This is a genomic window from Prochlorococcus sp. MIT 1303, from assembly GCF_001631965.1.
Lineage (GTDB): Bacteria > Cyanobacteriota > Cyanobacteriia > PCC-6307 > Cyanobiaceae > Prochlorococcus > Prochlorococcus marinus_D.
This window is the reverse complement of the sequence record NZ_LVHK01000042.1, coordinates 1-230,686: the sequence shown is the minus strand read 5'-3', so window position 1 is coordinate 230,686 and position 230,686 is coordinate 1. Positions and strand designations below refer to the sequence as shown.

General features: G+C 46.8%; 222 protein-coding genes, 4 tRNA genes and 4 pseudogenes (1 of these 230 cut by a window edge). 107 read left to right on the top strand and 123 right to left on the bottom strand.

Annotated features, from left to right (window positions below):
- Positions 1-31, bottom strand: the beginning of a protein-coding gene (locus PMIT1303_RS07545; protein ID WP_063398182.1) for a TIGR02450 family Trp-rich protein. Its footprint begins 302 nt before the window's first position; 31 of the gene's 333 nt are visible here — the first part of the coding sequence; the start codon lies at positions 29-31; its stop codon lies off the left edge, out of view.
- Positions 32-249: 218 nt separating this feature from the next.
- Here PMIT1303_RS07545 and PMIT1303_RS07540 point away from each other — a divergent pair, with 218 nt between their 5' ends.
- Positions 250-633 (top strand): hypothetical protein, encoded by a 384-nt coding sequence (locus PMIT1303_RS07540; RefSeq protein ID WP_231901396.1) that lies wholly within the window; start codon positions 250-252, stop codon positions 631-633.
- A gap of 184 nt (positions 634-817) precedes the next feature.
- On the opposite strand, the gene PMIT1303_RS07535 is transcribed toward PMIT1303_RS07540, so the two are convergent.
- From PMIT1303_RS07535 to PMIT1303_RS07520, 4 genes are all read right to left on the bottom strand, one after another.
- On the bottom strand, positions 818-1,471 hold the full coding sequence (locus PMIT1303_RS07535) for an OmpA family protein (protein WP_082824466.1): 654 nt from the start codon (positions 1,469-1,471) through the stop codon (positions 818-820).
- Between the two features lie 4 nt (positions 1,472-1,475).
- Complete coding sequence (locus tag PMIT1303_RS07530; RefSeq protein WP_063398180.1) at positions 1,476-2,072, bottom strand: hypothetical protein; 597 nt, start codon at positions 2,070-2,072, stop codon at positions 1,476-1,478.
- 665 nt (positions 2,073-2,737) lie between these two features.
- A complete protein-coding gene (locus tag PMIT1303_RS07525; RefSeq protein WP_063398179.1) occupies positions 2,738-3,034 on the bottom strand; it encodes a SemiSWEET family sugar transporter in 297 nt (98 codons plus the stop codon).
- Positions 3,035-3,244: 210 nt separating this feature from the next.
- Positions 3,245-3,523: a hypothetical protein gene (locus PMIT1303_RS07520; RefSeq protein ID WP_156486957.1), complete on the bottom strand. Its 279-nt coding sequence runs from the start codon at positions 3,521-3,523 to the stop codon at positions 3,245-3,247.
- A gap of 319 nt (positions 3,524-3,842) precedes the next feature.
- Here PMIT1303_RS07520 and PMIT1303_RS07515 point away from each other — a divergent pair, with 319 nt between their 5' ends.
- Positions 3,843-4,022, top strand: coding sequence for a hypothetical protein (locus PMIT1303_RS07515; protein WP_036912139.1), 180 nt, complete (start codon positions 3,843-3,845; stop codon positions 4,020-4,022).
- Positions 4,023-4,574: 552 nt separating this feature from the next.
- Here the strand turns inward: PMIT1303_RS07515 and PMIT1303_RS07510 are convergent.
- Positions 4,575-5,456, bottom strand: coding sequence for a DMT family transporter (locus tag PMIT1303_RS07510; RefSeq protein WP_063398177.1), 882 nt, complete (start codon positions 5,454-5,456; stop codon positions 4,575-4,577).
- A gap of 49 nt (positions 5,457-5,505) precedes the next feature.
- Positions 5,506-5,673, bottom strand: a complete 168-nt coding sequence (locus PMIT1303_RS14030; RefSeq protein WP_156486956.1) for a hypothetical protein — start codon at positions 5,671-5,673, stop codon at positions 5,506-5,508.
- Between the two features lie 393 nt (positions 5,674-6,066).
- Here PMIT1303_RS14030 and PMIT1303_RS07505 point away from each other — a divergent pair.
- The 8 genes from PMIT1303_RS07505 to PMIT1303_RS14025 all read left to right on the top strand — a co-directional run bounded on the left by PMIT1303_RS07505 (position 6,067) and on the right by PMIT1303_RS14025 (position 10,955).
- Positions 6,067-6,140: transfer RNA gene (locus tag PMIT1303_RS07505), tRNA-Pro, on the top strand.
- 124 nt (positions 6,141-6,264) lie between these two features.
- Positions 6,265-6,822, top strand: coding sequence for a hypothetical protein (locus PMIT1303_RS07500; RefSeq protein ID WP_063398176.1), 558 nt, complete (start codon positions 6,265-6,267; stop codon positions 6,820-6,822).
- Between the two features lie 49 nt (positions 6,823-6,871).
- On the top strand, positions 6,872-7,162 hold the full coding sequence (locus PMIT1303_RS07495; RefSeq protein WP_063398175.1) for a hypothetical protein: 291 nt from the start codon (positions 6,872-6,874) through the stop codon (positions 7,160-7,162).
- Positions 7,159-9,378, top strand: coding sequence for an AAA family ATPase (locus PMIT1303_RS07490; protein WP_063398174.1), 2,220 nt, complete (start codon positions 7,159-7,161; stop codon positions 9,376-9,378). Before PMIT1303_RS07495 ends, PMIT1303_RS07490 begins: the two co-directional genes overlap by 4 nt.
- 20 nt (positions 9,379-9,398) lie before the next feature.
- On the top strand, positions 9,399-9,713 hold the full coding sequence (locus PMIT1303_RS07485) for a hypothetical protein (RefSeq protein ID WP_063398173.1): 315 nt from the start codon (positions 9,399-9,401) through the stop codon (positions 9,711-9,713).
- Between the two features lie 163 nt (positions 9,714-9,876).
- Positions 9,877-10,098 (top strand): hypothetical protein, encoded by a 222-nt coding sequence (locus PMIT1303_RS07480; RefSeq protein WP_063398172.1) that lies wholly within the window; start codon positions 9,877-9,879, stop codon positions 10,096-10,098.
- Positions 10,099-10,235: 137 nt separating this feature from the next.
- On the top strand, positions 10,236-10,334 hold the full coding sequence (locus PMIT1303_RS14355) for an excalibur calcium-binding domain-containing protein (protein WP_074159217.1): 99 nt from the start codon (positions 10,236-10,238) through the stop codon (positions 10,332-10,334).
- A 294-nt stretch (positions 10,335-10,628) separates the two neighbouring features.
- On the top strand, positions 10,629-10,955 hold the full coding sequence (locus PMIT1303_RS14025) for a hypothetical protein (protein ID WP_063398171.1): 327 nt from the start codon (positions 10,629-10,631) through the stop codon (positions 10,953-10,955).
- A gap of 897 nt (positions 10,956-11,852) precedes the next feature.
- On the opposite strand, the gene PMIT1303_RS07470 is transcribed toward PMIT1303_RS14025, so the two are convergent.
- Positions 11,853-12,863 carry an inverse autotransporter beta domain-containing protein gene (locus PMIT1303_RS07470; protein WP_231901395.1) on the bottom strand — a complete coding sequence of 337 codons (1,011 nt, stop codon included), beginning with the start codon at positions 12,861-12,863 and terminating at the stop codon, positions 11,853-11,855.
- Between the two features lie 857 nt (positions 12,864-13,720).
- Here PMIT1303_RS07470 and PMIT1303_RS07460 point away from each other — a divergent pair.
- The 5 genes and pseudogenes from PMIT1303_RS07460 (at position 13,721) to PMIT1303_RS07430 (ending at position 18,031) form a co-directional block, all read left to right on the top strand.
- A complete protein-coding gene (locus PMIT1303_RS07460; RefSeq protein WP_063398170.1) occupies positions 13,721-13,993 on the top strand; it encodes a DUF1651 domain-containing protein in 273 nt (90 codons plus the stop codon).
- A 94-nt stretch (positions 13,994-14,087) separates the two neighbouring features.
- Positions 14,088-14,621 (top strand): annotated as a pseudogene (locus PMIT1303_RS07455) (transposase); the annotation flags it as partial.
- A 49-nt stretch (positions 14,622-14,670) separates the two neighbouring features.
- Positions 14,671-14,964, top strand: coding sequence for a hypothetical protein (locus PMIT1303_RS07450; RefSeq protein WP_063398169.1), 294 nt, complete (start codon positions 14,671-14,673; stop codon positions 14,962-14,964).
- A 24-nt stretch (positions 14,965-14,988) separates the two neighbouring features.
- A complete protein-coding gene (locus PMIT1303_RS13415; RefSeq protein WP_156486955.1) occupies positions 14,989-16,908 on the top strand; it encodes a hypothetical protein in 1,920 nt (639 codons plus the stop codon).
- Positions 16,909-17,695: 787 nt separating this feature from the next.
- Positions 17,696-18,031 carry a DUF3303 domain-containing protein gene (locus PMIT1303_RS07430; RefSeq protein ID WP_197459790.1) on the top strand — a complete coding sequence of 112 codons (336 nt, stop codon included), beginning with the start codon at positions 17,696-17,698 and terminating at the stop codon, positions 18,029-18,031.
- A gap of 339 nt (positions 18,032-18,370) precedes the next feature.
- Here PMIT1303_RS07430 and PMIT1303_RS07425 read toward each other — a convergent pair whose 3' ends face one another.
- Positions 18,371-19,531, bottom strand: a complete 1,161-nt coding sequence (locus PMIT1303_RS07425) for a hypothetical protein (RefSeq protein ID WP_063398165.1) — start codon at positions 19,529-19,531, stop codon at positions 18,371-18,373.
- Positions 19,532-19,932: 401 nt separating this feature from the next.
- Here PMIT1303_RS07425 and PMIT1303_RS07420 point away from each other — a divergent pair, with 401 nt between their 5' ends.
- The 4 genes from PMIT1303_RS07420 (at position 19,933) to PMIT1303_RS13410 (ending at position 21,791) form a co-directional block, all read left to right on the top strand.
- The gene (locus PMIT1303_RS07420; protein ID WP_063398164.1) at positions 19,933-20,193 is read left to right on the top strand and encodes a hypothetical protein; all 261 of its coding nucleotides are present in this window, start codon (positions 19,933-19,935) and stop codon (positions 20,191-20,193) included.
- Between the two features lie 38 nt (positions 20,194-20,231).
- The gene (locus PMIT1303_RS07415; RefSeq protein ID WP_063398163.1) at positions 20,232-20,687 is read left to right on the top strand and encodes a hypothetical protein; all 456 of its coding nucleotides are present in this window, start codon (positions 20,232-20,234) and stop codon (positions 20,685-20,687) included.
- A gap of 48 nt (positions 20,688-20,735) precedes the next feature.
- Positions 20,736-21,572 carry a hypothetical protein gene (locus tag PMIT1303_RS07410; protein WP_063398162.1) on the top strand — a complete coding sequence of 279 codons (837 nt, stop codon included), beginning with the start codon at positions 20,736-20,738 and terminating at the stop codon, positions 21,570-21,572.
- Positions 21,573-21,635: 63 nt separating this feature from the next.
- A complete protein-coding gene (locus tag PMIT1303_RS13410; protein WP_156486954.1) occupies positions 21,636-21,791 on the top strand; it encodes a hypothetical protein in 156 nt (51 codons plus the stop codon).
- Positions 21,792-21,816: 25 nt separating this feature from the next.
- On the opposite strand, the gene PMIT1303_RS07405 is transcribed toward PMIT1303_RS13410, so the two are convergent.
- The 3 genes from PMIT1303_RS07405 to PMIT1303_RS14350 all read right to left on the bottom strand — a co-directional run bounded on the left by PMIT1303_RS07405 (position 21,817) and on the right by PMIT1303_RS14350 (position 23,959).
- Positions 21,817-22,935, bottom strand: coding sequence for a DUF1254 domain-containing protein (locus tag PMIT1303_RS07405; RefSeq protein WP_063398161.1), 1,119 nt, complete (start codon positions 22,933-22,935; stop codon positions 21,817-21,819).
- 262 nt (positions 22,936-23,197) lie between these two features.
- Positions 23,198-23,527 carry a hypothetical protein gene (locus PMIT1303_RS07400; protein WP_156486953.1) on the bottom strand — a complete coding sequence of 110 codons (330 nt, stop codon included), beginning with the start codon at positions 23,525-23,527 and terminating at the stop codon, positions 23,198-23,200.
- 81 nt (positions 23,528-23,608) lie between these two features.
- A complete protein-coding gene (locus PMIT1303_RS14350; RefSeq protein ID WP_063398159.1) occupies positions 23,609-23,959 on the bottom strand; it encodes a hypothetical protein in 351 nt (116 codons plus the stop codon).
- A 228-nt stretch (positions 23,960-24,187) separates the two neighbouring features.
- Here PMIT1303_RS14350 and PMIT1303_RS07390 point away from each other — a divergent pair.
- Positions 24,188-24,643, top strand: a pseudogene (locus tag PMIT1303_RS07390) (carbamoyl-phosphate synthase); the annotation flags it as partial.
- 1,098 nt (positions 24,644-25,741) lie between these two features.
- Here PMIT1303_RS07390 and PMIT1303_RS07385 read toward each other — a convergent pair.
- Together PMIT1303_RS07385 and PMIT1303_RS13400 are read right to left on the bottom strand one after the other, a co-directional pair.
- On the bottom strand, positions 25,742-26,239 hold the full coding sequence (locus PMIT1303_RS07385; RefSeq protein WP_156486951.1) for a hypothetical protein: 498 nt from the start codon (positions 26,237-26,239) through the stop codon (positions 25,742-25,744).
- A gap of 144 nt (positions 26,240-26,383) precedes the next feature.
- Complete coding sequence (locus PMIT1303_RS13400; protein ID WP_156486950.1) at positions 26,384-26,545, bottom strand: CCRG-2 family RiPP; 162 nt, start codon at positions 26,543-26,545, stop codon at positions 26,384-26,386.
- Between the two features lie 1,054 nt (positions 26,546-27,599).
- Between PMIT1303_RS13400 and PMIT1303_RS07375 the strand changes: the two genes are divergently transcribed.
- Positions 27,600-27,875 (top strand): hypothetical protein, encoded by a 276-nt coding sequence (locus tag PMIT1303_RS07375; protein ID WP_063398156.1) that lies wholly within the window; start codon positions 27,600-27,602, stop codon positions 27,873-27,875.
- Between the two features lie 65 nt (positions 27,876-27,940).
- Here the strand turns inward: PMIT1303_RS07375 and PMIT1303_RS07370 are convergent, their stop codons facing one another.
- Positions 27,941-28,237, bottom strand: a complete 297-nt coding sequence (locus PMIT1303_RS07370; RefSeq protein ID WP_063398155.1) for a hypothetical protein — start codon at positions 28,235-28,237, stop codon at positions 27,941-27,943.
- Between the two features lie 84 nt (positions 28,238-28,321).
- Positions 28,322-28,921: a hypothetical protein gene (locus tag PMIT1303_RS07365; RefSeq protein ID WP_063398154.1), complete on the bottom strand. Its 600-nt coding sequence runs from the start codon at positions 28,919-28,921 to the stop codon at positions 28,322-28,324.
- Between the two features lie 176 nt (positions 28,922-29,097).
- Between PMIT1303_RS07365 and PMIT1303_RS13395 the strand changes: the two genes are divergently transcribed.
- A complete protein-coding gene (locus PMIT1303_RS13395; RefSeq protein ID WP_156486949.1) occupies positions 29,098-29,250 on the top strand; it encodes a hypothetical protein in 153 nt (50 codons plus the stop codon).
- A gap of 36 nt (positions 29,251-29,286) precedes the next feature.
- On the opposite strand, the gene PMIT1303_RS07360 is transcribed toward PMIT1303_RS13395, so the two are convergent.
- Positions 29,287-29,988 carry a response regulator transcription factor gene (locus PMIT1303_RS07360; RefSeq protein WP_063398153.1) on the bottom strand — a complete coding sequence of 234 codons (702 nt, stop codon included), beginning with the start codon at positions 29,986-29,988 and terminating at the stop codon, positions 29,287-29,289.
- Between the two features lie 132 nt (positions 29,989-30,120).
- On the opposite strand from PMIT1303_RS07360, the gene PMIT1303_RS07355 reads away from it, so the two are divergent.
- The 6 genes from PMIT1303_RS07355 to PMIT1303_RS13385 all read left to right on the top strand — a co-directional run bounded on the left by PMIT1303_RS07355 (position 30,121) and on the right by PMIT1303_RS13385 (position 35,540).
- The gene (locus PMIT1303_RS07355; protein WP_063398152.1) at positions 30,121-30,651 is read left to right on the top strand and encodes a zinc-dependent metalloprotease family protein; all 531 of its coding nucleotides are present in this window, start codon (positions 30,121-30,123) and stop codon (positions 30,649-30,651) included.
- A gap of 456 nt (positions 30,652-31,107) precedes the next feature.
- The gene (locus tag PMIT1303_RS07350; protein WP_063398151.1) at positions 31,108-31,776 is read left to right on the top strand and encodes a calcium-binding protein; all 669 of its coding nucleotides are present in this window, start codon (positions 31,108-31,110) and stop codon (positions 31,774-31,776) included.
- Between the two features lie 400 nt (positions 31,777-32,176).
- On the top strand, positions 32,177-33,670 hold the full coding sequence (locus PMIT1303_RS13390; RefSeq protein WP_156486948.1) for a calcium-binding protein: 1,494 nt from the start codon (positions 32,177-32,179) through the stop codon (positions 33,668-33,670).
- 202 nt (positions 33,671-33,872) lie between these two features.
- Positions 33,873-34,649 (top strand): hypothetical protein, encoded by a 777-nt coding sequence (locus tag PMIT1303_RS07340; RefSeq protein ID WP_063398149.1) that lies wholly within the window; start codon positions 33,873-33,875, stop codon positions 34,647-34,649.
- Between the two features lie 80 nt (positions 34,650-34,729).
- Positions 34,730-35,296: a hypothetical protein gene (locus PMIT1303_RS07335; RefSeq protein WP_063398148.1), complete on the top strand. Its 567-nt coding sequence runs from the start codon at positions 34,730-34,732 to the stop codon at positions 35,294-35,296.
- A 106-nt stretch (positions 35,297-35,402) separates the two neighbouring features.
- Positions 35,403-35,540 (top strand): hypothetical protein, encoded by a 138-nt coding sequence (locus PMIT1303_RS13385; RefSeq protein WP_156486946.1) that lies wholly within the window; start codon positions 35,403-35,405, stop codon positions 35,538-35,540.
- 604 nt (positions 35,541-36,144) lie between these two features.
- Here PMIT1303_RS13385 and PMIT1303_RS07330 read toward each other — a convergent pair.
- On the bottom strand, positions 36,145-36,450 hold the full coding sequence (locus PMIT1303_RS07330; protein WP_063398248.1) for a hypothetical protein: 306 nt from the start codon (positions 36,448-36,450) through the stop codon (positions 36,145-36,147).
- Between the two features lie 470 nt (positions 36,451-36,920).
- Between PMIT1303_RS07330 and PMIT1303_RS07325 the strand changes: the two genes are divergently transcribed.
- Positions 36,921-37,061: a hypothetical protein gene (locus PMIT1303_RS07325; RefSeq protein WP_156486945.1), complete on the top strand. Its 141-nt coding sequence runs from the start codon at positions 36,921-36,923 to the stop codon at positions 37,059-37,061.
- Between the two features lie 3 nt (positions 37,062-37,064).
- Here PMIT1303_RS07325 and PMIT1303_RS07320 read toward each other — a convergent pair whose 3' ends face one another.
- From PMIT1303_RS07320 to PMIT1303_RS07310, 3 genes are all read right to left on the bottom strand, one after another.
- Positions 37,065-37,493 (bottom strand): cupin domain-containing protein, encoded by a 429-nt coding sequence (locus PMIT1303_RS07320; RefSeq protein WP_063398146.1) that lies wholly within the window; start codon positions 37,491-37,493, stop codon positions 37,065-37,067.
- A gap of 149 nt (positions 37,494-37,642) precedes the next feature.
- On the bottom strand, positions 37,643-39,568 hold the full coding sequence (locus PMIT1303_RS07315) for a DUF4114 domain-containing protein (RefSeq protein WP_063398145.1): 1,926 nt from the start codon (positions 39,566-39,568) through the stop codon (positions 37,643-37,645).
- Positions 39,569-39,817: 249 nt separating this feature from the next.
- Entirely contained in the window at positions 39,818-40,144 is a 327-nt protein-coding gene (locus tag PMIT1303_RS07310) for a GRAM domain-containing protein (RefSeq protein ID WP_063398144.1), read from the bottom strand.
- An 85-nt stretch (positions 40,145-40,229) separates the two neighbouring features.
- On the opposite strand from PMIT1303_RS07310, the pseudogene PMIT1303_RS12875 reads away from it, so the two are divergent.
- A pseudogene (locus PMIT1303_RS12875) lies at positions 40,230-40,427 on the top strand (hypothetical protein); the annotation flags it as partial.
- 374 nt (positions 40,428-40,801) lie between these two features.
- Here PMIT1303_RS12875 and PMIT1303_RS07305 read toward each other — a convergent pair.
- Positions 40,802-41,134 (bottom strand): DUF3303 domain-containing protein, encoded by a 333-nt coding sequence (locus PMIT1303_RS07305; protein WP_011130337.1) that lies wholly within the window; start codon positions 41,132-41,134, stop codon positions 40,802-40,804.
- 432 nt (positions 41,135-41,566) lie between these two features.
- Here PMIT1303_RS07305 and PMIT1303_RS07300 point away from each other — a divergent pair, with 432 nt between their 5' ends.
- The 3 genes from PMIT1303_RS07300 to PMIT1303_RS07290 all read left to right on the top strand — a co-directional run bounded on the left by PMIT1303_RS07300 (position 41,567) and on the right by PMIT1303_RS07290 (position 43,405).
- Positions 41,567-42,559, top strand: coding sequence for a hypothetical protein (locus tag PMIT1303_RS07300; RefSeq protein WP_063398143.1), 993 nt, complete (start codon positions 41,567-41,569; stop codon positions 42,557-42,559).
- Positions 42,560-42,945: 386 nt separating this feature from the next.
- On the top strand, positions 42,946-43,116 hold the full coding sequence (locus PMIT1303_RS13380) for a hypothetical protein (RefSeq protein ID WP_156486944.1): 171 nt from the start codon (positions 42,946-42,948) through the stop codon (positions 43,114-43,116).
- Between the two features lie 40 nt (positions 43,117-43,156).
- On the top strand, positions 43,157-43,405 hold the full coding sequence (locus PMIT1303_RS07290) for a hypothetical protein (protein ID WP_063398141.1): 249 nt from the start codon (positions 43,157-43,159) through the stop codon (positions 43,403-43,405).
- A gap of 334 nt (positions 43,406-43,739) precedes the next feature.
- Here the strand turns inward: PMIT1303_RS07290 and PMIT1303_RS07285 are convergent, their stop codons facing one another.
- Complete coding sequence (locus PMIT1303_RS07285) at positions 43,740-44,030, bottom strand: hypothetical protein (protein WP_231901393.1); 291 nt, start codon at positions 44,028-44,030, stop codon at positions 43,740-43,742.
- Positions 44,031-44,458: 428 nt separating this feature from the next.
- Here PMIT1303_RS07285 and PMIT1303_RS14015 point away from each other — a divergent pair, with 428 nt between their 5' ends.
- The 4 genes and pseudogenes from PMIT1303_RS14015 to PMIT1303_RS14240 form a co-directional block, all read left to right on the top strand.
- Positions 44,459-44,605 carry a hypothetical protein gene (locus PMIT1303_RS14015; RefSeq protein ID WP_231901391.1) on the top strand — a complete coding sequence of 49 codons (147 nt, stop codon included), beginning with the start codon at positions 44,459-44,461 and terminating at the stop codon, positions 44,603-44,605.
- A gap of 48 nt (positions 44,606-44,653) precedes the next feature.
- The gene (locus tag PMIT1303_RS14345) at positions 44,654-44,755 is read left to right on the top strand and encodes a helix-turn-helix domain-containing protein (RefSeq protein WP_156486943.1); all 102 of its coding nucleotides are present in this window, start codon (positions 44,654-44,656) and stop codon (positions 44,753-44,755) included.
- A gap of 23 nt (positions 44,756-44,778) precedes the next feature.
- Positions 44,779-45,063 carry a DUF3764 family protein gene (locus tag PMIT1303_RS07280; RefSeq protein WP_063398140.1) on the top strand — a complete coding sequence of 95 codons (285 nt, stop codon included), beginning with the start codon at positions 44,779-44,781 and terminating at the stop codon, positions 45,061-45,063.
- Between the two features lie 342 nt (positions 45,064-45,405).
- A pseudogene (locus PMIT1303_RS14240) lies at positions 45,406-45,522 on the top strand (carbamoyl-phosphate synthase); the annotation flags it as partial.
- 257 nt (positions 45,523-45,779) lie between these two features.
- Here PMIT1303_RS14240 and PMIT1303_RS07275 read toward each other — a convergent pair.
- Positions 45,780-46,136 (bottom strand): hypothetical protein, encoded by a 357-nt coding sequence (locus PMIT1303_RS07275; RefSeq protein WP_063398139.1) that lies wholly within the window; start codon positions 46,134-46,136, stop codon positions 45,780-45,782.
- Between the two features lie 884 nt (positions 46,137-47,020).
- Complete coding sequence (locus PMIT1303_RS07270; RefSeq protein WP_156486942.1) at positions 47,021-47,404, bottom strand: hypothetical protein; 384 nt, start codon at positions 47,402-47,404, stop codon at positions 47,021-47,023.
- A 344-nt stretch (positions 47,405-47,748) separates the two neighbouring features.
- Here PMIT1303_RS07270 and PMIT1303_RS07265 point away from each other — a divergent pair, with 344 nt between their 5' ends.
- Positions 47,749-47,952 carry a hypothetical protein gene (locus PMIT1303_RS07265; protein ID WP_063398137.1) on the top strand — a complete coding sequence of 68 codons (204 nt, stop codon included), beginning with the start codon at positions 47,749-47,751 and terminating at the stop codon, positions 47,950-47,952.
- Between the two features lie 92 nt (positions 47,953-48,044).
- On the opposite strand, the gene PMIT1303_RS14235 is transcribed toward PMIT1303_RS07265, so the two are convergent.
- A complete protein-coding gene (locus PMIT1303_RS14235; RefSeq protein ID WP_255359765.1) occupies positions 48,045-48,167 on the bottom strand; it encodes a hypothetical protein in 123 nt (40 codons plus the stop codon).
- Positions 48,168-48,416: 249 nt separating this feature from the next.
- Positions 48,417-48,572: a hypothetical protein gene (locus PMIT1303_RS13375; RefSeq protein WP_156486941.1), complete on the bottom strand. Its 156-nt coding sequence runs from the start codon at positions 48,570-48,572 to the stop codon at positions 48,417-48,419.
- A 147-nt stretch (positions 48,573-48,719) separates the two neighbouring features.
- On the opposite strand from PMIT1303_RS13375, the gene PMIT1303_RS07260 reads away from it, so the two are divergent.
- The 3 genes from PMIT1303_RS07260 to PMIT1303_RS13370 all read left to right on the top strand — a co-directional run bounded on the left by PMIT1303_RS07260 (position 48,720) and on the right by PMIT1303_RS13370 (position 50,356).
- Positions 48,720-48,965: a hypothetical protein gene (locus PMIT1303_RS07260; protein WP_231901389.1), complete on the top strand. Its 246-nt coding sequence runs from the start codon at positions 48,720-48,722 to the stop codon at positions 48,963-48,965.
- Between the two features lie 392 nt (positions 48,966-49,357).
- Positions 49,358-49,600 carry a hypothetical protein gene (locus PMIT1303_RS12850; protein ID WP_011825930.1) on the top strand — a complete coding sequence of 81 codons (243 nt, stop codon included), beginning with the start codon at positions 49,358-49,360 and terminating at the stop codon, positions 49,598-49,600.
- A 588-nt stretch (positions 49,601-50,188) separates the two neighbouring features.
- A complete protein-coding gene (locus PMIT1303_RS13370; RefSeq protein ID WP_156486940.1) occupies positions 50,189-50,356 on the top strand; it encodes a hypothetical protein in 168 nt (55 codons plus the stop codon).
- A 60-nt stretch (positions 50,357-50,416) separates the two neighbouring features.
- On the opposite strand, the gene PMIT1303_RS07250 is transcribed toward PMIT1303_RS13370, so the two are convergent.
- Both PMIT1303_RS07250 and PMIT1303_RS14230 read right to left on the bottom strand, forming a co-directional pair.
- Complete coding sequence (locus PMIT1303_RS07250; RefSeq protein WP_197459789.1) at positions 50,417-50,626, bottom strand: hypothetical protein; 210 nt, start codon at positions 50,624-50,626, stop codon at positions 50,417-50,419.
- A 68-nt stretch (positions 50,627-50,694) separates the two neighbouring features.
- Positions 50,695-50,823: a hypothetical protein gene (locus tag PMIT1303_RS14230; RefSeq protein ID WP_255359764.1), complete on the bottom strand. Its 129-nt coding sequence runs from the start codon at positions 50,821-50,823 to the stop codon at positions 50,695-50,697.
- A gap of 107 nt (positions 50,824-50,930) precedes the next feature.
- On the opposite strand from PMIT1303_RS14230, the gene PMIT1303_RS14010 reads away from it, so the two are divergent.
- The gene (locus PMIT1303_RS14010; RefSeq protein ID WP_231901388.1) at positions 50,931-51,068 is read left to right on the top strand and encodes a hypothetical protein; all 138 of its coding nucleotides are present in this window, start codon (positions 50,931-50,933) and stop codon (positions 51,066-51,068) included.
- Here the strand turns inward: PMIT1303_RS14010 and PMIT1303_RS07245 are convergent.
- On the bottom strand, positions 51,054-51,371 hold the full coding sequence (locus PMIT1303_RS07245) for a hypothetical protein (RefSeq protein ID WP_156486938.1): 318 nt from the start codon (positions 51,369-51,371) through the stop codon (positions 51,054-51,056). The genes PMIT1303_RS14010 and PMIT1303_RS07245 overlap by 15 nt on opposite strands.
- A 232-nt stretch (positions 51,372-51,603) precedes the next feature.
- Positions 51,604-51,804, bottom strand: coding sequence for a hypothetical protein (locus tag PMIT1303_RS07240; RefSeq protein ID WP_063395349.1), 201 nt, complete (start codon positions 51,802-51,804; stop codon positions 51,604-51,606).
- Positions 51,805-52,039: 235 nt separating this feature from the next.
- On the opposite strand from PMIT1303_RS07240, the gene PMIT1303_RS07235 reads away from it, so the two are divergent.
- On the top strand, positions 52,040-53,671 hold the full coding sequence (locus PMIT1303_RS07235; RefSeq protein WP_063398134.1) for an FAD-dependent oxidoreductase: 1,632 nt from the start codon (positions 52,040-52,042) through the stop codon (positions 53,669-53,671).
- A 65-nt stretch (positions 53,672-53,736) separates the two neighbouring features.
- On the opposite strand, the gene PMIT1303_RS07230 is transcribed toward PMIT1303_RS07235, so the two are convergent.
- Positions 53,737-54,549 (bottom strand): VanW family protein, encoded by an 813-nt coding sequence (locus tag PMIT1303_RS07230; protein WP_063398133.1) that lies wholly within the window; start codon positions 54,547-54,549, stop codon positions 53,737-53,739.
- Between the two features lie 166 nt (positions 54,550-54,715).
- Between PMIT1303_RS07230 and PMIT1303_RS07225 the strand changes: the two genes are divergently transcribed.
- From PMIT1303_RS07225 to PMIT1303_RS13790, 4 genes are all read left to right on the top strand, one after another.
- Entirely contained in the window at positions 54,716-55,912 is a 1,197-nt protein-coding gene (locus PMIT1303_RS07225) for a ParB/Srx family N-terminal domain-containing protein (RefSeq protein WP_063398132.1), read from the top strand.
- Positions 55,909-56,115 (top strand): hypothetical protein, encoded by a 207-nt coding sequence (locus tag PMIT1303_RS07220; RefSeq protein WP_063398131.1) that lies wholly within the window; start codon positions 55,909-55,911, stop codon positions 56,113-56,115. Before PMIT1303_RS07225 ends, PMIT1303_RS07220 begins: the two co-directional genes overlap by 4 nt.
- Before the next feature lie 119 nt (positions 56,116-56,234).
- On the top strand, positions 56,235-56,348 hold the full coding sequence (locus PMIT1303_RS13795; protein WP_231901387.1) for a hypothetical protein: 114 nt from the start codon (positions 56,235-56,237) through the stop codon (positions 56,346-56,348).
- Complete coding sequence (locus tag PMIT1303_RS13790; RefSeq protein WP_197459788.1) at positions 56,348-56,485, top strand: hypothetical protein; 138 nt, start codon at positions 56,348-56,350, stop codon at positions 56,483-56,485. The genes PMIT1303_RS13795 and PMIT1303_RS13790 overlap by 1 nt, the downstream gene beginning before the upstream one ends.
- Before the next feature lie 218 nt (positions 56,486-56,703).
- Here the strand turns inward: PMIT1303_RS13790 and PMIT1303_RS07215 are convergent, their stop codons facing one another.
- From PMIT1303_RS07215 to PMIT1303_RS07190, 6 genes are all read right to left on the bottom strand, one after another.
- Entirely contained in the window at positions 56,704-56,976 is a 273-nt protein-coding gene (locus tag PMIT1303_RS07215) for a DUF3303 domain-containing protein (RefSeq protein WP_041385049.1), read from the bottom strand.
- 79 nt (positions 56,977-57,055) lie between these two features.
- A complete protein-coding gene (locus PMIT1303_RS07210; protein WP_063395345.1) occupies positions 57,056-57,397 on the bottom strand; it encodes a DUF1330 domain-containing protein in 342 nt (113 codons plus the stop codon).
- Between the two features lie 214 nt (positions 57,398-57,611).
- Positions 57,612-57,878, bottom strand: a complete 267-nt coding sequence (locus tag PMIT1303_RS07205) for a hypothetical protein (RefSeq protein ID WP_063398130.1) — start codon at positions 57,876-57,878, stop codon at positions 57,612-57,614.
- On the bottom strand, positions 57,871-58,143 hold the full coding sequence (locus PMIT1303_RS07200) for a hypothetical protein (protein ID WP_063398129.1): 273 nt from the start codon (positions 58,141-58,143) through the stop codon (positions 57,871-57,873). The genes PMIT1303_RS07205 and PMIT1303_RS07200 overlap by 8 nt, the downstream gene beginning before the upstream one ends.
- Before the next feature lie 987 nt (positions 58,144-59,130).
- Complete coding sequence (locus PMIT1303_RS07195; RefSeq protein WP_063398128.1) at positions 59,131-59,571, bottom strand: hypothetical protein; 441 nt, start codon at positions 59,569-59,571, stop codon at positions 59,131-59,133.
- 830 nt (positions 59,572-60,401) lie between these two features.
- Positions 60,402-60,992, bottom strand: a complete 591-nt coding sequence (locus PMIT1303_RS07190; RefSeq protein WP_063398127.1) for an alpha-ketoglutarate-dependent dioxygenase AlkB — start codon at positions 60,990-60,992, stop codon at positions 60,402-60,404.
- Positions 60,993-61,095: 103 nt separating this feature from the next.
- Here PMIT1303_RS07190 and PMIT1303_RS07185 point away from each other — a divergent pair, with 103 nt between their 5' ends.
- Together PMIT1303_RS07185 and PMIT1303_RS07180 are read left to right on the top strand one after the other, a co-directional pair.
- The gene (locus tag PMIT1303_RS07185) at positions 61,096-62,766 is read left to right on the top strand and encodes a bifunctional aminoglycoside phosphotransferase/ATP-binding protein (protein ID WP_231901386.1); all 1,671 of its coding nucleotides are present in this window, start codon (positions 61,096-61,098) and stop codon (positions 62,764-62,766) included.
- A gap of 496 nt (positions 62,767-63,262) precedes the next feature.
- Positions 63,263-66,457 (top strand): glycosyl hydrolase family 18 protein, encoded by a 3,195-nt coding sequence (locus PMIT1303_RS07180; protein WP_063398126.1) that lies wholly within the window; start codon positions 63,263-63,265, stop codon positions 66,455-66,457.
- Positions 66,458-66,888: 431 nt separating this feature from the next.
- Here PMIT1303_RS07180 and PMIT1303_RS07175 read toward each other — a convergent pair whose 3' ends face one another.
- The 4 genes from PMIT1303_RS07175 to PMIT1303_RS07160 all read right to left on the bottom strand — a co-directional run bounded on the left by PMIT1303_RS07175 (position 66,889) and on the right by PMIT1303_RS07160 (position 70,840).
- Entirely contained in the window at positions 66,889-67,389 is a 501-nt protein-coding gene (locus tag PMIT1303_RS07175; RefSeq protein WP_063398125.1) for an outer membrane protein, read from the bottom strand.
- Positions 67,390-67,864: 475 nt separating this feature from the next.
- Positions 67,865-68,758, bottom strand: coding sequence for a homoserine O-succinyltransferase (locus PMIT1303_RS07170; protein ID WP_011825963.1), 894 nt, complete (start codon positions 68,756-68,758; stop codon positions 67,865-67,867).
- A 14-nt stretch (positions 68,759-68,772) separates the two neighbouring features.
- A complete protein-coding gene (locus PMIT1303_RS07165) occupies positions 68,773-70,101 on the bottom strand; it encodes an O-acetylhomoserine aminocarboxypropyltransferase/cysteine synthase family protein (protein WP_063398124.1) in 1,329 nt (442 codons plus the stop codon).
- Positions 70,102-70,144: 43 nt separating this feature from the next.
- A complete protein-coding gene (locus PMIT1303_RS07160; RefSeq protein ID WP_063398123.1) occupies positions 70,145-70,840 on the bottom strand; it encodes a hypothetical protein in 696 nt (231 codons plus the stop codon).
- Between the two features lie 16 nt (positions 70,841-70,856).
- On the opposite strand from PMIT1303_RS07160, the gene PMIT1303_RS07155 reads away from it, so the two are divergent.
- Positions 70,857-71,924: a transglycosylase SLT domain-containing protein gene (locus PMIT1303_RS07155; RefSeq protein ID WP_063398122.1), complete on the top strand. Its 1,068-nt coding sequence runs from the start codon at positions 70,857-70,859 to the stop codon at positions 71,922-71,924.
- Positions 71,925-72,229: 305 nt separating this feature from the next.
- Here PMIT1303_RS07155 and PMIT1303_RS07150 read toward each other — a convergent pair whose 3' ends face one another.
- From PMIT1303_RS07150 to PMIT1303_RS07125, 6 genes are all read right to left on the bottom strand, one after another.
- Entirely contained in the window at positions 72,230-73,045 is an 816-nt protein-coding gene (locus PMIT1303_RS07150) for a CDP-alcohol phosphatidyltransferase family protein (protein ID WP_063398121.1), read from the bottom strand.
- A 164-nt stretch (positions 73,046-73,209) separates the two neighbouring features.
- Positions 73,210-74,256, bottom strand: a complete 1,047-nt coding sequence (locus tag PMIT1303_RS07145; RefSeq protein WP_063398120.1) for an SDR family NAD(P)-dependent oxidoreductase — start codon at positions 74,254-74,256, stop codon at positions 73,210-73,212.
- A 391-nt stretch (positions 74,257-74,647) separates the two neighbouring features.
- Positions 74,648-74,896 (bottom strand): hypothetical protein, encoded by a 249-nt coding sequence (locus PMIT1303_RS07140; RefSeq protein WP_063398119.1) that lies wholly within the window; start codon positions 74,894-74,896, stop codon positions 74,648-74,650.
- 111 nt (positions 74,897-75,007) lie between these two features.
- Complete coding sequence (locus PMIT1303_RS07135; protein ID WP_231901385.1) at positions 75,008-75,556, bottom strand: DOMON-like domain-containing protein; 549 nt, start codon at positions 75,554-75,556, stop codon at positions 75,008-75,010.
- A 20-nt stretch (positions 75,557-75,576) separates the two neighbouring features.
- Positions 75,577-76,692 carry a phosphotransferase enzyme family protein gene (locus tag PMIT1303_RS07130; protein ID WP_063398117.1) on the bottom strand — a complete coding sequence of 372 codons (1,116 nt, stop codon included), beginning with the start codon at positions 76,690-76,692 and terminating at the stop codon, positions 75,577-75,579.
- A gap of 916 nt (positions 76,693-77,608) precedes the next feature.
- The gene (locus tag PMIT1303_RS07125) at positions 77,609-77,833 is read right to left on the bottom strand and encodes a LuxR C-terminal-related transcriptional regulator (RefSeq protein ID WP_063395174.1); all 225 of its coding nucleotides are present in this window, start codon (positions 77,831-77,833) and stop codon (positions 77,609-77,611) included.
- Positions 77,834-78,031: 198 nt separating this feature from the next.
- Here PMIT1303_RS07125 and PMIT1303_RS07120 point away from each other — a divergent pair, with 198 nt between their 5' ends.
- Together PMIT1303_RS07120 and PMIT1303_RS07115 are read left to right on the top strand one after the other, a co-directional pair.
- The gene (locus PMIT1303_RS07120; protein ID WP_063398245.1) at positions 78,032-79,246 is read left to right on the top strand and encodes a DNA repair exonuclease; all 1,215 of its coding nucleotides are present in this window, start codon (positions 78,032-78,034) and stop codon (positions 79,244-79,246) included.
- 7 nt (positions 79,247-79,253) lie between these two features.
- Positions 79,254-82,010: an AAA family ATPase gene (locus tag PMIT1303_RS07115; RefSeq protein WP_063398116.1), complete on the top strand. Its 2,757-nt coding sequence runs from the start codon at positions 79,254-79,256 to the stop codon at positions 82,008-82,010.
- Between the two features lie 123 nt (positions 82,011-82,133).
- Here the strand turns inward: PMIT1303_RS07115 and PMIT1303_RS07110 are convergent, their stop codons facing one another.
- Positions 82,134-83,645 carry a hypothetical protein gene (locus PMIT1303_RS07110; protein WP_063398115.1) on the bottom strand — a complete coding sequence of 504 codons (1,512 nt, stop codon included), beginning with the start codon at positions 83,643-83,645 and terminating at the stop codon, positions 82,134-82,136.
- A 323-nt stretch (positions 83,646-83,968) separates the two neighbouring features.
- Here PMIT1303_RS07110 and stpA point away from each other — a divergent pair, with 323 nt between their 5' ends.
- Complete coding sequence (gene stpA, locus PMIT1303_RS07105) at positions 83,969-85,174, top strand: glucosylglycerol 3-phosphatase (protein WP_063398114.1); 1,206 nt, start codon at positions 83,969-83,971, stop codon at positions 85,172-85,174.
- A 691-nt stretch (positions 85,175-85,865) separates the two neighbouring features.
- Positions 85,866-86,864, top strand: a complete 999-nt coding sequence (arsS, locus tag PMIT1303_RS07100; protein WP_063398113.1) for an arsenosugar biosynthesis radical SAM (seleno)protein ArsS — start codon at positions 85,866-85,868, stop codon at positions 86,862-86,864.
- Between the two features lie 31 nt (positions 86,865-86,895).
- Here arsS and PMIT1303_RS07095 read toward each other — a convergent pair whose 3' ends face one another.
- Positions 86,896-87,291 carry a cell division protein SepF gene (locus PMIT1303_RS07095; RefSeq protein WP_082824462.1) on the bottom strand — a complete coding sequence of 132 codons (396 nt, stop codon included), beginning with the start codon at positions 87,289-87,291 and terminating at the stop codon, positions 86,896-86,898.
- 44 nt (positions 87,292-87,335) lie between these two features.
- On the opposite strand from PMIT1303_RS07095, the gene PMIT1303_RS07090 reads away from it, so the two are divergent.
- Complete coding sequence (locus tag PMIT1303_RS07090; protein WP_369818713.1) at positions 87,336-87,599, top strand: hypothetical protein; 264 nt, start codon at positions 87,336-87,338, stop codon at positions 87,597-87,599.
- The gene (locus PMIT1303_RS07085; RefSeq protein ID WP_063398111.1) at positions 87,596-88,075 is read left to right on the top strand and encodes a hypothetical protein; all 480 of its coding nucleotides are present in this window, start codon (positions 87,596-87,598) and stop codon (positions 88,073-88,075) included. Before PMIT1303_RS07090 ends, PMIT1303_RS07085 begins: the two co-directional genes overlap by 4 nt.
- 16 nt (positions 88,076-88,091) lie before the next feature.
- On the opposite strand, the gene PMIT1303_RS07080 is transcribed toward PMIT1303_RS07085, so the two are convergent.
- Positions 88,092-88,568, bottom strand: coding sequence for a Fur family transcriptional regulator (locus PMIT1303_RS07080; RefSeq protein WP_063395013.1), 477 nt, complete (start codon positions 88,566-88,568; stop codon positions 88,092-88,094).
- A 38-nt stretch (positions 88,569-88,606) separates the two neighbouring features.
- Between PMIT1303_RS07080 and PMIT1303_RS13365 the strand changes: the two genes are divergently transcribed.
- The gene (locus PMIT1303_RS13365; protein WP_063398110.1) at positions 88,607-88,822 is read left to right on the top strand and encodes a hypothetical protein; all 216 of its coding nucleotides are present in this window, start codon (positions 88,607-88,609) and stop codon (positions 88,820-88,822) included.
- Here the strand turns inward: PMIT1303_RS13365 and PMIT1303_RS14340 are convergent.
- Both PMIT1303_RS14340 and PMIT1303_RS07065 read right to left on the bottom strand, forming a co-directional pair.
- Positions 88,751-89,065 carry a di-heme oxidoredictase family protein gene (locus PMIT1303_RS14340; protein ID WP_369818715.1) on the bottom strand — a complete coding sequence of 105 codons (315 nt, stop codon included), beginning with the start codon at positions 89,063-89,065 and terminating at the stop codon, positions 88,751-88,753. The two genes, PMIT1303_RS13365 and PMIT1303_RS14340, sit on opposite strands and share 72 nt — an antisense overlap.
- A gap of 564 nt (positions 89,066-89,629) precedes the next feature.
- Positions 89,630-90,013, bottom strand: coding sequence for a hypothetical protein (locus tag PMIT1303_RS07065; RefSeq protein WP_231901380.1), 384 nt, complete (start codon positions 90,011-90,013; stop codon positions 89,630-89,632).
- Between the two features lie 837 nt (positions 90,014-90,850).
- Here PMIT1303_RS07065 and mscL point away from each other — a divergent pair.
- The 3 genes from mscL (at position 90,851) to PMIT1303_RS07040 (ending at position 95,335) form a co-directional block, all read left to right on the top strand.
- Positions 90,851-91,243 carry a large conductance mechanosensitive channel protein MscL gene (gene mscL / locus PMIT1303_RS07060; RefSeq protein ID WP_063398107.1) on the top strand — a complete coding sequence of 131 codons (393 nt, stop codon included), beginning with the start codon at positions 90,851-90,853 and terminating at the stop codon, positions 91,241-91,243.
- Positions 91,244-91,342: 99 nt separating this feature from the next.
- The gene (locus PMIT1303_RS07055) at positions 91,343-91,972 is read left to right on the top strand and encodes an isochorismatase family protein (RefSeq protein WP_082824460.1); all 630 of its coding nucleotides are present in this window, start codon (positions 91,343-91,345) and stop codon (positions 91,970-91,972) included.
- Between the two features lie 1,389 nt (positions 91,973-93,361).
- Positions 93,362-95,335 carry a mechanosensitive ion channel family protein gene (locus tag PMIT1303_RS07040; protein WP_063398103.1) on the top strand — a complete coding sequence of 658 codons (1,974 nt, stop codon included), beginning with the start codon at positions 93,362-93,364 and terminating at the stop codon, positions 95,333-95,335.
- A 129-nt stretch (positions 95,336-95,464) separates the two neighbouring features.
- Here PMIT1303_RS07040 and PMIT1303_RS07035 read toward each other — a convergent pair whose 3' ends face one another.
- Together PMIT1303_RS07035 and PMIT1303_RS07030 are read right to left on the bottom strand one after the other, a co-directional pair.
- A complete protein-coding gene (locus PMIT1303_RS07035) occupies positions 95,465-96,571 on the bottom strand; it encodes a DUF389 domain-containing protein (protein ID WP_063398102.1) in 1,107 nt (368 codons plus the stop codon).
- 336 nt (positions 96,572-96,907) lie between these two features.
- On the bottom strand, positions 96,908-97,111 hold the full coding sequence (locus tag PMIT1303_RS07030) for a hypothetical protein (RefSeq protein ID WP_063398101.1): 204 nt from the start codon (positions 97,109-97,111) through the stop codon (positions 96,908-96,910).
- A gap of 79 nt (positions 97,112-97,190) precedes the next feature.
- Here PMIT1303_RS07030 and PMIT1303_RS07025 point away from each other — a divergent pair, with 79 nt between their 5' ends.
- Positions 97,191-97,589 (top strand): DUF2721 domain-containing protein, encoded by a 399-nt coding sequence (locus tag PMIT1303_RS07025; protein ID WP_036912524.1) that lies wholly within the window; start codon positions 97,191-97,193, stop codon positions 97,587-97,589.
- 12 nt (positions 97,590-97,601) lie between these two features.
- Here the strand turns inward: PMIT1303_RS07025 and PMIT1303_RS07020 are convergent, their stop codons facing one another.
- The 3 genes from PMIT1303_RS07020 to PMIT1303_RS07015 all read right to left on the bottom strand — a co-directional run bounded on the left by PMIT1303_RS07020 (position 97,602) and on the right by PMIT1303_RS07015 (position 100,291).
- Positions 97,602-98,699: a metallophosphoesterase gene (locus PMIT1303_RS07020; RefSeq protein WP_063398100.1), complete on the bottom strand. Its 1,098-nt coding sequence runs from the start codon at positions 98,697-98,699 to the stop codon at positions 97,602-97,604.
- 535 nt (positions 98,700-99,234) lie between these two features.
- Entirely contained in the window at positions 99,235-99,390 is a 156-nt protein-coding gene (locus tag PMIT1303_RS13360) for a hypothetical protein (RefSeq protein WP_155724952.1), read from the bottom strand.
- A 652-nt stretch (positions 99,391-100,042) separates the two neighbouring features.
- Positions 100,043-100,291, bottom strand: coding sequence for a hypothetical protein (locus PMIT1303_RS07015; RefSeq protein ID WP_231901378.1), 249 nt, complete (start codon positions 100,289-100,291; stop codon positions 100,043-100,045).
- A gap of 244 nt (positions 100,292-100,535) precedes the next feature.
- Here PMIT1303_RS07015 and PMIT1303_RS07010 point away from each other — a divergent pair, with 244 nt between their 5' ends.
- Together PMIT1303_RS07010 and PMIT1303_RS07005 are read left to right on the top strand one after the other, a co-directional pair.
- Positions 100,536-100,730 (top strand): hypothetical protein, encoded by a 195-nt coding sequence (locus tag PMIT1303_RS07010; RefSeq protein ID WP_156486934.1) that lies wholly within the window; start codon positions 100,536-100,538, stop codon positions 100,728-100,730.
- A 277-nt stretch (positions 100,731-101,007) separates the two neighbouring features.
- A complete protein-coding gene (locus tag PMIT1303_RS07005) occupies positions 101,008-101,913 on the top strand; it encodes a proton-conducting transporter membrane subunit (RefSeq protein WP_063398098.1) in 906 nt (301 codons plus the stop codon).
- Positions 101,914-102,397: 484 nt separating this feature from the next.
- Here PMIT1303_RS07005 and PMIT1303_RS07000 read toward each other — a convergent pair whose 3' ends face one another.
- Complete coding sequence (locus tag PMIT1303_RS07000) at positions 102,398-102,778, bottom strand: hypothetical protein (protein ID WP_063398097.1); 381 nt, start codon at positions 102,776-102,778, stop codon at positions 102,398-102,400.
- A gap of 577 nt (positions 102,779-103,355) precedes the next feature.
- Here PMIT1303_RS07000 and PMIT1303_RS13355 point away from each other — a divergent pair.
- Positions 103,356-103,547 (top strand): hypothetical protein, encoded by a 192-nt coding sequence (locus PMIT1303_RS13355; protein WP_156486933.1) that lies wholly within the window; start codon positions 103,356-103,358, stop codon positions 103,545-103,547.
- Between the two features lie 296 nt (positions 103,548-103,843).
- Here the strand turns inward: PMIT1303_RS13355 and PMIT1303_RS06995 are convergent, their stop codons facing one another.
- Positions 103,844-104,287 carry a CopD family protein gene (locus PMIT1303_RS06995; RefSeq protein ID WP_011825999.1) on the bottom strand — a complete coding sequence of 148 codons (444 nt, stop codon included), beginning with the start codon at positions 104,285-104,287 and terminating at the stop codon, positions 103,844-103,846.
- Positions 104,288-108,106: 3,819 nt separating this feature from the next.
- Between PMIT1303_RS06995 and PMIT1303_RS06980 the strand changes: the two genes are divergently transcribed.
- The 5 genes from PMIT1303_RS06980 to PMIT1303_RS06960 all read left to right on the top strand — a co-directional run bounded on the left by PMIT1303_RS06980 (position 108,107) and on the right by PMIT1303_RS06960 (position 111,995).
- Positions 108,107-108,415 carry a hypothetical protein gene (locus PMIT1303_RS06980; protein WP_063398094.1) on the top strand — a complete coding sequence of 103 codons (309 nt, stop codon included), beginning with the start codon at positions 108,107-108,109 and terminating at the stop codon, positions 108,413-108,415.
- Between the two features lie 623 nt (positions 108,416-109,038).
- Positions 109,039-109,494, top strand: coding sequence for an HIT family protein (locus PMIT1303_RS06970; protein WP_063398092.1), 456 nt, complete (start codon positions 109,039-109,041; stop codon positions 109,492-109,494).
- 363 nt (positions 109,495-109,857) lie between these two features.
- Complete coding sequence (locus tag PMIT1303_RS06965) at positions 109,858-110,508, top strand: ParB-like protein (RefSeq protein WP_063398091.1); 651 nt, start codon at positions 109,858-109,860, stop codon at positions 110,506-110,508.
- A gap of 825 nt (positions 110,509-111,333) precedes the next feature.
- Positions 111,334-111,528 (top strand): hypothetical protein, encoded by a 195-nt coding sequence (locus PMIT1303_RS13350; RefSeq protein ID WP_156486932.1) that lies wholly within the window; start codon positions 111,334-111,336, stop codon positions 111,526-111,528.
- 26 nt (positions 111,529-111,554) lie between these two features.
- Positions 111,555-111,995: a pyrimidine dimer DNA glycosylase/endonuclease V gene (locus tag PMIT1303_RS06960; RefSeq protein ID WP_063398090.1), complete on the top strand. Its 441-nt coding sequence runs from the start codon at positions 111,555-111,557 to the stop codon at positions 111,993-111,995.
- 60 nt (positions 111,996-112,055) lie between these two features.
- Here PMIT1303_RS06960 and PMIT1303_RS06955 read toward each other — a convergent pair whose 3' ends face one another.
- The 7 genes from PMIT1303_RS06955 to PMIT1303_RS06920 form a co-directional block, all read right to left on the bottom strand.
- A complete protein-coding gene (locus PMIT1303_RS06955) occupies positions 112,056-112,268 on the bottom strand; it encodes a hypothetical protein (protein WP_231901374.1) in 213 nt (70 codons plus the stop codon).
- 512 nt (positions 112,269-112,780) lie between these two features.
- A complete protein-coding gene (locus tag PMIT1303_RS06945) occupies positions 112,781-116,518 on the bottom strand; it encodes a leucine-rich repeat protein (protein ID WP_082824459.1) in 3,738 nt (1,245 codons plus the stop codon).
- 5 nt (positions 116,519-116,523) lie between these two features.
- The gene (locus tag PMIT1303_RS06940; protein WP_063398087.1) at positions 116,524-116,790 is read right to left on the bottom strand and encodes a hypothetical protein; all 267 of its coding nucleotides are present in this window, start codon (positions 116,788-116,790) and stop codon (positions 116,524-116,526) included.
- Between the two features lie 620 nt (positions 116,791-117,410).
- Positions 117,411-117,487 (bottom strand) — tRNA-Met (locus tag PMIT1303_RS06935).
- Between the two features lie 48 nt (positions 117,488-117,535).
- Entirely contained in the window at positions 117,536-118,513 is a 978-nt protein-coding gene (locus PMIT1303_RS06930) for an asparaginase (RefSeq protein ID WP_063398086.1), read from the bottom strand.
- Positions 118,514-118,670: 157 nt separating this feature from the next.
- A complete protein-coding gene (gene rsfS, locus PMIT1303_RS06925; protein ID WP_063398085.1) occupies positions 118,671-119,039 on the bottom strand; it encodes a ribosome silencing factor in 369 nt (122 codons plus the stop codon).
- Positions 119,032-119,667, bottom strand: coding sequence for a DUF3318 domain-containing protein (locus tag PMIT1303_RS06920; RefSeq protein WP_011826028.1), 636 nt, complete (start codon positions 119,665-119,667; stop codon positions 119,032-119,034). The genes rsfS and PMIT1303_RS06920 overlap by 8 nt, the downstream gene beginning before the upstream one ends.
- 120 nt (positions 119,668-119,787) lie before the next feature.
- Between PMIT1303_RS06920 and carB the strand changes: the two genes are divergently transcribed.
- A complete protein-coding gene (carB, locus tag PMIT1303_RS06915; protein WP_063398084.1) occupies positions 119,788-123,096 on the top strand; it encodes a carbamoyl-phosphate synthase large subunit in 3,309 nt (1,102 codons plus the stop codon).
- 35 nt (positions 123,097-123,131) lie between these two features.
- Positions 123,132-123,806, top strand: a complete 675-nt coding sequence (locus PMIT1303_RS06910; protein WP_063398083.1) for a DUF3386 domain-containing protein — start codon at positions 123,132-123,134, stop codon at positions 123,804-123,806.
- Positions 123,807-124,369: 563 nt separating this feature from the next.
- Here the strand turns inward: PMIT1303_RS06910 and PMIT1303_RS06905 are convergent.
- Positions 124,370-124,606, bottom strand: coding sequence for a DUF6447 family protein (locus tag PMIT1303_RS06905; protein WP_197459787.1), 237 nt, complete (start codon positions 124,604-124,606; stop codon positions 124,370-124,372).
- A 146-nt stretch (positions 124,607-124,752) separates the two neighbouring features.
- Positions 124,753-126,510 (bottom strand): ABC transporter ATP-binding protein, encoded by a 1,758-nt coding sequence (locus tag PMIT1303_RS06900; protein ID WP_063398081.1) that lies wholly within the window; start codon positions 126,508-126,510, stop codon positions 124,753-124,755.
- Between the two features lie 37 nt (positions 126,511-126,547).
- Here PMIT1303_RS06900 and PMIT1303_RS06895 point away from each other — a divergent pair, with 37 nt between their 5' ends.
- The 3 genes from PMIT1303_RS06895 to folP are packed head-to-tail and all read left to right on the top strand — an operon-like array spanning position 126,548 to position 128,330.
- Positions 126,548-126,745 carry an RNA-binding S4 domain-containing protein gene (locus tag PMIT1303_RS06895; protein WP_063398080.1) on the top strand — a complete coding sequence of 66 codons (198 nt, stop codon included), beginning with the start codon at positions 126,548-126,550 and terminating at the stop codon, positions 126,743-126,745.
- A 33-nt stretch (positions 126,746-126,778) separates the two neighbouring features.
- Positions 126,779-127,510 carry a triose-phosphate isomerase gene (tpiA, locus tag PMIT1303_RS06890; RefSeq protein ID WP_063398079.1) on the top strand — a complete coding sequence of 244 codons (732 nt, stop codon included), beginning with the start codon at positions 126,779-126,781 and terminating at the stop codon, positions 127,508-127,510.
- Complete coding sequence (gene folP / locus PMIT1303_RS06885) at positions 127,464-128,330, top strand: dihydropteroate synthase (RefSeq protein WP_156486931.1); 867 nt, start codon at positions 127,464-127,466, stop codon at positions 128,328-128,330. Before tpiA ends, folP begins: the two co-directional genes overlap by 47 nt.
- Positions 128,331-128,353: 23 nt before the next feature.
- Here folP and PMIT1303_RS06880 read toward each other — a convergent pair whose 3' ends face one another.
- Entirely contained in the window at positions 128,354-132,397 is a 4,044-nt protein-coding gene (locus PMIT1303_RS06880; protein WP_063398077.1) for a magnesium chelatase subunit H, read from the bottom strand.
- Positions 132,398-132,512: 115 nt separating this feature from the next.
- Here PMIT1303_RS06880 and dapB point away from each other — a divergent pair, with 115 nt between their 5' ends.
- The 4 genes from dapB to PMIT1303_RS06860 all read left to right on the top strand — a co-directional run bounded on the left by dapB (position 132,513) and on the right by PMIT1303_RS06860 (position 135,841).
- Positions 132,513-133,364, top strand: coding sequence for a 4-hydroxy-tetrahydrodipicolinate reductase (dapB, locus tag PMIT1303_RS06875; RefSeq protein WP_063398076.1), 852 nt, complete (start codon positions 132,513-132,515; stop codon positions 133,362-133,364).
- 17 nt (positions 133,365-133,381) lie between these two features.
- A complete protein-coding gene (locus tag PMIT1303_RS06870; protein WP_063398075.1) occupies positions 133,382-134,038 on the top strand; it encodes a hypothetical protein in 657 nt (218 codons plus the stop codon).
- 378 nt (positions 134,039-134,416) lie between these two features.
- Positions 134,417-135,607 carry an FAD-dependent monooxygenase gene (locus tag PMIT1303_RS06865; protein WP_082824458.1) on the top strand — a complete coding sequence of 397 codons (1,191 nt, stop codon included), beginning with the start codon at positions 134,417-134,419 and terminating at the stop codon, positions 135,605-135,607.
- A gap of 21 nt (positions 135,608-135,628) precedes the next feature.
- On the top strand, positions 135,629-135,841 hold the full coding sequence (locus PMIT1303_RS06860) for a DUF2949 domain-containing protein (RefSeq protein ID WP_011826043.1): 213 nt from the start codon (positions 135,629-135,631) through the stop codon (positions 135,839-135,841).
- On the opposite strand, the gene PMIT1303_RS06855 is transcribed toward PMIT1303_RS06860, so the two are convergent.
- Complete coding sequence (locus PMIT1303_RS06855; protein ID WP_197459799.1) at positions 135,832-136,395, bottom strand: adenine phosphoribosyltransferase; 564 nt, start codon at positions 136,393-136,395, stop codon at positions 135,832-135,834. The two genes, PMIT1303_RS06860 and PMIT1303_RS06855, sit on opposite strands and share 10 nt — an antisense overlap.
- Here PMIT1303_RS06855 and PMIT1303_RS06850 point away from each other — a divergent pair.
- From PMIT1303_RS06850 to PMIT1303_RS06840, 3 genes are all read left to right on the top strand, one after another.
- Positions 136,394-136,993, top strand: coding sequence for a DUF3038 domain-containing protein (locus PMIT1303_RS06850; protein ID WP_011130187.1), 600 nt, complete (start codon positions 136,394-136,396; stop codon positions 136,991-136,993). The two genes, PMIT1303_RS06855 and PMIT1303_RS06850, sit on opposite strands and share 2 nt — an antisense overlap.
- Positions 136,993-137,610, top strand: coding sequence for a DUF4335 domain-containing protein (locus tag PMIT1303_RS06845; RefSeq protein ID WP_063398073.1), 618 nt, complete (start codon positions 136,993-136,995; stop codon positions 137,608-137,610). The genes PMIT1303_RS06850 and PMIT1303_RS06845 overlap by 1 nt, the downstream gene beginning before the upstream one ends.
- 130 nt (positions 137,611-137,740) lie before the next feature.
- Entirely contained in the window at positions 137,741-138,130 is a 390-nt protein-coding gene (locus PMIT1303_RS06840; protein WP_063398072.1) for a hypothetical protein, read from the top strand.
- Here the strand turns inward: PMIT1303_RS06840 and PMIT1303_RS06835 are convergent.
- A complete protein-coding gene (locus PMIT1303_RS06835) occupies positions 138,127-138,546 on the bottom strand; it encodes a hypothetical protein (RefSeq protein WP_231901372.1) in 420 nt (139 codons plus the stop codon). The two genes, PMIT1303_RS06840 and PMIT1303_RS06835, sit on opposite strands and share 4 nt — an antisense overlap.
- A 253-nt stretch (positions 138,547-138,799) precedes the next feature.
- On the opposite strand from PMIT1303_RS06835, the gene PMIT1303_RS06830 reads away from it, so the two are divergent.
- From PMIT1303_RS06830 to PMIT1303_RS06815, 4 genes are all read left to right on the top strand, one after another.
- Positions 138,800-139,510 (top strand): response regulator, encoded by a 711-nt coding sequence (locus PMIT1303_RS06830; RefSeq protein ID WP_063398070.1) that lies wholly within the window; start codon positions 138,800-138,802, stop codon positions 139,508-139,510.
- Positions 139,510-140,844: an ATP-binding protein gene (locus tag PMIT1303_RS06825; RefSeq protein ID WP_063398069.1), complete on the top strand. Its 1,335-nt coding sequence runs from the start codon at positions 139,510-139,512 to the stop codon at positions 140,842-140,844. The genes PMIT1303_RS06830 and PMIT1303_RS06825 overlap by 1 nt, the downstream gene beginning before the upstream one ends.
- Positions 140,845-140,965: 121 nt before the next feature.
- Complete coding sequence (gene ppk2 / locus PMIT1303_RS06820) at positions 140,966-141,895, top strand: polyphosphate kinase 2 (RefSeq protein ID WP_063398068.1); 930 nt, start codon at positions 140,966-140,968, stop codon at positions 141,893-141,895.
- Positions 141,896-142,248: 353 nt separating this feature from the next.
- Positions 142,249-143,844 carry an iron uptake porin gene (locus PMIT1303_RS06815; protein WP_063398067.1) on the top strand — a complete coding sequence of 532 codons (1,596 nt, stop codon included), beginning with the start codon at positions 142,249-142,251 and terminating at the stop codon, positions 143,842-143,844.
- 451 nt (positions 143,845-144,295) lie between these two features.
- Here the strand turns inward: PMIT1303_RS06815 and fldA are convergent, their stop codons facing one another.
- Entirely contained in the window at positions 144,296-144,820 is a 525-nt protein-coding gene (fldA, locus tag PMIT1303_RS06810) for a flavodoxin FldA (RefSeq protein WP_063398066.1), read from the bottom strand.
- A gap of 951 nt (positions 144,821-145,771) precedes the next feature.
- Here fldA and PMIT1303_RS06805 point away from each other — a divergent pair.
- From PMIT1303_RS06805 to PMIT1303_RS06795, 3 genes are all read left to right on the top strand, one after another.
- Positions 145,772-146,185: a hypothetical protein gene (locus PMIT1303_RS06805; RefSeq protein WP_063398065.1), complete on the top strand. Its 414-nt coding sequence runs from the start codon at positions 145,772-145,774 to the stop codon at positions 146,183-146,185.
- Between the two features lie 770 nt (positions 146,186-146,955).
- Entirely contained in the window at positions 146,956-147,699 is a 744-nt protein-coding gene (locus PMIT1303_RS06800) for a type 1 glutamine amidotransferase (RefSeq protein WP_063398064.1), read from the top strand.
- A 433-nt stretch (positions 147,700-148,132) separates the two neighbouring features.
- Positions 148,133-149,218 carry a fatty acid desaturase gene (locus PMIT1303_RS06795; RefSeq protein WP_063398063.1) on the top strand — a complete coding sequence of 362 codons (1,086 nt, stop codon included), beginning with the start codon at positions 148,133-148,135 and terminating at the stop codon, positions 149,216-149,218.
- Positions 149,219-149,315: 97 nt separating this feature from the next.
- Here PMIT1303_RS06795 and PMIT1303_RS06790 read toward each other — a convergent pair.
- Both PMIT1303_RS06790 and PMIT1303_RS06785 read right to left on the bottom strand, forming a co-directional pair.
- A tRNA-Ser gene (locus PMIT1303_RS06790) sits at positions 149,316-149,402 on the bottom strand.
- A gap of 77 nt (positions 149,403-149,479) precedes the next feature.
- Entirely contained in the window at positions 149,480-154,987 is a 5,508-nt protein-coding gene (locus PMIT1303_RS06785) for a hypothetical protein (RefSeq protein ID WP_063398062.1), read from the bottom strand.
- Between the two features lie 623 nt (positions 154,988-155,610).
- Between PMIT1303_RS06785 and PMIT1303_RS06780 the strand changes: the two genes are divergently transcribed.
- Complete coding sequence (locus PMIT1303_RS06780) at positions 155,611-156,063, top strand: hypothetical protein (RefSeq protein ID WP_063398061.1); 453 nt, start codon at positions 155,611-155,613, stop codon at positions 156,061-156,063.
- Here the strand turns inward: PMIT1303_RS06780 and PMIT1303_RS06775 are convergent.
- From PMIT1303_RS06775 to nrdJ, 3 genes are all read right to left on the bottom strand, one after another.
- Positions 156,026-156,364, bottom strand: coding sequence for a hypothetical protein (locus tag PMIT1303_RS06775; RefSeq protein WP_231901408.1), 339 nt, complete (start codon positions 156,362-156,364; stop codon positions 156,026-156,028). The two genes, PMIT1303_RS06780 and PMIT1303_RS06775, sit on opposite strands and share 38 nt — an antisense overlap.
- A gap of 359 nt (positions 156,365-156,723) precedes the next feature.
- On the bottom strand, positions 156,724-156,990 hold the full coding sequence (locus PMIT1303_RS06770; RefSeq protein ID WP_063398060.1) for a hypothetical protein: 267 nt from the start codon (positions 156,988-156,990) through the stop codon (positions 156,724-156,726).
- A 172-nt stretch (positions 156,991-157,162) separates the two neighbouring features.
- The gene (gene nrdJ, locus PMIT1303_RS06765) at positions 157,163-159,505 is read right to left on the bottom strand and encodes a ribonucleoside-triphosphate reductase, adenosylcobalamin-dependent (RefSeq protein WP_197459798.1); all 2,343 of its coding nucleotides are present in this window, start codon (positions 159,503-159,505) and stop codon (positions 157,163-157,165) included.
- Between the two features lie 126 nt (positions 159,506-159,631).
- On the opposite strand from nrdJ, the gene PMIT1303_RS06760 reads away from it, so the two are divergent.
- Complete coding sequence (locus PMIT1303_RS06760) at positions 159,632-160,312, top strand: trans-aconitate 2-methyltransferase (protein ID WP_063398242.1); 681 nt, start codon at positions 159,632-159,634, stop codon at positions 160,310-160,312.
- A gap of 412 nt (positions 160,313-160,724) precedes the next feature.
- Positions 160,725-162,407 (top strand): peptide chain release factor 3, encoded by a 1,683-nt coding sequence (locus PMIT1303_RS06755; RefSeq protein WP_369818712.1) that lies wholly within the window; start codon positions 160,725-160,727, stop codon positions 162,405-162,407.
- 82 nt (positions 162,408-162,489) lie between these two features.
- Here the strand turns inward: PMIT1303_RS06755 and PMIT1303_RS14335 are convergent, their stop codons facing one another.
- On the bottom strand, positions 162,490-162,705 hold the full coding sequence (locus PMIT1303_RS14335) for a hypothetical protein (protein WP_063398058.1): 216 nt from the start codon (positions 162,703-162,705) through the stop codon (positions 162,490-162,492).
- A gap of 68 nt (positions 162,706-162,773) precedes the next feature.
- Between PMIT1303_RS14335 and PMIT1303_RS06745 the strand changes: the two genes are divergently transcribed.
- Positions 162,774-163,469, top strand: coding sequence for a CPP1-like family protein (locus PMIT1303_RS06745; RefSeq protein ID WP_063398057.1), 696 nt, complete (start codon positions 162,774-162,776; stop codon positions 163,467-163,469).
- A 378-nt stretch (positions 163,470-163,847) separates the two neighbouring features.
- Here the strand turns inward: PMIT1303_RS06745 and PMIT1303_RS06740 are convergent, their stop codons facing one another.
- Complete coding sequence (locus PMIT1303_RS06740; protein WP_063398056.1) at positions 163,848-164,480, bottom strand: ABC transporter ATP-binding protein; 633 nt, start codon at positions 164,478-164,480, stop codon at positions 163,848-163,850.
- Positions 164,481-164,597: 117 nt separating this feature from the next.
- Between PMIT1303_RS06740 and PMIT1303_RS06735 the strand changes: the two genes are divergently transcribed.
- From PMIT1303_RS06735 to PMIT1303_RS06725, 3 genes are all read left to right on the top strand, one after another.
- Positions 164,598-165,047: a DUF3531 family protein gene (locus PMIT1303_RS06735; RefSeq protein ID WP_011130165.1), complete on the top strand. Its 450-nt coding sequence runs from the start codon at positions 164,598-164,600 to the stop codon at positions 165,045-165,047.
- An 8-nt stretch (positions 165,048-165,055) separates the two neighbouring features.
- Positions 165,056-165,832, top strand: coding sequence for a 16S rRNA (uracil(1498)-N(3))-methyltransferase (locus PMIT1303_RS06730; RefSeq protein ID WP_063398055.1), 777 nt, complete (start codon positions 165,056-165,058; stop codon positions 165,830-165,832).
- A 307-nt stretch (positions 165,833-166,139) separates the two neighbouring features.
- Complete coding sequence (locus PMIT1303_RS06725) at positions 166,140-166,892, top strand: DUF92 domain-containing protein (protein WP_063398054.1); 753 nt, start codon at positions 166,140-166,142, stop codon at positions 166,890-166,892.
- Between the two features lie 4 nt (positions 166,893-166,896).
- Here the strand turns inward: PMIT1303_RS06725 and PMIT1303_RS06720 are convergent, their stop codons facing one another.
- The 6 genes from PMIT1303_RS06720 to PMIT1303_RS06695 all read right to left on the bottom strand — a co-directional run bounded on the left by PMIT1303_RS06720 (position 166,897) and on the right by PMIT1303_RS06695 (position 172,883).
- Positions 166,897-167,613 (bottom strand): sigma-70 family RNA polymerase sigma factor, encoded by a 717-nt coding sequence (locus PMIT1303_RS06720; protein WP_231901371.1) that lies wholly within the window; start codon positions 167,611-167,613, stop codon positions 166,897-166,899.
- A gap of 166 nt (positions 167,614-167,779) precedes the next feature.
- Positions 167,780-168,457 (bottom strand): GDSL-type esterase/lipase family protein, encoded by a 678-nt coding sequence (locus PMIT1303_RS06715; RefSeq protein WP_063395939.1) that lies wholly within the window; start codon positions 168,455-168,457, stop codon positions 167,780-167,782.
- A gap of 22 nt (positions 168,458-168,479) precedes the next feature.
- A complete protein-coding gene (locus tag PMIT1303_RS06710; protein WP_063398053.1) occupies positions 168,480-170,045 on the bottom strand; it encodes a hypothetical protein in 1,566 nt (521 codons plus the stop codon).
- Positions 170,042-170,785: an ATP-binding cassette domain-containing protein gene (locus PMIT1303_RS06705; protein ID WP_063398052.1), complete on the bottom strand. Its 744-nt coding sequence runs from the start codon at positions 170,783-170,785 to the stop codon at positions 170,042-170,044. The genes PMIT1303_RS06710 and PMIT1303_RS06705 overlap by 4 nt, the downstream gene beginning before the upstream one ends.
- The gene (locus PMIT1303_RS06700; protein ID WP_063398051.1) at positions 170,782-171,681 is read right to left on the bottom strand and encodes a putative selenate ABC transporter substrate-binding protein; all 900 of its coding nucleotides are present in this window, start codon (positions 171,679-171,681) and stop codon (positions 170,782-170,784) included. The genes PMIT1303_RS06705 and PMIT1303_RS06700 overlap by 4 nt, the downstream gene beginning before the upstream one ends.
- A 23-nt stretch (positions 171,682-171,704) precedes the next feature.
- Positions 171,705-172,883 (bottom strand): pyridoxal phosphate-dependent aminotransferase, encoded by a 1,179-nt coding sequence (locus PMIT1303_RS06695; RefSeq protein WP_063398240.1) that lies wholly within the window; start codon positions 172,881-172,883, stop codon positions 171,705-171,707.
- A gap of 308 nt (positions 172,884-173,191) precedes the next feature.
- Here PMIT1303_RS06695 and PMIT1303_RS06690 point away from each other — a divergent pair, with 308 nt between their 5' ends.
- The 3 genes from PMIT1303_RS06690 to PMIT1303_RS06680 are packed head-to-tail and all read left to right on the top strand — an operon-like array spanning position 173,192 to position 176,407.
- The gene (locus tag PMIT1303_RS06690) at positions 173,192-173,743 is read left to right on the top strand and encodes a uracil-DNA glycosylase (protein WP_063395935.1); all 552 of its coding nucleotides are present in this window, start codon (positions 173,192-173,194) and stop codon (positions 173,741-173,743) included.
- A 44-nt stretch (positions 173,744-173,787) separates the two neighbouring features.
- Positions 173,788-175,008 carry a (E)-4-hydroxy-3-methylbut-2-enyl-diphosphate synthase gene (gene ispG, locus PMIT1303_RS06685; RefSeq protein WP_011826077.1) on the top strand — a complete coding sequence of 407 codons (1,221 nt, stop codon included), beginning with the start codon at positions 173,788-173,790 and terminating at the stop codon, positions 175,006-175,008.
- A gap of 37 nt (positions 175,009-175,045) precedes the next feature.
- Entirely contained in the window at positions 175,046-176,407 is a 1,362-nt protein-coding gene (locus PMIT1303_RS06680; protein WP_063398050.1) for a S41 family peptidase, read from the top strand.
- 81 nt (positions 176,408-176,488) lie between these two features.
- On the opposite strand, the gene PMIT1303_RS14225 is transcribed toward PMIT1303_RS06680, so the two are convergent.
- The 16 genes from PMIT1303_RS14225 to recJ all read right to left on the bottom strand — a co-directional run bounded on the left by PMIT1303_RS14225 (position 176,489) and on the right by recJ (position 196,377).
- Positions 176,489-176,611 (bottom strand): hypothetical protein, encoded by a 123-nt coding sequence (locus PMIT1303_RS14225; protein ID WP_255359773.1) that lies wholly within the window; start codon positions 176,609-176,611, stop codon positions 176,489-176,491.
- 129 nt (positions 176,612-176,740) lie between these two features.
- Positions 176,741-180,322 (bottom strand): transcription-repair coupling factor, encoded by a 3,582-nt coding sequence (gene mfd, locus PMIT1303_RS06675; RefSeq protein ID WP_063398049.1) that lies wholly within the window; start codon positions 180,320-180,322, stop codon positions 176,741-176,743.
- Positions 180,323-180,468: 146 nt separating this feature from the next.
- The gene (locus tag PMIT1303_RS06670; protein WP_063398048.1) at positions 180,469-181,779 is read right to left on the bottom strand and encodes an aromatic ring-hydroxylating dioxygenase subunit alpha; all 1,311 of its coding nucleotides are present in this window, start codon (positions 181,777-181,779) and stop codon (positions 180,469-180,471) included.
- 889 nt (positions 181,780-182,668) lie between these two features.
- A complete protein-coding gene (locus PMIT1303_RS06665) occupies positions 182,669-183,352 on the bottom strand; it encodes a hypothetical protein (protein ID WP_231901368.1) in 684 nt (227 codons plus the stop codon).
- A 252-nt stretch (positions 183,353-183,604) separates the two neighbouring features.
- A complete protein-coding gene (gene fmt, locus PMIT1303_RS06660; protein WP_082824470.1) occupies positions 183,605-184,633 on the bottom strand; it encodes a methionyl-tRNA formyltransferase in 1,029 nt (342 codons plus the stop codon).
- 2 nt (positions 184,634-184,635) lie between these two features.
- The gene (locus PMIT1303_RS06655; RefSeq protein ID WP_063398045.1) at positions 184,636-186,024 is read right to left on the bottom strand and encodes a TldD/PmbA family protein; all 1,389 of its coding nucleotides are present in this window, start codon (positions 186,022-186,024) and stop codon (positions 184,636-184,638) included.
- Positions 186,024-187,469 (bottom strand): TldD/PmbA family protein, encoded by a 1,446-nt coding sequence (locus PMIT1303_RS06650; RefSeq protein WP_063398239.1) that lies wholly within the window; start codon positions 187,467-187,469, stop codon positions 186,024-186,026. The genes PMIT1303_RS06655 and PMIT1303_RS06650 overlap by 1 nt, the downstream gene beginning before the upstream one ends.
- Positions 187,470-187,637: 168 nt before the next feature.
- Positions 187,638-188,147, bottom strand: a complete 510-nt coding sequence (locus PMIT1303_RS06645) for a DUF2996 domain-containing protein (RefSeq protein WP_063398044.1) — start codon at positions 188,145-188,147, stop codon at positions 187,638-187,640.
- A 78-nt stretch (positions 188,148-188,225) separates the two neighbouring features.
- Positions 188,226-188,759, bottom strand: coding sequence for a hypothetical protein (locus PMIT1303_RS06640; protein WP_063398043.1), 534 nt, complete (start codon positions 188,757-188,759; stop codon positions 188,226-188,228).
- Positions 188,756-189,364 (bottom strand): flavin prenyltransferase UbiX, encoded by a 609-nt coding sequence (locus PMIT1303_RS06635; RefSeq protein WP_011130145.1) that lies wholly within the window; start codon positions 189,362-189,364, stop codon positions 188,756-188,758. The genes PMIT1303_RS06640 and PMIT1303_RS06635 overlap by 4 nt, the downstream gene beginning before the upstream one ends.
- Positions 189,365-189,367: 3 nt before the next feature.
- Positions 189,368-191,758 carry an RNB domain-containing ribonuclease gene (locus PMIT1303_RS06630; protein WP_063398042.1) on the bottom strand — a complete coding sequence of 797 codons (2,391 nt, stop codon included), beginning with the start codon at positions 191,756-191,758 and terminating at the stop codon, positions 189,368-189,370.
- A gap of 118 nt (positions 191,759-191,876) precedes the next feature.
- The gene (locus PMIT1303_RS06625; RefSeq protein ID WP_036915105.1) at positions 191,877-192,185 is read right to left on the bottom strand and encodes a TMEM165/GDT1 family protein; all 309 of its coding nucleotides are present in this window, start codon (positions 192,183-192,185) and stop codon (positions 191,877-191,879) included.
- A gap of 8 nt (positions 192,186-192,193) precedes the next feature.
- Positions 192,194-192,493: a TMEM165/GDT1 family protein gene (locus tag PMIT1303_RS06620; protein WP_011130142.1), complete on the bottom strand. Its 300-nt coding sequence runs from the start codon at positions 192,491-192,493 to the stop codon at positions 192,194-192,196.
- A gap of 52 nt (positions 192,494-192,545) precedes the next feature.
- The gene (locus PMIT1303_RS06615; protein WP_063398041.1) at positions 192,546-192,920 is read right to left on the bottom strand and encodes a YkgJ family cysteine cluster protein; all 375 of its coding nucleotides are present in this window, start codon (positions 192,918-192,920) and stop codon (positions 192,546-192,548) included.
- A 194-nt stretch (positions 192,921-193,114) separates the two neighbouring features.
- Positions 193,115-194,482, bottom strand: coding sequence for a chloride channel protein (locus PMIT1303_RS06610; RefSeq protein ID WP_063398040.1), 1,368 nt, complete (start codon positions 194,480-194,482; stop codon positions 193,115-193,117).
- Positions 194,479-196,377, bottom strand: coding sequence for a single-stranded-DNA-specific exonuclease RecJ (gene recJ, locus PMIT1303_RS06605; RefSeq protein ID WP_063398039.1), 1,899 nt, complete (start codon positions 196,375-196,377; stop codon positions 194,479-194,481). Before recJ ends, PMIT1303_RS06610 begins: the two co-directional genes overlap by 4 nt.
- Positions 196,378-196,446: 69 nt before the next feature.
- Here recJ and PMIT1303_RS06600 point away from each other — a divergent pair, with 69 nt between their 5' ends.
- Genes PMIT1303_RS06600 through PMIT1303_RS06590 form a run of 3 tightly spaced genes read left to right on the top strand, consistent with a single transcriptional unit; the run spans position 196,447 to position 198,558 of the window.
- Complete coding sequence (locus tag PMIT1303_RS06600) at positions 196,447-197,205, top strand: HAD-IA family hydrolase (RefSeq protein WP_063398038.1); 759 nt, start codon at positions 196,447-196,449, stop codon at positions 197,203-197,205.
- Positions 197,202-197,537 carry a DUF565 domain-containing protein gene (locus PMIT1303_RS06595; RefSeq protein WP_011130137.1) on the top strand — a complete coding sequence of 112 codons (336 nt, stop codon included), beginning with the start codon at positions 197,202-197,204 and terminating at the stop codon, positions 197,535-197,537. Before PMIT1303_RS06600 ends, PMIT1303_RS06595 begins: the two co-directional genes overlap by 4 nt.
- Positions 197,500-198,558, top strand: a complete 1,059-nt coding sequence (locus PMIT1303_RS06590; RefSeq protein WP_063398037.1) for a hypothetical protein — start codon at positions 197,500-197,502, stop codon at positions 198,556-198,558. Before PMIT1303_RS06595 ends, PMIT1303_RS06590 begins: the two co-directional genes overlap by 38 nt.
- On the opposite strand, the gene rpmF is transcribed toward PMIT1303_RS06590, so the two are convergent.
- Complete coding sequence (gene rpmF, locus PMIT1303_RS06585; RefSeq protein WP_011130135.1) at positions 198,522-198,698, bottom strand: 50S ribosomal protein L32; 177 nt, start codon at positions 198,696-198,698, stop codon at positions 198,522-198,524. The two genes, PMIT1303_RS06590 and rpmF, sit on opposite strands and share 37 nt — an antisense overlap.
- An 86-nt stretch (positions 198,699-198,784) precedes the next feature.
- On the opposite strand from rpmF, the gene ftsH reads away from it, so the two are divergent.
- Both ftsH and PMIT1303_RS06575 read left to right on the top strand, forming a co-directional pair.
- Complete coding sequence (gene ftsH / locus PMIT1303_RS06580) at positions 198,785-200,644, top strand: ATP-dependent zinc metalloprotease FtsH (RefSeq protein WP_063398036.1); 1,860 nt, start codon at positions 198,785-198,787, stop codon at positions 200,642-200,644.
- Positions 200,645-200,676: 32 nt separating this feature from the next.
- On the top strand, positions 200,677-203,529 hold the full coding sequence (locus PMIT1303_RS06575; protein ID WP_063398035.1) for a UPF0182 family protein: 2,853 nt from the start codon (positions 200,677-200,679) through the stop codon (positions 203,527-203,529).
- Positions 203,530-203,551: 22 nt separating this feature from the next.
- Here the strand turns inward: PMIT1303_RS06575 and PMIT1303_RS06570 are convergent, their stop codons facing one another.
- A complete protein-coding gene (locus PMIT1303_RS06570) occupies positions 203,552-204,154 on the bottom strand; it encodes a peroxiredoxin (protein ID WP_063398034.1) in 603 nt (200 codons plus the stop codon).
- Between the two features lie 170 nt (positions 204,155-204,324).
- Here PMIT1303_RS06570 and PMIT1303_RS13995 point away from each other — a divergent pair, with 170 nt between their 5' ends.
- Complete coding sequence (locus PMIT1303_RS13995; RefSeq protein ID WP_063398033.1) at positions 204,325-204,618, top strand: hypothetical protein; 294 nt, start codon at positions 204,325-204,327, stop codon at positions 204,616-204,618.
- A gap of 351 nt (positions 204,619-204,969) precedes the next feature.
- Here PMIT1303_RS13995 and PMIT1303_RS06560 read toward each other — a convergent pair whose 3' ends face one another.
- The 8 genes from PMIT1303_RS06560 to PMIT1303_RS06525 all read right to left on the bottom strand — a co-directional run bounded on the left by PMIT1303_RS06560 (position 204,970) and on the right by PMIT1303_RS06525 (position 211,305).
- Positions 204,970-206,043, bottom strand: a complete 1,074-nt coding sequence (locus PMIT1303_RS06560) for a peptidoglycan DD-metalloendopeptidase family protein (protein ID WP_063398032.1) — start codon at positions 206,041-206,043, stop codon at positions 204,970-204,972.
- A gap of 690 nt (positions 206,044-206,733) precedes the next feature.
- Positions 206,734-206,807 (bottom strand) — tRNA-Met (locus PMIT1303_RS06555).
- Positions 206,808-206,844: 37 nt separating this feature from the next.
- Positions 206,845-207,807 (bottom strand): M23 family metallopeptidase, encoded by a 963-nt coding sequence (locus PMIT1303_RS06550; protein WP_063398031.1) that lies wholly within the window; start codon positions 207,805-207,807, stop codon positions 206,845-206,847.
- A gap of 119 nt (positions 207,808-207,926) precedes the next feature.
- On the bottom strand, positions 207,927-208,427 hold the full coding sequence (locus tag PMIT1303_RS06545; protein ID WP_063398030.1) for a tRNA (cytidine(34)-2'-O)-methyltransferase: 501 nt from the start codon (positions 208,425-208,427) through the stop codon (positions 207,927-207,929).
- Positions 208,424-208,984, bottom strand: coding sequence for a bifunctional adenosylcobinamide kinase/adenosylcobinamide-phosphate guanylyltransferase (locus PMIT1303_RS06540; RefSeq protein WP_063398029.1), 561 nt, complete (start codon positions 208,982-208,984; stop codon positions 208,424-208,426). The genes PMIT1303_RS06545 and PMIT1303_RS06540 overlap by 4 nt, the downstream gene beginning before the upstream one ends.
- Positions 208,971-210,119 carry a proton extrusion protein PcxA gene (gene pxcA, locus PMIT1303_RS06535; RefSeq protein ID WP_063398028.1) on the bottom strand — a complete coding sequence of 383 codons (1,149 nt, stop codon included), beginning with the start codon at positions 210,117-210,119 and terminating at the stop codon, positions 208,971-208,973. Before pxcA ends, PMIT1303_RS06540 begins: the two co-directional genes overlap by 14 nt.
- 10 nt (positions 210,120-210,129) lie before the next feature.
- Entirely contained in the window at positions 210,130-210,813 is a 684-nt protein-coding gene (gene psb32, locus PMIT1303_RS06530; RefSeq protein ID WP_063398027.1) for a photosystem II repair protein Psb32, read from the bottom strand.
- A 33-nt stretch (positions 210,814-210,846) separates the two neighbouring features.
- Entirely contained in the window at positions 210,847-211,305 is a 459-nt protein-coding gene (locus PMIT1303_RS06525) for a tellurite resistance TerB family protein (RefSeq protein WP_082824457.1), read from the bottom strand.
- 17 nt (positions 211,306-211,322) lie between these two features.
- Between PMIT1303_RS06525 and PMIT1303_RS06520 the strand changes: the two genes are divergently transcribed.
- Positions 211,323-211,946, top strand: a complete 624-nt coding sequence (locus PMIT1303_RS06520) for a cofactor assembly of complex C subunit B (RefSeq protein WP_063398237.1) — start codon at positions 211,323-211,325, stop codon at positions 211,944-211,946.
- Here PMIT1303_RS06520 and lptC read toward each other — a convergent pair.
- The gene (gene lptC, locus PMIT1303_RS06515; protein WP_063398026.1) at positions 211,918-213,102 is read right to left on the bottom strand and encodes an LPS export ABC transporter periplasmic protein LptC; all 1,185 of its coding nucleotides are present in this window, start codon (positions 213,100-213,102) and stop codon (positions 211,918-211,920) included. The genes PMIT1303_RS06520 and lptC overlap by 29 nt on opposite strands.
- Positions 213,102-214,646: a methionine--tRNA ligase gene (gene metG, locus PMIT1303_RS06510; RefSeq protein WP_063398236.1), complete on the bottom strand. Its 1,545-nt coding sequence runs from the start codon at positions 214,644-214,646 to the stop codon at positions 213,102-213,104. Before metG ends, lptC begins: the two co-directional genes overlap by 1 nt.
- Before the next feature lie 698 nt (positions 214,647-215,344).
- On the opposite strand from metG, the gene PMIT1303_RS06505 reads away from it, so the two are divergent.
- Positions 215,345-217,156: an FAD-dependent oxidoreductase gene (locus PMIT1303_RS06505; RefSeq protein WP_063398025.1), complete on the top strand. Its 1,812-nt coding sequence runs from the start codon at positions 215,345-215,347 to the stop codon at positions 217,154-217,156.
- Positions 217,157-217,201: 45 nt separating this feature from the next.
- On the opposite strand, the gene PMIT1303_RS06500 is transcribed toward PMIT1303_RS06505, so the two are convergent.
- Genes PMIT1303_RS06500 through rpmG form a run of 3 tightly spaced genes read right to left on the bottom strand, consistent with a single transcriptional unit; the run spans position 217,202 to position 219,725 of the window.
- Entirely contained in the window at positions 217,202-219,253 is a 2,052-nt protein-coding gene (locus PMIT1303_RS06500; RefSeq protein ID WP_063398024.1) for a ribonuclease catalytic domain-containing protein, read from the bottom strand.
- Positions 219,254-219,264: 11 nt separating this feature from the next.
- The gene (gene rpsR / locus PMIT1303_RS06495; RefSeq protein ID WP_011130118.1) at positions 219,265-219,486 is read right to left on the bottom strand and encodes a 30S ribosomal protein S18; all 222 of its coding nucleotides are present in this window, start codon (positions 219,484-219,486) and stop codon (positions 219,265-219,267) included.
- Positions 219,487-219,524: 38 nt separating this feature from the next.
- Complete coding sequence (gene rpmG, locus PMIT1303_RS12830) at positions 219,525-219,725, bottom strand: 50S ribosomal protein L33 (protein WP_011826119.1); 201 nt, start codon at positions 219,723-219,725, stop codon at positions 219,525-219,527.
- A gap of 123 nt (positions 219,726-219,848) precedes the next feature.
- Between rpmG and pheT the strand changes: the two genes are divergently transcribed.
- Positions 219,849-222,296: a phenylalanine--tRNA ligase subunit beta gene (gene pheT / locus PMIT1303_RS06490; RefSeq protein ID WP_063398023.1), complete on the top strand. Its 2,448-nt coding sequence runs from the start codon at positions 219,849-219,851 to the stop codon at positions 222,294-222,296.
- Here pheT and rlmD read toward each other — a convergent pair.
- The 6 genes from rlmD to PMIT1303_RS06460 all read right to left on the bottom strand — a co-directional run bounded on the left by rlmD (position 222,286) and on the right by PMIT1303_RS06460 (position 230,579).
- Positions 222,286-223,683, bottom strand: coding sequence for a 23S rRNA (uracil(1939)-C(5))-methyltransferase RlmD (gene rlmD / locus PMIT1303_RS06485; RefSeq protein ID WP_063398022.1), 1,398 nt, complete (start codon positions 223,681-223,683; stop codon positions 222,286-222,288). The two genes, pheT and rlmD, sit on opposite strands and share 11 nt — an antisense overlap.
- Positions 223,684-224,929: 1,246 nt before the next feature.
- Positions 224,930-226,006: a J domain-containing protein gene (locus PMIT1303_RS06480; RefSeq protein ID WP_063398021.1), complete on the bottom strand. Its 1,077-nt coding sequence runs from the start codon at positions 226,004-226,006 to the stop codon at positions 224,930-224,932.
- Positions 226,007-226,034: 28 nt separating this feature from the next.
- Positions 226,035-227,738 carry a DUF3370 domain-containing protein gene (locus tag PMIT1303_RS06475; protein WP_063398020.1) on the bottom strand — a complete coding sequence of 568 codons (1,704 nt, stop codon included), beginning with the start codon at positions 227,736-227,738 and terminating at the stop codon, positions 226,035-226,037.
- Between the two features lie 244 nt (positions 227,739-227,982).
- Positions 227,983-228,699, bottom strand: coding sequence for a sigma-70 family RNA polymerase sigma factor (locus PMIT1303_RS06470; RefSeq protein WP_082824454.1), 717 nt, complete (start codon positions 228,697-228,699; stop codon positions 227,983-227,985).
- 85 nt (positions 228,700-228,784) lie between these two features.
- Entirely contained in the window at positions 228,785-229,630 is an 846-nt protein-coding gene (locus tag PMIT1303_RS06465) for an ATP adenylyltransferase (RefSeq protein WP_063398018.1), read from the bottom strand.
- On the bottom strand, positions 229,620-230,579 hold the full coding sequence (locus PMIT1303_RS06460) for a SpoIID/LytB domain-containing protein (protein WP_231901367.1): 960 nt from the start codon (positions 230,577-230,579) through the stop codon (positions 229,620-229,622). Before PMIT1303_RS06460 ends, PMIT1303_RS06465 begins: the two co-directional genes overlap by 11 nt.
- Positions 230,580-230,686: the final 107 nt, after the last annotated feature.

Sequence of the window (230,686 nt, the reverse complement as noted above, 5' to 3'; positions counted from 1 at the left end):
TTGTCCAAGCTTTGTTGGGTGGCCAGTTCATAGGTAGACTAAGGTTATGCAAAAATCGGAAAATACATTTCTACCAAGGATTCGGAGTCGATAGAAAGAATCTATAGTTTTAGTAACGAAACAAAGATAGGAGATTCTGTTCTTTAACCATGGCAATCCTAGAGCTATCTTGAACAAAATCATGGGATTGTTGTGGGATTATGATCTACCCAGCTGGGTAGTCTCGCGGCAATCACGCTCCTTTCAGCCATGGCTAGCTGCGAGGATGCTGCAGAGAACGGAAGCCTAGGGAATGAATGGCTTGCGTTAAGTGGTGACAAAGATGACGACTATCAATTGATTAGAGACCCTAAGCGTCTAAATTTAGACATGGCCAAACTCAAGACCGACAAGTCAGCACCTTGGCCCTTGTTGGTGATCAGCTTTTTCATCTCGTTATTTATTGGCAGCCAATTAGGGCTGGTTGGCCAGATGCTCTTATCTGATATCAGTGAGCAAATCAATTCTAATGGAAGCAAAGATCAACACTATAGAACTGATAAAGAACAGCCACAGACTCAACAATCGAGCTGTATCCAGCCCGCAGATGGTGGCCCAGCTTTGAATGAAAACTTTGAGCCATGCACAAATTAGAGTGTGATTTCTGCTCCTTAAAAGAACATTCTTAAGATGGCTAATACAGCAAGGTAGCCAAGTAACAAACTAACTGATTGGAATCAATAGAATAGACATTCGTGCTAGATCCTTAGCAAGGTAAAATAAATAACAAGAAAGATTCTTAGGCTGCAATAAAACAGGAATTGATAATTAACAGAATTTAGTCTGCGGTCTTAATGATAATCTCCACACGTCGATTGCGCTGACGCCCGATTGGATTATCACCTCCTTTTTCAGTTGTGTTTGAGGCCACTGGCTTCAATTCCCCAAAGCCCTTGGTGACAAATGGAACATTGCTTAGGCCACCATCAGTGACAAACCAGTCTCGAACTGAAATTGCACGCTTCTCAGAAAGTGTTTGATTATATTCATTCGAACCCTTCGAGTCAGTATGACCTTCGATGCGAACATCGCCCCGTGACGTCTCACGGATGCGTTTGGCGACAGTCTCAAGAGAAGCAACAGCTGATGGCTTGAGGTTGGCTTTATCGAAATCGAAGAGAACATCAGCAGCAAGTTCAATAAGAATCTCACGTTCTTTCTCAATAACAATGTGTAGATCTTCAATAGAGTACTCAATCGTATTTACGTCAAAAACCAAATCATGGGTTTCATGCAAAAGACTGTTTAGTTTTTGCTTGGTTTTAGAAGTTGGGTTTTCGAGCTTACTGGATTTACTAGTTGCTATAACAGGCATGGGTTGCTGAAAATCATATACCCAAGCCTGGATAGGTTTTATACTACCTGATTGCATTAGAGCAACAGAAAAGGACATTAAATAGAAAAGACGTTGATACCTAATTGGTAAAGACATTGGATCAACCTTCTATCCGTACATCCTCTATAGGTACTGTGCCAGGGATATAGATTGAAACACTCTCTACTTCAACTGGTGGAGCAGGGAACTTAGCCCAAACTTTATAAGAGCTTCCGGGGTTCAACTTTGTTGGACTGTTGACTTTGGTAGTCATAGGGTTTCCATCTGCTTTAACGACAAGATGTTTCTTCTGGTTAACATTATCAACTATGTATGAATCAGCGAGCCAACTGCTTCTAAGATTTGTCCAACAATATGAGTTACACAATGTCACTTCCTCGTCTGTGTTATTAATATAGCGCCATTGTAAAGTAACTGTATTGTCGCTTGATCGTTTTACCCTAAGAAGGGCTACGTCAAGTCCATTTTCATGCTCTTCTAAAGCCAAAACTTTCTCATTTCTTGGGATGGGTTCTCTAGCAATCTTTTCCTTCTCTTCTTTCGCATGTTGTTGATCTCTTTCAACTTCTACCCTCTTCTCAGATCTCGTTTCATTAGACGAAAGTTGAGTCTCACTGCTCCTTAAGCATCCACTACAAAGGATCATGGCAAGGGATAAACTAGTTAAGGCAAGCGGCCCTGGCTTTTGGTTGCTCATGAGGTTGGATTTTGATTTGACATTTGAACAATGGGATTAATCGAAAAATTCTATTGGCATTCTTAACTTGTTTATAACTGACTCATTGGCAATAGGCAAGGCAATGTTAAAAAAATGAACCTTTCATTATCCATGCATTTCTAAGCTACCAAATGATTGGACAATTCTTGTCAAGACTTGATTCACCTCAAATGCTTAGAGAACACTAATTGTTCTGCATAATGAAGTCCTTGATTTGTTAGATGTGTTTAACATGTGTTAAAATTCCTGCCTTTTGTTTTTTTTGGTGGTTTCGCTGTTTATAGGTCTGAGATAAGTGAGAAAGCATAAAACTCTGAATGTTGATAGTTTCTCCAAATACTGCCTTATCGGGAGTGATTAAAGACAAGATATGCTGTGATTCTACTCATACAAATATTCGGCGATACAAAAGCTATGAACCGTAAACGCAAGAGAATAACTTGGATTAGGTAAACCCAGGCAATGGTGAAAAACTTCAAGACTGGTTGCCATTGAACAACTTTGCACCAAGTATTGAGGTTAATTAATGCTGCATGGCTACTCAACCCAATCACTTTTACGAGCAGGTTAAGGCTATTAAAATGTTATTAGGTTTGTCTTTCTAATAAAAATCAATTAATCAGTGAACTCGTCATTCACAACTTTTATTTTGATGTCTCCGTTGCCTCGCCAGCTGGCCTGTCAAAGACAAACTTAAGAATTAGGATTGCCAGTCCTAGGATAAAGGTGATCACATTAAACAGGATTACTGGCATAGAATGTATTCCCCAGCCATATATTTCCCATAGGATGATGCCAGCGATAAAAAGAATGAACATCACGTAAGAGATGTCTTTTGCTGATTTAGAACGCCAAACCTTTACTAATTGAGGAACAAACGCAATTGTGGTTAGTGTTCCAGCTATTAATCCCAAAACATCCATAGAAGAGAGAGAGTCCATCAGGGCCTCCTGAGCCACAAGGATAATTTTTGGCTAAGCCTTCCAGACTCTATTGCAGCGGCCTCACATCATCGCAACATCAAGACTTCAAATGAGGATTGCATTCGTATAGGCGTTGCCTTGCCTGCCACGGGGAGTGAATGGCTTACGTTGCTACAAAGCCCTGGTTGTTTCCTTTCTCTGATATGAGTCGATCTGCTCCGCTCCGCTCTACGCAGCAATGCTTCTAGAACCAACCTGCTGAGCCTCAGGGTTGACGATCCATAAGAGATGAGAACGGCTCCGTTGTTTGCCCGCTTCAAGAACACTATCGGCTGAGATAAGCAAAGCCCTTTGCAGGTCATGAAATTTGGCAGGCAAACCAGAAATAGAAAGCATTTGTCTGGCGATCTTCTCAGGGCTGGTCAGGCAAGGTTTTGCTTCTCTCTGCAGTGATTGACCATCGTCTATCTCCAACCTATTGCTGAACTGAGCTTTAACCCATTTCACTGGGCTCCAAAAACTCAGCCAGGCAAAGCTGGGTCGACTGCAAGGGTAGACAGTTGTGCCAATGATTTTCACGAACACATCGATGCTTGTGGGATCTCTGTTTCATCTGGCCTCTAGCGCAAAACAGCATTGGGGTATGACTGGTCAAGATCATTGCAAGACCAGATGGCTGAGCTGTCTAAGGGTTGGAAGGAAGAATTTGTCTGTGACTTCCATACTGCGAAACAGGACGTTCAAGCAACGTCTCCCTTCAAAAATTCCACCAAGGGTTTTTTCTTGGTTGATTGTTTGCTGTAATTGGATGTTCTCAATTGATCTGATGACAACTGTTCGAGACCGAATCAATGCTCACCTCCCTATTGTTCTGGAGGTTCTGCGCACTGGATCCTTGGTTGTAATTGCCCTAAGCACGATCTGCGCTAGTCAGTCCCTTAAGCAAATGGCTGGTGGTCACGATGCGCCTTCTGAAGTCAGTGCGACCCATAAGGGGCATAACTGAAGCTAAAACTGAGTAGCTCTTTATCGACAGCGATAGAGTAAATATAAAAGCAATGCTCACTCGTCAACCTTCAATTTGAAGGTTGCTTTTGCTCTAGCTATGGCCGATGCCAAAAGTCATAAAAAGACAATGAGCATCTATTAGCAGGGCAGTATGGGCATTGATTGATAATTCGATAATTTAGATTCTCTTGCTGTCTTCAAGCTACAAGAGTCACCTTGCTTTGTTTAGGCTTTTAATTATCTAACGTCCTAGTCTATAATGTCTAGAGTCTATTCTAGCTGCCTGATTAAGAATAGCATTAGGATCGAATGCCAGGATAAAGGCTTAATATTCCCGACCAGATTTTCACCAGTAATGATCAACATTTTAAAAATAACTTCTCAAATTCATTTCTTTCCAAATGGTCAAATTGTTGATCTGATTCTGGAAATCTACACCTAATCAAAATAATACATGCTTTTTATGACATCCAACCCCTTTGAATAGTGGTTAATGCCATAGCGAGCCTGCGTTGGTTGAGAACAATGATAGAACTAAAATTGTTTTTATTTAGCTAGTTACTGCAAGCCAAATTCCAAAAACTGCCATAAAAGATGCAGCTATTCCTCCAAGCCTTAGTCTATCGCCTTCATAGCGGCAAAGAAGCAAAGCCATTACAGGTGAGCTGCTCAGTAATGTCACCCCAATCCCTAAGGGAAGCTTTTGCAGAGCTAGCTGTTGCAAAATAATCCCAAGGTTGGTTCCCAACAATGTCGCAAACAGAATCCTGGGCCAACGGATTTGCGACGGGCGTGGATAAGGAATTGGTCGAATGCATTTACGTAGCCAAGGAATAATGAGCACTAATCCACCTAGTAAGCGAATCGCGGCACTTTGCAAAGGTGTGATCTGTCCTAAAAGGAGTACCTGTCGTGAAAGTGCGGCACCACTAACGCCGCAAATAACACCAGATAGAGCAAAGAGCAGCCCCAATCGTTGAGACGAGTACTGTCGATTGAACCCCACTCCCTTTTCCGGCGGTTGCTGAAAGGCAGCAATGACGACTGATGTAGCAACAAGGATTGCTCCAAACCATGATTTCAAATTAATTATCTCAGCTAAAAATGTCATTCCGTAAAAGCTTGCCAAAAGAGGTCCTAACGCTTCAATCGTCAATGTTCTTCGTGTTCCTAGTCTTCGCAGTGCAGCGAAGTAGAAGCTATCTCCCAATGCAATACCTAATGCGCCACTGGCCATCAACAGCATCAAGCCATTGGTCTGCTCAGACCATGGCAAGAATAGAAGTACAGGGCACAAAAATAATGTGGCAATGACGATCTTAAGACCATTTAATTGCCAGGCAGTTAAAGACGTTTCGATTGAGCGCCAAAGACTACTACTTAATGTCCAAGCAAGAGATCCAGAAAGCGCTGCTAAAACACCAACCACCATTGAATGATTTAATTAGAATAGAGAAGGAAAATCACAACTTCTCTGTAAGCTAGATATTCCTATTGGGGCTAGGTGATGGCAACCCCCATGTTGGAATCGGTGGTAGCTCTGCTCCAGCTGCCAATGATTGTTGCCAGCCTTCTAGCCAGGCTTCCATTTCTTTCGGAGTCAGCACTCGTTCTAAGCGGCGAATCAATTCTTGTGGAGGGTGTTGCATCAGTATGTTCCTGATTAGTGCTGGAAAAACCACAAATTTGCATCTGCTCGACCAGTCTCCATCATTAGCCTCTGAACTTTTAGTCCACCTAGATATAGCTCTACCAGCATGAGGTGAACATGATCATGGACAATCGCTGGATTTTAAAGTCATGACTATCAAAAAATTGGCCTAGGTGATCCCTGCCGACTCTTGCTGAAACGTCTGCGCAAATTGAAGCCATAGGGATTGTCACCGTCCTTGTCAGAGCATCAAAGGAGGAAAATCAGCCCGATCGGCTGAATGACGCCCACGCCAAAGACGAACTCAGAGTGATTCTCTACAAAAAGGCCCAACCTATTGGTGGCAAAGGTTTTACTGATAAGCACCCCAGAGATTAGTATTCTTGCGTGGCGGGGCGTGGCGCAGCTTGGTAGCGCGGGTGCTTTGGGAGCACTAGGTCGCAGGTTCGAATCCTGTCGCCCCGACTTGAATCTCAGCGAATCGAATATCCAGCTGTGTGCTGAGGGTGTGCTGAACGGCCAGCAGGTTCTCTGCTCAGCACACAACTTTCCCAGCGTTTATTGACTTGTCTGATCGCATCAGTAGGGTGTGATTAACGCATCGCGCCTCTCAGAGCCCCTGAACCGCGATTCCGTCGAAAACCTTCCATCAGAACAACAGTTGTCTGAATTGCAGCTGCTGAATACACCCTTACGTCCGAGGCTTGAACCTTCTTTGGAGGAATGGCTTGCACTGCCAATCCGCACCCCAAAGGGTCAACGCCCTGTTCTATTTGCCAGTGATTCAGAAAAGGCAGCTGCTCATTGCAGGGTTCGACGTGATCACGCTCTTGGCGTCATCTACGAACACACCGAGAACAAACCTCGAAGAGGCGATCTCCTAAGTCACAAGCTTGGAAATCGTTTCTACCGCCTGCAGAAGCAACTGATTGCAACTGAGGGAACACCCTCCGCTGTATTGCAGCAGGAAGCACGAGATGCCTACCGCGCATCCGCAACGCCAGCACAAGAAGAATCACCAGAAATACGCGCCTACCTCGAACGGATCTGGGGAGCACTCAAATACCCAAGCGTTAGCGAAGTCCCCTGGACACCATTCGCAGAAAAGCGGATCAACCTCTCAGAGCTTTTCCCAGAGCCACGTTGATACGCCTCCACAAGGGAATCATTTCTTCTCCCTAACAGACCCTGTATGGGTGCCGGAGGCTATTGCAGGTGAACAGCTTGCAATTAAAAAGAGCACTCTTCGCTGCATGCGCCGTGAGCGCAGGATTCGCCCTGGTGTCGATTGGATTTATTCAACCGGCTGCAAGAACAGCAGTGTTCTTTACAACGTGCATTCAATCATTGAGCTGCAAATGCAGCGAACGATTCAAATTGCACGAGAGGAGGATCAAAAACGCCAGACAGAAGCTGAGGGGAATCGTCTGGCTATTGAGACCTATGACGAGCCCGATTCTGGTACGCCAACAGGGTCGGAGGCATGAAGTCCTCAGAACATCTCGCCTACCTGAAGGAGCGAGGGGTTGATCCCGCACGACTGGGTGGGCACTATTTCACTGATGGATCTGATCTCTGCATCCCTTACTGCGATCCACAGGGCAAACCCTACAAAGACAGCCGAGGCAATCCATACCGCGTTCGCCGTCCATTCCCTACGGGTAAACCCAAATTCAAGGCTCCTCCAGCATCAGGCTCCCGTCCCTATTTCAGCCCTCTTATGCCAGAGGGTTACCTCGATGACATCAACATCCCGCTGGTGTTAATTGAAGGCCCAGTCAAAGTCGATAGTTGTTTTCAAAACATCCCCACCGGATACTGCTTTGTCGGCTTGACCGGTACTTGGAACATCCGTGATCATCGCGGTGAAGATGGCATCACCGTCGATCCAAAGGGCGAGACGCGAATTCTCCCCGAAATGAAAGCTATCCCGATGAAAGGTCGAAAGGTGATCATCCTGTTCGACTCCGACATTGCTGACAACAAGTCAGTAGCACAAGCAGCCAGGGCAATAGCTAATTGGGCGCGAGGCCGCGGTGGTTCACCATCTCGCGTGAATCTGCCTAACGAACTTGACGGTAGAAAGAACGGCGCAGATGACTTCCTCGTTCGTCATGGTGCCGATCAACTGATCTTGAAAATCGAAAGTTCCAAAGTCATTGGCTTTCCGCTCCCCTCTCCTCTCCTTACGGATGACGGAGACATCAGGAGTGACTTAGATCCAACTGAAACAGAAGAGGCGATCTTTGCTACTGCTCAAATCGCTGATATTGGGGTTCTCGATAGCGTCACTCGCCGACTCTTCAAAAAACTGGGAAGGAGTTACCAAGAGTTGATCATTCAGATTGAAGAAGCTCGCACCCAGGGAGAAGACGCCGGCTTTCTGGTTACAGACGAAAAGCTCAATCAACCCAATATTGATAGCTGTTGGGTTGTCCCTGAGCTGCTACCCAGAGGAGAGGTTACGGTTCTTGCTGCAGACTCAGATACAGGCAAGTCTTTGCTGGGTTACGACCTCTGCAGAGCACTCATTACAGGGAAGAAATGGCTGGGCTTCAGTGTCCCCAAAATGCGTGTTCTGATTCTTCAACTGGAGGAAGGTGCTTGTTCTATTTCACGTCTCAAGGCTCACGGTTTTTTTGACTTCGCTACCAAGGGTGTCGAATGGGATCTTGGCGACAGCTTCGACCTAGCAAAACCGCGACACCGTCAGCAGCTTCAGTCGATGATTCGATCTGGATTCGATTTCATCATGGTTGATCCGTTGCGTGCTGTTAGCAGCCTCGCAATTGATGAGAACACTGCAGAATTTGGAAAACGTGTTGTGCGTCGTCTTCGCAAGCTGATCACTGAAGAAGGCGGTACCGCTCTGATCATTCATCACAACAGTCGTGGCTCTGGAAAGTACGCCGGGAACGGTGACATCAAGGCCGCTGTTTGGGGGTTGGCAGCACTTCGACTGGTGGATGCAAACGACACAAGCATTCTTCACCTTTCCACTCTCAAGGTGCATGACGGAAAGGCCCGTGACGCTGATCCAATCCTTTGGCGTCTTCAGCGCACTCGTGTGGAGTCGAAATGGGATGGCAGTGATAACGACTGCAAGTGGGAGCTGCTGTCAATGGAACAATTCCAATCACCTGACCTGCCACTCCTCAAGCGCTTTGAAGCGTTACTAGAACAGCAAACTAAAGAGCTGACATTGCGGGAGATTGCCAGTCGACTAGAGCTACCGGATGGCCCCGATGGGAAGGTCAATCCAACCCTCCGAACCATGTCCGCTAAAACCGCATTGATCCGCCAATGGGCTATCAAGAAGCGCGGCAAAACGACAACTTATTGGATGCCTTATGACCGACGGTCAATTGCAGTCCAGCAGGGTATCCCTGGTTCTGCTGCGTTTTTAGATAACCAGTTAACCCCTCCTACTAATAAAGGAGTCTTAAGGGGTAACCAAAGGTCAACTCAGGGTGAACCATTAGTTGAAAGTTGGCCCAGGGTTAACTCAGATCCGCTTAAAAGCCGGGACATACATACCCCCCTCCCCAACCTCAACGGTCACGCCGACGCCGTTTGGGATGTAATCGACAACAACCCCGGGCTTCATCCAGCTCGACTTGCGAACATGATCTATGCCGAAACGAATGTCGAGATCAATGGCAGTCAGGTTCTCGAATTAATCAAAAGCCGACCCCTGAACTAATTCCTGTCAGAATCCAAAGCATGGGTAAGAAATGCACCAAGTACGAAAAAGAAAAGCGCATCCTGCAATTCGTACAGATGCTCTCTAAAGGTGCAGTCAACTCAGAGTTGATTCATCACGCTGCCTCAGAGTGGGGAGTCGATGAACGCCAAGCACGAAACTACCTGCATGAAGCACGTCAGGTTGTTATTGATGACGTCAACCATGACCGCAAGATTGTTGTCGCTGAGATGGTTCACATGATGAAGGCCGTCATGAAGGAAGGCTTTCGTACAGGTCAGCTGAATTCAGTCATTGGAGCCGCCAATACGTTGTCGCGTGTGGCCAAGCTCTAAAAACGACCCTGCTGGCCGGTGATCAGCTTCCAGAAGCAGTGGGGCGAGATTTCGCCAGAGAGGTTGAGAGATGCACAACGCCTAACTAGCCAACTGCTAAAAGGTTCTTAGCCCAGACTCATTTGATGTTTTCCTGGAGGAGCACTCCCTTGCTACTGAGTTCATGCCCCTGAGACACCCTTTGTTTCATCGGACGATTCAAGCGCTGTTTTGGGATGCAAAAGAGGCGGGGTTTGTGCACCCCACACTGGAAAATATCGACAGCTTTAGAGAAGAGCTTTTAAGAGAGCTGGAGGAAGGTATCAAGCCGATCATTGAAGAGCGTTGCTATAGGGATCCCACAGTCGAAAGATCAGAAGAAGACTCCCAAATTCCTCAGTGTTAAGACCCCTCCCATCGGTATTCCCAGTGGGGATACCAGGAAGGTGATCACGTGCTGCCCTTGTTGGCCAGCACAGCCACGCCACGCCTGATCATGGAAGGCCCCTTAAGTCAGAGAGCAAGAGACTAGAGACCTTCAACATGCAGGAGTTGGTCGCCAAAGGGTTAAGGCGGGGTTGGCAAGGTCACACCTATTTGGATCGGGATAAAGACGGCGAAGCATGCGAGTCAATTAAATGAGGTGTTCACTGACAGTGCTCCTCCAGCAACAAGATCTGTTCTTTGGATGTTTGCCTGATCGATGTCTTCCTTGCTTCTGACGTACGATAATGCGTTTTTTGAAACCAATGTTTGATAACAATAATCCAAGGCGAAAACCCTAATGCAATAACAACTAATCCCCAGGGAAATCCTATTCTAACCATCAACCAAACCAAAAAATCTTGCTAGTAATGAATGCTATTCAAAGTAAAAATGCCAGGTTGGGATTATGACCTGGTCTTTTGGATGCGTTGATGGTAGTAGAAGTGGGTAATGGAATCTAAGTCTATTGCGGCAGCATTGAAGAACAACTATAATTCACAAATGAAGATTACCTACAAAGGAAGCACCTATCAAGAACTCCTTGATTTAACCGGTGACAAAGGTAAGACATCTTTTGAAGTTCCAGCAAGTGAAATTGAGTTAATTGAGTTTATCTATCATCAGGCTATGTGGATAAGGATGACTGTAATTGGCGTGAAGAAAAGTTATCCTTTAACATCCCTTCTTGGTGTAAGTTTTCACCCAACTCTTGGGAGATTGATGAAGATGGTTGGGGTGAAAGCGAAGATAAAGATTATTGGGATTGGAAAAAAATAGTTGAAACACTTTACCCTCACAAACCCGAGCATTATGAAACTCTTATGTATTTAACTGCCTGTCAATGGGTAGAGGGGGACTGGGACGATGAAGAGATTAATTCTAAGAGGTGTAAAGAAGAGATTGAACCAATCCTTCCATTTGTAAAACAGCTATACAAATACAACAACGGCATTGATGTCTAAACCCATCACTCCTTGCGGCAGGCTTAGTGCTATTTCCTTTATTTCTATTTCTAGTAAATGATATTCCAGCATTATTCATCTCGTGATTACTTTTACATATCTTCCAAGCCAGTGACAGCAACGGCTTTGAAGACACATTCCAAACTCATTAGGGTGGGTTGGTTGATTTCTACTAAATCCCTCCCATTATTTTAACTTTCCTCTAACCCTGGTTTCACCCTCAAACACCAGTATGTGACCAAAGGTACCAACCTTTGTTGGTGATAAAGCATCCTCCTCAATCACCGTTCCCTGCTAAACCAACAGCCGCGGGGCAAGAAAAAGAGGGTTTCTCCAGGTCAACAACGACTGCCCTTTGCGTTTGATATTCGCCTCAACCAAATCCCAGAGGAGTGGCATCAACTTGCCGTGAGATTTCGAAAAGCCAATGGAATCAGAGATGGAGATCAAACTCTCAGGCTGTGGTGATTAAGTTAGAAATATAAGTAGTTTTCTGGCAGATAAACTTGACGTTAGATTTGTCATGAATGCGAAAAGCTATTGCTGATTTTTACCTGCCAAAGAAGACATCAAGGCAACTTTCTGCAAGTCAATGGTGCCAGGTATCGGATGCCGTTTTAAGCGAATAGAGAAGTCGTTGAAGAAATAAAAAGACCCTATAATCGCAGGGGATTAGGGGCTATTTAGAGGGCTATGGGGCTCCAAGTGGGAGTTATAGGTACTCGCATGGTCCTATTTGAACCCCTCCAATAATCGGTATACGGTAGTAACGTCGAACGCACGTATGAGTAAGGCTATCATGAACCCTCACATCCCGATTGGCTGGTGTTGCAGATAACGCTTCAATCACAGGCATCACTGCTGGGCCTTTTTTGCTTGGTGCTCCATAACCATTGCTGCCAAAACGATATTTAATGTCTGCCGTAAAGCGTGTATCAAAAGCCTCGTCATATGAGAGGTTTGCACCAAGAGTTAAACCACTGCTGATGTTGTAAGCCAGCCTTCCTTTAACCCCTGAACCATCAGCATCATCGAGATCACCGCTTTGGTAGTAATAGCCAACAGAAGCATTGAGATCTGGTGTGATGCTGTAGCCAACATCTATGCCGTAGGTATCAAGAGCACCACCGTCGTAATGGCTGTTCAGCTTGTGTTCCACATCACCAATGGGAACCAGTGCATAGGCATTGAAGTCCCAGGTATCAGAGACTGCTTCTAAACCTGCAGCAACCTGAGAGAAGAAGACATCACGCTTATCAAAAACATTGACGCTGGTATCAGCATCACCTGTATTCATTGGTCGGCTGTCATAACCAGCATTCACTCCATACATCCAAGAGCGATCATCATTGAGCCAGCGGTAACCAAGCCTTGTTGATGTGCTGATCGTGGTACCAGCGACATCGGTATTAACGATGCTGCTTTCACCATCTCGATCAGAGAAGTTGGCATTGGCTAAAGCATCAATAAACCAAACGCTGTTCTCACTAACGGCAATCGGCAGAAAAGCTCCAATACCGGCTTGATTGGGTGTGCCTGCTCCTTGCAGTGCTCCTTGAAAGCCCCAGTTGAACTGAACAGCATTTTTGAGATTGATTTCCATCACCCCCAGATCTGCTGCACTGCCGTCCTCTTGAGCAACAACAGGCTGAATGGGAGAACCAGCTAAGGCAAGAGCAGCAGCAGCAGTTAGTGATAAGGAGAGGCGAAGGGAACGCTGCACTGGGATTGAACGCTTAAAAGTTCACTCATTATCTGGCATGTTTTTGGTTGCTGCTATCAGCAGACATCAACTGAAGTAGTCGATCTGTCCAGGTCAACAGCGACTGACATGGGATTGGGATATTCGACTTAATCAAATCCCTGAGGATTGGCATCAGGATGCGGTGAAGTTCCGCATGGCCAATGGAATCAGAGATGGTGATATCCAGTTCAGATTCTGAGAGTGAGTTGAGGAGATATAGGTATTGGTTAGAGGCAGGAAGTTGATGGTTAGCTTTTCAGTAGCGTATGACTATTCTCAGAGCCTGCTTCTATCAACTACACGCCTTTACACGTAACTTTTTGGCAACAGGCGCTAGGTATCTGTGGCCTACAAATCGCCTACAAGGCGGTCCCAAGTACTGAGGGATGTTCTGCCGCTTCCTTTCACCATAGCCGCCTTATAGCCTCTTTTAGCTTTCCATTTCAACCACAGTGCTGTGGTTCCTAGCGTTAAAACTGGGTGCAAATAGGGGAAAATAGAACAGGTTTGGCCTTCCTGTCAGTTTTAGAACATCCTAGTCCAGGACATTAAAAAACCCCTCAGAGAGGGGCTTTTAAGTGGTGGCGGGGGGGGAGATTTGAACTCCCGACCTTCGGGTTATGAGCACGACATTCTTGGCTGACTTCCCTTGCAGTCACTAGAGCTTTCAAACTGCCTACCAGACCTAGACTACCAGAGTAAATCCCCCTCCCCACTCTGGCACGGGGATCAGCTCTCCTGTTCTTAGCTATTCCGAGGCTGTCTGAGCTAGGCATTTGCACTCATGAAAAACCTGGCTTCTTCTGTAGAACGTAAGTACTGGCTCTCTATATCCGATGCTTGGGGCTGCACGTCATGGCCAGACGCACTGGCTATCTGATCCTGAAGGTTATTGGTATCTCAAGTTCAAAGATGTCCTTGGTCGTAGTTACCTAGAACGCCACATTGAAGTGATCAAAGGTCGACCAATAAAAGGTGAACCAGCTCTCTTAAAAACCAGAACGATCTATCACCACGTTGATGATGCAAGAGAGTTATGGAAAAGACTTCAACGCGAAGGGTGGAGGGTCACGTCAGCCCAAAAGTATTTATCCGCAGAGCTTTGGTGAAGTTGGCCGTGCTTTCAGACGACGCAAAATTTAGCGATCAGTGGAATAAGCGATCAGTGGAATAACAGCTTTGATGCTGTAGTTGTTCGAGCAAATGAGGGCAAAGGTGAGAGCAAAACGCTTACTGCCGTCTGGCTGCAGTTTCCATATCACGCTGCGCTGCAATAGCCGGCAGTTCTTAATTGCTAAAGCCCTTAGGCGTGATGTGTTGTTGGCGGTACTTAAAAAGTCCCAGCAGAAGTTTGCCGTGAAGGGTTATGGGCTCTGCCTGATGGCTAACCACTTACACCTACTCATCAAGCCAGCCGATGCCAAGGATTTGCCGAGGTTGATGCATTGGTTTGCTTGGTACTCAGCCATGGCCTTGAACCGCTTGAGCGGTCGTTGTGGGCACTTCTGGGAGGCAAGGTATTTCTCAACGCCGATCCACCCCAAAGACCACAGACGAGTGCTGAATACCTTGAGGTATATCCATGCCAACCCCAAAGCAGCAGGGGTAAGGAAAGGATTCTTTGATCCCTACTCCAACTATAGCCACTACAGCAGGTTGCAATCAGATGGCATCAGCGAATGGCCGCCAGCCTTTTTAAAGTTATTGGCAACGCTTGATGGCTGTGCCAGGCGCTATCGTGTGACCCATTGTCATCGTTGAGAAGGTTGGGCAGGTTCCTGTCTTCTTGCAGCAGGTTCACAGCTTCGGCGTTGATCTGGTCGCGACCAAGGGCTATCCCAGTGCAACTCAAATGTATGAGCTGGCTCGTGAGATCGATGACTACATAAGGAATGGGCAAGCCGTTGAGCTGTTGGTCTGCGCTGACTTTGACCCTGAAGGCGATGACTGGCCTCGTGCAGCACTAGAACAAATCAGAGGAAATGTCAGCGCCCTTCATATGGTCGACAGTCAACGGGTGCTGGTGACAAGGGAAGATCTTGATGACATCGGTCCCGCTATGCAATATATTGTACTTTGAATTACTACCCGATGGTCCTCTAAAATGAGTTCTACCCCGAGAAGTCTCATTGGAAAGAGTACGCAAATTGGAACCAAGAAAGATGATGTACTTGTGGCTTCGTATGGAAAAGATATTTTAATTGGTGGCGACGGAAATGATTTTCTTTTGTCAGACGACTATGACGATATCTTGCTCGGCGGTAGCGGTAAAGACAAATTTGTTTTGGCAAAACTTGAGAATCCAACCAAGCATCGAACAATATATATACCTGACTTCTCAATATTAGAAGAGGATTGTATCGACTTCTCGCATCTCTTAGGCTCGGATGCATACAACTATATTGGAAACGAAAATTTTTCAGGTCATGGCAATCAAATAAGGTATGTACCATTAAAGAAAGGTAGGAAGCAAAAAGATGTTCCAGATTTAGCTCGGCATTATGACCAGAATGTTATTGATATAGTCTACTCTGACAGTGGTCAGGGTCTATGGCATTCTCATTTCCATAAGGATTGGATGTTTCATGGGTTGTATGAACCCGCAAAGCTCATCATACAAGACGAAAATCTTCATGAAACAACAATCGTTATTGGCTATAAAGAAAATGGAAACCCTCATTCCAGCAAATATTATTCTAGTAAAAGTTCACTTTCGACAGAATCATTAGCAGCTCATTCTTCAGCTTCTCTGCTGGCCCCATCAAAACAGAGGCAGGAAGGAAGTTTTCCCGGTTCTCCCTTCCAAGGCCCTTTCGACCCAGGCAAAATTTTCCCCAAACCCCAACCCACGCCAAAGTGGAATCCTCCTCACATCTCCTTTCCACACCCGCATCCGAAACATAGAAATCCCTTCCACCCGCATCTTCCGAGTCTTCCAAAACCAAAAGGTCACAGCACATTCCCACCGATAATTCCAGAGCTACCGGTTCCAACGCCTCCACATAAAAAAAATCCCTTCCTGAACCCGATATTTCCAACGTTTCCACATAAAATAAATCCAAGCCCCACAAACCCAATAACCACAAAAGGCTTTCCTTTTCCTGTTCCTGTTCTGCCAAGCCCCACAAACCCAATACCCACAAAAGGCTTTCCTTTTCCTGTTCCTGTTCTGCCTGGTGGAATTCCTGGCGGTGTTCTGCCTGGAGCCTCTAGTACCCACAAAGGCGTACCAATTCCTGGAGGTGGTGGGTGGATCAAATTTAAGTATGGCTTGAGTGATTTTCAGGCAACTGCGTCTAATGTAAGAGTCCCCAATTTGCCACAAACTGGAGATTTTTTAGGGGGAAAGGCTGGGTTTGGAGCAGATACTAGGATTCATGGAGCAATGACAGCTTCATTCATACTAAATACTGGCTCTAAAGGGACTTATACATCATTTCCAACAAGTATAAATATTTACCCGGAAGCACCACAAGTTAAAATTGGGACTGCTCCGGTCATTGGATCGGCTGGATTTTCTGGAGCTGTAGGTATTTCAAGCGTGTTAACTATTGATGAGAATTCACAAAATAAAAGTTTTGCTTTTGATGCCACGCAAAACTTAGGTTTACAACTAAATATTGAAACATATACAGAAGATAATTTCTTTAACACTGTAGCTGTTGATGACCACTTTAACTATCTCTACAGTGGTACAGAATTCACAGGACCTGATGATCTTACCGGGCTTGATTGGAGATGCACGATTACTCCAAAAGTATCCGGTAAAGTTGGCATAGGAGCCCAAATAGGCGACCTTGGCAGTGCAACTATTGTTGATATAGGCCCAGATTTCAATTTAAAGTATACACTAAATATAGTTGATGGGGTCGGAACAATTACATTTGACCCTACGCTATCTGTCGGAGGCGATATCGGAAAAGTTTCAATTGGTAGTTTAAGTGTTGCCGCAATGGACTATACAATTGCAGAAGAACCCTTTAGTACATTCATAGATGAGTTGCCAGCAACCTATTACCTTTAAAGAATACTATTGACTCTATCAATGCTTACTATCTAGCAATAAAGTTTACAGATTTATATTGTTTTACTAACACTCACTTAAATCTGTAAGTAGAACAAAAAACTGACATAAAAAAGGGCACCCGCGTTGGATGCCCTCAAGTCCAGGACAGGTTTTTAGGGTTTCAACGTCCTCGGACTCCTGATCTAGGTCTAAGCAAACAACAACAAGGCGTCAGTAGGAAGAATTACTCCTTTCGATCAAGCGTCTCTAAATGCCCCCGCACTACCCTTTCGCACCACTCAGGGGCTGGATCGCACAAGCATTTTTTCCTGCTAAGAACATAAAAAATAAACCCCCCGAATCTGGATGGGGGGTTCAGGTAGCTGTTTCGTTTGAAAGCGGGTTTTCCCAGGCCCGTTGTATCCCTCGCAATCACGCCGGTTGGGTCCCAATCCACCTAGCGATAGCGATTATTGATCAGCAGTCACAACAGCTGCACCGACAGTTACAAGCACAGCTACTGCAATGGCAACAGTGCTTGATGTTCTCAAGGTTCTTCATGGCATTCATTGCAAGGTACAAACAAATTCTCCTGCCTCTGCAATAGACAACCGAACCAAATAGGTAGTGAGAACCAGGGCCGGTCGGTCTTAGACATCACGTCTAAAACGTCACAGGTAGGGTTTTCGCGACCGCGATTCCTTCAATTGAATAAAGGTGTCTATGGAGCTGTCGACTGGTCTAGGGATTTTTAGGGACTCGGGACTATTCCAAGACCCACAAGTAGTTCGTTGCTAACAAGAAGATGCTTTGCCTCAACTCAGTGCAGCATTACCTGATTGTCTGGACTTTCCCCACTGTTGAGGGGGCTTGGGAGTCGTGCCCTGGATTTGCGGACTACATCAACGCAGGAGGTCCTGGCGACAAATTCGAGGGCTTTGAGCTGAAATATCGCGTCTGCGAACCGGTGAGTGGCAGTGGGGTTGCCATCGCAGTAGCTAGCGATATCGGCAAGGTTTGGGCCCACCTCGGTCCTTGGATTAAGGGCTATGGCATCCAATTTGAGGTCACTGCTGTGGTGTCAGATGCAGAGTTCGCTGCAATGTGGCCTGGCGTGGAGGCTGCTGCTGCTGTCGCATAAAGACCCACATGCGTTAGAGCGGCTGACTGCGGTGTCAGCCCAGGTGGTGAGCAATCAGGACTAACCTTCCGCCCACACCATTTGCACGGATCGGGAATGCGCTATCCCTCTTCCTTCGATTCGAATTGCGAAATCCTTTGCAGACGACTGGTTTAAGGATTTTTAGGTTCCTTCAGCCAGCGTTTGCGTCGCAAGTCAAGGCAAAACTCGCACTTACAGATGAAGTTCTCCTCTAGGAAATATCTCCCCTGCGGCCGAAATCTTCCCTCCCCAAGCGTGTGTGGAGCGTGAAAGGCATGCTTTGAGCAAGTTGATCGTCGCTTGGCTGTAGTTCTTCCATTAAGCATTCACCTGCGCATAGAGGTCTGCTGTTGCATCTGGCTTGAACCTGGCGTAACTACCGAGATGAACTTCAATCGTGTGCCCCATGGCTTCAGCGATATTGGCGACAGGCAACCCCGCAGCATGTGACGCCTTGGCATAGCGATGTCTAAAGGAATACGTCGTGAGCTGTTCACCTGTGTTCAACGCCTCAGTTTTCAAGCTCGACCAGACCTCACGCCGACGCAAATAATTATTCAACGCCTGTGCTCCATCGCCATCGCTCTGCAGTGGGGGTAACTCTTCGCCAATTTCAAGCCGGGCTTGCAACTTCCAATCAATGGAAGAACCATCGAGATTACGAACAAGTAGCGGTAACAAGCGACGCGGTTCTGTCTTATCTCCTTTCCTGCCGCCCATCGATTTTTGATAGATGGTCCACAGTTCAGAACCCTTTGCCCCTTTTTTGATCCGTAGCCATCGCAATTCTTCTGGCCTGAGGCCATAGACGCTGCAGAGCTGAACAGCAAATTGCCAACGTGGATCAGGCATTCCTTCCAGCAACCTGAGGATCTCTGCATCTGAAATGGCGTAACCAACGCGCTTGGCCTTGCGCACTTCTGGCAGGGATGTAGGAGGCAAGTAGATCGTTTTTAGGTGACCTCGTTGCACCGCCCAAGTCAGAAAGCCATAGAGCTTTTGACGGCTGATCTGACGGGACCTGGAGCCTTGTTCCCATTGCTCGAGGCATGACATGCAAAGCGATTCCCCATCACGTGGTGGGGTTCCTTTGAACTTGTCTCGACATTTGAGCAGTACAGGTAGATACATCTTCTTCCAGGTTTTATCGCCAGCGTTAGGGACGAACTTCCTGTAGCTCTCGATCAGCTCGCTGAAATTTAGTTGCTGTTTTGAGCTGCTTGTATCAGCACTTTGCGCTGCCTCTGCCAGGGTGAGACGTCCACCATCCCAGCGTTTAAAGATCTGCTGAATGCGGGGCAAGGCATGAGCGGAGCCTTGATTGCTCCAGTCGTAAGGGAGCATCACTGAACCAACACCACTGATCTGTAGACGCATGCGTCCGCGATGGTTCAGCACCTTCCAGTTGGGTGCTGTCGAGATGCGAACTGCCTCTCTAAAGGGCTTCACCCAGGGATCTGTGTTTGAGATGCGCCCCAATTACTCGAGACATGTTGCTATCCATATTGTGTGCTGAGTGTGTGCTCAGCGTCAAGCAGAGGCGATCACCTGATGACATCTGATGATACAGAACCTTTTCTATAACAAGGCTATGACTGGAGGAAAGCCCATAAACACTAAAGCGAGATATTGCTTTGGGAGCACTAGGTCGCAGGTTCGAATCCTGTCGCCCCGACTTGAATCTCAGCGAATAGCAAACGTGGTTGCGCCCTGTGTGCGCCCTGAGAGCTTTTGGTTTAGGCGGGCCAAAGCCAGCTGCGAGGCCTTTGCAAGGCTCAATTTTTGAGCGCGACAACCCCTCGTAGTTTGTAAATGGGGCCATCGAGCAGCTGCTTGCACCAGCCGCTTAAAGCCACCGCCAACGCAGCCAAAAGGGCCTCATGACACCGACCAACTTCCTAAATACGCAGCAAGCAGCAGAGCTGCTGCGCGTTTCTGGTAGCTGGTTACGTCAGCGCAAGGCCAAAAAGATTTTCAAACCCGGTACTCACTACGTCTATTCCACTGGAAACATCTACGGCACCTTGCTGTGGCATGTGATCGCCTTGCAGGAGTGGCAACGCGATCAGACATGTCAACTGGAGGCAAAGCCAGAGATCAATGCCTCGCGAATCGAGACCTACTGCTCTGGGAAGGATTGAGTCAAATCGTTCTTAACCACTTCCGATCTCAAGACTCCATGAGCAACACTTCCCCCTCGAAGGCTTCCCCACTAGCTGAGTGGTTCATCAAGGCCTTTACTCCTGGGTGGGGCTACGTGATTGAGGTGAATGGAGTCAAGGCATTTCGTTCAGGTCATCCTTCAACCAAGATGCTTTCTCATCACCTGGGATTGTCCAAAGAAGAACCTTCTTACCTTGCAATTCGCCCTTCTAGGAATACCCAATGGATTGCATTTGACATTGATCAGGCACGTTCTCCATACCACCCTGATCGTGGAGATGACGCAATCAACATCTTTTTGGAGAGATGTGCACTGATGGGCTTGAGAGAGTCCCTTGTATTTCGCTCAAGTCACAGTGGAGGCATTCACCTCTGGTATCCATTAGCCAAACCGGTTAAAGCCTTTGATGCAGCTCTCACTGTGAAACTATGCCTCGAGGCAGGCGCAATAGATGCAGGCGAACTGGGCTAGAGCATCGACTTCACTACTGATCAACAACTGAAAATATCTTCAGGCCTGTTGGAGGTCTTCCCTAACGTCAAGCAAGTAGATAGTGACTACATCTCAATCCGGTTACCGTTCACAGGTCAAGGTAACGGTCTTTTGCTAGACGGGTTCGGCTTAGTAGAGGAGCCGTCTCTATTGCCTGATAGATGGAACGTCGCAGCACAAAACAATGTTTTGGTTCAATCCATAAGACTTAGAAAAAGAGAGTTAGGTTCCGGTCCCTACAACCTTGTTGATGATGATCATGAAGTCACCTGTATCAACTGGATCAAACCTAGGAAGCGAACAGCCGCGAACCAACAACTGGTCTACGCGGATAAAGGTGAGAAGCCCATTGAGAGTCTTGCTAAGCAAAGTGGTGAGCCAACAAGCTTGCAAGATGCCCATGACCTACTTGCTCGTGGATGGACTGGCAGCAACCAGACACAACACCTTTGCCTATCAGCGCTAATGGTTGCGAGTCAACTATCGAACGACTCAGATGAAGTAGCCAATCATGTGAAGGAGCTACTGATTCACGCAAACGGCTTCGCTGATCATTGCGGGCACATCAGGGAAATCGAATCAGGACAGTTGCCTGGTAGATCTGCGTGCCAAAAAGCAGCAAGATTCACTCCAAGCTATGAAGGCAGCTGGAAGGAGGCCGCTAACGACGCCAAGGCAAAAGATGCTACTGAGCGGGCGCTTGGAAGTATCGCAGCAGCCAGCATCGACGGAGTCGTTTTTACGTCAATCAACAAAGCAATCATCTACTTGAAAGAACACTACGGAGCTCCATCAAGAGCTTGGTGGTTCAAAAGCCAGAACAATTTTTCCCTTGAGTCTTTGAGGGGATTTTTAGCTCCATAGTCAAAGTGGTTTTGACGCTCATGCAAGGGGCTCGTTGAACAACCTCAGTGCACTGATCGCGTCGTGGTTCCTGTAAACCGCATCGCTGTCATTCAGGTTGAGCAAGGCCTAGAAAAAGAGCGCAATACTCAGTCGATACTGAAACGACAGGCCCTTGAAGTTGTTGAAGGTATAGATCCAGCCAAGGAACAAGAGGCCAAGGGGCAGGAAGCCAACTAGATATCAGCTGGCTTTTAGGGATTTTCTATCTAACTGGTAGAAGTTCTGGGAGCTGCCAACTGCCATCAAAGTAAGCCTTCTGAGGCTGATACATTCTCAGTACAAAATTCCAGCCTGGATAAATTCCAAGGTAATTGCTCTGAGAAGGCTCGCCACCAAAGTGGATCACATAAGCCCCATCAGCATTCGCTTTCGCGAAAGCACTGTTTATGTTGTAGGCATCACCTTGAACGAATCCGTCTTTGTCGTAAACGGTGATTGACCAAAAACCATCGACAGGAACATCCTTCAGGGTGAGAACATTGGGTCCTTCAAATGTTGGGGTATAGAAGGGGTAAACAGCCTGCTCTTTGGGTAGACCACCCCAGCCAATTGCGACGCCAGCTCGATGCTGATCTGCTGTGAGCTCGCCTTTCTTCCCAAAAATATCTTCTGACTTAAATCCTTCACGATCGAAAACCTCCTGAACTTTCTTACGCATGGCAAGAATCTGATCCATGTCCCAATTGTTTGTGGGGTTATACGATCCGCGCTTGGTCTGGTAGACACCCAATTGATCCTGCAGAGCTGAGGCTTTTGCCATGTCGGCAGGATCGCGCATGTTCACGCCTGTTCTGAAAATTACCAGCGCATATGGCGTACCAACGTTTTCTTTGGTCAGCGTGAATGCTCCTGGCGAGGTGATTGTCATCGGCATGTAGTGCTCTTCAGAGACCACAAGTGCACTTTGGTAACGCCCTTTCGTTCCTGGCATTGAGATTGTGGCTGGTCTTGAGAGGTCGAGAACTAATGCGGAGTAGAGCGTGTCAAAGTTCGGGCGAAGGATCGTTCGGTCGTTGGGATCCATGGCTCCCTTCATGTGCCAGAACACACCGACTCCATCAGAGCAAGTGTTCTTGGCAATCTTTTTCACGTAGTCAGCAAAGATGACCTGAGTTTCTGCAAGCGCATAATTGTCTTCATTCACCCGGGTTACGGCTTTGGTAGGCCAGTGAATGGCAGCAGGCGGTGACTGAGCGCATTCCGTTTCTGCGGCCTTTAGCGCTGTGCTGTCTATGGACATGCCAAAAAGCAGGCTTGATGCGAAGAAACCGCCAAACAGAGCCGGGTGAAATTTGAACACAGATAAAAAAAGATTAGTCATTCACCCTAGAGCTGAGCTCAAACAAAAATGCCCTTCACGGCTCAGCCTCAGGGCCGGGTGGTGCGGGACCTATCCGGATTGGTTTCTAGGGATACAGCGGGCCTGGGAAAACCCGCTTAAAATGAAATGCCTACTTGAATCCCTCATCCAGATTCGGGGGGTTCTTTTTATGCCCTTAGCAGCATAAAAATGTTTGTGCGACCCAGCCCCTCAGTGGTGCGAAAGGGTATTGCTGAGGCGAGCAGAGGTAAACGCCAACAGCTCAACTCTCCTTATTTTCATCGGCTTCCCAGACATGAAGCCCTGAGCGAAGAGCCTCGCGTCTTAAACCTTTGCGGGTGCGGTTGCGATTGGTTTTGAGCATCGTCTTCTTCTCATTGATCAACTGAAGTTCTCGCTTCAGGCGGTGTGAGGGTTTAAGGCTTGAGAGGCTTGCGTAGACCTTGCCCAAAGTGCCTTCAGCAGCTTGATAGTCGCCCTCATCAAGCTGTTCGATGGCCTGACGACGTGATCGATTGGCTTGTAGAACAGTGAACTCCTCAATCACTTTCTCATCAGCTTCCAGTCCCATGACTTCGGCTGCTGACATCACTGGCAGCGTGAGGTGCTCAACCAACGTGCTACGAAGGCTCTCACCAGGTGCATCCCAAGCCAGACGAACGCTGCAGATTTCCTAATTGGCAGACCAGGCAGGTAGTTGCAAACGCACCGCCACATTGAGCTCTTGACCCAGTCGCAAGCTTGGCAGTTGATGGTTGCCGTAATCGGTAACAGGTAGATCGTTGAGTACGTCGACAACCTCTGCACCGTTCTTGGCACGAACACCAAGACTCACCTTGTGACCAATCGTTGTGGCTAGCCCTTGCAGCTCAGAAGCGTAGAGATCTTTGAGTTGCTGCGGAGATTCGATATGGGCCAAGGTGCCATCACCTGCCGTTGCGATGGCTCCCATCAAGTCTTCATCGAAGTCAAGCCCTAGGCCAAAGGCACTTGTGCTGACGCCCCTTTGGCTAAGACCAGCCACCTTTTCGGCAATCTCTGCCTGATCGGTCAGGCCTTGATTTGCATGGCCATCGGAGAGAAGTAAGACGCGGTTAAGAGCAGAGGGATTACTGCTCCTGACGAAAGTTCTCGAGCTGGTGTTTGTGGCGATCGAATTCTTCCTCCGTTCGTGCTTCTGAGAGCTTGTGCAGCATCCCTGAGTCGTAGAAAGCAAGTCGCTCCGCCCAGTTCCACTGTTCCGCTCTTTGGCGCAGGGTTAGAAGCTGTTAGTGATACTTGGAACTTCAATGCTTATGCATTGGTCCCCATTGGAGATGTTGAACACACGCTGAATAGCCATTACAAGGGAGGTGCTTTAGATACATATGGCTTAGATGTTGGCTACAGCATCACACCAGATCTCAATGCTTCTGTTGGTTACTACTACCAAAGTGGTGATGTCGGTGAAGCCGATGGTTCTGGTGTCAAAGGAAGGGTGGCTTACAACATCAGCAATGGTTTAACTCTTGGTGCAAACCTCTCATATGACGAGGCTTTTGATACACGCTTTACAGCAGATATTAAATATCGCTTTGGCAGTAATGCTTACGGAGCACCAAGCAAGAAAGAGCCTAAAGTAATGCCTGCAATTCAAGCGTTATCTGCAACACCAGCCAATCGATATGTGAGGGTTCACGATGTGTGCCGGGACCCTTATTGGTGTTAAAGGAAGGTTTGCCTAGAAACTAAAAGTCCCTAAAATTAGAAGATGTTCACGAGTCACATCAGAGTCTACAATTAAGACTGCTATTTTGACGGCGGAGATGCCCCCTAATCCCCTGCGATTATAGGGGCTTTTTGTTTCTTCAGTCACCTCACTATTCGCTTAAAACGCCATCCGATACCTGGCACCATTGACTTGCAGAAAGTTGCCTTGATGTCTTCTATTAATGTTGGCATTAAAGTTTATTAGCTCTAAGCCAGCCAATGACACCTACTCCAGCATTGACTGAGGCTACTTGGTTTGAGGTTGAATTACTTACAACCCTTATCCTATACCAGATCCCACTCTGCCCAGAAGAAGTACGATTTACCGTGGAGATGATCTGAACTGTACTACGGCTACCAACAAGGGACCTCGGTATAATTGAGCATCCGCTGTTAATGCTTCCCACATTGGCAGGATTAAAGGCTCCGCAATCTCGCAGAAAACTAGGTGATTTTGTAACTCTAGTTGAAATTGGATGCGTTGTGGGTTCCACCGAGATACTACCTGGGCATGGGTGAGCCACAACTGGAGCAGCTATATAGAAACTCATGCAGAATGCGGAAAGCCCACAAATTTTCTTGATCGATGAAGTCATGTTCAGTTTTTTTGAGTGAGGAGGATATCCTCTGTCTACCGAGCTTCTTCAACAGATACCACATTTGTCGTGATTACAGTCACTCGCAACTGTGATCTTGCTCACAGCAGGTATATATGCTCACGGAAATCCTGTTAATGAGCGGCAAGCCTTGCAATTACTTATGACCACACTCTTTACGCCTGAGGATACTTCACTATTGCCATATTCACTGGTCAGACCGCTTGCTTCTATTAATATCCTCTGCAATAAATTCTCAAGTATTTGAGCAATTTGTTGAGTCTGTCGGACACTTCTTCTTTTGCCAACCATCTAGGCTTTTTAAGATTATATGCTTACATTCATTAGCATATTTGTCTTCTGATCTCGTTCTCTGCGGACCTTGATGACCGGCTGCCTTTAAGGCAGTTGCTCGCTCTTAGGCATCAATGCAATCCAGCTTCATCGCCAATATCATTCGCTTATTTGTTGAAGCCACTGCGACGCAGTTCTTCGATGGCTGAGAGGTTGATCGGTGCAATCAGATCGGCACTGGCTCTCACCTGGCAGTGATACGGACCGCTTCGCTCAGCGCCCTGCCTTAGATCCAGCTGCCGTGATGACAGGCGGGTCAAGGTCACATTCAGCCAGGGCTGCCCATCCCTCAATGTGATGGCATTGGTTTCTGCGGACTCGATTTGGGTCATCAAGATGCCGCCGTAGCCGAGTTTCACTAAAGGCTCACCGCCATCAAAAGGTCGGCAGTTGAGACCCTCGGGATCACGGTCGACAACCAACCAGAGCATCTGTTGGTAGTAGCCCCTGTTCCCTTGCACCTTTGTAGTCTGAAAGTCTCCATTGACATCCATTCGCGGTACATCGGCCCACTGGGCCTTGGCCGCAGTGGTGCACGAGCCCCCAACCCAAACCAGAGCCAGCCATCCCAACAGCTCGCAAGCTGACCAATGTCTCAACGCCACGGTTTTCAATCTCCAAGTGCAACAAAAGTGATCAACGAAATTGGGGCAAACATCAGATCAACCCAAATCCGAGCGATTCTTGAATCTCTACTGCCTTCGAAGCTGCCGAAGAGAATTTGGACTGATCCTATCAATTCTCAGTGCTTATTGTACAGTCGCCCAATTAATAAATTTACGATTGTGTTCAGCATTTTCATTCCCTAGCTTGTCATCTTCATCTCGACAAATCCAAGGGCCATTAGGAACGGATAGACCTCTTCCATTAATGGATGATAGCTGTTCAATTGTGAGTTCGTCGTCAGTCATTGGTTTGAATGGTTGTGAGGGACTTATCCCTCAGACTCACACATCATCTACCAATTTCTCTATTACGTCATTGATTCCAACCATTGGTAGTTGTGATCTTGGTCACAGGTCCTGAGAGGAATTAGCACAACTTGAATATTGGAAGAACCTAGCTGAGATTACCTAGACTCTCGCACCCAATAAGGGCACACGTATCTTGAACACTCTCTCCAGAAGTTCCAAACAGCACGGCATTTGGCTGGTCTTTCTTGAATGTGTCTTGACCACAGGTTACGGGATGGCAGTATTCATCAAGTACCATTACATCTCTATTACGTGAACTTGAGAACATAGCCCCTATAACTGGTGTTAGTTCTGGTTGCTTCTTTGGTTTCTTTTGTTCCTCTTCAGCTATTGCAGGTAATGATATGAGTAATGTTAGAAGTAGGAGGATGTTAGGTACTTTCACATAAGCGTATGTGTCTCTATAGACTATAGCTACACTTTTTCAGCTGAACTTAAAAATCAGAAGCAGGAAATGTTGGACTGGTTGAATAATGTAAGGATTGGTTAGAGATTACTCCTACCACTATGCAGGTCAAAGCCCCCTGTGTTGTCAGGTCCGTCCATTATTGCACCGCTTCCAACAAAGGTTGTTACCTTTTGATGCACACTGGGTTCTTAGGGTGAAACAGGGGTCAGAGGAGAGCTAGGGGAATAGCTCATCTGTTCTAATCATTCTCCAATCTTGCTTCACTCCACAAGTTCCTTATAGTTAGAAGAGGTTGTGAGTAAAGATTGTGAAACCACTAGAAGACCTAAGCAGAATTCCAGCGTGGATGAATTGGGTTGGTTGTGCGTGTGGAACTACAATGGGAGTTGTTTATGGAAGTGCTCAGGATAATCCTTTGATAGGGTTTGCTCTTTTCATTCTGTGCTTGGTTGTTGGTTTTATTTTCACTTTGATTATGAGGGGAGTAGGTTTCAAGATTTACCCCATTACATCAGGGATGAAGATCAGAGGGATTGAGAATGCATCACGGAAGAGATTGGAAAATAAAGACAATTAGTTTCAATGGAACAACCAAAAGAACAACAATCTAATCCAAGAAGAAAAAGTAAGGGTCCAGCTCGGCGTTATTTACTTGGACTATTGTTCATCGCTGCTCAGGTTGTTGTTCTTTATGAGTTGTGCGTTTGGGTAGGATTTTCTTACTGGTTGATTATCATTCTCTTTCTATTTGCCTATAATTTCAAGTTTTACAAAGACCTTTTTGAATGGATGAACGGTAAGGGAGTAAAGATGTTTGATGATGCATATAACAGGATGTTTGATAAAGACCGTAAGTAATCAAGTCTTCAACAAATAAGAATAAAGGAAATATGGGCATCAGGCTCCCCGACAAGCAGAAGTCGTCAAATCAATGAGACCTGAGACACGTCATTGATCCCTGCCAGTAGCAGCATCTGGTCGTCACCAACGCCATAAGCAACACCTTGTTCAGTCACCGTAAAGCCAACTCCGGCAATACTTTGTACAAAGTCTTCTCCAGCTATGTAGTCCTGAACAATGGAAACTCCTGCTCCAGCGATGACCTGGAATGTATCTGCACCTTTATCGCCCCAGACTGTTCCAGCACTGACGGCAAGGATGTCATTATCTGCTCCACCTCTATAAGTAACGCCGTCAATAGTGCCAGTGACGTAGTCCACGCCACGATTGCCGTTTACCCAAGATCCTGATTCCGTCCCAAAAACCTCAATTTTGTCATTATCTTTGCCTCCTAGGTATTTGCCCTATCCACCATGGAGAACGATATGGTCTTCTCTAGTATTTCCATTGACAAAGTTATCAGCACCTCCTGTGATCTCCAGGAAGTCGTTGCCTCCCATCAATGCTCGATTGAAGTTGGCTTGGCCAGTTAACACATCCACTGCATCACTTAGAAATTCGCGTCCGTTGACAACGGAGCTTTGAACTGTTGTGATGACGTTATTGTCTCCTTCCACGTTGTTATCTCCATTTACCGTTATTGAGGGAGCTTGAGGGTTTGTCGCTACCTGCTCTTTACTTGTATCGTTGATAATTATATAATGCTCAACTATCCATTCTTCGTCTGCGTAGAATATAAATCGCTCAGGGCCTTCTGTCAGGTTGTCAGCAATAGCATTGAAAGTGAATGCTGCCTTGCGTTCATTGTCTAATGTTGCTGGGATTGTTGGCGTATTAAGATCAAATGAGCTGTCAGGGTATAAATACGCCTCTACTACATCGCCTGGGTGGAATCGATAACTGCCGTTATAACTATCATAATTGCTGCTGTTGTCCAATTTAATTGTAACACTGCTTCCTTCGTCTACATAGGTAGTAGTTGAGTCAAAGTAAGAACTAGTCATTTGTTTGGTGTGAGTATTGGAAGTCGTGCCTCCGATATATTTACCATCTCTGAATCAGCCAGGAACTACATCACCTAAATAGGGGTAATCGTTCTGGGCCTATCCCCCCGTGTGAGGGATGTTCAAAATAAACTTCAATGTGAAGCTGTGATTATCAACTTAGTTTCAGCTGAATAATGGATGAGCAACAGCAGCTAATCAGCTACTTCGAGAAATTCAGAGCTGAAATTCTAGAAAAACTAAACTGCGACACCACAACGGAGCTTTTATCTGAGCAGGAGAAAGTACGTCTTGCCCACGCTTATCTAGACATCGTCTCAGAGGGCTAATGAAACTGACCCGGGGGAAAAGTCTTTGAGCCCTACTTATCCGACGATGCGATGTCTTATCGCAAAGACTGCCGCTTGAGTTCGATCACGCACCCCAAGCTTGCTGATGATCGTGCTCACATGGCTTTTGACGGTTTCAGTCGAGACGAAAAGGGACTCAGAGATTCCTTTATTGGAAAGCCCTTCGACAATTGCATTGAGAACCTCTAGTTCCCTTTCGGTGAGTTGACAGTCGATAGCAGGGGCATCGTTGAGCTGTTTGCTATCGCGCGCCAGATCACGTACGTCAGCTGGGTAGTAGATCCCGCCTTTGAGTGTCGTCAGTAGCGATTGAATGAAGTCGCCATTACCACTCCCGACAGAAGAGACAAACATCACGCCATCAGCACCAGCATCTAAGGCTTCATCGACGACTTCCTTGGTTTCGCGTCTAAGAAAGATCAGTGCCTTGATCTGAGAGGAGACAAGCTTTGCTTCTTTGACGAGGTCGATCCCATAACCCTGCTCTAGGTCATCAGAGGTGAAAAGGATGTCTGGGCGATGCTTGCCAATCGCTTTTATGCCTTCTGCTTGTGTTGTCGATGCAGCGGTAATGGAGTCATAGATCGGCTTGACGAGGCAAAAGCTATTGAGAGCTAGGCGATCCCCCATACAAGCAACAGATGTTTTGCCGGCTAAGACTTCGCGGCACTTCCTGCGCGCAGCCTTTAAAGCCTCTGAGTGGTGGTCGAATTCCATAGCCTAGAGGCTACAGGGCTAAAGGTATAAATCCCAAATGGGGGAATAGGCCCAGGATTCTTTCCCCCGTTTAGGTGATGTGTTCTTAGTTGATCTAGATGATTATTAAGAAGTCCTGATTTAGAGCCTTCGATGACACTTCACACCGATTCAATTACTAACTATCAGTGGGCATCTGATCTTTGGAACTACTCTGGACGTGATCGTGTAGTTAATTACAGCATCGTGGGAGAAGTTGGCCACGTTAGTGTTGGAATCTCTCAACAAGAAGCTGGTTTTATTAGATATGTTTTTAATCAAATTGATGAATTGACAGGTCTTACTTTCCAGGAGACTGACCACGCTAATGCTGATATCACAACTGTTTCTGTTGCACGCTATGAAGATCCTCGTGTTATGGGGCTAGCGGTGAATTCACCCGAGCATAAACGTATGTTTGCCACTTGGGCTGATGAAGCCGGTGCCAATTTAACTTTCGAAGAAGCTGAGACTATCATGCATGAAATAGGCCACGCTGTTGGCCTTGGCCATCCTCATGGAAATGGTTTTGCGCCGGGCATAAATGAGCACGACACAATCATGTCTTATCATGACACTGGTGCATTCGTTGGCTATTCAGCTACTGATATTGCTGCTCTCCAATCACTTTGGGGAGTTGGCTAACCAAACCATACAGCTCTTACTGGGGTCATTAGAAAAGCAGGGCGTGAAGTGTTGTGCGCGATCAATCCCCCGAAAAACCATCAAACCCCCGTCAAGTGCGGGGTTTTGTTATTGGCTGCTCCAGGCAACAGTTCCCTGCATCGAGGGGTCTTCTTCAGAAGAAGACCAAGCCCTGATGCCAGGAGCCAGTGTCGGCATCAGCTTTTTTAAAGCTATCAGTACGCTCGATTGTTCAGGATTGGGTTTGGTGGCCTTACCTAGTCCTAGAGAAGAATTTCATTCATGCTGGGCAAAAAAAAAAAGGATTACCTAAAAGGGATTGGTATAGGAATTAGAGCCTTGTGATCAAGATCACAGTTCCGCTTGAGTTAGGTCATCACCTCTGCCATTGATTCGAGAGATGGTGTGTTCATCGGGGGGAGAGATCCCTCAGATACACATCACCACCTCAGAGCAATGACAACTACTCAAACCATCCTCGGAACTGCTGCAGCTGAAACACTCTCTGCTCCTGATGACCTTGGCTACACCATCAAAGGCAAGGGTGGTAACGATTTAATTGGTGGCGCTAACGGAAATGACATCCTTCGCGGCGGCACAGGTGATGACTGGATCGAGGGCTTTGGCGGAAACGACAGTCTCTTTGGCGGCCAGGGCAATGATGTTTTAGTTGGTGGTAGTGGCCAAGATATCCTGAAGGGTCGCTCTGGTAATGATTCTCTGTATGGCGGTGCAGATTTTGACGTTCTAAAAGGTGGTCGTGGCGATGACTACTTAAATGGCGGCGCAAATAGCGACATGCTCAATGGTGGCCTTGGCCGAGACAGGCTTGTTGGAGAAGATGGTAATGATTGGTTAGATGGTGGTCGTGGCGATGACGTACTAAATGGTGGAGTTGGTCGTGATGTCTTCTTCCTTTCTTTTGGGAATGATGTCATTGAAGATTATTCTGTCAATGAAGATGCCGCCATTACAATTGATGATGATGTCTTTGGCGCTGATGTTGCTCCCATGTTGAGCATGTCATCAGCGGGGCTGCAAATCATCACTGACTTTGGTACAACAACGTTGGCCGGTGTAGACATCAGTGAATTCACTATCGCTCAGAACATTGAGATCAGCTAGTCACTATTCGCATTCACATTTTTTGGGAACCTTCTTAAGTTTGTACTAACGAACTTGGATGAAAATTACCAAACAATGGTATCGGGGAGCCTGATGCTCTACGGAGCTGAAAGCTATACAAGACCTAAAAAAGGAAAAGCAAGGCAGTCGTGAGGTGCGGCTGATCTATCCCCCGACAAGACATTCTCAACGCCCCGCCTTGTGCGGGGTTTTGTTATTGCCTACATACCAGTAATCTCCCTATAGACCCTAAGCACCAAACACGCCCCGCCTCCCACCGGTTAATTGCCATTCGATCATCATTTTGACAAAAAGAGTAAAGGGATGGTAAAAAACATTAAAATTTTCTAAGCTGATCTGCATCGTAGCTAACGTTGAAATAATAGAACAATCCAGACAAATGCCATCCTCCATTCCAGCGACTATTAATCTGACTCCAAATCCAAATTACAATACAATTAACATCCCATCAAACCAGGGCGCTGCCGTTTTTAGCGACGTTGTCTTCCAGAATCTTGGCGAAGGAGTAATTAGTGTCGAAGGGTACCTTGAAAACGCGGGGACATTAGTAATTGGCGAGCAGAACTGGGTTGATACAAATAACCGACTCGAAACAGTCCAGGACGGACATTTTTATAATGATGGGATCATGCATATTTACAGCAAGTTCCTAAACAAATACGGAGGCTACGGCGAAGGCTCAGTTAACAATAAAAGCATTTATATCTCAGATGAACAGCAGAAAAGCAACGGCATTTTTATAAACAATGGCCAATTTGATAATTTCTATGAGATAGAAATTTACACGAAATTACGAAATGAAGGGATGCCATTCTACAACGGCGCTGCAAAAGAAAACCAGGCTACAATCACCATAGGCAAACCTGGCACACCCTCTGGAGGCACAGGCGAAGGAGCTGCAATATTAGAAAACGTAAACGGATATATTTTTAATTACGGAATTGTTTACAACAACGGCACTATCGATAATAGTGGGCCGTATGCTTCTTTTACCAATTATGATAATGGCAAAATAGTCGGGAATGGACTCCACAAAGGTGAACTTATTAATCATGGAGCAATTAGTCCAGGAAATTCAACAGGTGGATATTTAATTGATGGAACACTCTTTCACAATGAGGGTGGAAATAAAATTTATGAGCTAGGTGGCACTGATGATGCTGATCGTGACAGCAATAATACTGAGTATGATTATATTGATGTAACTGGAGGCCTTATTATTAATGGCGGAGCCCTTGAAGTCTCTCTGATTGATGGCTTTAAGCTTTCTGCTGGCGATTCCTTTGTGATTGCCAAAGTTGATGGAGACCTCTCTGGTCAATATGATGGCCTCAAAGAAGGCGATTCAGTAGGAAGATTTAAAAGCGATAAAGGATCACCACGTGATCTCTTTATTACCTATCAAGGAGGGGATGGTAATGACATTGAGCTCTATACGAAATCACTCTTTGGTGTCCTTCCTAAGAGCTTGCGTGAACCAAGAATCATTGGTTCTGCTGAAAATGATTTATTGACTGGAAGCTCTGCAAACGAAGTGATCTTTGGAGCTAGTGGTAATGATGTTTTGCTAGGAGGCGGTGGAGATGATCAAGTCACAGGAGGCAATGGTAATGATCGGCTTGATGGCGGGTCTGGAGATGACCATCTCAAAGGAGATCGTGGTGCTGATACCTACACCCTGAGTCGTGGTGATGATGTGATTATCGGCTTTTCATTCGCTGAAAACGATCGCATCTATGTTGGCAATGGAGTTGAGCTTTCCTTGACGCAAGTCGGAGATGATTTATTGCTCACAGCAGATGGCATACACACCACGCTGCTGGATGTGGGTAAGGTTGAGTTCTTAGCGGCTGATTGTATTAACTACATCTGAGCTGTAAAAACTGTTGTTATGCCATCAAGGTTCAAACGATGCCTTGATGGCTCTAGCTGAGCGCTTGATCTGCTGACAAGCTGGGCGCATCATCTCTTGACCCACGGCCTTTGCGGAGCTGATCGTTTGCTAAAGGATATGTCGTCGCTTGGTGCGTTCTGATTGCCTGCTGTTGCCTCGGTAGAGACTTTTTTGGTATTGCTTGGTGCTCGTTGCGGGCACATTTCAGCGATGGAACAAATCAGATTGGAGCTTCCGAAGTGAAGAGCCAATACAACTGACTCGCTCAGAACGTACCGACAATGGTTACTTAGTAGAAGGGAGAAACACTAACGGTAGATTCGATTTATACATAAATACAGAAGGGGATAAAATTACTGATGCAAGGCTTACATTCTCTATACCCAATAGTTCTGGATACAGAACTACCACAAGTGCAGAGCTCAATGACATCAATCAGCCAGTATCCACAATCGAAGATAATTTAAACGATGGATTGACTGGACTTCGCAAGATTGTTAAAACATGGTTAAGTGGAGATGATAGAATCTTGGTCGGCGATCGATATACAAATAGTTTTTTTCATGGTCGCGAAGGAGATGATGTCATAGGCGCTAGCAATACAACAACAATTTGCGGAGGTTATGGTAACGATACTCTGTATGCAACAAATCTTTTTTCGGGGCCCGACAATTTCCAATCTCGCGTGACAGCTTATGGCGGACCAGGATCCGATCACTTTATGGCACTTACCGTTCCGAGTAAAAACAAGTGGGCATTTATTAATGTAATGGATTTTGAATCAGGAGTCGATAAATTCAGCTTTACTGATTTTTCGCTAACAGAAGAACAATTTCCCTTCTTGTCTGGAGAAATTGGGCTAAGAGAACAGTATGGAAATACGTTGATTTCTTACAAGGGACACGATATGGGGATGCTTACAGGCGTGACAGGACTTTCCTATGAGGAGATCTTCTGAATTGCAATAAATCATTCATTAGCCCCGCCAAGTGCGGTTTTTTTCTCCTGCTTCGGTAGTGACCAACATCACAGCCAAGGTTGAGGAAGGTCATCAAGTCGGCCTTAGATTGCGGCGATGGTGTGTCCGCCGATAAGAATGGCAATAGAACCCATTACCATGATCAGCGTTCTTGCCATCTGGATGCCAGTACGTTTGAGGCTCAGCGGCTGGATTATGGAGTTGGACTAATGAACGAAGACAAGCTGATTGAATACAATGTAGATGAGGATTACTTTCGCTACAGCAGTGGTTACTACTGGGAGGATTGTGAAGCAAGTAGCGCCATCTTTGTCACTCAAAAGATGGTTGACAAATATAAGCTAGAACATGATCGCACTGATGAATGGAGCATGGATGCACATAAGTATGCTGATTGGCAGGCTAAGAATGCTGAATTCTTTTCTGAGATGGAATCTAAATACGCTCAAATTATCTACTTAGATCACGTAATTGATTACAGTAAAGCAAAGGATGGTGGCCGCACAACGGATACGCCACATGGAGATGTGAAAAGTCTTGAGTTTGTCGCTTGGTTCAATTCCATCCCTTTTGAACTACTTAAGGAAAGTAAGGATGATGTGTCCGTAGAGAGATGGTGCGAATGACTAAAAATTTATGACTGCATATCATTAATTAAGCCCAGATCACAACACCAGGACTTGGCTGCTTGAGCGCAGCTTGCACCTTCCCCGCATCTGCCGTTTCAACTCAATGCCCCGCTCTCACGAGTGGGGGTTTTCAGCTCATGCGGAAGCCGGTAACGCCAAGGTTCCAAGGCATCGGCTGTGGCCGGCGGCCTTGAGTTTGGTGGAGTTTAAGTGGCCTTGGGACGAGGGTGGCAAGTGGTAAGGGGGTGACGGTTGCTTCTAAGGACCCACAGCCTAAACACTCAACGCCACAGCAACAGCAGGGGCTTTTTATTCCTTCAATCACCTCCCTATTCGCTCCTTAAAATGCCATCCGATACTTGGCACCTTCTTGCTAACAAGCAACGTGCAAAGACGTTTAGTTAATAGATGCCTGCTCTGAAAATACTTAAGTGCCACTGATAAGCTAGCCATCAACTACTTGCCTCTAACCAATACCTATATCTCCTCAACTGTCTCTCAGAATCTGAACTGAATATCACCATCTCTAATTCCATTTGGTTTTCTAAATTTCACCGCAAGTTGATGCCACTCGTCTGGGATTTGATTGAGGTCAACATCCCAATCCCATGGCAATCGTTGTTGGCATGGAGAAACCCTCTTTTTCTTACCCGGCCTTCTTCAGTGCTGAAAAGCTTCTGAGTTGCTCGTGGCAAATGCCACGAGCAACCTGCCTCTTCAGTCCGCCCAGGAACTCGGAATCAACAGCCAACAACGTAGTTGGCCAGGTAGGCACGTGCCCACTTTTAGCAACACTTGACCGTCAACGATCTGACATTGCGTTCTATAGGGCGTCCACCATGGCCTCAAGTTTCCGCACGCCCGCTCTGGAGAAAAGCCTCGTCTGCATCGATCATCGCTTCCGCATCGTCGTGGAACCAGCAGCCATACATCAAGTTGAGCACCCGATCCACATCAAGATCGCGATCGCTCACGTCCTGCCATAACCTCTGCGTCAGCTCAGCATCAGCTAGTTGAAACTGAGCGTTGGCCAAATTCCTTGCAGATGAGAAGTAAATTTCACGTTCACGTGCCGCAGGCGACGTATAAGTGAGAGGTTTGGTTTGGATCGCTTGCGAATAAACCACCGTTGTCAAAACAGCTGGTTCCAGCTTGAGTATCGATGAATACAAGTACAACTAGCATTAACGTTTGTTCAAGATGAGCAGCAGGTCCTATCCAGGCCACGCCTGGGCTTAGCCCCTCAGGCTTAAAGATCCTTCTCGGTGATCATTGGTCTACTTGGCTTATACGTCTAGACGAAGTTGGTCTACGCGTATAAGTGCAAAAAAGCCCCCGGAGGGGCGGTGCGCAATGGAAGATCGTGAGCACAGCTGTGCTCAGCTGTTAACACTGCACAAGGGGAGCACTTGCTCCCTTTTGCCGCCATGCTCTCCACCTCGTGATGGGCATCATGAAGTTTAAGGTGATCCGGAACACCTTGCTTTCCTTGCCCCGCCCAACACTTCTCCGACCAGAGACTTTCTAGCCTCACAATCGTTACGCTGGAAACAGGTTTCTAGGTCGTTCTCAATTGAATAAAGAAGAGCGCCTCGAGCGATCCAAGCGCCTTATTGCATCAATGGATGCGAAGACGTTTCAAGAGCGTGCTGAACGTTTCGCACCTGCTGTTACGGGAGAGAAAGCACCGACCTATGACGGCCTAAAGCCAGGTAATGACGGATATCTTGTTGAAACGCTGTATGAGGAGCTTCCCTGCTAGCCGTCACTCAACCCGAACCATGTTTGGCATTCCCTCCACGCTGGCAAAGGTGACCAGACTCACCGCAGGTTCAGACCCTTTATTGATTACATAGTGAGGTTCTTCTGGGTTGCCCTCCAGAAAGCCATCCCCTGCTTCAACAATGTCGGTCACCTCAGCACCGTCGACGATGCGGACATTGCTCAGACTTCCCTGTTCCACCACCACCACCACTGGCGAAGGATGGATATGCAAAGGAATCTTGGCGCCAAAAGGAAGAGTGATCCGATAGACCCTCATCTCAGGTGTCCCTTCTGGATACGCAACAACTCTCCCTCCAAGGGTCCGATTCGCCCTGAAAAGCTCCTCAGTGATTGGCTGCGGTGATGCCAGCGCAGCACCTGAAAAAATCAGCACAGATGCGGCTGCAAGTCCAGAAGCCCTCAAAATCATGGTTCCTCAGTAAGCAGAGAATATATATCCAATAAGAAAGTCCCCAAAGGGTTGGTGGAAGGAAGGTTGAGGCCAGGGCAGTAGATCTTTATGTATGAGTGAACGCTTAATGGAAAAACTACAGCAAAGCGTGACTTAACTGTTGAGATTCAGACTGTGATCGTATATCGCACGGTCATGTCGGCGAAATCCTTATCTCCACCACCAAATAGATCCTCTACACCGAAGCCATTGGGACCAAGAGCAGTGAAATGCGCGGACTTGTCAGAGTTAGCGCCAGTGAAGGCAAAATACTGTTCACCAGTTACTTCGTTGATCAGCAATGGTGCATAAATCTTTCCGGCCTCGGCATTGAACTGAAATTTATTGATTTCCTTATTTTCGATTTTCAATGAACTGTTTTTGCTGGTAAGCAGATTGCTCCTCGCCACATAGTTGTAGCCACTTTCATCGGGCATCAGCGTTCTGCCAGTAACAGGGGCAACTACACCACCATCGGGTCCTGCTACCTCATAAAACTGCAATGTTGAGCTGTGAGATGCTGAGCGACTAAATGACCCGGAAATAATGACGCTGGAGTCGGTCGCAAAACCTGTTGTGTCGATCAGGTCAATCGGCTTCGGCGTCAGGAGGTTGCTAGGAAGTACCGAGGCTACGTCTTTGGAGGCTTCGAAACTTGTGTAGAAACGATGTCCATAGGGATCTTCGTACGCGTAAATTTGCTGGCCGCTGATCGTGTCTTCCACTGCTACTCCCAGCAGCTTTCCAACCGGCAAGTTACTCAATGGATTTGTCAGTACGGCTCCTTCGATTTCGACATAGGTGGCAGTCATCGCACCATTAAGGTCGTTGATGATGGCAATGGTGTGATCGACGCTCGGCATCGTAAACGGGCCTGGTGCTGCAGCCTGTGCATCCGGATTATTACCGGGTCCACCAGGGTTATAAACGGCCTGGTAATTACCACTTGATGGCATACGAACACTTCTTAGTCTCGTAATTGCGCTAAGATCACCTTCTAGGATGATGTCGTAGTAATTATCATGATCTTCCACATAAGCGGCATTTTCTATTGTTCCTGCTGGTGCTAAATCTGCTATTCCTGCAACTTTGATGGAACCATACTTGCCAATAGTGTAATCCTGATTCGATTTAGTAAGTGAAATTTTTTCGCCGTTATCGCCTTTCGCTTCAAGAATAAAGTATTTATTGAACTCGCTGGGTTGCAGGCTTGCAATACCATCTGGTGAGAATCCTGCACTGGTATAAAGGCGTAGGCGATATTGGGCTTGATCCCCATAAAGATCGCTACCGCTATTGCTAGCCGAAGTGGCGCCAACGCCGATAGGTCCGCCTTCTCCGAGCGGACTGAAGGTATTGAGTTTGGCCGCAACAAGCTTTGGGCCATTCCCTTGTACATAGGAGTTGCTGCTATCGATGGACAGTTCTGTAGCAAAGACAGGCCCTTTTGCTGAGAGCATCTGCAGAGGTGTGCCGTCATTGACGATTCGAACCGATACCGGATAGCGGGCTCCTTCACTTTCGGGGGTGAGGCGATTGCCGAAATCACCTGCCACCACAATCGTTTGGCGTTCATTGTATTCGAGGTTTGGCAAGAACCCTGCAAGGGCAGGCGATACAAGCGAACCATCGTTCAGGGTGATCTCAAAATCGCTTCCATCACCATCCAAGGTTGTTGGTAAGACTGGATAACTGAACACCAATGGCATGGTGTCTTGCAACAAAAGACTCATGCCATAAACAGCTTTAGATCCAACAACGCTTGCTGCACTAGTCAACGCGCGGAGCGTTGGACTCAGATCTGGATCAACACTTTCCCAGGCAACATTGTTTTGCTCTGCTGCCTGCTGGGCCCCTGGCCCGAGTAAGCCTGGTACTCCAATATATCCGTCAAATCCATAGTTACCAGTGAAAAACTTTGCCTCGTTAGCAAATAGATCTGCGTTGTAGTTAATTGGGGTCAGTAAGCTTAATGCTCTACCCGATGTATTTTGTTGATCTTTCTCTATGTAGGCGATCAGGGGATCGGCTAGAGAGCTGTAACGGATGGCCATAATTAGTGATTTTAGCTAGTGAACATAGTTTTGTCCTTTAAAAAAAACATTTCAGCAAGGACTGATGCCTTTATTCATTTTCAAAATTTGGACATAGATGGTCTTTCTCGGTGGATAGAATTTTGAGCACAAAAACTTTGTGAGCCATTCGATTCATGAGGTGTGACTTTATATAAATCAAGTGGATTCTATCTCACCAGAATCTCTCTGGAGAAATCTCGCTCCACTGCTGCGGGATTCTGAGTTCTGTCACTCTTTTAATTTATTAATTTCATTGATCCAAGGAGTTCTTCTAAACAGAATAAATTTATCTTCATGGCCTGAACTAGAAGTCACGGTTAGCGTGTTAGGAAAGATAGGGATAACGCCTAAGAATTTTGTCCAATCCTTTCTTAGCCTATAGATTTCAGAAATTGAGACGATGGTTACGCCTGTTTGAATGTTGAGCGCATGTGACTCAAAAATCAATCTTGCTGTGGTCAGGTAAAGTATCCCTCCAACGGACTCAATACCTCTTTGATGATTTGCCGGCGATTTCTTGACAAGCTTTTCTCCAACCTCAAGAACAGTCTTCACGCAAAGTGCCTTCTTAGTTGAAAACTACACTAGCTTCAATGAAAGAACCTTCAAGCCTTCTTTAGTTAAGTCCTAAGAAGTTGTTGCCCTTCCGATCCACCCCAAGGACCACCGGCGAATGCTGAATACCTTGCAGTATATCCATGCCAATAACAAAGCGGCTGGGGTAAGGAAAGGCTTTTATGACCCCTATTCCAACTATGGCCACTACAGCAGGATTAGGGCAGACGGCATCAGTGAATGGAGCCCTGCCTTATTAAAGCTATCGACAACGCTGGATGGATCAAGAGTATTTCATAAGGATTAGATGGAAAGATTATATATACAGTCACTGCTAACTCAGACAAGATAAAGGGACCCGCAGGCCCCCTTTAACGTGCTGTTGTATCCCAGCAAACGACGGCAGATGGGTCCCACTCCACTTGCCGCTAGCGATCACTACTCAGCACCCTCTAACTCTTTGGCTGGCTCAGCTTCTGGGAGTACAGCATGGAGTTCGCCGATTTGAAGGAAGACTGCTTAGGGGTACCAGTCTTCTTCAAGTCTTCCAGTCATTTCTAGATGCTGAATGAGATAGAAAATTTTCTTCTCTTGAACAGAACAGCTATTAAATGAACCCCGCATTTGGCGGGGTCATGACGTTTTTGTTTGATGCTATTAAACAGCACTGCGGGGTGGAAGCTTGGCAAACAGATCTTTGTGCGCATCAACTACATCTTGACAGCTCATAACAGGGGTAAATTCCATCACAATTCCGAATTGAGCACGCCAGGGAGCAAAATGTGTGAAAAGCTGCTTGTCGCTCTCTGCCCTGCACAGGATGACGACACGCCCTTCGCCTGGAGCATGAACACGGAAAAGGAGTTCAAAACCTTCAAATTTATCTTCCTTTGCCATGGCTCCACTTTCCCAGAGTTCAATAAACTGGGCATAGGCGGCTTTCTGAAGCTCAACATCTTCGAACTGGGCATCACATAGAAAGAGCTGCATTGTCTGTGAGTCGAACGACTTTACTTTCTACATGAGCAAAAAGATGTTTTTACAGTTCGTCAGGATATTAAGACTCAGCTCTTTACCAGACAGAACTTGCCGATGCGCTTTTAAGTCTTCTTTTGCAATCGCAAACACATTAGCTTTGGGAATAGCTAGAACATCGTCACCTTCTGCGTTTAGCTGTTCATGTAGTGAGCTATGTGCTTAAACTTTGGCTATGAATGCCTTGAGTTGTTCTTCTGACAGCGATTCTTCATCTCTGAACATGTCAGAACAGAGGATCAACAAAAAGCCCCTCTTTAGAGCGGGGCTTTTTGATCTGTGCAGGCACAAACCCTTAAATAGAAAAATTGCTGCAGATGATGTGGGCTGATAGCTGCAACCAAAAACATGCCCGATAATCAGTGAACTTTTAAGCGTTTAATCCCAGTGCTGCGTTCCCTTCGTCTCTCCTTATCGCTTGCTGGTGTTGCTGCTCTTGCCTTAGCCAACACTCCCATCAAACCAGTCGCAGCTCAAGACGATGGCAGTGCAGCAGACCTGGGCGTGATGGAGATCAACCTCAAGGATGCTGTTCAGTTCAACTGGGGCTTTCAAGGAGCACTGCAAGGAGCTGGTACTCCCAATCAAGCCGGTATTGGCGCCTTCCTACCGATTGCTGTTGGAGAGAACAGCGTCTTCTTTATTGATGCTCTAGCCAATGCCAACTTCTCTGATCGAGATGGTGAAAGCAGCATCGTTAATACCGATGTCGCTGGTACCACCATCAGCACCTCAACCAGGCTTGGCTATCGCTGGCTAAACGGAGACCGCAGCTGGATGTATGGCATCAACGCTGGTTATGACAGCCGGCCGATGAATACAGGTGATGCTGATACCAGCGTCAATGTCTTTGATAAGCGTGATGTCTTCTTCTCGCAGGTTGTTGCAGGGTTAGAAGCAGTCTCAGACACCTGGAACTTCAATGCCTATGCACTCGTTCCCATTGGTGATGTCGAGAAACGCCTTAATAGCCATTACGCAGGTGGTGCTCTTGATACCTACGGTTTAGATGTTGGCTACAGCATCACACAAGATCTCAATGCTTCTGTTGGTTATTACTACCAGCAAGGTGATCTCGATGATGCTGATGGGTCTGGTGTTAAAGGAAGGCTTGCCTACAACATCAGCAATGGTTTAACTCTTGGCGCCAATCTTTCTTACGATGAAGCCTTTGATACACGCTTTACAGCAGACATTAAATATCGCTTTGGAAGCAATGGCTATGGAGCACCAAGCAAGAAAGAACCCGCAGTAATGCCTGCAATTCAAGCGTTATCTGCAACACCAGCCAATCGGGATGTGAGGGTGCACGACTGTTGGTGTGGGATGGGACGGCAACCTGTGGCCTGTGGATGTGCCCCCTGGAAGCGTCCCGATTGAGTGTGTGGTGGATCCTTGACCCTCGCTTGATGGAGGATACCTGCCAAAAGCCCCTGCAGTCGCGGGGGGTTTTATTTCTTAGACCACCTCAATATTGGCTTAAGATGACATCCGATACCTGGCACCATTGACTTGCAAAAAGTTACCTTGATGTCTTCTTTAGCAGGCAACAACCAGCAATAGTTTTTCGTATTCATCACAAATTTACCTTTAAATCCTTTTGCCCTAAAACTACTTATATTCCTAACTTAATCACCACAGCCTGAGAGTTTGATCTCCATCTCTGATTCCATTTGTTATTCTAAATCTCACAGCAACTTGATGCCACTCGTCTGGGATTTGGTTGAGGCGAATATCCCAAGCCTATGGCAATCGTTGTTGACCTGGTGAAAACTTATTTTTCTTGCTCGGCGGCTGTTGTTAATTCAGCAAGGGACGGTGATTGTGGAAGTCGCTTTACCGCCATGGATAAAGGAGATGGATTTCATCAGCTGTCCGTTTTGGGTGAAGTAGGTGATCCAGGTGCCGTTAGTGAAAGGCATGAGAGAGGTAGTTAGTAAGACCAGGTTAAGTTGACTGAGCAGACCTTGTAGACGTATGGGTTCTATTGCCGAATTACGGGAAGAGATGCTGGTGTTGGAGAAGTATTGGGAGCGAGGTATTGAGCTTCATTCTGTTGGCGTATTGGACGGGGAAGAGTTTGGGGAATGGGGAGTTGTATGTATGAGTGCGATGGTGGTGATGGGACTTGATGGGATGCAGTTTGTGATCAAGTCGAGATTGGAGGCGTTAGCTATCCACCCATTGAGAAGTTTAGTCAGGTTCCGGCCCACCTCCTCGCTGTAATGGTTGAGCAGTGATAGTGATCAGCGATCTGTTGCCAGGAGTAGCCCATATGTCGATAGCGCTGGATTCTGTTGTGACGTGATTCGGTAGCCCAGAGAAGGATGAGGAGAGGGAGCAAGACAAGAGGGAGCAAGACGAGAATTGCTGCCCATGCCAAAAGACAAGTGAAAGTGATTGGTTTTAAAGCTTGTGGGTGTTTGCCGGAGGTGGCTCAAAGCCATCGCTGCCGACATCCCTACGCTACAGAAAATTCACTTAGACGTGATTGCTGCGCTTGCTTCTGATTTGAGGGAAGTGGTCCACACCGGACGTCCATTGAGTGAGCCATCTCTCTTTATCGAGCTTCGTCATAGGCCATAGCCATTGTCTTCAGGAGGTATTTCAGGAGGGGGACTGTGCCTGTCCCTTCTAACGCTTCCCCGATCAGAGCAATCTCTTTAGGAGTACTCGGGAGGTGATAAACATCTGACAGCAGTTGTCGGGCATGACCCCGTAAGCGGTCGTCGCTTGTCTCTTGGGTAAATCGAACAGTGTCTTTTATCAGTTGGAGCGATTCAGCATCAGCCTCATCGGCTGCTTGCCAACGTTCTAACAGCTCGTCGAAGTAGGTCTGATTCATCGTCATCACCCTCAATAATTTCAAAAGGGGATCCCTGGTGACGCGTCACCTTAAGGTGCCGACTCAATCTGTTACACCTACGTAACAATCAAATAGTTCGGATCTAGGTCAGAAGGATGGACCAATAGGGCCTGAGTTATGGACCGTCTACCGCAAGAGTAAAGGCGGAAAAAAAGGGGAACGCACTGACCCTCATCGACCCAATGCCCTGCTAGTCAAAGACTCAGATGGCACTCCTAGCGACTGGAACCTGCAGAGCCATCTACAGATTGGCGAACAACTTCCGCCATTAGGACAACAAGGCAACGCTGGTGATGCACTTGGCACTTATCTCAAGCGCAAGGCGATATGGCAGCAACTACGACAAGACGCTGATCATGCTGGTGAGGTATTAAAGCCCTATACATTTAGGCATCGCTACGCCAAAGCATCACATGCAGCGAATCTGCCTGTCGCCAATATTGCTGAAGCCATGGGACACACGGATTGAGGTGCACCTAAGTAGCTATGCCCGCTTTACACCAGATGCAACAGCAGACCTCTATGCGCAGGTGAATGCGGGCACTGCACAGGTGAACTGAAATTGGATTCCACCATTTCCGTGATGCTTTCTCAACCTTCATCAAACGTTGCTTGAGTGCTATCGATGCATGGGCGACAGCTGGCAACAGATCGCAGAGCGGTATCAATGTTCAGCGCGTACAGCTAGGCGGTGGGTAATCATGGTCTAATTGGTCGAAATTTTTCATTGGGAATGGCAATCGAAACCACCGTGTTTGACTTCAAAATCAGTAAAACCTTTGACGAGTGGAGAGCTGTTTACGACAGTGAAGACAACAAATCAATGTTGAAAGCAGGCGGAATCACATCTCTGTACAGAGGCTTACACAAAGAAGATTCATCAAGAGCGATTGTGATATTCCAAGCTGAGGAGGGAGTTGCAATGGGCATGTGGAATGACCCTGAGGCAAAAGTAATGATTGAATCAAGTGGTCATATCTATGACGAAACAGCAATTACTCAATGGATCGCTCATTAGGCGACAGCTAAACCAACACCGGTAGGAGGTGGGCTATCGCTTGATTAATTGTCAATCGTTTGCGGGGCTCGAGAAAGTAGGGCCCCTAAGCCACCTCATCCGGGAATCCCGCCCAGGCCCCCTCGAGCCCAAGGGGGTTGTAGTGGCTTTCGTCAGGTCTAGATCTAGATGCTTGGGGAGTCATTGGTGCTAACCAGACAGACCTATTACTCCCGCTGCATAAGGCAGGGCTTTTAAAGGAGAAACACCTCGCTCTTTATTCATTCCTGCAGTTGATGTGGCCTGATAGCTGCAACCAAAAACATGCCAGAGAATGAATGACCTTTTAATCGTTTTATTCCAGTGCAGCGTTCTGTTCGTCTCTCCTTATCGCTGACTGGTGTTGCAGCTCTTGCCTTAGCCAACTCTCCTATCCAACCAGTAGCTGCTCAAGAAGACGACGGCGCTGCAGCAGACCTCGCCTAAATAACTTGCTCAATGCAATCCGTATCGCAAAGGTTTAGCATAAATAAAATATAAACAAATAAAAGCAAACTTTAGTAATACTACCAAGAACCCTTTCGCCATTTGACTTTTATTTTCGATTAGCCTGATATAAGAGATATCAATATAATCTGAATAGCCTTATATTTAAAACATGTACTAAATACTAAAAGAGCACGTTCTCTTAGAAGGGTGATTTCAGTCTAATTTGCATAAAGATTGATCAGTAATTGCTATTGATCTGCGTGCCTGCTGCTAGCGGCGGCTTCCCTCCACTTGCTTGCAAAGCGCTCCCATGCCATGCCTCCGCCGGCCACAGCTGCTAGAGCTGCAGAGGTGTTTGGATGTATGTCTAGGCTGCCTCCGCCGGCCACAGCCCCTAGAGCTTCAGTACCTAGCTCTATATCACTAAATTCATCGTTCTCATCCATCTGAGAAATAAACTGAAGAGCTTCATCAGCCGTAATCACAAAACCATCATCAGCCTCGACTGCCATCTGGATGATCTCGGCTATCGCCGTATCTTGATCAAGGATGTCCTGAGAACCCAGCTCTGATAGCTTCCCGGGATTTACGTCTCTACTTGTCACTGCTCAAGTAATGGTCATTTAATGATTATCAGAGTAGTCGGCTTTAGCGCAGCTGTCATGATCTGAGTCACATCTTTTTGTGAGCTGCATCACAGGTAGTCATCGTGTTGCAAACGAATTACTTTGGATTGGAATCTTCGGCTCAATCAAATTCCAGAAGATTGGCATCAAGTTTCTGTGAAGTTCCGCAGGGCCAATGGATCTCAGCAACGCTCAGCTGATCTAGGAACGCAGAATTGGATACCGCTACCGGGTACAGCCAAAGGCAGAAGGCATCCCTTATATCGAAAGCAGCAGTAGCTGTACGGGTAAACAATTAAAAACCCCGCACAAGGCGGGGCGTTGATGGTTTTGTCGGGGGATTGATCGCCCACAACACTTCGCGCCCTGCTTTCCCCATCACGGGTTTTGTATAGCTCTTAGCCGTAGCTTCAGGCTCCCCGACAGATCAGTCAGAGGCAAAGCCAAAGGCCACTTTCAACGTAATATCTATAAGTCAATTCTGTACCCCAGCTTCCTCCATGTGTCGGATTACAGTTGCTCAAATCTTTTGCCCAGTTTCTCTTCCTTAAGTCGCTAAGCGTGTAGGTCTTTGTTTAACCAAATCCATCGCTGAGTGGATGTTCGTATTTACTATTCTTAAATACTGTCGGGCGATTTCTATCTGTAATTGCTAGCCGCGGAGTGCCATCATTGCCCTGATATTCAATACCTTGTTCATATCAACAAGTATTCCAGCGTCAGCAGGAGTAGTAGTAATAAACGATGCACCGATATCAGCAGCAGACGCGATTGCAGAAAAGAGTTTTATTTGAACCTGTATTGTGAGGCTCTTGTCTCGTGAAAACCCCTCACTTGGCGGGGATAATTGATGATTCTTGCCTTTAAGTGCGCTGGGCGGACCCTGCCTTGTAACCAGGATATTCATGCTCCGCGAGCCTTCGAGCTTCGGACTGGCTGGTAGCCATGACCTCAACGTGTAAAGGGCGATCTGCCGTGGCCAAGGCGATCACTTCATCCCAAGACAGCTCAGCCTTGGGGTCAACACTTCCGCCATCAATGCGGGCCTTATTCAAGCTGCAACCTTGAGCCATTTTTACAGTCCACAATTGCTCGAACTTTGTCTCGAGCTCATCCAAACAGGAAGACAGGGCGACTGCGGTCACTTCGCTTTGATCAATTTGAGTTGCCATTGATTTAATTGAGTTATGAGGGCCTTCCCCCTCTGACATATCCACCATCTCTGAATCAGCCAGGAACCACATCACCTAAACGGGGAGAAGAATCCTTGATCTATTCCCCAATTTGGGGGATATTAAAAATAACTCTCAACGGGAAACTGCGATTGTCAACTCCTTTTCAGTAATAATGGATGAGCAACAACAGCTAATCAGCTACTTCGATAAATTCAGAGTTGAAATTTTAGAAAAACTAAACTCCGACACCACAACGGGGCTTTTGTCTGACGAATAGCAAAAGCTGGTTTGCGTCCTTTGTGCGTCCTAGGAGCTCTTGATTTGTCAGGCCAAAGCCAGCCGCCAGGCCTTTGCAAGGCTCAATTTTTAAAACCTAAAAACGCCCCGTAATTTAAAAGTGTCGGCATCCCAGCTGCTTGCACAAGCTGCTTGAAGCCAACGACCAACGCAGCCACATGGACCTCATGACACCGACCAACTTCCTAGATACGCAGCAAGCAGCAGAGCTGCTAAGCGTTTTTGGTTGCTGGTTACGTCAGCGCAAGGCCAAAAGGATTTTCAAACCCGGCACCTACGACGTCTATTCGACTGGAAACATGCAAGGCGATGTCATCCCATAGCAAGGTTCTGCGGATGTTTCCAGTGGAATTGCGTTTGGCACCGATTTTTGAAGTGGGTTCAATAAGGAATCAGTTCCTAACTGGTCTGGGGGCTATATGAACTGGATTACTTCTGAGACGCTGAGGTGTCCTCGGGAATAGAGGAAGTCTCCTTTGAAGTGATCATGGACGGTGAGGGCGACGTCTGTTTTGACGGTTGGTAAAAGGACCGCCATGTCGAGGCTGCCGAGCAGCGAGTTGGGGGCTTGAGCCAAGCGCTTCTAGACATCGTTTCCGTGGCGGCTTGTGTAACCATCGAGGACTTTCCCATTTTTCTTTGTCAATCCCGGACACTTTTTTTGTCTTATTGAGCCAGCAACTTGACGTGCCTTGGATCTTTTACCGATTTTGCAGTTGATTCTTTGGGAACCCCATAAAAAAGGCCCTGGCGTGGGGCCTGCAGATCTCCGCTTTTTTAAAACTAGTCAGACCAGAGATCGGAGCCGCTTGTCGTCATCAATCTCTCCATCCATAACGGCGAAGGCGTTTTCACCGTGAACAAAATCAAAGGCTGACTTGGAGACGTGACCCTTATGGACCATGACCTCACGGTTGAGGCCAATGGCTAGATGCTTGGTCATTTTCATGTCCTTGGCACAGACTGACCCTGAAGTTCCTGGAGTGTCATGGGAGGGTCGCGATCTGCCCTCTTGCGCGAATCAGGACTCCAAGTCCAAGGGTGAGCGGTTTCAGCCATTGCGGGTCGTGGTGTCACTCCTTGCCCCCTTGTGTTCAGAGCTACATTTGATACATCAAGGGGTGACGCAGTGTTGAGGAATTGGGTGGGGCTTGAGAAGGCCTCACACGGCACGATCGAGAGCGCACGCTCCCAGGTCGATTCACTAGACGACATTGAGGAGATGAGAGTTCTGCTCAAGAATGTCATTTCAGCTCACGACACGCTCATGCAAAGGCTGGAAGACAAGCTCACCAACATGACCAACTACATGGCCCTGTCCAAAAAAGGCCAATAAAAAGCCTCCCGGAGGAGGCCCTGTCCTTTCGACACACGCTCTAGCAACATCCATCACTGGTCAGGGATGAGTGCTTGTACCTGTTCTGCTTGTCAGGAAGGTCTTTTGGAGAAGTAGAACAGAACTACGACACTCCTCACACAGCGTGGTTGGGCGGTACTCGTTGGGGCCGCCCTTTTCTTACGCGCTTGTGATCCGTCATGGGCCTTCGATGCAGCCCATCAAAATCAGCCGGCCTGGTTTTTATGACACATCGGAATGTAATCAAAGCCGTCCTTAGACGTGTCAACATCAGGGAGTTACTGGATCAAGGCCCTGAGGGCGGGGCCTTTTTTCATGCCAGGAAGTCTTCTCGCAGTCGCTAAGCCCTGGTGTATTTCTGCCTGCTAAGCATGATGATGCGTGCCAATAGAGAGCTGGAATTGACAGAACCTGACCCGGCAGTTTTAGACGCCCTTGTCACTAAGGCTTTAGAGCTTTCGGCAAGTGCAGGCGGGGAGTTGGAGCGCAGCTGCTGGATGGTGGTTCATGAGCATGCTCACGGAGTAAAGCCAACGGAGTACGACATCCGAGAAATTGACGAGCAGCTTTATCTGAAGGTTCTGGAGACCAGCCGATCCAGATCAGTTTGCTGAGACAGAGAGGTCGAATAACCTGACGTAGCTTCTTAGAAATCAGACTAAGAGCTAAGCAGTCCCGCAACTCGCCGCTCATCGAAGGGAATTCCACACCAGGAGTTGTCCCTCCCTTCTGCCAGCACTCCGCAGCAGTTACAGCTGAACGCATTCCAGGTGAACTTGGCGTTCCCAATTCGGCTTTGGCTCATCTGTTAAGAGTTGGCCAGGACGCACCCCTCACCATTAAGAGCCTTTGCTAGTACTTATATCCTATTAAGTCCCATGGCCAAGGGGTGCTCCTCTTCCACGCCCCCTGACGTTTCTCAACTAAGCAGTTAGGGACAAGACAATCCGCCTAAAACCCTATGCCACCTGAACTGTTGAGGCTCTATCTATTTGAGATTGGGATTGTTGTTATTGGTGCTGCTGCCTTCTTTGCCTGGCGTTTTGGAGGTAACGGTGACGACGGCTGATTGACAGCCCAACCTCACAGTGTTCAGCTCGAAAGACTTGCTTGGCCTCATGGGTTCGATGTAATTGGGTCAGTGTTCAAAGTGCTTTTCTGCCCCTAAAACAGCTAGGACAACAGGAGACACATCGAAAACTATGGAAGACACCGCTGTTCAAGCAGGCGACAATGTGCGCTATCTGCTGGTTGCACTCGGTGTTATTGGTGGTGGTGGTCTAGCTGTCTGGCTTCAAAGGGATAAGAAAGCCGACAAGAAACCGAAGCAAAAACAATTTGTTCCCAAGAACACGAAAGGGTTTCAGTGATTGACTGCCCAAAACAAGTGATGAGATCACACCAAGTGCCAGGGTTTTTCTTTTGGATGTTCAATCAGCCCACGTGGCCGTGCAGCGATAGCGCGTGCTCATGGCAACAGCAATTGTCATGCAGGACATATCAGTGACAGTCTTACCTTGAGGGACTTTTCGCTGCGCCTGCGCCTGTGCCATCTCCTCCGATTCACCATCAGCCGTCGCTTCTCCTGCCCGAACGGAACCAGGCCAGGAAGCCAGCAGCACCAATAACAACGATCCCACCGAATAGATAAAGCAATTCTTTCTGAACAAGGTTGTCCTCCATAGGTTCTGACCAGTCTCTTCTTGTCCTAGCGCCTTTGTTGAGAAACGTCAGAGACGTAGAAGCGCAGAGCATCTTTGGCGCTGGGGCTCAGTAGTACATAGATATTGACGCGCAGGTCTCGATGCTGAGAGAGGTCAGGAATGGCAAGACGCACTGTTTATCTGACCCAAAGGGTTATTGGTATCTGCGCTTTAAAGATGTTCTCGGCCGTAGCTCTCTAGATCGCCGATTGAAGTGATCAAAGCCCGCCCGATGAAAGGCGTGCCGTCCCTCCTAAAAACCAAGAGGATCTACCTGCAAGTGGATGAGGCCAGGGAGCTATCGAAAAAGAGTGCAAGAACAGGGCTGGATGGCCACGGCATCCCACTAGTGGTAATGGTCGTGTCACCCTCCTGGTAATGGCCTCCAATCATCTGAGACCTGTGAAGGGCTATGTGCGAAGGTCTTCTCCAGATCCCTTTTGAATGAATCATCTCGACTGATTGGGCTGTGATCGCGTCCTGATTCAGTGTCTAGGCTGATTTCCTGTGAAAGCCTGACCTCTTTTGTTGCTCTGAACCACCCCAGTTCTTTGGCGATCCCAAAAAACGGCCAGATAGCGAAATAGAGGCAAATGATCGCAAGGCCTACATATCCACCGTTCAATTCCATACCGGAGAACTGACAAACGATTGCTGTATTCAGCATGGCCACAAGAGGCACGAACAGGAAGCGAACAGTACAAAGAGCAAAGAAACGGCTCGAAGCTCCTCTTGCTCAAGAGGAGAAGAACTCATTGAGGGTCTACATGCTCATTGCAAACGTGTTGAGCAATAGCAAAACAATATCCTTGAGTATCTAGAATTCATGAGCGAAGACAACTCTCGCCTTCTTAAGATAAGAGTGTGGTAGCAAGATCAGAAAGAGAACTGAAGGTGGCGAGTTAACCCTCCGATCATTCAATAAGTCCATCTGCCTCCAGCTCCTCTCGATGCTTAAGGGCTCTTCTCAATTGGCCTGCAACAAAAGGAATGTGGAGTGCATACTTCTGCAGTTGAGCCCGCTCCTCGAGGCTGACAGGTTCTCCAGTCGCTAAGCGATGGATGATCTCCTCAACACGTCTACGAGTGTCTGTTCTCAGGGTGCGAAAAACCATTTTTTTTGCACAGCTCTCCGAAGCGTTAACCCAATTTAGGTCAGTTTTTAGTCGCTCTTAACGAGAGAGAGGGGTATTGCTCCGCTACCCCATATAAGAAGAGAAGAAGCACTCATAGTTGCTCTGTAGTGACAACGAAGATTTCCTCCAAGAGTTGGCCTTGTCACAAGGTGGCTAAGGAAGCCCATGGTCCATGAGTTCATCTCTTTAGCTTGGGCCGATGTAAAACAGCGTCATGGCCGAAGGTTTTCCGGGTAAAAAGCAATCCCATGCGGTTGTCATCGGGGCAGGCTGGGCTGGCTGGGGTGCGGCCAAGGCACTCTGCGAAGCGGGTGTTCGCGTGACCCTGATGGATGGGATGGCGGATCCAACCGGCAGCCAGCCCCTCACCACGCCAAGTGGCAAACCGTTCGAGGCAGGCACCCGGGGGTTCTGGAAGGATTATCCCAACATCAATGCCCTGACGGCAGAGCTCGGGCTCGGCTCGATTTTCACGGAGTTCACCACTAGTGCGTTCTGGTCACCCGAAGGCCTGGAGGCGACGGCTCCTGTCTTCGGTGACGCTCCGCTGTGGCCGAGTCCCCTGGGTCAGGTTGCTGCAACGATCAATAACTTCAAGCGCCTGCCTGTTGCTGATCGGCTCAGCATCGCCGGCCTGCTCTACGCCATGCTCGATCTGAACCGCAGCGATGCGGTATACAGGAGCTACGACGCGATCGATGCGCTGACGCTGTTTAGACAGCTCAGGATCAGTGATCGCATGATTGATGATTTCCTGCGGCCCACGTTGCTGGTGGGGCTGTTTAAGCCGCCGGAGGAGCTGTCGGCCGCTGTCACGATGGAGCTCCTCTACTACTACGCCCTGGCGCATCAGGATTCCTTCGATGTGCGTTGGATCAGGTCGAAAAGCATCGCCGAACAGCTGATTGCGCCGCTCAGTGAGCGGCTGCAGGAGCAGCATCAGCTCGAGGTGCTGGGCGGCACCCTGGCCACCCGGCTGAACATCTCGCCGGAGACTCAGGCCATCCGCTCGGTGGGAACCCGTTCCGTAACAACTGGGAGCACCGGTTTAATCGAGGATGTCGATGCCGTGGTGCTTGCGGTGAGTGCCAAAGGAATGGGTGCCTTGATGGCGCAATCCCCGCAGTGCGGCGCGCTGGCGCCGGAGCTTGTGCGTGCCGCCACGCTCGGATCGATCGATGTGGTGTCGATCCGTCTGTGGCTGGATCGCACCGTGCCGGTCGCCGATCCCGCCAATGTGTTCTCACGTTTCAGCGCACTGAGAGGCGCCGGAGCCACCTTCTTCATGTTGGATCAACTGCAGCGGGAGTCGGAGCAGGCGCTCTGGGGTGATCAGCCACCGCAGGGTTCGGTGATCGCCAGCGACTTCTACAACGCCTCGGCCATCGCCGAGCTGAGCGATCAGGAGATCGTCGACTGCCTGATGCAGGATCTGCTGCCCATAGCGCAGCCTGCCTTCAGGGGGGCCAGGGTCGTGGATCAGGAGGTGCGGCGTTATCCGGGTTCGGTGTCTCTCTTCTCGCCGGGAAGTTTCAGCAAGCGGCCACCAATGGAGACGTCACTGGCTTCGGTTGTCTGCGCCGGCGACTGGGTGCGGATGGGCGAGAAAGAACATGGTGCTAAAGGCCTTTGTCAGGAACGCGCCTACGTGTGCGGTCTGGAAGCGGGCAACTCACTTCTCAGGCGCGGGATCGTGAGGGGCGCCGACCTACCCATGACCCTGCAGCACTCTGTGATCCCCATCCGCGCCGATGAACCGCAGGTGCTGCTCGGGCGTGCCCTTAACAAGCTGGTGATGGACCCCCTCGAGGCCTTCGGGATCCAGTGGCCTTGGTTGGCTAGCTAGCTAGCGATTCTCAAGGGATTGGCGATGACGATTCAACAGGCTGAGATTCGTTCAGTATCACGGCATCATGGCGCCGCTTTCAGCAACGGCTCGTACATCATGATCGCGTGATTTTCCACCAGTAGCTGTTCCGTCTTACCACCATCGGATGCTGTGCAGATCCGATAGAGCTGATTGTGTCTCGAATAGCCGCCCCAGATCTGCTGCTGGATCCTGTGATGACGCTCCTCGACGCTGTAGAGGCAGTCGTAATCCTCATCACAGCAGAGTTCACCATGCAGATGGATGTCATCCAGCCATAGATGAATCGCGAAGCAATAGGGCGTGTTGTTGGTGATCTGCAGATCCACATAGTTGTACGCCAGCGTTGCTCCGGCACCAAAGGGAATGGTTCGATTCACATCCGGGAACACATCAAAACCATGCCTCCAGCGCTCCGAAATCGTGAGCGGACTGTGGGCCGCCATCCAGAACAGCAGATTTCCCAGCTGACAAAGCCCTCCACCTGTCCCCCTGGAGATCCTGCCCTGATTCAGCACCAGACCCACCAGATAGCCCTTCCGTCTAGTGGGTCGTCCGACCAGCTTCCACACGGACATTGTTTCCCCCGGATGAATGAGGATTCGATCCAGTTGCGCAAGCGCTAGCTCCAGATTCCTGCGCTTGTTGTGCTGAAGCACCATATCCACATCCCTTAAAGGGCGCAGGATCAGAGACTGATGGCTGAATTTGCGGTGGCTTGCCGCCAGGACGTCGCGTGTTGTAGCCCATTGCCTGGAACCGAACAGCCAGTTGGCTTTGCGTCTGGCGATGTGATATTCCCGGCCCAACAGTTGTCGAACCCTGCTGCGGTGAATCGGTTTGGGAATTTCAAACATCGCTGAGCCCTGAGTTATCTCGTTTTGAACCGACCAGGCTGTTCATTCTCACAAGACTGGTCAAAGGCGAGGATGGCCAAAACGATCAGGCCTGTAAAGCAGCCATGGCTATTATTTCCAATAAATCATAAAAAATGTAGCCTTTTTACAACGCATCATTGACCTCATGAAAACGAGCAAAAATGATGTTCTCGAGCTGGAACTGAGTGAGATCAAGGCAGGACAACCAGCGATCGGTAAGGACCAGGTTCTCTACAAGGTTGGGCGTTACGACGGCGTGAACTGGATTCTCGAGGCTGGATATCCGGTGCAGGGACGAACATTCAGTGATGATGAAAAAATGTTTGATGATGTTGCCTACGCCAACGGCCAAAAGTTTGACAACGCAGTGATTGTCAGGGTTGACGATTCAACCCCAGGAAATCCAGACAGCTATTACGTCTATAACGAGAACTGGGAGAGAGTGGCACCCGGCACCGTGACCAACGCCATGAAAACAGTGGTGATCGGCCCCGACAAAAAACCTTACCTGACTGATGGGCACCACACGCTGAACACTTTTTCACAGATGAAGCGAGGAGGATTTGAAGATTTCAAGATCAATCTAGTTGTGGAAGCTAATTACTCAAATCTGAAAGATAAGAATAACAACGGCAGTTCCATGGATGAATTCTGGATAGAAATGGCCAACAGCGGCAACGCCTGGCTCAAGGTTCTCAAAGAAAACGAACCCGGATACCGTTATCTGAATGGTGTGGAGGGAGAGCAGGATGAATACATGGTGCACTCCGTGGACCTGGACAGGTTCAAGGGTCAGCTGCCAGAAGAAATGAAACCGGAGGCCTTCAGGAATGACCCCTATCGAGCCATCATGAATTTCACAAGAGGAATCGCATGGGAGGCGCCTGAAGGAACAAAAGCTGATGGATTACCCTTCCTTGAATTTTACTGGGCGGAAGAAATCCAGAATGCCATTGGCGATGGCAATAGCGCTCTTGATGTTCATACAGAGGCCTCTCCATACAACCTCTCCGATCTCGACAGTTATGTCTCGGCAGTGCAGGAGATCTCCAACTGGATCATCAATCTTGAGCCGGATACCATCATCGGCACCAGTGTTTTTACAGCCAGGGAGATGGGCCAGAAAACAGATATCGATGAAGGGAAATTAAACACCCTGATCGATTCCGGCAAGACGCTCGAAGCCTCATCATCCGATGAAAAAGACGCCGTGTCGATGTGCCCAGTTTCGGAAAACTCGGCTACGCCTGGGCGCAACGGAACGGAGGAAGCGAATGCAACGACAGGCTCACGGGCCTTCCCGGACCAGACCTCTTCGTACTGTCACCCGGAAACGATGTGATAACGGATTTCCGTATCGGCGAGGATTCCATCAGCGTTGCGGGAACTCCTGACCTGCGCTTCAGACAGACAGGAGAGGGACTGTTGATCAGTGCCGGAGACGATATCCACACCTTGCTTCTGAATGTGCAAAGGGATGTGTTTCTGGCGCATGAACCGGCCCATCTGCATATCATTCCAGCCCAGGACAACAACCTGATCTGATCTTTACTGTTCTGCTGAAGGCACAGATCAGATCATTCGCTGCAGTCCCGAGTTGATGATTCAGGGCCCGAAGCACACGTCGTTCTGATGTCGTCGTCTACCTGAATGGTCTGCCGGTCGTGTTTTTGGAACTGAAGAACCACGCCGATGAGAAGGTAGACATCTGGGCAGCGTTAACCAACTTCAGACCTACAAGGACAACATCCCAGACCTTTTCACCTCCAACGTGCTGATGGTGATCAGTGATGGCACCTATGTCCGTGTCGGGTCGTTGTCTGCTTTAAGAGAGCGCTTCCAGGAGCTTTCTCTCACTGGTGTCATCAGCAGTGTTCCCGCGCATGAACAGGCGGCTGTGGATCAAGCCGGCTAGCACACCGGCTAGCACGACGGTTATGCACAGCAGAGCAGGAGCCATGGGGAAAGAGGCGCTTCGTGCAATGAGGATGCATGCGTTTGTCTTACCCTCCCCCAGATCGGGGAGGGTTGGTGAATATTCAGTGAGAAAGAGGCGATATCAGCTACAGCTTCCCCAGGCCCCTCGGAGGTTCCAACTGGGCTAGGACTTTGCATCACTCCTTGCAATAGAGGTTAGCTATAAACCTTTGCAATCAATGGGCCTGCCTGATCATCCGTGAAGACGGGAGTCACGTCCCAGTCAAGGAACTCAGCCCACTCAGCTGCATGCTCATAGCAGACTCCAGCGTCGTTGGTTTCGACAATGATCCAGCCTTGTACAGAGCCTGGTGCGTGAAAGCGCTGCCAAGACTTGCACTCAGGCATCGGGGCACCTGTCGCAAGGAACTGACGAGCTGCTTTCTCGTGATAGCCAGTTTTAAAGCTCCAATGCATCAGAAAGGTCATGTCAAACAAAAAAAGCATCAGCTTTCTAGTCGATTTACATCAAAGGCGATGTCACCCAAGTAACAGTTTCAAGAAACGACTACTTACCCATGGCTCTCCTTAGTTTTGCTGCTTCATCCATACCTTCCATGATCGTGAAGGTTGCATTCTCTGTGGCTGCGTAACGGATTTTGCTTAGCTCTTGATACTCAGCTGATTCATAAGCATCGACTGCTGCTCTCATCGAAGGGAACTCACAAATAACTGCCAAGTTCGCTCCTTCTGTCTTCTCTTTCCCTTGAGGTTCTGTGTCTTTAGCAAAAACCACTCCACCAACTTCTTTGAGCCAAGGTCCAACCTTCTCAACGTACTCAGCAAATAAAGCTGGATTGGTGACTGTTGAAGTGCTGATCCAATAACCCTTAGCGCCTTTCTTGTCCATGCATAGCTTCTAGAAACCCCTAGAGCATCGCACTTTATTCGTGTATTGGGTTTGTTACCAATTTTGTGGTGGGTCCCCATAGGGAAGCGGTTTCAACAGATAAGAGCTGGGGTCGAGGCCGGAGTGACAATTGCTAAGTCGGCGCCTGAGGCCCACCAACAGCCACTGGAGAGCGGAGGCCCCTCGATTGTCAGCTTCGGGAGGCATTCTGTCTTTATCGAGCTTCGTCGTCTTCCGGAGGTATTGGCGGAGGAATTGTGCCTGAGCCTTCTAACGCGTCTCCGACCAGAGCAATCTCTTGAGGAGTACTCGGCAGGTGGAAAACACCAGAAAGCAGATCACACGCATGATCACGCAAAGTGTCGTCTCCAGTCTCTTCGCTAAATCGAACAGTGTCTTTGATCAGTTGGATCAACTCAGCGTCAACCTCATCGGCCGCTTGCCAGCGTTCGAACAGCTCAGCGAAGTAGGTCTCATTCACCGTCTTCAGCTTCAGACATTTCGAAGGTGATCCCTGCTGCCTTCATCTCCATCTCCAGCTTGAGCAGGGCTTTTTTATCAGAGCGCTTCCCAGTGGGGTGTTCAAAGGGTATCTGCGCTTTATAGATGTTCTCTTCCGTAGTTTTCGAGACCGCCAGATAGAAAAGATCAAAGGCCGCCAGATGATGGGCGAGCCCGCCTTGCTGAAAACCAGATCGATGGATCCCGATGTGGATGACACAAGGGAGTGATGGCAAAGACTGCATAAAGTGGGCTGGAGGGCCACGTGAGCCCAGTGGTGAGAGTCGTTTCACCCCCTCTGCCCCTAGACCAGTGGTGGAAAGTCAGGGCTTTGGTTTTTGTGCGAGAAGTTCTTTCAAAATCTCCTTTTGCCTAGCAGCTGCGAGTCTGTAGCCCCTTTCGAGATCTGTTGCTGTGGGTTCCTCCTTGGGAGCATCTTTTTTGTTTCGACGACCGAATATCCCAGTTATGGACTTACTGAGCATTTAGGAGCTGGAAGGCTTGCTCAGCTGATGGTCTCATATGGTCAGCGATGGCAAGAACAGGCGTAAGCGTGCGCAGCGTGAGAAGAAATAGCTCGAGAACCTTATTGCTGAATATCAAGACAACGGTGAGCTATAGGAGCCAAGCGCGAGGCAGTATTTTTCATCGATTCGATCATAGGTGAACAACACGCAAACTAAATCTCGCCCTAAGCGAAGGCCTCTGGACGATGCCTAAGGATGCGTTGGATTGATCGATGGATTTTTAGTCACGAAAACCGTACCTGTGACGTTTAAGACGGGATGTCTATCGCCGACCGGCCCTGGTTCTCACTACCTTTTTGGTTCGCTCGCACCATCCAGCTGCATCAAATTGTAGGGGTCTTGAGGAGATCAATCATGTATTCCCTATTCGATTAAAACGACATCCGATACCTGGCACAATTGAGATCATTCGATGCCTGGCTTTGGTCGCTTTAGAGCTAGCCAATATACTCCAGACACTTGAGATGAAGCAAAACCAAGCCTTTCAATTCTTATCTCTACTGATACATCTATTTCTTCAAAGTAACCACCAAAGACTTCGATCTATATCAGCATCCCGGATACCATCGACTTGTCTATATCTCAATGCAGGCTGATGACAATACTCAGGTATCTCATTTAACCGAACGACCAAATCACATTGATTTACTTGAGAAAAGTAAATCGAGGTTAATCAATAGACAATTGGAAAAGCAATCAATCCGCTCAATAGTTCTGAATGCATTGGTAAGTGGTCTTGAGCATTGACGAAGGCAATGTAAAAGCATACTTAAGAGCTTCTCCTGCTCGACGACAACCTTTTAATGTAACCATCGGGATTGACTGAACCGCCAGCGATTCGGATTCAGCCAATGGAGTTTTAAAGCTATTTATTAGGGCGAGTCTTTTATCGTAGCTAATGCTATCAATCTCCTTAGCATTTACGCCCATTGATGCAAGAATTTGCTCCTGGTCAATCACTACCTCCTGCTGCTGTTCACTAACCACACTTGATTCAAGCTGATTATCTTCCACTTCGTAGGAAGTCATAACTATAACCATAGTGTATTCCTCACCAGCCTCTTGAGCTTCTGCAGATGCTGTTATCAACAAGGGGGCGCAGATTGCTGTTGCTGCTGCAATCGTGAGCAAAGGTTTAAAGTGCATTCTTGTATAGAGGTGCTTAAGAGAACGTTACACTTTGATTTGCTATCCTGCAGCATAGCCACATTGTTGTAAATATTTTGTAGCATCTTACGCAATACCGGCTCGTATTGATAACGCCTTAAGAATGTAAATCGTCGATGTCAATATCAATAGTATTCAAGCAGAAGTATCCAGGCTTGATTAGCCAGCCTGGCACAATCTTATAAAAACTTGAAAAATACTGGCGATTCGTTGACTAACAGAATCAATCAAATATCGCTATGTAAGAGTTTACGATGCAAATAGGATAAAAGGCTATTCTTGCTATAAAGCATGCCAGTCACCACGAACACAATAAACATAAATTTCATTGCTACTTCAGACACCAAGTACACTCAGACAAAAACGATGGAACGAGAGAGAGTAGTTAGAACCTTGGCAAGGGGCCAGCAAATGCAGCTCTTACAATCTTCATCAAGACCGCTAACACTGCCTAATCAGCCATCCGATACATAACACCTACTTGCAAATTAAATACTCAGGCTGGAGTGCATTTGATCGAAGCCTGCTCTTCCAAATATTAGACGAAACTGAAAAACTGGCCATCGACTTCTCATCTCTAATCAATATCCCTATCTCCTCAAGGAATCTCAGAACTTGAACTGAAGATCACCATCTGTCATTCCATTTATTTTTCTAAATCTCACCGCAACTCCATATCAATCTTCTGGCATTCGATTGAGGCAAATCTCCCAAGCCCATGGTAATTGATATTATTTATTTGCATCCGATTTGGTTGTAAAATAGAATTGATTGACCACAAGTATTCTGTTGAGCTATAGACCTTGGCTTTAGATAAAGCTACGGAAGGTAAGGTTGATTCTTGGTTGAAGCACTCTCTTTCGTCTCGGTAACGCATGTAGCCATTCTTTTTGACATTGAGGGTGCATAATCAACAGATCGCCGCCTTGCAAATGAAGCACTTCCCGCAACGGTTGATGGCGATGCTTGAAACAGAAATCCCTTGTTGCTCCCAGTGACAAGGAAGCGATCTGTGTGTTTGGTTCAATCTCAGCTTCATCATCCGCATGCCAACCCATGCGGTCGTTGCCATTGCGATAGAGATTCAGTAAACAACCGTTGAAGTTTTCCTTGCTGGCCGCATTCACTCGCCTGATCAAGGGATAGAGCCAATCAGGCAATCCTTTGCCGCGATGGCTTACACCGCTGTAGTGATAGTTGACCCCCTCAGCTGCCAAGAAGGCCGTCAGTCGTGGGACAACATGATCACGTCCGTAGACTCGAACAACCGGTTGCTCCCAAGCCACACCGTCTTGTAGTCGATGCAGCCAGGATCGAGCATCAGCGCAGTTCAACCAATTGGCCATCCAAGTCCAAGGTCGAGCTTCTGCCCAACTGTGTATTTGTGATGGCTGTGCCATTGAGCTCCTAGCCAACATCATTGAACAGAACCATGTTGGCTTTATAGATGGCGGAGAGTAGTCACAGATGCCAGTGTTGAGTCATAGCTGAAACACTCCGCGGGTGACCACGACCAAGCAAAACCAACCCGCTTTGATTCAGGCATTAATGAAGCCAGAGGCTTATCCACATCCGGTGAAGGTTGTGGAGCTTGTCGAGACCCACATTTCCTGGGTGCTTCTGACCGGTTCCTATGTCTACAAAGTCAAAAAAGCTGTGCATTTTGACTTTGTAGACGCCACCACGCTGAAACAACGCCTTCATTTTTGCCAAGAGGAGCTGCGCCTAAATCGTCGCTTGGCTCCAGACCTTTATCTAGGTGTGACCAGGATTCTCGAATCAGTTGATGGCGCCAAAGTTCTCGATGAAAACTTTGAATTGAATGATCCATCCACAAAGGGTGTGGTTGATGTTGCGGTGAAGATGCGTCAGTTCCCTGCCTCTCGTCTTCTCAGTGTTTATCTGAGTGATGGGGTTTTGAAGACTGAATCCCTAAAAAGACTTGCTTTCGAACTTGCAGAGTTTCATCTCAGTGTCAAAACGGCCGTTGCAGTTGGTGATTTTGGTGGATTTGATGCGGTAATCAATCCTGTTCATGCCAATTTGCGTGTGTTGGATCAATTGACACTTCCTGAGCCATTAGAGCTTTGGCTTGAGCAGCATCGAGCTTGGATTAAGACGATTCAGCCAGAACTGGCTTTTCGTTTCAAACAACGTCTCAACGCAGGAGTCATACGTGAATGCCATGGCGATCTTCATGTAGGCAATATACACTTAAACAACGATGAACGTTTAGAAGTCTTTGATGCCATTGATTTTAATCCAAGTCTTCGTTGGATCGATCCGATTAGTGAAATGGCATTTCTAGTGATGGATTTTGAGGTACACGATCATCAGGGTGATGCCATGGTGATACTCAACGAATGGCTTGAGCACACCGGCGATTACAAGGCTCTTGATCTTTGGCCTTGGTATTCGGCTTACCGAGCGCTTGTGCGCGCCAAAGTGAGTGGCCTGCAATGGCAGCAACTCTGCTCCCAGAGTCAGCATCACTCTGTTGATCAGCAACATCTTCAACGGCTGCTTAAGGATCTCAACCTCTACATTCAGCGGGCAAGAGAGGTCCAGCAAACAAAATCAGCCGGTATTGTGCTGATGCATGGACTCAGCGGTAGTGGTAAATCCTTTTTGAGTGAGCAGCTCTATCAGCAGTTGCCAGCAGTACGATTGCGTTCAGATGTTGAACGTCAGCGTGCTTTCGGTCGCCGACCGCTGCACAAGCTGCTTGGCTTTGAGAAAGGAACGATGACAAGTGGTGGCATTGCACCACTTTTTCAAGGAGACCCTTATCGACCTGAGGTCACCCAGTGGTTGTTTGATCAATGCCTACCGGCATTGACTCAAAGTTGCTTGAGTAGTGGTTACACCACAATTGTCGATGCCACCTTCTTACGCGAACGAGAACGACAGCGAATGTTTGTATTGGCGCGTCAACAAGGATGCCCGATTGCCATCGTGGCCTGTGAATGTAGTGATTTCACAGCTCAGCAGCGTATCGCTACAAGGATGGGGATTGGAACTGACCCCTCTGAGGCAGATTTAAGCGTGCGTGAACTGCAGAAAGCGTGGATTGAACCTCTAACAACTTATGAGCAAGACTTGACGGTTAGGGTTACGGAAAAAACTCCGATCAGCATTGGCCTAGAACGGCTACGTGTTTTGCTGAATCCTTAGTGCATCCGATACACTTGGCTTTTGCAATAGAGTATGACTTTGGTTCTCTTGTGGGGAGAAAGGGTGAAGATTCTTTGGCCATAGATTTCTGCTTTTGTATTGCTCTACGATCAAGACAGGAAATCTAACTAAAATATGATTTACTGAGCTTACCTTTTGGCTCATTGACCATTATGATTCAGCAATCTTCTTAGGCTCTAAGTTTCATAATCGACAAAATCCTTTTCGCTGTTCTGTCGATCTTCCCTGTTGTTCTGTTTTTGTAAAATTGATGGCTTAAGGTATTTCGCATACCGTTCATAATAACGATATTCTGTTTCGTGTATGTTTGCTCTTGGTATTCACATTTAGAAACATCTATGACTGTGCTTTTCTTGCCTTAATTAACTCTTAGAAGCTTCTGAGAATCATCTGAATCATTGAAAAACCCTTCACTTGTAGGGTTTTCTTGCGCTGTATTCAAGACAAGAATTCTTGGGTTAGCGTATTTACTGCAATGGCATTTGAACTTGGTGGGCAAACCTATGCGGTTAACGCCTCAGGGGCAGACATCACGGGCTTCGATCCATCTCGCGATCGTCTTGATTTTGGCGATATTTCTGTACACGGACTAATCCTTGGCAAGCTTGTCGATGACACGGCGGTGCTTGTTAATCCTTGGCAGGATAGTGATTATCAAAGGATTCTTGATCACAACGGCAATGGAATTAGCTGGAACCAGTTAACGCTTGAAAATTTCGCCCCGGTTGGAAATGAACACTTGCGGGAGGACATCGGCGGTGTGATGTCCTGGGAGTTGGGTATCGGTCCGCGCGAGGCGGACACGGTCTACATACGTTCCCATGAATATGGCGTCCATGAGCGGGTCGAGAACTTTGATCCCCAGACCCAGAAGCTGAACTTTCTCTATCTAGGCACACGTGAGCGCTTGTCATTGACCGACACCGACGAGGGCCTACTGATTTCAGTGGACCCCTCATCACAGAGCTTGCTGTTGGTAGGAGTGAAGCGTACTGATTTGTATGCAGGCAACCTGGAGTTCCATTTTGACCAGGTAATGGAAGACAACCTTGAGGAACCCTTTGGGGTTGCTGAGGATGCCGTCAGCCTGGTGAGTCGGGAGTTATTGCTGACACCGCAGTCAATTGGAGGTGCAACGACCGATGGCTACCAGGTGCGTTCTGGCCAGTTGGTTCAGGCGGCTGAAACGCTAACCATCAACGAGGTTGACCTCAGCATGCATCACGGCACGGATCACAGCGATATGGATCACAGCGCCATTGAGTCTGATATGCCTACTGGTAATGGCGCGTTGGTCAGTAATGGTCCGCTGTCGCTTGAGGTGAGTGGTTCCTTGTATTGGGGAGGCATGAGTGGAAAGCTAACGCTCACAAATTCCGGCAATACAGATCTAGATGGCTGGTCGGTGTCCTTCGTGACTCCGCATACAAACTTCCAGAGCTGGGCTGGAGATGCTCAGATTGAGTCGTTGGCGGATGGTACCAACAGGATCACATTGACACCTGCATCCTGGAACCAGAGCATCGCAATTGGCCAGAGTATCGAGGTGAGTTTCAACGCTCAGAGCGTGGGTCTGCCAAATAGTGGCAGTTTGAACAGCGAACTGTTCTTTGCTGACGGTCAGACACAGATGCCATCAGGCGGCATCACTGTTGAGGCGGATCCTATGCAGCCTCAGGAGGCTGAGACGTCTAGTACCGCGACGACCACTGATTTTGAGCCTGAGACGGGGACCAACGGAGATCACAACCAAAACGATATGGATCACAGCGCCATTGAGTCTGATATGCCTACTGGTGATGGCGCGTTGGTCAGTAATGGTCCGCTGTCGCTTGAGGTGAGTGGTTCCTTGTATTGGGGAGGCATGAGTGGAAAGCTAACGCTCACAAATTCCGGCAATACAGATCTAGATGGCTGGTCGGTGTCCTTCGTGACTCCGCATACAAACTTCCAGAGCTGGGCTGGAGATGCTCAGATTGAGTCGTTGGCGGATGGTACCAACAGGATCACATTGACACCTGCATCCTGGAACCAGAGCATCGCAATTGGCCAGAGTATCGAGGTGAGTTTCAACGCTCAGAGCGTGGGTCTGCCAAATAGTGGCAGTTTGAACAGCGAACTGTTCTTTGCTGACGGTCAGACACAGATGCCATCAGGCGGCATCACTGTTGAGGCGGATCCTATGCAGCCTCAGGAGGCTGAGACGTCTAGTACCGCGACGACCACTGATTTTGAGCCTCAGACGGGGATCAACGACGACGCGCATCCGTTGGAGATGTCTTCTACGGCCATCGCAGATGGGTCTAAGCGGATCGTGGGCTATTTCGAAGAGTGGGGTATCTACTCCCGCGACTTTTTGGTGCAAGACATCAATGTCGAAGACTTGACCCACATCAACTACTCCTTTTTCGATGTTAAGGCCAATGGAGATGTCAACCTTTTTGATTCTTGGGCTGCCACCGACAAGCGTTACAGCGCCGAGGAGCAAGTTAGCCGTACCTTTAGTGCCGACGAGTGGGCCGCCCTGGACGATTCACGTCGCTCCAGCTATACGTCTGGTTCTGAATTTACGACTCGCACCAATGGGAATGGAAGCGTGAGCGTGAGTGGTGTACCAGTGGGCTGGGACGTTAACGGTGAGCTTGCAGGCAACCTGCGTCAGTTTGCCCTTTTGAAGCAACTGAATCCCGACATCAATCTTGGCCTTGCCCTTGGTGGTTGGACCTTGTCCGACGAGTTCAGCCTTGCCTTTGATGATGTGGCCGGCCGTGAGCGGTTTACTGACAACGTCATTTCAACACTCGAGACTTACGACTTTTTCAATACCGTTGATTTCGACTGGGAGTATCCAGGAGGAGGTGGTCTTAGCGGTAATGCTTCCAGTGATCAGGACGGCGCCAACTTCGCGGCGACGCTGAAGGTTTTGCGTCAGAAGATGGATCTCCTCGAGACTCGTACCGGCGAGGACTACGAGATCTCAATTGCTACCGCGGGAGGTCAAGAGAAGCTGGCTAATCTCAATCTGCCAGCAATTGATGCTTACGTCGATTTTTATAATGTGATGACCTATGACTTCCATGGCGGCTGGGAGTCTGTTACAGGACACCAGGCTGCGATGACGGCTGATGCTGGTGGTTATGACGTCGTGACTGCCATTCAGCAGTTCAGAAATGCTGGAATAGCTCCCGAGAAGGTGGTATTGGGAGCACCGACTTACACGAGGGCATGGGGTGGCGTCGACAGTGGTGAAAAGCTGGGTTATGGCGAGCTGGGCTCTGCAAACTCTGCTCCCGGTTCTTATGAGGCTGGCAATTATGACCAGAAGGATCTCGTTACTGGCATCAATAATGGCTCCTATGACCTTGCCTGGGACGACGATGCCAAGGCTGCCTATCTCTACAACGACCAGGAACAGATCTGGAGTTCGATCGAGACACCAAGCACAATTGCAGGTAAAGCTGCTTACGTCGATGCCGCTGAGCTGGGCGGAATGATGTTCTGGGCATTATCCAGCGATAGTTCTGGCGAGCAGAGCTTGATTGGTGCTGCGTCCGATCTTCTTCGTGGCGGGGTCTCTCCTGATCTGGTTATTGCACGGAGTCCTGGTTTCGATGTTGTGTTCGGTGGTGATGGGCAGTTCAACATCAGCGACTTCACCACTCTTGCTTGATTGCCGATTTGATGGGCTCTATCGACAGACCGTCTTTTTACATCTTTAGATAGAGTCAGAAGGGTTTCACGATGGTCTGAAAGATGAACTGCCTTTTAAGCAAGTAAGGCGATGATTTATTGATCACCGCCTTGGAGACATTAATACAATTGTGACTTTCCAAGACCAAGCGGACATTCTTGATGAGGTTGGTACGTCATCAAATTTCTATTTTTTTGTAGCTATTCAGAAGAATGATTAGCAACAGTAAACACTGATGGGGTTCCTTTTGTAGATAATCAGCTAATGTTCTAGCGCTACCTAAGCATAGCAATCGTCGGGGTTGGTTTTGGTTGTATATTTCAATGAGATGCTTATGAAGCTGATGGATTAGACTTTCTGGCAATATGAATTATTTAATTTTTTACTGTAGATGACTTTTAAAGTAATTACTAGAGTCGGATGCGAATGCCGGCATCCACACTCTGTTGTAAATGGTCCCCAGTTTTAGGATTGTCGCTCCATACATCGATAGTATTGCCTCCATTAATCCATACAATGCGGTAACCCAAGTAAAAACTGGTATCCTTGGAAAGCTCATAGGAAATTCCAGCCTTGCCTTGGCCAGCAAAGGTTGTTCCTGAAGCTGATCCTTTGTGAACACCATTCATCACATTGTATTGACTGAAGGCAAATCCTAATCCTCCACCGATATAAGGAGTAAACTTAGAATTTGTTTTAATATCCTTGATTACATTGAGTTGTACTAAATTAGTCGCCACTTGCTCTCCGTCATTCCAAGTTTTTCTTCCTAGTATTTTGAATTTGTTCGTAGCTGTTGGGTAAAGCCCTAAATATTCACCTTCGAGACGCCATGCACCCGGGAAGATATAACCGATAGCAATATTTGGGCCTATTGTTTTTTGATTTGATACGATTCGTCTGATATTCAAGGGGCCGAGTTGTTGGTACTCTCAAGAGACATATTGCTAGTTAAGCCTATAGACAGTCCTAACGAAGTGTAGAAACCGCTGTTTTCAAGATTGCGCTCTCTGCTTGATTCAGTTATATTCTTTTGCTCGTATTGCTCATTGATAGGCTCTGATATGACTGGTCCAGGCATAATCAATGCCGAAAAGATCAGGCAAGTCGCAAATCTTTTTTTGATCATTGGGTGACTGATGGTGAATGGCCTTGTTTTAATACTGCTTTAGCAGACTGTAGCCTTATAGGCAAAGAACTGTTTTCATGTCTGCCATGTTTTTTGATTGCACCAAATGGATTTGGCTTGGTTGTATTTATAAGTCAAGAAAGTGTGCGAGGCCTGAGGAAGATCCCCTATATGTCGTGCTTTTGACGATCCATTGATAGAGACTTCTTGACTCTTTTGGTTATTTTTTTTCTATATGTCGTCACTCTGACAACATTTCAGCCAAGCAAGCTGACTCTTTGATAGCAGAACCATAGCCAGTGCTGAAATAGTAGATTTCGATGTGATCGCCATAGAGTTAAAGGGTTGTCTGGATTAAAGTTTTCAGGAGGCTGAACATCACCTCGCGCTTGATCACGTTCCATCTCTGTTAACAGGCGCCCCGCGTTGTACTCCGGATGGCCAAGATGCACCAGTTGGCGTTGATCGGTGGTTTCAAAGATCGTGTAGCCAACCTTCTCACCATGGGCCAGTAAACGTAGACGTCCCTGTCGTTGTGCAGCTTCCATTGCGCCATCAGGTAACTCCGCATGGCGACTCTGCGGACACACAAATCGATCGTCTTGAGTGCCCATCAGGGCATGGCCGGGGACCAAGCTGCGCATTGGGAACACCCCGAATAACTTTTTGCTAAATGACTTTTTATCGACACCTTCGAGATAGGCCATGGCAAAACCAGCCCAGCACAAGCCAAGCGTGCTTGCACAGTTCTGCCGTGCCTCTTCGATGATTTTCACTAGCTCTGGCCAGTAGTTCACCTCCTCAAATGGAAGATGCTCAACTGGTGCTCCAGTGATGATCAAACCATCAAGAGGACTAGGCTCCATCGCTTCCTCCCAGCTCACATAGAGATTATCGAGATGAGCAAGGTCCCATGTTTTATAGCTATGGCTACGAAGCCTTATCCAAATTGGTTCGATCTGTAGTGGGGAAAGCCCTAGGGGATGCAGCAGATTGAATTCATACTGCTTGCCCAGGGGCATGATGTTGAGGATTCCGATTCTTAATGGCCGGATGTCCTGACGTTCTGCAAGTTCCGGCTCTATCCATGAGATCCGGTTCTTCTCCACCGCGGCGATCTTGTGATAACTGCGTGGCAGGATCAGCGCCATCGATGCCTCCAGTCTCAGCTGATGACCGCTAGGGCCTGTTCAAAATCAGCCTTGATGTCTTCGATGTGTTCAAGGCCAACAGATACCCTAACCATTGTGGGAGTGACTCCTGCAGATTCCTGCTCTTGAGCAGAAAGTTGTTGATGCGTGGTCGATGCAGGATGAATCACCAAGGTCTTGGCATCACCAACATTGGCGAGATGGCTAGCTAATTCAAGACCATTGATGAAGCTCACGGCATCATCAAAGCCTCCTTTAAGGGAGAACATCAGCATGCATCCCATGCCTCGATTCGTTAGGTATGTTTTGGCTTGTGCGTGGTATGGGTCATTTTTCAGGCCGGGATAGCTGACACTGGCAACCTTGGGATGATCCTGAAGCCATGTAGCAAGAGCCATGGCATTGGATGCATGGCGCTCCACTCGCAAACTCAGTGTTTCGAGCCCTTGCAAAAGTAGGAATGAATTGAATGGACTAAGAGCTGCTCCCCAGTCGCGCAGTCCCTCAACTCGAGCTCGCAGTGCAAAGGCCACATTGCGATTGCTTGGAACGCCGAGCATGGAGCAGATGTCGCTGCCGAACCCGAAAGCATCCCAGTGCACCAGACCGTGATATGCCGCGCTTGGCTCACTCATTAGTGGGAACTTGCCATTGCCCCAGTTAAAGGTGCCAGCATCCACAAGCACTCCACCAAGGCTGGTGCCATGGCCTCCAATCCATTTGGTCGCACTTTCCACCACCACATCAGCGCCATGCTCTATGGGCCGAAGCAAAGCACCAGCTGCTCCAAGGGTGTTGTCAACAATTAAAGGGATTCCCATGTCTTTTGCTAAGCCTGAAAGGCCTTTAAAGTCAGGGATATTGAAGCGAGGGTTCCCCATCGACTCCACATAAATTGCTTTTGTGTTGGCATCGATTTGTGTGGCAAAGCTATCAACATCATCACCATCTGCAAACTTCACATCAATGCCAAGGCGGGGAAACTGCACCTTGAATTGATTGTAGGTTCCTCCATACAAGAAGGATGTTGAGACAAGATTGTCACCAGCCTGCATGCAGTTTGTAATTGCCAGGAACTGGGCGGATTGTCCTGAAGCTGTCGCTACAGCAGCAATCCCTCCCTCAAGAGCCGCAACACGCTTTTCAAACACATCCGTCGTGGGGTTCATTAGACGGGTGTAAATGTTGCCGAATTCTTTAAGACCAAACAGGTTGGCACCATGTTCAGCGTCATTAAAGACATACGAACTGGTTTGATAAATGGGTACAGCCCGTGAGTTCGTGACAGGATCAGCTACCTGGCCGGCATGAAGCTGGAGGGTTTCGAAGCGATGTGAAGTCAACTACACGTAAACAGGAAGGTCCCTTCTTTCTAGCAACTTAGTTTCAGGCGCGGTTCCAGTCGTCAGGTAGATCAGCTTTATCTGTCTTGGCTAAGGATGGAAGTGTTTCGCGAATCAAGGGCACCAATTCGGCCCTCACTTCCTGGCGGAAGCCTTCGACCACAGAGGCATTGAGTATGGGATAGCTCTGATCGGCTGCAGTGTCTTCTTCTCTTAATTGGCGCCATTTTGTCGGCTCTTGAGCTTTGAGAGCGTTGAGGGGGGCCTGAAAATCAAAACTCACCACAAGGCCCTGCTCATCAGCCAGCTTTGATGCACGGTTAGCAATCGATTCACGTACAGCATCGAACTTCTTGGCCTTCAGGGTGTCTGGTAGGCCGAGAACAGGTTCGTAATAGTCGAGAGCTCGCAATTCTTCTTCCAGCAGGATCGGCCATGCGCCACGAGCGTTCTCTTCAAGTGCGAGAGTTAACTCTGCTTCATTCATGGCCTGGAGATAGAAGCGGAGCCTGCGGTAATAAGACTTGTCCTCAGTGGCTTTTTTGGCTGCAGCCTTGCCAGTAACGATTGCTGGCAGAGCAGCTTCAGCCTTTCTTAGGAACTGGCGGTCCTCTCGCTCCAAGTTCATTGCACCCCAACGCTGCCGGTAGTCCCATAGCTCCGCATAGCGGGCTACGTCCTCGCTGGACCAGCCAAGTTCTTTGAGCTCATCAGCTCGGTGAGTGGATTCCTTGGCCACGCGAGGGTTTCATGTAATGGACGGCAGCGTAAGCGGCGGCGGGCTGATCAGTGCCATCGAGCCTTTGTTGGTTAGTTCCGGTAGCGTCATCTTTGCCTTTGAGTTGGTTGTCATGAGGAAACGCCACCTCGCTCTAATGCTTTTCAGCGCTGGGGTTTTAAGCCTCATGGGTAGCTTGGCTTTGAAGTCACTCAGTACCACGAATGTTTTTGTGGCGGAACGTCAATCCGCATCAAAAAGTCCGATTCTGCCAAGCGATGCCGATCGGCCACGTATGGCTGATGGACGTCATTACCCCATCGTTCCAGATGATCCGATCAAGCTTGCGGATCTTCTTCAAGAGGTAGAAGAAGCGCTGCTTCAACCATCAACACCTGAAGAAGATCTCCCAAGCCTTGGCCATCAACAACAGCTCATCTACCGGGTGTTGTCTAAGGATCTACCCACTTCTAATAAGGTGCTGGCTCACTTGCCGAGCCGTTGGCGTCATGTGGCTGAACGGCATTTAGCCGCAAGGCGTGAGTTTCTTGCGATGCACAGGAGATCCTTTAGACCTCGCTTAATGCCGGCCTGGAGAATCATTCCGCCCGAGCCTGCAGAGAAGTTATTGAGCTATTACCGCAAAGCAGAAAGTTCAACTGGTATCGACTGGGAAGTTTTGGCGGCAGTGAACCTTGTTGAGACAGGAATGGGCCGCATCGATGGTGTCTCTGTAGCTAATGCTCAAGGACCGATGCAGTTTTTGCCAACAACTTGGCAAGAGAATGGTATTGGAGAAGGGGACATCCGTGACCCCCATGACGCGATTCAGGCAGCCGCGCGCTATCTAGTACGCCGCGGCGGGCTGCAAGATATCCGTAAAGGGTTGTGGGGATATAACAATAGCGACCATTACGGAAGGGCCGTGCTCGAATACACAGCCTTATTGAAGGAAGATCCGCGCGCATTCACTGGCCTTTATCATTGGGAAATTCACTTTGACATTGATGCTGGGGATTTATGGCTGCCTGTTGGTTATAATCAAAACAAGCCAATTCCTGTGTCTACCTATTTAAGGAAGTTTCCAGCAAGTAGCCCAAGATAACCACTTTGATCAATTCATAATTGTCAGGAGGATGATCAATGGCTAACATAGTATGAATTAGGCCATGAATACTCAATAGCTTTTAATCCCCGCACATGGAGTATCGCTATAACCTCTAGCGATCTAAAGTTATTTGGTTTGACAACTTGTTGACGATGAGATGTCTTTTGTAGGTGGTTCTTGAATTCTGTGATCAATCAATTTAGGGAACTTGCTCTTTGCAGTAAATGTTATTTGGTTGATCTGGAACTAGTAGATTGTGGTTAATATCTCTCCTTCAAGAAAGATTGACTATAAAGTTTAAGCTATAGCCTTGCGGCCCTTTTCTGTGATTTTTTTGACCCTAATATTAAAACACTAAAGACAACCAGTGCCGCGATGATGTTGTAGACGATCAAGAAGATAGGAAAGGTTAGCTCTAGGCTATTGGTGCAGAGAAGTATCGCTATAATCAGTAGTTGGAATCCCAGTCCAAAGATTGAGATTAAGCTCATAATCCAGTTTGGGATTGGGCGAGATCTTGAGTTGGTTATTTGATTGCCCTTGAACATTGTGTCGATAATCCAGTCTTGCCAACCGTAAAAAATTAGATATAGCTTATGAAGCATAAATAACACTCTTGGGTTCTCTTGAGGGTAAGGAATTGGAGATGTTACTTCGGATATACGGCTTGTTTTATCCCCGGATGCCTGATGCCTTTTAATCACATAAAAATAATTAAATATTGTCCCTTGCAGTTGAAATGAGATCCAGGTAAGCGCAATTTTCCAAACAGGTATCATCAGCGGGATGCCAATCGCAAACAACACAAGCCCGTTCAGAATTAAATCATTTATTGAGTCCAAGTATCTACCAGTATGTGATGGTCGATTTCTTGCGCGAGCCATTTCACCATCTGCCGCATCAAGCAAGCTTTTTAATATCAGCAGTGAGCCTGCAAGTGTAAGTGCATAACGATTAAAAATTAGCAGTACACTAACTAGGCCTACTGCGGTAAATAGCCATGTTAATGTGATAGCGCCTATCGATGTAGGCAGCAGTCGTTTTACCAGCCATATTGCCCCTGGACGTGCATAATCTGACAGGTCCCAAAACTTATGTTCAGGGGGGAGTTTTGGCATTACAGTAGTGTTATTGTTGGCTTAGCAGAAATCGCAATAGTTTTACGATCAAGACTTGTCAATCTTTGATTGTGGATTTGAGATACATGCTGCATGTTGTCGCTTCTGCTTTTTGATAATTCAGGGCCTATATATACACTTAATTAGGTCCTCTTGAACAAAGCTTAGCATTGTGATACTGAGGCAGGTGGTAGCTCAGTAGGTAGTCCTATCAGCTCGGCGCTCACTTCCCACAGCGACTTGGCCAGATTGTTGTCCTGTGCTTCCTTGCTTACATTTGCTTCTTCAAAACGGTGCTGCCCTGGACCGTCAAGCCGATTGCTTCGATAGCTAAATGGAGATGTGTTTAACGATTGATCTGTCGCAAGTCTCGACAGTAGAGACCCCGCATTTTCTGCTGATTCGCTAATGCGCAACAGATCTCGCACCACTAGTGAAAAGACCCGCTGACCCCATTCGTTGTAGCGCCGACTGTAGCGAAAGAAGCCTCCTGAGCTGCGAGGTATCACTAGCCCTGGTGCCCAGGCCAGCACTGGTATCTGTATGGAACGCAAACTCAGTCGTCTTGCCAATTCCCGAGCGAACAGTACGTTGCAAAGCTTGCTGTCTTTGTAGGCCTTGTCTGCATTAAAGCTTGAACTGCCATCAATCATCTCAAAGCCGGCTCCGGTTTTGAGACCCGTCAAATCACCTAAGCCAGCAGGCTTGCCAAAGCGTCCGCCAGGAGAATTGGAGTCATGCACCTCGGAAGCTGTTACCACTACACGTGGGCTCATCCCTGCATCTAACAGCGGTAATAGGCGGATGCTCAAGGCCTGATGACCAAGATGATTCACCGCGATGGTGAGTTCGTAGTCCTGAGATGAGAGCTGCGCTTTTGCTGCACCAGTGTATTGAAGGCCAGCATTGAGGATCAAGGTATCGATTGGCTGGCCGATGCTCAATAGCTCATCAGCACACTGTTTGATGCTTTCCAAATCAGCTAAGTCCATGACTGGAGCTGAAACTGGGCTTCTCTCTTGCTGATGTTGAACTGTCTCCTCTGAGAGTTTTTTAAGCGTTGCCGTAGCTGTAGACCGATCTCGACAAGGCAGAATTAGCTGATGTCCAGCACGATGCATTCGAACTGCTGCTTGATAGCCGATTCCAGAACTTGCTCCTGTGAGCAGGATTCGGCGGCTTTGGACTGTTGACGAGGGGGCTTTGGTCATGGTTTGCACCCTATGCAGAAGATGGTGCTTGTTGCCTTGCTCTAGGGGATGGCCTTCAAGGCTGCTACGAGCTGAATTGAATGCGTTGCACCATCCTTTGCGTTCAGACCAACCACAATTCCTTTTTTAGGCAAGAATAAGGCTGGGTAGGAGTTCTTTCCGCCTAGAAGCTAACGACTGTTTTTTGTCTAGTGCTCAGCTCTGCACCAAAGCCGACAACCAAAGTTACGACAGCAACCAGCAGTCCACCCCCATTTAATAATTGCCTCATCTTTGTCATGTCAGCAAGCGGCAAGGATGGCTGCAAGTTGAATGAAAACGATGTTATTAAACATGGTGATCAGAGTCGTTGGTATTTATTTTGTAGAGAAGCGAACCTTTTCTGTCTATCTCACGACCAGCTCTTCTGCAGTTCCTTGATCATCCGCCATATCAGTTCACGCGTATTGGGATGGATTCGTTCCATATCGATGGATGTGCAAGCGCTGAGATTAGCCATTCGTAGACATTGATGAACTAAGGCTGCTTCTCGCATTAAAAGCTGTTTTTTACTGATGTTGCGTGCTGTAATCATGATGGCTACAGTGATGATGATCAAGAAACCGACGGCTGCTTGATTCTTTCGGAATCTATTAGACATGAAACTTCAATGTTTCAATGAAGTTCTGCGAATGCTAAATCTGACTGATCTAGAGCATTGGCATAGTTTTGCTTTTGAGCTGCTGCATTGTCCCCAGGAGGAGTGCACGATTTAGGGTTGAATGAAACTACGGCGGTCATGAAAGTCTGGACCTTGGCCTGTGTGGCGAATGGCCCAATAGCTATAACTTGCATCGGCATGTTTCATTACCGCAGTGAGAGAGAACTCTGGGCAGGAAATACCTGGAAACCAGGGCTGTAAATTGAGAAGCACATCACAGCGAAAATCTTTTGGTCCACCATGGATGCTGATGGTTGGGAGGAGTACGCCGAGCTCTGGTTTGAGTCCGTTGCGGTAGTTCTCAAGGGAGTAAAGATTCCAATTACCACTAGGGGCAACATTGAGTTCCCAGTATTTCTCTTGCCCAGGATGAGCGAGGAATGCCTCGAAGCACGTGTTCGACCAAAGCTCATCACATCGCTGTGGTGAAACTGCAGTGGCTGGCATTTGAAGATCGTTGAGCCCAGCTTCTCCTCGACTTCGAAGCCCATAACTGAGCTCAAGAATCCCTTCTTCATGCCATACAAACTCAGCACTAACTAGTAAGTTTGGTTTCTGCCTTGGTTCATAGGGAACCAGAGTGCACACTTGGCGTGTCATGACAGCATGGCGAGCCATCTTTAGCTTTGGCTCCTCAGGCGCTCTACCAAGCCAACAATAGAGGTCCACTGAGCTTCAATACTTTCCATGAGGCGGAACTGCACCTCCGCGCGATCAAGGTTTTGGTTTGGATGTTTCGTTTTGAAGTAGATGTTGCCATTGAGGTGATCAGTAAGGAAGCGCAAACCAAGTTCAAATGGGATCAATTTGATGCACTCGGGGATGTAGTGATAATCCCTTTCACTCAAGAAGCCTCTTGCTACAGATAGGTATCCATCAAGGATGGCTTCACATAGTGAGAGATCAAATTGAACCTGGCTGATATCGGTAGCTTCCTCTCCTGCTGGATTACAACAGGAACGAAGGCAATCACCAATGTCATAGTGAACCAGGCCAGGCTTGACGGTATCGAGGTCAATCAACCCCACCGCTTGGCTTGTGAGGTTGTCGATCATGACATTGTTGATCTTCGGATCACCATGAATGGGACGTTTCTTTAGTTCACCCCGACAAAGTGCGGCTTCTAGTACATCGACACCAGCGCGACGGCTCTCTATGAAATGCATCGCCGAGCTAAGGCGTGAGTCTCGCTTCAAAGTTGTAACGCTACCACTGCACCCTATGGTTTGGGCGATGTCGAACTGTTGTAAGTAAGCAGGAGTAACGTGAAAATTCTCAAGCGTGTCTGCTAATCCATCGTTGGGGAGATCACTGATGAGGTAATGAAACATGCCAAGTGCATATCCGATTTCTTTAGCGTGTTCATAGTCGCGGAGTACCTCAACAGTTGTAGCGGAGTTGATGTAGGTGATGGAACGCCAGAACTGTCCATCTTGTTCAATCCAATGTTCATCTAAGCCACGGACTGGTAGAACTCTTGGGATCTCCCATCTCCTGCCGGTTAGCTCTGATGGATTTGAGGCTAATTTTCTTTCCACATGTTCAACAAGGTTGAGCATATTTTTCATCACGAGATCAGGTCGATCAAACACATGGGTGTTGAGACGTTGAAGCACAAAGCTCTGAGGTTCAGTACCACTCAAGGCCACTAAAAAAGTATCATTGACGTTGCCAGATCCCAGTACATCGATACTTGATATTTTTCCTTGAGCACAAAACTGACCAGCAATACTCATTAGAGTATTGATGGTCACGAGTGGGGATTTGGCCAAGACTGCTTACTTGTGTCTTTATTAGCAACGATGATGTCTTTTAAAGGCTTTTGCCAGAGAACAGTGTGCGGAAAAGCAGGCGGTGGATCTCCGAAGCTCTCGCCTTGACTTTAAGACTCGATGATTTGCTCCAGGCATCACGCTAGTTCTGCACGGATTGAATTCTTTAGGTTAGGGCATGGTTGCTTAGTGCATCATGCATCATGCTTGGAATGATTGTTATGTTTTGAGTTGGAGCGGCAAGCCTTGTTCAAGATCTAGAGATTGATGCTAATCGTAGTAAATTTATTATGTTAACAGGCTAAGTTTGCGGGTTGGTATTGATCACAGTGTCTGGCTTTCAGGCAATCACTTGATAAGTAATCTATAGTTAATCGAGCTTTATTATTCATCTCGATCAAGGCATGGATAATCTATGACCGCCTACATCATTGGGTTTTGTTAGGTTGGTTGAGTAACCATATAGACCACCTTTTTTATCTGCATATTGTTGCAGCTCTTTCACAGCAACAGTTTCTCCAACTTAACATTATAATCCTTATCTATAGATATGACTCTTGTCTCGCGCGCAAGCTAAAATATTTAATATGGCAGCTCCATTCATCAGGAGTGACCTCTATTGCGAATGTTTCGAAAGAGTTGTTATTCCTCGCTCAACCGATCTGTCAAGGCAAGGTATCTCGCTACACATCTGGAGACAACACAAGAAGCACTTTGCTTTGCTCTATAGAACTTATGTGACCGAGAACTGTGGTGATCTACAGGACTTGCTAGCGCGCCCTTGTCTCTGTAGATCATTTCTGGGCTTTAGAATCAATCCGCTTGAATCAAGCTGAACGCAGTGAGGGCTTCAACAAAGATTCTTCAACACAAGATTTGATTAGGCAACCCATTGACGTCGTATACCCTCAGCAGCTGCGGCCGCACGATTACGGACATCTAATTTGCGAAGGATTGAGTTGACATGCCCTCGAGCAGTTGTTTCTGCAATGAACATCTGGTGACCAATCTCGCGGTTGGTGAACCCGTCACACACCAGACGGAGGACAAAGCGTTCCCGAGGCGTTAATGATTTCACTTCGAACACTAAGGGTGGCAGAACCATGCTGCGCAGCTGAACTGCTTTAAATCTGACTATCTCTGCGGGGAATTATGACCAAGTCTGACTGGCTCCAGCCCAGAAGACCTTTGAGGTCAGTGCTTGACACACTTTTAGGGCCACTTTGCCAAGTTGATCTCCCCTGAGGGGGCTTCAGAAATAGCAGACTCACGGCAGCATGGGGACCCGGAGTGTGTTGCAGCTTTGCCCCGATTTCTCCACACCGCTGACTGGCAAATCGGCAAGCCCTTTAGGAATATCACAGATCCTCAGAAGCGCTTTCGCCTTCAACAGCAGCGGATCTTGTCTGTTTCACGGATCGCTGCTGTTGCCGAAGAGCACAACGTAGATGCCGTGCTGGTGGCAGGCGATCTGTTCGATTCCAGCACCGTCCCATCAGCTGTGGTGATGGAGGTCTTGGAGGTGATTGGTTCTATGAATCGTCCAGTCCTGGTGATCCCGGGCAATCATGACCATGGTGGAGCTGGAGGTGTTTGGCAGCGCCAGGATGTTCAAAGGCAGTTGAAGGAAAGAGCACCTTTGATGCAGTTGCTTCTTAAACCGGAGCCGGTTTTGATTGATCATGCGCTTGTTTTGCCTTGCCCTCTGCTACGTCAGCGCGATAGCGAAGACCCCTCAGCTTGGATCAGTCAGCTGGATTGGCAGGATCTAGCTGAAGATTGTCCTCGAATTGTTCTTGCACATGGAGCTGTGCACGGATTCGGGAGCACTGATTACAACCAAGACAGTGCTGGTCAGTCGGAGCGGATCAACCGCATTGATCTTGACATGATCCAACATGGGCAGGTTGATTACATCGCTCTTGGCGACTGGCACAATCTCAAACAAGTAGGAGATCGTGCTTGGTATTGCGGAACCCCTGAACCGGATCGCTTTGATCAGGGGGACCAGGACCAGCGTGGGCAGGTTTTAGTGTTTGATATCGATCGAGGCACATGTCCCGTCCCGAAGTCTGTATCAACGGCTGGGTTGCACTGGCACAATCTTCGGGTACAGCTCAGAACCACTAGCGATCTTGATCGACTGGAGCGGACTCTCCAGCAGCGCATTGGAAGTCGAGTAGGCGGTGATCTATTGAGGCTTGAAATTAATGGACAACTGAGCCTTCGTGAATATCAACGCTTTGATGCCTTAATCGAGGTGCTAAGGACGCAATTGCTGCATGTACGCATCAAAGGAACCTGCCATCGACGTCCAGGTCAGGAAGAACTTAGGGCCATGACTGATCGCAGTGAAGATCATTTGATTAGTTCTATTGCCTTACAACTAAAGGGAGAACTTGAAAACCTTGAACCTACCAAATCTCTTACAACTGAACAGCAGAGCGAAGCCGAGCTGATCGAGTTAGCTCTTTGTGAACTCCATCGGCTTTGCAGTGAGTCATCCTTGAATAACTGATCGCCCTATGCGCTTATTGCACTGCCATCTTGAAAATGTTCGCCGTCACCGGCTCTTGGATATCGACTTTTCGCCCGGATTGACGTTGATTTCTGGAGCCAATGAAAGCGGTAAAAGCTCACTTGTGGAGGCGATGCATCGAGGCTTATTTCTCAAGGCCACAGCTAGCGGCTCGCTAGTAGAAGCGTTGCGCTCTAATCTTTTCCCAGGTCACCCCCTCATTGAACTTTCTTTTGAAGCAAAAGGTGCGATCTGGTCGTTGAGCAAACGCTTTAGTGGTCAGAGTGGCAGCGTAAGGCTTGATGGAACCGGGCACGAAGTTCCACTCAGTGGTTCTGCAGCAGAAGAGCTCCTCGCACAACTTCTCGGAGTTGATGAGATCGTTGGCAGTCGTCAGGCAGCGCGAGTCCTTCCGAGTCGATGGGCTCATCTGTGGGTGTTACAGGGACTAGCTGGCCAGAATCTTTTAGATCAAGGACCTCAGCATTACGACCTCAATGGGTTGATGCAGCAATTGGAGCAACGGGCAGAAGTGTCTTTGCAATCACCTCTTGATCAAAAGGTGAGTACGGAGTTGGAGGCTCTTGTGGAAGCCACTTTCACGAGTCGAGGGGTTCGTCGTAACTCACTTCTTTGGCAATGTCAGCAACAACGAGAGAGAGCGGAAGATGCTCTTAAAACTGCTGAACTGCAACGGGACAGCTTTGAATCCACCAGTGCAGAGTTGGATCAACTTGAGCATGAGCTTGATTTGCTCACGTCAGACCGCAAACCTGCCCTCAAAAAGCGACGTTTCGAGTTGCAAAAGCAACAGGAGCAGACCCGCCAGGACGAAGCTGCTCTGCTCCTTTTTCGACAGCAGCTCGAACCTCTTCAACTGCGAAAGAAACAACTGCAAAGTGTCCTTCATTCCAATCATCAAATCCACAATGAATTTCTCCTCTGCCAGAAGAATCTTGAGGATGGGAGTGAGCAGCAGACTCTGCTTAAGCACAGCCTTAGTGAGACCAAAAAGCAGATTGAGACCACCCAGCAAAAGCTCGATGATCTGGATCAACAACGATCGGATTGGGAATTAAGGGGTCTGCACATGAGACGGTTAGAAGAACTCACACAGCTCAAGCATCAACGCGAATCCCTCAAACGACAGCACAACGAGCAACAACGCTTGCGCAACCAATCCCAAACACTGAAAATTCAACTCGATGCACTGCCTGATCTTGGTGTGGCTAACTTGCAGCGTCTTCGTGATTGTTATGAACAAGTCAAAGGATGTGCTATTCGCATTGAAACGATGGCATCTGAGTTCAATCTAGAACGTGCTGATCAACCTGTACTTGTCGATGGTTTTCCCTTGAAGGAGGGTGAGACGAAACGCCTTATATCAGGCTTCACCGTGAATGTTGGTGATGGAGTTCGCTTTCATATTAATCCTGGTCAAGGTACGGGAATTGAAGAATTAAAACGTGACCATGAGAGGCATCTTCTGAAGTACACGGACACCCTAAAGGCTTGGCAAGTGAAATCTTTGGAGGAAGCTGAACAAAAGATTAATCACAGAAATCAGTTGAGTCAGCAATTGAATCTTATCAACGAACAACTCAATGGATGTCAAGATGGACATGATGGAAACATAAGCCTATCTCTACAGAAAAAACAACTTGAAAATCGTCAGCATGAACTTGAACAAGAGATGACCTCAGAGCCAGAACTTTCAAGGCTAGATGACAGTTTACTCTCTAATGATGGAAGCTTGAATCAACCTCTTGATCTCGAGACCGTCCGCGTTGAGCTTAAGCGATGTCGCCAGAACTACAGAAGCATTAGTGAGTCAATTAAGGTGATCAATTTGCAACTTCAGCAGCTGCATCGAGAAGAGCATCAGCAAGACAAGAACTTACAGAAGCTTACACTTTCGCTTGAGGTGCTAAGTGCAAAACAAATCGAACGAAAAGAACATAGGAAATCTCTTTTGACTGAGCATGGTCCTGAACCAGACATTGAGGAAAAAATACTGAAACTTAATCAATCACTGACTCACTTGGTACAGAAAGTTTCTGATTTGGAACAACAGCTCGGAAACCAAACTCTACAAGCCATCAAGTCAGCTCTTGCAGAGCTTGATGCCCAAGAAAAACGTTTGCAGGAACATTTACAGGTGCTTAGCGGACAACGAGGAGCTCTGCGTGAACGCTGTGAAGGGCTTGGAAGCCTTGAACCTTATGCTGCTCTTGAGGAAGCCCGCGTTAACTTCAATCAGGCCAAGCTGGAGGAGCGTGACCAATTGATGCTTGCTCATGCACAGCAAAGGCTCTTGAAATCATTTCAACAAGCTCAAGCCGAACTATCAAATCGATATACGACTCCACTTAGTCAGGCAATTTGTTCTTACTTACAGCCCCTGCTTGGTAACGAAAATGATGGTTGTCACCTTGATTTCGACCCTCATGATGGATTTCGAGAATTAGGCCTTCGACGTGACGGTCAAAATGTACAATTTCGAGATTTAAGTGGCGGCATGAAGGAACAGCTCAATGGGGCTCTTCGTCTTTCGATCGCAGATGCCCTCAAAGGAGGACATGGTGATTGTTTGCCAATTCTGTTTGATGATGCTTTTACCAATACTGATCCAGATCGCATCGAGTCAGTGCTCAGGATGATGACCCAGGCGGTAAAGCGTGGTCTTCAGGTGATTGTGCTCAGTTGCGACCCAACACCTTACGAAACAATTGCTGATAAGACTATTTACTTGCCAAGTCCTTAATTGACTCAGACTTATGATCTGATAACTAGATCAGCCAGCTTGCTCATGATTCAAATCAAAGGATATTTGCTTTCCATTCAGCAGATGTTTTGAAATTACTGGTGATCTGCTAGTGAATCCTACTTATAGGCTTGTCTCGATTACATTCATCGCTCTGAGATAAGCTGGTGTCTTGTATACTGCCTCCGAATCATTAAGGAATGAATCATCCCGGATTGCACGGCGTCCATTGTCGGCAATCACTGCATTAACGATGAGGTCCATAGCCTCTGGGTTGTCAAGATTCTGAAGAGCTTCGGCATATCTGCGGCTATGGGTTGGCCTGACAGATTCCTGGCAGTAATTAGTGAGTTCACGGCTTTCTGTCATCACAGAATAAGCAACTCCTTTGCTGGACTGATTTCCATAGATAGACATGTATAAAAGATTTACCATCGATGAATCATGCAGGGGAATAGAGTAATTACGAACAATTTGTGGCCAATAACGCAGAGACTTCAAGCCTTCTAACCCTCCCTTTTGTAGCCCATCAGATTCACACCATTCTTCAAATTCTTCCATTTGATGAGGGCAGCGCTCTTCTTCCTTCATCTTTTTAGCGAGTACTTGTCCAGCTTGAAAGTTACGCGTAGGCTTGCCGCAAACCGGAAGCATCATGCTGCCCCTAACATCTGCAACCATGGCAGTAAGTTGTGCAAAGGTGTGATCTCGCACCTTTTCCATCTCCCCATCTCGAGCCAATGCGGCTTCAATGCGCTGCACTCCGTAACCAAGCTCAGTTAATGAAAATGGTTGTTGATTGTAGAGCCCCTGACGATCATTTCTACACATCGATACTGTGGCAGCTTGATCAAGACACTGATCTAAAAGTAAGGTCAGCAGAGTTGGAAGTACGCCTGGATTGTCATGGTGGTATGTATACCCAAACCCAGCAAATATTGATGCCATATTTTTTGCCGCTTTGATATATTGCCCTTCAATATTGTGAACACCTGACGATACCTGGATATTTGGTGACAATCGATCCAGCATTCGAGCTCCAAGCATCGCTGTCAGTGCATTGGGATGGCAGAAGTTGGCCGTGAAGCTATCAAACGGATTTCGCAATGCTCCATGGCGGTGAAATCCTGAGAAGAAAGCTAGATTTGGTTGCTTTTCACATAGGACATATGATTCATTATTGATCTGGTTATGAGAGAAGGAACCTGCTAGACAAGCTAGAACAACCTGTTCTCGTTTCATCTCCTCACGTAGTCGACAAGCTTCCTCAAGGTCTAGCTCTACATGGTTGCTGTTCGCACTGAGCACGACGAGCTCACAGCGTTCAATTAGATCAGCCAGTGTGTTTGTGACACGAACTCCAGCTTTTACATGTGTGCCCATCTTTATAACTGATGCAACATGGGCGTCGTCCATTCCATCCAATGAGCCCTCTGGAAAGGCTCCCAGCAATTCCCGTTCTGGACGCGGGGCAAGCAATAAGCTGACACCAGCGGTTTGCATCGCACAGTTGTATGCCAGTGAGGCTGGATAAAGCCCCACGCTGTAGAACCCTACATTGCCATTTTCCAGTGTTTTAATTCTGCTTTGAATAACCTCCGGATTTAGGGACTTGGTGAAAAAACTGTTGTTCATCACTTCTCCTTGCTTCTATGCAGATTTGTTGTTGTCTTCTTTAACCCTACGGATGCAGCTGATCTCAGGAAAATGGAAATTTGCATATCACCATATTAAAACGTTTAATCTCTATGATAAATCGAGCACCTTCTGTTCAGATCGGTCTGCTTTTGTGGCCTTTAGTTCAATCAGGATCTGCTCAACAAACAGCTGAACTTTCTCCGCGCACCAATACAGCTGCTCACTAGTCAGCAGCCGCTAGCCACAGTGTTTCCATCTCAGTGGCTTGGCCCGTCGTGTCCAACGTGGGAAGGTGTGTAGACCCGGCCATATCAACAAACATGGGCCACATCGAGCTCGATCAGCTTTTGGCTGAGATGGTCAGTACTGAAGACCTCTTGATCGTTCAGGATCTTGACGGCGTTTGTATCCCCCTTGTCAAGGATCCTCTGACGAGAGTTTTGGATCCTGCCTACGTATGGGCAGCCAAAAGGCTTGAGGGGTCTTTCTCTGTACTGACCAATGGAGAGCATGGCGGACATCGTGGAGTCAATTGTGTAGTCGAGAGGGCTTTGGGTGATCCCCAGCTGCCGGCTAAGCAGGGCCTCTACTTACCGGGATTAGCCGCAGGCGGTGTGCAACTGCAAAATTGTTATGGCGAGATCAGTCATCCCGGCATTAGTGATGCAGAAATCGCCTTTCTTGCTGCACTGCCTAGCCGAATGCAGACCTTGCTTGAAAAGCGTCTTCCTGCATTGCTACCCCAGCTCACCTCTGATGAGATCCAAATCCTCGCAAAGATGTCAGTTCTTGATACAGAGCTATCGCCCACAATTCTCTTGAATGGCTTGTTTAGCCTGACTCCTGACGATGTTGGCATTCAGCAATCCCTGCAAATTATGCTGCAGGAGTTGATGAATGAATTGATTAATAGTGCAATAAGTGCTGGCTTGCCTAATTCGTTTTTTCTGCATATTGCTCCCAACATGGGCTGTGATGGACAACGGGAGAGGCTTAAGCCTGCTGCTCCTGGCGATGTAGGCACCACTGATATCCAGTTCATGCTCAAAGGTGCTGTCAAGGAAGCCGGACTATTGGTTTTGATTAACAAGCATATCGCTAAACACAAAGGCACAGCTCCTCTCGGCAAAGACTTTGATGTGCGTTCAGCACCTAAGACTCATCAGGGATTGTTGGATCTCTGCTGCAAACATATTCCTGTTGATCAGATGCCACTTTTGATGGGTGTGGGTGATACGGTTACATCCAATCCATCTCCTGATGGAACTGGATGGTTACGTGGCGGAAGCGACCGCGGTTTTCTTACCTTGTTACAGGATTTAGGTGCAATTTATAACCGTACCAATCGAGTGGTTCTTGTCGATAGTAGTGGTGGTGAAGTATACCGACCCAGCTTGTTGGATGAACGTTTACAAGGCATCAGTGATCCTGAGGATCCCTTGCATTTTGATGTGCTGGTTCATAGCGGCCCCAGCACATACGTGGCTTGGTTTAGGTCACTTGCTGAACGTCGTTCAGCTCGTTGAATGCTGTAATTAGCTATCTTTGGAAGGCTGAAGAGGAGATCATCCCTTTGTGCTTATTGGGCCTCAAGGGTGAGATTAGAGATAAGTACTAGAGTTCCTTTACCTTGATTGATTGTTCTTCCAGATTCAGATTATTGAACAACACTTCATCCAGTGCCATGTCTTGAAAAATCATTCTAAGTCGTTTTAAAATTCTGTATTGAGTGACTTCATGAGTTGATTGCTTTTAACCATGTCTTTTTAGACAAGGATTCTTTTTAATGTTAATCATTTTTTTAAAGTAAATATGCATTGCTCCTTGTGAATACCCTTGGGAAGTACGGCATTGATGGCTGTCCTACTCCTCGAGTATTTTGTATCCTCTTTGGAGCATAATTGACCGTCTTGCTATTTCTTTCTCTCAATCGATAAAGTAGGAGTTGGAACGTAAATGTTGTACAAACTTGAGCTAAAATGTGCCAAGCATAGGATGTATTGTGAATGTTTTGTTGTTGCCTCTTTGCTCTTATGTTAGTGGATGATTGCTTCAATAAAGAGCTTCTGTTGAACGTAAGTAAAGTATCGTACTTCTATTAAGACGTCTCGTTAAAGGCTCTGGTTGCTAAGAATCATCAGTTTGTTTCGACATCAGCAGTAATAACTAAACAAGTGGTTTGTTTGCCATTGGCCACGTCAGGATGATTGCACTCAAATGATTTCTGTGTTGCCTTCTCACGACACATCAGCAACTTCGTTTCGACCTGAGGTGTTCCCGGAGCTGCATCGGGACAACCTACGTACTTTGCAGGTCAACCTTGGTTACCGATGCAACCAGAGCTGTTCCCACTGCCATGTGAATGCAGGGCCGACCCGTCTGGAAATGATGGATCCCCAAACCATGGCCTTGATACCCAAGGTGTTGGATCAATACCAGCTGGAATGTCTTGACCTCACCGGTGGCGCTCCCGAGCTTCACCCAGGATTTAAGGATTTGGTCATTCAGGCCAGCTGTTTGGGTGTGGAGGTTATCGACCGTTGCAACCTAACCATCCTCACTGAGCCAGGCCAGCACGACTTGGCGGCTTTTCTCGCAAAACATCGTGTCACTGTGGTGGCTTCTCTGCCTTGTTACGAGGCGGAGAATGTAGACCAACAACGTGGCAAAGGAGTGTTTGAACGCAGCCTTATTGGATTACGTCAGTTGAATCAACTTGGTTATGGGCAAAACGATGAGCAACTAATTCTCAACTTGATTTTTAACCCCCAGGGTCCTCAGCTGCCTCCTCCTCAAGCTCAACTAGAAGAGGCCTACCGTAAAGAGCTGAAACAACGTTATGGCATCGAATTCACCAGATTATTCACGATAGCGAACATGCCGATTCAACGTTTTGCTACACAGTTGACCATGACCGGCCAGCTAGAGAGTTATCAGCAGCTTCTAGAAGGTGCTCATAATCCCGATAATCTAAAAACGGTCATGTGCCGAAGCTTGATCAGTGTGAATTGGCAGGGCCAGCTTTTTGACTGTGATTTTAACCAGCAACTGAGTCTTCACCCTAAGGGGCCTGTTCACCACCTCAGGGACTTGCTGGATGTCGAAGTTCAATGGCCTGGGCAACCAATCACTGTTGGACCTCATTGTTTTGGTTGCACTGCAGGCAATGGATCAAGCTGTGGCGGCGCCCTTCAATCTGAGGAAGAGATCGGTTAATCATTCAAGGCCCTGTGATCAAAGCTGATGATCAGCGCTCGATAGATTTGATGGCTGAATCTCTTATAAGGGAACCTTGCAACGTCTTGATCGCGACAAGTGAAGGTGCAAATAGGAATACTTTCTCGTCAATGCGCACATGTTGTCCATCAAGTGCAGTCACAGCTCCAATCACAAAATCAATGGTGCGCCGGGCATGTTCTGGGTCCATCCGACAGATGTTGAGCAAAACGGTGTGCTGCTCACGGACAGCCAAAACGGCTTCAAAGGCCTCTTCAAAAACCAATGGTTTGAACACGATGATCTCGTGCCACCAGTCAGCAAACGGTGCGTCCATAGACTCGACGCTTGTGGAGTTTTGGTGCAGTCGATAGGCCTGAACCAGCTCTCGCTCGCCAAAAGCGAGCGAGAGGATTCTGTGGTGCATCCTTCAATCTGGATGCATCATGGATGGTGGAAATAATGGAGCTCATGGGCCGATTAGCCTCAACTACATTAAGTGGATCGCTACTGTTGATTGCTGCAACGACTGGATTGACAGTTGTAATGAGCGAAGTAGGGATCAACGCTGCTGAAACATCAGCGACTGAACCGAAGCAGGCGATGTTTAGAACTCAAGCTGAGGCAGAAGCTGCCGCCCCACAATTTGGTTGTAAGGGGTCCCATCAGATGGGTCAGATGTGGATGGTCTGTGACAAGCACGGCATTCAAATGGAGTCTCAACACAATCCATGAAAACTGCTGATAAAACTGGCGATGACAAAGCATCAGCACACTGCGGGAGCAAACCGAAAAAGCTGGCTATTGGGATAGCTCCCTTAGGCACAATTTCGATCGGTATTGTCCCAATGGGAGTGGTTTGCATTGGTGTTGTTCCCATGGGTGTTGTTTCCATTGGCGTTGTGGCCATGGGGGTGATCAATGCTTCTGTCGTTGGGATGGGATTGCTTTCTGTTGGTGTAAGCACCATGGGAGTGTGGACGGCAGGTCCAATTAGCATGGGCTTGGTGTCTTTGGGTGGGTCGGAGATTGAAAATCCCCATCAGCATCACCTTCCCGTGAGCGGCAAGTCTGCGTCGCAGACGGACCCGCGCTTGATGTCCTACCCCACTCAATTGGAGGCCGAAGCGAAGGCACGTGAGTTGGGATGCAAAGGCGCTCACCAGATGGGAACCCATTGGATGCCGTGTGATCAGCATTCTCCGCACTGATGTTTGTCATCAGCCATCAATGGACATTGGTTGTAGAGGGTCTCTGACAAGACGGACATAGAGCCCTTACATTCAATGTTGACTCGATCAGTTGGAACCCGATCCGCTCAGCAGCAGAGCGTCCAGCTTCCAGTACTGGCTTGCTCTCAAACTCCTCAGTACGACCACAACGCACGCATACCAAATGGTGATGATCAGGATGGTCGTGACTTGCTAATTCAAAGCGATGTCCGCCATCGCTTATTTCCAACTCGTGTAGAAAACCCATCTCGACAAGCAAGCGCAGGGTGCGGTAGATCGTTGCTAGAGACACCTTCGAGTTTGCTTCTAGAAGTTGCTGATGGACTTCTTCAGCACTGAGGTGAATGCCAGAACCAATACTTTCAAAGAGATCAAGAACGCGGCGTCTTTGAGGCGTTAAACGTCGACCACCCTGATGCAAGCCAACCTCAAGTTGTCCATGGATACGGGCCAGGGACGAAGAAGTAGGCAAGGCCACCTCTGTAATGCATTTCTCAACAGTAACCGCTAATGAGAGTGATTGGCGCAATTGATGGCTTGAGCTTCCTGAAAGCAAGGCAGCATCTCAAGGTAGATCGCGTTGTTTCTTTAAAGTTGTTTGAGCCAAGCCAATCGTTGATCCTTCTGCCTTTGCGGCAAGGCCTGATGGCGCTACTAGGCAGTTGTAGCCTCGCCAGCATTCCAGATGATCGCTTCCTCGATGCTGCATGCCCGTCCATCGTGTAAGAAACTGGCTTGGCGATTAACCCTCTGGGTCTGGGTCATTGCCAATCCCCACAAAGGGGGAGTTTGCCACTGCGATGAGAGGCTAAGACCTTCTTCAGCGAAACCGTCATCGAGGCCAGGCCCAATCTCGTGAAGTAAAAGGTCGGTGTAAGCCCAGATTGTTTGGTGGTTGATGACTTTTGCCACTGCCTGTTGATTATTCCCTGTCCGCTGGCTGGGCACGTGACAGCTTGCAGATTGCAGTTGATCAAAGAGTACTGATCCCTTTTTGCCAAAAGGCTGTGAGATGCTTCGTCTGTGGCTTGTGCTGCGAGAGTCTGTGTGTAGTAGCTCACCCCATCAATGTTTTCCCAACTGATGTCGGCAGGTCTGCCATCAGTTGGCATGCTGTTATCCGGCCCTGTTGCCGTTGTCAGTCCCCTGTCGTCGAGGTAGGCGTTAGCGCTCTGTTGGTTCACGCTGGCTGCAATCACCTTCCAGCCCAATCGGCATTCCCCATCGCTGTCGATGATGCAAACGGGTCTTCCAGAGATTCCGTTTATGGAAAAATTAGGTCAGTAGCAAGACTACGCGTATATTTAAATTTTATTGAAGACATATTGGTGAACTTTCATTAGTTTTATCTGCCTTTTGAGATGATCTATTATTAGCGTAAGTTTAGATGAAACAGTTAATGCTCTTTAGTAATGATACTTGAGACTGATTGCAATCCTGTAAACTTACTCACTGGGCATAGCTTTTCTGGATTAGGTTGGCCTAGCCTCAATTGAGTGAATTGAAGTTACCCCTAGAGGTTTAAACTTTGCTCTAATGGCTAGGAAAGTCTTTAATTCTCTTGCAAGTACGGGTTGTCATCGGCTGAACTCCGGCGACAAAGCTTACCGAAAATGTTTTGATCTCAAGGTTTACTTTGTTGATCTCATATTTGAAGTAATGACTGTTGCCTGTTTGAAGTCTAGCAACAACAAGAACTGGTGAGGTTGATTCAACGATAAGACTCTCGATGATATTTCTTTCTTCTTCAGATGGTGCGAATGGATAACTTATCTCTACCAATAATTGTTCGGAGTCGACAATGTATATTTCCTTATATGTTTTCCCTTCATAGATGTAAGAGCACATGAGCTTGAGTGGAGTTGCTCTTACAGGCTCTATATGCATCAGGGCAACGAAACCAAAGGTGGCAATCAATAAAATGGACGTTTCAATCCAGCTTGCTGAATTCAGGTTTGTAAAGCTCTTTAAAAAGGATACAAGGGAATTTTGATTAGTCCTAATCATCAGCTCTTTAAGTACGTTTTGATGTTGATGACTGGACGGCTGATATTCCTTAAGACTAGCACCAGAGACAAAAATCTACGTATTAATATAAAATGTACCGGATAGGGATATCATACTGTCCGCATATTATCTCTCATATTACGGACAGATCTGCTTCCTCATCTATTAATAATTTAAATATTCTGGCCAGATATTGGCGTGCTAGGTCTGTACTTTTCCTAACATATCGCGCATTAATCTGACTTTAAACTTTTTCAATTCAAGTATTTATGCTGTTATTGTCTCCTTTTCACTTGGCCTTGCCTGAAACCGAGCCATCATTCTCTTGATGTCTCTAGGGTTTGCCTGCAAATGCATTACCTCCCCCAACAAGTCGTTATATTTAAGATCATAGAAATGCATATAATTCTATGATGTTAAATCACTCACCCCATCTCAATAGATTGATTGAGTAGTCTGCTTGATACATCCGGCACACCCTTATGGGACTTCGATTACTCAGTAGTTCTTGGATATACGCAATACTATTCACGGAACGCATAAACGATCCCTTGGCCAGTGGAGGCCAGGGGATTTTTATTCTTTTGCCGAATTAACCAGTTTAATTTTTATTCATAAGTTATTAGATAAGATTTCTTCTGACCAAGCCCTGATGATTTAGAAGGGGCAAATCGTTTGAATTTTTGAGGATTGTGGCGTCATCTCACTGAGAGGGTCATTATGGTGTCTTTTTAGTCATTGCTTCATATGGCATACCGTCGCAAAATAACCAACGTCCTTAATGACTTCACTGAATTTGTCAATCGCGGCAATGTCGTTGATCTCGCGGTCGCTGTTGTCGTAGGTGGTGCCTTCTCCAAGGTGGTGGATGCACTTGTTAAGTTGGTCACTACCGCTGTGATGGATCCTGTACTTCTTAAACTTAAGGTAGAGACACTTAGTGCCGTGCCCGGCGGCACACTTTTGGTCTCAATGGTTAATTTTTTGGTCATTGCCTTCGTGGTATTTATTGTGGTGAGGGCTATCGAGCGCTTCAAACGCAAAGAGGAGGCTAAAGCTGCTACAGCTCCAAACCCCCAGCAGGATTTAGCTGATGCTGTTGAGCGTTTAGCAATTGCGCTCGAATCCCGTAAGCTCTGAGATGATCACAGTATTAACCAAAAGCCTTTATCTTGTCAATATTCTTACTTACTAGTACTTGTCCTGTTCCTACTTATCCACTAGATTCTTAAGAACTCCATGACCAATGACTATCCCAATAATTCAATTGCGAATGTAACTTACTCATCTACTGATTCTCTTTTGCATAGCACAATGTTGATGCAATCTAAAGACACAGCCCTTTTGATTATTGATGTGCAAGAGAGATTGATACAGGCTGTGGATGATCAGAAACAGATCGTTTGGAATATCAGGCGTCTGATTGATGCTGCGAATGTTCTTTGTATAGAGATTGCATCAACAGAACAATATCCTCAACGTCTTGGTGATACTATAGAAATAATTGCGGAAAGGATAGTACACAAGCCTTTCCCGAAAATGTCATTTAGTTGTGTTGGATGTGCAGAAATCCTTCAACAATTTAGAGACTCTGGTATTAGTAAGATTCTTCTCTGCGGAATTGAAGCTCATGTCTGCGTCCTTCAAACAGCACTAGATCTAATCTCAAATGATTATCAGGTTTTTGTAGCTGTCGATGCAATTGGTAGTCGTAGGAGAATTGACTATGAGGTTGCATTGAGGCGTATGGAGTCAGTTGGTGTGACTTTAACCACTACAGAATCAGTGATGTTTGAGTGGTGTCATCGAGCTGATAGAGTTGAATTTAAAACTATTAGTAACTTAGTAAAGGAATGCTTATTAGAATGATAATGTCTAGCGTCACTTTATATTCAGGAAGTTCAATTAACCCTAGCATTTGCTACTACCACCTTTCTTGACTTCATACGATTTGACTTTGTGTCTGTCGTGTTATAGCTATCCCTTTAACTTAACATGAGAGTTCTATTTTGTTTGACTGTACTAATTCTCTTTCAAGCAATTTGGGATGAATCAAACACACCTTCATTTTGATTGAATTTTCCAGACATCAAGTTGTGTCCGAATTGGTTTTTAAATGACAATTATTTTGAAATGCTTAATCCGTTAGAATTTATTAATTTGCTTGGTAGATTGAATCCTATCTCTCAAGGCAGTACATCCACCTATGGCAATGCTGATGTATTGCGTGAAGATAGGATAGTATTTACTTCCTATTATGGGTCTCCAAGCTATTCTTGTTCACTCCACTGCCCAAGGTGGAACTATCCATAAATTTCCAGCGAAGCAAGGAGAGCGTTTCCTAGGTTGTTATCTGGGAACTTGTAAATTCAGCAACAATATAGCTGAAGCAACTGCAGACTTGGCCACCTTAGAGCCTTCAGTGAACAAGTCAGGGTCTTAATTCGAAATATCTTTTCTGTTTTATTTAACTGATTACCGATAGGGCTAGACCAATACTAATCCTTCTAGACGTAAGTAACCTAACTATCAACAGTGATAGTTAGGCTTAACTTAACATTGCTCTTATTCTTTTGTGTAACCCAATACATTTCCATAAGAAGTGCTCATTTAGTGATTCAAGTTGTGAGAAGATGCAGTTGTGGCATACATCATAGTATCTTCCATTATTTAACCCTCCTAAGATTATCCATTGCATATGTTGATTTATGAGACATACCAAGTCAAGCCTTGCCTATTCACCAGTTGAATATGTCAGAGCATAATTTTTGAATTGAGGGCTTGCTCGCTAAGATCATTTGCAAGCTCTTATAGTGCCCTACTGCTTACTTTGTCATCGCTATTAATACTTTAGTATTTTGCGACGATATTTTTAATATTGAATAGTTACTATCGAATAACGTACTGATATCATTATTCTGTTTAATTTCCCTGGCAATGAGATTTCTTCTGTCGATGAGTTTTCTTTGCCATAGTTTATACCATACGTTTTTAACGTATACGCACTTATCTTTTTCACGTAGCATTGTTTGTCGATATTGTGCATCTTTCTTGGGCAATAGCATACCGCTATTTTGGTTGTTCTATAGGTTGTAAGTCTTTCTTCATTAGAATTGTAGGCGAAATGTATAGACCAGGGCAAAATCTACTGCTTGTTTCCCAGACCATGCTGATGGATCAAACTTTTCCCGTTTTTCTGGCTATCCATCAGCAACTCATTTAATCTAGCTACAATCCTTAGATGGATAAGAATTGGTAATGCAGCTACTTTCTAAAAAAAAATTAGGTTTGCGTCGGTTGGGATGTCTTTTTTGTGGCTTACTGATCAGCCTGCTTTTTTTTCCTGCTTTTGCACAGATCTCGTTGGGGTCAACAGCAGCTCCCATCAGTAATCCTATGAACCGACCTGTCTGGGACCTTAATAGACCTTGGCGTTGTGGACGCCTTTACTGCAGCAGAGTTGTTTTTCCTGTTCGAATTCTTAGCCAGAACAATCGTCTCACTCTCGCTGCACAGGCTACAAATAACATTAGTCCACAACTAGCAGCGCAGAACATTGAACAACGAGCTCAATCTGTACAGCTAACTGTTAAATCTGTCAAAAATCGTCTTGTTAGGTTTTGGCGAGACACCCAGTTGTCTGGCAAGGCTTCTACTTACGGTCTACAACGAATCTATGATCCACGCTTCTGGTGGTTCTTACATCAGAAACCCTTACATCCTCTTACTCCTGCAGTGGAGATCGGCACCCAAAATAAAGCCACAGTTATCTATTTGCCAGACAATCCAAAGTATCGACTTTTTAAACAGACAGTAATTACAGTAACGGCTCCAGATGCTCAGCAAGCAGGCATTGAGATCCCTCAGTTGGCGCAAGAGTGGCAGCAGAGAATAAGGGTCAATTTTAGTGATCGTTTATGGGGCCTGGAATTTTCCTCCTCCTTTCCTGGATTACGTGTTTTACTTTCTGCCGGCTTATTGTTAACAGGCATTTTAGGTTTGTTTCTTCTCAAGACCATACGAGCTTCATTGCTCTCAATAAATCGTCGTTTATTGCATAAACAGGAATCACTTTCAGAATCTGTTAAAGACGATGTTATGGCTGCTTATTCGGGAAACCTTATGCCCCTTTCCAGTAATGACGGACATGTTAATCATATTGATTCACTCGAGCATTCAATGCATTCATCCGGCGTCGATAATGTCAATGAGTCTACAACTCAAGACCCTAATCCAAGCATCAATAATCTTCCTCGATCAGCTGCTTATACTCACGCTTTCTTGAACCAGACCCAGAACTTCTTAGAACTCGTTCTATTAGTAAGTAATTTTCTGCGAATCGCATTTTTAGTCTTAGTCTTGCTTTCTGCTACAGCTGTTTATCCTTCAATGCGTATATACGCATTTATTGCCCTACAGCAGTCGATTGCGATTCCTTTGATTTGGGTAGGCGTCTTTATTTTGCGGCTTTTGGTTGTTATCATCATTGATTTCAATATTAATAATTGGATAAGGCGTGTGACCAGCAGGGAGGCTAGTTCGATGCGCTATACGCTTAGGGCAAGTACATACTCTAAGGTTCTTAAAGGTGGAGCAACCGTAATCACTATCTTTCTAGGTCTCGTTTTGACTTTAACAACAATAGGAGTCGACCGGTCTATTTTTACCAGTGCTGGAGTAATCGCTGTGGGTGTGGGTTTTCTTTCTCGAAATGTGCTTGAGGATATTCTTAACGGATTTCTTATCTTGGCTGGAGATCGTTTTGCAATAGGTGATGTCGTTACGATCGGCACCTTTGGCGGCTTTGTTGAAAATATGAATTTATTCAACACTCAACTTCGTGGTTCTGATGGTCAACTAACAACTCTGCCTAATAGCCAGATTCGAATCGTAGAGAACCTTACTAAGGATTGGTCTCGAGTTAATTTTGATATTGAGGTATCAGCTCGCGAAAATCTTCGCCAAGTGCTCGATGTGGTTCGGCTAGTAGCCAATACCATGAGAGATGATAAGCAATGGAGTGATTATTTTCTTGATGCTCCCGAGATCCTTGGGATTGATCAAGTGCAATCATCAGGTTGTTTAATCCGTGTTTGGATAAAAACTCAACCCTTGGCTCAGTGGAGTGTAGGCCGTGAGTTTAGGTTGCAGATTAAAGAAGCTTTTGACCGGGAGGGAATTACACTTGGTGCTCCTATTCAAAATGTGTTTTTTTCTCGAAAAAATGATTGACTTTAACCAAATTATATAAATTCTACATCAAACCAATGTTCAGTCAAATGTATCTTTTGCATATGCGATAGTTTGGGTCTTCTTAAATATTTAATTGCTAATTTCTCACTTCCTAGGCTGAGATACTGATTACTTAAGAGTCTCTCTGTACTGATGAACTCGTGAAGGAACGATTCTTGTGTCTACATCGAGTTGTCGAATGCCAAACTGTTTTATTGATTCAAACAGCATTCGATTAATTGAGGTTACTTTTCCCTCAGTCAGTGTGCCTTCTGGGACATTGAGTACTAGATCTAGAATAGCACGATCTTCTTTTAGATTCACATACATATAGCGGATCTGCATCTTCTGTTTAATTCCTGGTATTTTTATATTTGTTGCTCCTGGCTCTTGTTGATTTGCCCCGATAGTTGAGAGTTCCATCTCAATCTTCTTTGTAATGAAGAACTTTCTTAAGGATGAACTTAGAGGTACGCAAATAAGAATAATCAGTGCTAACCATGCTAATAATGCAATCCATGAGCGCTTGATCGATCCATAGGACTGGCTTAGAAAGGTCAGTGAAGCGGCAAAGGTGATGCCTATAAGGTTGGCCAGAAAAAGTATGAATGACCCTGTAGCAACCTCATGGTTGAGTCCCCTTATTACCCCTCTAGCAAATCTGGCACTGATCTCCGGATCAAGCGTCAACCCAATGCCGCTAACGCAAAGTGGAGGCACAAGCGCAACGGCGATTGCGACCCCAGCTATAGAACTAGCAATACGCTTGCGGGTTAGCGAAAATGCACCAGCTATTCCGGCCGCAATAGCCACTAGCAGGTCGATCAGATTTGGTGATGTACGAGCCAGTATTTCTGAGCCTAAGACTCTTACCGGCATGCACGCTGTTATCAAACCTGCTGTGATAACAACGACTCCCGTACCTATGATCAAGGTCACTAATGATCGTCGGATCAACAGGCTGCTTGCAATTGATATCCCATACGCCATGCTCAAGATTGGATTCATTAATGGAGCCACGATCATGGCTCCAATTACAACGGCAGTGTTGTTAGCAATGAGTCCAAACGTTGCGATTATTGTTGAGGTGATAAGTAAAACAAAGAAGCCAAAGGAAGGCAAAGAGTTTGCAATGCGTTCCTCATTAAGCACTTCAATTGGAACAGGTTGTTCCAAGAAAATAGACCATTGCCCTGTTAGTAAATCGAAGGCGCGATGCAAGGGATTCTTGCTCATTTTGCAATCAAATCGAACCTGGCTTATAAGACTATGTTATCCCTGTTCAAATTTCATCTTCCAGAAACTTTTCACAATATTTGACCTATTTACTTATTTTGTTTTTTTAGCCTATCCATCCCCATCCTTCTTTTTCGCATAATAGACCTTGAGTTCCTTTTCGGTTCAGAGCTTGTTATTTTGAACGACTCTTTCTTTTTTGCTAACGAATGATGATCACTTTGCCCCCTTTCATTTCTTTTGTTTTTAAGCCAGATTATTTCATATTTGAATTGATCGATTAATTTTATTTTACCTATCTCTCTTCATTGGAACCAATCTACCCTTTCAGCCTGTTCATACAGGCATCAACATCTCCAGTGACAGACTCACTTTGACAATGTCCGCGAATGTCTCAGGTCCAATCTGTAGGTAGCTATTGACCAGTCTTTGCAGTACGTGAGTTCCTTTTTCATTCTTTTGGCCGGCGTTTATCAGCCCACCATCTCTTTTCGATTGGGTCTTGGTAGCTTGTCTTGACTGCTCGATACGTTTGCTCATGATTTATTTCTTGGGGCTTGTTGATCTGGTTTCCCAAGTTGGTCATCAACCCGCTGAAAACCTGTCGAGGGCCATCCAGATGTCTGTTGCGCCAGTTTTCTTGCTCGCAGGTATTGGAGGTTTGCTTGTAGTTCTCAATAGCCGATTGGTTCGCATTATTGATCGTTCTCGTGAGCTTCAAGCTTTGACCCAGAGCCGGGATACACCTGTCTCATCAGAGCGTGAGAGCAAAACAGAGTTACAAGCATTGAAGAGGCGCATGGCGTTGGTGATGAAAGCGATTGAACTTCTCACCGTCACGATTCTATTGGTGGCACTGGTTGTAGCTGTTGTCTTTATCAGTGTGGTCACTCAACTGGATCTTGCCTTACTTGTGGTGCCTTTGTTCGTTATGGCGATGGTATGCCTAATGGCAGCGGCTCTTCTCTTTCAACGCGAGGTGCAGTTGGCCACTGCTCAGGTTAGACGATGGTTTTAAGCCTGTTCCTAATTAAGTTTTCACCGAAAGCTTTGTTTTGTTGGCAGTTGATTTTTTGCTGAGATTGATTCTGGTTGGGCGCAGGTCAAGCCTTGGACCAACGCTTGGTTGCAATGAACTGGGCAGTCGTTGTTCTGGTAAGACTTGCAGGCCATCGAGCTCAATAGTGGTCTCTACAAGTTCGCCCTGTTGGCTGAAAAGGTCGAGCACGGTGACGGTCTGTTGTGGGGGCATTCTGTCGTTGAGTCTTTGACGGGGTCCACTACCCATGGCACCGAGACTAAGCAGATTGGCGGAACCTACACGGCTCGGATACCAGGCGTGATGGTGGCCACTAATGTATAGATCTACATTTTTGCGCAGAAGTAGTTGTTGCAGACGTTTTGGTTCGTGTAGCACTTCGCCTGCACGATTGCGTCCCTTTGTAATCGCATAAGGCGGCAGATGGCCCATCATCAAGCGCAATTTTGCCTGGTGAGCTTCTGATCCGTCTAGCTGGCTCTCGGCCCAGGCCCAGTCATCTGCTGAGACGTTGGCTGAAGAGGCATCAATAACTAGCACGAAGATTTCTCCATGACGAATGCTGTATCGGAAAGGGAATTGATGGGCATCAACAAATGTGAGACCAAGTGAGCCTTGGCGAGCATTCCAGAACTTCTGAGCATGCAGTCGATCGAGTTCAAACACATATCCCGAATGTCCGCGGCTGTTTGATGCGTCATGGTTGCCCATGGTTGGAGCGAAAGGCTCTTCTACAGTTCTTAGGGGCTGCAGTATCTGCTCATCAAAGGCAGACCACATGGCATCGAGCTGGTTTGCAGTGAGCCCGAGCTTCTGACCTGCAACCATGTCGCCTGCGCAAAGGACAAGATCGGGTTGCAGTTTGATTAAAAGCTCTAGGCCACGATGAACTTGAGACACGTAGCTGGTTGAGCCGTAACTTGAGTTGAGGTCGCTGATCAGTGCGATTCGCTGATCTCCCCTTGGCAGGTCAGACAAGAGAGACTGTGACGGAGCACTGATCAGGTTTGCGGCAAGGGCCCTATGAAGAAACAAGCTCGCCACTCCTGCTCCGCTAAGGCCTAGGAAGTCTCGGCGGTTAAGGGACATAGCGTTGAGGATCAGTCCGTTGTTTAGTCATTCTGGCTTGATAGTGCCAACTTGTAGTTGCCGATCATCCTTCGCTTCTCTCTCTAGTTACCCCTTTAGCTCCAACTTGCCCCGGTGCCGAGCACGATCAGCAGTTAGTGTGGAGGTGCAGGCTATTTCTCTACCGATAAATATGATATTACCATAAATTTCTTTGCTCGACTTAGAGGTGAATTTGTTGTTGTCGAAGCTCTTGTTGGCGACTAATTTTCACTTCTGCCCCAATCATGCGAATGGATTACTCGTATTTGCATAGCGACTTGCTTCGCTATTTATCGTTCTGTTGGCGTCTTCTTTGGGGGGCTTTCTTATCAATAAAGTATTTTTTGCAACTGTTTAGTGAACGATAATGTATTGCCAGGATTGTGGAGTATCTGGCAATTTAGAATTTTTTTGTTTTATTCGTGCAGATTATGGTTTTCTACTGAGCCCTTTTGGGGTGATCAACTGTTCATCTTTTATCTGTCTTTTCTAACTTTCCAAGATGACTTTATTGCTAGCTAGGATTTGGAGTATGGGTCGTTGTTGCTAGACCAAGTCTTGTAAGTCGTAGCTCCAGTTCCTGTATGCTGATCTTTTCACGGATCGATTGGATACGTGGTGTGGCCAAAGGCTGTACCGCACCAGTCGTACCAGCAAAAGATTGGCGCATAGAAAGGATTTTTGGAAACTATGTCTTCTAATCTTATACTTATTTTCATCTTATTTGCGCAAATTCATCTTAAGCAAATATTAATATCGTAGCCCTGCTTGTGATAGGGCTATCTCTCCTCAAGCCTTCTAGCAGTGGCAGTCAATGGTCTGGCCATGAAGTCTGAACAGCTTCTTGTTGTTTTCTTTGGATAGGGTTGTTGATCACATTGCGATTGAATGCTTTTAATGGCTTAAGGAATAGGGGCTTGTGTGTGTGCTAGCAATAGGGGAGTAAGAGCAGCAAAAATCAGATCAAATGGGCCTATCCATAGCGATTATTGCGACTTAAGCCCCAATCTGAACTAGGAATGATTTTCTTGAAGCTGGTTCCAACGCTTTTGGTGCGCCTGTTTTGGCTGCTGAGCAAATATGTCTGGCTTAATAGCTGTCCAATGCTTGGGTTGCTTCAGTTGTCTCTTTAGTTCGGCGATTCGTCGTCGATTTCACCGGGTTTTAGGAGAGTGCAGTCGTCGATTGCAGTCGGCAATCGTCATTCGAGAACCTTTATGCGTTAAATCCTTTGCGTTGAAGCCGTTGCGCAGGGGGGCACCAGCACTGTGCTGTGCTGTTGGCTGTATCCCCTAAAGAACTGCTGCAGAGTGTTCCTTTTCTTAAAGCTGACAGTTGAGGTTGAGACAGTCGTCCAGTTGCTTCTCTCGATGGTCCATCAAGGTGTCAAGCCATCTCGCTGCTTCGACGGGAGCAACCGTGCGATCTCGCAAGAAGTTACAGATAACGCGATAAAGGGGGCCTGCATCGGTCTCGACTCTTATTTGCTCGTCTAGCGCTAGAAGCTGCTCAGGTGTACTGCAAGAACGAAGTTGATCCACGATGGCTTCGCGCATTCTGTTGATCATCATTGCCGGCAAAGTTACGCCTGCCCTCATCCTGCCATCTCATGCCGCTTTCTTTGCAGCTATATCGCCTTCCTAAGGGGCTCTGAATTGTTGCTTGTTATGGCGGGGCGTGCTGATATGACCTGATTTTCGGCTAATAGGCCTTCCATTTCAAGACTTACAGAAAGGATGAATAGCCTCTACATTTCTCCGCTGACTTCTGTTCCCTGCTTTAGCATCGAGATTGAAAGATCATCTGAGTATTGCGGTGGATGCAACGCCAAAGGACAATTCAGAAGCCAACGCTCGGATCTCTCCACGCGAGAAAAAGCTTGGCATAGCCGTTTCTGTCTCAGTATTTGCTCTCAATGCTTTAGTGGTACTGATCTTGATACTGGATCGCACAGTGCCCTCGTTTCACGAGCTTTTGATGGGTATTTTGGATTGGATTAACTCACGGTGATTCAGAATCTTGTTGGATATTTGGCTGATTTCCTTCAGGCTTGACTGAATCCTTATGCAGTCGACGTGTCTTTTCATCGTTTTGGCCTCATGTCCAAATGCTAAGGATCTATTTGGCGACTTGCTCAGGCTTTGCTACCAACAGGGAAACTCGTCCTATTAGTGATGGATGAAACTCTTCCAATTTCCATGTTTGGTGTCTTCGGCTTACTTTGCTTTGTTGGACTTGACGATCTGACAATTGAACTTGCAACTTCTAAAATCACTAAATTCGGCTAATGCCTTTACCTTCTGAACTCGCTTGGTTAATTCCAGTGCTGCCTTTGGCAGGTGCATGCTTTGTAGGATTTTTGTTGATCAGTTTCAAGCTCACCATGAACCGGTTGAGTAAGCCGGTTTCATTCCTGTTAGTTAGCTGTGTTGGTGCAGCAGCTGTACTCAGTTACGCCCTTCTGGCGGAACAAAGGGCTGGAACTGCTGCCAGTAAGGTGATCTTCGACTTGCCAGGCTTAACTGATCTCAATTTACAGATCGGTTTTGTTGTAGACGGCATTGGTGCTGAGATGCTTGCGCTGATCAGCACTGCAGGGATGTTGTTGATGTTGTCCGCACATATTTATATGGTTGGCAAAAATAACTATGTGAGTTTTTTTACTTATCTAGGTTTTTTTACTAGTGCCTTGCTAGGCCTAGCCCTAAGTCCAAACCTATTAGAGATGTTTGTCTTTTGGCTGTTGGTTGGGATCTCTTCATCCCTTCTAGTTGGTTTTTGGTACGACACCAATGGCTCTTCCAAAACAACCCAAAACATTTTCCTGGTTGACCGTCTTGGTGACGTTGGATTTCTACTTGGTAGTCTTGGTTTGTTCTGGGTGACCAGAAGTTTTGGATTTGATGAAAGTGGATCCCTTCTCGAAGAAGCGATTGTCAGCGGTAAGCTTTCAAATCCAATAACTCTTCTCCTTTGCTTCCTTATGATTATGGGACCAATTGCAAAATTAATAGAGTTTCCATTGTATATCTGGCGTCCTGATGTATTGAAAGCACCCGTTCCTGTCTCGGCTCTCATTCATGCAACAACCCTTGCTGCTTCAGGTGTTTTTGTCGTTGCTAGGATTGAACCAGTTTTGGCTGCTGGAGCTAGTGCCTTGCCTGGAAGGGTTTTGGCCAATTTATTTGTTTGAGTCATTATATTTAGTTTCACAGGGAGAGTATTGATAGTGTTTAAGGTTAGCCGTAAGAAAGATGCTCACGTCTTTAAGATAGAGCTTAGAGAGAAGTAGAGGTTTCAATCTGTATGGTTTTATTGAATGCATTTGCAGTCAATAACCGTATGGATATTACGACTTAGAATAGTGCATCTATTTGCGAATTTTGGTTTTAATACTGCGCACCTTTCTGCCTTATATGTTGGCTACCGATTGGCTGCATTTACTTATTACATTTGATCCATTGGTTTCGTTGAGATGTTTTGTCAGCACCATTCATTCCTGAATCTGTAAGTCTGATTGTGCAAGTATTATCAGAATCAGTGCTTATATCAAGTAAATACGCTCTGCTTTTACAAGCAAGCTAAATGTATATACAGAACAACTATTTAATGAACAACTAAATCATAATTCAATTGAATTATTTTTTGAATTCACTCTTGCCCAGAGATATATTCTTTCACTGCTTTGTCCAGATGTAGGTGATCAGCCAGGCCAGCCCCGCTACTGTGAAAATAGGCGTTACAACGCTGGCAAGTGCTCCTAGGAACCCTGGCAGCACTGTAAACATCAAATTTACAATGTAAGGCAGAATTATGATGACAGCTGTTGCAATTCCAGCTGTTAGGGCAGTTTTTGCCGGGAGTTTCATGTTGTTGATTTTTGGCAATAGTGATGGGATCCGTGGAATAAGCTTAATAGTGCTTACTGTTTTTTGCTTTACATGCATAGCACCAATATATTGGCATTCGTCGAAGTTATCACTATTTGCACCGCTTAAAAGGGATTTTGCCAAATGCCTAAGGCAATAATGACTCTTGTCTGCTGAGGATTGATCCAAGTCAATTGGTGAAGATCACCCAGCTTGGGGGTTGTGTAGAGAAGTTGTGCCTGTGATGGTGAGCAAGCCAATGTCAAGGGCCTTGGACACCTTTTTCATACAAAGAACAATGATGACAACACTCAAGCCCTCCCACAAGACAGATCCTTGCTTGCTCAAACCCTCTCATACTAAGAGTTCATCTGTATGCTTACGTTGTGGTGGTGTTGGCTATTTGAAGTCTTCACCTGTTACATACCACACTTGTATGCTTTGCCTTGGCCGAGGCGTAAAACCAAAACATATTTAGCCTTCGGTTCGATCTATATTGGTAGAGTCAACAATAGCAATCAATAATTAATTCCTTTACATGATCCCAAGACATTTTTAAGTGATTGAAATCCTCAATTTCTTTATTTCTCCTCATTAGTCATCAGGACTGAAATGCTATTATTGTAAATAGCCACAACTAATTTTAGAGAATATACCAATAGGTGCAAAATGGATCTTTTCAATTGCATAATTAAAGAATCACTTACGCGCTTAAATACATCACTTTAAGAACTTTTAATATTGATTCATGCCCTTAGTTTAATCCTTGCTTACCGGTCGAATAGTTGGTGTTAACGAACCCATCCAACTTCACTATGACGTGCTTGAGGGCGAGCCTGCAGGCACTCTTCACGCCCCTCTTGCCAGCTGGTATGAATTTTGTCCACGGGAAAAGCTCACCAAGCTCCATATCTGGCAATTGTCGAGACATCCGGAGGGATTAGGTAATGGGCTTTAACTTTGCCGTTGTTGGGTTTGTATTTGATTTTTAGTATGTCAATATATTCATGGGCGACGGTGAATATTTTGGCTTGAGAGGAAAGGCACTTATTCAGTACCATTTAGTCATGACAAATGGTTGAGTCAGATCTATCAATACATGCTTTTTCAGAGCTAGCCAGGATCTTGGAATAGAAGGTAGGATATCTAATCGCCTAGCCCTTCACTCAGTCAATTCACTATCTTGCCTTAATGCCTGATGGGATATCCAACCAATAGTATTGATATATGAAACCATTTATGATTTTCGTTGACTTAGAATCCTCCTAATCTGATACCAGCACCGACAATCACAAAGGCAATTGATACTGTTGTAATGCTACGAATATGCCAAGATAATTCAATAAGATTGTCGTCGTTGAGATTAGGAATTAGTCTTATTTGTGCATGGAGAGCCAATGCAAAGGCGATAGCCAATAGGATCAATTTTGTTGTTAGTAGGGATGTAATTGGTGTCTGAAATGAAAAAAGTCCTCGCCCTCCTGGTAGATAGATCCATGTTAACCAGAGACCACTAATGACTTGAATTGCTAGCGATGTCACCCTTAAAGGCTCGAACATCTTTTCAAATGAGCGCACCTGAGCCACACTCTTTTCTTTGAGAGCGTCTGGCAGGACCCTTAGATTTAAAAGCAACTGTCCTCCAGTCCAAACCGTAGCAGCAAGGATGTGGAGTATGACCAGGACTGAGAACAACATTGATGTGCGAGCGTCTAACCAACAAAAATGGCTTGAATAGTAATCATTCTTGCAGGGATTAATGCCAATGTCTACTTTTGTTCAAATATTACTTTTTTGCGTTTTTTATTTTTCCAGGCCTTGATACTCTTTGATTAAAATAGGCTTCCAGTAGTTCGAATCAAAGGTTTTATAATTAATAGATTATACCTGGCGATAGCTATACCATTTAGATGATACACCCTCAAACGAATCATTTTTGCCTTCTTCAGGTCATTATATTTTGTATTACTCTTAATTATTTTGTCAACAAATAGACTACCGCAAAGGCTTTACTTATTAACAGTGTCATTTCTTGGTGGTTTTGTTAAGTAAAATCTTTCTTTTTACTGACTAATGACTTATCACTAATGCCCTTTAAATTATTTTGCCGCCCCTTCCTGCTTTTGCTTGAGCCTATTGCCCAATTACTTTGCTTCCTATCGTTTGCATTGACTCAGAACTACGCCTTAATGGTTTCTTTTGTAGAATCAGATGAATTGGAGACTTTCTTCGTTATGAGAGATAGGAGTGCGATAACGATAGTCTTTAAATAGCGATGGAGATATGATCTGTAAAATTTACCCAAAGAGTGGCCAGCGGCATAGGTGTTACGGATTAGACCTGCAACGAAGTTTAGAATCCATAGGATCGCTAAAACAGTAATAATTCCGCCGCCCACCTCGTAGATACGCCCAACAGAGTTAAGAAATGGCTCTAAATTGTCGAGAATGTGAATTGTTGTCATTGGATTGAGCTAGAAATTCTGGGTGCTTGGGCACATGCTTGCTAAGCTTGGAGTGTTTTTAGCCGATGGGGTTAGACTCTGACACTAGTGTAGACGATGTTGTTCTAGCTTTTTAGTATTTACCTGGATATTGCTAAAATAATCTTTTACTACATATAAATATTCTCAATAAATGATATTAATCTTTTAAAATTCGCGAGATATGCAGAAATGTATCGCAGTTAGTTTATTCGCATGGGATTCTAATTTATCGCAGAAATTTTGCTAAAGAATCCCTTACAGTTACTTAATTTTGTCTATAAGTTAGGCTTTGCTGTTCAAAAAGCATAAGCCTCAACTGTTTTCATCTAAAATCATTCAACTAGTTTTATCTTTCTTACAGTTGAGTATTCTTTTTGGCTTTTCTACAGTTCATTGACGCGTTACTTTTGTTTAAGACTGATCATTAGGCCTATAATTCCCCTTGTTAGGCGGTACGAAAGACATTTTCCTATTCTATACGCTCTTTATAATGCCCTAATCTAACCCATCTTGTTCATTTGTAGATAACGTTCTCTCTTTGCTGCTTTTACATCTCATTTTGCTTGCTCGACTTTCCTTTGCATAATTGATTCCGGATAGACTTGCTCATACTCTAATGTTTTACTGTGTATAAATTGTTACGTATTTCCCTTGACTGGTTTTCGCTGCATTCCTGGCCTCACGATGATAATCATTGTGGTTTGAAAGCTACTTTTGGATGATCAATTGCCTAATATCAATGAGAAAGACAACGGAATGAAGATTCTTGCGGTTGCTTGGATGTAGCGTCCGACTAACTAGATTCGTTGATCTGATGCAGATGCTCGCTTATTTCATTGCAACAGCAGCAGCAATTTCATTGATCGTTTCTTTGCTATATCTAGCGACATTCAAGGCTAGTGATAGCACTTATCCCCCGAGACGCGATAGTTTTGAAAATGTACCTTGAAAGGCCATTTCTGCAGAGTCATACTTGAGACTGATGCCAAGATGAACATACCCATTAACCGCCCAAATTCCTCACGGAAATTGATTCTATGGTCTCTGCAAAGCAATGGATTGCTTGTGCTTCATTCAAATTAATTCCTAGTCGAGAATTCTGTCGGCGGCATTCCATTTCTTGGTTACGCAGTCTCAGGCAATCCAGTTGACTTCTGGTTGTTGACTAGAGATATTTGCCTTGATCCCGGCAGGTCTGCTAAACATAAAGAGCAAACGGCTTCTATGCTTCTAGCTTTGCGTGCGCCTTTTCGGCTTTGCGTATGAGCTTTTGAGCTTCTTCTCGTGTCGCGCACAGCTCGGCTTTTTCCGCCAACCTTACGAGTTTTTTATGTTGCTTGGTCTTACCCATCATTAAAAACAAATACATATCACTATAACGTATTCGTCAGAGAATGCTTGTTGTCTTGACTTTATCTCTGATTAGAACTGCTAAACAGTGCGGTTAGCTGGTCTTATCTGCGGTTTAATTTGCTTGGTTGTTTCTAGCTTGAATGCTTCGTTGCTTGTGTAATTAGTAATATTATGTTCCTTTTTCTTTCTCCGTGAAGTTTTTATTAGCCCAATCCCTTTGCTTGTAGATCTTGTGCCCATCAATCATGCCTTTTCTCCTATTCATTAGGCCAATCCGTTCTTGGTAGCGCATATCTTCAATGGTTATCCTTCTAGTACTTGCTTTATACGAGTTTTCAATAATGCATTAGCTTGCAAAACTTCGAAATGGCTAGATGTTGACAAGTTTACGTTCTTGAGCCGATCATATCTGTGTTGGAAACGAGAGATCCTTCTCCAGATGGTCTTTCCAGGGTATAAGTTGCATCTACTGGTTACTATTGCTTGAGTTCCATGGGTTACACTTTCGATATCTCACGAGGTCTCTTGTTCCAGATGGTTGTTTCGTATGCTGATTTAATCCCTTACCAAAATCAACTTGACGTGTTGACAAATTAACTTACTTTGCCTAGTAAATGCAATCAAGAGGTCAACTTTCCCGTATTATAGGGGCCTTCCCTTTATACTTGAGGGCCAATGTTTAGCTTCGATCCATTTATTGTATTAACCAACTCAATCTATTTGATTTCAATTTAATTGATCACGTCTCAATGTTCTGTTGGTTGTAGTGAATTTGCGGTATGAATTTATTTATGCATAATTAAGTTTTAGATCTCTTGTATTCATAGCAAAAAGAAAACCTTTTGCTATTTTGAATCCATATGAAGTGCTTTTCTGAAACTTATAATGATGCCCTCTACAGTATCGATTACATTGATAATCACTGGTTGAATTCTTTGAGCAAGTTTGTTTAGGTCGTTTGCTAATAATCCAATTTCATAATTGTTTATTTTCAATCGATTCCTAAAGTCGTTCCATAGATCCTTCCTTGCGATTACTTTTATGCCCGGAAGGCTTGTATTCACAAGTCTCACCTGCTCTGAATGCGAGCTTCTGGGTATCAGCTGGACTTTGCGTATGCTGTTTTTATTGGCTGGACTGGACTTGGTTACAGTCATGACTCATTACATGGATAAATGCAACCACCCTCATAGAGAGGGCAATTGTTAAAGTATAACACCATTATGGCCTAGATTGTCAAATCCTTGTCCATAGCGCATCGAGTTGTTGTTTTTTTGTATCCAAACCAGCAATAACTTGTCGCAAGTTAATTGCTTTTCCCACTACGCAGCAAAGTTTATTCATTAGTACCTGACTAGGCTGTTCAATTAGTTACTTTTTATTGGCTCTCAGTCATCGTTGAGGCGTTTGGGCTAAAGCGAAACTTCGGCATTGAATTTTTTAAGCCTAGATTTAACATCACCGAATCTAAAACTTTCAGGCTTTTCAGTTCTCCTACACATGTTCTAACGAGCTTCTTATTCCATCTCAGCCATTTTTTCTTTATAGCCACCCATCTCCGCGATTTAGCTTAATCAAGTCTTCATACGGGTGTGTCTAGTGTTCAGATGCTCACAGTCCACACAAGTTCTTGTTCAGGGCTGTATCAATACTATTAATAACCAACCTTACCTCAGGCAATGGGGCTCCCAATTTCAGAACGATCTGAGCAACTTCCAGCAATGAGGCTTCTAGCAGTAGAAGGAGCTCAGGCTCGTGTTGACATTACTGATGACCCAGAAGAACTTCGCCTGATTGTTCGGGAGTTGCTTAATGGCCTCGATTTTGCGCCACCTCTAGACAAAACAAATATTGGCGAAATCGAAACCAGTAACAGCGAGGAGATCTTCACAGAGATTTATTGCTCTGGATGCGGTGAAGTCGAGACTTGCGAGTGCCCGGATCCCAGTGAACCGGATTTGCCCAGAACCCCTAGGCCGCTGTTATGAGTTCAAAGCAGGTCGTTCTCATGCTTGCCCAACTTTTGAGCGCAATTGTTGCCGGAGCCGCTCCTTTGGTTTGGGCAATAGCTGCTCATCCAGGGGTCTAACTTCAACACCCAAGCACAACTTTGTTCAGCTGAGATCAACTGTCTACCTTTGTTTAAGCGAGCTTGATCCCGCGATGAGATCCTCCTGTGATCTTGCCAATCCCAAATCACTGCCTTAGTAATCTCCTGTCGTGCGTCTGAGCATGCGCTCACCCCATTGATCTAGAGATCAATCACAGGCCTAATCGATTCACAGCAGCTTTCTGCTGACTTGTTTGTTTGCGTGGATCACAGCGCTGTAAACAAGAGTCATAAACCCTCAGACTTTTTTATGGGGTAGTCATCCCTCCCCCCTTTGGCACTAAGCTCATCTGATGTGATCACGCCCATGGTTCAGTTCAGAATGGTTATGTTGTGGATGTGATCCACAATGGTGCTGATCTATTGCTGAGGAACTCTCAGGAGGTCTATCTCTGCTGTGAATTCGTTTTAGTGAATAAACAACTATATTCATGCGTTGTTTGATCTCATCTGCCCTCGATTCCAACTTATTTTATTCAAAAATAGCATTTGATTCTACTTATGCAAAATTGTGGAGTCTGTGACCACCATCGCAGAACTAGTGATCAATTTAACTATGAAATTGTTCGCACAACTCATTGGGTTTTTCGCCATCATCCAGCACCAGCTCCTTTGCTTGGTTGGCTACTGCTCGATTCACGTCGTCACTTTGCAGGACCTATTGATTTCAAACCCGATGAAGCAGCTTCTTTGGGGAAGGCAATTCAAATTGGTAGTGGGCTTGTCCAACGGCTTACCAAGTGCGACAGGGTTTATGCCATTGCTTTTGGAGAAGGAGCTCAACATTTGCATTTGCATCTGATCCCACGCTTCCAGGTTGATCTTAATACCACTGCTTGGGCCGTTGCCGATCATTACCGTGCAGTGAGTAATGGGCAGCGAGCAGCAGTTGCTCCAACCCAGATTGCTGAATTTGTCAACCAGGCTCGACTTCTTGCGCAATCATTCGAGCTCTAGGCTTGATCCTAAAACCGACAATTAGCCTACTCTTTGGATAGTGGCTTTTTTGACTAAATGAACTTTTTAATCATTATTAAGATTCTGGATCTCTATGGTACACGCTCAATTCCACCGCTATAAATAAATAAGATTCCTACCATAAGAGGCGAATACAAGCATTGATCATGTAGAAGTTGTTTGGCAATGAATCCGTGCCAATCATCATTCCACAAACTGGTTTTAATCATATCTGCCAACACAATGCTCATGTCACTTCCATTTCATTAACTCAGTCTGAGAGCTCCTGGGCTGTCTAGCTGAGTAAGTCCAGAGGCGTCTTTTTTTTGGCTTTGTCAGGATGATGGCACCTGCCTTAGCTGTTTGTCCTCTCATCTGCCCAGCTATAAGCGGATCCCCAGTGCGGATGAAGGCTTTGAGCTTTTTGAGGTTGCCGTGGCTCAACTCAAGCCCACCCAGTGGTGCGTGGGCTTAGCGGAAGTGAAGAGTCGTCAGCTCGATTTCCGTGGACAAAGCCCTAAGGAAAACAAGAAGTATTTGAAGGGCAAGCCCGTCCCTCTTGTACGTAATTGTTCAGGCTCAATGTGGATGATTGATCGTCATCACCGTTTACGAGCACTATTGGATCTTGACCAAGACGCCACCACCTACGGATATGTGATCGAAAATTGTCCTGCAGAGGATGATTTAGACAGCCTTCACCTTTTGGCCGACCGTGGTTGGTTGTATCTCTACAACGGACGTGGCCATGGCCCCCTTTTGCCGCAGGGTTTACCTAAGAGCTTGTTAAAGCTTGAGGACGATCCGTACCGGAGCCTTGCTTGGAAGCTCAAAAGGGAAGGGCTGATACGCCCTGAACCATTGATCCCATATCACGAATTTCGCTGGGGAACCTGGCTGCGCAGCCGTGCGTTACCGCCTTTTTCTAGTACGTGCCTTGAACCGGCATTGCCGGCTGCTCGCAGTTTGGTGCGTTCCAACGCTGCCTCCCACCTAGCTGGCTGGATTGGTTGAGTTCACCTTTCATCAGACGAAAGTCATGCAGAAGACGGAAGTGGTCTACTAGACCATCAACTTCTTGAGTTGCTCAGTTTTTCAGTTTGCCTGAACGTCATCAGGACGTTCTGGCACTTCGGGGGGCATTCTTTTGAGCCGAAGTGATTGAACCTGTCGTTGATCGCTTCTTTCACTTTCGCCTGCGGCATCTACTTCAAGGGGGAGCGCAGATGAACTCCAACCCCGTGGAACACTTGAGCACCTTTTTAGTCTTTAGCTCAAAAACAGTCATTGTTGTTACTCATGCTAAAAGTTGGTTTGAATATGAGAAAGACGGCATGTTTGTCCTCTCCTGTTAATTGCCGATCTCATTTGTAGGTCAACATCAACCTCTTCCCCTGGCTTTTAAGTGGTGGTAGCGGGGTGGAGATTTGAACCCCTGCCTTCGTGTTGTGAGCTCACAAAATATGGTTGTTTTCCCTTGCAGTCACTAGCGCTTTTAAACTACCTATCATTCCATGACCTCCACGATAAATCCCCCTCCCCACTCTGGCCCGGGGGTTAGTTCTCCTCGCCTTAGCTATTTCGTGGCTCTTGCTTTAGAAGCTAAGTACTGATCCATGGCTCTCCTTGCTGGGAGCTGAACGTCATGGCTAGACGCACTGGCCATCTGACCCTGTAGTTTTTTGGCTCCTCTGTTCAATGATGTTTTACGTCTCAGTTAACTGGATCGCCATATTGAAGTACTCAATGGTTGAGCGATGGAAATCAACAGTCCCTTGGAGCGCCCTTAGTCAGTTCGGTCATTGATCTAGTAGAAAAGGGGTACTGACAATCAAAAGAATGATCCATCCTTTAGCTACCGTGTTTGCCGCTCTATTGCTTTGTACTCCCGTTAATGCGATGGGATGTTCTGGAGATCACTCTCACAAGCATGACGGTGCTTCAACAGAGAAGACGTCTGAGTCCCCAGACACCACCAGCAAGAAAAGCCTCGATGCTGCTAAGGGCCAAGCAGCATCGAGCTCGAATAACTGACACCTTTTAAAAATAAGATCTTTTGTATGACAAGGATCAACTTGGTCAAGCCTAGTGAATTATCTGATCAACATTTAGTTGCGGAATATAGAGAAATTTTTATGGTTGGTTCCGCACTCCAACGCTCACTAAAGTCAAAAAGTTGGGAGAGAACGAAAGAACAACTCCCCAAAGAATTTACCTTGAATATTGGACACGTTAAGTTTTTCTATAACAAAGGTATGTATTTGCATAAAAGATATTTAGACCTCATAAATGAAATGAATAGCAGAGGCATGCGTCCAGATCCAGAACGTCAATTCAAAAAAGAACAGTGGCCAATTGACTTTTATAAAGACTGGGAGCCTAATGCAAAAGACATTGAGCTAATAAGAAAAAGAATCAAAGAAAAAATCAATCAAAAGCCGAATTGGTATCGCTGGACAAAAAAACAAGATGGTGATTCACCAGGCAAGACGTCTGACTAGTTTTTTGCTGTAGAAGTCAGGTGCTGATTCGCGGATCTCGATGCTGGGAGCTGCGTGGTGTCAGCGGATGGGTCTGGGCTTCAGTGCCTCAACCACGGGCCGCCTAGTGGCAGCCTGGATTCTTTCCATCTCGTGCATGCCTTCCAGCTGGCGATGGATGCAACGCAATTGATGCCTTAGGGACTCAGCGTCTTCTAGGTGAGCAACACCAACCATTGCCGCTTCGATGTGGCTCTTGGATTCGATCAGATGCAGGCAAGTCGCCGATCCCATCTCAACGCTCATAACTCTCCTTTGGATGACCCTATTCAGCCAAACTTTTTTGGCCTATGTTGTGACAACGATCACGAAATGATGTTGCTCGTGGCAAATGTCTGGAGTCCCTCATAAAGGTTGTCGTAAGTGAACCTTTTTATGGCCCTGTCAGGAGTTTGATTTGGTGGCGGGGGGGGAGATTTGAACTCCCGACCTTCGGGTTATGAGCCCGAAGAACTATGCTCAGATCCATTGGTATCACAGGCCTCATGTATAGAGGTGGGGGTATTAAGTGGGGGTGCGTATGGCTCCGTCCCCCTCTAGGCAGCTTTAGAGAATTGCTTTTTCCATAGGTATAAAGAGATCACTACTAAGAGCAGGCAAATTTCTACAGATCTGATTTGCAATCACCAAGTTGCAGACAATTATTTACGGACAGCGACAGCTAGTTGCAGAGCAATAGAGCTCTTTAGCTCTTGAGATCTCCTGATTTCCTCAGTTGTTTTGTTATTGAGCCCTTTCGTGTTGCTTTAAAGGGTCAGCGGATCTTGGAATTCTGTGCCCTGCATATCCTCATCGTTAGCAATGGTATCGCCATCAGCACCGATTACCCCTGAAGTACCAGGAGCTTCAAGGGAGCTGACGTAGTCGCTGGAGGCCTCGGTGGCATTTTGATCTTTAAAGGAGTCGTTATTCCAGGCTGCATCACCTGTTGTGCCTTGCTCATCGAGATCGCTCCAAGAGAACTCTTCTGAAGAACCGTGGAAGTCTTGATCACCGTTGTGGAGAGTTTGGCCCCAATCTTGATCAAGCTTAGCTAGATCAGCCAGATCGATCTTGCCGCTGAAGTCAGCATCCACATCACGGGCATAACTGGCTTCCGAAGCAACTTGAACAACGTTGCCGTTTTCGTCTTGAACAGCGTTGCCACTTTCGTCAGTTTTATCGACCAGTTGTTGCCTTGCAGCCCCTGCATTGAGGTAGGCGAGGTCTTTCATTGAGACCCGGCCGTCGTAGTTGAGGTCACCTTGGAAGGTGATCAGGTTGCTGGAGCCCTTGTTATTGACAAAGACATCAGAGTCATCGGCTTGCAGGCTGAGGATGCCATCGGAGAGATCCAGCACATTTCCTGCAGCACCCGTGATTTCGATATCAGCAACAAGCTCAAATGATTCACGATCCGATTGATCAAATTGGCCTTTGACATACCTACCGCTTTTAACGTTGCTGATGTCATCAACAAAGTGATAGTCGCTTAGTTGAGCATTGTCGTTGTCGTAGGCCGTCACTTGAATGTTGTTGGCATCAGTGTTGCCAACATTGAGCCATTCGGTTGTTGCGGTGATCGTGTCACCAGAGCGAATGAGGTTGGTGTAGGCCGTATCAGAACCAATGACCCTCTGACTACCAAGAATCAAACCATCATCGACCTCATAGATGTTGATCCCAGCTGAATAGAGCTTGACTTCAGTGCCATCAACATGAATGTCTCCACCGAGATCCCTAAGGCTCTTGATATCACGGTTGAGCAATCCACTGCCATCATCTTCTGTATAGGAGCGAGAGAAGACGGTTTCATCGTTATTGGCCTCGATTTCAAAGATCAGTGGGCTAACAGCAAGGCTGCCATCTTCTTGTAGGTCTACGGTTTTGAGTGCGCCCTCATCAAAATCAAGAATTAAAGAAGCAAGTATGCGCTCCGAGGAGATGCCATCGCCTTGCGATAGATCCGAGAGGCTAGAAGCGGCGATGCGAACAGCACCTGTTTCGTTATCGATGTGGACAGCATTGGCCAGAGGAAGATCGGTGCCAATTTGAATATCCGAGGCATTGATGGCTTGGAAGATCAGTGGATTGAATTTGAGAGTGACATCAGCACTTTCAAGGTTGTATTGATCGGTAAGAGATTGAGCAGTGATTTCGAGTTTGTAGCGATCAGTGCCATCAACGCCTTGGCCTAAGACAGCTAATTGATCAAGAGCCTCGTTGGAATCAGCACTAAAGAGCTTGTAGTTAAAGGCAACAGCACCTGAACCATCGACTGGTGTTGTTGAGGTGTAGTTGATTTGAACAGAAGGCTCAAAAGCACTTTCATGAATCTCAATGCCTTCTGGAACAGAAACACTCGTCAGGCCAGTTCCCTGAAATGCCTGATCACCAATTTCTGTAACGCTATTTGGTATCTCAACACTCGTTAGCTCAGTGTCAAGAAATGCACCAGAGCCAATCGATCCATACCCTTCTGGAATAATTACATCATTTCCTTGTTCTTCAATGAGACCTTCAGCATCTGATTTAGTTAGTTCTGAATTTTTCAGCTTGATTGAAACAATCCGATCAAAAGCTGCATCATGTATTTCAGCTCCTTCTGGAACAAAAACATGCTTTAGACTAGTGCCAGTAAATGCCCACTGAGCAATTTCTGTGACGCTATCTGGAATTAGAATACTCGTTAGTGACATACAGTTCGCAAATGCACCATGACCAATGGATTTGACGCCATCACCGATATCAACACTTGCTAGAAGGTTGTTATAACCAAATGCCCGATCACCCATCGATATGACACTATCTGGAATTACAACACTCTTCAGCTGAGTACGCCAAAATGCATTTCTGCCAATTGAAGTAACGCTATCTGGCATCTCAACACTTGTTAGTTGAGTACTGCTAAATGCTTCATTGCCAATTGATGTGACGTTATCTGGAATGACAACACTCGTTAAACTGGTGCCCTTAAATGCATTGTCTTCAATCGAATCATACTCTTCTGGAATGATTACATCATTCCCTTGATCTTCAATGAGGGCTAATGCATCTGTATGGCTTAGGGAAGTGGATTGTTCTTGGTTTATGTTTAACCTTTGTAACCTCACTTCGCCGTCGTACCTGTATGCGAAGGCAAATGAGTCATCGGTTAAAGGGGCAAAAGCATAACTACCAACACCTTCTGTGCCATCAAGATCTATTCTGCTTATATCTAGAAGCTCGCCGTCACTTGAGAGGGCGTGGATTGTTGGTTTGTAAATGTAATTTTGAAACTCTTGATCACGGAATTCGGTATCTGGGAGACCAGTATTTGTTGCCGCAAAAACTCCTGAAGAGTTGACGGCCAGTCCCATCCATTCACCACTTGTATATCCAATATTGGTTGACCATTGAGTGCTGCCGTCAGCATCTAACTTTACGACCTGATTGTCTCCTCCGAGAAAATATATATTGTCCTGATCATCAACGGCAACTTGAGGATTAAAGGATCTAGAACCAACTTCCAACTCAACCCCCCCGTTCCATCCCACGGGATGCATGCTCGTCAATTGTGATGTGCCAGGATTTTGAGTATCGCTGGCGATATATATATTGTTTGAAGAATCTGTCGAGAGTGATGTGGCAAAGCTTGCGCCATAAGAATCCAACTGATTCATCCTCTTTGACCATAGAACTTCGCCTTTGGGATTCAGTTTATAAAAAAATTGATCTCCAAGTCCTTGGCGTCCTACGGCAATAATATTTCCATCTTTGTCAATTGTACTTACTTCAAACATTGGCCCGTTATCTTTTTCAACTTCTGTGCTCCATTCGTACAATCCTTCGTTGTTTACTTTCGCAATGACAGCAATGTCTGAGTCCCAGCGATAGCCAGTGTGAATAACTCCACCATCAGATGTTATTGAAATATCACCATCGGCTTTGAAGTCATCAATGTGCTCGCTGAGTAATTCGGATTCAAAAAGCAGTTCACCATCAGGAGAATATTTGAAGGATTTTATGTAATTATCATTAGCATGATTCCCGTTAGTGCCTATGGCTATTGAGTTTTGATTGTCGACAGAAATTCCACTTAGAACTGTAATTCGATTGTCAGGTAATCCGATGGCATTTTTCCATTCACTATAGTAAGATATCTGCGACAATTCTTTGTCGGTGACTACGAAGACGAAATCCGAACCTGGAATTTGTTTTGTGTGCTCGGCATCCGAATAAAACCTTGCAATAAATTTTTCAATTCCCTCTGTTTCGCCATCGTTGGCGAATTTTAAGTCTAGCTTCGCATTATTTCCTTCAAATTCAATAAATCCCGTGGAGTTACTGCCTGGGGAAAGCTCTTTCTCGGATATCTTGAGACGATTTGTATCCCCATCGTACATATAGACTGAATAGTAGATGTAATCGGGGTCTCCGCTTTCCAGCTCGAAAGATGCTTCTAAATTATCTCCTTCTAAAAGTTGAGCACTATTAATTATAGGTTTTGATAGTTTTAATTCCATCTGCTTTAAAGGGTCAGTTGATCTTGGAAGACATCGCCTTGAATGTCGTTGTCGTTGGGATCTTCGTTGCCATCAGCACCGATCACGCCTGTTGATGTTGGTGATTCCAGTGAGTCGACGTAGTCGCTGGAGCCGACGCTTCCTGTTGTTAGGCCACTAGCCTCATCCCACTCACTTGTCCCCAATAGCCTGCTCCCAGCCTTGCTTACATCGCCAGCAGTTTGTTGTCCGTATAGGTTCAGGTTGTTTTGAATGGGATTGGAGGCAACCATGAAGACCTCTTCAACCAGGGGAAGGAGTATGGGCTTGGATCAGTCGTAGGAAAGGCATTTTAAGTATTCTACATTCAGGTTTTTGTTTGTTCCAATCTCTTGACATCTTGAAAGCTTTTGGAGGAAAGGGTTTTTAGTAAATCCACTCAGTCTTGTTTTCAGATTCAGGAGTGGCTTTTGTCTTTTGGGTGGAAGCTCTTAAAAGCACTGCTCGTAGATAAAGTAAATGCATGTCTTTGAGCTTTTCTTTTGTAAGTGTGGGTAGACAATATGGCATTAGATAATATTTTGCCTAGGCAAATACTCTGGCTATTCTTGTACTTAAAGATCTGAGGAATCCTTCCCTTAGTTCGAGCGGTCTTCCCATGCGCAGTTGTGCATCCTTAGCCCGTAAATCGCCTACAAGACGGTCCCAGGTGTTTTCGCTTGATCTGACCCTGCCTTTTTCCATGACGCCCTTCCCGTTCATTTTTAGTCTTCCGTACACTCCCCACTGGTGGGGGTATTACCGCTAAAAGTGGGTGCAAATACGAGCAAGTAGAACAGGTTGGGCCTTCCTGTCAGTTTTAGAACTTCCTAGTCGCAGACATTAAAAAACCCCTCAGAGAGGGGCTTTGAAGTGGTGGCGGGGGGGAGATTTGAACTCCCGACCTTCGGGTTATGAGCCCGACGAGCTACCAGACTGCTCTACCCCGCGGTGACCCTCAAAGCATACCTTTTGAGGCTTGTCCAACCTGGTCTTTGTTTAGGTTTCCTGGTATCGAAGAGCGCCGGCCACTTCCAGCTGCACACCTGGAGCAATGAGCAACACCTGTTCCTCTAATTCTTGGAGTCCGGTTGGGGTGAGCCAATCAAGTTGGCGAAGTAGGTGGAGCGCTACAGCATGTTTTGCTCGTTTGGATCCGTCTTCTACTTTGATCGCCACACCCATCCCTTCACCAACGCGACTTAGACATTGGACACCTTCTGCTCCACCCTTGCTCACGATTTGTCCGTGAGCTCGTCGCATGAGCTCAGTGTCAAATCGGCCTTCCCCTGCTACGAGTTCAGGATGGGCCAACATTGCCCTAATCACTTGTTCCATTTCTGCCTGACGTGATGCCCCGAGGTGGGCATAGAGCAGAGCTATTTGGTCTAGCCGTAGGCGAAGGGTTGGTGCTCCACAGTCATCCCTGGCAGCTACGAGCTCGTCGGCCGGTAGCCCAAGCAGTTCGGCTATGCGTCGATTCACCTCGACTTGCAGAGGATGGTTGCCTTGCAGGTATGAATCAAGGGGCCAACCCATTTTCTTGCTCGTCGCAAGAAAGCCAGCATGTTTCCCGGAGCAGTTGTGCTCTAGCGGGCTCGTGCCTCCTGTTGGAATCGGGCATTGCAGCAGGCTTGGGTCTAGCTCGGCATTCCAAAGCAACCTGAAGGCTTCGCGGGCATGGGCGGCTGTCCCTGAATGGGACCCACAGCAGATTGCTAATCCTTTTTCCCCACAGTTCATTTGCTCTGCTGCACCACTACTCAAAAATGGCAGTGCTTGAAAGGGCTTTAGAGCTGAACGGATGAAGGTTTCAAAGTCTGCACAGCCCGCTCGCATTAGGACGCGCCCTCGCCCATCGCAAACCACAGCATGCACACGATGGATCGACTCCACGCTGGAGCCACGCTTAAGGCTTACTTCAAGAGGCGTTGTGCTCGAACGCTGGGAGCTTCCGAACCAGGTTGGAAGATTCATGCTCAAGCAGACTTTTGGGCTTCAGAGAGCCTGGCAGAGACTCGCCCCCTTTGATGATGAAGCTTGTGATGAAGTCCATGGTTCGTGCCAAATAACCAAGCAATGGAACTTCGAGTTGGTGTTAATTGCTACTCATTCAAAGTGGTGTTTTTAAGTCTCAGGATGCTTGAGAGAGATTCGCGCTCATGAAGCCGTGATGCTTTCCATGACTCCAGAAGGCTTCCAGGTCGTAAAAGCCTCGTTCGCTTGGCTGTAGAACATGCACGATTAATTCGCCGTAATCCAGCAGAGCCCATTTCCCTTCATTAAGACCTTCGCTTCGCAATGGCAGTCGATCGGCTTCTTCCTCAAGGCGGTCTTGAACAGATTTGGCAATCGCTCGTACTTGGACTTCAGACAGTCCTCCGGCAATCACCATCCAGTCCGCCAGACTGGAAACCTCATCGATACGGATCAGTTGAATGTCTGTCGCTTTGCGATCGTCGCAGGCTTCAGCGGCCATTGCTGCCAGCTGTTCACTATCCATAGACGTTCTCACTGCTTACGGATTGGCGAGATCCTTCCTGTTCAGCCATCTCTGCTCGCGCTTTGCCAGCACTTTTCCTAAGGGCTTCCAATCGATCTTCATAGAAGCTGCGCTTCTTCTTTTTGCGGGTTTGTTCCACAAGCTCCTTTAGCGCTCCTCCGAGGCTCTTGTAGGCATTTGGCACGCTGTAATTAAAACGACAGGCCAGATCGATGGCCCGTTCATCGGCAGCGATCGCATCCTGAAGCCGCTTTTCAGAGTTGTTCTTTAAGTAGAGGCGATATCCAGCGAAGCCCGAAAGACCTAGGGCCATTAGTAGCAACAATCCGTCTTGAACCCAGAGTTCACCAATTGCACCGCCGAGGCCGATGGCTAGAGCAGCCATTTCCCAGCCATCGCGTGGAATGGTGTCGTTCTGGACTCGACCGACTTCATGCCAGAAGAGCAAGTTGCGATGGTCGAGCGCGAGATTGTCCCATTGTTCGAGATCGATTTGGATCTCGACCTCATCGCGTCCGATTTCCTCGAGGGTAATGAGCGGTGGATCTACCGCTGCTGCCGCCTCCACGAACACCCAGCTCTGCATCTCTGGCGGCAGCTGCCCCTTAAGGCGCTGGAGTTCGCTCATGGTGTTGATCTCTCTCCGTACTCATAAAGCTAGCGACTACATGGCGCCAGGGTGTTTTTCCTGAGTTATCTCTGACGTTGCGTGGGAAGCTAGTCGCGTTTGGCCAATACCTGAAATTCCATGCCCCGTAGGTCTGATCTGCGTCGCATCCTGCTGCTGGGGTCAGGTCCGATCGTGATTGGCCAGGCCTGTGAATTTGATTATTCCGGCACTCAAGCATGCAAGGCCTTGCGGGATGAGGGTTTTGAGGTGGTGTTGGTGAATTCCAATCCGGCCTCAATCATGACGGACCCGGAGATGGCAGATCGCACCTATATCGAGCCGCTCACACCCGAGGTAGTGGCTCGTGTCATTGAGTTAGAGCGCCCTGATGCGTTGCTGCCAACCATGGGCGGCCAGACGGCTCTTAATTTGGCGGTGGCATTGGCTGAAAATCACACACTCGAACGTTTTGGCGTTGAGTTGATCGGTGCAGATCTCGCTGCAATCCGAAAGGCCGAAGATCGCCAGCTGTTTAAGCAGGCGATGGAGCGTATAGGAGTCAACGTTTGTCCTTCAGGGATTGCTTCCAGCCTCAAGGAGGCAGAAGAGGTTGGTGAAGTGATTAATAGTTTTCCACGCATCATCCGACCAGCCTTCACTCTTGGCGGCAGTGGTGGTGGCATTGCTTACAACCCAGAAGAATTTGCAGCGATCTGCAAAAGCGGTCTTGATGCCAGCCCGGTTTCTCAGATCTTGATCGAAAAGTCGTTGTTGGGTTGGAAGGAGTTTGAGTTAGAGGTGATGCGTGATTTGGCGGATAACGTTGTGATCGTCTGTAGCATTGAAAATCTCGATGCGATGGGTGTTCATACAGGAGATTCCATCACCGTTGCTCCTGCGCAAACTCTCACCGATCGTGAGTATCAGAGGCTTAGAGATCAGTCCATTGCCATTATTCGTGAGATAGGTGTTGCTACGGGGGGTAGCAATATTCAGTTCGCGATCAATCCAGATGATGGCGAGGTGGTTGTTATTGAAATGAATCCGCGCGTTAGTCGATCATCAGCGCTGGCCAGTAAGGCCACGGGTTTTCCAATTGCCAAGATTGCTGCTCGTCTTGCTGTGGGTTATACCCTTGACGAAATTATTAACGACATCACGGGTAAGACACCAGCGTGTTTTGAACCCACAATTGATTATGTCGTCACGAAGATCCCGCGATTTGCGTTTGAGAAGTTTAAAGGCAGCCCTGCTGTTCTCTCTACTGCAATGAAGTCTGTGGGGGAGGCTATGGCGATCGGTCGCTGTTTCGAAGAGTCTTTTCAGAAAGCGATGCGTTCTCTGGAAATCGGGCGGGCTGGTTGGGGTTGTGATCGGCAGGAGCCAGAACTTACGCCTACAGAAATTGAGCGTTTGTTGCGCACGCCTTCTCCTGAACGGATCATGGCAGTTAGAACAGCGATGTTGGCCGGACGCAGTGACCAAGATATTTACGCTTTGAGCAAAATTGATATTTGGTTTTTAGCCAAATTACGCCATTTGATCAACATTGAGACAACGCATCTGCATGGACGTAAATTAGATGAATTGGATGAGGAGTCTCTACTCTGCTTGAAGCAGCTTGGCTATTCCGATCGTCAGATTGCTTGGGCGACAGGTTCTGAAGAGCTCGCTGTACGTGCTCGTCGTGAACTGTTAAATATCAAACCTGTTTTTAAGACAGTCGATACTTGCGCTGCCGAATTTTCATCTACTACTCCATATCATTATTCAACTTATGAGCGCCCCCTGTACCGTCTTGATTCTGATGACCAATTGTATAAACTTGAGCCGGAAAGCGAGGTCGTTGCAGATGAGCGATTAAAAGTGATGATTCTTGGCGGCGGTCCTAATCGCATCGGCCAAGGAATTGAGTTTGATTATTGCTGTTGCCATGCTTCATTTGCTGCGCAGGACAAGGGATTTGTCACTGTGATGGTTAACAGTAATCCCGAAACTGTCTCCACTGACTATGACACCAGTGACAGACTTTATTTCGAACCTCTTACTCTTGAGGATGTACTCAATGTGATCGAGGCTGAACGGCCTAATGGTGTCATCGTTCAGTTTGGTGGTCAGACCCCACTCAAGTTGGCGATTCCCTTGCTTCGTTGGCTAGAGAGTTCGATCGGAAAGTCAACAGGCACACGTATATGGGGTACATCACCAGAATCAATTGATCGGGCTGAAGATCGTGAACAGTTCGAGGCGATCCTGCGGCAGCTTCAAATTCGCCAGCCTCGTAATGGCCTGGCTCGCAGTGAAGAAGATGCCCGAGCCGTAGCACTTCGCATTGGTTATCCCGTTGTTGTTCGTCCCTCTTATGTGCTTGGAGGCCGAGCCATGGAGGTGGTCTTTGATGAACAAGAATTGAATCGCTATATGGCTGAAGCGGTTCAGGTCGAACCCGATCATCCAGTGCTTATCGATCAGTATCTGGAAAATGCTGTGGAAGTTGATGTTGATGCTCTCTGTGACTCTGATGGAGTTGTTTTGATTGGCGGTTTGATGGAACACATTGAGCCTGCTGGAATTCATTCTGGTGATTCCGCTTGCTGCCTTCCCTCCATCTCTCTTGGTGAGCAAGCCCTTCGCACGATTCGTCTCTGGAGTGAAGCGTTGGCCCTTGCGCTCAAAGTTCAGGGGTTGATTAATCTGCAGTTCGCTGTCCAGCGGGATGAAGCGGGTGATGAGCAAGTGTTCATCATCGAGGCCAATCCTCGTGCTTCTCGTACCGTTCCTTTTGTGGCTAAAGCCACAGGAGTACCCCTGGCCAGGATCGCAACTAGGCTCATGGCAGGAGAGACCTTGGCGGCTGTTGGACTTACGCATGAGCCTCAACCACCCCTTCAGTCTGTCAAGGAAGCCGTATTGCCATTCCGTCGTTTCCCTGGGGCCGATTCGGTGCTTGGCCCGGAGATGCGCTCCACTGGAGAAGTGATGGGTTCAGCCTCCAGTTTTGGCATGGCGTTTGCCAAGTCTGAAATTGCAGCTGGTGATCCCCTACCAATTCGTGGAACTGTCTTTCTTTCTACTCATGACCGGGATAAGCCAGCGCTACTACTTGTCGCTGAAAGGCTGATTGAACTTGGCTTTGATCTCACGGCCACTTCCGGAACTGCTCAAGCCCTTAATCAGGCTGGATTGAACGTTCAGCCAGTACTCAAGGTTCATGAGGGACGTCCCAATATCGAAGATTTGATTCGCTCTGGTCAGATTCAGTTGGTGATCAATACACCTATTGGCCGTCAGGCCGCTCATGACGACAAATATTTGCGACGAGCAGCTCTTGATTACTCCGTGCCTACCCTTACGACGATTGCTGGAGCACGAGCTGCTGTCGAGGGAATCACGGCACTCCAGCAACAGTCACTATCCGTAGCGGCCCTTCAAGACATCCATGTTTGATCTCCCATTAGGCTTGCTCAACTGAAATTCTTACCGTGATCGCTAACGCTTCTCCTATTGTTTTGGCTCCTGGTAGTGATTGTCGAGAACTATTTCAGGCGGCTTATGAGAATCGCTACACCTGGGATCCGGTCTTTTCTGGTTATCGGGGTCGGTGTCTCTGGGTCAAGGATGATCGCGTCGTGGAAGGGCAGTTTGAGTTGGGAGCAGATCTCAAGGCCCATGTTGATGGTATAGAAGATGAATTGATCGCTAAGGCTGTCTCTTCCCAGCTATGGGAAGTTGCCATACATCGAGTACGACGCAGTTTTGAAAAGACCCATGGTGAAAACACTTTTACCGCAGGTGACAACGATGATGTTGGCTTAGAAGTGATCGTTGGAGGTAAAAATCTTGGTGATCGTTATCGCATCAAAAATGATGTGGTCACGATGGTTCATCGCCATATTCACGGAACAGTGGTGACCATTTTTACAAAAAGTACGACGAATACAGGTTATGGCTACCTAAGTCATACTTATAGCAGTCAATACCACGACCCAAAAACAAATGAGCCTACCAGTGGTATGAGTCAGTTCACTGATACTTTTGTGCCCTTGGCTGATGATGGCTTGTGGGTATTGAGTGAAAGGTTAGTGAAAAAAGATGCTTTTGCTGGAACGGCTGCTGAACAGCAGTTGTTTAAGTTCGTAGAACTTGAACAACTTTGAAATAAATGATAATGGTTGTCAATTTGGTTCAGATTAATATAGGCAGTCTTTGCTTGATTGTCAGTGATGACAGCGTTGATTGTGTTGAAAAAGCCAATCAATTCTTTTAAGTCTTTCTGTTTTTAGCTGTCATCAAAATTATTTTGACTCGAATAACAGTTTCATCTCTGATCGACCAATTGTCATCCTTATCTTGCTCACAGCCAGCTTGATGATCTTAGGGGTGGGCTTTATGCCCTTGAAACGCCGATGGTATTGCTTTTCATCATGCGGGTTATTGGGCTTTAGCTTTTATGAGGCTAGAACAATAGTTCGCAGACTTTGCTGATATCAACTTTGGGCCACCATGGCCATGGACATGACACTGGCACTATTTCAGGTTTCGCTGGTGCAATCTCTCTTGCTGATCGAGGGTTTGTCTGGGCTGTTGCTCATACCCTTATGGGCTCATGGTTGTTCTTCGCCTGATTGGCTTTCTAGTGAGTGCGATTGCGAATATTCTTTGGTCTCAGCAAAAACTACCGATTTGAATGGGGGTAGACGTGAGGCTGCAAAACGTCACTTCAAGATGCGTCTGGTACAGGGGTGACGTCTTTGAGTTTTTCATTCAATTGCATTGCCAGAGTCTGACGCCCCAATGCAAGCACTTTGAGTGTGTCTTCGTGCATGCGTAGTTGGGCATCAGCAACTTGCATGCCACGGACCAGTTCCTTCAATTCATCTGGTAGTGAATTCAGGTCGTAACGCTTACCTTCAAAAGTGAGTACAGGGTCAGGCTTGTTAGCTGCAGAGTCAGTCATCGTGTTTGAGTTCTGTTCTTGAGTGTCATTGGTACTTTTGGACCTACCTAAGGGCCATTTCGGAGCCATTTTCAGGGGAAACAGAGCATTACCTTTAGCATTGAAGCAAAGGTTGGATCTTCATTCTATGGGATGCGTTCCATCTCTTAGTCTCTCTTTGAGACACTCTGCAAATCACGAATGAACTGTCGTTCGCAGAGCTCTCTATAGCGACCCGTACGGGCCATTAGTTCGTCATGGCTGCCACGATCACTGATACATCCTTTTTCTAGGACAACAATCTGATCGGCTTCCTGAACAGTTGCCAGACGATGGGCAATGACAATAACCGTACGTCCTTGCATAGCACGACGTAGTCCAAGTTGTATCGCTGCTTCTGCTTCTGCGTCTAGTGCACTAGTGGCTTCATCCAACAGCAGTACGGCTGGGTTGCCGAGCACGGCTCTGGCAATTGCGATGCGTTGAAGTTGGCCACCAGAAAGATTTGTGCCTCGTTCTTCCAATTGAGTTGAATATCCTTCCGGTAATGACACAATGAAATCGTGAGCGTTGGCAAGGCTTGCTGCTTCTTTGACCTCGTCCTGGCTCGCACTTCGACCGAAAAGAATGGCTTCCTCGACGCTGCCAGAGAAGACTGTTGTTCGTTGCGGCACCAAGGCCACTTGACGTCTCAGCTCCTGGGCTTTCACCTTGCCGAGCTCATGGCCATCTAGAAGAATCTTTCCTTGCTGGGCCGTGTTGAAGCGTAAAAGTAATGAAAACAGAGTGCTCTTGCCAGCACCAGATGGACCCACGAGTGCCACGACTTGGCCAGCCTTCACTTCTAGAGATAGATCGTGTAGCACCTGCTGCTCATTGACATAGGCAAAACTGACGTGACGAAGCACTAGATCACCTTTTAAGCGCCCTAGTGGTTCAGCCTGGTCAATGTCAGGAGGTTCCTGTGGTTCGCGTTCAATTTCTCGCAGGCGGCGTAGTGAGGCCTGTCCTTGCTGGAATTCATTGAAATTCGTGGTGAGGTGGCTAATGGGATCGATCAGCATCAGCAAGGCAGCCACATAGCTGCTGAAACTTTGCCCATCCATTCCGCCGGTTTGAATTCGAGCGGCACCAATCGCCAAGACTGTGAGGATGCCAGCGGCTTCGATGAAGCCCACGACAGGATGTTGTAGAGCGAGCAAACGCAGGGTTTGGTATCGCGCTTGACGATGAAGATCAACTTCGGCCTCAAAGCGCTTCTGAAGCCAGGGTTCTGCAGCAAAGGCTCTCACCAAAGGCAACCCTTGGATTGCTTCACCAAGTAGCCCTGCAAGATCGCTCACCTGTCGCTGGCTGCGTTCAGCAGCTCTCATGACTCTGGCACCAAACTGGCTTACCAAGATCGCCACTATCGGCGCCAGCAGCAGGGTGGCTAGTGATAGTTGCCAGTCAAGAAAAACCATATAGCCAAATACCGCCACCAATTGCAGAGCACTTGGTGTGGTGTCTTGAATGGTCTTGTAAATCACTTCTCCCACACGATCGGCATCCTCAGTGAGCCGATAGGTGAGATCTCCTGAGGACAGTTTCTCGAGGGCCCCTAGTTCGACTTGTTGCAGCTGTGCAAACAAATCACGACGCAGGTCTTGGCTCACTCGTAATGCTGGCCCGGCAAGCATGGTGTCCTGTCCGAATTGAGCCAGTTTTTGAACCAGAAAAACAGTGAGTGCTATGGCAATCACTTGCACAACCTGGGCCAGCTTGCCTGCCCCGATCGCTGGAATTAGCTGCCCAGCAAGCCATGCCAGTAGCGGCCAGCAGCCTACGTAAATCAGCATGCACACACCTCCCCAGATCAGCCTGCGCAGGTGAGGGCGTAAGAGGGGAAGCAGTCTGCGGAAGCCGGCTTCGGAGGAGGAAAACATCGAGTCACACTAGTTGCGTGAACCCTCTGCTTATTCAATGAAGTTGGATCAATTTCTTAAATGGCAGGGCTGGGTGTCCACTGGAGGCGAGGCGAAACAGCTGATCCAGTCAGGGCAGGTGTTTGTAAATGGCTCTGTTGAAACAAGGCGTGGCCGCCATTTGAGTTCAGGCAACCGGGTTCGATTGGGCACAGATGAGGCGGTCTTTGTCGGCAATGCTTCGACAGGGCCGTAAGTTAGCCCCTGCGGAACTTCAGAGGACCCGAGCGTGCGTAAACCCGTGATCGCTGGCAACTGGAAGATGCACATGACCTGTGCTCAGGCACGGGAGTACACGGCCAGGTTCCTGCCATTAATCGAAGCCACTCCCAATGACCGTCATGTAGTGATTGCCCCACCATTCACCGCCATCTCCTCAATGGCAGAGTCCGTTGGCGGCAGTCGTCTGGAATTGTCAAGCCAGAATGTGCATTGGGAGGATGATGGTGCTTATACCGCAGAGGTTTCGCCAACGATGCTTCTGGAGCATCAAGTGCGATACGCGATTGTTGGCCATAGTGAACCGCGCAAATACTTCAGTGAGAGTGATGAACAGATCAACCGTCGTGCTCGTTCAGCCCAAGCGCATGGTCTGATCCCGATTGTCTGCGTGGGTGAAAGTGATGAGCAGCGTGAACGAGGAGAGGCTGAGCGTGTGATTCGACGACAGGTGGAACAGGGACTGGAAGACACCGATCCAGACAAACTTGTGGTTGCTTATGAGCCCATCTGGGCGATTGGCACGGGCAAGACTTGCGAAGCATCGGAGGCGAATCGTATCTGTGGCCTCATTCGTCGTTGGGTCGGGGCTTCAGAACTAATCATTCAGTACGGCGGTTCGGTCAAACCAGGAAATATTGATGAGTTGATGGCGATGAGTGATATCGACGGAGTGTTGGTGGGTGGTGCTTCCCTTGACCCAGAGAGTTTTGCTCGCATTGCCAATTATCAAACCAGTTAAATCTCCTTGGCCGCAGGGATGGGGACAGCGAACGAATGTGATGGGGGTGATTAATATCACGCCCGATTCATTTAGCGATGGTGGCAATTATCTAGACCCTGCTAGTGCCCTTGCACAGGCAACTCTTCTTTTAAAGCAAGGAGCAGATGTTCTTGATCTTGGTGCTCAGAGCACGAGGCCTAAGGCCGAGGAGGTTGGTTGGCAAGAGGAGTTGAACAGAATGATGCCTGCTCTTCATGCAATACGTGCAGCTCACCCGCAGGCGTTGATCTCTGTGGATACATTCCTTGTGGAGGTGGCGCAGGCAGCTCTGCAAGCAGGTGCAGATTGGATCAATGATGTCAGCGGCGGCAGGCGTGATCCAGAGTTGCTGCGGGTTGTTGCCGAAGCAGGATGTCCCTATGTGTTGATGCATAGCCGTGGCAACAGTCAATCCATGGATCAACTCGCCACTTATAGCGATGTGATTGAAGAGGTTCGTCTTGGACTACTTCGTCGAACGGAACAGGCTTTGGCGGCTGGTATCCGATCTGAACAGTTGATTTGGGACCCAGGCTTGGGTTTTGCTAAAACCACTGAACAAAATCTGATTTTGTTGAAGCATCTAGAGAGGATTTGCTCTGAAGGCTTCCCTGTTTTAGTTGGGCCCTCAAGGAAACGCTTCATCGGAGATGTTTTGAACCAACCGGACCCAGACGCTCGTCTATGGGGTACTGCCGCCGTGGCCTGCCGTTGTCTGCAGGCGAAGGCGGCAATGGTGAGAGTGCATGATGTGGGCCCAATCCATCAGACCCTTCAAATGGCTAGCAGACTCTGGTAATTAGGGCTTGAGTTACTTTTTAATCATTCGCCAGATGATTGGTTGTCTGGAGTTGTTACTCCTTCAATTCGATCTTCTATTTCCTGGTAAAGCTCTTGCAATTGCTGGATGTTCTCATCAGATGTTTCCCAATATCCTCTGCCATTGACTTCTAAGAGGGTACCAACAATACGACGGAAACTATGCGGATTAAGTTCCATGAGACGCTTACGCATCTCTGGATCATTGATGAAGGTTTCGTTTGACTCTTCGTAGACAAAGTTATCTACCTGTCCGCTAGTTGCGCTCCATCCGAGGGTAAAGTTCAGGCGCTTGGCGACTTCGCGAACGCCTTCATAGCCTGAGTTGACCATGCCTTCATACCATTTTGGATTGAGTAACTTTGTACGGGAATCCAATCGAATCGTCTCGCTCAGAGAGCGGACCTGCGCATTTGCTGTTGTTGTATCTGCGATGTAACTCGTTGGAGCTTTGCCATCATCTCTAAGACCCTTGATTAAATTTGTGGGGTCTGAGTCGAAGTAGTGGCTGACATCAGTAAGTGAAATTTCAGCAGAATCAAGGTTTTGGAATGTGACATCTGCTGTTTTCATGACAGATTCAAACACTTCTCTGTTTTGGTTCATCTCTCCTGGGTTGTCAGCATTAAAGGCAAATGTCTTGCGTGAAAGATACATCTCTTGAAGTTCATTCTCTTCTTCCCATGTTGAGTTCTCTACTGCAAGATTTACGTTTGAGCTATAACTTCCACTTGAATTGGAAAATACACGGCAGGCTGCATCCCTAAGGCTTGTGCCTTGTGCCTTTGCTTGTTCAAGGGAGTGTTTGCGGACGAAGTTTTGATCAAGTGGTTCATCGGCCTCAGCTGCCATCTTGACGCCTTGATCGATTAATGCCATTTGGTTGATAAACAGATCTCGAAATACTCCTGAACAGTTCACGACCACATCAATCCTTGGTCGACCAAGCTCTTCAAGGGGAATGAGTTTTAACTTGTTAACACGACCTACAGAGTCTGGTACTGGATTTACACCAATAAACCAGAGAATTTGCGCAAGTGATTCACCGTAGGTTTTGATGTTATCTGTACCCCAAAGAACACAGGCAATTGTTTCTGGCCAATCGCCCTGTTCTTGGCGTTGACGTTCAATTAATTTGTCGACAACTCCTTTTGCTGCAGCAACGGCAGCTCTGGTAGGGATGGCCTGTGGATCGAGAGCATGAATGTTTTTGCCACTTGGCAGAACCCCTGGATTTCTAATTGGGTCTCCACCTGGACCAGGAAGCACATATTCTCCATCGAGGGCACGCAGGAGGCTCTGCATTTCCATGTCTGCGCATATCTTTTCAAGGCAACCGCGCAAATAAGCAAACAGTTTGTCAAGCTCAATGGAATCAATGTTGCCGAATCCAGCTTTGCTACAGGCTTGCAACCATGCATTGGGGCGTGTTACACCAAAACGCTGAAGTAGATTAAAAAACCAATCCAAATACCAGTTGGAATTATCTTTCATATTGACGCGTCCGTCTCGTCCCGTGAGAGATTGCACCATCGCTCTAACGGCGACACGAGATGCCTCAGTGATAGTGCGATTGAGCTCTACATCAGCAAGAATGCCGTCATCATTTCCTTTGTAGATATCTTCTATTTTGCGATCTATCGCTTCTGCTAACAGCCCAGGAAGCGAACGAAGACCATCGTCTTCACGTTCAAGGGCGGCGATGCTTACCAGAGTCGCTATCGCTTCTTCTGCCGTGGGTGGTTTGCCGATCGTGTGAAGTCCACATGGCAGAAGGCGACTCTCGATTTCCATCAATTGGCTATACACCGCGCCTACAACGGCATCCCGTTGGTCGAGATCTAGCTCTGCCGAGTCTTGTTCTGGTAGGTCTACGTCGCGATCAAGATTGCATTGGCGTGCGGTTTCAATGATGGTATTGACGATTTGCACACCACGACCGCCTTCACGCAGTTGCTGGTAGGACCCCACCAGTTCGCCCAGTTCCTTGAGGCCTTTATAGAGGCCTGCATTTTCTGCTGGAGGAGTGAGGTAGCTGATTGTGGAGGCATAACCACGCCTTTTTGCAATCGTTGCTTCGGAGGGATTGTTCGCTGCGTAGTAATAAAGATTTGGCAGCCCTCCGATCAATGAATCTGGATAGCAGGTTTCACTCATGCCCATCTGCTTGCCTGGCATGAATTCGAGAGAGCCGTGGGTGCCAAAATGGAGCACAGCATCAGCTTTCCAGATTTTTTCGAGATAGGTGTAGTAAGCAGCAAAGCCGTGATGAGGACTGGCGCTTCTTGAGTAGAGCAAGCGCATTGGGTCTCCTTCGTAGCCGAAGGTGGGTTGAACGCCTACAAAGACGTTGCCGAAGTGACGTCCATAGATCAGTAGGTTTTGACCATCACTATTGAGTTCTCCTGGCGGCTTGCCCCAGTTTTCTTCAAGGCGCTCTGAATAAGGTGTCAGGTGCTCGTACTCAGCCACACTCATACGGTGTGCAATGGCCAGTTCTGGTGCTCCCTCTAGTGCTTCAGGATCATTGATTACCGCCTCCATCAGTGCTTTGGAGTCTTTGGGGAGGTTTTGGATGTCGTAGCCCTGAGCCTTCATTTCCTCCAAAACACGATGGATGGAACCAAAAACATCGAGGTAGGCAGCACTGCCAACATTTCCTTTGTCAGGAGGGAAACTAAAAATAGTAATTGCTAATTTTTTCTCAGCTCTTGACTTGATTCTTAGAGATGACCAACGGATTGCTCGTTCAGCAATCGCATCAACCCGGTCTTGAAGTGTGTGGGCTTTGCCGGTGGCATCATCCCTACCAGAGAGCACGATTGGCTCGATGGCGCCGTCTAATTCTGGGATGGCGATTTGTAGTGCAACCTGAACTGGATGCAGGCCTAAGTCACTAACTTCCCATTCCTGAGTTGTTTGGAAGACAAGCGGGAGCGCAACCATATAAGGGCGGCTAAGGCGCTTGAGAGATTCGATGGCCTTGGGGTGATCCTGTCTGGCAGGGCCACCCACAAGGGCAAATCCAGTGAGGGAAACCACCCCATCGACTAGGGGTTGGTCAGGGTTAATTGGGTCGAAAAAGAAAGCATTGACAGGCTTAGAGAAGTCAAGCCCACCACAGAAAATGGGGAGGACACGTGCACCACGGAACTCGAGTTCCTGAATGACAGCGACATAGTGGGCATCGTCACCAGTGACGATGTGGCTTCGCTGCAGGACAAGACCGATCATTGGGCCTTTGCGGGCTTCTTCTGAGAGATCCGTGCGGCTGGTCGTCCAGTTGAGGTATTCCTTGAGATCTTCAAACATCGAAGGGGCCATCGGATGCCAGATGCCCAGGTCCGGGAAGATCTCTGGCTCCACGATGTCTAGTTTTGGACGATCTTCCCCTTCTGTCGCTGGAAAGACATACTTATCCGCCAGCATTAATAGGAAGTTGCGCAGGTTGTCTGGCGTACCTCCTAGCCAGTATTGAAAGCTGAGCACGAAGCTTCTTGCATCTTGTGCTTTATCAACCGGCAGATATTTAAGAACGTTGGGGAGTGTATTTAATAGTTTCAGCATTGCGTCTTGGAATCCAGCACCGCTTGATTCCTTTCGCTTTTTCATGAAGTTGGCGATAACACTATCGCTCTGTCCCAGCTGGGCCATGGTGAAGGTGCCAAGCTTGTTGAGCCGCATCACCTCCGGCATGGAAGGAAAAACAACAATGGCTTTGAGCCGCTCGCGATGGGGTGTGACAGCGTCCACCACTTTCTGAGCTAGGTCTTCAATGAAAATCAGCGAGGCGATAAAAACATCGGCTTCGGCTACATCTGCTTGGAAGTCTGCAAAGTTGCTTGGATCGCGCAGTTCTTCGATGAGGTAACCACTCAGTTCAACGCCAATGGCTCCATTTTGTGAATTGAGGCTGTTTGCGGCCTGGGAAAGCGCACTTTGGTACTGAGGTTCGAGTACCAAATACACCGCTTTCATGACAGCTTGATGGCTGTGGTTCTCAGCAGGAGCAACTCGGCGATCGGCTGAGCGAACCTGTGTGAACATTGGCGTACTGCAAAGTAATTTGATGAAGCCTAGGTTGTCTGGGGCTCAGCGTGAAGTTCGCTGCCTGGGTGTTACATCAGTCGACCCATAGGCTTTATTCAGCGATCGCCCTCCCATGTCCTCAGTCCCTCCAGAGTTGATTCCTGTTGTGGTTGCTGGCGCACTGGGTCGCATGGGGGCTGAGGTCATCAAAGCTGTTCATCTCGCTTCGGATTGTGAGTTGGTTGGTGCAGTGGACACAACGCCAGGCAAGGAAGGCGTGGAGGTTGGGGAGGAGCTTGGAATTGGTGCTCTTGATGTTGCTTTGACGTCCGACATTGAGGCTTGTCTTTGTTCTGTCAGCCAGTCTTTTCATCGGACAGGTCCTGGACAAGGTGCTGTGCTTGTTGATTTCACTCATCCTTCAGTGGTTTACGAGCACACCAGGGCGGCGTTTGCCTATGGGGTTCATCCGGTCATAGGCACTACAGGTCTGTCTCCAGATCAGTTGCTTGATCTCAGCAACTTTGCTGAAAAGGCCTCGATGGGGGGAGCTGTTATCCCAAATTTCTCTGTTGGCATGGTCTTACTGCAACAGGCAGCCGCCGCGGCTGCGAGCTTCTATCAACATGCAGAACTGACTGAGCTGCATCACAACCGTAAGGCTGATGCCCCGAGTGGCACATGTATAAAAACTGCAGAGATGATGGAGGAGCTCGGTAAAAGTTTTAATTCGCCTGAAGTTGATGAGCATGAATCGCTGACTGGTTCCCGTGGTGGCTTACGAGCTAGTGGCTTAAGACTCCATTCGCTTCGTCTGCCTGGATTGGTTGCCCATCAGGAAGTGATGTTCGGAGCTCCTGGAGAGAGCTATACACTCCGACACGACACCATTGATCGTTCGGCCTACATGCCAGGTGTGTTGCTAACCGTTCGTAAGGTGCGACAGCTTCAAGGTCTGGTTTATGGCCTTGAACGCCTCATCTGAAATTCATTTGCCTGTCGATGTTGGTCCCTTTGCGTCCAGGAGAGCTTCAGAGGCTTATCCCTGCAGTGGCCACCAGTAATCAATTCGCAGCGGCCCTTGGCAACCCTCGCAAGATTCTGCAGAGGGTCATGATCGCAGCCATTGGAGGTGTGATCACACTATTGATTAGTCAGAGTCAGCTAGCGAGTCGATGGGGCGCTGTCTGGCTTGTTGTTGGAGTGGCTCTTCTGCTTTATGTGCTTTGGGGCCCAATCGTTGAAGCGGGTCAGCGCAATGCAGGACTTCGTCGTTATCCGGCGGCGGCCATCTTCGAAGGTGAGGTGGCCAATGTGTTCACCCGTGAACGAGTGCTGGACCGTCATGAGCAAGCGAACAAGCTCGGAGAATTGGAGCTTGTTGAGAACAGACGTACTTGGATTGTTCTTGAGTTAGAGGATGAAGATGGATATTTGGGTCAATTGAGCTTTCCGATGTCCAAGAAGCATCAGTCCATCAGAGCTGGATCTCTCATTCGTTGCCTGGTGCTGAGCGATCGCAAGGATTTCAGCCGTATCGCTGCACTGACTGATGCATGGTTGCCAGGGCAGCGGTTGTGGGTCGGGGAGTATCCCTTTTTGCTAAGGCCTGCATTTGAGGAGCTGTGTCAGTTGCGTTTTGCTCGCCAGACCAGCTGAATCGCGCTAAGAGATTTTTCTTGCCACTAGCTTGAAGAGTCTTAGGGGTGCAAATGGCAGCGTTCGTTTGACTTATACGATTACTCGATTCCTCTGTGAGGTCCTCAACAAGAGGATGGTTGATCGGTTGATCAATCAATACTTTTAAGATTGAACACTTTTAGGATTTACCACTGAAATACAGGGGGGATGCCAGCCAGTTAACATCCTTCTGGATGCTTCGCCATGCTCAGGGATATTGCATTGCCGTTCACTTTTTGCAGAGATGGTTGGGAAACTGCTTTGAGGAGCTTTAGAACATGGTTGATCAATTCACAGCTATTGGCGAACCTGCAGCAAAATCACTAGTGATCTGTTTCTCATTTTCTGGTTGACCACTTGAACCGGTTCCACTCTGCAGCAAAAGGGTCTTTGCCAGTTGACATACGAGTGAAGATCCTTGGCGCTGGTCCCACTGGGTCGCTTTTGGCGCTTGCTCTTGCTCGGCTAGGTAACAGCGTCACCCTCTGTGACCCCTTAACAGTTGAAGAGTTGCCAGCACGAAGTAGAGCCTATGCCCTTACGCATTCATCAAGGCGATTGCTTCAATCACTTGATCTATGGGCCTCACTGATTCCTCATCTCGCTCCATTTACAAGATTGCGGCTAGATGATCAGGAGCTGAATCGTCATACCTATTTTGAGGTTGATGATCTTTCAAGCCAAAATCAGCTTCACGGTGCCGTCGGCTGGATTCTTGACCATCGACCATTAATGGAATTGCTGATTGATCGTCTTCAGACATCTCCAAAGGTGCTTTTAAATTTGGGGAAGTTTGATGACAATCATCTCGATGGGCACGATTTGGTTGTTGCGGCTGATGGTCCGAGATCTCTTACCCGGGAGGCATGGGGTATCAACACTTGGAACCATCCTTATCAAAATGGGTGCTTAACAGCCAAGGTGCTGCTTCGGGGTGCTGATCCCTTGATGGCATATGAGCTTTTTCGTGCTGAAGGCCCCCTAGCTGTCTTGCCAATGGGAGGTGAGGTCTTCCAGATGGTTTGGAGTGGCCCTTTGAGACGATGCCAAGAACGTGCTGGTCTTTCTCCTTCGTGCTTTCTTGATCATCTTGCGGCGGTGTTACCAGATGGCCTTCAGCCAGATGTGCTCTTGGATCGTCCTGCGGCATTTCCTCTCCAACTCGCCTTTGCCCTTCGTTTGCAGCGAGGTCGTGGCGTCCTTGTGGGTGAATCTGGGCATCGCTGTCATCCTGTCGGAGGACAAGGGTTGAATCTTTGTTGGCGTGACGTAAGCACGTTGATCAACGTTGTGAAGAATGTCGATGAGGGCAAGTTGCCTGCTGAGAAGTTGCCTCAGGTCTATGCCCGCCAGCGCATTTTTGATCTCGTGTTGGTTGGTTTATTTACTGATCTGATCGTGCGCTTTTTCTCCAGTCGAAACATCCTGTTGCTGATGGTTCGACTGCCGCTGATGTTTCTTCTGGCTCGCCTCTCTTTGTTGCGTCAGTTGCTTTTGAAGGCCATGACAGATGGACCCATCACAGTTATCAGATTGTTGCCAGAATGATCGTCTACTGCAGTTGGTTAAATGGTGATCTGTAGCCATCCGCAGCCGTCATTCTCACCCCAGTTACTGCAGTTTTTGCAACAGAAACTCGGCCTTAGCGAGAACGCTCTTAACTTGGGCTTGCGTCAGGCAGAACTTGAGCAAGCCCCTCTGCCGGTCGTGCTTTGGAGTTTCGGTTTACTCAGCCTGACTCAGTATCAGCAGGTTCTCGATTGGGAAAATGATCAGGAGTAGATAATCAGTGATTTCACTGGCATCTCAACTGGAAGTTGCTGACGCCCGCCGAGAGCGGCTAATTCGATCACAAAACCACATCCCACCAGATCACCACCAGCCTGCTCGATTAACTCGACTGTGGCTTTTGCAGTTCCTCCAGTCGCCAGAAGGTCGTCCACCATTAAGACACGGGGATGACCTTGCAGAGCATCCGCATGAATCTCGAGCCGATCGCTGCCGTACTCCAGGGAATAGTCGATGCCAAGAACATCACCAGGCAATTTGCCAGGCTTCCTAACCGGAACAAAGCCGATTTTGCGACTCGTTGCTAAAGCTGTTCCCACAATGAATCCACGTGATTCGATTCCGACAATTAAATCGGGTTTGAATTCTGTGCAGAGATCTCCTAGCTGTCGCATCACTTCATCCCAGCCATCGGGATCACGCAGCAGGGGACTGATGTCCCGAAAGAGAATTCCAGGTTTTGGAAAGTCTGGTACGTCTTGAATGAGGTGGCGAAGATCCAAAGAGTGGTGACGCAGGGGCCTTAGGCCTGGCATCATCGCAGCCATGATCAATGCAACAACCACTTCAGACCCTTCATCAACTGTTCAGCCACAGAAACCCTTTGAGCAAAAGCAGAGCGGCGTGCAGAACAACACCGTTCTTGGCAGGAGAGGACTTGAGCGTCTAGACCTTCTCTTGCTTGTGGTCGAATCACTTGATCTCAATGGTGGTGAGGCGATGCTCTGGGCAACCAATCAGTTGGGTTTGCAGAAACAGTTCCCCAACCGGGTTGAGCTTTGGAAGCGACGTTGTCACAATCCACTGAGACGCGCTACCCGTCGAGGTGACCTCAGTTCTATTGATACTGAGGCTTTGCTTCGCTTGCTTTGTTTCATGGCAAGCCGTCTTTATCCCCTTCTTCATCAGCTGCTTTCTTCACGTGAACCAGAAGAACTCAATTTGCAGCGCTGGACTTTGCTTGATCAGCGGCTGCGCGATCTGATCGAGGAGAGGATGAATCCTCGGCGCGGAGCGGTTCAGCGTCTGTTGAGGCCAGAGCAATCTCAGCCTATTCAGCGTGAGCTGGTGCTTACGCTTGCTCTTGCTGCTGGTAATGGAGGAGTCGATCGCCTGCGCGCCAGCCTGCTTGATCCGACACCCTGATGCTGAACCTCTCTTTCCGTTATGACCAAACGGCAGTCCGCCTTCAGGTGGAGGGCCTGCCAGATTTCTCCGCAGGTCATGGGGATGGTGCTCTAGGCATTCTGTCGGGTTGGCGGCTGCAATTGGTTGGTTCACCAGAGCTAGAAGGCAAGCGTGAACATCTGCAGGCCTTGATGGCTGCTGTGCTCCCCTATTCACGCCACCGCATTTCTGGTGTGAGTCGAGCTTTTGGTGACGAAACCAGTGTGGTTGTTATCTCTCCTGTTGGGGATAGACATCAACTGCTTTTGCGTAGTAGTCAGCCGAATGTCCCTCCTCTCACTCTTAACCTTGACGATGCAGAGCTTGCTGATCTCGTGCGTTGTCTGGATGATCTTCGCCTTGACTCGCGTGTGCAGGTTCACTGGGAGTTGCCAATTGATTACCCATTGCCTCGTCAGGAACTGGCCGAGCGAGTCCCTCTTGGCCAACGCTTAGGAGCTCCATTGATTGGTGGCGCAGCATTGTTTTTGATTGCAGGTCTTGGTCTGTTGCTGCCTGTTCCACGGAATCTAGATGGAACGCTGTCCCCTGCCACTCCTAATGCGCCAGAGTTGCAATCACGTTCTGATCGTTGACGAACAGATCTTGCAGGCCAGAATTACGGTCTATTGAAAACACTTTCATACCTCCCATTGGCAGGAATGCAGGCGTGAAGATCGAATTAATCGTGTCCTGTTGAAGCGGACCCCCCTAATGACTTATCCCATGAGCAGTCCTCTTCGAAAATTTAATAACTCAGATCGTCAACGTCAGGTTTTCCGCAGATCTCGCCCCAGAAAGGTTCTTCCTCTTTGGCGTCAATTTGTTGAATCGATGCTGATGTTGCTTGGCGGCATCGGTTTATTAGCTTTTTTGAACTGGGTTCCTCAACGACTTGATGGGGTGGTGATTGTCAGCGAAGCAATCGCAGATCTGATTCGCGGTATCACTCATCTACTTGAGGCCCTTTTGGGTCTTGGTTCGGTGATTTTGTTGGCTGGACTCGTGATGCTTGGACTAATCCTTCTCCTTGGTGGCAGCTGGCGGATGTTGAGGTTTTTTGCACAACTATGGAGTAGGCCGAAGAAGGTTTCCAGAAGGCCAATCCGTCGTTAGTGACTGCGAGGATGAGGATGCGGCGCCAGGGATCTTTGCAACATCCAAAGCTCCTCCATCGTTATATCGCTATCGTTGTTTAAATCCAGTCTGTTGAAGTTGTTGGCCAGCCAGCGGATTGACTGAGCTTCATCGCGATTGAGTTTCCCATTGCCGTCGATATCGGCTTGCTTGAAACGTCGTTGGAGCCGTTTACCGTTTGGATGGATGCCCGGAGGTTTTATGTCCTCAAGTAATAGATATCCTATTGAGCCCTTTCTATTCAGCCGGCGTTTTAGGTAGGGATTTTCTCCCACCTCACTTGCATCCAGTCGACCATCGTTGTTCAGGTCCATGCGTATAAACATGATCTCCATTCGTTTCCCATAGTTAATGCAAACTGCCTTGCCAGCAGCTTGACTTAGTAAGGTTCCCATGCTGATCAATCCAGCAGTGATCAACTTCCAGCCTTTAGATCTCAATGATTTCGGCCAGCAAAAAGGGGGCCTTGGCTGATTTGTCATGAAATCAGCCTATGGATAGTGTCCAGCAATGTCGATGACTGAACTATGACCAAGGCTGTTTGAGGTGTGACATGGTCCAACCCCTGTAGAAAAAACGACAGATATTGTCTATACCATCGAGGAACAGTGGCTTCTAGAGCACGCAATAGTGAAGGAACGCTCCTCGATGATCTGGGTTGTGGACGATGACCCAGAACTGCGTCAGATGGTGGGTACCTATCTGATTGACCAGGGTTATGACGTTCGCTGTCTCAGCGATGTTAAGCAACTTGAAGCACGGTTGGAATTTCAACGACCTGATCTTGTTGTCCTTGACTTGATGCTGCCGGGTGATGATGGCCTTTCCGCTCTGCGTCGTTTGCGTGATGCAGGGGATGATTTGCCTGTTGTGATGCTTACCGCGAGGGGGGAGGCCGTTGATCGGATCATCGGTCTCGAGCAAGGTGCAGACGATTACCTCGGCAAGCCATTCCTTCCACGCGAGCTTTCTGCTCGTATTGAAGCCGTTTTGAGACGGCGCTGTGCGCTTCCCGCTGGCACCCCTTTAGCAGAGGGTGGCGATGTGGTTTTTGGTGGGAATGTGTTGAATCTTTCCGCTCGTACCCTGACCCAAAATGGTTCTCCAGTTGTGATTACAAGTGGAGAATTCAGCTTGTTGTCCGCCTTTGTACAACATCCTCATCGCCCTCTTTCTAGGGAACGATTGATCGAACTCGCACGTGGGCCAGCTTGTGAAACGGATAGTCGAAGCATGGATGTTCAGGTTTCGAGAGTGAGAAGGTTGGTCGAACCCGATTCCAGTCGACCTCGCTATATCCAGACCGTATGGGGCTATGGATATGTTTTTGTCCCTGATGGTGAGCCCAGGTCTCGCTGATGACGCGGACACAACGCTGGTCGGCGATCGTGTTCACTTCTTTGGGCTGGAGTGGCCTAGTTCTTGGCAGTTGGGCGCTTTGTTTATTGGTTTTGCAGGTGCTCTTTGGCCGACAGTTAGAGATGCTTCAGACCGTTCAACTTGGTCGTGATCTATCACTCAACGTCCGTCTTACTGAGTTAGCTCTTGAGCGGTATCCCCCTGGTTTGGTTTCTGAACTAACAGGGCTGGATCTAGCAGTGATCGATCGACCACCAGATCCGCTCCGATTTGATCATTCTCTTCAGCGGCAAACAGATGCGCTTCAGAGGCATCTATGCCAACGACTCTCCCATTGTCCAATATTGGTTCCTTTCTCGGCTGAAGGTGCGCAACGAGGAGCTTGGATTGAACTTATTTCCCCTTTAGAGCCCGTTTGGCTCCGAGTTGGACTGCGTTCCGCGTTTGCTTGGCCACCGGAGCCAATCATGTTTGGGCTGGCTTTGGTTGGTGCCGTGGTGATTTGTGGTGGTCTTTTTCTTCTCTTTCAGGTTGATCGACCGTTGAGGGGTCTGGAAAGGGCTCTCGCTCGTGTTGGTGATGGTATTGATCCTGAGGCTGTAGCAGCAGTGGGAGCTCCTGAAGTTCAACGCCTCACACAACGTTTCAACGCCATGCTTTTACGCTTATCGGCCAGCCGCCGTGAAAGGGCAACGATGCTTGCAGGCATCGCCCATGATCTGAGAGCCCCCATAACTCGACTAAGTTTTCGGCTGTCTTTGCCATCCCTCAGTGCTAATGATCGTGAGCAATGTTCAAGGGATTTAGAGTCTCTTGAGCGAATTACTGGCCAGTTTCTTCTTTTTGCCGGTGGTGGTGATAGCGAAGCCTTGGTGGAGTTGCCTCTAGATGCGTGGATGGCTGAGGTCTGCGCTACTCATTCTGCCGATTTGCTGAGGCTTGATCTTCAACCTCTTATGGCCAAGGTGAGGCCTGTTGCCTTGGGACGAGCAGTTGTCAATCTCATCGACAATGCATTTACCTACGGTTTAGCCCCCGTGACTGTGTCGCTGCATGGCTTTGAACACAGCTATCGCATCGAAGTTTGGGACCAGGGAAAAGGCATGCCAATGGATCAGTGGGAGCGAGCCTTACAACCTTTTCAACGCTTGGATGAATCACGCCGGGAACAAGGGCATAGCGGCCTCGGGTTGGCGATCGTTACTCATGTTGTTAGTCGACATGGAGGCCAACTTAGCTTTGTTGCTTCTGATGGAACCAGTGAAGATCAACCTGGTCGCTTTGCGGTAAGGCTTCAATTGCCTTTTGACCCTCCTGAAAAGTCGTTGCAGTAAAACGCCGTTGATATTCTCAATGTTTTTTTTTAAGATTGCTCAAGGATTGAGAAAGCTTGATTCATGGTCTCTTTTTGTCACTTTAGGAGGCAATACAAGTTTCCTTTGCTAGAAAGATGAAATGGGCAAAGACAAGAATAAGAAACTAAAGAAGGCTTCCGTCTCATCAGACAAAATCAGTGAGCTGGATATGGAAAGTCTTGATGGTACTGATCAAGAGATCAAACAACCATCAGCATTTTCAGATGGTGCTCATTCAAGTGTTCAACGTCTCAACAAGAAGCGATATGAATCTGAATTGAAGAAGCTTCAGTCTGATTTGGTGAGGATGCAGTACTGGATAAAAGCCACTGGTTTTCGCATGATTGTGCTGTTTGAAGGCCGTGATGCAGCTGGTAAAGGGGGCACGATTAAACGATTGACAGAACCTTTGAATCCCCGAGGTTGCCGTGTTGTGGCCTTGGGAACCCCATCAGATCAACAAAAGACCCAGTGGTATTTCCAGCGATACGTTGATCATTTTCCTAGCGCTGGAGAAATTGTTGTGTTTGATCGCAGTTGGTATAACCGCGCTGGAGTGGAACGGGTCATGGGTTTTTGTACACAAGATGAGCTAGAGCGCTTCTATCAAGCTTGTCCTCAATTTGAAAGGATGCTCGTACAAAGTGGCATTCTTTTACTCAAGTATTGGTTTTCAGTTAGTGACGTACAACAGGAGGCCAGATTCCAGTCAAGGATTAACGATTTTACGCGTCGTTGGAAGCTTAGCGAGATGGACCTTGAAGCTCGTAATCGTTGGGTTGAATTTTCTAAAGCAAAGGATGTGATGTTTACTCACACCAATATTCCTGAAGCTCCATGGTTCACCGTAGAGGCTGATGATAAACGTAGAGCTCGTCTGAATTGTATTCGGCATTTGCTCAGCAAGGTCCCCTGGGAAGACATGACACCGCCGGCCATCCAACTTCCATCTAGGCCTGAACAGGGTGAATATGAGCGCCCACCAATTAATGAGCAGTTTTTTGTACCCAATGCCTATCCCTATGATTGATCAATCGAGTTTGACCCAATTCACCTCTTCCGCTGGCTAATATTTTAAATATTAGCCAGCCATCCCTTATTTCAATACTCAATGACTGAGAATGTTGGGTTTAATGATGCAATAATACTTTTATTCTCTAACCTCAGATTTTTAATCTAGCCGAATTTTAAGCCAGACTTTTGTAGCGTTTCATTAATCAGAGTGCTTTGAGTTGCGTGTTAAATATTACGTGCAAATTTAGGTGCTTTGTCGTAATGACGTAGCAATTGCTCCGGTTGAAGGAATGAATAGCATGCGCATGGTTAATACTATTAACAGACTATTGTTTATCTGTTCTTCCGCCTATCTGTGTGAGGAACCAAATGAAACTCTTCCAGCAATTGCTGGTGGCACCTGCTGCCTTGGGTCTAATGGCCCCTATGGCTGCTAATGCCGCAGACCTAGACATCAAAGGTGTGTCCGATTATTCGGCCTCCAGCGAGCAGGTCACCAGCATCTCCCAATTCCAAGATGTTTACCCAACCGACTGGGCTTATCAGGCTCTTAGCAACCTGATTGAGCGCTACGGCTGTGTAGCTGGCTATCCAAGCGGTAGCTACCTGGGCAACAGAGCAATGACCCGCTTTGAAGCGGCTGCTCTATTGAATGCCTGCCTCGATCGCATCACTGAAGTCACCGACGAACTGCGTCGCTTGCTGAAGGAATTCGAGCAGGAGCTCGCCATCCTCAAGGGCCGTGTTGATGGCCTAGAAGCCCGCGTTGGTGAACTCGAAGCCACTCAGTTCTCCACCACCACCAAGCTTGTTGGTCAGGCTTCCTTTGTTCTCGGTGCAAATAGCTTTGGTGGCTCACTTGACCACGCAAGAGATATCTATAACAAAGAGTGGGGTGCAACCAGCTTCAACTATGACCTTCAGCTTGTGCTGAACACGACCTTCACAGGTAAGGACACACTGTCTACTACTTTGCGTGCAGGTAATTTCGCAAAGACTGTATTCGGAGGAGATGGTCCCACAAACCTCTCCACCTTGGAAGTTGCGTCTGAGGCAGAAGCTGGTGCCGATGTCGTCTATATCGACAAGATTTTCTACCAATTCCCGATTGGTGAGACCTTGACCGCAACTCTTGGCGCAATCGTTGGCCAGGAAGACATGCTTGCAATTTGGCCAACGGCCTATGCAAGTGATGGATCTTCAACGGTTTTGGATGTCGTCACATTACCTGGTGCATCAGCTGGTGCTTTCAACAAAAACCTGGGTCAGGGTGCTGGTATTTGGTGGGAGAACAACGGTTGGGCAATCAGTGCCAATTATGTCGCTGCCAATGGACGTAACGGTGATCCCAATTCCAATGATGATCCTTGTGGTGGCATAGCTAATGAGTGTTCAGCTGGTACAGGAACTGCTCAAATCGGATATACCGATGAGCAGTGGGGTGTCGCTGCGACCTATAGCTATCTTCAAAATAATGATCTTGTCCTTTACTCCAGCATGTATGTAGCTGATAGCTACGGATTCACTTCTGGAACAGATAGCTATACAAATGCCTTCGCATTGTCTGCATACTGGATGCCTCAAGAGAATGGTTGGATTCCTTCAGTCAGCCTTGGCTGGGGCATCAGTTCAACCAGCTTTGACGATGAAGATGATGTTTACGAGGGAGAAGTTTCTCAGTCGCAGTCATGGATGGTTGGTCTCGAATGGAATGATCTGTTTATTGAAGGTAACGCTGGTGGTTTCGCGATCGGCCAGGCACCATTCGCAACCAGACTCAAAGATGGAGAAACACCTCATGATGGAAACTATGTTGCAGAGTTGTGGTATAAGTTCCAGGCGACTGACAACATTGTTATTACACCAGGCCTCTTCTATCTGAGCCGTCCTGCCTCAGGGCTTATGGATACTGATGAAACACTCAACCAGTTTGCTGGTGTATTGAAAACGACATTTGGCTTCTAGACCGTTAAGCTTTGACTTGAATCAACAGGTTGATATTTCAAAGTTGCTCTAGAAGATAATCCAGAGCGGTTTTTTTACACTCTTTCACATGTCAATTGTTGATTAAAAATGACGTTTGCGGTTTTTACATGATGAGCTATTAGTTTAACCCATATAGATATTACGCATTTCATAGTAATAGAACCTAGCGAATTTAATCTCTAACAAAGTATCCTGCTTGTCTCTATAAGACACTAGAGGGTCTGATTGAGATCACAAACAATCCAATGATCTCAGAATAAATCATCAATCAGACAACTCTGATTCATCTATCTTTATTATGGCGATGAAATATTTTATCTCTTGATCGATTAATTACAGCTAGTAATCGATCGATAATATGTACATAAAGAGTAGATTTGTTATTTGCAATTGTGATCTCTAATCAAATAGAGATATCTTATGAGTAGCATTAATTCAATGCAGGTATCTCTTGCTTAAGCTGAATTGCCCATGACATCAGTCGATCATCCGTCATGTCTGATTCGCTGTCTTCATCGAGGGGTAGACCACAGAACTTGTCACCTATTAAACTTTTTGAATCTTCAAATGTATAACCATCTTTTGAGACATATCCCACCATTGTCGCTCCTGCATTTTTGAAGCACTGATGAAGTTCTTCAATAGCATCACAGAAGTTTTCGGTATAAGTTGATGAGTCTCCGAGCCCATAGATAGCTACCTGTTTACCAGTTAGGCTTAGCTTGGAGATGTCTTCGAGCATTGAATCCCAAGCTGTACCAGACCGTTCACTATCTGCACCTGTGTTCCATGTGGGAATACCGCAGATAATCGCATCTAAATCGTTTAGCGGGCTTAAGTCCTGTAGATCAGCTAAATCCTGAGGTGTATTACTGCCATTGAGGAGAGGATGAAGCCGATCAGCGATATCCTCAGTTTTACCTGTTGTTGTTGCAAAGTAGATGCCGACAGCCATGGATTCAATAAATGCAAACCAGTCTTAATGCAGCGAGGTTTATTTATGTCGTCCATTATTAACTCAATGCCGTGCTTATTTATACAACATATTGATTGTTCTAGATGGTTCTATAATTTTCCTTTGCAAGCAAGCTCTGCTGCATTCAACTTAGATTGAAGAAAATGTGGTTTTTTATCAAATTTAGGGTTAGACCAGGCAATGATATGTTCAATCTTCTCTCTTTAAGAAACTGAATCATTAGTGAGGCTTGTTAATTGAATGAGGCTCTTGCTAGATGAGCCTTTAAAGAGCTGCAGGATTTGAATCAAATGAGTGATTTATGTTCCTTCAAAACAATATTCTATATGCCTTCAGCATGATTTTACTTCTTCGGCGGAATGTGTTAGTAAGACTTTCTATTTATTCTTAAATTAATAATCATCTTGTTTATATTAGCAACCTCTGCTGACAGTGTTTATTCACTATCGCTTGGTGTATTTAATTTCTAATGGTTTGAATTCAATAAAGCTTGTATTGACCCTATTCGAATTATGTCTCATGGATAATGAAATCAGGATATTATTATTGGTTGTGGGGATTATTGTTAAAGGATTCTTTTGAGCTGTGCTCTATAAGCAGCATATCTCTATACCTTTCTGCTTTAACTCAGCAGATGGCTTATCCGTTGAGGCGTTCCATCCAAAATCCGGCTAACTGCCAGCTGGTCCAAAGAAATATACCTAGGAATGCCCAGTTCATCCATACAGGCCGTTCTGGGTTGTCCATCTTCGTACTCATGATTAATTAAAATCATGGCAGCTTTCCCTCATTATTCAATCTGGATGAAGGAATTGATGCACTATCTGGATTTGGCAATGTCTCCTTAGAGTGATTTCAATACAGCCTTTTTGCTTTTCTTGCCATTACAGGCCTGTTAACCCGTCATGATGGAGGATCCGATGATGCCTTATGGCAGATGCTCCCTATCTAATCGCCTTGGCCTTGCTTGAGCAAAATGGTAAGCGTGCACTACCACTTTCAGGTAAATCACAGTCTCTCCCACCGAGCAATGCGGACGTTGGTGGTCAACAGGCGCGTCATGACATGCCATCAGATGATGGCAAGGCCCTTGCGTTGGAATTATTGCTGCGCATATGGCAACGTACAGATGACGGCCCCTTGAACCGAGCTGTTGGAGCAAACAGCTTCCTACTTGTAGAACTGCCAATGGAGCGTTTACCGGAGGATCTACCCGCAATCAAGGCAGCCTGGATCCAAAACGGAGACTTCTCGAGCTTCCTTCTGGATTTAAAAAAAATAGCCGAAAGAGGCTGGACCTTAGAGTTTGCTAAATATCAGCCAGTTAGCTTCAAGGCTTGGTAATGGGTCGGCTAAGCAATTATATTCTGCGATTATTTATGATTACGGTTTTAGACTTTATCACTATCAACTCTATTGTTCATTGACTATACATTGATTTTCACCTACTTGGTGAGGTTGATTTTTATACATAAACCAGCATCTCTATAGAAGCTTTTATTCGATTGCGACTTGTCGATCATAGATGCAAGATAAAAAAATGATTTCTGCTGTGAATCTTATCGATTGATTAACTATAATCTTTCTATTCGATATTGCGTACTTAGATCATTTGGCCTTGATGATCTTCCAATAGATGTTACTTTAAGAGCTCCGAGATTGAAGAAAAAACTACTACTGACTCTATACCTTATTTTCCCTGTGAATTTCACTCGAAGCACTCGCTCATTTGCAATTGGCTGCTTGATTCTCTCACTTTGCAGGTCTAAGATCAGTCATGCTCATCATGATGCTGATTAAATCCTCCAGACAGACGCTGAATTATTATGTAATCAGCAGCTTATATCTTTTTATGGTTGAAATGCTTGCGCAATGCTTTCGTCCAATGACCTTATTGCTTTTCGTGATTCTATAATAAATCAAATCTGCCTGTTTTAAATGTCATTGATAACCACAAGGTATTATTTTATAGCCACTGTTTTTTTCACGCTTTAGTTGCATTTATTTGTTTATTGAGCTCGTTTCAGCAGCCAACGCTTATCAATCAGGCTGTTGGTACTGCTGTAGCAGTTAACCTCAACAATATTAGTGTGACAAATTCATTTTCTATTCAAATGACACGCCTCTTTGTTGTTCAACATTTAGACCATGAAGCTCCTGGTTTGTTTGAAGACCTTGCACAACAATACGGCATGGCAGTTCATGTCATCCGTGTGGACCTAGGGGAACCTTTGCCTTCTTTGGTTAAAGGAGATGGTTTGCTGGTCCTAGGAGGGCCGATGGGCGTAGGCGATCTGCATAACCCAGCCTTCCCATGGTTAGAGGATGAGGTTCTTTTAATTCAACAAGCCTTGGAGCATCAGATCCCTTTTGTTGGTGTGTGTCTTGGTGCACAGTTACTTGCACATGCTTGTGGTGGTGGCGTTGAACCGCTGTTGGGCGGCGATCCACCGAGACCACTTGCGGAGGTCGGGTGGGCACCAATTACATCAACGCTCGAGGCAGGAAATCAGTCAGTCAACAGGTCTTTAATCCAGCCACTGGATGTTTTGCATTGGCATGGCGACAGGATAATTCTGCCTAAAAATGCCAACGTTCTTGCCAGTAGTGATCGCTGCCGTGAGCAATTGTTCAGAATTGGCCCATTGGCTTATGGGCTCCAGTTTCATCTAGAAGTCGAGGATGAAGATGTTTTTCGATGGATTGCTGAAGATAATGATTTCATCTGTTCAGCCCTTGGCGATAACGCAGCAGATATTTTGCGTGATCAGCAGCAATTGTATAGTAGTAGCAGTAGACCTAGGCGGCTAAAGCTACTTTCAGATTTGTTTAGCGAGCTTTGGCCATCACAATTTTAGATCATTGGATATTCTGCAATCTATTGCTGCGAAATTTTTCGGTGACACTCTAATTCGGATTCGTTATATGAATCACAATCGATTTATAGCCTGATCTTTTATAGGTTTAGAACATGAAGCTTTGTCGTCAATATATTTATTTGAAGAGTATTTGGCTTGGATCTCTGCTTCTCCTGTATTGTTACTCAATGAAGTTCTCAATACCTTTTAAGCGCTGCTTGCCTAGCCATCATCTCCAGATCAGTTGCACTATATGTGTTTAACCCGCTTAGTGATTTCATCCACCTCTATGCAAAGGCACAGTTTGCTGATAAAAGTGGCATATTAGAGGGACACTTCAAACGTTAGCCAGATCCCAACACAATCCTACGATCCACCAATCCCACCAGAGAACAGGCCTCTAAACAGGACTGATTTCGTCATTGAGCCCTACTTGCAACGCAGTGACCCTTGGGCTTGTTGGCAGTTGTTCTCCACTCTTGTTCCGATCGCTGGATTATGGCTGATGGTGTCATTGATTGGGCATGCATCCTCTCCAGTTGGCCTGAAGGCCGTTCAATTTTTTATTGTTCTTGTCCTGTTGGTTTTGCTGTCGTCTCGTTGCTTTGCTTTAATGCACGATTGCGGACACGGTTCTCTTTTTCACTCCCGATGGCTCAACCGTTCAGCCGGTTTTTTTCTTGGAGTGCTGAATGCGATACCTCAACACCCTTGGTCACGAGGCCATGCCTATCATCATAAACACAATGGAAATTGGCAGCTTTATCGAGGCCCTTCAGCTTTACTAACTCTTGCTCAGTATCAATCTCTATCTAAAATCAACAAGATTATATATTTTATAAGTCGGCATCCGTTGATGTTATTTCCTGGTGGTTTCTTTTACCTCATAATTAAGCCTCGATTGGCCTTAATCCTGGGATTAACAGAATATTGTTGGTCTAAGTGCCGTCAATTTGTTTTAGGTCTTCGAGATGATGGCTGGAAAAATATCAATAGTTTTTGCTCTCAATTGCTGACCCATCAATCAAGTTATTGGTATACCTCTGGAGAATTAGCTGATCTTCTGGCAAATAACCTCTTGGTACTAGCAAGTTGGTTATTAATGAGTCGATGGCTTGGAGTTGGTCTATTTTGGACTTGTTACTCGTTGGTGATGACAGCTTCCGCAGCAATCTTTATTTGCATCTTTTTTGTTCAACATAATTTCGAAGGTTCCTATGCTCATGGTAATGACGACTGGAGCTACTTTACTGCAGCAATTGAAGGGAGTAGCAATTTAGATATTCCACTATGGCTTAATTGGTTTTTTGCAGATATTTCATTCCACAGCATTCATCATCTTTGCGAGCGGATACCTAATTATAGATTGAAGGCATGCCATACACATAATAAAGCACTTCTGCATCGAGCAAAGAAATTACGCATTACAGACATACCAGATTGCTTTGCTTATATTCTTTGGGACTCAGACTCCAATAAGTTAGTCACGCTTGCAGAAGCAGATCTACAATCTGTTTGACTAGACCATTTTAATCGTAGATATTCTATTTGCTTTCACCACAATCAATATAGAAACTGTTTTGAAATCTAATCATCTGCTATTACGGTAACTAAAACGGAGAGGGTGGGATTCGAACCCACGATGCCCTTGCGGACATGCTGGTTTTCAAGACCAGAGCCATCAACCACTCGACCACCTCTCCCTCAACTGACTCGATCAAGTCAGCTTTGATAGTTTAAACCATGACATTGAATGGATGATGACCATGCTCGTATTTGATCAGAATACAGTGTCTTCTGTCAGCCATGGCCAACGGTTTTCACTCGTCATAGCAAGCAAATCATCGTCTTTCTCTGCATAGTCTCCGGCTATCAAGCTGATGAACTGCAGATTAGGAAAGAAAGTTTCCATCTTTTCCTTAGTGCCAATACTATCGGTAAGCGCATCGACGTATGAGGCATATAATTCGTGGCGTATATCTCGCCAATTCAGTGATGTTGATGAATCTAGATCATCATTATTCTCAACACCTATATTCAATCCAGTAAGAACGTCACGAATATCTCCTGACTCAATACTTGCTAGCCCGCTATTGGAATTAGGATTCCAGATTGGAATTTCTGCCAGGGTATCAGATCTTTTTTTGAATATGTAATTTACATTAATAGCCGGTGAGACCTTGACTTCATCACCGCTCCAATCAAGGCCTAGAGTTACATCACCCTTAAGTATTCGCTCAAGATTTACCTTTTCCGCTGGCGTAGGTGATAACTCAACGCCGCCTGTCAAAGGAACTCCTAAATTTACACCAAGTGGAAATGCTTCATCCCATCCTGGCACTATCCAGCCGACATAGTTATATGCTTGTTGTGTAAGAGCTTTTGAAATTAGCTCTATACCAGCTGTGATATTAAGTGATGGGGTGAATTTTGCCGATGTTTCCTCTAAATCCCAATAGGAATATTTAGTGATAATGTTCTCAAGTGATTCAAGTGGTGAGCTAGTAAATATTTCCATTAACTGATTTCCACTAAGCTCAATTCCAGCTTTTGTTTTTAAATCCATACCCATACTTGCCGAAACGGTGCCCTTTAAACCAGGAAATGGCGAGTCTAAAGTTGCAGGTTCAGCGCTTATTGATTTCGAGAAATCAATTTCCATCAGATCGATAGTGCCTGGTAGCTCTGGCGTTAAAAATATATTTTTTAGTAATCCACTTATCCCACTGACTGAACCAATTGAAGGGAAGTTTATTTTGGCGCCATCTGTATCTAAGCTTGGTATATCTGGCTTCCATAAATCAGAGGTTGAGGGCTGATCCGTTGTATCTTTTGGTTTAGGGTCGCTTGAATCAATAGTAAATGATAATAATGGCATAGTAAATTTTGGGAACCCGGCACCCGATGAATCAGCGCCAGATTCCTTCGAACCTTCTCGATTATTAATAGATGTGATCTTGTCAACAAATGCCTTAGTTCCTTCCAATTTCTTTCTTAGATGAATTTCTGGCTTACCATAAAGAGTATTATTTATTTTATAGATATTATCGATCATATCTGCTGTATTGCTTCCAAATGCACCCTTCATAACTTCTTTCCCAATCACTGATCTTGGAGGTTTAGGTATACCGATTTGGTCCAACGCCCACCAGATATCACCAGGAATCAAATCTACAGCGCCGTCTAATGCACTATCAACTGCATTGTATATGGGATCCATGAAGCCCCATAGGAAGGCGTATACCGGCGTTCTTAAGGTGTCTGTAAAAGTACCAAACTTTTTTGTAAAATTAGGAAGTAATTCTTTAAAATCTCCTATTTGTGGTGTGATATCTTTGATGCTTACTGATAGGCTTGAAGATGCTGCATCTTCCACTTCTCGATTAATACCACTATATTTGAAAAGACCAAAAGGGGTTTTTTGATCATTTAACTTAATGCCACCGGAGACAGCCATATCATTAATTTTAACGATTCCGAGATCGAGTGTTTTTGTCTTGGCTTCGCCTTCTCCAAATTCCGCTTTGCCTTCGATATTTCCAATATTCCAATCACCATTAGAAACATTACTTTCCTTTAGTCGTTCAAAACCAATATTTGTGTAGAAGTTTTCCATGGCCGATTGCATATTTGAGTCACTGCCAGCCTGCAAGTTAACCTCTAGTCCTTTTATTAGCTCATAGTCGACTCCACCATTTACAGCATATATTGTTTCGTACTTGACTTCGCCTCCATCCTGAATTGGATTTTGGGCGAAGCCAAACTCTATTCCTGTTTCTGGTATTTCAAATTCCATTTGGCCTACCTTCAGATCTATTTGATTAGGCTTGCCAGTCACATACCTGAAATATGCTGGCTCTTCCCCCTTGACGATTCGTTCAAACCCAACATTCCCTTCAGCCTTAAATACTGGGCTGTCAAATTCTAATTTTGAGCTATCTTGATTTTGTCGATATGTTGTTTGATTGTTCTCCGAGTCATGACTATAGTCAATGGTTGAATTTCCTGCTACGACGATACTTTTTTCTCCTCCTATAGGCGTTTCAATTCTAATGTCGCCTGTGAATTTTCCACTTTCAGCATGCCATCCATTACCATCATCCTGATCATCCTTTTTCAGTAAGACATTTTCTGCTTGAATAGAACTTTTAAAGATCCCACCACCGTTTACGTCTAGTTTGCCGCCTAAAATATATTCTTCTTGTTCACCATCGTATTTTATGTCGACTTCAGCATTCGTATTTAAATCCAAACCATCGATGTCAAATCCAAGTTTCCCTGTTGCATCCCATGATTGGATCGCCCAGCCACTTTCTTCTTTTTTTACTTTCATATTACTGACTTCTACATCACCTTCAAATAGAGAATTTGAAGATGATAATGTACCACCTATGGTGTAAATTTCTTCTCCTCCTCCTTCATACGATACTTTAACTTCAGCATTTGCAAAATCAAAATCTTCACCACCCAGATTGATTTTGCCTTTCCCGTTCCATTTCTCGACCTTCCATTTAGAAGTATCTCCCGTCACAGAGCTGAGATTTTCGGTTATAACCATCTCATTCAGTTGTGCTTTCGCGCTGAAGATTGTATCAACATCTGCTTTAATTTCTGCTTCATCGACAATGTATTTTTCGCCTTCTGAGTCATAGGAAACTTTAGCCTTGCTATCAAGCGTTATTCCTGGAATATCAATAGCGAGTATTGCGTTTGCTTCCCAGCTGGTGGTCTTCCACGTTTTAGTTTGATCTTGTTCAACTTGTTGAAATCGTAAATTACTAACATTTCCTTCGCCAAGAAATGAGCTCCCTCCAGCTGATAGTGTTCCGTTTGCAATGTAGCCATCAGTACTGTTGTAATTTACGTCAAAATCTGCTCCTAGATTTAAATCACCAGCGACTTTAATTCCAAGATTACCTTTTGCTTTATATGAATCTACAATGTATCCACCAGTATCACTATTTCTAGCAATTAGATCTTCAATCTCAAAATCACCATTGAAAATATCACCCTGACTTGATTGAAGCGACAGCTTTTTAATATTATATTCTCCTGTTTTATATTCCACTTCAGTCTCTATCTGTGAATTGCTTACGCCTGGAATATTTAATTCAAGTTTTCCATTGGCAAGCCATTCGTCTACAGACCATCCATCTTTATAGGAAAAATTTAAGTATTCTAATTTCCCTTCACCTAATACATTATCATCACCTCCTGAAAGTGCCATCTCACCAATCGAATACCTGCTACCACCTTCTGCTGTTCTCTCATATGTAACTGTTGGTAATTCCAGTTGTATTCCGAAGGAGTCAATAGCCAGTGTTCCTTCTGCTTGCCATCCCAATACAGACCAACTCGTTGAACCTTCTGGATACCCAAACTTAAAGTCTTTAAGGCTTCCATTTTTGAATAGAGATTGTTTCGAAGTCTCTTTTGAATTTAAATTACCTGAGAGTTTATATACACCACTGCTAGTATCGCTATCATAATTGTATTCAAAACCCATTCCCCCTGGATCGAAACTTAACCCGATTGCATTGAACCAACTACCTATTTTGCCATTTGCCTCGATCTTCTTAATTCTCCACTCCTTATTTTTATCTCTGAAAAATTCTAGATTGCTCAAATTTGCTTGCTCAAAAATTGACGATGATGATTCGTCTCCGCCTTTTATCTCAATATCTTTCGCACTAAATAAATTTTCTCCACTCTCGAGTTTTTGGTATCCAACGGTGATACCTTCAGGAAGATTGATCCCAGGTATTAATTTTGATATATTACCTGTGACAGACCATGAATCGATCGACCATGATTTGTCCGCTCCCTGGCGTAGTTTAAAAGAGTTGACGAGTGGATTATTGTCAAAAAATGGCTGGATAACAGGTAAGTTAAAGTTTCCCAGTTCCAAAGTATCTGGTTCCTGATCTTCATCAACGATGTTTTGTATATCTGCAGTCTCTGTGTTCAGACCAGGGATGTCAAATGCAAAGTCTCCCCTGATTTGCCACTGGCCAGGACGAAACTTTCCATTGATTAATGAAAAATCAATCTTTGGAATTGTAATGTTATCAAAGATACTCCCTGAACGTCCTGTTGTTATTCCCTGGACGTTGTAATTACCATCATTTGATTTCTCTTGATTAACCTGCTCTTGTGTTTCTGATCCTGTTCTGTTGAATCCGATACTCGATCCCCCCGGTAGCGATGTCAGCTCCCCAAGCCCGAAAAAATCAACCGAAAAGCCACCTGTAAAGTTAAAACCATCGAATGTCCATTTGGGAAATATTGATTCAGTCTCTGGATCTGAATTATTTAATTTGATATTTACTTCTCCTTCAAGACCATACTCAGACAGCTCTAAATAGTCTGTTATTGGATTGTCTGCTCCGAATCGTATGCCTGTGCTGATTGTAAATACTTTAGTATCTAAATCATATTTAATTGTAAAAGTCCCTTCGTTAAGTGTAAACCCGCTGAATTCAACCAGGTTGTCCTGGCTGCTGATTGATACGCTCCAGTCTTTAACATTTCCGTCTTGGACATACACAGTAGCGGTGACGGCTGGATCTGCTACGCCCGGCTTTAAGATATCTGCAGGTAAATTGAACTTAAGTTCACTTTGTGGACCTGCGCTTAATTCAAAATTTTTAAACCCTTTATCGCTTGAACTTAATCCGACTAGTTTTAATCCAGCATTATAATTTATCCCCTGTAGTTCAAACTCCTTGGCGAGTGTTACCGTCGTTCTGTCTTTGAATTTCCAGTGTCCGTTTTCATCTTGTATAGGTGGTTGAGTTGCTTGTAAGAGTCCGTTGTCTGATGACCACCTCCACCTTGGCGTGTCAAGCTCAAAGGGAAGCTGATGAACTGCTAGCGTGATGTCATCGTGCCCTTTAATGCTCTTGCCGCATCCAAGTTTTTCTACGCTGGCGATGATCTTCTTTGTCTTTGCGAGATTCAGATCGATTTTTTTACCTGCGTTGCATGCCCAAAGAACGATCTTTCTTTGATTGCTTCTGCTGTTTTGCAGATTAATCAATGCATTTATATCTAGGCCATTCCCAAGAAAAAGTTTGTTTTCGTTGCCGTGGCAAATTAGGTGAATTTCTTTGGATTTTTCTCGCTTAATGCGGTTGATTATATTTGAATGTTTCTCCCGTTTATTGATGTACGTAATCTGATTGTTGTTGTTATTTTCAAGCTCTTTGATGCCTGGCTGAGACGCAATCTCTTCACAAATGAGCAGCACACGCTTCTCGGAGAGCTCAAAATTCACGCTCTTGCTCATTCTCGAGTCTTCAATCACCCTAATCTATTCACACGTAGCGCCTTTGTTCTGATAATTATTAACTTTTGTGTTGCTGCCGGATAGGCCTCTTTGCTTGCATGCTTTCTGGTTCGATCACCTTTGGCTTCTTCCTCGCTTTTTCATCAAGACATGCCTACATCCTCATACTCATGTCATGTTCCAGGCTTTTTCGGATATCGATGCTTCAGCTTGCCGCCTTCCGGATCAATCTTGATAGGACGTCTGGGCCAAGGCCTGTCGACTTTAATGGTTTAGACCCCCCTTTTTCTCGCTCTCCAGGTACCTTCGAGTTAGACATTCACAGGCTCAATCAGTGCAAGCAGTATTTCGCAACCCCATGACAGCGCTAAATGTTGACTCTTATCTTTCACAGGACCTATAAGACATTTACCTTTGCTTGAAAATGCACCCCCCCAAGCTTTTTGTTCCCAGATCTTTGATTGGGCTAATCTCTTAACCTCTCCTGTTTTTGGCAAAAGCAATATCTCATTTATATTGTAAGGATGTATTGACTATACTCTGTCGATATGTCAACCTCATGAATTTCTTTCAGATCCCTTCGATCAATTATATTTGTCCAAGCATTACTTGTGAAGTTACTGATGCCTAGCAAGCCTCGAGATCGGCTGGGAGAAGTTTATGGACGCCTGACTGTTGTTCGTGCATCAGATCGCCGAACCGCAGCAGGCAATTCCTATTGGTGGTGCCGTTGTAGCTGCGGCAATGAACGTGAAGTTCCGAGTGACTCTTTATCTCATCGCTTGAGAAAGAAAAAGAATATTACCGAATGCATTGAATGTTCTCGTGAACTCACAACTGAGGCTGTTTGTGATAAGAATGATCGTGAGGAGAACTTAAGAAGAAAGCAGGCACTAATTAATCGAAAGAATCTTGCAGGCAAGGTTCCAGATCAATGGCTAAAACTTCCCCTAACTGATGCTCATGCCAGGGAAATTGGTGTAAAGAAATTTTTTAGAGGCACTTATTGTCTTAATGGTCACCTTTCTCCTTATCGAATCAATGGTGGCTGCTTGGCTTGTAATAGAGCTGAATAGGGTTCCTAATAACCAACATTCCATGTACTCTGATTTGTATTGCTTCCCAAGCAGCCATAACATTCATTCCCGTAGCCCATATCCCCATGCCTACCAGGCAAGCGCTAATGGCTCCCATGCCTACGCAGCCAATGCTCACTAAGCCCATGGATACCACTCCAATACTTACAAAGCCCATCGGCACGATGCCGATTGCAATGATTCCACGCGGAGCAATCCCAATAGCAAAAATCTTTGCTAAAGCGGAAAACTCTTCTCCTCGTTTCGATTGATTTGGTCCATCAACAATTTTGGGCTTCATGCTTGTATGGCTACACGTTAATAGTAATACCCTAAGGCTAGTTGCCCATCTCTAGCCATCGCAAAGATCAATCAATCAATTTGATAGGAGGATGGTTAATGTATTTATCCTGCGATTAAGGCTATATCAGTTTTTTAAACCTTTTTTTGGTTTTGTTCGAGGCATGTGATTGATAGGTTTTCCAACGTAGAGATCAGTGATGAAAAAAAAATACAGAATGAATTCCATGCTTCTTGGAGTCTCTGCTTCATTCTTCTTGTCAAACTCCTATTGAAAAGTTGTTAACTATTGATGTGTTGGTCTGTCTATCATTCTTCAGGTTCATGAGCATCGTGTTTACGTGGATCTAAGGCAATATTTTAGGTTTGTACACTCACCATTCGAAGTTTATTTTCGCGGTCTTCAAGTAGTGTCTTTAGCCACTTGGCGGCAATCGCGCGAGAGATGGTGCGATTATGTAGAAATTCGCAAATCACCAGATATAAGGGGCCTGTATTGGATTCAATGTTGAATTGAGCATCGTATGCAAGTAACTGCTCGTCTGTTTGACAAGCCCTAAGTTTGTCGACTATTGCTTCTCGTGTGCTTTTACTCATCGCATTGACCTGGATCTTGGCAGTGCTCATTGGCTTAAGGAGGTGTAGACCGAACTTGCCTCACTCCATAAATAGCCACCTATCGCTTTTGGTTGCAATGGTCTTTACCAATCAATTGATGTGGTTTCGTCAGAATTTGATGCCCCTTGCCATGAGATCCGCCCTCGAGAACCATCCAGGACGGATTCCATCAGCGTTTGAGTCAGCTCCCAGGTTTGGCCAGTGGAAGTAGGCATTTGTCTGAGTCACATCCAGCTGGCCCCGCCTCCATCAGTTCACCTTGGTCATAGGAGTGAAGAGCCTCGAAGAAGTTGCTCCTCACCCTTCGATTAACCACCTCTGCTTGCAGGCGCTCGAATGTGGTTGCATCGATCGGCTCAAACGGCAAGCGAGGGAAGGTGGCATTGTTGGCATCGAAGCGAGCAAGCAGTGCAGCAGAGATGTACCCCTCACTGTTGTCAATGGCCTGATGCAACGCTTCTCCCAGACTCTCTATCTCATCCTCACGCAGTTCGATCGTCGCTGAAGTGTTGTGGGCCGTGTAATGGCTTTGCACTTGCATGTAGAAATCAAATTGAGCCAGTGCTGAGAAGTTATTGATATTGACAGCATCGGCACCAGGAAGATTGGCCCAGCTGACTTCTGTGGGAATTTCAACCAACCATTCGCTGCAGCGTGGATCAAATGGATCATCCAGCAAGCGACCCTGCTCATCTTTATCAGATTGAGACGGCACAACGGTGTATCCGTAGTCCATACATGCCATCGCCACTGGATCATTCTTTCGGAAGGTAATCCGACGAATGAAACGCTGGGCTTTAGGAGGATGCCATCCCGGTGCTGCTCCTGTAAGCAGACTTTTCGTTCCGGCTGGTTGAACTGTGGTGCAACGGCTAGGGCGACGCAACTCGTGGCGATCGCAATAGTCCCATACCGTTTCGTTGACGATTTTTTTCCAACGGATCAAAAAGGATGCTTCCTTTTGCTTGAAATGGCGACCTTCTTCTGTGTCAGGTCGCCCGTTTTCCCACCATCTGAGCCAGGCAGTGCCGAATGCATGGACGAAGAAGTCAAATAAACCAGTAAAGCTCACACCCACAATTGGATCCCAGGCACGGCTTTGGCGATATCTGGGAACTTCAAAGCGATGGTTTAGCAGGCAGGCAACCGAAAGAGCAGCAGCTTTGAAAGCATCAGCTTGACCGTCTTCATCACAAGGGTCGATTTGGTTGAGATGGATCTCGGCCAAATTGCAGTGAAAGTCGGCTCCAAGAATTTCCCCACATGGGTTTAGGCCATAGCGGCCTAGTCGATGCTTTAGTTCGCTGGCATCGATCGGACCGTGGTTGGTCTGTAACCAGCGACCTGCTTCGTCTCTTCCCTGATCGCAGTAGATCCCAATGAATTCCTGGCGTAATTCTTTTGTGGTGAGCAGGTCTGCATTGGAGCGTGCAATGGCCTCTGGTGCGAATTGAATGGCACCCTCCCCAGAATGGAATTGTTTTCTTACGGCCTCAACCACAATCGATCGGCTCGGCCTGTTGTGGTAAACCCTGGTGTGATTAGCCATGCGTAGCGCATCTTTTTCGGGATCGATGCGCCAATTACCGTCGGCATCTTGTTGCCAGAGATTTTCTTTGGCATCTGCAGCTGCAAGATCTTCCGCCGAAAACTGACGCATGCCAGCACTACGGCGGATGTTGCCTGCAACGATCGTTACTGCGGCTTCGTCGATTAGGAGGCAACACTCCACTGATGTGAGGCGACGGCCGACTGCTTTACCAAGCAGTCGAGCGACACGGGTATAAAGATCCTTCAGCTTCACTGGATTGGCCATGCCACCAAAGCCCTTGAGGGTCTCGCCTACTGGCCTTACGTCTGAAAGGTCAATACTCACATTGATGGTTCGTCCAGCGAAGCGCTCATCGCTGCATAGTTCGAGTAATAACTGATAGCTGTCAACCCAGCCACGACGTGTGTCTCCAACCTTGATCAAGACGTTGTCGTTTTCAATGCTGTGCGTTGTCTGCTCTTGTCTTTGATGTGCTGCTGTTAGGCCAATATCTGTGACGCCAACGATTTTGATGGGGTTGCGAACCACCGGAAGCTGATCAATCAAGTGAGGTTCAATGACAGCACCAGTTCCGCAGCCCATCATCGCAAGGTCCATCATTAGACCAAAGGCTTCCCAGTCCACCAGGTTGGTGGATGTGCAGTTGTAGGCACCTGAGAAATTCTCTGCTCTTTCGATCCAATCCGTTCCACCGATCCATAGCCAACGACCAGAGGGGAGAGCCTTTTTCTCGGCTTGCATGCGCGACATCAGCGCTACTTCCTCAGCTCTGAGTTTGCCGAGTTGCTGCAGTCCTTGGAGGTTGCGTGTGCTGACTTCGTTCCAGCTTTCTCGTCCCGACGAGGTGCGGCGGCTATAAGTGCGATAAAAAACCGGGTTAGCGGCTGGAGCCGTGGCAGGGAAATCACCACGTTGTCCGCTGGCTTCTAAGGCTGTCATTGCTATCTCAGGTCTGCTCGAAGTCAGGGTCATAGGTTGGCTTATGCCGATAAGTACGGGAACGCTACCGCCACTCATGGTGTCTGCAAGCTTTAGTAACACCATCGACAGTGCCTAGCTGAGACTAGTGAGAAATCTGATTGAGATCTTGTGAAGCGTTTGCCTGAGCCGGAGTTAATGGATGATCCGCTTCAGGCCAAGGCCTATGCCGAAGCAGATTTTTCCTGTGGTGATGAGGCATTGATCAATCGCTTGCAGGAGTATCTGATCAGCTTGTGCAAGATTCCTTCTCCAGGCAGCATGATCGTTGATCTTGGTTGTGGACCTGGAAATATTTGCGAGCGTCTCCAGTGCCTCTGGCCTGATGTGATGGTGCTTGGCATTGATGGTGCTCAAGCGATGCTTGATCACGCTTTGCAACGGCAAAAAGCGATGGCCGCTGAACTTAAGGGACTGACCTATCGCTGTTCCAATCTTTCATCACTCGTGAATCAATGCGTCGATTTGAAATGTTCGGCTGCTCTTGTTGTTAGTAATAGCTTGCTTCATCACCTTCATGACCCCAATCTTTTATGGCAGGTCACCAAGTATTTAGCAGCCCCAGGTGCGTTTGTTTTTCATCGCGATCTGCGTCGCCCCTTATCGACTAAACAGGCTATTGCGCTTCAACAAAAACACATGCAGGAAGCACCTTCTATTTTGATTCGTGATTATTTGGCGTCTCTGCACGCAGCCTTCACCTTGGAAGAGGTGCAGTCACAGCTTGGTCATGCAGGGCTAGATCATTTGCATGTGATCGAAGTTGAGGACAGGTATCTCGACGTATTTGGTACGATCTAAATGCATAGGGTCAGTTTGATTTATGAGGCCTTCTCGCCCTTTCTCACAAGTGCGGGTGCAAGTCTTTTCCCATTGAATTGAGTTGTCGCTGAAGAAAGTATTGAGATCAAAGATGGTGTTGGCGCCATAGCCCTCAGGAAGGGGTCAGTACTAGAAAGCGATGATCTTGGTTGTGTCGGTGGATCAGAATTGATTGTGAACGCTTAAGCACTTTTCCCGAACAGTTTTTCTCACTGAGATGAGTTGAGATTGAAAAACTGATCACAATCAATCATTGACAGAGGCTGAAATATCAGCCTTGCACCTGCCAAGAAGTGAATTCCTTGTCTTATCAATCTCAGACGCAGTCAAAGGCTTGATCATTTATCGCACCTTTAATATGCACTTGCACCCGCCAGATCTTCGTCAACGCTTGACCTCTCTTCCCGATTCCACGAGCCCGCCGATTGATTCGGCCTCTTCAATCGATATAGATCAAGTCCTTGAGGCCTCGTTGGCTGAGGCCATTAGCCGTCGCCGCAATTTCGCAATCATTTCCCATCCAGATGCGGGGAAGACCACCCTTACAGAAAAATTGTTGCTTTATGGAGGTGCGATCCAGCAAGCAGGGGCTGTTAAAGCCCGTGGTGAGCAGCGCAAGGTGACCTCTGATTGGATGGAGTTGGAGAAGCAGCGGGGTATATCGATCACCTCCACCGTGCTGCAGTTTGATTATGCAGATACCACAATTAACCTTCTTGATACCCCCGGACACCAGGATTTTTCCGAAGATACTTATCGCACCCTGGCGGCTGCAGATAATGCGGTGATGTTGGAGGATGCAGCTAAGGGTTTAGAACCTCAGACAAGAAAATTGTTTGAGGTATGTCGCATGAGAAACATTCCAATCTTTACTTTCATAAACAAGATGGATCGTGCAGGGCGGGATCCTCTGTTGCTGTTGGATGAGATTGAAGCAGAGTTGGAACTAATACCTTGGGCCGTGAATTGGCCTATTGGTAGTGGGGAGTTGTTTCGTGGTGTTATTGATCGTCGAACTAGAAATGTCGTTCTTTTTACACGAGCGGAAAGGGGCCGGCAAGCCAGTGAACGCCACCTTCATCTTGACGATCCGGAATTACCAAGTCTTGTCGAGCAGGAGCTTTTGGACCAAGCTTTGGAAGAGCTAGAACTCTTGGAGGCAGCAGGTGCAGAGCTTGATCTGGAATTAGTGCATGCAGGCGAGTTGACGCCTGTGTTTTTTGGTTCAGCAATGACCAATTTTGGGGTAAGGCCATTCCTTGATGCCTTTCTTGAGATGGCGCAGCGTCCGGTAGCACGTTCTACAAGTGAGGGTCCTGTTGATCCTTTGCGATCGTCCTTCAGTGGCTTTGTGTTCAAATTACAGGCCAATATGGATCCTCGTCATCGTGATCGTGTCGCCTTTGTAAGGGTCTGCAGCGGACGTTTTGAAAAGGACATGACGGTGCGCCTAGCACGAACCGGTAAATCCATACGTCTATCTCGCCCACAGAAGTTATTTGGCCAAGAACGCTCGGTCGTTGATGATGCCTATCCAGGTGATGTTATTGGTCTAAATAATCCTGGTATGTTTGCGATTGGTGATACTCTATATACAGGCTCTAGAGTTGAATACGAAGGTATACCATGCTTTAGTCCTGAGATATTTAGCTGGTTACGTAACCCGAACCCTTCAGCATTTAAAAATTTTCGTAAAGGAGTTAATGAGTTAAGAGAGGAAGGTGCTGTACAAATTCTCTACGACACTGATCAGAGCAAGCGGGATCCGATTCTTGCTGCAGTAGGTCAGTTGCAGCTTGATGTTGTTCAGCATCGTTTAGAAAACGAATATGGCGTTCAGACCCGCCTTGAACCGATGGGATTCCAGGTGGCACGGTGGGTCAGTGATGGTTGGCCTGCTCTAGACGAGATGGGTCGAATATTTAATTGCAAGACCGTTCAGGATGCCTGGCAGCGTCCTGTTCTCTTGTTCAAGAACGAGTGGAACCTTAACCAGCTTCTTGATGATCACCCTGCGTTGGAACTTAGTGCTGTTGCGCCTGTGGTTAGTGGTGTAGAGCCGATCAGCCTCTGAGCGCTGGGCTTAAATCTGCTTCCCTGACGAAAAGAACTCGCGATTCACTGCTCTAGTTAGCCAGAATCGTTAAAGAATGTTTTCAGTGGTAGTGGACAACCAATGGCTGATACGCCCCTGTGTTGATGGTGGCACTGAGTACGTTTGCTTTCGTGTTGCAAGCTGCAATGAACAACCTGAAAGGGTTGAAATGCTTGTTGGCTTCCACCTTCCACCACAGATGCCGTTGCTCAAGAGGAGGCAGTGGATGGGACAGCAAGAGGCTTTGGTTTGTTGCAAACAGCTCCAGAACAGCCATGGCTATCGCTATGGTTCCCCCCTCTTTTGAGCTGGTCTCGATACGCTCAGAGTAGTTCTCTTAGAACCATGGCCTCGGGCATCGGCTCCAGTTCGAATCCAGGGTCGCAGGATCCGTACTCCATCCTTGGTCTTGAACCAGGAGCCAGCTTTGAATCTGTGCAACAAGCAAAGGAAAAGCGGCTTTTAGAGGTAGGCGATGACCTGCAAGCCAGGGCAAGGGTGGAAGCGTCTTATGACGCTGTGCTCATGTCCAGTCTCAAGGAACGTCAGCTTGGCAAAGTGAGCAATGCTGCAGTCAATGCCTCTCAGCGAGAGGAGCTGCAAGTCGAGACAGCTGCTCGCAGTGGTGGAAGCAATGCACTGCTTACACGCCTACGCAATATCAATTCATCAACTGCTAACACCAAACCAGGAGAATTCTGGCCGAATCTCTCTCTACCTGAAGGTCAGGGCCTCACGGTTCGATTGATCTTGGGAGGACTTGCCTTATTGCTTGTGATCGTTGCTCCTGTTGGAAGTACGGAGCTTATCCTTGCTGTATCAACAATTGCTCTGTTTCTGAGTCAGATCAGACGAGGTCGTCGCCCACTTGCATCATTGGGTTGGAGTGTTCTCTTACTTGCTAGCGGCTTGATTCTTGGGGGACTCCTCCTGCAAGCCATGACAGCTTTAACAAGCGTTACCCTGCCGATTACAGGAGACCAGCTTGAAGCGGTGCCAACAGTGTTGTTGCTTTGGGCTGGTGCACTCCTTTTGGCTTGATTAGATAAGACCCATGAATAATGGCTTACTTTCACCATCTAATTAACTGATAAAAAGCATTTGTTTCGCTTTTGTCAAGCAATTAAATATTTTTTTGATTGTTATTCAATTCTATATTGCGAGCAAGCCTGGAGAATGCTTTTGAGTTCTTCAGCAAAAAAAAACTTAGTGTTGCAATATTTTTCGGCGCCCAAGGCACCTTGGAAGTAATATTTTTAACTTTATCCACTACCTATTGATTTAAAACTCAGGAAGATTTTTATAGATCGCTAACCCATTTAGCTTTTAAAGCGTTGCTCATGAATGGTTGGCCAGTGTGAATTGTTTCTCTGTGACTTTCGATTACGAAGGCAGCTAGTTATCTAAGTTGATTGAGAGCTATTTAGGCTCCTTATGAAGCTGACCTGAATCGAGCCGATACGCTGCACTTGACAAACCCTCAAAGAGTTCTGGCTCATGAGTGGCCACGATTAACAACTGATCTCGAGCAAGCTTGGAAAGCAGTTCCAATACCTCATCACGTACTGACCAATCAAGCCCGGCGGTCGGTTCATCAAGCAGCAAAATGGTTGGCTTGCGCAGCAACTGAACAGCAAGAGCAAGCCGTCTTTGTTGCCCTCCACTGAGACGTTCTGGTGCTTGCTTCATGTTGATCTGAGCCAGTCCAACCTTTTGTAGCGCTTGTGTTTGATCCCCACTGGTGAGTCGGCGATGCCCTAAGCGCAGCTCCTGGGCAACAGTTAATCCAAGAAAGTGCCGCTCTGGGAATTGAAATACGACCCCACACATCCAGCGTCGTTGACGCTGATTTAAGGGTTTGTGTTCCCAGTAAATGGCGCCTTGTTGAGCACTTGCAAGTCCACTGATCACCTCTAGCAGACTGGTTTTGCCACTTCCACTAGCGCCAGCTATTACAACGGGTTGGCTCGCATGAGCAATGAGATCAACTCCCTGCAGCACAGGTTCTTCAGATGTTGAGGGACGGTATTGAATGTCTTTTAGCTCCAGCATGAGCACCTCACTTCTCTGGTCACAGCAGCCAATGATCCTCCAATTTGATTGATGAATGCTTGCTTATGCAGACGGATCTGTCGAATGCCGCGATGATGCAGCCATCGTCGAGCTTTCATGGACGTTCGTTTCCGCGAGGTTGATCCATTCAACTGTTGGCTATGGCTTCACTTTGCCGATGTACCAAGCCAGGGTGAGCAAAATTACGTCGATGGCATCTTTGATAGTTGGTACGTGATTGGCCGTTTGGGTGGATTTAATGCTGAGAACCTACAAGTCCATGAGGAAGGTGCGGATCTCAGCTGGATCACTTACGACAATGAAGACGCCAGATCCGTGATCCCTGCGCTGATGCACAACATGGGCCAGTTGGAATATCAAGGCTGCTGGGCACGTTGTTGGGTTGATCTTGGTACAAGTGATGCTGTTGCACTTGATGTCTTGATCAACGCTCTCCAACAAATTGACTCCGATGTGGTGCAGTTGGATGAAGTGTTGATTGGTGGTGTCAATGATGACTGGCCTGTTGAGCCCCATCCCGACAGCATCTTTCCTGTGGAGGCCTAGGCAGTCTCTTGGCTGAGCTCAGGCGCCTTTTGGTTGAATCGCAGCGGTTTGATGCAATCACTGCTTCTGACCATTTGTTATCTCTCAAGCAAGACGAAGTCCATTACCTGCGCAGAGTGCTTCGCCTTCGCAATGGGCAAGCGGTTGCGGTTGTTGATGGTGTTGGCCATTTCTGGGAGGCCCATCTACAAGCAGGTGATTTTTTAAAACTTGACACGTCACCTTCGTCTCCTTCTCTACAACAACCTCGCCATCGTCAACAACTCGGTTTGGCTGTTGTTCTCCCAAAGCGTGGCTTTGAGGAGGTTTTGAGGATGAGTTGTGAACTAGGCGTCAACCTGATTCAGCCTCTACGTTCTGATAGGTGTACTCCTCAGGCGGAGGAGCGACCATTGCGATGGAAGGTGATCCTTAGGGAAGCAGTTGAGCAATCTGAGCAGCTTTGGCAGCCAGAACTTTTGCCCATAGCAGAAGCTTCAGCCTTGTGGAAAAGTCCACCAGATCATGCAGTTTTTGCTTTGGCCACCACTCGTCGGCAGGGACTGATTGATCTACAACTTTTGATGGAAGGATTGACCCCAGAAATCAACCAAGTCACAGTTGCGATTGGTCCTGAGGGTGGTTGGAGCCCACTTGAAGAGTGTGCCGCTGAGGCCGCCGGTTGGGTGCCTGTGGCGTTGGGAGATTCAATCCTGCGCACTTGCACAGCTGCTGTGGCAGCAGCTCAAACAATGGTTTCAAGTCGACGGATCAGCTTGTCAAGAGATCAGTCAAGATCTGATTGAATTCCTGCAGGCTTGTTTTTGATCTACGCGGCTGCGTATTTGCTCACGAATGTCAGCGCTTATCGGCGTCTTTTTCAAGCAAACCTTCATCTCATAGCGGCTTCCTTTGGCTCGAGGGCTTGGACTTCTTCAGTGATTTTCTGCACAGTCTTTTGAGGTGATAATTTTCTCAATGCTGAGATTGAGAAGATCAAAACCGTAGGCTGTTTTTTCTGCTTGATGCTCTGGTCTGCCAGACAGCGTCAAGCAATAGCCCACGCTTGCTGTCTCTTGTCCAATCTGGCCAAAGGCAGTGCTATCAAAGTTGATGCTTTTTTCTAATCCGACTCTGGTTCAATGGCTCTGGGCTTTTGCTTTCAATGCTCTATTGATTGCGCTGGCCCAGAGGCTGCCATTACTCACTTCCTCCGGATGGATTCATGCCGGGGCACTAGGCACCATCCTCTGGGGGTGTCTGGGCTGGCGTGGGTGGCTTGCGGTAGTGATTTATCTCGTACTGGGATCGATGGTCACCCGTCTTGGCATGGCCCAGAAGAAACTCGCTGGCCTTGCTGAGGGACGTGGTGGCAGGCGTGGGCCTGAAAATGTCTGGGGATCTGCCGCCACTGGTGCTGTAGTGGCAATCCTGATCAAACTGGGCCTTGGTTCCCAGTCTTTGCTGATGATCGGTTTCGCAGCAAGTTTTGCTGCGAAACTTGCTGACACCTTCGGCAGTGAGATAGGCAAACGTTGGGGCCGAACCACTGTGCTCATCACCACGCTGCGTTCTGTACCTGCTGGTACGGATGGCGCCATCAGTCTCGAGGGCACTCTCGCAAGTGCCCTTGGCAGTCTTTTGATGACCTTCGTGATGGTCTCCCTCTCTCTGTTGCCTTTTGGTTTCCAGGCGGTCTTGGTTGCTTTGATTGGCTTATTGGCCACTCTTATGGAGAGCCTTTTAGGCGCAATTGCTCAGAACAAAATTAGTTGGCTGAGTAATGAACTTGTTAATGGTTTACAGACAAGCTTTGCTGCTGTTTTTGCCATCGCAATCGCCGCTTGGCTTGGTTTGGCTGCTTAACCAGCTAATCAGATTTGTTTGTGGACCAAAGTTGAAGTTGTTTAATTAAACCTCGCAAAACTCTTCGCAGCTTGTTCTCCTTCATCTTTTCGCTCTTTGCTAACTGTCTCAAGCTGATGTCATCGATGTAATGGGCGTAAAGCAAGTGTTGCTGGTGGGGTGTTAGACGCTGAATAGCCTTTTTTAGCCATTGGTATTGCAGATCCGGTTCTTTCTGCTTTGGTGACTTGAGCCGTTCCAATAATGGGACTCTCTTCTCAACATGATTGCCACCTGTTGAACTCTCTTTGGCATCCAGAGATACAAGGTGTGTCTGCCATATGGCTTCCGCAGCTTGATGCCAGCGCTCTGAACTTACATTTAATTGTGCAGCCAGTTGCTCTTCGGTGAAAGGTTTTAAGCCATCATTCTGCTGCTTCTGCTGGAGTCTCATGCCGCGGGTATATAGGTCTCTCAGTCGCCAGGGCACTCTCACAATCTGGCTTCTGTCTCTGCGGAAATGGAGGATCTGGCCGTTGGCACGGGCCATTGCATAGCTACTTACTTTAAATCCAAGATTGGCATCGAATTTCTCCATCGCCATGATTAATCCCAGTCTTGCTTCTTGAATGAGATCATCCAGTTCTTCTCCGCCACGGGTGGCTTGGCGAGTTGCTGCAAGGTGCGCCAATCCAAGGTGTTCAATTACAGCCTGATTGCGTTTTTGTATCGATTCGGGCAATGAAAATGAACGCTTATACCTAGAGCACTTTGTTCTCTTTCTCAGCAAGGTTTTGTAAGAAGTTTGTGCCATGACTTGACTTTCTATTGACATTCTTAACTTTCTGCTTTTCTGCAACGCTGGTAAACCATCTAAAGGATGAACATCGGATTCCTTAGGGGTGATTTCAGCCAACCGTAGGAGTGAAGTTTGTTAGTGGTTCGAGCTGTGCCCACTCCAGCAGCGATGTCCATGCCATCACCCGATGGTGGATCCAGTCATGTCCCTCTGAGTTGAGATGGATACCATCGGGTTCGATCCAGCTGAGCCAGGCAGGTTCATTGAGCATGGCGTTGTGCAACGGCAGAAATGGCACATCAACCTCAAGACAGGCTTCCTCAAGCTGGGCTTCATAAACGGCCCCCGATTGGTTTGAATACCAGAGGCATTGCGCAAATGGCATTACAGCTTCATCGACAGGAGTGAGGCCCATCACCATCACCTTGGTGAGGTGTTTCATCTCTGTCAGCATTTGCTGCAGGCCAAAGCGAAAGGCCTCTGCTGTGAGTTGGGGCCGGCCATCGGGGCGTCCAATACGTGCTGTGTCATTGAGGCCCACCGCCAGTAGAACTGCATCAGGAACCTGACGACGGAGTTCGCCTCGACTTTGCCATTCCTGTTGCCAGCGTTTGGCAACACTTTCCAGCCCATCACCACGAATTCCAAGCTGGTAGACCACTGGGGCATCAGGGAGGCTCATCCATTGGCATCGCAGACGTTCACACCATCCGCCCCCCTCTCGATCCCCCCATCCATAAACACCACTGTCACCAATGACAACGAGTCTCTTGTATGTATTGGCCATCACATCGACAAGTGGAACCTGATCAGCTTTGTAGGTCTACAACCATAGGTAGCTTTTTAGTTGAACCAGTCCAGTGATATCGCAAGCGATCAGTGATTGATTCTCCGATCAAGGTCAGAGCTGTGAACACCGCGATTAGGACACTGACCTGTGCCCAGTTGAACGAACCAAGAGATTCGATCAACTGCCAACCCAGTCCAGTGCCTCCAACCATGCCAACTACCACGGTTTCACGCAAAATCACGTCCGTTCTGTAAGCGGCATAGGCTAAATAGCTACGGCTTTGGCCGCTAAAGGATCCATAGAGCCAAGCCGATCGTGCTCCGGCGCCAGTCGCGCTTAGGGCTTTCAAATTGTTGTCGCTTTGTTGGTCAAGTCCTTCTTTTAAGAGGCGGCCCATCACTCCAATGTTGTGGGCTCCAAGTGCAAGAGCAGCAACAGCCACACTCGGTTTGCTGAAGAGCAGCAAAAATAGAGCAGTAAGAGGGGTTGGCATCAGTCTTAGCAGTCCCCAGATGATTCTTTGTATTGCTATTCCCAGTCGGCTTGGCCAAACCATCATTGCTAGTGGCGGTGTTCCGATAGCTATTCCTGCTGCTAACACTGTTAGCAACATCGTGCTGCTGATTAATTGGATCCATGGGAGAGCATTAATAGCATTTATTAGCTCATCAACAGTTGGTAATGGAAGGGGACTCCAGTGAAGAGGTTCTCCTAGATCAATATCAACTGCATTGAGCCAGGGAATACTTAGAGCGCAAAGAATCAATAAGACAATCAACATTGTGGCAATTTGCCATATTCCATTTTTCGATAATATGAAATATCCACGTATCAAACCTAATATCTGCTCAAGACTAAACATCACTGCTGCCAGTAACCATAAAGCTGTCCATACGTCCTTGAATTGAAGAGATTGAAGTGCCAGTTGAAGGTCAGTCCCAATACCACCTAATCCAAAAACCCCCAACACGATTGCCCCTCTTAATGCACATTCAAGTCGATATCCGACATAACTCAATAAGACAGGCCCCATCGCAGGGCCAAGAGCTGTTATCAATGCGGAGGAGGAGCCCGCCCCAGCCTGTTTTAAGCCCCTTAAGGCTCGACGATCCTGGGTGTCAAGTTGATCGCTTATGACTCGAGCAACAAGTGAGGTGTAAGGAATGACGATTGCAACAATTGCTACCCAAGGGCTCAGTCCAACCATTTGAAGTAACAACAAACCCCAGAGCAGTTCATGAATTGCTCGCGGTATTGCCAAAAGTCTGCGAATCACAATCGCTGGCCAGCTTTTTCCTAAAAAGGTCTCCCATACCACCCTGGCGCTGGCTATGCCAAGACAAATTCCAAATATTGAACTGATTGACCAGCTAAGAAGAGCTGTGGCCAAAGTGATCTGTATTCCTCTAAATACACTTTGAACGACCTCTGCTTGAATAGATGGATGAACGGCAGCGCATATAAACTCCCATAGGAGAGTGACTCCACCATTGTGGAAACTTATGAGGATAGAAATAAGTACAGGCAATAAAGCCAGTGCTGGCAAAAGGCTCAGGATTGGAGGAGTTGGACTAAGGCGACTCATGCAGATCCGTAGATCAAGGCTAAGGCTTCTTCATCAAGACAGTCAGCAGGTTGATCAAAGACAACTCTCCCAGACTTAAGTGCGATTACCCTGTCAAAGTGCCGAAAAAAGGAAGGTTGATGCAGGCTCATCAAAAGGGTTCTTTCTTCGCCCATATCACTCGTCATCGTGTTGTCCAAGAAAAGATGGAGGATTTCCTTTGCAAGGATTGGATCGAGACTGAATAAAGGTTCATCAGCGAGAATGAGTTCTGGTTTTTGACGTAAGAGGCGTGCTATTGCCACTCGCTGCCGCTGTCCTCCGGAGAGTTCGCTTACCATTGCAGAAAGGATACTCGTTGAAAGACCTACTTTTTTAAGACATTCACTGCAGGCATTTAATTCGATTGGCTTGAGTAAATTAGCTAGAGCCCATAGTAAATTTCTGTTGGCTAACGCACCACTGTTAATGTTTTGTGCAACGTTGAGCTCTTCTACAAGACGAAGATCTTGCCATAGAGTTCCTATTTTTTGTCGTTGACGTTGCCCTAAGTTTGAGGTTGGATAATTTTGCCAAAGCACCTTACCTGAATCAGGGATAAGAGTACCGTTGGCAACCGCTAATAAGCTACTTTTTCCTGATCCGTTGCTACCTACAAGTGCAACACGCTCTCCAGAGGAAATGCTAAGGTTAATATCATTAAGCCGATTCCCTCTACTGCTTTGAACAAATACGCCCCTTATTTCAAGCAATCTTCTCACTGAATCTTTCCTAGCTGTCGACCTATCTCCTCGATCGTTATGTATTGAGTTTTGTCTGCATCTACAAAACTATTTGCCCCAAAAAGTTCAAGTATTTTTTCTTGAGACTTTGAATCTTTCTTTAACCCAGTTAGAGTTGACTTTAGATTCTCAGTGAAACCATCGCCAAATTTTTCATCGAGATTTGGTTGTGCTAGCCAGTGATAGTCGGCATATGGGGGCGTCCTCCAAATCACTTTAACTTTAGCTGGATCGATGCGGCCATTTCTCTGAGCCGCTTTCCATACGCTTTCATTCAGGGCACCAGCGTCAAATGAACCACTTTGCACCAAAGCAATTGTTGCATCATGACTGCCACTGAAACCTGGCTTGCCTCCGGAAAAATCAGTCATTTGCACACCTGCTTGCTGAAGGAAATGCTGAGGCATTAATCTTCCAGAGGTGGAACTTTCTGAGCCAAAGGTGAAGCGCTTCCCATTAAGTTGTTGAAGTCCAGACTGGTTTTTTAATGGCTTAATTCCGCTCTTTGTATTGGCTATAAATACACTTGTAAATTTGGCATCAATATCTCTTTGAGCGATAACTTCTGCTCCTGGCTTCTGCAACCTAGCTTGTACACCTGTTAGGCCTCCAAACCAAACAAGATCAAGGCTGTCGGTGCGGAATGCACTGACTGCGGCTGGATAGTTCGTCACTGCTTTGTAGCGAACGGGCACGTTTAATTCTTTGCTCAGTTCAGACGAGAGTAGGCCGTATAAACGGTTCAATCGCTCAGGATTCTGATCGGGAATTGCCCCAATACGAAGTGTCTTCTCAGTTTGATTAGTGCAGCTCAGTAACCCAAAGCAGCAGATCAATGCAGTGAGGACCAACGCCCGGTCTGGTCTTGAAGGCATGTTGTCTTTGTTGTGTTGTGTCTTTAGCTCTGTTTCAGAGCTTTGCGGAGACGTTCTAGTCCATCGCAAATCGTTTCATGGGACACAGCACAAGTGAGGCGTATGCAACTGTCGTCTCCGAATGCGGCACCTGGAACCATGGCAAGCCCATAGTTTTCAAGAGCTTGCTGACAGAAACTTACTGAGTCGAGGCTTCCTTCAGGTAGTTTTGGGAAGGCATAAAAGGCACCTTTTGGAGAGATCAGGCTGATCCCTTCAAGGCCAAGCAAGCCAGAGGCGAGGAGTTCGCGTCGGGTGTTGTAGCTATTAACCATCTTTTTCACACACTCTCTTGAGCCTTGCAGCGCGGCCAAGGCTCCACGCTGAGCGAAACTGCAGACATTGCTCGTGCTCTGGCTTTGGAGGGCAGTGGCCGCTTTCACTGCATCAGCGGGGCCGGCTAGATAACCCAACCGCCAACCAGTCATTGCCCAGCCCTTGGCAAAGCCGTTAACGATGAAGGTTCTGTCTGAAAGATCTGGTGCTATAGCAGAGAAGCTGTGATGCTGTTGCCCGTCTTCAAGAATGAACTCGTAGATCTCATCACTCATGACAAGGATCTGGGGATAATTTCTTAGCAGATCGGCCAAAGCTTCCAGCTCCTTGCGTGCCATTACACGACCGGTTGGGTTGCCCGGGGAATTAAGTAATAACAGACGGGTTTTTGGGCCGATGGAAGCTTCTAGGTTGTTGAGATCTAGACAGAAACCGTTTTCTGGTGTGGATGCAAGTGTTGTCACCTTTGCACCGGCTAAGCGGGCCATTTCTGGATAACTCAGCCAATAAGGAGCAGGGATTAAAACCTCATCGCCTGGATTGAGGATCACCTGAAACAAGTTAAAGATTGCTTGCTTGCCTCCATTGGTCACCAACACTTGCTCTGCATTGGTTGGCACAGTGTTTTCTTTGCTGAGCTTGGTGGCTATTGCCTCACGCAGTTCAGGGTCTCCAGCGGCAGGGCCATAACGGGTGATGCCGTCACGGAGTGCCTTCACCGTGGCATCAATGATGAATTCAGGGGTATTGAAATCCGGCTCACCAGCACTCATGCTGCAAATGTCGCGGCCTTCTTTCTGAAGAGCCTTTGCTCGAGCACTGATTGCCAGTGTGAGTGAGGGCTGAAGGGCAACGACTCGGTCGGAAAGATGAGGCGGGAGTGGCATTGGTGCCGCATCCCCTTGCGGGATGCCCGTAAGGATCACATCTTGCCTGATGCTCTGACATGGACAACCAACTTCTTTCAATTGGCTTTTTAAAGGTCATGGTTTGCTTGGGTTGGAAACCATTGTTCTTTGGAGGTCAATCGATCTTGACAAGAGCTAGTTTTTGGCGAGTCTTCAGGGTTTTTTCGGCTGAATTCGCCTAGATCTCCTCAATGCAGGTCGCTGCTTTCCATCAGAGAGTCGTTGCGGCTGTTCGCAATTAATTAAAATAAAACTCACAAGGTTTGACCCATGTCTATGGGGCTCATATGGAGCGCACTAATGGCTGTGGCGCTTGTGTCATGCCGGTTCAACAGCCTCAGGTTGTTGTGAGTCGTGGAAACCCACAGGCCTGTTTGATGGTAATCGGGGAAGCGCCTGGCGCTCGCGAGGATGAGTTGGGAAAACCCTTTGTAGGACGTTCTGGCCAACTTTTGGATCGTTTGATGGAGAGTGTTGGCCTTGATCCTGTTGTTGACGCGTATATCTGCAATGTTGTGAAGTGCCGCCCCCCAAAGAATCGGCGACCGACACTTGCGGAGATTGCCTCCTATCGACCATGGTTACAGCAACAGATTGAGTTGGTTGATCCCTACGTGATTGCTTTGGCTGGCTCGACGGCAGTCGAAGCCATCCTTGGCATCAAGGGAGGAATTACGAAACTTCGCGGTCAATGGCAGCACTGGCATGGCCGTTTACTGATGCCGCTTTTGCATCCTGCCTACCTTCTTCGCAACCCATCTCCAGTAGATGGTGCCCCTATCGCGCTGACCAGAGGCGATTTGATGAGCATTCGCCATAGGCTTAGTAATGTTGATTGACATGCCGTTGTGCCAGTGTTGGATTTAGCCAACCACCAACTGCCATGAGCGCAACCATGGCCGAGTCTCCAATCAGCACATCCAGGAGATACGACACCCAGATCCACCGACGTGTAACGCGCACTGTCAACGTAGGAGGTGTCTTGATTGGTAGTGATCATCCTGTCAGGGTGCAGTCGATGATCAACGAAGACACCCTCGATGTGGAGGGTGCAACAGCAGGCATTCGTCGCTTGCATGAAATTGGTTGTGAAATTGCTCGCCTAACGGTTCCATCTCTCGGTCATGCCAAGGCTGTCGGAGAGATTTGCAAACGCCTTAAGCAGACTTATCAGCCAGTACCACTAGTGGCTGACGTTCATCACAACGGCATGAAAATTGCCCTTGAGGTGGCAAAACACGTCGACAAGGTGAGGATCAATCCAGGCCTTTTCGTGTTTGATAAAGCTGATCCAAATCGAACAGAGTTCAGCAGCGAAGAGATTGCATCTATTAGAGAACGTATTGCCGAGAATTTCGAACCGCTTGTCACCCTTCTCAAGCAGCAAGACAAGGCCCTTCGAATCGGAGTGAATCATGGTTCGCTTGCTGAACGCATGCTCTTTGCTTATGGAGATACACCTCTTGGGATGGTTGAGTCAGCAATGGAATTCGTACGCATTTGCGATGCGCTCGATTTTCATAACATCGTGATTTCGATGAAGGCCTCTAGAGCGCCTGTGATGTTGGCGGCTTATCGATTGATGGCTGACACCATGGATCAAGAGGGTTTCAATTATCCCCTTCATTTGGGCGTAACCGAGGCTGGTGATGGGGATTATGGACGGATTAAAAGTACAGCTGGCATCGCAACGCTTTTAGCAGAAGGTCTAGGAGATACCATCCGAGTTTCATTGACCGAGGCGCCTGAGAAAGAAATTCCAGTTTGTTACTCGATTCTTCAATCCCTCGGGCTGCGCAAAACGATGGTCGAGTACATCAGCTGCCCAAGTTGCGGACGAACGTTGTTCAACCTTGAAGAGGTTGTTCAGAAAGTGCGCGATTCCACATCCCATCTTGTTGGTTTGGATATTGCGGTGATGGGTTGCATTGTGAATGGCCCAGGTGAGATGGCAGATGCTGACTATGGTTATGTTGGTAAAGGCCCAGGAGTGATATCCCTCTACCGCGGCAGAGATGAGATTCGCAAGGTTTCTGAGTCTGAGGGTGTAGATGCGTTGATCCAGTTGATCAAGGACGACGGTCGATGGGTGGATCCGCCATGAAGTCGTTATTGTGTGAGATCGGTCCAATTTGGACGCCATGCCTATTTCTAGAAGTCTTCGCTCATTAGGCCGCCAGCGCAGTTCATGGCTGGTCCTTCTGGGCGCGGGAGGAGCCGCTACTGCAATTGCACTTGCCTCTCCAAGTTTGGGTCTGCCAAGCAGTTCTTCTTCAGCTATTAGCGATAGCCCTAAAGAGGTGATTGATCAGGTCTGGCAGATTGTATATCGTGACTATCTTGATTCCACAGGTCAATATAACCCTGAAGTCTGGAAGGGACTACGCAAGGACTTATTAGCCAAGAACTATTCAGCCACTTCAGAATCATATGAAGCGATCCGTGGAATGTTAGCGAGCTTGGATGATCCCTATACACGATTCTTAGATCCAAAGGAATTTAAGGAAATGCAGATCGACACCTCAGGAGAATTAACAGGTGTTGGCATCCAGCTTTCTCTCGACAAGGATACAAAAGAATTAGTTGTGGTTTCACCAATCGAAGGAACTCCTGCCTCTAAGGCTGGTGTCCAACCTAAGGATGTGATCGTTTTCATTAATGGACAATCCACTAAGGGTATGTCTACAGCGGATGCTGTTAAGTTGATTCGTGGTAAAGAAGGTAGTGTGGTCACCCTTGGTTTGCGTCGTAAGGGTGACGTTATCGAGGTCCCGTTGATACGTGCACGGATTGAGATACAGGCAGTTGATATTCAGTTAAATACGACAGTTGATGGTACAAAGATTGGTTATATCCGCCTGAAACAGTTTAATGCCCATGCAGCTAAAGGTATGCGAAGTGCTATCAAGAATTTAGAAAAAGATGGTGTTCAAGGCTATGTACTCGACTTGCGTAGTAATCCTGGAGGGTTGCTTGAGGCCAGTGTTGATATCGCACGCCAATGGCTTGATGAAGGTACAATTGTTCGAACAAAAACTCGTGATGGCATTCAAGATGTACGCCGAGCGAATGGTAGTGCCTTAACGCAACGACCTGTTGTGGTTTTGGTGAATGAAGGCTCAGCAAGTGCAAGTGAGATCCTCTCAGGAGCACTACAGGACAATGATCGTGGTGTACTTGTAGGACAGAAGACCTTTGGCAAGGGCTTGGTTCAATCTGTTCGAGGTCTTTCTGACGGCTCTGGTCTTACTGTCACGATAGCTAAGTATCTCACCCCAAGCGGAACGGACATTCATAAAAATGGCATCAAGCCAGACATTAAGGCCGTGATGTCTGAAAAAGAAATCAATAATCTTAAGCTTGAGGATCTTGGCTCTGGGAAGGATAGTCAATATAAGGTGGCCGAAACAACACTAATTAAAGCCCTGAAAAAAGTACTTGATGGGCCAGCATATAAGCCTGTAGGAGTTAACCTTCCCCAGGCTATTCCGTCAACACTATAATTTCTAAGCAGTTAGATTTTGCATTGATTTATGATCTTGCAGGATGTGTCGAGCACATAATAATTACTTGCTGTTTAATCTCTAAGTAACAGGTTGCATTAAGCCACCATCCCCACCTGAATTCGAATCGTCGTCATCGTTTTCTGCTTCGCTTTGAAGAAAAGCAAAAATGGCAATGGCGGCGAGACTGAATAATCCGCTCATGAATCCCATGATTCCCTGATTGCTCCCGATCTCAGTGAATTCCCCCAAAGCAGTTTTCGCTATTTGCGCAAATGTAACGAAGAATTGCGTTTTTGTAAAGACTTCTTAATATAGTTGCGCGAGAAGGGCTTAGGGAGTAATGACGGCCTCGTCTCGCTCTACGGCTAACTGCTTTTGCTGAATTGCAGTTAATCCATCCTCGCAAGGAATCTGAGTAGCCATGAGCCGCAACCACTCCATCAGTTGTTCAAGCTGTTTTTCCATAGGCAAGACGCTTAGACCTCTTGCCAGCACCTTGGCTTTATTTCCACTTCCAGCCTGGTAAATCAGTCGGCCGTGCAGGTGTTGCGGTAAACCTTGCCTAAGTAGCCGGAAGGCGGGCTCCTCCATCGGAGTTTCCATCGCAATATTTGGCTTTTCTGGCTTAATTCTCGAGATCCCGCAGCGACGAGCTAAGAGTTTCAGCTCCATGAGTTGAAGAAGTGATTGCACAGGACCAGGAATGGCTCCGTATCGGTCTGTCCAGCTAGCTGCCAACTCAATCAGTGATTCATGAGAAGCACAATTTGCGGCAGCTCGGTAGGCAGCGATCTTTTCGTCACCATCAACAATCCATTCCGCTGGCACGAAAGCTGTTACCGGTAGATCGATTTGAGTGTCATCTACAGATGGAATGCCCTGTCCTTGGATTTCAGCAAGTGATTCCTGCAACATTTCCATGTAAAGATCGAAACCAATGGTTTCCATTTGGCCGCTTTGTTCAACGCCGAGAAGGTTTCCCACACCACGGATTTCCATGTCTCGCATCGCTAGTTGATAGCCACTTCCTAGCTGTGCAAATTCCTGGATTGCCCTTAGGCGTTGTCTAGCGGTATCACTGAGGGATGCGTCACCCGGATAGAACAACCATGCATGAGCCTGAACACCGCTTCTACCCACACGGCCACGTAGTTGGTAGAGCTGTGCTAGTCCAAATTTATGAGCATCCTCAATGAGAATAGTGTTCACACGTGGGATATCGAGGCCACTTTCAACGATCGTGGTGCATAGCATCAAGTCGGCCTCCCCTGCATTAAAGGCGACCATCGAGCTCTCAAGTTCGCCTTCTGCCATCTGACCATGGGCTACCAACAACTTCAAATCGGGCAGCATCTGTTGAAGTTGACGAGCTACATCTTCAATACCCTCAACACGAGGAACGACATAGAACACCTGTCCGCCTCGATCAAGTTCCTGGCGGATAGAACTACGAACTGCTTCTTCATCAAAAGCGGCTAGGTGGGTTTTGATAGGCCGGCGCAATGGCGGAGGGGTTGTGATCAGACTCATTTCCCTTACCCCTGAAAGGCTCATGTATAAGGTTCGCGGAATTGGTGTGGCTGAAAGGGTCAAAACATCTACATCCTTACGAAGAGCTTTGATCTTTTCCTTTTGATTGACTCCAAAACGCTGTTCCTCATCAACAACCAACAACCCTAGTTTTTGGAATGTTGTGTTTTTACTGAGTAGCTGGTGGGTACCTACAACTGCATCGATTGTCCCTTCTTTGAGGCCATTAAGTATTGATTTTCGTTCTGAGCTTGTTCTAAATCGGTTCAGTAAGGCGACCTTGATTGGGTAGGGAGCGAAGCGGTCTGAAAGTGTTCTCCAGTGTTGTTGGGCTAGCACTGTTGTGGGGGCAAGCATGGCTATCTGGCGTCCAGACGTGATTGCTTTGAAGATGGCTCGTATTGCTACTTCCGTTTTTCCGAAACCAACATCTCCGCACACAAGCCGATCCATAGGTTGTGCTGCTTCCATATCGCGTTTTACATCAACGACTGCCTTGACTTGATCAGGTGTTGGTTCATAGGGAAAGGATTCTTCGAGTTCAATCTGCCAAGGTCCATCTGGTGGGAAGGCATATCCAGGGGCCTGGAGTCGCTCTGCATAGAGCTTGACCAAATCGATCGCAACTTTGCGAACTAACTTTCGGGTTCGCTCTTTAATTTTTTGCCACGCTGTTCCTCCCATGCGATTGAGTTTTGGTGGCGATTCACTTGTTGATCGATAGCGACCAAGGCTGCCGAGCTGATCGGCGGCCACGCTGAGTGTTCCATCCAAATATTGGATAACCAAATAGTCACGAACCTCACCACTGATGGCTAGTTTTTCTAATTTCAGAAAACGACCGATGCCGTGATTGCGATGTACGACGAAGTCCCCAGAGCACATTTTGTTGGGGTCAACCGTACGACTCGCGGCCCGTCGTCGTCGTCGAACATAACCGGTAGAGCCAAGGTTTTTTTGACCAAAAAATTCACGGTCAGTCATCAAAACCACACGCCAGGCTGGCAAGATCAGCCCCTCTAAATCCACAGAACCACTTGTTTTTAATGCTACTGGGGTGTTTTGCTCGAGCAATCGTTCAATGGCTGGGTGATCTTTAGCGTTTGGGACGAAGCGTGTGATGCAGTCATGTTCCTCAAGAAGAGCAACAGCACGGCTTGGTTGCGCTGACAAAAGCCAAACGGGATGATGTGCTTTTTGATAATTTTTGATTTGCTCTCCTAACCTTCCGAATTGGTTTGGGTTGGCCGGAATTGGGCGACTGGCGAGATCAAAACTATTTGCATAACCATCATCTTCATGGAGTTCGGCAAGATCAATGCCAGTAAAGCGTTCTGTGGTTGCATAGCTTTCTTTGATGCTGCGATGAAGCAATGGAGGCCAATACTTTTTTTGTTCATCAGTCGACAATCCCATTGATTGACCCACATCAATGTGATGTTCTTCTGCATGTTCAAGCCATAGCTTTCCATGTGCAGAGCCATGACGCTTCTCATCTATTGCGATAAAGGAGTTGGCAGGAATGTAGTCAAGTAGCGAGGCAGGTTTGTTCCATGCAATTCCCATTAACCTTCTTAAACCATCTGGTGTAGAACCTTCGAATAGTTGATCTAAAGTCTCCTCACTAACAAGACGGTCAAGCCCATCGGGCATGGACTGTCGTAGTTGATGAGCAATTAATGGACTAAACCCTGAAGGAGTTAGGCAAAGTTCATTAACTTCATCCAGTGAACGTTGAGTGACTGGGTCGAATTCTCTTAATTTATCAAGTTCATCGCCGAATAACTCGAGGCGAACTGGTAATTCACTGCTTACTGGAAATATATCAACAATGTCACCACGACGACTCCAGGTAGCTTCCTGATCAACTGCTGTAACTCGATCGTATCCAAGCTTGGTAAGAGTATTGGCTAAGCTCTCCAGGTCAATATGCTCTCCACGACAGAGTATCTCACACTGTGATGCGAGTGCATCAACAGGAGGTAGATGCGGTTGTAAAGCTCTTTCTGTGGCCACTATGGCTCGATCCCACCTTCTTGTTGATTCACCAAGTAGTTCACTTAGAACCTGCAATTGGCCCCAGACGATTTCTGTTGTCGGGTCAAATGGCTCATAAGGTGATCCTTCACTTGTTGGGTAGAGATGATTATGCGACCAACCCATCATTGCAAGCAGCGAAGACCAGCGATTGGCCTCTTCTAGTGTCGGTACGATCACAACCAGTGGACGGTTCTGCTTACGAGCTATTGCACTTGCAATCAATGCGCGCCCGACTCGCCCGGCTCCCCGCATCAGTAAGCGCTCGTTTCGATTACTTCTATCCACCAACTCACCAGTGAGAGTCGACTTCTGAAGCTGACGAACTAATGAGCTCAGAGGCATGGGTGCTAAATAATCATCAAAATTGACACGTTATAAATATAGCTTGTGAGGCCCTAGTGAAGTGTTTTGTTCAATTGTTAGGCAAGGCCTAATTCTTGAACAGAACTCATATCAATAAAAATCAAAATCTCTAGGAAATTAGATCTTTATTCTTGAGTTCCAACCATGGGCATTGAAACATTGCCAGACTTTATTTGTTGAACTAAGTTTGGCGCAAAAATTAACGCGAGTATGATTAGTATTATAGAGAATAGTCGAACGGCTACTTTGCGATCGATTATACGTTTAATATCATGAGATAACTGTGGGTTTGCAGGAGGGTATAGCATCAACATATCTTGATGAATTGTATTTGTATGTGCGGTTGTGGGGTGTATATCCCATGGGTGTTCTTTCTCAAGTGAATGTTGATGCCAATCCCAAAAAAGATTAATCATCTTATCTTCTGCTAAAAGTTTGGCTTGGCCTTGGTTCAAGTAGCCCATTTGCTCATTAAACGTTTGAGTTTGTAAGACGAGATAATCTTCCGAGAAAATTTTATAAAAAACTTTTTGCTGCCTTTGTTTAAAGAGAAGTAATTTGCACAGAAGCTTATTCCTAAGAAACTTTCTATAATGACGAACAATGATTCGTGCTCTATTATGTGACAAGGGGATATGATCTAAAACTTGTACATATCTTGCCTGCTCAGTTGCTCCCTTGAAAATAATCACACGGCCAGGAGGGATGAAGATTTGAGAAATGAATTCATCCTTGTTATTTTCTTTCTCATGGTAGACACTTCGAAGATGATATTGGTCCTTATTAATTGACTGGTTGAAGCTTTTAATTGTTTTTCTGTTAACATCATTTCCTGGCAATGTATTGCCATGTAGCCAAAAAATATGTAAGATGTCCAAATGATTTTCTATGATGCGAGACCAATCGCATTTAAAGTCTATAAATACTTCTTCATATTCGTAATCTTTCAAGTCAAAGCCATATGCCTCTGGAAGACTATTCTCTAGGTGAGATTTTATCTGAAAATCATTTGGGCTAGGCTGTGCTTCTCCTGTATAATAAATATATATATAGTCACCTTGTTCTACACAGGGATATTGCCTGAGGTGTAAATGTTTCGCGAAGTTATCATAATGAGAGTCAATAATATGGTTGCATGTTATTCTATCTGATACATCCTGATTGCAGGATGTCGTATAGCGAGCTCCATGATATGGACAGACAATTTCACCGTTTTGATTTTCTCCTCCACGAAAAGATGCCGATCGATGTGGGCATGAATCTTTGATACATCTCGGCTTGTTATCTTTGTCTCTGTATATCACTAATGGCTCATTAAACATGGACAGATGATATAATTCATTTTGTTTTAATAACTTACTGGCACAGACGGAATACCAACCCAGTAGGCCTACTGAAGGACGTATGGCTTTCTCGATTGGAGACTCAACTGTCAACTTGGTCTTTTTTTATTAATTCGATTTTATCGCGCAGGCAACTGGTTTGTAAATTCTGCAGTTATGGCGTAATAATATTGATATTCTGGTGAGCTTCTCATTGGCCTCTTGGATGCGACGTTAAGACTCATAAACCCTTGCGCTGCAGGCGATCACAGCTGTGCCCCCTGGGCCTCACCCCCCCCCTGACAGGACCTTCGTAGCACTTAGCTCACCGCTTTCTGGTAGATCTTTCCTGCCTTGACGGCACGGGTTGCGGCATCTTCGTATTTTGACGACTCAGTTGATTATTCAGGCTAAAATTATTTAACGCTAACAATTTATGCAATATACCAACGCAAACTAATCAGTGAACAGACTAGCAGTATCTCTTCCTGGATTTCAATTGGCAGTTTAACTCTTATGTAGCCCTCCTAATTAAGCTGCCACTGATGACAACAACTTATTGTGGATCTTTTGACAGCTTAAGAGTTTTAGATTCATAATATCGTGCAAGATGCTATTCCCTGAGGCCTGATTCTGTGCCTTTGATTCTTTCCGATGTAACAGGATAGTTCGGTCTAATTGTTGCCGCATGCTCAACAGCCTTATTTTATAGGCATCCAATCCTCCTTTCAGGCTTCCAATTCAGATTATCTATCAAGCTCATGTTGACCTAGAGTATTGATACCTCTTGAATTTATCTTATGGGCCTTTAGCGTTTGTGTATATTAATTCCGAACAAACTTAAAAGCCATTCTTAATTGGTCTACATTGATGCCACTCTATAGTTTTATACAGCCTTTGCGATATATTTATCATCGACTGTCTCGATGATCGCTAACTTTAAGTTTTTTCTTTATCAAATAGTCAGCATATACGAATCATGCAGACAATATATTTATGTCGATTATTGCCTATTTGATATCAGCTCTGCTTCTAGAAGCATGTTGAAACTCAGCAATTGTTGATCATTTAATTGTTGTCTACTTCTCGCTTTTAGTTGCTCTTCTAGGTATCTTCTGCCTTGCTCTGGTGTCCATCTAAGTTTCTCGAGCAATTGATCACATTGGCTCAGAAGATCTGTTCGGCGTAATGGTTGGCTAGCCTCATTAGGGTCTTCTCCAGGCTTTAATCCTTTTAGTAGATTCAGAAAGGAAGTTAAATCACTGTAGCGAGTGATGCGATGACGACTTGTGTGACCAAAGCACTTCTGCAGGTAAAGCATCTCCTGTTCTCTATCCCATCCGATTCTTTGTAGCTCATGATCTATTGCTGCCAATTCATCACTCCAGTCTTCGGGATCTGTTAGAGCCTCTACTTGTTGCTCTGATGTTGATAATTGTTCAATATTATTTGGTTGATGATTCTGCTCATCTTTTTTGAATGGCACGCTGATTAATCTTTTATTAGTGCTTGAATCTGAATCAGTTTCTTGAGTCTCAACTAAATCACTATCATTGAGATGGCTTGTCTTGTTGGCTAGTCGTTGGATCAGTCTTTCTATGGCTCGGTCTTCTGCAGACTCAGCTGTCGGTCCCTCTCCTAAGGCACTTCCTAGAGGCTCACCACCTTCCCAACCCGAAACGTGCACAATGCAACGATTTGGGTCTGTGTGGCACAACTTTACCTGGATCTGCATCACCAACGGCTAAAGCGAGTCTTTCTTGGCATTATTGACCACGCCAACTCATAACTGCGCTGTTTGTGATTTCTCTATTCCTTTCGCCTTTTGACATTGGTCTTCTAAGCATGACCCTATAAGGATTGGTTAAGTCTTGGTTTGAATGTAGGACAATTGATCAAACACGCTAAAGGAGTACATCTGGAAATGGTGACCCTTGAGTTAGATGTTGCACACCACCCCAAGATTCTGGCCAACAGTCGCTTGCAATTGTTGTATTAACACCTCTCCAAGCGCCTTGCTTTTGCCTTCCAATTGGCCTTGTCGAATGAGTAAAGGGCACGTTTTTGTACTTACGACTAGGCCCAGATCGGATTCGCAAGCGAGGATCTTTCCTGGTTCATGTTCTCCATCTTGCCAGCGTCCGAGCAGCGGCCTTACTCTTTCAGAAAGCTTGGATTTCAATTCCTCATCAAGAGGTTCAGTGGCTTGCACTTTGAGCCTCTTGTTTTTCCAGCTGCTGAATGCGTTTGGATAGAGGCCCATAACCCTGCGATGCAAATCCATTGCAGATTGATTCCAATCAAGAATGTGGTCTTTTTTCGACAGCATGCGGGCATATGTGGGGTCACCTCCAATCTCTTCCTGTTTGATGACTTCCAATTGTTTCCAACGTTCCGATTCGACTCCAGGGCCTGCTGCTGCAATCCTTGGTATTGATTCTAAAAACAATTTTGCTGTTATTGAGCTCAAACGATTAGACAGCACATTCGCATTTTCCAGTAAGCCGATAGAAACCCGTTCATGGGCTAAAACGGGGCCGGTATCAAGCCCCTCTTCCATAGCCATGATTCCAACACCTGTCACGCTGTCACCACTTAGCAGACTCCATTGAATCGGACCAGCTCCTCGCCAGCGGGGTAGCAGTGAAGCGTGACCGTTCCAGCAACCGAGAGGAGGTTGATTGAGAACTGATGAAGGAAGAAGCTGCCCAAAGGCGACTACAACAGAGATATCAGCCTTTAGTGATTTTAATTCTGCTTGAACGCCGCCCTCATCTCTAATCCTTTCAGGGGTGAAAACACGCAACCCCTGATCCATTGCTCGTTGTTTGACGGGCGAGGCCATTTGCTGATTACCACGCCCACGACGACGATCAGGCTGACTCACGACTCCTACAATTTCATAGCCTGAATCATTTAGGGCATCCAGAGTTGGCACTGCATAGCTGGGTGTACCCCAGAACAGCACCTTCACGCTTCACCAGTAATTGATAACCCTTCGACCCACACATGAGGAGATATCCCGCCAGGTGTGATCACCTGTTCAGCTTCCATATTCACAATGCTATTCAACAGCGTACGGATGTCCCCAGCAACTGTCGCTGCTTCGATCGACACCCTTTCCCCTTTTTCGACCAACCAACCATTAAATGGCAGAGAAAATGAACCCTGGCTTGCTTTAACCCCAGCATGTATAGCATTTAACCCTTCAATTAACACGAAGGTTTCTTTGCTCTTGCTGTGTTGCAGATCAGTATTTGCGCTGTTTTGACCCTCAGTGTTGTTCACTTCAAACCATTCTGGTCCCACTGATACCTTTGCTCCCAGTCCTGCATGGCCAGTTGGTGGTACACCGAATGCCCTTGCGGTAGCTTCCGAGTGCAGGAAATTCTCGAGTCTTCCACCGTTGATTAAGCAAAGTTTTTGAGTAGGTGTGCCTTCACCATCGAAACTTGATGCCCCTACATGTGCAGGATGTAGGCCATTATCATGAAGGGAGAAGAATGGAACGGCGATGTTTTTGCCGAGTGTATCTCGCTGGCTGAGGCTGACGCCATCGAGTACTGATCGGGCATTGAACATGCTGCTGAAGGCACCGATCAAGTCTAGGAAAGCCTCTGGTGTGAAGCAGACGAGATAGCACCCAGTGTCGATTGGCTGATAGTCAAGATGACTGATTGTTCGTTCTGCTGCTTCATCGATACATCCATCAACATCCAGATCGTGACTACCTAGAGCAAGGCGAATTGCACCACCACTGCGTGGTTTACGTCCACTTTCTTCTGCGCGGGCAAAAAGGTAAAGGCTGGCTTGACTACGCTTCATTTGACGAAGCGCACCATCGCTATTGAGATAAACTCGTTCGTAGGTTGCTTCCCCTAGACCGTTGTAAGGAATGCTCTGTATAGAAGGATGTCGACTAAGAAGATCAGCTTCGGCCTCTTTAAGAACCTCAAGCATTCGTTGAATTCCCTGTGCTGGTCTTAGAGGTCGCTCTAGTTTTGGTAACGGAGATTTAGCGAGTGCTGAGAAGGCAGGCACGTCATCGGCGTTGCCAAAATCACTTGCCTGACGAGCACCAATAAGCGCTTTTTCTATTCCTTTTTCTGAAAGATCAGACGTGCTTGTGATGCCTACAAGTCCTTTGTTGTTCCATACACGTACTGTGATTGAGCTGCGCTGCGCACCTTTCATTTGCTTGGCTTCGCCACGATCAATTTGAACAGAGCTATCTGTGCTGCATGCTGCTCCTAAATCCCATTGGTGGATACTCTCGCGGCTTGCAAGTTGACTGAGCTTGTCCCGTAGGGAATGAGTATCGAGTTCGATTGCATTTGCTCTTTTTGTTTCGGACATCATCAACGCCCTCCCACGGTGATTGAATCGACTTTGATATGTGGCTGCCCTACGGTGACAAAAATGTTGCCGCTTATTGACCCGCAGAAACCGGCTGCCAGCTCAAGATCCTTGGCACACATAGAAATCCGTGGCATTACATCCTTTGCTTCGCCAATCAGAGTGGCTCCTTTAACAGGCTTGCCGAGCTTGCCTTTCTCGATCAGATAGCCCTCTTCCACGGCAAAATTAAATTGACCCGTGGGTCCAACGCTGCCTCCACCCATTGATTTGCAGTAAAGGCCTCGGTCGATTGAGGCGATGAGTTGTTCCGGTGAGTGCTGGCCGGCGGCGATATAAGTGTTGCGCATGCGGCTAGCTGCAGCGAATGTGTGGGCCTGACGTCGGCCGCTGCCGGTGCGCTGGTGACCGGTGCGGAGCTCACCGGCTCTATCGCTGATGAATTGCTTGAGCACACCTTTTTCAATTAATACCGTTCGCTGACTTTCCATGCCTTCGTCATCCATGCTCAGGGAACCGAAGGCGCCATCAGTAATCCCCTCATCGATTGCTGTTACAGCTTCATGGGCGATCGATTGGTTCAACTTGTCGCTGAAAGGTGTTGTACCGCGTTCGATCTGAGTGGTCTCGAGCAAATGCCCACATGCTTCGTGAAAAATCACACCACCAAAGCGGTTGGCGAGTACTGCTGGCATTTGACCGGCGTCCACGTAATCGGCATAAAGCATCGTGCCTGCGCTTTCGCAAACTTCCTTGGCGCTCGTTTCGGCATCCCAATTGCGAAGGTCGTCTGGACGTCCCGATGTTCCATAACGGCGACCAATGCTTGAGCGGTGTTCGCCATCTGTAGCAAGGACATTAAGCCCTATGGACTGATGCAAGCGGATGTCCCGTCCAAAGGTGCCATCACTTGCCGCCACGAGAACTTCCTGCCAGTCGCGGGCATAACTGCCTCGGCGCACCTGCAGATGGGTTCCGTGTTGATCAAGCAATTGAGTCCCATTTAGAAGGCGATCACTTGCTTCATACAGCTCTGGGCATTGGTTGAGCCAGTGGGCCTTATCGATGGCGAAATCACGAAGGTTCGGAAGACCATCAAATGATGAGTGAACAGCCTCATTAACCTCAAGCCCAAGCATGCTGAGAGCTTGCTCTAATGCATGCTTCAGGCCTGCATCTGAAAGATCATTGGTGCTGACAAAGCCATCTTGTTTGCCCAGGAACACCCTGATCCCAGCCCCCCTACCGAAGGATGGATTGACACTGGTAATGGTGTCTTGTTCAGCTAGGACACTGAGATGATCAATTTGCTCCAGGTAGACCTCCACTAGATCAGCACCGGCAGTTCGACCACGCGCTAGTAGTAATTCCAGTTGTGGTTGCCAGTGGCTATTCAAGGCTTCTGCCTTGTGCACCAGGCTTTGATCTGGGGTGTAGGTCGAGACCAACCATTTCTCCTGCAGCTTGCGTTGATTATGGAGAGAATTTGCGTAGATATGTAGATGGACAGCGCTGATCCAGGCGAACCGCAAAAAAAATGCTTATTTCGTTTTCTGCAAAGTGGCGTTGGAAATGGCGAAAAAACGTTAAAAAACCTGATGAAACTAATAAGTCGCTCAGTTTGCAGTCAACCATTTCTGACCATTGAGCCGCTGCAACAGACGTGAGCGCAATAAAGTCAATGTCATCTTTTTTTCGTCAATTAGGAATGGCTCTAAGAGACTCGGTTCTGTTCCAGTCTCAGCAAGAGAAATAGTCTTTTTAGAAGCGATTGAATCACTTGCAAAGCAAAGCCAAAATCGACGACCGAGGGGGATCTCACCACAGACCATCCAGCAAGGATCACCGACAACTGGTCGATCTCCCTGAATCAGCTCAAGAGTTGATGGTGGCATACCTCTTTCAGTAAGTGCCTGTTTGATGTTTGGAAGAAAGTCATCACGAATAAAGGTCTCAAATGGCTTGTCTTCTACCTTTTCAGCTGGAGGTTTGGCGGTTTGAGGCTTTGCTCCCTCCTGTTGATCTTCAGTGGGGTTGGTTTTCACTGGATTCTCTAGAGTTGGTTTTTGTTCGGCTGGCTTTACAGCGTCAGCATTAGGATTTACAGGGTTGTCGTTGTCGTTCACTGGATCAGTACAGACGAATGAACTTTAAACAGCTTTGCGACGAACTCAACGATCCGTTGAGTTCGTCGCGCGATTGGTTTACCAGTCCTCACTGAGTGAATCTCCCCAAGAATCATTTTCTGTTGATGAATATCTATTTGGAACGTTGCTCTCGACAGGTTGACGCTGGGGCGATTTCTCAACATGCGTTTGCCGTCTTACTGATGATCTTCGTACGACTCGGAATGGCACAGCCACCGTGGGAGATGGATCTCTTAAATCCCTTTCTGGGTTCTCATCATGCTTTGGTCTTGATTGGGATGGTACATCGTTAGCTGCCTGCCATTTTCGTTGCCAAGTGCTGCGGGTATTGGGCGAAGCCTCTCTTACCCCTTGATGGAAATGATCACCTAATGGGTCTCTGCTTAGTGGTAAGGAGAGACTTGTGGTTAAGGCGAAAATTGCCCCTGCGCTGCTGCCAAGGACCATCCACCCACCTAGTGTCCAGGTTGGAGATCGCCAATTCAATATCCGTAGGTTGACAGGTTGGTTGAGATTGAAACCTGCCACTACAACCACAGCCAGCAGAGGACTCAGGCAAGGCAAAAGTAAGTACTTTTGCAGTCTTGTCATTGTGAAGGACCATTCCAGCGGTTAATGGGGGCGAGCCTTTCATCAAAGAGGTCGAACAATCTCACAACAAGAAAATCAACCATCTCTTCAATTGTGTTTGGTTTTGTGTACCAGGCAGGAATTGGTGGCGCAATTTTGGCTCCTGCTTCTGCAAGTGATGTGAGGTTACGAAGGTGAATGATGCTCCAGGGCATGTCCCTTGGCGCAATCACCAGAGGTCGACCCTCTTTGAGGTGGACGTCTGCACAACGCTCGATTAGATCGATTGATACACCAGCATTGATTCGACCAATTGTGCCCATACTGCAGGGCACGATTGCCATCCCGCGGGTGCGAAAACTACCGCTTGCGATGCAGGCAGATTGATCATTCCAGCGATGGCATGTCAGATTGCCATTTTTTACTTGTAGATGATCGCGCCAGAATTTCTCCTGATCAGAAGGATCCACTGGAACTTCAATTCCTCTTTCGGCTTTCCACACCTGAAGAGCCCCGTGGCTGAAAATCAAATGGACGTCACGGTTGTTTTCAAGCAAGAGCTGCAGCGATCTTTCAGCTAGAGGTTGAGCTGAAGCTCCAGAAACGGCAAGGACATAGGGATCCACAAGCTATGCCTCACTTGAGCTGACTAGTTGTTCATTGTTCTTGGTGATTTTGCCTTTGACCTCACTTTTTGTTGTGGTTGCGTGATTGGTTGGATCAGAATCAACATTCATATTGGCTTCAACAGTGATTGCTGATCCATTAACTTCGAGGTCAATTTGGTTCCTTAAGGCGTCAACTTTGACAACTTTCACGTTTACTTGATCACCAAGTTGATAGATCTTGCGATTCTTCCGACCCACCAATCGGTTTTGACGTGAGCGATATTCGTACCAATCGTCATTTAAAGAGCTGACGTGGACAAGGCCCTCTGCCATAGAAGGTGGAATTTCCACAAAGAACCCATAACTCTGTACTCCGCTTATTACCCCCTGATGCTCTTCCCCAACAAGGGGTTCCACGATACGTGCCTGAACCATGGCGATCAGGTCTTGTCGAAGCTCTTCAGCTTGACGGCGCAGTGTGTTGAGGCGATGCACGAGGCTTTCACTACAGATTTCTTCTAGATTCTTTGCTTGGCTTGTGCTGAATAGTGGCCATTTGATTTGTTGCCAGCATTCACGGGACCCCAGAACCACTTTTTCCTTTTGTCGAACATTTGGACGATTTTTACCGTTACTTAAAAGTGACACTATGATCTCTTGATTAATAAGATCGGTGTAATGGATAGTTGGACAGCACCAAGGTGATTGTAGGTTCGAATCCATTGACTTTGTGTCTTCATGGTCGCATTCAATATTTCCATTCTCTTTCTGACTATCATGAACTCCCAGTCTTAACACAGGTTCTGGCAGTGCATGGCGTAGTTGTTGATCCAGCACTCTTCGACAGGCTGTTGTCGAAAATGCTTTTGCAAGCTCTGTGGCAGCAGGACTACCTTCTTCATCAAGTTCCAAGGTAATATCAAGAGCTAATGCTGATTTAGCAACGTCGTTCAAGGTGTTGTTGTCTGCTTCTGAAGCCTCAATCACCAGGCGAGGGAGTTGCAAATTCTGGGCATGTTGCGCCCAGGCGCGATGAGCAGCTCTAATCATTGGGCTCAAAACTGATTGGGGGTCAGTTTGATCAAGAGGAAGCGCCCATTGATGACGATATGAATCAGGGTCTGCCCAGCGGAGGTCGCCAAGACATTGAAGTTCTGGAACAGCCAGATCCAGCTCTATAGAGCCACTGGCCTGTTCTCCCATTTGCAATGTACGCGCACAAAAGATCAATGTCTCGAGTTGGGCTAAGTGATCCTTGACGGACTTCAGCGCAGCAGGGACTGTTCTTGCCTTTGGTTTCCTGTTGCTAAGAGCTGTGAGGGTCTTCGGTCCGATTTCGGCTACTGGCTTGATTGAGCTAAGGCTGAAATGCCAATCAATCACCTCACCATCTGCCGAGATGTCCAGAGCAACGCTTACTGCATCGTTGATTTCCCCAACTTGAAATGAACAGGCCTTTGAAAGAATTTGGCCCAGCAGGGGATGCCAAACTTCGCCAAGGCAGAGAGCTTCAGCTCGATCTCTTAGCCAGAGATCCAGGTTGTTCCCAATACTCAGACGTTCTGCTACAGCAGGCGCATGAATCCACAGACGTGTGCCACCTGCATGGGGCTCCACATAGACCGCTGGTAGGGGTGGAGCATCAGATACCTGCCAGCTGCGCAGGAGCAACGCTGGTTGTGAGCTCAGATCTTGCCGATGTTTAGCCGTTGGGGTTTTTAGGCTGCTGCGAGGTGGAGCAGGTCGATCTTGAAGGTTGGCTTTGGTAAGAAGAAGATCACGATCACTTGAGGGGCCTCCATTCAAGGGAAGTGAACGCGCTACATGCCCTTCAGCGGGGAACTGGGCAATGGGATAGCGATCAAGCTTCACTTCCACCACGCTTGTCTGCTCCCCATCATTCAGATGGGCTTGATCACCATCTGGCAGTTGGATCGTTGCAAGGATGCGGTCATCAAGAGGTATTGCAAGGATATTTTGATCTTTGCGTTCAACATGACCAAGCAAGCTGGTGGTGGTCCTTTCGAGGATGCATTGCACCCCACCTTCTGGTGATCTGCGACGTCCCCCATCTCTTGTGATGCGGACTAGTACCCGATCTCCGTTCCAGGCATGGTTGAGTTGATGATCGCGAATATAGATATCGTCTCCCCCATCATCTCTTAGGGCAAAACAAAATCCTTTACTGCTGCAGCGCAAACGAGCTTCAATCAGTGACTCGTCATCACTGCGCTTTATTGCACCGGCTTCTTCGTTGTTGACAATGCCGAGTCTCAAGAGACCCTGAAGGGCTATTTCAAGACCGTCGCGATCGGCCTTTGTGGTGAGCTTGAGAATTTTTTCGAGTTTTTTGATCTCCAGTCCCCCAGTGGGGGGTAACTGGTCAAGCAGGTCAGCGACCGTGAACTTCATTGAGATAGGAAGGTAGAAGACCAGTCTTCATGACCGGCGGTGCCATCACCAAAGAGGAATCCGAAGACAGCGCAGAGTCAACATTGGCTGTGAGTTAATTCTAGACATTTAATCGCATTTATTTCTCAGGGGCTGCCTCCTCTGCAGAAGAAAGACTCAGGTTTGAGAACATAAGGCGTAAGCCAATGATCAGAAAGCCTAACGAAGCCAGCAATTGCAAAAGGTTTTCAGGGATTAAAGCAGCCATCGAACCTCCGGCCATGGCCCCCAACAGGCTTGCAAAAACCAAAGCACTTGCAGAACCAAGAAAAACAGCAAAAGGTCGGTTTGTTGTTCCACTGATGGCTACGGTTGCCAGCTGTGTCTTGTCACCGAGCTCAGCAAGGAACACTGTGATGAATGTCGATAACAACAGGGTGAAATCCATATGCTTAATTATTGGCTTGCGATTAGCAGAGACTGAGTGGCTTGTAGTCCAAGCCATAACCCCAAGCCCACCATCAGCACCCCGGCCATTTTTTGCAGGCGTTCTGGTGGCAGGATTCCAGCAAGCCAACGACCCACCAAGACGCCCACCAAACTGGAGGAGATGAGGGCTAGGGCAGCCCCGAGAAACACTACCCATGGTTGGCCTGACTGAGCTGATAGCAATAGGGTTGCCAGCTGGGTTTTATCGCCAAGTTCAGCCAAAAAGACTGTGGTGAATGTCGTTAACAACACTGTTGTGAAACCCATTGCTCCGTTCTCAGGAGCGGGTTTTGGAATTGTGTCATTAGAAGTTGGTGCCTTAACCATCTTTTTGAAATGGGAGGCGCAGGCTACGTTCAAAATTTCGTAGCTCTCGGCTTCTACCGCCATAGACAGATCGAATCTGCTGGCGGCAGCATTGGATTGCAAATGATTCTGATTTGTCCTGCGGCAGATTGAAAAGTGATGCCAGTAAACCAACCCTGCAGAAATCAGGGCGGGAGTTGTAGATGCGACAACGACGTCCACCAGTGTCGTAATGCTTGCACCAGCCGTCGGGGTTGACCATCTCTAAATAAATCTCTTGCTGCCTTTCATTGAGTACTGCAATGGCTTCTCCTCGCTCAGTGGGATCTAGACGGCAGCAGGCTCCGCAATTTTGTATGCATTGCCACTTCTTCCAGGCATGGCTCATCCTTCATGCTGTGACAAGGCATCACAGAGTCGGTGATCAGTCACACTTTATGTGACCGCAATCTCGTATTCTCTACCAGTCAAAAGGGATCATCTCTAAGTCGCTATGGACACTGCCATCCGCATTCTCGAGATCTTTGGGCCACTTGGCGCAGTCGCCCTGGCCGGTCCAGCAATCATATTCTTATGTTTTTATCAAAATCGATTAGGTCTTTGAAGTTCGGCAAGAGCGTGATAGACGGGCTTACGTGCTACCAACCGTCCTATGTAGGCGGCTAGTACTGAACAAAGAACTACACCTGCAACTAGTTGTTGATCGCCAACTAGTCTCCAGGCGAACACAATCGAGACCAGTGGAAGCTGTGTGGCACCAGCCAAACCAGCGGCCATTCCTAGTGCTAGGCCGAGATGAGTGCTTGATCCGACCAATGCACAGAATGTGTAACCGAGGAGGCCTCCGAATGTGAGTGAAGGATCAATAAGGCCTCCAGGTACCCCAGGTGAAAGTGCAATCATTGGAGCTAAGACACGAACCAAGGTGATCCATATAGAAGTTAGTCCTTGTGAAATAGATCCACCTTCAGGGAAATGGTTCGGCATTCCTTCCTGAATCAACAATTGCAGAAGCCCCTCTCCATCACCTGTGCTTGTCCCCCAGCTGGCCAGAGCCAAGGCGCTGAGGGAAATTCCAAGTAATAGACCAGTGCGGATTGGTCGTTGACGCACCCATGGCTCAAGAAATGAAGAGCACCAGACAAGGCCTCGATTAAAGAATCCCCCCACAAGCCCAGCTAAAATTCCAATTGGAATAGCAATTAAGAGCTGCTCGGATTCTGGGGCCATCACATTGATGATGCCAAGACCGAAGATTGGTTCTCCGCCAATGCTGCTAAACCAAGCCGCGGAGATTCCAATCACAAGAGCAGGCCAAATTAGAGTGAGGGAATATTCAGTTGTGAGTTCCTCAATCATGAATATTGGTGCCAGTAGAGGGGTGTTGAAGCCTCCTGCAAGTCCGGCACCGCCACCAATAGCCACAATCTGACGCTCATTTAGTGAAGGGAGCCAACGCTTAAAACGTTTGTGAATAGCTCGTGCAACAGCTGCTCCTACATGCACCACTGGCCCCTCCCGTCCAAGCGGGAAAAGAGCAACCGTTGCAATAGTCCAGAGAAGACCACGTTGAATCGTTCTTGGTGCAGCGAGAGCAGGGGCTAGCTGTGAGTGATCTTCAAGAGCATTCATTGTCTGAGGTATCCCAGAGCCAGCTGCATCTCGCCATGGCCCCCGCTGCAGTAACAAGAGGATTGGCATCACTCCTATCGGCAAAAGTGCCAATATCAGACCAATTGGCCGCCAGGCACTTCCTGTTGTTGCTGGTAACAGCTGAAATAGAGACTTTTGAATTCCATCAATCAGGTTGAGTGGCAGGCATGCAAGGCCGATTAGAAGGCCAATAATCAAAAGACATAGAAGATGTTGGAAGAGCTGAATAATCTCAGATTGTTTTCTTCCGATCACTCCTGGGATTAATTGTTCGAGCCGTCGTAGATCAAAACTCATGGGCGAAGTCCCAGACCTATTAATCCCTCTTCGATCAGGTTACGAATGTAAGGATGCCTAGCTCGACTGTCAGTGCATTTAAGCTTTCCATGGCTTGACAAGATGGCTTTTAGCACCTCACCTTTAGGATTAACTAGTACCATTTCACCTTCTTTGTCGATAAGGCAGCGATAGGTTTTATCTTTTCGATGAAGGTTGATTTCAGGGCAATATGCTCTTAGGGCGACAACCTCCATCTGCAGGCGATCCTCCCCTTGCCAGTGGTTCATGTTGATGCGAAATGCTAAGTCAATCCGTTCAGGAATTTTGGCTTCGCTTATCCATCGCCAAGCAATTGCCCTTCTTTGACAGTCACCTTGGGCCAAAATTAATTGCAGGTGACCACCACGCATTCTGTGCTGGTCAACAACAAGACAATTCCTTGCCCAGAACAGTGGAGTTGGGTGACCAATGCCAAAGGGCTCTAGTTGCTGAAGGCCATTCCATAGATCCAAGTTGATCTCGTGAAGCTTTAAAAGTGTTTCTGGTGAAATAGAGACCCCACTACCAACAGTTGCATGCCAATGGCTAGCCAGCTCATTTAATGCTTCATGCAGTGCTCCTACTTTTTCAGCTCGAATCGTGAAACCACCTGCTGCTGAATGGCCACCAAAGCGATCAAGATGAACTGCACAAGCCTTGAGAGCATCATTCACAGCGAACCCAGATGGTGCACGTACAGAGGCACGTAGACGTCCGTCTCCCTCACCAGCAAGTAATGCAGTTGGGCGAAAGTATCTTTCCATTAGACGAGCTGCCACGATTCCGATCACGCCATGGTGCCAATGATTCTGAGCAAGCATCAAAAATGGTGGAGGGGTTGCACCCTCGGCCTCAACCAGGGCAATAGCTTCTGCCTCAATGGCATTACAGAGATCCTTGCGCTGCCTGTTGAGCTGGTCACATTGACGAGCAAGGGTCATGGCCTCGTCTTCGTTATCGACTGTCAAAAGTTTCACCACGAGCTGCGGATCACCTAGCCGCCCTACGGCATTGATCCTTGGGGCTAGCTGGAAGCCAATGTCTTCGGCTTTAAGGGGACGTTCTTCTATACCAGCCAGTCGTTGGAGAGCTCTCAGGCCTTTACATCGGGTTCGATGCAGATTGTTCAGGCCTTCTCTCAAGAAGGCTCGGTTTGCACCAGTGAGCGGTGCCATATCCGCTACTGTTCCAATGCAGAATAAGTCTCTGGCAGGCCCTACAGCTTCTTTGCAATCCATCGCTTCAGCAAGAGATGAAGCAAGCAGGTATGCCAGACCTACGCCTGCCAGGCATCGGTAGGGTGAGTCTTGAGGTGTTACTGATGGATGAAGTAGTGAGAGGACTTTTAGAGGTGAATCAGGGAGCGTGTGGTGGTCGGTGAGGATCACCTCCATAGAAATATTTTCTGCCTGTTCCAGTGCCTCTTGGGCTGTTACACCGTTGTCGACGGTGACAATCAGTCGAATTCCCTGTTCATGAAGCCTTATCACCATGTCGCGATTGAGCCCGTAGCCTTCACTTTTTCGGTTCGGGATCGCAGCTATTGGTTGAGCGCCAAGACACTTCAACGTCACCATTAGCAAGGCTGTGCTGGTCATCCCATCGGCGTCGTAATCACCACAGATGGCGACCGATTCTGCTGTTTGGCAGGCTCCCTGCAGACGCACAATGGCCTTCGCTAGATCAGGAAAGTGATCGCAAGGATCTGGTGGTTTGGGTGGTTCCAGAATCGTTTTAGCTGTAGAGGAATCCAGCACGCCTCTGCGAACCAGTACGGCCCTTAGAGGCAAAGGAAGAGGAACTTCTGGCAGAGGATCAGAGGTGATGGGCGTCGGCAGCTGCCAGCTCCAGTAGGGATGTTCGGATGATGACAATGGTTACTGGCAACCTTCTGCATTTTTAGCGTTGCTTCAAGCTGTGAGGAAGTTGTATCGCCGCTAGGCATGAACAAGCTTTGTTCAGTGTTCTGGGACGTTGATGGCACTCTTGCTGACACAGAAATGGAAGGCCATCGTGTGGCCTTTAATGCGGCCTTTGCTGAGGCCGAACTTGCTTGGTACTGGGATCAACTCCTATACGCTGAGCTTCTACGAATACCAGGAGGCAGACAACGTATTGAGACCTATGCTGATCGTCTGGGAGAAGAGTTCAATGAGGAGTTTTTGTCTCAGTTGCGTAGGCGTAAACAACACCACTACATCGAAAGAATACGTACTGGACACGTCCCTTGGAGACCCGGTGTGCGGCGTCTTCTCATGGAACTCCAATTGAATGGAGTGGAGCAATGGGTGGTAACAACAAGCGGTCGCGACTCTGTAAATGCCTTACTTGAGGTGAGTTTCCCTTCTGGTGATTCACCGTTCCGGGGATGCATCACCGCTGAGGATGTTTACCTCGGCAAGCCCCATCCAGAGGGTTATCTGCATGCACTTTGCGCTAGTGGTTTCAAAAAGAATGAGGTGATAGTGATCGAAGATTCTGCCGCTGGACTTGCTGCCGCTAGAGCTGCGAATCTGCCATGCCTGCTCACCCCATCCCCGTGGGATCAGGAACTCAAATCACAGTTTCACCAAGCCAATGCGGTGTTCGACCATCTTGGTGACAAAGGGTTGCCCTGCAAAGTGCTCGTAGGCCCTCCTTGTATCCAAGGACAGGTCAAGCTGGAGTACTTACAAAGACTCATCGTTATGGCTCCTTCATGAGCCTACAAAACACACGCTTTGCACGATTCCAGCGTCAGCTGTGGGGGCATTTTGCTCAAGCTTGGCTTGGATCATGGCGGCGACGCAGCATTGCTCTCATCGCTTTGTTGCTTGGTTTTTATCTCGGTAGCAACCTCACTGTCTATTACCTGCAGAAGATTGATATGAGACCGCTTGTTGTCATTGTGATGGTTTTGATCATTGAGCTATTGGTCTTTTTGCGCAGCCGTGTTGAGATTGAGCCTTGGCCGTTGCACTGGTTGGCTTTGGACAACCTGAGGATTGGCGCGGTTTATGCAGTTGTCCTCGAGGCCTTCAAGCTTGGTTCTTGATCACCATCAAAATAAACTTTTAACGCCTTGGTCTGACCCTGCCGACTCCCAGATTCTCTTTCCAATTCAACCTCTTGAACAGTTACTCGTTCAGTTGGGTTGGCCTGATCCACAAGCTTGGCTTATCCATTGGCAAAACCGAGGCGGCATATCGTTAAAAAGGCCTTTCTGGCATCCATCTACCCGCACCGATTGGATTTGGGGGCTTGGTTTGCCTTTACTCACACTTGTGGAAGGTTGTCTTGGCAAAAGCGATCGATCATTGCTTGGTATTACAGGCCTTCCGGGTTGCGGAAAGACGAGCCTTGGCTGTTGGCTCGAAGCCGCTGCTGGAGAACTGGGTTGGCCGATCAAGGTGATTTCATTGGATGATTTTTATTGGCCATTCCCTGAACTCGATCGAAGCATGAGCGGTAATCCCTGGAGAGTGCCTAGAGCGCTTCCAGGCAGCCATGATCTCGATTTGTTGGCCAGTGTGCTGGATACATGGCAGTCAACTGGTCACTTAAAAGCACCGATGTTCGACAAAGCGCTCCGTCATGGTCGAGGTGATCGAGATGGCTGGCACCTTTCTGATCCAAAGGTACTTGTCATAGAAGGATGGATCCTTGGTTGCTTACCTTGCAAATTTGAAGAGGTAGACCAATTTTCGGATCAGCTCGTACCACCGCTGAACAAGCTTGAGCATGATTATCGCTTTGTTGTCCAAGAGGCGTTGAACGGCTATGTACCGATATGGGACCGTTTAGATACTCTTTGGCACCTGAAAGCAATCGACCCAAGCTCTACACGAATTTGGAAAGCCAACCAGGAGAGCTTGATGCAACTAAATCGTGGTGTTTGCCTTGATCAAGAATCGTTTGAGGGTTTTGTGCGCATGATTCTTGCCTCTATTCCCTTAACTTGTCTCGATGGAATAGAGGCTGATGTCGTCGCTACCCTTACGCCTGCACGCCAGTTGATGTGGGTTGGTCAGAGGGGATATCAAGACTCATCATCATCAGACTCTTGCATTGGATAAACAAATCCTTGTGCTCGACCACTTAGAACCGATTTGCCGATTGATAGAGCGCGTTGAGCCGCTGTGGCGGCTTTAGCTTTCCAGATGGCATGACGCTGATTACGTTTGCCTTTGGAGGTTTTTTTCTTCGGTACAGCCATCTCAGGCAGGAAAAGCCAAACGATAATCCTCCCCTTTTGTAAGGCCTTGCGTCAAATAGCTAGGCTCTGGACACCGCAACGTTGCTGTGAGTTCAGGTCCATCGGCACTGCAGGGGTCGCCATCTCTGAAGCGTTCATCTCTGGAAGCAGATCAGTCTCAGCATTCATCTGAAGCTGTATCCTTTGCGCCCTTCAAGCAGAAACCCTCAATCAGCTATAGCCAGCTGCTCAATCAGATCAAAGAGAAAAAGGTTAAGTCGTTGGAGTTGATACCAGCACGGCGTGAAGTCGTGGTGGTTTTCAAGGATGGACACCAGGAGAAGGTGGCGATCTTCGATAATTACCAACAAATCCTACGAGTTGCCGAGGCTGCTGATACCTCTCTGACGGTGAAGGACATTCGTCAGGAACAGGCATTTGCAGGAATGGCCGGCAATCTTGTATTGATCTTGATGGTTGTTGTTGGCTTGACGTTTCTTTTTCGTCGTTCTGCTCAAGTCGCAAACAGAGCAATGGGATTTGGACGCAGTCAACCACGGTTGAAACCGCAAGAGGATCTACCTATTCGCTTTGATGATGTAGCGGGGGTTACAGAAGCAAAAGAGGAGCTGCAAGAGGTGGTTACTTTCTTGCGGCAACCTGAGAGCTTCATCAAGCTTGGCGCCCTTATCCCAAGGGGTGTTCTTCTAGTGGGTGCTCCTGGAACAGGGAAAACCCTCTTGGCCAAAGCAATTGCTGGTGAGGCAGACGTTCCTTTTTTCTCTATGGCCGCCTCTGAATTTGTGGAATTATTTGTTGGCGTGGGCGCTAGTCGTGTAAGGGACCTATTTCGCAAAGCTAAAGAGAAAGCCCCGTGCATCGTGTTTATAGATGAAATTGATGCTGTGGGTCGACAGCGAGGGGCTGGGATCGGTGGTGGAAATGACGAACGAGAACAGACTCTTAATCAGCTTCTGACAGAAATGGATGGGTTTGCAGATAATTCTGGCGTCATTCTTCTGGCAGCTACCAATCGGGCAGATGTGCTTGATGCTGCACTGATGCGGCCTGGACGCTTTGATCGTCGTATTGAAGTTTCCCTTCCTGATCGTCGGGGCCGTAAGGAAATCCTGGCTGTTCATGCTCGAACTCGACCCCTTGCTGAGGAGGTGTGTTTGCAGGATTGGGCACGTCGAACACCTGGTTTCTCAGGGGCTGATCTTGCCAACTTATTGAACGAAGCTGCCATCCTCACAGCAAGGCAGGAGAAAGCATCGATTGGCACTGAACAGCTTGAAGCGGCGCTTGAAAGGATCACGATGGGACTCTCTGCAGCACCTCTACAAGACAGTGCAAAAAAGAGGTTGATTGCCTATCACGAGATTGGACATGCCCTGGTTGCAGCTTTAACCCCTCATGCCGACCGTATTGATAAGGTCACACTTTTGCCCCGTAGCGGAGGCGTTGGCGGATTTACTCGTTTCTGGCCAGATGAGGAAATCCTTGATTCAGGTTTGGTCACAAAGGGATATCTCTTCGCAAGGCTTGTGGTTGCCCTTGGCGGCCGGGCAGCAGAGTTGGTGGTTTTTGGACTGGATGAAATCACCCAGGGTGCAAGTGGCGACTTGCAGAGCGTTGCGCATCTGGCTCGAGAGATGGTGACGCGGTTCGGATTTTCGAGCCTTGGGCCTATCGCTTTGGAGACAGAGGGTTCAGAGGTTTTCCTAGGACGTGATTTGATCCATACACGCCCGAGCTACGCGGAATCGACTGGCAAAGTCATAGACGAGCAGATACGAGCTTTAGCGGTTGAAGCCTTAGAGCAGGCAATTAACTTGCTTTCGCCAAGAAGGGAAGTAATGGATCTGTTGGTTGATGCTCTGATTCAGGAGGAAACTCTCCATACTGATCGGTTTCTGCAATTGGCTGGATTGACTGTTGATCAGTCACAGCCAGTGGGCGTGTAACTAGAACGACTTAGCCTGTGTTGATTGAGTAGATGGGCTTGGCTGGTTTCGCCCGACCCTTGCAATGGTTCAAGAGCCAGTGGCTTTGGCTCTTGCTCTCTATCGCAGCTTTCTGGTTGTTGATGCGGGTTCAAGTCGAATGGTTGTGGTTCGGTCAATTTGATTGGCAAGGGATTCTTCTCCGCCGTTGGCTCTGGCAACTGGGAGGACTTCTACTCGCCCTTCTGGTTGTAGCGACTTGTCAGCTTTGGCAGCGCAACTGGATCAAACTCGAAGGTGCAAGCAACTTTGCAGAGCCAGCCCTTCCCCTGCATGGATGGCGTTATGGCTTGGGGCTACTTGGCTGCTTCGTGGTGGTGGTCGGTGATCTTGTATTACTCACTCGATTGGCGTGGTTAGCTTGTTTTAACCCATTTGCCCTTGGGCATTGGTGGAGTGAACCTTTTGAAGACATTTGGGCGGTGGTAATTCCGCTGTCCTGTGTATTCATCTCAATTTGCGTGATGCTTGGCAATGCCCGAGGGGGAAGGATTGCTCATTTGATGGGTTGTTTTTGCTTCAGTATCTCCATCGCTAGAGGCTGGGGACTATGGTCACTCGCCCTTGCTATCCCTCCTACAGGTATTAAAGAACCACTACTGGGCGCTGATGTGAGTTTTGGGCTCGGCCAATTTCCAGCACTTGCCTTTGCCTTGGTTGTTCTATTGGCCCAACTAGTCTTAACAACGAGTACGACAATATGGATGAAGTTAGCCCAGCCTGAATCTCTTTCGGATTGGGTTTTCAAAGGTTTATCGCCTAGACAGTGTGATGTTATGAGGCCATTAATTGGCATCATACTTTTAACACTTTCAGCACTTTTATGGTTGTCACGTCATGAACTTCTGTGGACGCAGAACGGTACGGTAGCCGGAGCTGGTTGGTTGGATGATCACCTGATACTTCCTCTACGAAGTTTGGCGAGCTTGGCCATTTTGGTTCTCGCATTTCTGGTGATTCCATTTCCATGGATACAACAAAGGCGTCTATGGAGATTAATCGCTTCAATTATTGGCGTAGGCACAATTCTTCTCGAAGTGCTTTTGGCTCCTTTTGTCCAGTGGATGATCGTAAAACCTAGAGAACTGAAACTAGAAACCCCTTACATCATTCGAGCAATTAAAGCCACAAGGAAAGCATTTCAGCTTGACTCGATTACGACTACACTTATTAATCCTCAACCTCAGTTAACTCAACTTGATCTTGAACAAGGTGCAAGCACCCTAAGGAATATACGTCTATGGGACAGCCAGCCTCTCTTAGCAACCAATCGTCAATTACAGCAATTGAGGGTTTACTATCGCTTTTCAAATGCGGCGGTAGATCGTTATCGCTTTGTGCCTGACAAGGCGAACCGGCAACAGGTGATGATCACAGCACGCGAACTTGATCAGGCTGCACTTCCAAAACGTTCACGTACTTGGTTGAATCGTCATTTTGTTTTCACGCATGGATATGGCTTTACTCTCAGTCCAGTCAATACAAGAGCACCCGATGGCCTCCCTGAGTATTTTATCAGTGATCTAGGAACCTCAACACGTCTTGAAGGTAGTTCTGAGCTCGGCATTACTCGTGAAGATGTCAAAGAGGCTGTCCCTATTGGGCGAGCAGCTCTCTATTTTGGAATGCTTCCCTCTCCTTATGCTCTTGCTCCGAGCAAACTAAAAGAACTAGATTATCCAGTAGGCGATAAGAATATCTACAACCACTATTTAGGATCAGGAGGTGTGCCGGTGGGTCATCCCTGGCAACAATTAGCAGCAGCTATGTACCTTTTTGAACCCCGCCTTCTTAATACAGGGTCGCTAACTGTTAATTCCAAACTTCTTATTAGGCGAGAAGTAAGACAAAGAGTGAGTGCAATAGCGCCATTCCTTGAAGTTATTGGTGATCCATATTTGGTCTCTACATCTGTTAATTCTAGAGATCATGATTATGAAGCTAAGCAAAACCAATATTGGATTGTTGAAGCTTATACAAGCTCACGCACATATCCCTACGCAGCAAACCTGCCAGATGGTCGCCCTTTGCGATATTTACGTAACTCAGTCAAAGCTATTGTTGATGCATACAGTGGTCGTGTTCACTTGTATGTGAGCGAACCGCGGGATCCGATAATATTGGGTTGGCAGCGATTGTTTCCAGATCTTTTCAAACCTCTTGAGGAGATGCCTTCAAGCTTACGAGAGCATCTTAAGGTTCCTACAGATTTGTTTAATGTACAGGTACAGCAATTACTTAGATACCACGTTACTGATCCTCGTATATTTTATAGCGGTGATGATGTTTGGCAGGTTCCAAAGGAGCTCTATGGTAAGCGGCAGGTTCCTGTTGATCCATATCACATCACTGCACAATTAGGTAGTCAAGAAAGTTCAGAATTTCTTTTATTACAACCACTAACACCACTTGCTCGCCCCAATCTTTCTGCGTGGCTCGCTGCTCGAAGTGATGGTGATCATTATGGAAAATTAGTGTTACTACGTTTCCCAAGTCAAACGCCAATCTTCGGCCCTGAACAGATTCAGGCCCTTATCAATCAGGACCCGCAGATCAGCCAACAGTTTGGTCTTTGGGATCGTGCTGGGTCTGAAGTAGTGCAAGGGAACCTTCTTGTTGTCCCCCTAGGCAAGGCCCTTCTTTATGTAGAACCTGTTTACCTAAGAGCACGTCAAGGTGGTCTACCAACCCTTACCAGGGTAGTTGTTAGTGATGGCAAAAGGATTGCCATGGCTGAGGATCTCGGCGAAGGCCTAAGGGCCTTGGTTGATGGATCAAGCAAAAAAGCAGTGTATTTAAATAGAAATGATCTGCCACCAATTAAGGCAGCAGATCAATCAGATTAATGATGTATTGATAGATTAATGATTAATTTATTGAGGCGAAGAACTCCTTACTACCAACTGGGTCTGGTTTCATTGTTTTCTCTCCTGGTGTCCAATTAGCTGGGCATACTTCATCTGGATGTGACTGGACATACTGAAAGGCCTGCAGTACACGTAATGTCTCATCTACGTTCCTTCCCACCGGTAGGTTGTTGATTGTTGAATGCATTATTACTCCATCTGGGTCAATGATAAACAAACCACGTAGGGCTACTCCAGCATCATCATCTAAAACGTTATAGGCTGTAGATATCTCTTTCTTGAGATCAGCTATTAATGGATAGTTGATGTCACCGAGCCCTCCCTCCTTACGTGATGTCTGGATCCATGCAAGATGGCTGAATTGACTATCAACTGAAACACCTAATACCTCTGTGTTTCGGCTTGAGAAATCAGTGTACCGATCACTAAATGCTGTAATTTCTGTTGGGCATACAAAAGTGAAATCTAAAGGATAAAAGAATAAAACCACATACTTACCCCTGTACTGGGAAAGGCTTAATTCCTTAAACTCTTGATCAACAACAGCTGTAGCACTGAAGTCTGGGGCCTGCTGACCCACCCTTAGGCATTCGTTGGTCGTCATGATGGAGAGTTAAGAGTTGATGGCTCTGCAAGTGATGTGCTTAATCAGAGCTATAGTGAAGTCGATATGACTTCTAGTTGGCTTATCAAATTTATCATGCCATGCCTGTTTTGATCGCTAGGTCTAAGCGTATCAATATGGCTCAAACGGGAATCATCTAAACTTCTTACATGCTCAAACAAACAACAGCTTGGGACCAAGCCTTGCTACGTAAATTCAGTTGCACAGGCCATTTTCGACTTCTCAATCAGCTTAGGTCTGAACTTAAGGTCCAACCACTAATTCGCGATCCCAACACCAGAAAGCTAACCCTGCAGGCGATGCCGATGCGATCTGGGAGCCAGCGAGGCAATAGACGCCCCTACACACCTGAGGTATCCCAAAGCGATAAAACACAGGTTGCAGAAGCGAAAGAGAACCAGAGTTCATTTCGACAAAGACTTAATGCAATTGAAATGCGTTAGAGTTTAGATTATGAACTATTTAAATTCAAGATAGCAAATGCCAATATAAATTGATTCATTCATGACAAAATTAGAATAAACTAAATTGCCTTCTTCAGAGCATGTTAAATATGCTTTGAGCTAGCATTTGCAACGACCCCTAATAGTGATTGAAAAATGAGAACAAAGATATTTTCAATGCTGGATAATCTAATCATGCGAAATGATTGCTATCACTGTTTGATTAAAATTATGCGAACCTGTCTGTTGCTTGAATACATACTTGCAATAAGAGACTCGTAATCGTTAATATCCCCATATTTCCCTAGTAAAAATAAGCTAAAGAGTCTCATGAAAGCATTATATATTTAATCATACATGATGTTCGTGGAAGGATTTGTGATGATAGCAATAGTGAAAAGTGGGCACTGTTGTTACTATTTTTGAGGGTAGGAGGGTTGCTGGATTGATTGCTGTACCACTTTTCTTCCTTATCTCAAAGTGTAGGTGAGGCCCAGTACTACGTCCTGTGCTGCCCATTGTTGCGATTGTGGCTCCTTGGGGTACGATCTGACCCTTTTTAACAAGTAGTCGATTGTTGTGAGCATAACGAGTTGAATCCCCGTTTGCATGTGCTATTTCTACAAGATATCCGTAAGCTCCTTTCCAGCCCGCATAGGAAACAATGCCGCCTTTTGCCGAAAGGATAGCTGTATTGACCTTATTGGCTATATCAATACCTTGATGCATTCTTCCCCAACGCCAGCCATACCCTGAAGTGATTACACCCTTTGTCGGCCAAATATAAGAGTTAGTGTCTCCTAGATCTATCCATCCACCTCCATTACTGAGTAGAGAAAGGGATTGAAGGTTGTTACTGCCAAGACTTGTAGTTAAAGTCGTTTTCTGAGGACGTGTTACCTTGGCAACTCGAATATTCCTACCCACTGTGAGTTGATTGAATTCAAGACCTGGGTTTAGCTGACGAATCCTCTGATGTGTTTTTCCATGCTGCTTGGCAATTGATGCAATCGAGTCTCCGCTTTGTATTTTGACCACGCTTGAGGGTGGAGCGGGGGCGGTCACTGGCGGCTGGTTGCGGCTGACTGAACCTATGTCTAGATTCTTAGCCTGCTGAAGGCGAGATTTGGCTGATACAGGTAAGACAATCCAACTGCCAGGCTTTAGGCTGTTTCCTGATGGCTGATCATTGATCTTGGAAATCTCAGATAAGGAGATGCCAAGCTGAAAAGCAATGAATTTAATCGTTGCTGGTTTGTTGATTTTGACCCATATCTTTCCATCAGGCTCAGAGAGAACGGGTGGTGGCAATGGTGGGGAGGAAGGAACATGATGTTTGCTCGCTTCACCAGGAAGGTGGTTGAGAGTCCCTAGTGCGAGCACTGGCGTGGCGATGGATGAGATCAGCAACGGCAGCGAATTCATGGAGGCCAATCAAAGTGCTCTACCCCTTAGACATTCAGCCTTAAGGAGTTCGCGCGAAAATTAACGTTTGAAGCAGAGATCTGCAAGGGTGGGCTTGATTGGCTGCTCATGATTTGACCCTACAGAAAGACTCTGATCTTTGCGCAAGGGTAAAAATGAGAGAAACGCGATTAGCCCCTGGAGCAAACCAATGCCATGTAGGTGTTTCTACTCACGGGAAGTCGTCGTTGCTTTCACCTGTTTCCCTTGTCAGGGTAAAGCCATTGATGTTTTAGTTAAGGTGAGTTTGCTTCTGAATCTCTTGTTGAGGCTGACAAAATTGCCAAGAGCCTAAAATCTTGCTAATCAGCTCTTTCCGGAGGTTGATATTTTTTTTACTCGACGTCAGTTTGATCTCGATATTTTCGATAATCTTGCCGAAATTTACCTGTATTCACTTTCTAATTACCCTTGATTTCCGTTTAGGCTTTATGGAATGAAATTCCGTTTATTATTTAGTCTTATTTGATTTGTTGTGGTGAAGGCTCACTGGTCTCTTTGAACAAGGTATAAATCCTATTTGTCAGCCGTTTAAATCTTTGTTAGATGAAATCATTGAGATTGAGATTTCGTCTATAGCTATACTTAGTTTTTAGATTCAATAACACAATAAATCAATTAGCAGAAGGTTGACTATTTGAGAAAATAAAATGGCTCGGGGGAGACTTGAACTCCCGACCTTGGGGTTATGAATCCCACGCTCTAACCAGCTGAGCTACCGAGCCTTGTCGTTAACAACAATAAACGATGGACCTTCTCTGCTCAGACCTTATTCGATGGAAGCAACGTGACTGGATTCATTGCTAAGCCACCCTTCTTTCTGATCTCAAAATGGAGATGTGGACCAGTGCTGCGACCTGTGCTGCCCATCTTAGAGATCGTTGCTCCTTGCGGTATGAACTGACCACTGCGCACCAAAATCTGATTGTTATGGGCATAGCGGGTTGTGGAGCCACCACCATGGGCAATTTCTACGAGGTAGCCGTAGGCCCCCCTCCATCCGGCATAGGTGACGATTCCGTCTTTTGCTGCAAAAACGGGAGTGCCCACTTTATTGGCGATATCAATGCCTTGATGCATTCTCCCCCACCTCCATCCGAAACCAGATGTGAACACACCTTTAGTAGGCCATATGTAGGAATCAGAATCAATGCTTCCTAGCTGGAGCATGCCATTACTTCTGGTGAATAGATCTGCTGGGTTCACTGGTGATTCAACATCTAAGCAGGTGGGGCAGTTGCATGGAGACTCAAGGGTGCACTCCTTTTTAAGGATGTTGTTGCTACTTATTTTTGTTTGGATCTGTACTTGATTTTTATTCTTATTTAGATCATTGAAAGAGTAAAACGTATTTTTTTTCTTGGTTTCATCAAATGGAGGTGGGGGAGGCAGCAGTGCATCATCTGAATCCAGGTAAGTGATTCGACCCAAGCGGCCATGAACAGATCTTGGCAATACAACCCAACTGCCTTTGTTCAGTTCTGTATCTGATGAATTTTTATTTAGTTTTGACAGTTCAGTCGCTTTCAGTCCGAGCTTGCCTGCAAGTTCCCCTATGGTTATTGGCAGGGAAACTTTGATCCATATCAGTTGCTGTGAGGTTGTGCTTGAGATCTTGACATTCTCCTGTACAGCACTATCTGCATAGCCAGGTAAGGACCCAAGGTTTCCTAAAGCAAGCACTGGTGCTGCAAAGGAAGAAATAAGCAACAACAGGGGCTTCATTCAATAAAGTCGATGTTCAAAACCCCTATCAAGCCGAATTTGGCCGGAGTCCGGGAGAAGTTAGCTGATCTCCCCTCGATTAGGCAAGGGGGGGCAGAAGCAAGTTTGGTTCGGTTTACTCACCACAGCCCCAGTTGCCGGCCAGCCTCAAAGCTCACGATGGCGCAAGCCACAGACAGGTTTAGGCTCCTTACTCCGCCCTGCCCCTGTTCACTTGCTGCTCCAGGCATGGGAATTGTCGTGATCTGATCGCACTGTTGACGGATTTTGGTAGGAAGACCTGTGTCTTCACGGCCGAAAAGCAAAACATCTCCGCTTTGGAAACGCATCGAACGGAGGGGGGTTCCTTCAAATCTGCTGCAACCGATCAGTCGATGATTTAGTGGCAGGCACTTGCGAAATGTATCCAGGTCAGAATGAACTGATAAATTGACGTGAGGCCAGTAATCAAGTCCTGCTCTACGTAGATAGCGATCATCAAGGCTGAACCCAAGAGGTTCAATCAGAGCTAGTGGAATGCGGAAGGCTGCACAGGTCCTAGCGATATTTCCTGTATTTGGTGGAATACGTGGCTCGTATAGAGCTACGCGTAATGGTGAGCGTTCATTTGGAGCGTTCATGGCACCGCAATACCAAGCTGTTTGAGATTCAATGCTCGACCCTGTATGACAACCCAGCTGTTGGATGCCAACGGTTCCAGTTCCTGAGATAGCTTGCCAAGACGATCTCTAAAAAGACCTCCATTTGATGTACTGGGTACAACACCCCAGCCAGTTTCCTCAATGACAATCACGATGGATGCATCATGTTGTTTAATCGTTTGCAGTAGATCGTTTTTCAGGGCTCTCCAATTGCTCGAAGGTTGGTCGAGGTGCCATGCAACAAAACCACCTAAGGCTTCAATTAAAACAACATCTGATCTTGGCACTTGAATGATTGCCTTTTTAAGGTCTGGTCCAGATTCAATTACTGACCAGTGCTTTGGTCGACGATTACGATGTTTTTCAAGCCTTTGCTCCCAATTCAGGTCGCCAGCTCTTCTAGGCGAGGTGGCGATATAAGTTACAGACTTGAATTGTTTGACCAAGTGTTCAGCCCATCGACTCTTTCCACCTCTGCTTGGGCCTGAAACTAGGGTAAGGCCAATAAGTATAGGAATAGTGTTAGCCACTACCATTCATTCCGCGTAGGGTTGCAACAGAAGATGGAGAGACGCGATTGAGATAACGGAAAATCCAGTATTTAAAGATGGTTGCAAGTATCACAGGGAAGGTGGCAATGAATAAAAGTATGAAATTTTCTCGAGCTGGAAATCCAAAATGATTTGCAATTCCCTGCAATAATACCTGCCATCCTTCGGGACTGTGGAACCCTACAAACATATCTGTAAAAAGAATGATTGCGAATGCCTTTGCAGAGTCACTTAAGCCGTAAATTGCTTCGTCTAGGAACCCTCGGAGAACTCTCAACTCTTCCCGATTAATTATACAAACAAAAGCAAATGCAATCAGTGCTGCGATATCTGCCAAGACATTCTTTACTGCATGTGTGCTCTCTTTATCAGCTTCATCCTTAAGTTGAATTGCTTTTATTGCCAGAGCCTTCTGTAGTTCGTCTTGACTTGGGATTGAATCACCTTTGAGTAGGGCGTCAAACTCTATCTCTGCCTTAAAGACTCTAAGTTTTTCAACCGCTTGTTCTTCAAGTTGGGGTTTGGGATAACTCAGAAATGGCAGATCTGGGGCTAAGTAGTCAATCGCCGGGGTAATGAGATAAGTTCGGCTGATCTGTTGCACAAGTAAAGGCACCAGAATTAGCAGCAAGATGATCTTTAGTGAGATCAGAGTGGAATCGCGACGTCGGCGAAAACCTGCAACCAATGTCGCCTCGGATGTTGGATCAAGCTGTCGTCGCACCTTATCAACTAAACCAAGAAGTGATCTGGGAAGAGGGTCGGGTGCCCTGCTTATAGATGTTGCTCTTGACGAACGCTTCGGGGCATAGCGATTAACAATCGTCTCAATTAACTGAAATTTTCGATATTCCTGACTATCAAGTTGGCTGATATTAGGCTTAAGAGCCTCAAACGTTAAACGACAGATATTCACGGCCGTATGAAATTTGCGCAATATGGTTGACTGTAATGATCGAGGAACAGAAAGTTGCAGGTTGGGTCTTATAGGCCGATCGCCGTAGTATTCAAGCTCAAGTGTCTGGATCAGAAGTGCTGCTTCGTAACCACGTTCAAGGTCATTATTGATGTCTATCGATCGAGCTTCCCCAAATGTTCTCATCCAGTCCCTAAGCGTCATGGTGATTGACTCAGCGAGAGAACACCCACCAAGTGGCCATCGGAACGATGGTGCCTACAACCATCAAGACAACGACCACTAGGGTTGCATTACTGCTTTGTGTTTGTTCTTGTGATGGGATATTGGTTTGCTTAATTGCGCTAAACGTTTCTATAGGAGGTCCTGGGTCCTCCCCTCCATCCAATACAACTTGTAAGCGAGCAATTGCATCAAAGGATGCTTGCTGGTAGCGCTCTCCTCCCACCACTGGCTTATTCATTGTCGTACGGCCAGTGCTCTGCAAAAGGGCGTCCGGTAATGTGCTTTTTAAACTTGTATCTGCCAAGACAACGGTTTGCTTGGTTTGTGCATCTATCAACATCACTAGCAGGGGCAGCTCTTTTTCACCAGCGTTTGTGGACCATCGATCGATCAGCGAACTGCCGAAGTTGGAAAGGGAAACACCATAATCAAGTTTACGAAGAGTAATCAAGCGAGCATCAAGTCTTTCGTTTCCGAGCTCAACAAGACGTCCTTCAATCTGAGAACGAGACACTCTGCTGAGGACATCAGCAGAATCGACAACATGGCCTTCAGGCCTTGCAACAGGAAAATCTTCTGTTGTTATGGCAAAGGCTCCTGGTACAAGGAGAATCAGACCCAGGAGGATGCTGATCAGAACACCGAGAATGCGGCTTGACCTCAGAACAGGCATCAGTTCAACAACAGCTCATAATGCAGTCTGCCGTCAGCTGAGCAAGCTGTCTCGATTCAGAGCAGAAATTGCTTGAATCACAATCCTTGCTCGATCAGAAGGTAAGTCAAGCTTGCAAGCTAGATCCTCCAGGAAAGCAGCTTCCTCCTTTGAGACCTCGCGATCTGAATGGACTAACTGGGCGGCGACTGCCAAAGCACTTTCCTGTTGGAGCGAAGACAGGGCAGGTAATGCTTTGCTAATCAGTCCATCTACACCCTCCTGACGCAACAGGCTTAGGAGTTGATCAAAGAGCTCGCCCATAGCGGCTTCCGAGCGCTCCCGATAGGGGTATCTGAATTCAAGTTGGCGACGAAGGGCATGGGCTTCGTCGCGACCGAGGGCCCCGTCACAGGAAACGGCGGCGAGGGCGACTGCTGCAAAGGCTTCAGCATCGGTCATGAAAGCTGGAACAACACAACCCATTTGAGCAAGAGTGAGTGCATCTGACATCACTTTTGTTTCGTTCGATGCGACCAGTTGCGCGTATTTCCCTGATCGCCGGGCTGTTGACCCTGTCTTTGGCAGCATTTAATGCTTTAACAGTGGACCTTGTTACGCCGAGCTTTCAGCGTGCTGAGGTCCTGGCTGGCGTTGCCGCCGTCGGATTGATGCTTATGGCAGTGTTATGGACACAAGCGAGCCCGATGGCTCCCAGCAAGCAGATCCTTGAGGGAAATCAGACATTCGAATTAGTAGATGGATTGAATGATGTACTACAAAAAGAACTTGCCTGGGGAAGTCATTTATTACTTACAGCAACCCCAGCGGCAGTGATCCTAGTGTATTGGAATAATCAAGTTCTTTTACGTAGAGGAATCAGTGGTAATGGTAATTTCGTTCCAGGTGAGATCTGTAACCAGGCCAGAGATCGAGGCGAATTGATTTCATTGGTTAACACATCACTGTTTCCTGGACGAATCGAATTTAATCCAATTGTTGAGAACTTGCCTGCTGTTATGGTGTATCCATTAGCATCAAATGGTTGGGTTGTCCTGGGTGGATGTTCCGAGCGATGTTTTAGTCGTTCAGATGAACTCTGGTTGATTGGATGGTCGCAACGTCTTAGAACTGAACTGGAGGAGAGGACTTAGAGGAAAGGATCGATTTTTCCTTAGCTTCTTCAATTGTTAATTGTGATCTCACTTTAGAACCAGATGACGAGAAAGACACTGTTCCCTCATCTCCAATTCGTCCTTCTAGTTTGTCACTTCGAGTAATCTGATTATTTGCTTCTCGCTTCAAGATTACATCGCCAATTGCTTGAACCTCTTCCGTGCTCCAATTCCAAATACATTTTTCAGCCCTGAGTTGTTCGCCAGGTTGACTGAGTTCACATTTCTGAGGAATTTCTACTTCTGTACGGGCAAGATCAACTTTAAAACTATCTCCACGATAGGTTGATCTTTCCTGAGTTGCAGTGAAAGGCTTATTGCTTTCAATCTTTTCGCTATTAAATTTCCAGCGCGTGGTCTGGGCAAGTAAACTTGCTTTTTCTCCTGGAATCGTAAGTGTAACAGGCTTGATTAGATCGAGGTAACCCTTCTTAGTGTTTCCTTGCAACCTTGTGGCTGTAAGTTGCTGTGGAATATCACTTTTACTTACAATTCGGTGGCCAAGGATTGGCCCCATAGCATTAAGTTTACCGCTGTCTAGATTCCAACGGCCATTGCGTCCGCGGATCACAATGGAGGGTTCATTACTGTCTTTGCGTTCTTCTTTCCAACGTTCAAATTTTGTTGGACCTTTAAATACAATTTCTTGGGTTAACTGTTGAAACAATACTATCTTGGCACTAATTCTTGAAATGTTATCAAGAGCTTGGGGTCGTTGCTCAATCACCATCTTCGATTCATCAGGTGTCCAACGCAAACGATCACCAGTGATCAACACTTTTTCTCCGGTAAGCTGCTGAACCTTTACATTTCCTTCAAGCAGCACTGTCTCGCCATCATTTACAACTGTGGCGGCCTGAGCACTAACTTCAAATGATGGTTTGTTTTCTTTGTACAGAACACCCTCTGGGTTGCGAGCCCTTACAACTCTGCTGCCTAATTCATAGCGAGCTAAGGGGCTGTTTAGGTCCCAGTCTCGTGAACCATCAGCTTGCTTGTGGCGAAGCTCTAGAGATTTAAATACAAAAGGAACTGAGGATTTCTTCTGTGTTGATGGGGATTCCTGACATCCCACCATCGTTAAGATCAGCAGCAGACTGCCAAGATGACGTGATGGTAGAAGGTTGAATCGCATTAGAGGGAAGAAGAGAGTTCTAGTCTTTGCATTACGGGTTGAGATGGTGGCAATAAAGCTCCACTTTGCAATTGTCCCCAAGCTAAACTGTTAGACCAGTCGTTGCCATCAATACTTAGTCCTAATTGGTTGAGCAAGCGTTCGCTTAGAGAAGGTACAAGAGGATTAATTAATAGTCCTACAAGTCGGCATGCCTCCAAAACTGAGTAAAGATCATCAGCCACTTCGGCTTCATTACCAGGCGTCTTCATTCGACTCCAAGGTGCAGTCTCATTGAGGTAGACGTTGGCTGCAATAGCCAATTTAAGGATCGCCTCAGCTGCATCATGAAAAGCCATGGATGGCATTGATTGACGTACGATGGTAATAGTTGTTTCAGCAGTGGTCACTAAGGGATGAGCATAATCTATTTCATTGCGATGTGAAGGGACAGATCCTTCAAACCATTTTCTTGCCATAGTCGAAGTTCGGTTCAGCAGATTTCCGATTGTATTTGCCAAGTCGTTATTGACTAAATCCATGAATCTTTTCTGCTGAAAATCACCATCATGACCGAACTGGATGTCACGCAATAAATACCATCGAACAGCATCTTCACCACACACTTCAAGCAGTTTCTCAGGATCAATTACATTGCCTAGTGATTTACCCATCTTTTGACCTTCACGAGTGAGAAAGCCGTGTCCAAAAACTTGTTTTGGCAAGGGTAAGCCTGCTGAGCTCAGCATTGCGGGCCAGTAGACTGCATGAAAACGGAGGATATCCTTGCCAATTAAATGTACTGAGGCAGGCCATCCACACTCCTCAAGACGTTCTATTCGAACCTGGCCACCATCATCTAAAAGAGCACTCAAATAGCCTACAAGCGCATCAAACCAGACATAAAAGGTGTGTTTTGGATAACCAGGTACTGGTAAGCCCCAATCAACATCAACTCTTGAAATTGAAAAATCCCTAAGACCCTGAGCTACAAAATTCTGTATTTCATTCCGGCGACTGACTGGCCAGATGAAATCTGGCTGTGAAATGAGATCTTCGATTTGTGATTGGAAACGAGAAAGTCTGAAAAAAAGGTTCTCCTCATCCCTCCATTCAAGAGGCTTCTGATGAATAGGGCAGGAGGGTGACTGGGCTTGCGGAGGTTCGTCCTTGTATTCTTCACAATCGACGCAATACCAACCCTGCTGCCGACCAAGATACACATCGCCGGAGGTCTCTACACGTTGAAAAAAAGCCTCGACCAGTAACTTATGGTGGTGGCTGGTTGTACGAATAAAGCGATCATTTGAAATATCCCAGCGAGACCACAGATTTTGATAACTCCTTGTGATCTGATCACAATGTTGTTGGGGGCTGATGTTATTGACTTCTGCTGTGCGTTGAATTTTCTGGCCGTGTTCATCGACACCTGTAACAAACATGACCTGCTTACCTTCTAGTCTCTGGAAACGAGCCAGTGCATCACTGGCCATGGTCGTGTACAGGCTGCCTAGATGGGGCTTGTCATTGACGTAGTAAAGAGGGGTCGTAATGGTATAGGTCATCATTGTGGGGAGTTTCTGCTGCTGCGCAGAGCGGCCGGATCCTAACCAGAACAACTCATTTCAGCTTATTGATCGTCTGCCGTCATCTCTCAGACCAAGCCATGCCTCCCTAGCGTTGTGTTTATCACCAGCTAGATCAAGCCGACGGAAATTTTGCCCTCCTCAAGCCTCAACTACTTGCTGAAAACCTAGCTGAGATGCAGCCGGATGCACCCCTTGACTGGGATTCTCAAGCAGCACACGATACAAAAAACTCGTCAAGAACTTTGCGGCGGCACCGATTCAGTCCGCAGAGATTCTGCGTACAACGATTGTGGGAGCCAATGGTAGATATGGCCAAATCAGAACAGAAGAACTGACTATGGTTAAGGTTTTGGCAGCAGCGCTTGATATTCAGATGTTCTCAGTCTTGGCCTGGTGAAAGTGATCAAGACCTTCGACCTTTAGCTTCCATCTGGCACTGGCTTGATAATTTGATCCTGATGCCACCCTTAGCGCCAAATTCATCGGGCACATGAGAGTGGGGCAATGTTCTTTAGAGAGTGACAGCAGAATGTTGGGCTGGAGATTGTTCTTATTTCGACGATGATCAAGTCAAACCGCCTCTATGAACAATTTGTTACGCCTCGCCAGCGTTGTTTAAGCAACCTTTGTTATGAAGCTCAATTGCTTTCTGGCAAAGATGATTATGTTTTGGGATGACAGTGTCTGCGACCAAAACTTGTTCCACTACGCAGGTGCCCTTGGTGGTCTGGGGTGGAGGCACAGGAGGCGTCGCCTCAGCCGTACAAGCTGCTCGACATGGAATTAGAACTCTGCTGTTAACACCAGGCACGTGGCTGGGTGGAATGGTCAGTGCAGCAGGCGTTTCGGCTCCAGACGGCCATGAACTCAGTTGCTGGCAGACAGGCTTGTGGGGGGCCTTCCTTCAAGACATCGCCAAAGTTGAAAAGGATGGACTGGATCAGAACTGGGTGAGTTGCTTTGGTTTTAATCCCGCTCGCGCAGAAGAGGTTTTGCGGAGCTGGGTTGTCGATCTCCCCAATCTCGAATGGTGGTCTGACGTTCAGCTCAAATCACTGTTACGTGAGGGAGATCGCCTTGTTTTGCTTGAGCTGGAGCTTGAAGGGCGACAGCATCAACTGCGCTTCGACTTATTCATTGATGGAAGTGATTTAGGCGACAGCTTTTCACTCGCAGACATTTCTCACCGTTGGGGTTGGGAATCACAAGAACTCTGGAATGAGCCAAGCGCCCCTTCGGCAAAACAATTGAATTCCGATCCATTCTTTGCCAGCCAGCCTGTTCAATCCCCTACTTGGGTCGTGATGGGTCAACTCGATCAACATGCACAATCACCTTCATCACCAGGGTTCTTGCCTCGACCATTCGAAGGTGCAACTCAGGCGTTTGGTTTTGAGCGCACCGTTACCTATGGCCGCCTTCCAGGCGGTTTAGTAATGCTCAACTGGCCCCTTCATGGAAACGACTGGCATAAAGGCTTGGAGCGTATACGCAGCTCAGACGTCAAAATTAAAAACCAGCTTGCTGCAGAAATGCAGCTGCATAGCTTGTCATTCCTACAAGCTCTTCAAACAGTTAGTGAGGGTTGGCTTAATCCTGGCAAGGTGTTTCCAGGGATCAATCAAAGCCTGGCATTGATGCCCTACTGGCGTGAAGGTCGACGCCTTAAAGGTCAATACACCTTAGTGGAAGGAGATCTTCTGCCATTAGCCTCTGGTGCAGCCCGAGGACCAATCCCTTTAGATAAAAAGGGACGTTGCACCAGTATTGCTGTAGGGACTTACGCTAATGATCATCATTATCCTGGTAAAGATTGGCCCTTAGCCTCAAAAAGTTGTAGATGGGGTGGGAGATGGACAGGTACTCCATTCTGCATTCCTTACGGGGCACTACTGAGTAGCGAAGTGGAGAATATTCTGATAGCTGATAAGGCTTTTAGTGTGAGTCATATAGCCAATGGTGCAACTCGATTACAGCCAATGATTTTCAATCTTGGCCAGGCTGCTGGAATGGCAGCAGCTATAGCCTTGAAAAAGAGGCTTCAACCAGCAGAAGTTGATATTTCAGAAATACAGCATGAACTATTGCATGATATTTATGCCCCAGCCGCTATTGTTCCAATTTGGGATTGGCCTGCATGGCATCCTCACTGGCGTAATGCACAGAAATTTGTTTTGGCGCAACCAGAGTGCCTCAGCAACCATAGCGTGATTGAAGGTTTTAATCTTAAAGCAAATGTAGGAGAAATGCCACTGCCAGATCAAACACCACTCAATAAACATGTGAAAAAGTTTTCAGGCTACCTTCGTATTCATTCTGATCAGACATTCTCTCTTGACACCAAGTTTAAATCCTGGCGACTAATAACACTGGAGCCGGCATTAAAGCGGTGGCTGGAATCATGTAAAGACCAGCAAAATGTAAACCTACTAGCAGTTGCTAATCCATGGGGACCATGGCTGAGGTTGATTCGCATTTTAGATTAATAGCAGCTTTTGGTAGTTTGTTTTTTGTTTCTTTGCTTTGAGAAGCTACTTGGCGACCAATTCAATTTGATCAGTCAATGGATCAATTGCAAGAACTGTCATGATCAATGCAAGACCTGGAATAGGGTCGATCAAACCGTTGAGCTTGCAGGCAAGATCCATAGCCAGGCATTCCACATGCACAAGTGCAATCTGATCTTGTGGCCTCAACCAGCGCAGAAATAGGGCTGGCCATTGTTCATGGCGATGTTTTAAAAACCACACCTTTTGCCAGTGTCGCTGGTCTTCGCGTTGGATTTGCTGTGCTTGGCGAAGAGGGTCTTCAAGTGCATCCAACTGCACCATGAGAGCGTGCTCGCTTAATGGAACTGAGCCTCCTAAGTGAGCCACCACCTGTCGATGGGCAAGTAAATCTGCATAGCGACGGATCGGCGAACTGGCTTGTACGTAGGCAGAGAGGCCAAGACTGAAATGAGCCATCGGACGAGTACCAAGGACACCTCGGCTAAGGCAACGCTTGATCGCGGCATGTCGGACAGGTCCTTCAATCAACTGTGATAAGTCAGTTGCACTGGGTAGTTGAGTTGGAGGCTGGCTGCGATAGGGCAGAGCAAGGTTTTGACGCTTTCCAAATTCAGCAATAACAGTACCCATCAGGATCATGGCTTCGCTTACTAGCCGTCTGGCTGGAGATGACTCAACAACATGAAGCTCAGGCTGATCATCCTTGACTTTGAATCGCCCTTCAGATTGTTCAAGCAGCAGTGCACCTTGTCGCTCACGCCATAATTGACGTTTTTTGAGCAGGCTTGCGAGTGTTGAAAGATCTTCATCGCCAGGAGGCGCAAGCTCAATCAATTCATCCCCATCCTCATAAGTAAGTCGATAGCAGGGGCGAATCCAAGTGCGACAAACACGAGTGTCGGCTATACATCCTGATTGGTCTAGAACCACAGCAACACTCAACGCTGCACAGCGACGGCCAGCTTTAAGACTGAGAACTTCAGCGGCAACACTCAATGGCAGCATGGGTCTTAGGCCATCAGCCAAGTAGAGGCTGGTTGCTCTTGCACGAGCCTCAAGATCTAAGGGGCTGTCAACAGGAATAAGTCTTGCCGGATCGGCGATATGGATCCAAATCCAGTTGTCTTGATCAACACACTGCAAAGAGATTGCATCATCAATTTCCTGAGTTTGATGATCGTCGAGGGTGTAGGTTCTTAAATCACTCAAATCAAGACGACTATCATCGCTTGCGAAAGATAGTTGCTCAAACTTATTGAGTAATTGGTCCGCTTGATCTTGTACACTCCCTTCAAAGCTTTTTGTCCAGATACTGCCTTTGAGAGTTGTTAGATCGTGTGGATCGCGCCAGCCTTTCTTGATCAACCAATAACGGAGGTCGCTCAGCGATCGACCCAACTTTAAATCTTTAATCAGCTCAAGAGCTTGCTCATCTGTTAAAAAAGCATCCTCTGGACCGTCAGCCAACTCGATTAAACGTTTGATAGTTAACTGAAGATCCGAGGGTAAATCCTGCCACTGATCTTTGCTCAGAGGTGTATCTGCTATCAGCAATGCAAGAGAATCTAGGCGTTGCTGCACTCGAGATTGTTGCTTGCGGCGCAGCTGGCGGATGCGGCGCAGATCAATAAGTTGACGTGCTTCAACCATGTGGTCACGTCGAACTCGAAATAATGGTTGGTCGCTATTAAGCCAAAACCACAATGCTGCGAGATGGATAGGATCATCTTTATTAAGGAGTAAATCAGCTAGTTCTGTAATTTTGAGTGCTGTTGGTGAAGTCTTACTTTTACGCCTTTCGCCTTCGAGCAATCGCCAACCAGCAATTAAATCGCGTGAATTAAGACTAAGGTTACGGACCTCACTCATTGTGGGTAGAGATGTCTCCACCTCTACCATGTTGTGTTTTTGCTTTAGAACGGACAGCTCTCGACTGGCCAGCTGTTGTTCTCGCCGTGTTCCTGCAACGCTTACGATTGCTCGGCTGCCCTTCAAGGAAGTTAGCAGGCCAATTTGTGGTTGACCTTTTAAAACAAAGCCAACTAAATCACCTTGCTGTAGAGAAGGCGTCAAAGCTGTTGCAATCAGCCTTCTGGATTAACAAATGGCAAAAGTGCAATAATACGTGCACGTTTTACAGCATTAGTAAGGTCACGTTGTTGCTTAGACGTTAGACCTGTAAGGCGTCTAGGCAGGATCTTGCCACGGTCAGTAATGAACTTCTTGAGGAGATCAACATCCTTGTAGTCGATGGGATCGCCAGGCTTAATTGGCGACAGCCGCTTTTTAAAAAATGAACTGGACATGATTTAAGAACGCTGGTGTGCTTTTCGTGACTGCAAAGTCATTTGATCTCTTTGTGAGTTGTTGACTTGTTGCAGTAACGGCAGAATTTCTTGATTTCCAGCCGTTCAGTGGTGTTTCGGCGGTTCTTTTCGGTGGTGTATCGGGACACCCCGTGAGACCGCTTGTCGATGGCGGGATTGGACCGGCATTCGTTGCACTCAAGAGTGATCACGATCCGGACGCCCTTGTTTTTGGCCATAAAGGACGTTGCGCCGCAGATGCGAAGCGTAGTGAAGAACTAAGATCCTACAGGGCAGCCTCACATGACTTGACGCCTTCGTTCGCTTGCTTCGTAAGATCTCTTGCGGCCTCTTGCTGATCCATGCGGGTTTCTCTCTCCTGGCTGCAGGATCTAGTACAGCTGAATGAGACCGTCGAGAACCTCGCCGAAGGCCTGTCGATGGCTGGATTTGAGGTTGAGGCTATTGATGATTTAGCCAGCCGTGCCGATGGCGTGGTCGTTGGGTTGGTGAATGACCATCAACCCCACCCCAATGCAGACAAACTCAGCGTCTGTCAGGTGGATGTTGGGTCGGGTGAATGTCTTCAGATTGTCTGTGGGGCTCCAAATGTTCGGCTTGGTATACACGTACCTGTTGCCATGGTTGGTGCAACCCTCCCAGCAGTTGGAATCAAGATCAAAGCCAGTGAGCTTCGGGGGGTGCCAAGTCAAGGAATGATCTGCTCTCTATCGGAATTAGGACTGGAATCAAATGGTGATGGAATAGCCATCCTTGAAGAGATCGCTGAAAACGTTCCAGAGCTCGGCCAGCCTGTAGCTCCTCTGCTCGGACTCGATGACACAGTGCTTGAGTTGGCAATCACAGCCAATCGCCCCGATGGAATGTCGATGGTTGGTATCGCAAGGGAAGTCGCTGCTTTAACAGGTGCAATCCTGCAGCTTCCGCAACTTGATATGGCCCCAATCCATAAATCTTTCAAGCCTGATTCCACCAGTTCTGTGTCCATGCTGAAGGGTGGTCTTTATGGCTTAACCGCCTTAGAGAATGTAGATGGTGGATTAACTTCTCCTGCCTGGTTAAAACAACGCTTGGAGCGTTCAGGATTGAAATCAGTGAATGGTGTTGTTGATATTACAAATCTGGTGATGTTGGAGCAAGGCCAGCCATTGCATGCATTTGATATTGATGCTCTCGAATTGATCACAGGTCAAACAGTTTCCGCAGAATCTTTTGGCCTTCGACAAGCAAGAAACAATGAAGTTTTTAATGGCCTAGATGGACATCAACTTGCACTGAACGAAAATTGCCAGATCGTCACCTGCCATGACATTCCTATAGCGCTTGCGGGTGTTATCGGTAGTGCTGAAAGCGGCGTGTCTGCAAAGACAAGGCGAGTATGGCTGGAATCTGCAATGTTTACCCCAACGGCCGTGAGAACGACCTGCCGAGCTGTTGGCTTGAGGACCGATGCAAGCAGTCGCTTTGAGAAAGGGTTGCCTGTTGAAATGACTTTGGCATCAGCGCGTCGAGCTGTGACACTAATGGAGGAACATCTAGGCATTAAATCAAATGGATGTTGGGTATATGGTGAGCCCCTAAAAACTGCTGAGCCGGTAAAACTTCGCCGCGAAGCTATCCATCGCTTACTCGGACCAATAGCTGATGAGAATGACAATAGGTATCTAGAAGACGACATTGTCGAGACTTCGCTGCTTGCTCTCGGATGCGAGTTGTCTCCTTATAACGAAGGGTGGTTGGTCATAGTTCCACCATCACGCCGTAGAGATCTCTCGCGAGAGGTTGATTTGATCGAAGAGGTGTCTCGCCTTGTTGGCTTTGATCGTTTTGAGGCCAACCTGCCAGATCCGCTTGAACCTGGTGGGCTAACGACTGCTCAAACAGCTGAACGGCGATTAAGGCAGATGTTGTGCGGAGCAGGATTGCAGGAAGTTACCACCTTGTCGCTAGTGGGTGCTGACAGTGATGAACCACAACGAATTGCAATTAGCAACCCTTTATTGGTTGAGACCAGCCACCTGCGTACCAATCTTTGGGAGGAGCATCTACGTATTTGCCAACGTAACCTCCAGTCATCGCAGCCTGGTTGTTGGTTATATGAAATAGGCAATGTCTATACAGTCACTGACGAGCTCATCAACCAACGCGCTGTTCTTGCTGGCGTGATCTGTGCAGAGCGAAGGTTTGAACGATGGAGTACAAGCGGCAAGATCAAGTCAATGACATATCACCAGGCACGCGGTCAGCTTTCCCAAGTCTTTCAAGGGTTGAAGTTGGACATTAACGACCGTCCCATCAAGGACAATCCTTCACTTCATCCTGGACGGTCTGCAGAGTTATTTGTCGAAGGCAAACTGCTCGGGGATTTTGGGCAGCTTCATCCAGAACTATCGGAACGTCTTGATCTACCTGAAGCAACCTATCTATTCGCGTTGGACTTGCAGTGCATCATTCAAGCTGCGACACGATCTAATCGATGGAACCCTATCTTCCGACCATTCCCGACAGTTCCAGCAATGGAACTTGATTTAGCTGTGATCGTTTCAAAGGAATGTAGTTGTTCAGATTTGATCCAAGCCATCAGAAAAGCTGGAAAACCGCTTCTAGAGCATGTAGAGCTGATTGATCGTTTTGAGGGTGGACAGCTTGATCATGACTCTTGCAGTCAAGCGTTCAGGTTGCGTTATCGGAGTAAAGACAGCACTCTTAGTGAAGACCGGGTCAACCCGATTCACGAGAAGGTACGTCAGGCACTTGTAAAGCAGTTTTCTGCAGAGCTCAGGAGCTAATACGAATTAACAGTGCCAGACATTCGATATGCATTGTTTGAGGGAAGAAATCAATTGGTTGTAATTGATCAATCTGATAGGGTCCATTTGGTACTATCAATTGCTTGAGGTCACGAGCCAATGTGGCAGGGTCACAACTAAGATATGCCACTCTCTCTGGTCGAACTGAAAGGATTGTTTTAATCACCATATGATCTAAACCTTTACGCGGTGGATCCAGCACTAACACATCATGATGTTGAAGTATTTTGGCCAGTAACAAGGAAACATCACCGCACAAAAACGAAGCATTATCAAGACTATTCAGCAAGGCATTTTTCTTTGCTTGAGCAATAGCTTCTGCATGAAGTTCAAGACCTATTACGTTATATCCAGCTGCTGCGATGGGGAGAGAAATTGTGCCAATTCCACAATATGCGTCAATTATATTGATTTCAGGTAAAGTAGTGGACAGCCATTCAAGTAATTTTAAGACTATACGTTCTGCCTGAATAGTGTTTACTTGAAAAAATGTTGTGGTAGAAAGCAATAAGGAGAGATTACAAAAATGCTCCTCAATATAAAGATCACCAGCAAGCAATATAGTTTCTTGACCAAGAATAAGATTGTTTTTCTGTCGTTGGATATTTAAAGTTATTCCTTTTACTTCCGGCCAACGCGTATACCATTCGTTGGCTTGTTGATGTAGGCCGTAGAGTTCAGTGGTACTACTTACCAGTGTGATCAACACTTGTCTTGTTTTTTGGCCAATACGAATGCCTAGATGACGGAGTCCTTCCCCAGAAGATAGGTCTGAATCTGCCGGCCAATTCTGCTGTTGAAGATCATCTTTGATCCAAGCCAGATATTGATCGATGCCTCGGTCCAGTACCGGACATCGATTGAGATCAATAATTTGGTGACTGCCGCGTCGGTAATAACCCATAAGTAACTGTCCTTCTCTATTGCGATAGAGGGGAATTAAGGCTCTATTTCGATATCCGAGAGCTCTAGTATAATCAGTCATGATTGGTTCTATTTTATGATCAAATTGACCTAAACGTAGAAGTATTTCCCGTAGATGACTTTGCTTTAATAAGCTTTGTCCATGATCATTAAGGTGTTGTATTGTGCAACCTCCACATTCTTTGGCGATTTTGCATGGGGGATGTCTGCGACTTGAAACTGTCTCAATTGATTGAACCTTTCGGGCTAAAAACTGGTTTCGATGTCGTCTCACAAACTCTATTTGTGCTCGTTCACCAGGCAGAAGGTCATTGACTATCACAACCCAATTGTTCCATCGCGCCAGTCCATTACCATGACGATCTAAATCTACGCATGTGATCTCAACCTTATCACCTGGGGTTGGAGTTGATGTCAAACTTGAGTTTGTAGAGCTAGTCATAACAAGTGTTCCTATTGATTAGACATAACAATAAAGTCAACACTGTCTATAAATAAATTGTAAATATCCAGATATGTGGTATTGGGTTTGGGATACATAATCTTAGTCAGATCTAGGAGCCTTTCAAGTGTTCGGATGCTAATGCATTATAGATTGCTTAGAGTGAGCACCATATTCATGAGTCTGAGCACTAACGATTAAATTCAAACGGAACAAAGGTGGATTTTGTTCAGGAGCATACTCTCAAGTCTTATTCTCGATAACCATTAGCGAAAAACTGACACTTCACAACGAAGAGTTGTTTTCAGCCAGGCTTTTGTCATGAATTTAGTGGATTTCATAAGCACTGTTCACGATATCAATTGAGATTTTGCTTTTTGAGCATATCGCCAATTGCTGGCCAATTCAGGATCGAAAAAATCATTATGGCTCGGGTATGGCAATCCACTGAACAGGGCATGCAATCTTGATGACGGGTTGAATAGATTTGACATTTCCGTTAGGACCTTTGCCTCAGAAGTTTCGCATGAGACTTGATGCTAGTCTTACTGTTAGTCTATTGAAAGATAAGTGATTGATTTCATGTGTCTCATGGGTATAGTATGCGACGCTTGATTAGTCTTATCGCTAGACTTATATGACTAGGAGGAGTCTTTGGGCCTTAGAGTCGTGAAATAGCCCCTCCAGTTGCCCGATTATTGAGCGGTTAGCTTCTTTGCTCCCCACTTAACACCATGGGCGGGAGCTAAAAAACAAAAAATCTTGCGTACCTGTGTAAAATGCAGTTACGCAAGGCTATAAAGTCCCTTACAGTAAGCTTTTATGATAGGTAGATCGGCCTTTGGACGCAGCATGGACCGATGATGAAGTTCTCCTTGAGCACAAATAAACGGGGTTTTTCAATAAATTCGACTTACCGTTCGAGGTATTAGCGAATATTGAATCTGAGGATATTAATTCTTTCACTGATAACAACAACAATAACCCCTACCCTTCTCTATTTGATCTCGCCTTAGTCTTATCAGTAGTCTCTTTGCTGGTCTTATACTTTACTCTTGGGATTAGTTTGCTCATGACTTAGCCGCAACTCCTTGGCAGTTTTAACTTTTCTCCTATAGAGACATTTCTGCCCATTTATTTCGTTTGTTGTTTGAAGTCAGCGAACGCAGCCAAAAGATTCTCCATGCCAACCTACTAAGTATCATTTGGTTCTCACTAATAGACTAATCTTGAGCCATTAATTAGACTATAGAGACTGATCTGGTTTCTCGCGGTAGAGCTCTTTAAGCAATTGATATGCTTCATTAAGCCTTCTCATTGCCTCTGTTGAACCTCCTGCGTCCGGGTGGATGGTTATGGCCTGTAATTTGTAGGCCTCTCGAATGGTAGAAAGTGTCATTGGTGCACCTGCAAGAGATGGCAGTTTGAGAAGTTTGAGTGCTCCATGAAGTGTCATTGTTGATTCAAGTGTTTGGAAAGAGGTGACCTGACGACTCCGTTTAAAGCGATTGACAAATCTGCGGATCAGTGTGGGCATTCTCTCTGAAAGGCTCTTGCAGGCAAACGGATCTTCCAAAATTCCAGCAACCACCATCACAAGCTCAAAGGTCGCCGGTTTCACCTTCCAACTTGAACAGAGTTCCGTCATCAGTCGATTTGCGGCACTCCATGTGAACGGCCGTCCATCAGTGCCATCGACATGAAGCCATATGTCCCTCGCCAACCAGATCATTGCAGCTTCAACGACAGTCTCCCCTGGGGGATTGCCATATAGTGAAATCCAGTGTCGATTTGCGGCATTAAGACTTTCAATCACATCTGTCTCAGCAACTGTTGTAACTAAGGGCAAGTCCCTCGAACTGTTGCCTGGTTTGTTGTTGCCAAGACTTTCTCGAAGATTATTCGTTTGTTTACGCACAAAGCCTGGCAAATCAATCCCAACTGAATGTGTAGTCTTAACTTCATGACTACTTTCTACCTTGTTTTCCTCTGCCTTGAAGCCAGATTCACCTCTATCATTCGATCCCCGCCCTATTAATACCAGTGCTTTTGTCTCATTGTATTCGGGCGGTAAAGATCTAGACAATGATCCACTATCATCGTTTTCGAGTGGATCTGGTTCATTTATTTGAAATAGTCCTCCAGCCTGTTGATCATCTAGATCATTCTCTTGAGGGGTAAACAGTTCTTCAAGTAAACGTGCTAAAAGATCACCTCGTGCTCTTAACCCCCATTCCCTTTTAAGTTCATCAAGTCTTGCGATTAGATGATTTGGTAGTTCAACGGTAATCCGTCGCCTCGAATTGTCTTCGGACGCTTTCACTTGAACCCGAACAACTGTAGGTAGCCTATTAGTTTTGCATTTGATGCAACCATTGCTGTTGTGCCTTTATGGCTTCGGTGTAGTGTTTGCTAAGGCTCGAATTAACTCTTTGCGAATTGATCATTGCTGATGGCATAGCATTATTTCTACTAGGACTGGAAATGAGTATTGGTGGCATGCTGACCGGAGAATTGTGATCATAGGATTCATTCGCTAATAGTTGCTTTTTGTTTGTGATCGATTTGTAAGTATCATGATGTCTTTGTTTCAACGAATTCTTAGTAATTTCAACAATTTTAGCTTTCACTATAGGCTTAGGAGTTAATGGTTTGGCTTGGTAATTCTTACGTGCTGTCACTGGCAGCTTTGCTTGGTTTACTTTTTCTTGCTTTTGCATAACCTGAGTATACTCTGCAACTGGAACAACACTTAGTAAGTGCCCAGGTGTATTATCTGCAGGATAGACTAAACTAATAGTAACAGGATTATCCTTTTTTGTTGTCAGTTCTAGGTCTGATATAGGAAGACTTTGTCCTGAGCGTAGACCTACATGAACTTCTTTGTATTTATTCTCAGTTTTGATTCCGATTGAACCACGAAATGCCGTGAATGGTTTCTTTTTGCCTGTTGCTGCAGGGTGGCTTAAAACTAAATGATGAGCACCTGAGCCTTTTAGATTCAGGGTGATATCAAAACGTACCCCGTACGTGCCTACATTATTTACGGCCGAATCAATCATACGAGTTTCCAGAGGGTTGACCTGGATCTCTTTTGTACCAAAATGATGTTTGCGAGTACTGGTAAGTGGTACATGAAGAGCACCATCCTTAAGGTCATGATTTAGTTTCGCTGTATAGTGATCACCAATTGCTACTCCTGCTACACGCGAAAAAACCTTGCCAGTTTGTATCTCACTGATTCTATTAAGATAAGTACGTCCTGGCGCCAATCGTCCGGAATTAAGAATAGCGATCAGATCCTTTTCTGATGTTGGCCCCTCTGCAGCAACCACAGCTAATTGAAAAGGTCCGTTGCTAGTCCCACTAAGCAGTCCGTTGGCAATCCCTCTTGCAGGTATTTGTGTTGTGAATACAAGTTTTTGAGTGTGAGGTGGAATGACAATATTATCTACTAACTTTCTGTCCAATTTACCTCTCAGCATCTGTACAGCTGTTGCATCCCCCGGTCCTGTATTCCATGGACGTGGCCCCAGTGGCTTTACACCCATAAGTTTATTCGAATGGTATGGAGCCTCAAAACTATTTTTAACTGAACCTCGATCAAATTTAAGTTCGATTGATGAATCTGTTGGATTGTTTGCTATTGCTGCAATAGTAAGCAATCCACGTTGACGGATGTTGCCAAGTTTACGGCGGTCGCGAGGATAATACTTATGATGAATATGAATCCCGAACTTGCCGTCAAAAGTAAATTCTGCATTTCTTAATTGTTGACCTGTACGGACGACTACTGCTGAACCTGGAGCTGTATTCACGAGTATTCCTGAGCCAACAACTGTCTCCGGCTGGTTGGAGTGGAGAACGGGAACTTTATTAAAGCTTCCATTGAGAGGACGTGCTGACTGTCCAGCCATTAAGGGCACGTACGACCAGGACGGTTTTGCGAAAGCAATCTCACAGGCAAGAGTTGAGAGACTTAATGAGACTAGTAATGAGATCTTTGGTGACACCTTTGATCCGGATGGATTTGTTACGTTGAGCAGCGAGCGCATAGAGAAACTCGGGCAATTCAAACCTAGTCACATCAGCCAACACTGCCAAGAAAGACAAAATACGCACTCTTGGCAGAATTTCGCGAAGATTCACCCACCTGTAGGAACGGCATGTTCTCTCCCTTTTGTCTCCCCTCAAATGTTGACTCGGCAGACCGTCGCCGTCATTATCAGAATAGGAAGCTTGAAATGCTTCTTTTCCTGCGTGATGGTCTAGAGCGTCGGCTGTCTGCAGTGAAAGCCGCTATAGAGACCTTGGAGCAACAGATCCAGAGGGATCAAAAGCCTGCTTCCTGAGAGGGGAAACCGCGTCAGGAGACGGCTCAGCGCAATCATCAGCCAGTCGCCGAAGGGCTCGCTTCACACGTCTTTGTACGGTCATGCAGCTGATCCCCAGGTAACTGGCTGTACTGCGAAGGCTTTCTCCTCTGAGGACTACGTGATCAACCACCGCAAACTCTTGGCAATCGAGCCTCTCTAGAGCATTCATAAGCATTTGATTGCGTTCCTTGTCGACCAGTTCACTCCACTGATCTTTATCAGCTGTTATGAACTGATGATCGAGTGGGTACCAGCGCCCCTTCTGCTTGTAGCTCTCTATGGCTGACCTGTCGACAGCACTGAGCTTTTCAAAAAAACTGGCACTGTCCACCCAGGTTGAATCTCTGAGAAGTGCCTGAGCTCGTTCCTCTATTCGCCTAGGTATTTTGACTGGTCCCAAGCTATCCCTGAGGTAGTGAAGGATGGCACCGCGTATATGCGGTTTTGCAAATGCAGCAAATGGTACTGACTTGCTGCTTTGAAAAAATTGTGCCGCTCGAATTAGGCCTAACATTCCGACCTGAGTGAGGTCCTCTTTGTCCTGTCCAGTACGAAAAGCGTAGTGAAGTGCAATTGGCCTCACGAGTTGCAGATGTTCTTCGATCTGTTTATTTCGACGTTTGAGTTTGTCATTCATCATTTGAATCGGAAGTGAAAAGCGGTCGTTTAGACATCGCCTGTCCCTCTAGCGATCCATGTAATTGCCCTGCAGCACAACCGTAAAATCACGGAATCGTCTTGACCACGCCTTCCAACAAGGCCTCAGGCCCATGACGATTAAGCCAGGCTAGATCAGATGTTTCTGTGGATAGAAGGTAACCGGCAAATCCAAGAGCATTAATGCTGAAGCCTGCGATTCCCTCTCGACTTCTAAGAATCAGTGCGATCCATTCCTTCGTGAGCAGCAAATTGTATGGTTGTCTTGGATGTTGATTCTCTTTCGGATTACCAAGTCCAATCTGTTCGCAAAGCGTTAGATAATCTTGATAATGAATTTCAGATTCATGATTCTCTGCTCTAGCTGTTGCAGCACAGCATTGAGTGAGTGGACAGCTTTTCTTGGGTGATGCCTTCAATAATGATTGAAACCATTCCTGTCGAGGACAACTGCGATCGTTATCGCTTCGTCTTAGAAATTGCAAGTGTCTGTGAGGTTGGCTAGCTCCAGCCGCTGGAGAACTATTAAAAAACCAAAGCCCCTTGGTGTCTTGATCTACACTTAGCAGTGCCTCCCAGTCATGACAACTAAGCCAGCCATGCTGAGGAGCCCATTCACGTGTGATCAACAACATGTGACCCTTTTGAACAGGATATTTGTTGAGAATTAGCACATGTCTCATGCCAATTTTACTAACCTCCAACCTTGGGTCCCAAGGCAAAAACGGGTTTGGTTTGGGACCTCTGGCTACGAGATGAGATGGCGGTGGTCCTTTTAGCTTGCGCAGTTCAAAGGGGTCTCCTTGTCGTGCAGGAATTCTGCTGAGCTCGGTGCTTAGAGGTACCAGAGCACCATTTAATTGTGCTGCAGTGCTGCGTTCAAGCGCCTGATCCCAGTAATGCTCAACTGCCACGGCTCTGTAGTTTGGCTAAGGAAGCACCTGTGTAATACCTAGCAAGAATTTCATTGAACTTCAAACCACGACGTGCCAATTGCTGGGCCCCATGCTGGCTCATGCTCGCTCCTAGGTGGCCATGAGCTTGCAAACTGATATCTGCCGTTGATGCATAAAGGCTTTCAACAATTCCTCCCTTGTAACGAAGAACAATTCCTTTGGTGGCTTGAGTTGCTTGCGTAGAGCGTGATGTTTGGCTTGAAATCCCTCGATATGCCTGCCAACGTGTGGTGTCACCCAGATGGAAATCCTTGTTCGCAGGTCTTGCGATATGGGCAAGCGCATAAGAACGTGCAGCAACCGCCTGGGCCTTAAGTGCCTCCATATTCCAAAGACTGGGCATTTCAGCACCAACAACAGAAGCGACATAATCCTCAAGCGATAGTTGGTTAACTGCAATCCAACCATTGCCACGGTTAACTAAATAAACTTTAGATCTATAAGTCTGATTGTTAACATCGATGCCGCTACTGTCTGTGGCAACACATTTGATATCAGCAATCTGCTTGTTCTTTATCTTCAACATGTTATTTAGAGTATACTCATTAATCATCCTCCCAGAGTCGAATTTACAAAACCCTGAACCCTTTACATTGATTTGTATTGGTGGACTCTGGCTAATCAGACCAACCCTTAATTCCAAAGACAATGAATTGGCCGTCTGAGAGGAGTGAGATGCAGAATAGGATGTTGGTACCGACGAAACAGCCTTTGCATTCGTTGAAACTGATTTGTCATCCTCTATGACCTGTCCACCCTCTAGAAAGAGTTGCATAAGTTTATTTCTTGCTGCTCTTTGATGGAAGCCATTGAATGAGATTAGAAGGATATTAACGATTGCCACGATTAGCCCACAAGCTAGTATGGCTTGAGAAAAATACAAAAGATTATGAGCTTGCAGTTTCACAGAAGATTTAAAATTAAAACCTTAGTGATTTGCCCTGATTTGCGCATTTTAAATAAATGAATAAGATTATTTTTACAGTTGAAAGCGCAACTGTCAATCTTTTTGTG

What these genes read in the sequence shown, in the direction of transcription:
- metG (WP_063398236.1), bottom strand. Translation starts at nt 214,646, where the DNA reads ATGACCTATACCATTACGACCCCTCTTTACTACGTCAATGACAAGCCC.
- PMIT1303_RS06805 (WP_063398065.1), top strand. Translation starts at nt 145,772, where the DNA reads ATGGCAGATGCTCCCTATCTAATCGCCTTGGCCTTGCTTGAGCAAAAT.
- PMIT1303_RS14355 (WP_074159217.1), top strand. Translation starts at nt 10,236, where the DNA reads ATGCAGGAGTTGGTCGCCAAAGGGTTAAGGCGGGGTTGGCAAGGTCAC.
- PMIT1303_RS06835 (WP_231901372.1), bottom strand. Translation starts at nt 138,546, where the DNA reads ATGGGAACCTTACTAAGTCAAGCTGCTGGCAAGGCAGTTTGCATTAAC.
- PMIT1303_RS07095 (WP_082824462.1), bottom strand. Translation starts at nt 87,291, where the DNA reads ATGCACCACAGAATCCTCTCGCTCGCTTTTGGCGAGCGAGAGCTGGTT.
- PMIT1303_RS07040 (WP_063398103.1), top strand. Translation starts at nt 93,362, where the DNA reads ATGCAGCTACTTTCTAAAAAAAAATTAGGTTTGCGTCGGTTGGGATGT.
- PMIT1303_RS07535 (WP_082824466.1), bottom strand. Translation starts at nt 1,471, where the DNA reads ATGTCTTTACCAATTAGGTATCAACGTCTTTTCTATTTAATGTCCTTT.
- ispG (WP_011826077.1), top strand. Translation starts at nt 173,788, where the DNA reads ATGAGCGCAACCATGGCCGAGTCTCCAATCAGCACATCCAGGAGATAC.
- PMIT1303_RS07490 (WP_063398174.1), top strand. Translation starts at nt 7,159, where the DNA reads ATGAAGTCCTCAGAACATCTCGCCTACCTGAAGGAGCGAGGGGTTGAT.
- PMIT1303_RS07015 (WP_231901378.1), bottom strand. Translation starts at nt 100,291, where the DNA reads ATGATGATCAACAGAATGCGCGAAGCCATCGTGGATCAACTTCGTTCT.
- PMIT1303_RS07285 (WP_231901393.1), bottom strand. Translation starts at nt 44,030, where the DNA reads ATGACGATGAATCAGACCTACTTCGACGAGCTGTTAGAACGTTGGCAA.
- PMIT1303_RS07115 (WP_063398116.1), top strand. Translation starts at nt 79,254, where the DNA reads ATGCGCTTATTGCACTGCCATCTTGAAAATGTTCGCCGTCACCGGCTC.
- PMIT1303_RS07525 (WP_063398179.1), bottom strand. Translation starts at nt 3,034, where the DNA reads ATGGACTCTCTCTCTTCTATGGATGTTTTGGGATTAATAGCTGGAACA.
- PMIT1303_RS06830 (WP_063398070.1), top strand. Translation starts at nt 138,800, where the DNA reads ATGATCTGGGTTGTGGACGATGACCCAGAACTGCGTCAGATGGTGGGT.
- PMIT1303_RS07230 (WP_063398133.1), bottom strand. Translation starts at nt 54,549, where the DNA reads ATGTTTGAAATTCCCAAACCGATTCACCGCAGCAGGGTTCGACAACTG.
- rlmD (WP_063398022.1), bottom strand. Translation starts at nt 223,683, where the DNA reads ATGACTAGCTCTACAAACTCAAGTTTGACATCAACTCCAACCCCAGGT.
- PMIT1303_RS06940 (WP_063398087.1), bottom strand. Translation starts at nt 116,790, where the DNA reads ATGGTTGCCTCCAATCCCATTCAAAACAACCTGAACCTATACGGACAA.
- rpsR (WP_011130118.1), bottom strand. Translation starts at nt 219,486, where the DNA reads ATGTCCAGTTCATTTTTTAAAAAGCGGCTGTCGCCAATTAAGCCTGGC.
- PMIT1303_RS06540 (WP_063398029.1), bottom strand. Translation starts at nt 208,984, where the DNA reads ATGGTAGTGGCTAACACTATTCCTATACTTATTGGCCTTACCCTAGTT.
- PMIT1303_RS07325 (WP_156486945.1), top strand. Translation starts at nt 36,921, where the DNA reads ATGGATGCGAAGACGTTTCAAGAGCGTGCTGAACGTTTCGCACCTGCT.
- PMIT1303_RS07480 (WP_063398172.1), top strand. Translation starts at nt 9,877, where the DNA reads ATGCCCCTGAGACACCCTTTGTTTCATCGGACGATTCAAGCGCTGTTT.
- nrdJ (WP_197459798.1), bottom strand. Translation starts at nt 159,505, where the DNA reads ATGACCCTGACTTCGAGCAGACCTGAGATAGCAATGACAGCCTTAGAA.
- psb32 (WP_063398027.1), bottom strand. Translation starts at nt 210,813, where the DNA reads ATGCCTGTTCTGAGGTCAAGCCGCATTCTCGGTGTTCTGATCAGCATC.
- stpA (WP_063398114.1), top strand. Translation starts at nt 83,969, where the DNA reads ATGGGCCACATCGAGCTCGATCAGCTTTTGGCTGAGATGGTCAGTACT.
- PMIT1303_RS07130 (WP_063398117.1), bottom strand. Translation starts at nt 76,692, where the DNA reads ATGAGTATTGCTGGTCAGTTTTGTGCTCAAGGAAAAATATCAAGTATC.
- PMIT1303_RS06570 (WP_063398034.1), bottom strand. Translation starts at nt 204,154, where the DNA reads ATGACGACCAACGAATGCCTAAGGGTGGGTCAGCAGGCCCCAGACTTC.
- PMIT1303_RS13365 (WP_063398110.1), top strand. Translation starts at nt 88,607, where the DNA reads ATGAGAGTGATTGGCGCAATTGATGGCTTGAGCTTCCTGAAAGCAAGG.
- PMIT1303_RS07025 (WP_036912524.1), top strand. Translation starts at nt 97,191, where the DNA reads ATGTCTGTTGCGCCAGTTTTCTTGCTCGCAGGTATTGGAGGTTTGCTT.
- carB (WP_063398084.1), top strand. Translation starts at nt 119,788, where the DNA reads ATGCCCCGTAGGTCTGATCTGCGTCGCATCCTGCTGCTGGGGTCAGGT.
- PMIT1303_RS07110 (WP_063398115.1), bottom strand. Translation starts at nt 83,645, where the DNA reads ATGAACAACAGTTTTTTCACCAAGTCCCTAAATCCGGAGGTTATTCAA.
- PMIT1303_RS07540 (WP_231901396.1), top strand. Translation starts at nt 250, where the DNA reads ATGGCTAGCTGCGAGGATGCTGCAGAGAACGGAAGCCTAGGGAATGAA.
- pheT (WP_063398023.1), top strand. Translation starts at nt 219,849, where the DNA reads ATGCGGGTTTCTCTCTCCTGGCTGCAGGATCTAGTACAGCTGAATGAG.
- PMIT1303_RS06715 (WP_063395939.1), bottom strand. Translation starts at nt 168,457, where the DNA reads ATGGCCAATACATACAAGAGACTCGTTGTCATTGGTGACAGTGGTGTT.
- arsS (WP_063398113.1), top strand. Translation starts at nt 85,866, where the DNA reads ATGATTTCTGTGTTGCCTTCTCACGACACATCAGCAACTTCGTTTCGA.
- PMIT1303_RS14235 (WP_255359765.1), bottom strand. Translation starts at nt 48,167, where the DNA reads ATGGCGGTCCTTTTACCAACCGTCAAAACAGACGTCGCCCTCACCGTC.
- PMIT1303_RS13375 (WP_156486941.1), bottom strand. Translation starts at nt 48,572, where the DNA reads ATGACCAAGCATCTAGCCATTGGCCTCAACCGTGAGGTCATGGTCCAT.
- rpmF (WP_011130135.1), bottom strand. Translation starts at nt 198,698, where the DNA reads ATGGCTGTACCGAAGAAAAAAACCTCCAAAGGCAAACGTAATCAGCGT.
- PMIT1303_RS07420 (WP_063398164.1), top strand. Translation starts at nt 19,933, where the DNA reads ATGACACCGACCAACTTCCTAAATACGCAGCAAGCAGCAGAGCTGCTG.
- PMIT1303_RS06740 (WP_063398056.1), bottom strand. Translation starts at nt 164,480, where the DNA reads ATGCTGGAGCTAAAAGACATTCAATACCGTCCCTCAACATCTGAAGAA.
- PMIT1303_RS06735 (WP_011130165.1), top strand. Translation starts at nt 164,598, where the DNA reads ATGGACGTTCGTTTCCGCGAGGTTGATCCATTCAACTGTTGGCTATGG.
- PMIT1303_RS07215 (WP_041385049.1), bottom strand. Translation starts at nt 56,976, where the DNA reads ATGACCTTTCTGATGCATTGGAGCTTTAAAACTGGCTATCACGAGAAA.
- PMIT1303_RS07290 (WP_063398141.1), top strand. Translation starts at nt 43,157, where the DNA reads ATGGGTTCTATTGCCGAATTACGGGAAGAGATGCTGGTGTTGGAGAAG.
- PMIT1303_RS06725 (WP_063398054.1), top strand. Translation starts at nt 166,140, where the DNA reads ATGCTTTTTTCTAATCCGACTCTGGTTCAATGGCTCTGGGCTTTTGCT.
- dapB (WP_063398076.1), top strand. Translation starts at nt 132,513, where the DNA reads ATGTCCTCAGTCCCTCCAGAGTTGATTCCTGTTGTGGTTGCTGGCGCA.
- PMIT1303_RS07360 (WP_063398153.1), bottom strand. Translation starts at nt 29,988, where the DNA reads ATGGAATTCGACCACCACTCAGAGGCTTTAAAGGCTGCGCGCAGGAAG.
- pxcA (WP_063398028.1), bottom strand. Translation starts at nt 210,119, where the DNA reads ATGACGCTTAGGGACTGGATGAGAACATTTGGGGAAGCTCGATCGATA.
- PMIT1303_RS06625 (WP_036915105.1), bottom strand. Translation starts at nt 192,185, where the DNA reads ATGGATTTCACCCTGTTGTTATCGACATTCATCACAGTGTTCCTTGCT.
- PMIT1303_RS07200 (WP_063398129.1), bottom strand. Translation starts at nt 58,143, where the DNA reads ATGCAGTCTTTGCCATCACTCCCTTGTGTCATCCACATCGGGATCCAT.
- PMIT1303_RS07430 (WP_197459790.1), top strand. Translation starts at nt 17,696, where the DNA reads ATGCTTTGCCTCAACTCAGTGCAGCATTACCTGATTGTCTGGACTTTC.
- PMIT1303_RS07515 (WP_036912139.1), top strand. Translation starts at nt 3,843, where the DNA reads ATGACAACTGTTCGAGACCGAATCAATGCTCACCTCCCTATTGTTCTG.
- PMIT1303_RS06710 (WP_063398053.1), bottom strand. Translation starts at nt 170,045, where the DNA reads ATGAGTCGCCTTAGTCCAACTCCTCCAATCCTGAGCCTTTTGCCAGCA.
- PMIT1303_RS07090 (WP_369818713.1), top strand. Translation starts at nt 87,336, where the DNA reads ATGGGCCGATTAGCCTCAACTACATTAAGTGGATCGCTACTGTTGATT.
- PMIT1303_RS06930 (WP_063398086.1), bottom strand. Translation starts at nt 118,513, where the DNA reads ATGAATCTTCCAACCTGGTTCGGAAGCTCCCAGCGTTCGAGCACAACG.
- PMIT1303_RS07035 (WP_063398102.1), bottom strand. Translation starts at nt 96,571, where the DNA reads ATGAGCAAGAATCCCTTGCATCGCGCCTTCGATTTACTAACAGGGCAA.
- PMIT1303_RS06550 (WP_063398031.1), bottom strand. Translation starts at nt 207,807, where the DNA reads ATGAAGCCCCTGTTGTTGCTTATTTCTTCCTTTGCAGCACCAGTGCTT.
- PMIT1303_RS06600 (WP_063398038.1), top strand. Translation starts at nt 196,447, where the DNA reads ATGAACAAGCTTTGTTCAGTGTTCTGGGACGTTGATGGCACTCTTGCT.
- PMIT1303_RS07195 (WP_063398128.1), bottom strand. Translation starts at nt 59,571, where the DNA reads ATGCACTTTAAACCTTTGCTCACGATTGCAGCAGCAACAGCAATCTGC.
- PMIT1303_RS13790 (WP_197459788.1), top strand. Translation starts at nt 56,348, where the DNA reads ATGGTGATCAGTGATGGCACCTATGTCCGTGTCGGGTCGTTGTCTGCT.
- PMIT1303_RS06905 (WP_197459787.1), bottom strand. Translation starts at nt 124,606, where the DNA reads ATGACTGACTCTGCAGCTAACAAGCCTGACCCTGTACTCACTTTTGAA.
- PMIT1303_RS07125 (WP_063395174.1), bottom strand. Translation starts at nt 77,833, where the DNA reads ATGGTTCTGCCACCCTTAGTGTTCGAAGTGAAATCATTAACGCCTCGG.
- PMIT1303_RS06845 (WP_063398073.1), top strand. Translation starts at nt 136,993, where the DNA reads ATGCTGAACCTCTCTTTCCGTTATGACCAAACGGCAGTCCGCCTTCAG.
- PMIT1303_RS06995 (WP_011825999.1), bottom strand. Translation starts at nt 104,287, where the DNA reads ATGTTGTTCTCAGTCCTGGTCATACTCCACATCCTTGCTGCTACGGTT.
- PMIT1303_RS06475 (WP_063398020.1), bottom strand. Translation starts at nt 227,738, where the DNA reads ATGCGCTCGCTGCTCAACGTAACAAATCCATCCGGATCAAAGGTGTCA.
- PMIT1303_RS14335 (WP_063398058.1), bottom strand. Translation starts at nt 162,705, where the DNA reads ATGGCTGTTCTGGAGCTGTTTGCAACAAACCAAAGCCTCTTGCTGTCC.
- PMIT1303_RS06640 (WP_063398043.1), bottom strand. Translation starts at nt 188,759, where the DNA reads ATGACAAGACTGCAAAAGTACTTACTTTTGCCTTGCCTGAGTCCTCTG.
- PMIT1303_RS13400 (WP_156486950.1), bottom strand. Translation starts at nt 26,545, where the DNA reads ATGACTGACGACGAACTCACAATTGAACAGCTATCATCCATTAATGGA.
- PMIT1303_RS06970 (WP_063398092.1), top strand. Translation starts at nt 109,039, where the DNA reads ATGCAAAATTGTGGAGTCTGTGACCACCATCGCAGAACTAGTGATCAA.
- mscL (WP_063398107.1), top strand. Translation starts at nt 90,851, where the DNA reads ATGGCATACCGTCGCAAAATAACCAACGTCCTTAATGACTTCACTGAA.
- PMIT1303_RS13350 (WP_156486932.1), top strand. Translation starts at nt 111,334, where the DNA reads ATGATCCATCCTTTAGCTACCGTGTTTGCCGCTCTATTGCTTTGTACT.
- PMIT1303_RS14015 (WP_231901391.1), top strand. Translation starts at nt 44,459, where the DNA reads ATGCAGCGAATCTGCCTGTCGCCAATATTGCTGAAGCCATGGGACACA.
- PMIT1303_RS07315 (WP_063398145.1), bottom strand. Translation starts at nt 39,568, where the DNA reads ATGGCCATCCGTTACAGCTCTCTAGCCGATCCCCTGATCGCCTACATA.
- PMIT1303_RS06700 (WP_063398051.1), bottom strand. Translation starts at nt 171,681, where the DNA reads ATGCCTTCAAGACCAGACCGGGCGTTGGTCCTCACTGCATTGATCTGC.
- PMIT1303_RS06615 (WP_063398041.1), bottom strand. Translation starts at nt 192,920, where the DNA reads ATGAGCCATGCCTGGAAGAAGTGGCAATGCATACAAAATTGCGGAGCC.
- PMIT1303_RS07145 (WP_063398120.1), bottom strand. Translation starts at nt 74,256, where the DNA reads ATGACCAAAGCCCCCTCGTCAACAGTCCAAAGCCGCCGAATCCTGCTC.
- PMIT1303_RS06955 (WP_231901374.1), bottom strand. Translation starts at nt 112,268, where the DNA reads ATGGGATCGGCGACTTGCCTGCATCTGATCGAATCCAAGAGCCACATC.
- PMIT1303_RS06745 (WP_063398057.1), top strand. Translation starts at nt 162,774, where the DNA reads ATGGCCTCGGGCATCGGCTCCAGTTCGAATCCAGGGTCGCAGGATCCG.
- PMIT1303_RS06800 (WP_063398064.1), top strand. Translation starts at nt 146,956, where the DNA reads ATGACACGCCTCTTTGTTGTTCAACATTTAGACCATGAAGCTCCTGGT.
- PMIT1303_RS06545 (WP_063398030.1), bottom strand. Translation starts at nt 208,427, where the DNA reads ATGAACGCTCCAAATGAACGCTCACCATTACGCGTAGCTCTATACGAG.
- PMIT1303_RS13370 (WP_156486940.1), top strand. Translation starts at nt 50,189, where the DNA reads ATGGAAGACACCGCTGTTCAAGCAGGCGACAATGTGCGCTATCTGCTG.
- PMIT1303_RS07085 (WP_063398111.1), top strand. Translation starts at nt 87,596, where the DNA reads ATGAAAACTGCTGATAAAACTGGCGATGACAAAGCATCAGCACACTGC.
- rsfS (WP_063398085.1), bottom strand. Translation starts at nt 119,039, where the DNA reads ATGGATAGTGAACAGCTGGCAGCAATGGCCGCTGAAGCCTGCGACGAT.
- PMIT1303_RS06690 (WP_063395935.1), top strand. Translation starts at nt 173,192, where the DNA reads ATGGAGCGCACTAATGGCTGTGGCGCTTGTGTCATGCCGGTTCAACAG.
- PMIT1303_RS07190 (WP_063398127.1), bottom strand. Translation starts at nt 60,992, where the DNA reads ATGGCACAGCCATCACAAATACACAGTTGGGCAGAAGCTCGACCTTGG.
- PMIT1303_RS07320 (WP_063398146.1), bottom strand. Translation starts at nt 37,493, where the DNA reads ATGATTTTGAGGGCTTCTGGACTTGCAGCCGCATCTGTGCTGATTTTT.
- PMIT1303_RS06850 (WP_011130187.1), top strand. Translation starts at nt 136,394, where the DNA reads ATGATCAATGCAACAACCACTTCAGACCCTTCATCAACTGTTCAGCCA.
- PMIT1303_RS06775 (WP_231901408.1), bottom strand. Translation starts at nt 156,364, where the DNA reads ATGAAGCCCAAAATTGTTGATGGACCAAATCAATCGAAACGAGGAGAA.
- PMIT1303_RS06780 (WP_063398061.1), top strand. Translation starts at nt 155,611, where the DNA reads ATGCCTAGCAAGCCTCGAGATCGGCTGGGAGAAGTTTATGGACGCCTG.
- PMIT1303_RS06575 (WP_063398035.1), top strand. Translation starts at nt 200,677, where the DNA reads ATGGGCTTGGCTGGTTTCGCCCGACCCTTGCAATGGTTCAAGAGCCAG.
- PMIT1303_RS07155 (WP_063398122.1), top strand. Translation starts at nt 70,857, where the DNA reads ATGGACGGCAGCGTAAGCGGCGGCGGGCTGATCAGTGCCATCGAGCCT.
- PMIT1303_RS07170 (WP_011825963.1), bottom strand. Translation starts at nt 68,758, where the DNA reads ATGGCGCTGATCCTGCCACGCAGTTATCACAAGATCGCCGCGGTGGAG.
- PMIT1303_RS07180 (WP_063398126.1), top strand. Translation starts at nt 63,263, where the DNA reads ATGGCATTTGAACTTGGTGGGCAAACCTATGCGGTTAACGCCTCAGGG.
- PMIT1303_RS06880 (WP_063398077.1), bottom strand. Translation starts at nt 132,397, where the DNA reads ATGTTCACACAGGTTCGCTCAGCCGATCGCCGAGTTGCTCCTGCTGAG.
- PMIT1303_RS06695 (WP_063398240.1), bottom strand. Translation starts at nt 172,883, where the DNA reads ATGCCACTCCCGCCTCATCTTTCCGACCGAGTCGTTGCCCTTCAGCCC.
- PMIT1303_RS06785 (WP_063398062.1), bottom strand. Translation starts at nt 154,987, where the DNA reads ATGAGCAAGAGCGTGAATTTTGAGCTCTCCGAGAAGCGTGTGCTGCTC.
- PMIT1303_RS07235 (WP_063398134.1), top strand. Translation starts at nt 52,040, where the DNA reads ATGGCCGAAGGTTTTCCGGGTAAAAAGCAATCCCATGCGGTTGTCATC.
- PMIT1303_RS13360 (WP_155724952.1), bottom strand. Translation starts at nt 99,390, where the DNA reads ATGCGCCAATCTTTTGCTGGTACGACTGGTGCGGTACAGCCTTTGGCC.
- ppk2 (WP_063398068.1), top strand. Translation starts at nt 140,966, where the DNA reads ATGGGCAAAGACAAGAATAAGAAACTAAAGAAGGCTTCCGTCTCATCA.
- PMIT1303_RS07530 (WP_063398180.1), bottom strand. Translation starts at nt 2,072, where the DNA reads ATGAGCAACCAAAAGCCAGGGCCGCTTGCCTTAACTAGTTTATCCCTT.
- PMIT1303_RS07355 (WP_063398152.1), top strand. Translation starts at nt 30,121, where the DNA reads ATGACACTTCACACCGATTCAATTACTAACTATCAGTGGGCATCTGAT.
- PMIT1303_RS06560 (WP_063398032.1), bottom strand. Translation starts at nt 206,043, where the DNA reads ATGAATTCGCTGCCGTTGCTGATCTCATCCATCGCCACGCCAGTGCTC.
- PMIT1303_RS06945 (WP_082824459.1), bottom strand. Translation starts at nt 116,518, where the DNA reads ATGGAATTAAAACTATCAAAACCTATAATTAATAGTGCTCAACTTTTA.
- PMIT1303_RS13395 (WP_156486949.1), top strand. Translation starts at nt 29,098, where the DNA reads ATGGATGAGCAACAGCAGCTAATCAGCTACTTCGAGAAATTCAGAGCT.
- PMIT1303_RS06770 (WP_063398060.1), bottom strand. Translation starts at nt 156,990, where the DNA reads ATGAGCACTGCCAAGATCCAGGTCAATGCGATGAGTAAAAGCACACGA.
- PMIT1303_RS07240 (WP_063395349.1), bottom strand. Translation starts at nt 51,804, where the DNA reads ATGGTTTTTCGCACCCTGAGAACAGACACTCGTAGACGTGTTGAGGAG.
- PMIT1303_RS06860 (WP_011826043.1), top strand. Translation starts at nt 135,629, where the DNA reads ATGGTGATCTGTAGCCATCCGCAGCCGTCATTCTCACCCCAGTTACTG.
- PMIT1303_RS13390 (WP_156486948.1), top strand. Translation starts at nt 32,177, where the DNA reads ATGCCATCCTCCATTCCAGCGACTATTAATCTGACTCCAAATCCAAAT.
- PMIT1303_RS07280 (WP_063398140.1), top strand. Translation starts at nt 44,779, where the DNA reads ATGGCAATCGAAACCACCGTGTTTGACTTCAAAATCAGTAAAACCTTT.
- PMIT1303_RS13415 (WP_156486955.1), top strand. Translation starts at nt 14,989, where the DNA reads ATGAGTTCTACCCCGAGAAGTCTCATTGGAAAGAGTACGCAAATTGGA.
- PMIT1303_RS13995 (WP_063398033.1), top strand. Translation starts at nt 204,325, where the DNA reads ATGCTCAAACAAACAACAGCTTGGGACCAAGCCTTGCTACGTAAATTC.
- PMIT1303_RS07365 (WP_063398154.1), bottom strand. Translation starts at nt 28,921, where the DNA reads ATGACTAGTTCTTACTTTGACTCAACTACTACCTATGTAGACGAAGGA.
- PMIT1303_RS07350 (WP_063398151.1), top strand. Translation starts at nt 31,108, where the DNA reads ATGACAACTACTCAAACCATCCTCGGAACTGCTGCAGCTGAAACACTC.
- PMIT1303_RS07375 (WP_063398156.1), top strand. Translation starts at nt 27,600, where the DNA reads ATGGAACAACCAAAAGAACAACAATCTAATCCAAGAAGAAAAAGTAAG.
- PMIT1303_RS07210 (WP_063395345.1), bottom strand. Translation starts at nt 57,397, where the DNA reads ATGGACAAGAAAGGCGCTAAGGGTTATTGGATCAGCACTTCAACAGTC.
- PMIT1303_RS06590 (WP_063398037.1), top strand. Translation starts at nt 197,500, where the DNA reads ATGCAGTTGTCCTCGAGGCCTTCAAGCTTGGTTCTTGATCACCATCAA.
- PMIT1303_RS06610 (WP_063398040.1), bottom strand. Translation starts at nt 194,482, where the DNA reads ATGAGTTTTGATCTACGACGGCTCGAACAATTAATCCCAGGAGTGATC.
- PMIT1303_RS06630 (WP_063398042.1), bottom strand. Translation starts at nt 191,758, where the DNA reads ATGAAGTTCACGGTCGCTGACCTGCTTGACCAGTTACCCCCCACTGGG.
- PMIT1303_RS06680 (WP_063398050.1), top strand. Translation starts at nt 175,046, where the DNA reads ATGCCTATTTCTAGAAGTCTTCGCTCATTAGGCCGCCAGCGCAGTTCA.
- PMIT1303_RS07055 (WP_082824460.1), top strand. Translation starts at nt 91,343, where the DNA reads ATGACCAATGACTATCCCAATAATTCAATTGCGAATGTAACTTACTCA.
- PMIT1303_RS14030 (WP_156486956.1), bottom strand. Translation starts at nt 5,673, where the DNA reads ATGCAACACCCTCCACAAGAATTGATTCGCCGCTTAGAACGAGTGCTG.
- PMIT1303_RS06815 (WP_063398067.1), top strand. Translation starts at nt 142,249, where the DNA reads ATGAAACTCTTCCAGCAATTGCTGGTGGCACCTGCTGCCTTGGGTCTA.
- PMIT1303_RS06620 (WP_011130142.1), bottom strand. Translation starts at nt 192,493, where the DNA reads ATGGGTTTCACAACAGTGTTGTTAACGACATTCACCACAGTCTTTTTG.
- mfd (WP_063398049.1), bottom strand. Translation starts at nt 180,322, where the DNA reads ATGCCTCTGAGCTCATTAGTTCGTCAGCTTCAGAAGTCGACTCTCACT.
- lptC (WP_063398026.1), bottom strand. Translation starts at nt 213,102, where the DNA reads ATGCGATTCAACCTTCTACCATCACGTCATCTTGGCAGTCTGCTGCTG.
- PMIT1303_RS06520 (WP_063398237.1), top strand. Translation starts at nt 211,323, where the DNA reads ATGCGACCAGTTGCGCGTATTTCCCTGATCGCCGGGCTGTTGACCCTG.
- PMIT1303_RS07005 (WP_063398098.1), top strand. Translation starts at nt 101,008, where the DNA reads ATGCCTTTACCTTCTGAACTCGCTTGGTTAATTCCAGTGCTGCCTTTG.
- PMIT1303_RS06840 (WP_063398072.1), top strand. Translation starts at nt 137,741, where the DNA reads ATGAGCAGTCCTCTTCGAAAATTTAATAACTCAGATCGTCAACGTCAG.
- PMIT1303_RS06525 (WP_082824457.1), bottom strand. Translation starts at nt 211,305, where the DNA reads ATGTCAGATGCACTCACTCTTGCTCAAATGGGTTGTGTTGTTCCAGCT.
- PMIT1303_RS06870 (WP_063398075.1), top strand. Translation starts at nt 133,382, where the DNA reads ATGTTGGTCCCTTTGCGTCCAGGAGAGCTTCAGAGGCTTATCCCTGCA.
- PMIT1303_RS07020 (WP_063398100.1), bottom strand. Translation starts at nt 98,699, where the DNA reads ATGTCCCTTAACCGCCGAGACTTCCTAGGCCTTAGCGGAGCAGGAGTG.
- fldA (WP_063398066.1), bottom strand. Translation starts at nt 144,820, where the DNA reads ATGGCTGTCGGCATCTACTTTGCAACAACAACAGGTAAAACTGAGGAT.
- PMIT1303_RS07030 (WP_063398101.1), bottom strand. Translation starts at nt 97,111, where the DNA reads ATGAGCAAACGTATCGAGCAGTCAAGACAAGCTACCAAGACCCAATCG.
- PMIT1303_RS07135 (WP_231901385.1), bottom strand. Translation starts at nt 75,556, where the DNA reads ATGACACGCCAAGTGTGCACTCTGGTTCCCTATGAACCAAGGCAGAAA.
- PMIT1303_RS07485 (WP_063398173.1), top strand. Translation starts at nt 9,399, where the DNA reads ATGGGTAAGAAATGCACCAAGTACGAAAAAGAAAAGCGCATCCTGCAA.
- PMIT1303_RS13385 (WP_156486946.1), top strand. Translation starts at nt 35,403, where the DNA reads ATGCCCCGCTCTCACGAGTGGGGGTTTTCAGCTCATGCGGAAGCCGGT.
- PMIT1303_RS06920 (WP_011826028.1), bottom strand. Translation starts at nt 119,667, where the DNA reads ATGAGCGAACTCCAGCGCCTTAAGGGGCAGCTGCCGCCAGAGATGCAG.
- PMIT1303_RS07140 (WP_063398119.1), bottom strand. Translation starts at nt 74,896, where the DNA reads ATGTCTAATAGATTCCGAAAGAATCAAGCAGCCGTCGGTTTCTTGATC.
- rpmG (WP_011826119.1), bottom strand. Translation starts at nt 219,725, where the DNA reads ATGGCCAAAAACAAGGGCGTCCGGATCGTGATCACTCTTGAGTGCAAC.
- PMIT1303_RS14025 (WP_063398171.1), top strand. Translation starts at nt 10,629, where the DNA reads ATGGAATCTAAGTCTATTGCGGCAGCATTGAAGAACAACTATAATTCA.
- PMIT1303_RS06855 (WP_197459799.1), bottom strand. Translation starts at nt 136,395, where the DNA reads ATGGCTGCGATGATGCCAGGCCTAAGGCCCCTGCGTCACCACTCTTTG.
- PMIT1303_RS07460 (WP_063398170.1), top strand. Translation starts at nt 13,721, where the DNA reads ATGCTTGGGGCTGCACGTCATGGCCAGACGCACTGGCTATCTGATCCT.
- PMIT1303_RS06825 (WP_063398069.1), top strand. Translation starts at nt 139,510, where the DNA reads ATGACGCGGACACAACGCTGGTCGGCGATCGTGTTCACTTCTTTGGGC.
- PMIT1303_RS06980 (WP_063398094.1), top strand. Translation starts at nt 108,107, where the DNA reads ATGGGGCTCCCAATTTCAGAACGATCTGAGCAACTTCCAGCAATGAGG.
- PMIT1303_RS06655 (WP_063398045.1), bottom strand. Translation starts at nt 186,024, where the DNA reads ATGATGTCCGAAACAAAAAGAGCAAATGCAATCGAACTCGATACTCAT.
- PMIT1303_RS06470 (WP_082824454.1), bottom strand. Translation starts at nt 228,699, where the DNA reads ATGATGAATGACAAACTCAAACGTCGAAATAAACAGATCGAAGAACAT.
- PMIT1303_RS06900 (WP_063398081.1), bottom strand. Translation starts at nt 126,510, where the DNA reads ATGTTTTCCTCCTCCGAAGCCGGCTTCCGCAGACTGCTTCCCCTCTTA.
- PMIT1303_RS07305 (WP_011130337.1), bottom strand. Translation starts at nt 41,134, where the DNA reads ATGCAGCTCTTTCTATGTGATGCCCAGTTCGAAGATGTTGAGCTTCAG.
- PMIT1303_RS07415 (WP_063398163.1), top strand. Translation starts at nt 20,232, where the DNA reads ATGAGCAACACTTCCCCCTCGAAGGCTTCCCCACTAGCTGAGTGGTTC.
- PMIT1303_RS14225 (WP_255359773.1), bottom strand. Translation starts at nt 176,611, where the DNA reads ATGAGCGGATTATTCAGTCTCGCCGCCATTGCCATTTTTGCTTTTCTT.
- PMIT1303_RS07510 (WP_063398177.1), bottom strand. Translation starts at nt 5,456, where the DNA reads ATGGTGGTTGGTGTTTTAGCAGCGCTTTCTGGATCTCTTGCTTGGACA.
- PMIT1303_RS06595 (WP_011130137.1), top strand. Translation starts at nt 197,202, where the DNA reads ATGAGCCTACAAAACACACGCTTTGCACGATTCCAGCGTCAGCTGTGG.
- PMIT1303_RS07405 (WP_063398161.1), bottom strand. Translation starts at nt 22,935, where the DNA reads ATGACTAATCTTTTTTTATCTGTGTTCAAATTTCACCCGGCTCTGTTT.
- PMIT1303_RS06505 (WP_063398025.1), top strand. Translation starts at nt 215,345, where the DNA reads ATGACAGTGTCTGCGACCAAAACTTGTTCCACTACGCAGGTGCCCTTG.
- PMIT1303_RS12850 (WP_011825930.1), top strand. Translation starts at nt 49,358, where the DNA reads ATGATGATGCGTGCCAATAGAGAGCTGGAATTGACAGAACCTGACCCG.
- PMIT1303_RS07225 (WP_063398132.1), top strand. Translation starts at nt 54,716, where the DNA reads ATGAAAACGAGCAAAAATGATGTTCTCGAGCTGGAACTGAGTGAGATC.
- PMIT1303_RS07150 (WP_063398121.1), bottom strand. Translation starts at nt 73,045, where the DNA reads ATGCCAAAACTCCCCCCTGAACATAAGTTTTGGGACCTGTCAGATTAT.
- PMIT1303_RS06895 (WP_063398080.1), top strand. Translation starts at nt 126,548, where the DNA reads ATGAAGTTGGATCAATTTCTTAAATGGCAGGGCTGGGTGTCCACTGGA.
- PMIT1303_RS06960 (WP_063398090.1), top strand. Translation starts at nt 111,555, where the DNA reads ATGACAAGGATCAACTTGGTCAAGCCTAGTGAATTATCTGATCAACAT.